The organism is Moraxella sp. CTOTU49803 (genome assembly GCF_032097965.1).
In the GTDB taxonomy this organism is placed as follows: Bacteria; Pseudomonadota; Gammaproteobacteria; order Pseudomonadales; family Moraxellaceae; genus Faucicola; species Faucicola tetraodonis.
Window position 1 is genome coordinate 346,030 of sequence record NZ_DAMCJP010000001.1, and the last position, 230,686, is coordinate 576,715.

197 protein-coding genes and 1 other RNA gene (2 of these 198 running past the window's edge) are annotated in these 230,686 nt (G+C 43.7%); 109 read left to right on the top strand and 89 right to left on the bottom strand.

Translation table 11 applies throughout. The features are described 5' to 3' along the window. The 6 genes from RT422_RS01595 to RT422_RS01620 all read right to left on the bottom strand — a co-directional run. Positions 1-568, bottom strand: partial view of a class I SAM-dependent methyltransferase gene (locus tag RT422_RS01595; protein ID WP_284034475.1) — the 5' portion only. Its footprint begins 35 nt before the window's first position; only the first 568 of its 603 coding nucleotides appear in the window; the start codon lies at positions 566-568; the stop codon falls past the left edge of the window. Then, positions 561-1,382: a PIG-L family deacetylase gene (locus RT422_RS01600; RefSeq protein WP_313421058.1), complete on the bottom strand. Its 822-nt coding sequence runs from the start codon at positions 1,380-1,382 to the stop codon at positions 561-563. The genes RT422_RS01595 and RT422_RS01600 overlap by 8 nt, the downstream gene beginning before the upstream one ends. After that, positions 1,370-2,467 (bottom strand): acyl-CoA dehydrogenase, encoded by a 1,098-nt coding sequence (locus tag RT422_RS01605; RefSeq protein ID WP_313421059.1) that lies wholly within the window; start codon positions 2,465-2,467, stop codon positions 1,370-1,372. Before RT422_RS01605 ends, RT422_RS01600 begins: the two co-directional genes overlap by 13 nt. A gap of 90 nt (positions 2,468-2,557) precedes the next feature. Continuing rightward, the gene (locus RT422_RS01610; protein ID WP_313421060.1) at positions 2,558-3,973 is read right to left on the bottom strand and encodes a trehalose-6-phosphate synthase; all 1,416 of its coding nucleotides are present in this window, start codon (positions 3,971-3,973) and stop codon (positions 2,558-2,560) included. Then, the gene (gene otsB / locus RT422_RS01615; RefSeq protein WP_313421062.1) at positions 3,961-4,794 is read right to left on the bottom strand and encodes a trehalose-phosphatase; all 834 of its coding nucleotides are present in this window, start codon (positions 4,792-4,794) and stop codon (positions 3,961-3,963) included. The genes RT422_RS01610 and otsB overlap by 13 nt, the downstream gene beginning before the upstream one ends. Before the next feature lie 51 nt (positions 4,795-4,845). Further along, positions 4,846-6,009: a zinc-dependent alcohol dehydrogenase gene (locus RT422_RS01620; RefSeq protein WP_312384567.1), complete on the bottom strand. Its 1,164-nt coding sequence runs from the start codon at positions 6,007-6,009 to the stop codon at positions 4,846-4,848. A gap of 672 nt (positions 6,010-6,681) precedes the next feature. On the opposite strand from RT422_RS01620, the gene clpB reads away from it, so the two are divergent. Then, positions 6,682-9,279 carry an ATP-dependent chaperone ClpB gene (gene clpB / locus RT422_RS01625; RefSeq protein ID WP_313421063.1) on the top strand — a complete coding sequence of 866 codons (2,598 nt, stop codon included), beginning with the start codon at positions 6,682-6,684 and terminating at the stop codon, positions 9,277-9,279. Positions 9,280-9,325: 46 nt separating this feature from the next. Here the strand turns inward: clpB and RT422_RS01630 are convergent, their stop codons facing one another. Then, positions 9,326-10,060, bottom strand: coding sequence for an ATP-grasp domain-containing protein (locus tag RT422_RS01630; protein WP_313421064.1), 735 nt, complete (start codon positions 10,058-10,060; stop codon positions 9,326-9,328). A gap of 105 nt (positions 10,061-10,165) precedes the next feature. Here RT422_RS01630 and dcd point away from each other — a divergent pair, with 105 nt between their 5' ends. Beyond that, complete coding sequence (gene dcd / locus RT422_RS01635; protein WP_007116249.1) at positions 10,166-10,741, top strand: dCTP deaminase; 576 nt, start codon at positions 10,166-10,168, stop codon at positions 10,739-10,741. 193 nt (positions 10,742-10,934) lie between these two features. Next, complete coding sequence (locus tag RT422_RS01640; protein ID WP_313421065.1) at positions 10,935-11,177, top strand: hypothetical protein; 243 nt, start codon at positions 10,935-10,937, stop codon at positions 11,175-11,177. Positions 11,178-11,235: 58 nt separating this feature from the next. On the opposite strand, the gene RT422_RS01645 is transcribed toward RT422_RS01640, so the two are convergent. The 6 genes from RT422_RS01645 to RT422_RS01670 all read right to left on the bottom strand — a co-directional run bounded on the left by RT422_RS01645 (position 11,236) and on the right by RT422_RS01670 (position 21,044). Beyond that, complete coding sequence (locus RT422_RS01645) at positions 11,236-13,020, bottom strand: acyl-CoA dehydrogenase C-terminal domain-containing protein (RefSeq protein ID WP_313421066.1); 1,785 nt, start codon at positions 13,018-13,020, stop codon at positions 11,236-11,238. A 144-nt stretch (positions 13,021-13,164) separates the two neighbouring features. After that, a complete protein-coding gene (locus RT422_RS01650) occupies positions 13,165-14,958 on the bottom strand; it encodes an acyl-CoA dehydrogenase C-terminal domain-containing protein (protein ID WP_284034481.1) in 1,794 nt (597 codons plus the stop codon). Positions 14,959-15,109: 151 nt separating this feature from the next. Continuing rightward, positions 15,110-16,954, bottom strand: coding sequence for a putative bifunctional diguanylate cyclase/phosphodiesterase (locus tag RT422_RS01655; RefSeq protein WP_313421067.1), 1,845 nt, complete (start codon positions 16,952-16,954; stop codon positions 15,110-15,112). Positions 16,955-16,956: 2 nt separating this feature from the next. Further along, positions 16,957-17,826 carry a 16S rRNA (uracil(1498)-N(3))-methyltransferase gene (locus RT422_RS01660; RefSeq protein ID WP_284034483.1) on the bottom strand — a complete coding sequence of 290 codons (870 nt, stop codon included), beginning with the start codon at positions 17,824-17,826 and terminating at the stop codon, positions 16,957-16,959. A 267-nt stretch (positions 17,827-18,093) separates the two neighbouring features. After that, on the bottom strand, positions 18,094-19,485 hold the full coding sequence (gene bioA / locus RT422_RS01665) for an adenosylmethionine--8-amino-7-oxononanoate transaminase (protein WP_284034484.1): 1,392 nt from the start codon (positions 19,483-19,485) through the stop codon (positions 18,094-18,096). Positions 19,486-19,868: 383 nt separating this feature from the next. Continuing rightward, positions 19,869-21,044 (bottom strand): transcriptional regulator, encoded by a 1,176-nt coding sequence (locus RT422_RS01670; protein WP_313421069.1) that lies wholly within the window; start codon positions 21,042-21,044, stop codon positions 19,869-19,871. Positions 21,045-21,240: 196 nt separating this feature from the next. Between RT422_RS01670 and RT422_RS01675 the strand changes: the two genes are divergently transcribed. After that, positions 21,241-22,752, top strand: coding sequence for an aldehyde dehydrogenase family protein (locus RT422_RS01675; protein WP_313421071.1), 1,512 nt, complete (start codon positions 21,241-21,243; stop codon positions 22,750-22,752). Between the two features lie 265 nt (positions 22,753-23,017). Here RT422_RS01675 and lldD read toward each other — a convergent pair whose 3' ends face one another. The 3 genes from lldD to lldP form a co-directional block, all read right to left on the bottom strand. Then, positions 23,018-24,166, bottom strand: a complete 1,149-nt coding sequence (gene lldD / locus RT422_RS01680; protein WP_138019086.1) for an FMN-dependent L-lactate dehydrogenase LldD — start codon at positions 24,164-24,166, stop codon at positions 23,018-23,020. 126 nt (positions 24,167-24,292) lie between these two features. Then, positions 24,293-25,066, bottom strand: coding sequence for an FCD domain-containing protein (locus RT422_RS01685; protein ID WP_313421072.1), 774 nt, complete (start codon positions 25,064-25,066; stop codon positions 24,293-24,295). Between the two features lie 13 nt (positions 25,067-25,079). Then, positions 25,080-26,786: an L-lactate permease gene (lldP, locus tag RT422_RS01690; protein ID WP_313421073.1), complete on the bottom strand. Its 1,707-nt coding sequence runs from the start codon at positions 26,784-26,786 to the stop codon at positions 25,080-25,082. Between the two features lie 544 nt (positions 26,787-27,330). Between lldP and RT422_RS01695 the strand changes: the two genes are divergently transcribed. The 3 genes from RT422_RS01695 (at position 27,331) to dld (ending at position 30,677) form a co-directional block, all read left to right on the top strand. After that, positions 27,331-28,503, top strand: coding sequence for an iron-containing alcohol dehydrogenase (locus RT422_RS01695; protein ID WP_007116525.1), 1,173 nt, complete (start codon positions 27,331-27,333; stop codon positions 28,501-28,503). 133 nt (positions 28,504-28,636) lie between these two features. Continuing rightward, a complete protein-coding gene (locus tag RT422_RS01700) occupies positions 28,637-28,936 on the top strand; it encodes a hypothetical protein (RefSeq protein WP_312533221.1) in 300 nt (99 codons plus the stop codon). Positions 28,937-28,973: 37 nt separating this feature from the next. Continuing rightward, on the top strand, positions 28,974-30,677 hold the full coding sequence (gene dld / locus RT422_RS01705) for a D-lactate dehydrogenase (protein ID WP_313421074.1): 1,704 nt from the start codon (positions 28,974-28,976) through the stop codon (positions 30,675-30,677). A gap of 220 nt (positions 30,678-30,897) precedes the next feature. On the opposite strand, the gene metF is transcribed toward dld, so the two are convergent. Together metF and ahcY are read right to left on the bottom strand one after the other, a co-directional pair. After that, positions 30,898-31,740, bottom strand: a complete 843-nt coding sequence (gene metF / locus RT422_RS01710; protein WP_313421406.1) for a methylenetetrahydrofolate reductase [NAD(P)H] — start codon at positions 31,738-31,740, stop codon at positions 30,898-30,900. Positions 31,741-31,907: 167 nt separating this feature from the next. Continuing rightward, positions 31,908-33,296: an adenosylhomocysteinase gene (gene ahcY, locus RT422_RS01715; protein WP_313421407.1), complete on the bottom strand. Its 1,389-nt coding sequence runs from the start codon at positions 33,294-33,296 to the stop codon at positions 31,908-31,910. A gap of 476 nt (positions 33,297-33,772) precedes the next feature. Between ahcY and RT422_RS01720 the strand changes: the two genes are divergently transcribed. Both RT422_RS01720 and RT422_RS01725 read left to right on the top strand, forming a co-directional pair. Then, entirely contained in the window at positions 33,773-34,582 is an 810-nt protein-coding gene (locus tag RT422_RS01720) for a hypothetical protein (RefSeq protein ID WP_313421075.1), read from the top strand. A 162-nt stretch (positions 34,583-34,744) separates the two neighbouring features. Continuing rightward, complete coding sequence (locus tag RT422_RS01725; protein WP_313421408.1) at positions 34,745-36,202, top strand: alanine/glycine:cation symporter family protein; 1,458 nt, start codon at positions 34,745-34,747, stop codon at positions 36,200-36,202. 136 nt (positions 36,203-36,338) lie between these two features. On the opposite strand, the gene RT422_RS01730 is transcribed toward RT422_RS01725, so the two are convergent. Further along, positions 36,339-36,797 (bottom strand): Lrp/AsnC family transcriptional regulator, encoded by a 459-nt coding sequence (locus RT422_RS01730; RefSeq protein ID WP_201664356.1) that lies wholly within the window; start codon positions 36,795-36,797, stop codon positions 36,339-36,341. Positions 36,798-36,961: 164 nt separating this feature from the next. Between RT422_RS01730 and leuA the strand changes: the two genes are divergently transcribed. The 5 genes from leuA (at position 36,962) to RT422_RS01755 (ending at position 41,989) form a co-directional block, all read left to right on the top strand. Next, positions 36,962-38,692 (top strand): 2-isopropylmalate synthase, encoded by a 1,731-nt coding sequence (gene leuA, locus RT422_RS01735; RefSeq protein ID WP_313421077.1) that lies wholly within the window; start codon positions 36,962-36,964, stop codon positions 38,690-38,692. Between the two features lie 206 nt (positions 38,693-38,898). Continuing rightward, the gene (locus RT422_RS01740; RefSeq protein WP_099807868.1) at positions 38,899-39,219 is read left to right on the top strand and encodes a YcgL domain-containing protein; all 321 of its coding nucleotides are present in this window, start codon (positions 38,899-38,901) and stop codon (positions 39,217-39,219) included. Between the two features lie 66 nt (positions 39,220-39,285). Then, on the top strand, positions 39,286-39,741 hold the full coding sequence (locus RT422_RS01745; protein WP_313421078.1) for a resolvase: 456 nt from the start codon (positions 39,286-39,288) through the stop codon (positions 39,739-39,741). 148 nt (positions 39,742-39,889) lie between these two features. After that, entirely contained in the window at positions 39,890-40,792 is a 903-nt protein-coding gene (locus RT422_RS01750) for a MoxR family ATPase (RefSeq protein WP_313421079.1), read from the top strand. A gap of 9 nt (positions 40,793-40,801) precedes the next feature. Then, on the top strand, positions 40,802-41,989 hold the full coding sequence (locus tag RT422_RS01755) for a vWA domain-containing protein (RefSeq protein ID WP_050324244.1): 1,188 nt from the start codon (positions 40,802-40,804) through the stop codon (positions 41,987-41,989). 133 nt (positions 41,990-42,122) lie between these two features. On the opposite strand, the gene RT422_RS01760 is transcribed toward RT422_RS01755, so the two are convergent. Then, positions 42,123-42,707 (bottom strand): septal ring lytic transglycosylase RlpA family protein, encoded by a 585-nt coding sequence (locus RT422_RS01760; RefSeq protein ID WP_060995287.1) that lies wholly within the window; start codon positions 42,705-42,707, stop codon positions 42,123-42,125. A gap of 426 nt (positions 42,708-43,133) precedes the next feature. Further along, positions 43,134-44,279, bottom strand: a complete 1,146-nt coding sequence (gene rodA / locus RT422_RS01765) for a rod shape-determining protein RodA (RefSeq protein ID WP_050324246.1) — start codon at positions 44,277-44,279, stop codon at positions 43,134-43,136. Positions 44,280-44,614: 335 nt separating this feature from the next. Here rodA and RT422_RS01770 point away from each other — a divergent pair, with 335 nt between their 5' ends. Continuing rightward, the gene (locus tag RT422_RS01770) at positions 44,615-45,544 is read left to right on the top strand and encodes a D-Ala-D-Ala carboxypeptidase family metallohydrolase (protein ID WP_284033869.1); all 930 of its coding nucleotides are present in this window, start codon (positions 44,615-44,617) and stop codon (positions 45,542-45,544) included. A 32-nt stretch (positions 45,545-45,576) separates the two neighbouring features. Here the strand turns inward: RT422_RS01770 and RT422_RS01775 are convergent, their stop codons facing one another. Further along, positions 45,577-47,049: a pitrilysin family protein gene (locus RT422_RS01775; RefSeq protein WP_313421080.1), complete on the bottom strand. Its 1,473-nt coding sequence runs from the start codon at positions 47,047-47,049 to the stop codon at positions 45,577-45,579. A gap of 83 nt (positions 47,050-47,132) precedes the next feature. Beyond that, entirely contained in the window at positions 47,133-48,647 is a 1,515-nt protein-coding gene (locus tag RT422_RS01780) for a pitrilysin family protein (RefSeq protein WP_313421081.1), read from the bottom strand. Positions 48,648-48,967: 320 nt separating this feature from the next. Here RT422_RS01780 and ftsY point away from each other — a divergent pair, with 320 nt between their 5' ends. Genes ftsY through RT422_RS01795 form a run of 3 tightly spaced genes read left to right on the top strand, consistent with a single transcriptional unit; the run spans position 48,968 to position 51,833 of the window. Continuing rightward, positions 48,968-50,182: a signal recognition particle-docking protein FtsY gene (gene ftsY / locus RT422_RS01785; protein WP_409520089.1), complete on the top strand. Its 1,215-nt coding sequence runs from the start codon at positions 48,968-48,970 to the stop codon at positions 50,180-50,182. A gap of 3 nt (positions 50,183-50,185) precedes the next feature. After that, positions 50,186-51,307 (top strand): DUF4268 domain-containing protein, encoded by a 1,122-nt coding sequence (locus RT422_RS01790; RefSeq protein ID WP_313421082.1) that lies wholly within the window; start codon positions 50,186-50,188, stop codon positions 51,305-51,307. Position 51,308: 1 nt separating this feature from the next. Further along, positions 51,309-51,833 (top strand): methylated-DNA--[protein]-cysteine S-methyltransferase, encoded by a 525-nt coding sequence (locus RT422_RS01795; protein WP_099833794.1) that lies wholly within the window; start codon positions 51,309-51,311, stop codon positions 51,831-51,833. Positions 51,834-51,852: 19 nt separating this feature from the next. Here RT422_RS01795 and RT422_RS01800 read toward each other — a convergent pair whose 3' ends face one another. After that, on the bottom strand, positions 51,853-54,516 hold the full coding sequence (locus RT422_RS01800) for an AAA family ATPase (RefSeq protein WP_313421083.1): 2,664 nt from the start codon (positions 54,514-54,516) through the stop codon (positions 51,853-51,855). Positions 54,517-54,819: 303 nt separating this feature from the next. Here RT422_RS01800 and glpK point away from each other — a divergent pair, with 303 nt between their 5' ends. From glpK to RT422_RS01815, 3 genes are all read left to right on the top strand, one after another. Beyond that, positions 54,820-56,415, top strand: a complete 1,596-nt coding sequence (glpK, locus tag RT422_RS01805) for a glycerol kinase GlpK (RefSeq protein WP_313421084.1) — start codon at positions 54,820-54,822, stop codon at positions 56,413-56,415. A gap of 370 nt (positions 56,416-56,785) precedes the next feature. Next, on the top strand, positions 56,786-57,799 hold the full coding sequence (locus RT422_RS01810; protein WP_313421085.1) for an endonuclease/exonuclease/phosphatase family protein: 1,014 nt from the start codon (positions 56,786-56,788) through the stop codon (positions 57,797-57,799). A gap of 20 nt (positions 57,800-57,819) precedes the next feature. After that, entirely contained in the window at positions 57,820-58,509 is a 690-nt protein-coding gene (locus tag RT422_RS01815) for a TetR/AcrR family transcriptional regulator (RefSeq protein WP_065252496.1), read from the top strand. Between the two features lie 112 nt (positions 58,510-58,621). Here RT422_RS01815 and RT422_RS01820 read toward each other — a convergent pair whose 3' ends face one another. After that, positions 58,622-58,777: an entericidin A/B family lipoprotein gene (locus tag RT422_RS01820; RefSeq protein ID WP_065252497.1), complete on the bottom strand. Its 156-nt coding sequence runs from the start codon at positions 58,775-58,777 to the stop codon at positions 58,622-58,624. 290 nt (positions 58,778-59,067) lie between these two features. Here RT422_RS01820 and RT422_RS01825 point away from each other — a divergent pair, with 290 nt between their 5' ends. Beyond that, the gene (locus RT422_RS01825; RefSeq protein ID WP_313421086.1) at positions 59,068-59,592 is read left to right on the top strand and encodes a tRNA (cytidine(34)-2'-O)-methyltransferase; all 525 of its coding nucleotides are present in this window, start codon (positions 59,068-59,070) and stop codon (positions 59,590-59,592) included. A 9-nt stretch (positions 59,593-59,601) separates the two neighbouring features. Here RT422_RS01825 and RT422_RS01830 read toward each other — a convergent pair whose 3' ends face one another. The 3 genes from RT422_RS01830 to tusD are packed head-to-tail and all read right to left on the bottom strand — an operon-like array spanning position 59,602 to position 60,782. Continuing rightward, on the bottom strand, positions 59,602-59,937 hold the full coding sequence (locus RT422_RS01830) for a TusE/DsrC/DsvC family sulfur relay protein (RefSeq protein ID WP_219333142.1): 336 nt from the start codon (positions 59,935-59,937) through the stop codon (positions 59,602-59,604). 5 nt (positions 59,938-59,942) lie between these two features. Continuing rightward, complete coding sequence (locus RT422_RS01835; RefSeq protein WP_248145166.1) at positions 59,943-60,275, bottom strand: hypothetical protein; 333 nt, start codon at positions 60,273-60,275, stop codon at positions 59,943-59,945. 30 nt (positions 60,276-60,305) lie between these two features. Then, positions 60,306-60,782 (bottom strand): sulfurtransferase complex subunit TusD, encoded by a 477-nt coding sequence (gene tusD / locus RT422_RS01840; RefSeq protein WP_050772891.1) that lies wholly within the window; start codon positions 60,780-60,782, stop codon positions 60,306-60,308. 241 nt (positions 60,783-61,023) lie between these two features. Here tusD and RT422_RS01845 point away from each other — a divergent pair, with 241 nt between their 5' ends. After that, positions 61,024-62,544: a glycosyltransferase family 1 protein gene (locus RT422_RS01845; RefSeq protein ID WP_313421087.1), complete on the top strand. Its 1,521-nt coding sequence runs from the start codon at positions 61,024-61,026 to the stop codon at positions 62,542-62,544. Between the two features lie 135 nt (positions 62,545-62,679). Continuing rightward, positions 62,680-63,276 carry a phosphatase PAP2 family protein gene (locus tag RT422_RS01850; protein ID WP_313421410.1) on the top strand — a complete coding sequence of 199 codons (597 nt, stop codon included), beginning with the start codon at positions 62,680-62,682 and terminating at the stop codon, positions 63,274-63,276. 32 nt (positions 63,277-63,308) lie between these two features. On the opposite strand, the gene truC is transcribed toward RT422_RS01850, so the two are convergent. From truC to RT422_RS01880, 6 genes are all read right to left on the bottom strand, one after another. Next, positions 63,309-64,121, bottom strand: coding sequence for a tRNA pseudouridine(65) synthase TruC (gene truC, locus RT422_RS01855; RefSeq protein ID WP_313421088.1), 813 nt, complete (start codon positions 64,119-64,121; stop codon positions 63,309-63,311). Positions 64,122-64,191: 70 nt separating this feature from the next. Then, complete coding sequence (locus RT422_RS01860; protein WP_313421089.1) at positions 64,192-65,580, bottom strand: APC family permease; 1,389 nt, start codon at positions 65,578-65,580, stop codon at positions 64,192-64,194. A gap of 252 nt (positions 65,581-65,832) precedes the next feature. After that, positions 65,833-66,558 (bottom strand): Smr/MutS family protein, encoded by a 726-nt coding sequence (locus RT422_RS01865; RefSeq protein WP_313421090.1) that lies wholly within the window; start codon positions 66,556-66,558, stop codon positions 65,833-65,835. 81 nt (positions 66,559-66,639) lie between these two features. Then, complete coding sequence (trpC, locus tag RT422_RS01870) at positions 66,640-67,461, bottom strand: indole-3-glycerol phosphate synthase TrpC (RefSeq protein ID WP_313421091.1); 822 nt, start codon at positions 67,459-67,461, stop codon at positions 66,640-66,642. A gap of 15 nt (positions 67,462-67,476) precedes the next feature. Further along, on the bottom strand, positions 67,477-68,607 hold the full coding sequence (gene trpD, locus RT422_RS01875) for an anthranilate phosphoribosyltransferase (RefSeq protein WP_313421092.1): 1,131 nt from the start codon (positions 68,605-68,607) through the stop codon (positions 67,477-67,479). A 114-nt stretch (positions 68,608-68,721) separates the two neighbouring features. Further along, the gene (locus RT422_RS01880) at positions 68,722-69,348 is read right to left on the bottom strand and encodes an anthranilate synthase component II (protein ID WP_188874332.1); all 627 of its coding nucleotides are present in this window, start codon (positions 69,346-69,348) and stop codon (positions 68,722-68,724) included. Positions 69,349-69,855: 507 nt separating this feature from the next. On the opposite strand from RT422_RS01880, the gene glnA reads away from it, so the two are divergent. The 5 genes from glnA to RT422_RS01905 all read left to right on the top strand — a co-directional run bounded on the left by glnA (position 69,856) and on the right by RT422_RS01905 (position 74,630). Beyond that, on the top strand, positions 69,856-71,265 hold the full coding sequence (gene glnA / locus RT422_RS01885) for a type I glutamate--ammonia ligase (RefSeq protein WP_065252507.1): 1,410 nt from the start codon (positions 69,856-69,858) through the stop codon (positions 71,263-71,265). 144 nt (positions 71,266-71,409) lie between these two features. Beyond that, the gene (locus RT422_RS01890; protein ID WP_313421093.1) at positions 71,410-72,162 is read left to right on the top strand and encodes a DUF4124 domain-containing protein; all 753 of its coding nucleotides are present in this window, start codon (positions 71,410-71,412) and stop codon (positions 72,160-72,162) included. Positions 72,163-72,206: 44 nt separating this feature from the next. Next, positions 72,207-72,845 (top strand): 4'-phosphopantetheinyl transferase family protein, encoded by a 639-nt coding sequence (locus tag RT422_RS01895; protein WP_313421094.1) that lies wholly within the window; start codon positions 72,207-72,209, stop codon positions 72,843-72,845. 272 nt (positions 72,846-73,117) lie between these two features. Further along, a complete protein-coding gene (locus RT422_RS01900) occupies positions 73,118-73,330 on the top strand; it encodes a cold shock domain-containing protein (protein WP_007116878.1) in 213 nt (70 codons plus the stop codon). 124 nt (positions 73,331-73,454) lie between these two features. Continuing rightward, positions 73,455-74,630, top strand: a complete 1,176-nt coding sequence (locus RT422_RS01905) for a DEAD/DEAH box helicase (protein ID WP_313421095.1) — start codon at positions 73,455-73,457, stop codon at positions 74,628-74,630. A 78-nt stretch (positions 74,631-74,708) separates the two neighbouring features. Here RT422_RS01905 and RT422_RS01910 read toward each other — a convergent pair whose 3' ends face one another. Together RT422_RS01910 and ssrA are read right to left on the bottom strand one after the other, a co-directional pair. Continuing rightward, entirely contained in the window at positions 74,709-75,047 is a 339-nt protein-coding gene (locus RT422_RS01910) for a septal ring lytic transglycosylase RlpA family protein (protein WP_188874337.1), read from the bottom strand. Between the two features lie 340 nt (positions 75,048-75,387). Beyond that, positions 75,388-75,748: a transfer-messenger RNA gene (gene ssrA, locus RT422_RS01915) on the bottom strand. A gap of 304 nt (positions 75,749-76,052) precedes the next feature. On the opposite strand from ssrA, the gene RT422_RS01920 reads away from it, so the two are divergent. Then, positions 76,053-76,811, top strand: coding sequence for a hypothetical protein (locus RT422_RS01920; protein WP_313421096.1), 759 nt, complete (start codon positions 76,053-76,055; stop codon positions 76,809-76,811). Positions 76,812-76,858: 47 nt separating this feature from the next. On the opposite strand, the gene RT422_RS01925 is transcribed toward RT422_RS01920, so the two are convergent. The 3 genes from RT422_RS01925 to ilvA form a co-directional block, all read right to left on the bottom strand. Then, the gene (locus RT422_RS01925) at positions 76,859-77,608 is read right to left on the bottom strand and encodes a YebC/PmpR family DNA-binding transcriptional regulator (RefSeq protein WP_144917508.1); all 750 of its coding nucleotides are present in this window, start codon (positions 77,606-77,608) and stop codon (positions 76,859-76,861) included. Between the two features lie 151 nt (positions 77,609-77,759). Then, positions 77,760-79,103 (bottom strand): AarF/ABC1/UbiB kinase family protein, encoded by a 1,344-nt coding sequence (locus RT422_RS01930; protein WP_313421097.1) that lies wholly within the window; start codon positions 79,101-79,103, stop codon positions 77,760-77,762. 212 nt (positions 79,104-79,315) lie between these two features. Next, positions 79,316-80,866, bottom strand: coding sequence for a threonine ammonia-lyase, biosynthetic (gene ilvA, locus RT422_RS01935; RefSeq protein ID WP_144917510.1), 1,551 nt, complete (start codon positions 80,864-80,866; stop codon positions 79,316-79,318). A 224-nt stretch (positions 80,867-81,090) separates the two neighbouring features. Here ilvA and rpiA point away from each other — a divergent pair, with 224 nt between their 5' ends. Continuing rightward, the gene (gene rpiA, locus RT422_RS01940; RefSeq protein WP_007116871.1) at positions 81,091-81,780 is read left to right on the top strand and encodes a ribose-5-phosphate isomerase RpiA; all 690 of its coding nucleotides are present in this window, start codon (positions 81,091-81,093) and stop codon (positions 81,778-81,780) included. Between the two features lie 132 nt (positions 81,781-81,912). Here rpiA and phbB read toward each other — a convergent pair whose 3' ends face one another. Beyond that, positions 81,913-82,686: an acetoacetyl-CoA reductase gene (gene phbB / locus RT422_RS01945; RefSeq protein ID WP_313421098.1), complete on the bottom strand. Its 774-nt coding sequence runs from the start codon at positions 82,684-82,686 to the stop codon at positions 81,913-81,915. Between the two features lie 579 nt (positions 82,687-83,265). On the opposite strand from phbB, the gene glnE reads away from it, so the two are divergent. From glnE to RT422_RS01980, 7 genes are all read left to right on the top strand, one after another. Then, entirely contained in the window at positions 83,266-86,088 is a 2,823-nt protein-coding gene (glnE, locus tag RT422_RS01950; protein ID WP_313421099.1) for a bifunctional [glutamate--ammonia ligase]-adenylyl-L-tyrosine phosphorylase/[glutamate--ammonia-ligase] adenylyltransferase, read from the top strand. Between the two features lie 86 nt (positions 86,089-86,174). Beyond that, complete coding sequence (locus RT422_RS01955; RefSeq protein ID WP_007116868.1) at positions 86,175-87,119, top strand: branched-chain amino acid transaminase; 945 nt, start codon at positions 86,175-86,177, stop codon at positions 87,117-87,119. Between the two features lie 94 nt (positions 87,120-87,213). Further along, a complete protein-coding gene (locus RT422_RS01960) occupies positions 87,214-88,041 on the top strand; it encodes a glycosyl transferase (RefSeq protein WP_219331116.1) in 828 nt (275 codons plus the stop codon). A 10-nt stretch (positions 88,042-88,051) separates the two neighbouring features. Continuing rightward, a complete protein-coding gene (locus RT422_RS01965) occupies positions 88,052-88,921 on the top strand; it encodes a glycosyl transferase (RefSeq protein WP_313421101.1) in 870 nt (289 codons plus the stop codon). A 15-nt stretch (positions 88,922-88,936) separates the two neighbouring features. After that, complete coding sequence (locus RT422_RS01970; RefSeq protein ID WP_313421103.1) at positions 88,937-90,034, top strand: glycosyltransferase; 1,098 nt, start codon at positions 88,937-88,939, stop codon at positions 90,032-90,034. A gap of 18 nt (positions 90,035-90,052) precedes the next feature. After that, positions 90,053-90,808, top strand: coding sequence for a glycosyltransferase family 25 protein (locus RT422_RS01975; RefSeq protein WP_065263512.1), 756 nt, complete (start codon positions 90,053-90,055; stop codon positions 90,806-90,808). A gap of 16 nt (positions 90,809-90,824) precedes the next feature. Further along, positions 90,825-91,922: a glycosyltransferase gene (locus RT422_RS01980; protein WP_313421104.1), complete on the top strand. Its 1,098-nt coding sequence runs from the start codon at positions 90,825-90,827 to the stop codon at positions 91,920-91,922. On the opposite strand, the gene RT422_RS01985 is transcribed toward RT422_RS01980, so the two are convergent. From RT422_RS01985 to aspS, 5 genes are all read right to left on the bottom strand, one after another. Next, the gene (locus RT422_RS01985) at positions 91,900-92,754 is read right to left on the bottom strand and encodes a hypothetical protein (protein ID WP_065263514.1); all 855 of its coding nucleotides are present in this window, start codon (positions 92,752-92,754) and stop codon (positions 91,900-91,902) included. The two genes, RT422_RS01980 and RT422_RS01985, sit on opposite strands and share 23 nt — an antisense overlap. Beyond that, positions 92,745-93,554 (bottom strand): hypothetical protein, encoded by an 810-nt coding sequence (locus tag RT422_RS01990; protein WP_284033894.1) that lies wholly within the window; start codon positions 93,552-93,554, stop codon positions 92,745-92,747. The genes RT422_RS01985 and RT422_RS01990 overlap by 10 nt, the downstream gene beginning before the upstream one ends. A gap of 108 nt (positions 93,555-93,662) precedes the next feature. Then, positions 93,663-94,445: a glycosyltransferase gene (locus RT422_RS01995; protein ID WP_409455421.1), complete on the bottom strand. Its 783-nt coding sequence runs from the start codon at positions 94,443-94,445 to the stop codon at positions 93,663-93,665. Between the two features lie 18 nt (positions 94,446-94,463). Further along, positions 94,464-95,408 carry a lysophospholipid acyltransferase family protein gene (locus tag RT422_RS02000; RefSeq protein ID WP_313421105.1) on the bottom strand — a complete coding sequence of 315 codons (945 nt, stop codon included), beginning with the start codon at positions 95,406-95,408 and terminating at the stop codon, positions 94,464-94,466. Positions 95,409-95,430: 22 nt separating this feature from the next. Further along, positions 95,431-97,236 (bottom strand): aspartate--tRNA ligase, encoded by a 1,806-nt coding sequence (aspS, locus tag RT422_RS02005; RefSeq protein ID WP_313421106.1) that lies wholly within the window; start codon positions 97,234-97,236, stop codon positions 95,431-95,433. A gap of 250 nt (positions 97,237-97,486) precedes the next feature. Between aspS and sohB the strand changes: the two genes are divergently transcribed. From sohB to RT422_RS02025, 4 genes are all read left to right on the top strand, one after another. Next, the gene (gene sohB / locus RT422_RS02010; RefSeq protein WP_099833820.1) at positions 97,487-98,479 is read left to right on the top strand and encodes a protease SohB; all 993 of its coding nucleotides are present in this window, start codon (positions 97,487-97,489) and stop codon (positions 98,477-98,479) included. A 121-nt stretch (positions 98,480-98,600) separates the two neighbouring features. Next, a complete protein-coding gene (locus tag RT422_RS02015) occupies positions 98,601-99,221 on the top strand; it encodes a DUF1543 domain-containing protein (RefSeq protein WP_313421107.1) in 621 nt (206 codons plus the stop codon). 121 nt (positions 99,222-99,342) lie between these two features. Then, positions 99,343-101,421, top strand: coding sequence for an AAA family ATPase (locus RT422_RS02020; protein WP_284033899.1), 2,079 nt, complete (start codon positions 99,343-99,345; stop codon positions 101,419-101,421). 28 nt (positions 101,422-101,449) lie between these two features. Next, positions 101,450-102,538, top strand: a complete 1,089-nt coding sequence (locus RT422_RS02025) for a type I glyceraldehyde-3-phosphate dehydrogenase (RefSeq protein WP_313421108.1) — start codon at positions 101,450-101,452, stop codon at positions 102,536-102,538. An 87-nt stretch (positions 102,539-102,625) separates the two neighbouring features. Here RT422_RS02025 and purH read toward each other — a convergent pair whose 3' ends face one another. From purH to mrcB, 5 genes are all read right to left on the bottom strand, one after another. Continuing rightward, positions 102,626-104,206, bottom strand: coding sequence for a bifunctional phosphoribosylaminoimidazolecarboxamide formyltransferase/IMP cyclohydrolase (purH, locus tag RT422_RS02030; RefSeq protein ID WP_313421109.1), 1,581 nt, complete (start codon positions 104,204-104,206; stop codon positions 102,626-102,628). Positions 104,207-104,358: 152 nt separating this feature from the next. Then, positions 104,359-104,688 (bottom strand): helix-turn-helix domain-containing protein, encoded by a 330-nt coding sequence (locus tag RT422_RS02035; protein WP_409034774.1) that lies wholly within the window; start codon positions 104,686-104,688, stop codon positions 104,359-104,361. Between the two features lie 253 nt (positions 104,689-104,941). Beyond that, positions 104,942-106,120 carry a DUF3426 domain-containing protein gene (locus RT422_RS02040; protein WP_313421110.1) on the bottom strand — a complete coding sequence of 393 codons (1,179 nt, stop codon included), beginning with the start codon at positions 106,118-106,120 and terminating at the stop codon, positions 104,942-104,944. A gap of 222 nt (positions 106,121-106,342) precedes the next feature. Further along, positions 106,343-107,251, bottom strand: coding sequence for a 50S ribosomal protein L11 methyltransferase (gene prmA, locus RT422_RS02045; RefSeq protein WP_313421112.1), 909 nt, complete (start codon positions 107,249-107,251; stop codon positions 106,343-106,345). A 213-nt stretch (positions 107,252-107,464) separates the two neighbouring features. Beyond that, positions 107,465-110,062: a penicillin-binding protein 1B gene (mrcB, locus tag RT422_RS02050; RefSeq protein ID WP_313421114.1), complete on the bottom strand. Its 2,598-nt coding sequence runs from the start codon at positions 110,060-110,062 to the stop codon at positions 107,465-107,467. Between the two features lie 265 nt (positions 110,063-110,327). On the opposite strand from mrcB, the gene RT422_RS02055 reads away from it, so the two are divergent. Then, complete coding sequence (locus RT422_RS02055) at positions 110,328-112,988, top strand: heavy metal translocating P-type ATPase (protein WP_313421411.1); 2,661 nt, start codon at positions 110,328-110,330, stop codon at positions 112,986-112,988. Between the two features lie 20 nt (positions 112,989-113,008). On the opposite strand, the gene RT422_RS02060 is transcribed toward RT422_RS02055, so the two are convergent. Beyond that, positions 113,009-113,932 (bottom strand): hypothetical protein, encoded by a 924-nt coding sequence (locus tag RT422_RS02060; protein WP_313421115.1) that lies wholly within the window; start codon positions 113,930-113,932, stop codon positions 113,009-113,011. 358 nt (positions 113,933-114,290) lie between these two features. Between RT422_RS02060 and RT422_RS02065 the strand changes: the two genes are divergently transcribed. After that, a complete protein-coding gene (locus RT422_RS02065; RefSeq protein ID WP_313421116.1) occupies positions 114,291-115,076 on the top strand; it encodes a DnaA ATPase domain-containing protein in 786 nt (261 codons plus the stop codon). A gap of 77 nt (positions 115,077-115,153) precedes the next feature. Then, positions 115,154-115,846: a DUF2057 family protein gene (locus RT422_RS02070; RefSeq protein ID WP_313421117.1), complete on the top strand. Its 693-nt coding sequence runs from the start codon at positions 115,154-115,156 to the stop codon at positions 115,844-115,846. Between the two features lie 68 nt (positions 115,847-115,914). Here the strand turns inward: RT422_RS02070 and gspM are convergent, their stop codons facing one another. From gspM to RT422_RS02110, 8 genes are all read right to left on the bottom strand, one after another. After that, positions 115,915-116,406 carry a type II secretion system protein GspM gene (gene gspM / locus RT422_RS02075; RefSeq protein ID WP_313421118.1) on the bottom strand — a complete coding sequence of 164 codons (492 nt, stop codon included), beginning with the start codon at positions 116,404-116,406 and terminating at the stop codon, positions 115,915-115,917. Between the two features lie 21 nt (positions 116,407-116,427). Beyond that, on the bottom strand, positions 116,428-117,714 hold the full coding sequence (gene gspL / locus RT422_RS02080) for a type II secretion system protein GspL (protein ID WP_313421120.1): 1,287 nt from the start codon (positions 117,712-117,714) through the stop codon (positions 116,428-116,430). A 36-nt stretch (positions 117,715-117,750) separates the two neighbouring features. Further along, positions 117,751-118,203 (bottom strand): phosphohistidine phosphatase SixA, encoded by a 453-nt coding sequence (gene sixA, locus RT422_RS02085; RefSeq protein ID WP_282840947.1) that lies wholly within the window; start codon positions 118,201-118,203, stop codon positions 117,751-117,753. A 33-nt stretch (positions 118,204-118,236) separates the two neighbouring features. Continuing rightward, a complete protein-coding gene (locus RT422_RS02090) occupies positions 118,237-119,445 on the bottom strand; it encodes an NAD(P)H-dependent glycerol-3-phosphate dehydrogenase (protein ID WP_313421121.1) in 1,209 nt (402 codons plus the stop codon). An 88-nt stretch (positions 119,446-119,533) separates the two neighbouring features. Beyond that, on the bottom strand, positions 119,534-120,106 hold the full coding sequence (locus tag RT422_RS02095) for a nitroreductase (RefSeq protein WP_313421122.1): 573 nt from the start codon (positions 120,104-120,106) through the stop codon (positions 119,534-119,536). Between the two features lie 2 nt (positions 120,107-120,108). Next, complete coding sequence (locus RT422_RS02100) at positions 120,109-120,762, bottom strand: FMN-binding negative transcriptional regulator (protein WP_313421123.1); 654 nt, start codon at positions 120,760-120,762, stop codon at positions 120,109-120,111. 44 nt (positions 120,763-120,806) lie between these two features. Further along, positions 120,807-121,931, bottom strand: a complete 1,125-nt coding sequence (gene zapE, locus RT422_RS02105) for a cell division protein ZapE (RefSeq protein ID WP_313091842.1) — start codon at positions 121,929-121,931, stop codon at positions 120,807-120,809. A gap of 200 nt (positions 121,932-122,131) precedes the next feature. Further along, entirely contained in the window at positions 122,132-122,830 is a 699-nt protein-coding gene (locus RT422_RS02110; RefSeq protein ID WP_313421124.1) for an alpha/beta fold hydrolase, read from the bottom strand. Positions 122,831-123,113: 283 nt separating this feature from the next. Here RT422_RS02110 and RT422_RS02115 point away from each other — a divergent pair, with 283 nt between their 5' ends. After that, positions 123,114-123,491 carry a hypothetical protein gene (locus RT422_RS02115; protein ID WP_313421125.1) on the top strand — a complete coding sequence of 126 codons (378 nt, stop codon included), beginning with the start codon at positions 123,114-123,116 and terminating at the stop codon, positions 123,489-123,491. Between the two features lie 128 nt (positions 123,492-123,619). On the opposite strand, the gene RT422_RS02120 is transcribed toward RT422_RS02115, so the two are convergent. Next, positions 123,620-124,111, bottom strand: coding sequence for a hypothetical protein (locus tag RT422_RS02120; protein ID WP_313421126.1), 492 nt, complete (start codon positions 124,109-124,111; stop codon positions 123,620-123,622). A 145-nt stretch (positions 124,112-124,256) separates the two neighbouring features. On the opposite strand from RT422_RS02120, the gene RT422_RS02125 reads away from it, so the two are divergent. After that, the gene (locus RT422_RS02125; protein WP_284033917.1) at positions 124,257-124,682 is read left to right on the top strand and encodes a hypothetical protein; all 426 of its coding nucleotides are present in this window, start codon (positions 124,257-124,259) and stop codon (positions 124,680-124,682) included. 79 nt (positions 124,683-124,761) lie between these two features. On the opposite strand, the gene ppc is transcribed toward RT422_RS02125, so the two are convergent. Beyond that, positions 124,762-127,632 carry a phosphoenolpyruvate carboxylase gene (gene ppc, locus RT422_RS02130; RefSeq protein ID WP_313421127.1) on the bottom strand — a complete coding sequence of 957 codons (2,871 nt, stop codon included), beginning with the start codon at positions 127,630-127,632 and terminating at the stop codon, positions 124,762-124,764. A gap of 335 nt (positions 127,633-127,967) precedes the next feature. On the opposite strand from ppc, the gene RT422_RS02135 reads away from it, so the two are divergent. The 10 genes from RT422_RS02135 to RT422_RS02180 all read left to right on the top strand — a co-directional run bounded on the left by RT422_RS02135 (position 127,968) and on the right by RT422_RS02180 (position 138,686). Beyond that, a complete protein-coding gene (locus RT422_RS02135) occupies positions 127,968-129,950 on the top strand; it encodes a propionate--CoA ligase (RefSeq protein WP_313421128.1) in 1,983 nt (660 codons plus the stop codon). 61 nt (positions 129,951-130,011) lie between these two features. Further along, positions 130,012-130,602, top strand: a complete 591-nt coding sequence (locus RT422_RS02140; RefSeq protein ID WP_313421129.1) for a LuxR C-terminal-related transcriptional regulator — start codon at positions 130,012-130,014, stop codon at positions 130,600-130,602. Between the two features lie 110 nt (positions 130,603-130,712). Then, entirely contained in the window at positions 130,713-132,206 is a 1,494-nt protein-coding gene (locus RT422_RS02145) for a CoA-acylating methylmalonate-semialdehyde dehydrogenase (protein WP_313421130.1), read from the top strand. 63 nt (positions 132,207-132,269) lie between these two features. After that, entirely contained in the window at positions 132,270-133,121 is an 852-nt protein-coding gene (locus RT422_RS02150) for a hypothetical protein (protein WP_284033922.1), read from the top strand. A 35-nt stretch (positions 133,122-133,156) separates the two neighbouring features. Next, positions 133,157-134,317, top strand: a complete 1,161-nt coding sequence (locus tag RT422_RS02155) for an acyl-CoA dehydrogenase family protein (protein ID WP_188874373.1) — start codon at positions 133,157-133,159, stop codon at positions 134,315-134,317. A 29-nt stretch (positions 134,318-134,346) separates the two neighbouring features. Further along, positions 134,347-135,123: an enoyl-CoA hydratase gene (locus RT422_RS02160; protein WP_188874374.1), complete on the top strand. Its 777-nt coding sequence runs from the start codon at positions 134,347-134,349 to the stop codon at positions 135,121-135,123. After that, on the top strand, positions 135,095-135,577 hold the full coding sequence (locus RT422_RS02165; protein ID WP_313421131.1) for a hypothetical protein: 483 nt from the start codon (positions 135,095-135,097) through the stop codon (positions 135,575-135,577). The genes RT422_RS02160 and RT422_RS02165 overlap by 29 nt, the downstream gene beginning before the upstream one ends. A 13-nt stretch (positions 135,578-135,590) precedes the next feature. Then, positions 135,591-136,787, top strand: coding sequence for an enoyl-CoA hydratase/isomerase family protein (locus tag RT422_RS02170; RefSeq protein ID WP_188874376.1), 1,197 nt, complete (start codon positions 135,591-135,593; stop codon positions 136,785-136,787). A gap of 34 nt (positions 136,788-136,821) precedes the next feature. After that, positions 136,822-137,748, top strand: a complete 927-nt coding sequence (mmsB, locus tag RT422_RS02175) for a 3-hydroxyisobutyrate dehydrogenase (protein WP_076775962.1) — start codon at positions 136,822-136,824, stop codon at positions 137,746-137,748. A gap of 122 nt (positions 137,749-137,870) precedes the next feature. Continuing rightward, the gene (locus tag RT422_RS02180; protein WP_188874377.1) at positions 137,871-138,686 is read left to right on the top strand and encodes a Cof-type HAD-IIB family hydrolase; all 816 of its coding nucleotides are present in this window, start codon (positions 137,871-137,873) and stop codon (positions 138,684-138,686) included. A 103-nt stretch (positions 138,687-138,789) separates the two neighbouring features. On the opposite strand, the gene RT422_RS02185 is transcribed toward RT422_RS02180, so the two are convergent. After that, positions 138,790-139,545, bottom strand: a complete 756-nt coding sequence (locus RT422_RS02185; RefSeq protein WP_050324324.1) for an IclR family transcriptional regulator — start codon at positions 139,543-139,545, stop codon at positions 138,790-138,792. Positions 139,546-139,811: 266 nt separating this feature from the next. Between RT422_RS02185 and xthA the strand changes: the two genes are divergently transcribed. The 3 genes from xthA to RT422_RS02200 are packed head-to-tail and all read left to right on the top strand — an operon-like array spanning position 139,812 to position 142,082. Beyond that, positions 139,812-140,624, top strand: coding sequence for an exodeoxyribonuclease III (gene xthA, locus RT422_RS02190; protein ID WP_096488800.1), 813 nt, complete (start codon positions 139,812-139,814; stop codon positions 140,622-140,624). Positions 140,625-140,653: 29 nt separating this feature from the next. Continuing rightward, positions 140,654-141,868, top strand: coding sequence for a bifunctional glutamate N-acetyltransferase/amino-acid acetyltransferase ArgJ (gene argJ, locus RT422_RS02195; RefSeq protein WP_313421133.1), 1,215 nt, complete (start codon positions 140,654-140,656; stop codon positions 141,866-141,868). 31 nt (positions 141,869-141,899) lie between these two features. Further along, complete coding sequence (locus RT422_RS02200) at positions 141,900-142,082, top strand: NF038104 family lipoprotein (RefSeq protein WP_284033930.1); 183 nt, start codon at positions 141,900-141,902, stop codon at positions 142,080-142,082. Positions 142,083-142,138: 56 nt separating this feature from the next. Here the strand turns inward: RT422_RS02200 and RT422_RS02205 are convergent, their stop codons facing one another. Beyond that, entirely contained in the window at positions 142,139-142,915 is a 777-nt protein-coding gene (locus tag RT422_RS02205; protein WP_313421134.1) for an RNA methyltransferase, read from the bottom strand. Next, complete coding sequence (locus tag RT422_RS02210) at positions 142,915-143,892, bottom strand: class 1 fructose-bisphosphatase (RefSeq protein WP_313421135.1); 978 nt, start codon at positions 143,890-143,892, stop codon at positions 142,915-142,917. Before RT422_RS02210 ends, RT422_RS02205 begins: the two co-directional genes overlap by 1 nt. Positions 143,893-144,187: 295 nt before the next feature. Here RT422_RS02210 and RT422_RS02215 point away from each other — a divergent pair, with 295 nt between their 5' ends. From RT422_RS02215 to RT422_RS02225, 3 genes are all read left to right on the top strand, one after another. Further along, on the top strand, positions 144,188-145,171 hold the full coding sequence (locus tag RT422_RS02215) for an aspartate carbamoyltransferase catalytic subunit (RefSeq protein ID WP_409455571.1): 984 nt from the start codon (positions 144,188-144,190) through the stop codon (positions 145,169-145,171). 65 nt (positions 145,172-145,236) lie between these two features. Further along, positions 145,237-146,403: a dihydroorotase gene (locus RT422_RS02220; protein ID WP_179286532.1), complete on the top strand. Its 1,167-nt coding sequence runs from the start codon at positions 145,237-145,239 to the stop codon at positions 146,401-146,403. Positions 146,404-146,457: 54 nt separating this feature from the next. After that, a complete protein-coding gene (locus tag RT422_RS02225; RefSeq protein ID WP_313421136.1) occupies positions 146,458-146,982 on the top strand; it encodes a DUF2127 domain-containing protein in 525 nt (174 codons plus the stop codon). Between the two features lie 82 nt (positions 146,983-147,064). Here the strand turns inward: RT422_RS02225 and RT422_RS02230 are convergent, their stop codons facing one another. Next, complete coding sequence (locus tag RT422_RS02230) at positions 147,065-149,080, bottom strand: YhjD/YihY/BrkB family envelope integrity protein (protein WP_313421137.1); 2,016 nt, start codon at positions 149,078-149,080, stop codon at positions 147,065-147,067. Positions 149,081-149,330: 250 nt separating this feature from the next. Here RT422_RS02230 and wrbA point away from each other — a divergent pair, with 250 nt between their 5' ends. Both wrbA and RT422_RS02240 read left to right on the top strand, forming a co-directional pair. Then, positions 149,331-149,936, top strand: coding sequence for an NAD(P)H:quinone oxidoreductase (gene wrbA / locus RT422_RS02235; RefSeq protein ID WP_309596430.1), 606 nt, complete (start codon positions 149,331-149,333; stop codon positions 149,934-149,936). A gap of 13 nt (positions 149,937-149,949) precedes the next feature. Next, positions 149,950-150,372 (top strand): hypothetical protein, encoded by a 423-nt coding sequence (locus tag RT422_RS02240; RefSeq protein ID WP_313421138.1) that lies wholly within the window; start codon positions 149,950-149,952, stop codon positions 150,370-150,372. 73 nt (positions 150,373-150,445) lie between these two features. Here the strand turns inward: RT422_RS02240 and RT422_RS02245 are convergent, their stop codons facing one another. Then, complete coding sequence (locus RT422_RS02245) at positions 150,446-151,114, bottom strand: dienelactone hydrolase family protein (protein WP_313421139.1); 669 nt, start codon at positions 151,112-151,114, stop codon at positions 150,446-150,448. Positions 151,115-151,345: 231 nt separating this feature from the next. Between RT422_RS02245 and RT422_RS02250 the strand changes: the two genes are divergently transcribed. The 14 genes from RT422_RS02250 to lpxA all read left to right on the top strand — a co-directional run bounded on the left by RT422_RS02250 (position 151,346) and on the right by lpxA (position 170,017). Further along, complete coding sequence (locus RT422_RS02250) at positions 151,346-155,608, top strand: DUF3418 domain-containing protein (RefSeq protein WP_313421412.1); 4,263 nt, start codon at positions 151,346-151,348, stop codon at positions 155,606-155,608. 320 nt (positions 155,609-155,928) lie between these two features. Next, on the top strand, positions 155,929-157,416 hold the full coding sequence (rimO, locus tag RT422_RS02255; protein ID WP_313421140.1) for a 30S ribosomal protein S12 methylthiotransferase RimO: 1,488 nt from the start codon (positions 155,929-155,931) through the stop codon (positions 157,414-157,416). A gap of 14 nt (positions 157,417-157,430) precedes the next feature. Beyond that, a complete protein-coding gene (locus RT422_RS02260; RefSeq protein ID WP_313421141.1) occupies positions 157,431-157,775 on the top strand; it encodes a DMT family transporter in 345 nt (114 codons plus the stop codon). Between the two features lie 171 nt (positions 157,776-157,946). Continuing rightward, entirely contained in the window at positions 157,947-158,675 is a 729-nt protein-coding gene (pyrH, locus tag RT422_RS02265; RefSeq protein WP_313421142.1) for a UMP kinase, read from the top strand. Between the two features lie 39 nt (positions 158,676-158,714). Then, the gene (gene frr, locus RT422_RS02270; RefSeq protein ID WP_007116803.1) at positions 158,715-159,269 is read left to right on the top strand and encodes a ribosome recycling factor; all 555 of its coding nucleotides are present in this window, start codon (positions 158,715-158,717) and stop codon (positions 159,267-159,269) included. Positions 159,270-159,313: 44 nt separating this feature from the next. Beyond that, the gene (gene uppS / locus RT422_RS02275; protein WP_313421143.1) at positions 159,314-160,054 is read left to right on the top strand and encodes a polyprenyl diphosphate synthase; all 741 of its coding nucleotides are present in this window, start codon (positions 159,314-159,316) and stop codon (positions 160,052-160,054) included. Positions 160,055-160,073: 19 nt separating this feature from the next. Then, on the top strand, positions 160,074-160,961 hold the full coding sequence (locus RT422_RS02280; RefSeq protein ID WP_313421144.1) for a phosphatidate cytidylyltransferase: 888 nt from the start codon (positions 160,074-160,076) through the stop codon (positions 160,959-160,961). Positions 160,962-161,225: 264 nt separating this feature from the next. Continuing rightward, positions 161,226-162,446: a 1-deoxy-D-xylulose-5-phosphate reductoisomerase gene (ispC, locus tag RT422_RS02285; RefSeq protein ID WP_313421145.1), complete on the top strand. Its 1,221-nt coding sequence runs from the start codon at positions 161,226-161,228 to the stop codon at positions 162,444-162,446. Positions 162,447-162,573: 127 nt separating this feature from the next. After that, entirely contained in the window at positions 162,574-163,941 is a 1,368-nt protein-coding gene (rseP, locus tag RT422_RS02290) for an RIP metalloprotease RseP (RefSeq protein ID WP_313421146.1), read from the top strand. A gap of 344 nt (positions 163,942-164,285) precedes the next feature. Then, a complete protein-coding gene (gene bamA, locus RT422_RS02295) occupies positions 164,286-166,679 on the top strand; it encodes an outer membrane protein assembly factor BamA (protein WP_313421147.1) in 2,394 nt (797 codons plus the stop codon). Positions 166,680-166,692: 13 nt separating this feature from the next. Next, positions 166,693-167,205: an OmpH family outer membrane protein gene (locus RT422_RS02300; protein WP_197931422.1), complete on the top strand. Its 513-nt coding sequence runs from the start codon at positions 166,693-166,695 to the stop codon at positions 167,203-167,205. A 109-nt stretch (positions 167,206-167,314) separates the two neighbouring features. Beyond that, positions 167,315-168,367: a UDP-3-O-(3-hydroxymyristoyl)glucosamine N-acyltransferase gene (lpxD, locus tag RT422_RS02305; protein ID WP_313421148.1), complete on the top strand. Its 1,053-nt coding sequence runs from the start codon at positions 167,315-167,317 to the stop codon at positions 168,365-168,367. Between the two features lie 129 nt (positions 168,368-168,496). After that, positions 168,497-169,012, top strand: a complete 516-nt coding sequence (gene fabZ / locus RT422_RS02310) for a 3-hydroxyacyl-ACP dehydratase FabZ (RefSeq protein ID WP_099833876.1) — start codon at positions 168,497-168,499, stop codon at positions 169,010-169,012. Positions 169,013-169,240: 228 nt separating this feature from the next. Beyond that, entirely contained in the window at positions 169,241-170,017 is a 777-nt protein-coding gene (gene lpxA, locus RT422_RS02315; RefSeq protein WP_036598919.1) for an acyl-ACP--UDP-N-acetylglucosamine O-acyltransferase, read from the top strand. A 134-nt stretch (positions 170,018-170,151) separates the two neighbouring features. On the opposite strand, the gene tgt is transcribed toward lpxA, so the two are convergent. Genes tgt through RT422_RS02330 form a run of 3 tightly spaced genes read right to left on the bottom strand, consistent with a single transcriptional unit; the run spans position 170,152 to position 173,007 of the window. Continuing rightward, positions 170,152-171,288, bottom strand: coding sequence for a tRNA guanosine(34) transglycosylase Tgt (gene tgt / locus RT422_RS02320; protein WP_313421149.1), 1,137 nt, complete (start codon positions 171,286-171,288; stop codon positions 170,152-170,154). 56 nt (positions 171,289-171,344) lie between these two features. Then, positions 171,345-172,418, bottom strand: coding sequence for a tRNA preQ1(34) S-adenosylmethionine ribosyltransferase-isomerase QueA (gene queA / locus RT422_RS02325; protein WP_313421150.1), 1,074 nt, complete (start codon positions 172,416-172,418; stop codon positions 171,345-171,347). 7 nt (positions 172,419-172,425) lie between these two features. Next, complete coding sequence (locus RT422_RS02330) at positions 172,426-173,007, bottom strand: acyl-CoA thioesterase (RefSeq protein WP_313421151.1); 582 nt, start codon at positions 173,005-173,007, stop codon at positions 172,426-172,428. Positions 173,008-173,122: 115 nt separating this feature from the next. On the opposite strand from RT422_RS02330, the gene RT422_RS02335 reads away from it, so the two are divergent. Next, entirely contained in the window at positions 173,123-173,701 is a 579-nt protein-coding gene (locus RT422_RS02335) for a DUF924 family protein (RefSeq protein ID WP_284033948.1), read from the top strand. Here RT422_RS02335 and queG read toward each other — a convergent pair. Next, complete coding sequence (queG, locus tag RT422_RS02340; RefSeq protein WP_313421152.1) at positions 173,698-174,825, bottom strand: tRNA epoxyqueuosine(34) reductase QueG; 1,128 nt, start codon at positions 174,823-174,825, stop codon at positions 173,698-173,700. The genes RT422_RS02335 and queG overlap by 4 nt on opposite strands. A 70-nt stretch (positions 174,826-174,895) precedes the next feature. Here queG and RT422_RS02345 point away from each other — a divergent pair, with 70 nt between their 5' ends. Further along, positions 174,896-176,587, top strand: a complete 1,692-nt coding sequence (locus RT422_RS02345) for an NAD(P)H-hydrate dehydratase (RefSeq protein WP_313421153.1) — start codon at positions 174,896-174,898, stop codon at positions 176,585-176,587. A 111-nt stretch (positions 176,588-176,698) separates the two neighbouring features. Here the strand turns inward: RT422_RS02345 and RT422_RS02350 are convergent, their stop codons facing one another. After that, positions 176,699-177,175, bottom strand: a complete 477-nt coding sequence (locus RT422_RS02350; protein WP_313421154.1) for a DUF4124 domain-containing protein — start codon at positions 177,173-177,175, stop codon at positions 176,699-176,701. 756 nt (positions 177,176-177,931) lie between these two features. On the opposite strand from RT422_RS02350, the gene RT422_RS02355 reads away from it, so the two are divergent. The 8 genes from RT422_RS02355 (at position 177,932) to RT422_RS02390 (ending at position 185,386) form a co-directional block, all read left to right on the top strand. Beyond that, a complete protein-coding gene (locus RT422_RS02355; RefSeq protein ID WP_313421413.1) occupies positions 177,932-179,647 on the top strand; it encodes an acetolactate synthase 3 large subunit in 1,716 nt (571 codons plus the stop codon). Further along, positions 179,647-180,138: an acetolactate synthase small subunit gene (gene ilvN / locus RT422_RS02360; protein WP_282840989.1), complete on the top strand. Its 492-nt coding sequence runs from the start codon at positions 179,647-179,649 to the stop codon at positions 180,136-180,138. Before RT422_RS02355 ends, ilvN begins: the two co-directional genes overlap by 1 nt. Before the next feature lie 56 nt (positions 180,139-180,194). Continuing rightward, positions 180,195-181,211, top strand: a complete 1,017-nt coding sequence (gene ilvC / locus RT422_RS02365) for a ketol-acid reductoisomerase (protein WP_065252581.1) — start codon at positions 180,195-180,197, stop codon at positions 181,209-181,211. 148 nt (positions 181,212-181,359) lie between these two features. Further along, on the top strand, positions 181,360-181,899 hold the full coding sequence (locus tag RT422_RS02370) for a hypothetical protein (protein WP_313421155.1): 540 nt from the start codon (positions 181,360-181,362) through the stop codon (positions 181,897-181,899). A 212-nt stretch (positions 181,900-182,111) separates the two neighbouring features. Then, complete coding sequence (locus RT422_RS02375) at positions 182,112-182,324, top strand: cold-shock protein (protein ID WP_007116781.1); 213 nt, start codon at positions 182,112-182,114, stop codon at positions 182,322-182,324. A gap of 468 nt (positions 182,325-182,792) precedes the next feature. After that, complete coding sequence (locus RT422_RS02380) at positions 182,793-183,542, top strand: electron transfer flavoprotein subunit beta/FixA family protein (protein WP_065263577.1); 750 nt, start codon at positions 182,793-182,795, stop codon at positions 183,540-183,542. 83 nt (positions 183,543-183,625) lie between these two features. Next, the gene (locus tag RT422_RS02385) at positions 183,626-184,558 is read left to right on the top strand and encodes an electron transfer flavoprotein subunit alpha/FixB family protein (protein ID WP_050324358.1); all 933 of its coding nucleotides are present in this window, start codon (positions 183,626-183,628) and stop codon (positions 184,556-184,558) included. A 198-nt stretch (positions 184,559-184,756) separates the two neighbouring features. Next, complete coding sequence (locus RT422_RS02390) at positions 184,757-185,386, top strand: hypothetical protein (protein ID WP_313421156.1); 630 nt, start codon at positions 184,757-184,759, stop codon at positions 185,384-185,386. A 93-nt stretch (positions 185,387-185,479) separates the two neighbouring features. On the opposite strand, the gene corA is transcribed toward RT422_RS02390, so the two are convergent. The 3 genes from corA to RT422_RS02405 all read right to left on the bottom strand — a co-directional run bounded on the left by corA (position 185,480) and on the right by RT422_RS02405 (position 188,168). Further along, positions 185,480-186,640, bottom strand: coding sequence for a magnesium/cobalt transporter CorA (corA, locus tag RT422_RS02395; protein ID WP_313421414.1), 1,161 nt, complete (start codon positions 186,638-186,640; stop codon positions 185,480-185,482). Positions 186,641-187,146: 506 nt separating this feature from the next. After that, entirely contained in the window at positions 187,147-187,530 is a 384-nt protein-coding gene (locus RT422_RS02400; RefSeq protein WP_050324360.1) for a DUF2237 family protein, read from the bottom strand. A 44-nt stretch (positions 187,531-187,574) separates the two neighbouring features. Continuing rightward, complete coding sequence (locus tag RT422_RS02405) at positions 187,575-188,168, bottom strand: glutathione S-transferase N-terminal domain-containing protein (protein ID WP_284033955.1); 594 nt, start codon at positions 188,166-188,168, stop codon at positions 187,575-187,577. A 304-nt stretch (positions 188,169-188,472) separates the two neighbouring features. On the opposite strand from RT422_RS02405, the gene RT422_RS02410 reads away from it, so the two are divergent. From RT422_RS02410 to RT422_RS02420, 3 genes are read left to right on the top strand one after another with little or no spacing between them, the layout of a single operon-like run. Further along, on the top strand, positions 188,473-189,768 hold the full coding sequence (locus RT422_RS02410; protein ID WP_313421158.1) for an ATP phosphoribosyltransferase regulatory subunit: 1,296 nt from the start codon (positions 188,473-188,475) through the stop codon (positions 189,766-189,768). Between the two features lie 57 nt (positions 189,769-189,825). Next, entirely contained in the window at positions 189,826-191,124 is a 1,299-nt protein-coding gene (locus RT422_RS02415; RefSeq protein WP_050324363.1) for an adenylosuccinate synthase, read from the top strand. A gap of 56 nt (positions 191,125-191,180) precedes the next feature. Continuing rightward, entirely contained in the window at positions 191,181-191,909 is a 729-nt protein-coding gene (locus RT422_RS02420; protein WP_284033958.1) for a sulfite exporter TauE/SafE family protein, read from the top strand. 4 nt (positions 191,910-191,913) lie between these two features. On the opposite strand, the gene RT422_RS02425 is transcribed toward RT422_RS02420, so the two are convergent. From RT422_RS02425 to RT422_RS02440, 4 genes are read right to left on the bottom strand one after another with little or no spacing between them, the layout of a single operon-like run. Continuing rightward, positions 191,914-192,540, bottom strand: coding sequence for a LysE family translocator (locus RT422_RS02425; protein WP_159676914.1), 627 nt, complete (start codon positions 192,538-192,540; stop codon positions 191,914-191,916). A 41-nt stretch (positions 192,541-192,581) separates the two neighbouring features. Further along, a complete protein-coding gene (locus RT422_RS02430) occupies positions 192,582-193,400 on the bottom strand; it encodes an ABC transporter permease (RefSeq protein WP_313421160.1) in 819 nt (272 codons plus the stop codon). Next, on the bottom strand, positions 193,397-194,113 hold the full coding sequence (locus RT422_RS02435; RefSeq protein ID WP_313421161.1) for an ATP-binding cassette domain-containing protein: 717 nt from the start codon (positions 194,111-194,113) through the stop codon (positions 193,397-193,399). Before RT422_RS02435 ends, RT422_RS02430 begins: the two co-directional genes overlap by 4 nt. 56 nt (positions 194,114-194,169) lie before the next feature. Further along, positions 194,170-194,778: a cob(I)yrinic acid a,c-diamide adenosyltransferase gene (locus RT422_RS02440; RefSeq protein WP_313421162.1), complete on the bottom strand. Its 609-nt coding sequence runs from the start codon at positions 194,776-194,778 to the stop codon at positions 194,170-194,172. 107 nt (positions 194,779-194,885) lie between these two features. Between RT422_RS02440 and cysS the strand changes: the two genes are divergently transcribed. The 4 genes from cysS to pdxH all read left to right on the top strand — a co-directional run bounded on the left by cysS (position 194,886) and on the right by pdxH (position 200,276). After that, on the top strand, positions 194,886-196,334 hold the full coding sequence (gene cysS, locus RT422_RS02445; protein WP_076776672.1) for a cysteine--tRNA ligase: 1,449 nt from the start codon (positions 194,886-194,888) through the stop codon (positions 196,332-196,334). A gap of 237 nt (positions 196,335-196,571) precedes the next feature. After that, positions 196,572-198,038 carry an IMP dehydrogenase gene (guaB, locus tag RT422_RS02450; protein ID WP_076776743.1) on the top strand — a complete coding sequence of 489 codons (1,467 nt, stop codon included), beginning with the start codon at positions 196,572-196,574 and terminating at the stop codon, positions 198,036-198,038. 197 nt (positions 198,039-198,235) lie between these two features. Then, positions 198,236-199,591: a phosphoglucosamine mutase gene (gene glmM / locus RT422_RS02455; RefSeq protein WP_060994978.1), complete on the top strand. Its 1,356-nt coding sequence runs from the start codon at positions 198,236-198,238 to the stop codon at positions 199,589-199,591. Between the two features lie 25 nt (positions 199,592-199,616). Next, entirely contained in the window at positions 199,617-200,276 is a 660-nt protein-coding gene (pdxH, locus tag RT422_RS02460) for a pyridoxamine 5'-phosphate oxidase (RefSeq protein ID WP_313421163.1), read from the top strand. Between the two features lie 57 nt (positions 200,277-200,333). Here the strand turns inward: pdxH and RT422_RS02465 are convergent, their stop codons facing one another. Then, the gene (locus tag RT422_RS02465) at positions 200,334-201,053 is read right to left on the bottom strand and encodes a Bax inhibitor-1/YccA family protein (RefSeq protein WP_007116760.1); all 720 of its coding nucleotides are present in this window, start codon (positions 201,051-201,053) and stop codon (positions 200,334-200,336) included. Positions 201,054-201,254: 201 nt separating this feature from the next. On the opposite strand from RT422_RS02465, the gene RT422_RS02470 reads away from it, so the two are divergent. After that, complete coding sequence (locus tag RT422_RS02470) at positions 201,255-202,187, top strand: NAD(+) kinase (protein ID WP_007116759.1); 933 nt, start codon at positions 201,255-201,257, stop codon at positions 202,185-202,187. Between the two features lie 49 nt (positions 202,188-202,236). Here RT422_RS02470 and RT422_RS02475 read toward each other — a convergent pair whose 3' ends face one another. Then, positions 202,237-203,580 (bottom strand): lytic murein transglycosylase, encoded by a 1,344-nt coding sequence (locus tag RT422_RS02475; protein ID WP_284033965.1) that lies wholly within the window; start codon positions 203,578-203,580, stop codon positions 202,237-202,239. A gap of 254 nt (positions 203,581-203,834) precedes the next feature. On the opposite strand from RT422_RS02475, the gene RT422_RS02480 reads away from it, so the two are divergent. Beyond that, positions 203,835-204,122: a pyrimidine/purine nucleoside phosphorylase gene (locus RT422_RS02480; protein ID WP_007116757.1), complete on the top strand. Its 288-nt coding sequence runs from the start codon at positions 203,835-203,837 to the stop codon at positions 204,120-204,122. Between the two features lie 65 nt (positions 204,123-204,187). Here the strand turns inward: RT422_RS02480 and RT422_RS02485 are convergent, their stop codons facing one another. Beyond that, positions 204,188-205,168, bottom strand: coding sequence for a pirin family protein (locus RT422_RS02485; RefSeq protein WP_007116756.1), 981 nt, complete (start codon positions 205,166-205,168; stop codon positions 204,188-204,190). Positions 205,169-205,325: 157 nt separating this feature from the next. After that, positions 205,326-207,281, bottom strand: coding sequence for a ribosomal protection-like ABC-F family protein (gene abc-f / locus RT422_RS02490; protein WP_313421164.1), 1,956 nt, complete (start codon positions 207,279-207,281; stop codon positions 205,326-205,328). A gap of 104 nt (positions 207,282-207,385) precedes the next feature. On the opposite strand from abc-f, the gene RT422_RS02495 reads away from it, so the two are divergent. Both RT422_RS02495 and RT422_RS02500 read left to right on the top strand, forming a co-directional pair. Next, positions 207,386-207,661, top strand: coding sequence for a SlyX family protein (locus RT422_RS02495; RefSeq protein ID WP_284033967.1), 276 nt, complete (start codon positions 207,386-207,388; stop codon positions 207,659-207,661). Positions 207,662-208,022: 361 nt separating this feature from the next. Further along, a complete protein-coding gene (locus RT422_RS02500; protein ID WP_284033968.1) occupies positions 208,023-209,186 on the top strand; it encodes a PilT/PilU family type 4a pilus ATPase in 1,164 nt (387 codons plus the stop codon). Positions 209,187-209,300: 114 nt separating this feature from the next. Here the strand turns inward: RT422_RS02500 and RT422_RS02505 are convergent, their stop codons facing one another. Continuing rightward, the gene (locus tag RT422_RS02505; RefSeq protein WP_284033969.1) at positions 209,301-210,398 is read right to left on the bottom strand and encodes a 3-deoxy-7-phosphoheptulonate synthase; all 1,098 of its coding nucleotides are present in this window, start codon (positions 210,396-210,398) and stop codon (positions 209,301-209,303) included. Positions 210,399-210,703: 305 nt separating this feature from the next. Between RT422_RS02505 and lpxB the strand changes: the two genes are divergently transcribed. Continuing rightward, complete coding sequence (gene lpxB / locus RT422_RS02510; protein ID WP_284033970.1) at positions 210,704-212,092, top strand: lipid-A-disaccharide synthase; 1,389 nt, start codon at positions 210,704-210,706, stop codon at positions 212,090-212,092. Between the two features lie 59 nt (positions 212,093-212,151). On the opposite strand, the gene RT422_RS02515 is transcribed toward lpxB, so the two are convergent. Both RT422_RS02515 and purD read right to left on the bottom strand, forming a co-directional pair. After that, positions 212,152-213,567, bottom strand: a complete 1,416-nt coding sequence (locus tag RT422_RS02515) for an AarF/ABC1/UbiB kinase family protein (RefSeq protein ID WP_313421165.1) — start codon at positions 213,565-213,567, stop codon at positions 212,152-212,154. Positions 213,568-213,740: 173 nt separating this feature from the next. Further along, positions 213,741-215,045, bottom strand: coding sequence for a phosphoribosylamine--glycine ligase (gene purD / locus RT422_RS02520; RefSeq protein WP_099807980.1), 1,305 nt, complete (start codon positions 215,043-215,045; stop codon positions 213,741-213,743). Positions 215,046-215,113: 68 nt separating this feature from the next. Here purD and RT422_RS02525 point away from each other — a divergent pair, with 68 nt between their 5' ends. Then, positions 215,114-215,836 (top strand): ribonuclease HII, encoded by a 723-nt coding sequence (locus RT422_RS02525; RefSeq protein WP_313421166.1) that lies wholly within the window; start codon positions 215,114-215,116, stop codon positions 215,834-215,836. Between the two features lie 213 nt (positions 215,837-216,049). On the opposite strand, the gene RT422_RS02530 is transcribed toward RT422_RS02525, so the two are convergent. Further along, complete coding sequence (locus tag RT422_RS02530) at positions 216,050-216,505, bottom strand: DIP1984 family protein (RefSeq protein ID WP_065252602.1); 456 nt, start codon at positions 216,503-216,505, stop codon at positions 216,050-216,052. 35 nt (positions 216,506-216,540) lie between these two features. Then, on the bottom strand, positions 216,541-217,413 hold the full coding sequence (locus RT422_RS02535) for a glycerophosphodiester phosphodiesterase family protein (protein WP_313421167.1): 873 nt from the start codon (positions 217,411-217,413) through the stop codon (positions 216,541-216,543). A gap of 148 nt (positions 217,414-217,561) precedes the next feature. Here RT422_RS02535 and RT422_RS02540 point away from each other — a divergent pair, with 148 nt between their 5' ends. From RT422_RS02540 to pgeF, 3 genes are all read left to right on the top strand, one after another. Next, entirely contained in the window at positions 217,562-218,599 is a 1,038-nt protein-coding gene (locus tag RT422_RS02540) for a hypothetical protein (RefSeq protein ID WP_313421168.1), read from the top strand. A 141-nt stretch (positions 218,600-218,740) separates the two neighbouring features. Next, complete coding sequence (gene prpF / locus RT422_RS02545) at positions 218,741-219,922, top strand: 2-methylaconitate cis-trans isomerase PrpF (RefSeq protein ID WP_313421169.1); 1,182 nt, start codon at positions 218,741-218,743, stop codon at positions 219,920-219,922. An 82-nt stretch (positions 219,923-220,004) separates the two neighbouring features. Continuing rightward, positions 220,005-220,895 carry a peptidoglycan editing factor PgeF gene (gene pgeF, locus RT422_RS02550; protein WP_313421171.1) on the top strand — a complete coding sequence of 297 codons (891 nt, stop codon included), beginning with the start codon at positions 220,005-220,007 and terminating at the stop codon, positions 220,893-220,895. Positions 220,896-220,952: 57 nt separating this feature from the next. Here the strand turns inward: pgeF and RT422_RS02555 are convergent, their stop codons facing one another. Next, entirely contained in the window at positions 220,953-222,605 is a 1,653-nt protein-coding gene (locus RT422_RS02555) for a peptidylprolyl isomerase (protein ID WP_313421172.1), read from the bottom strand. 244 nt (positions 222,606-222,849) lie between these two features. Next, positions 222,850-225,807, bottom strand: coding sequence for an LPS assembly protein LptD (gene lptD, locus RT422_RS02560; protein ID WP_284033979.1), 2,958 nt, complete (start codon positions 225,805-225,807; stop codon positions 222,850-222,852). A 165-nt stretch (positions 225,808-225,972) separates the two neighbouring features. Here lptD and RT422_RS02565 point away from each other — a divergent pair, with 165 nt between their 5' ends. The 4 genes from RT422_RS02565 to RT422_RS02580 all read left to right on the top strand — a co-directional run. Next, positions 225,973-227,085: a phosphotransferase gene (locus RT422_RS02565; RefSeq protein WP_284033980.1), complete on the top strand. Its 1,113-nt coding sequence runs from the start codon at positions 225,973-225,975 to the stop codon at positions 227,083-227,085. Positions 227,086-227,091: 6 nt separating this feature from the next. After that, positions 227,092-227,790, top strand: coding sequence for an N-acetylmuramate alpha-1-phosphate uridylyltransferase MurU (gene murU / locus RT422_RS02570; protein WP_239742199.1), 699 nt, complete (start codon positions 227,092-227,094; stop codon positions 227,788-227,790). A gap of 190 nt (positions 227,791-227,980) precedes the next feature. After that, a complete protein-coding gene (gene tkt / locus RT422_RS02575) occupies positions 227,981-229,978 on the top strand; it encodes a transketolase (RefSeq protein WP_144917612.1) in 1,998 nt (665 codons plus the stop codon). 8 nt (positions 229,979-229,986) lie between these two features. After that, a protein-coding gene (locus tag RT422_RS02580; protein ID WP_227522682.1) for a phosphoribosyltransferase crosses the window boundary here: on the top strand, positions 229,987-230,686 show its 5' portion. The gene runs 23 nt beyond the window's last position; 700 of the gene's 723 nt are visible here — the first part of the coding sequence; it begins with the start codon at positions 229,987-229,989; its stop codon lies off the right edge, out of view.

Below are 230,686 nucleotides of genomic sequence, written 5' to 3' on the forward strand. Positions count from 1 at the left end.
GGTGATTGGTTTGCCAAATGGTCAACAAAAAATCTTGGTCAATCACATGACTTTGCTGATGGTAGTGAAGCTGTTGTTGTAACCTGTCGTGGACTGTTTCGCCTGTCAGTTGAAACCCGTCAATCGGATAGCGCCAATGACAGGCTAAAATAACGCCATTGTCTGTCAATGCGGTATTGAGCCAAGCGATGACTTCGGTCAGTGCGTCAGGCGCCAAGTAGTATAAAATCTCACTGACCACAATCAAATCAAATCGCTCACTCGGCAAATCCTGCGGTATCAAACCTTGCACAACTTGCACATGCGCCTTTTTTTGCAGACGCTCACTGGCAAGTTTGACCGCCTCAAGTTGCCCATCCACACACCTCAAATAATCGCAGCGCTGGGCTAACTGCTCACTAAATACGCCATTGCTACAGCCCAGTTCAATCGCCTTGGCAAAATGTGGGTAGGGCAACAATGACAAGCAAATTGCGCGTTTTCGCACTTCATACCAGCGTTTTTCATATTGCCAAGGGTCTCTACTATCGGCATAAATTTGGGCAAAATACGCTGACACATCAGTCATGAAGATATACCTCAAACGGTTGGCTAAGCCTGGTTAATGTAGTATCTGACAAAATAGGCGCTGTTCCCGTTGTTGGGTCAGCATAGATTTGACTGCTAAAACAGCGCATGGCATAACTTTTTCGCTGCGCCTGCAATTCGCTTAAATCAAATCGCCATGCCTTGTGCCAGGGAATACGGCTATCGCCAGGTTTTGCCCAATGCCATGCCCAAATCAGCACTTGATAGCAGGTTAAATTTAACTGACTTTTAAATTCATGGGCAAAACGCTGTATCACTTGCCCAGTGCCTTCATGGTCGGGATGACCATCGTACGCAAATGGGGTGATCAAAATATCAGCGGGCTGAATCAGCGATGTTAACTTGTCAAAAAAATCCGCTTGTCGCCCAAAAACTTCACCATCAGGAAAATTTAAGCTCGTCATCGACACATTGGGCAAATCCAAACTGCTATCGAGCGTTTCAAGCGCAAGCTGGCTTTCAAGTGCTCGGATTTTTGCCAGTTTGTCGGTCGGATACAGCGGTGAGTTAGGGTGGCTTTTCTCGCCTTGGGTGACGCTAACAATCAATATTTGATTACCTTGAGCCACCAACCCTTGCAGCAGCCCGCCACAGCCCAAAATCTCATCGTCTGGGTGCGGCGCAAAAATACACACACGCCGATGGGTGGGAAAATGGGTCGATATATCCAGTCTGGTGAGACTGTCCAACCCTTGCCACGCTTGCCAATCTTGTGCAGATGTGCCGTCGCCTGCAATCAAACGGTCGCCCACAATCGGATGCAGTGGGGCGCGCTTAGAATCTACAGTTGCCATAATGCCCCTTGTGAATCGCCTAGCTGTTCGGCAGTCAATTTGCCAATCGCTTCACTGTCAAATGCGCCATGGGTTTGACGGATAAATACCGATAAATCTGCGGCTAGCCGTGCAAAATGGGCGTTTTTGCAATAAGGCGTTGCGCCCAAGGCTTTACCAACTTTTTCAAGTACTAGCATGGCGGTAGTCTCCACTTGCGCTCTTAAGATACGGATGGCAAGTGCATGACTTTGGCTAGGCTCACTATCGATTAATTGCGCAACCTGATGAAAGTACGCTTGGGTGACACTCAGTGCTTGCGACACTTCGCCAAGATAAAGTGCTTTAAAGGCTTGGGGTTTTTGCTGATAACTGTCCAATAAAAACTGTGCCAACTGCGCTGCCGCGCCATACCAACAAGCCGCTACCCCTGCCGCACCCTGCCAAAATCCTGGGCGGTCGAGATAAGGGCTGCTACCTTTGGCAATCGCATTTGACATGACTTGGATGGCGTTAGCGCCTTTTAGATGGAGCGTGGCTGTCGCCGTGTACGGCATACCTACCGCATACCAACCGCTGTCATCAATGGTGATTTGCGGTTGCTTCATGGCGACCATCAGTAATTGGGCGTTATTTTGGGCATCTCGGAAAATAACCAAGCCATGATCGACAAAGGTTGCACCCGAACACCACAGTTTTTGTCCCGTGCATGTTTCGCCATCAAAACGCAGTGGGTCATTACCACCTTCTGCTGCCCATACGGCCCATAGGCCTTCAGCGATATCGTCCACGCCCAATTCTGCCAGAATCGCCAATGCATCAAGATGCGACTCAAAAAATTTGACCAAGTTCAAATCACAAGCCGCAACCTGTGCCAATACTTGCCAGCGCTGTAAAGTATTACCGTCAGCAGGCAAGGCAATTTGAGCGGACAAAAGCACCAACTGCGACAAAGTTTGCTTTAATTGTGTGACATAAGCGGCATCACTTAGTTTAGGTGATGTATCAACCGTTCTGCGAAAGTCTTGCAAAATAGCGGTGATTAATTTACTCAAGTCCGATTGGTGATAGTCGGTAGGTAAAGCATGATCCAAAACTGGTGTCATTGTGAGTTTCTCATTGGCTGTTTTGTTGTCTATTTTATTATCTGTCTTATTGTCTGTTACATTGTTTATTTTATTGTCTCTTTCATTGGGTTATGGAGTTTTATCCATATGGGCTAAATCTGCCAAAAAATGCGCTCGCCACGTGTCAATATCGGTCTCATTGATGCTCTTTAGTAGCGATTGGTGACGTTGTTCCCGTTGTTGTTTGGTCATGGTCAATGCTTGGTATAAGCCCTCTATCATGCTGTCGTTGTTCGTAGGGTCGACCAAGATAGCTTGCTGAAGTTGGTGCGCTGCCCCCGCATTTTTAGACAAAATCAAAATCCCTGCGTTTTGTTCATCCTGTGCGGCAATATATTCTTTTGCCACCAAATTCATGCCGTCTTTTAGCGAATTAACCCAACAAATTTGGCATTGCCTAAATAAAGGCATTAAATTGTCATGACTGACTGGGTCTTCTTGATAGATAATCGGTTGCCAACTGGCAGTAGCAAATTGGCTATTGATTTGCTCAACGAGGGTGTGCACTTGTTGTCGTAACTGTTGATAAGTCTGAATATCGAGACGGGACGGGCAAGCAATTTGATACAGCTGAATTCGTTCAAGATATTGCGGATAACGCTGCAAAAAGGCGGCAAAAGCTTGTAAGCGTTCGGGAATGCCTTTGGTGTAATCCAGTCGTTCCACCGCTAGAATAGTGGTGATGGTTGAAGTGAGATTTTTTAACACAGCTTGGTCTGACAGCGGTTGACTGGCAAGTTCATGAATATAGACAGGATTGATACCAATCGGATAGGCTTGTATTAAGGTGGTATGATTGCCATGGGTAATGAGTGTACGCGCATTTGTTTGAGTAATCTGGATGGCGTGGGGGAGTAGCTGCTCAATCACCGCGACACAATTTTGAGCGTCTTGTTGGGTTTGTAATCCAACCACATCATAATCAAGTAATTGATTAATTAAAGTTTGACCATAAGTCAAAAAATCCCACACCCATAACTGGGGAAATGGAATATGCAAAAAAAAGCCAATGCGCTGTTTCATGCCTAAGTCACGGCAATGCCTTGCTACCGCAAAAAAATGATAATCTTGTATCCAAATCATATCGTCAGGCTGCGCAATTTGCTGTAGTTGTTTGGCAAACATACGATTGACAGCTTGATAAACGCTAAAATCTTCACTACTTGATACAATCAAATCCGTGCGGTCATGCATCCCCGCCCAAAGTCGATTATTGGCGTAACCACAATAATATTTTTCATATTGTATGGGTGAAAAAGCCGTCGTGACATAGGTGACTTTGTCATGCTGCTCAGTCGCAAATTGATTGACAGTATCGGGCATATCGCTGATATTTGTCACTACTTGACCGTTCCAACCGACCCAAATACCGCCATCTTTGGCAAGGGCTTCTTGAAGCGCTACTGCCAACCCCCCTGCCACAGCTTTAGGTGACTGTTTATTAGGTAAATTAACCCGATTCGATAACACAATCAACTTTGACATAGGGTCAATAATCCTTTAAGTAAATCGGTAACGGCTGAGACGTCGCTCACATAATAATGGGCATGGGTGGGTTCAAAACCGACTTTGACACCAATTCCTTTGATATCACTACCTTTCTTATTTGGTGTATCACCATAACTTTGTACGGCAATAAATCCTGCTTCATCGGTCACATCATCACCGATAAATATCGGACGGCAATGAGGGTGATAGTTTTTTAACACATGGTTAATGGCACTGCCTTTATCGACACCTTGCGGCAATAGCTCATACACACATTTGCCCGCTTTAAGTTGCCACTCCTTAAAATCATGCCCAATAGCTTGCATGATGGTTAAAGCGCTATCGGCAAGTTCGGGATGCTCACGAAAATGCAGTGCCACACCAAAAGGTTTTTGCTCAATTCGCCAGTGTGGACGATCACCAGTGGCGTTAATGACGCTTTGGTTAATTTGTTCTAGCTGCGCTAAATCGATGTCCACCAAAGAATAGCTATCGATTAGAGTATCGCATTGCAAACCGTGACTACCAATCACCGGTAGTTTCAACGGCGCTGTCAAACGTCTAGCATCAGCAACTGACCGCCCTGTTACCAGCCAAACGGGTAGATAGTTTTGTAACTCCGCTAAAATTGCTAGATTCTCATTGCTGATAAAACTTTGCTGGGGATCGGGGTGAAATTCACTAAGCGTCCCATCAATATCTAATAATAGCAACAAATCAGAAACCCCTTGCACAACTTTGGCTACATTATCGACCAAAAGTTGTGAGGGGCTAGTGATAGAATGATTAATCATGGTATAAAGGTGACTAACACTCATCTTATATTTTTACCATTTTATCATTCTAAATCTATCCATAATGAGGTAACATTATGGGGTCAAAATCACTTTTCGACACTCTTCTTCACGTTTTTCAAAGATTTCATAACCTTTTGCCGCATCTGATAGATTCATACGATGGGTAATAATCGCTTCAGGCGATAAATCCCCATTTTCAATATGTTCAAGCAGTTGTGGCAAGTATTTATGTACATGTGTTTGACCCATTTTAAAGGTTAATCCTTTGTCAAACGCATCACCCATCAAGAAACCATGAATCGGACCTGCATACACCCCAGGGATACTCACTGTACCACCACGACGTACCGCTGCCATACACTGACGTAATGCCGCGCCACTTGAGCCTTCAAGCTTGAGCGTAGTTAATACGGTTTCAACCACGCTGCCTTTTGATTCAAAACCAACAGCATCAATCACCGCATCGACACCACGATGCCCCGCAGTTTGCTCAATAATGGCTTCTGCGGCATCAACTTTATCAAAATTGACAGGAATCGCGCCATACGTATCTTGTGCATATTGCAAACGATAGTCATTGTGGTCAACGATAAATATTTGTGCCGCGCCTAACATTTTGGCACAGGCGGCTGATAACAAGCCTACAGGTCCTGCACCATAGATAGCCAAAGTCGAACCTTTGGTAACATTGGCATTCGTCACCGCTTGCCATGCAGTCGGCAAAATATCTGATAAGAATAACACTTTCTCATCAGGCAATGAACCTGGGACTTTAAAAGGGCCAAAATTGGCTTTTGGGACGCGCACATATTCTGCTTGTCCACCCGGCACACCACCGTATAAATGACTAAAACCGAACAATGCTGAAGGTGGTGGAATAAGCTTTTTGTTCATCGCCGCGCCTGGACCCTCATTGGTGGTCTCACAGGCTGCCATCAAATCATTTTGACAAAAAAAGCAGCTACCACAGGCAATTACAAAAGGTATCACCACGCGATCGCCTTTTTTTACCGCTGTGACGTCAGCGCCCACTTCTTCGACAACCCCCATAAATTCATGACCAAAAATATCGCCTTCTTCGGTCGCAGGGATTTTGCCACGGTATAAATGTAAGTCCGAACCACAAATGGCGGTAGCGGTAACTTTTAAGATAATATCATCTTTGGCTTGTAACTGTGGGTCGGGAACATTGTCGACTCGGACATCTTTGGCACCGTGGTAGGTTAATGCGCGCATGGGTATTACTCCTAGTTATTGTTTTGCTGTTGTTGTTTTTTGACTGTTATTTGACCAAATAAAGCAGCGCCACTGAACTAATATGTTATGGGGCGTTATCATTTGATGTTGTGCAGAGTAACATGCGCCATGCATGGTTGTTGTCTATTCATGTAGTAGATAGGTTAATGTAATGTAAGTAATCTTAAAATAAACCATTGAAAATATTATATAATTTTAATAATTGTCCATAAAATTTTAGTATCAATTTTTAGCTATGGCTTAAACTTTAGTTCGCGTAATTTTTTTAAAGATAATGGTCAAGGCAGCTGATAAAAAACCAAGGTGCTACTACGCTACTAATTTGCTACTAAAGTAAACGCATATCAGCCAACGACAAAAACTCAGTAAGTAAAACTGATTAGCCGTATCCCTTTGCAAGTTATACGATAAGCCAAAATTTGTTGGTTTATGAGTTTATCTACATTTTTACTGTCAATTTTTGACAGGTAACACGATGAATTTTGCAAGCTATTGACCCAAGTGATAATTAAGAATACAGCCATCATCAATCATCAAAAAAAACATTGTTAATTAAAAAAATTTAAAGATGGATATTGAAAAGATTTATCAAAACACCATATCAATTTTAGTTCAAAGCTAATTAGTTAAAATATAAAAGGAAAAATAATAATGCAATTTGATAAATTTACTAATGCCTTACAAAATGCGGTTCAGCAGGCACAAACGCTCGCTGTTACTCGTGATCATACCGCGATTGAGCCGATTCATTTATTGTCAGTGCTACTCAATGAACCGAGCAATGCCAATGTGTATGAACAGGCAGGCGCAAACTTAAATCAGTTAAAAACAGAGGTGCAACAATCGCTTAACAACCAAGCGGTGATTGGTACACCCACAGGTGATGTCAATCTCAGCCCAAATACGGCTAAGATTTTAAATCTAGCCGAGCGTCATGCGCAAAAAGCGGGCGATCAGTTTTTATCCACCGATTGGGTGCTGGTTGCCCTAGCAGAGACGGGTGACACCGCAAAACTGCTTGCAAAAGCAGGGGTCAATGAGCCAAAACTAAGACAAGTCATTAATTTTATTCGTGGGGGTGATAAAGTGGATACACAAAACAGCGAAGACCAACGTGATGCCTTAAACAAATATACCATCGATTTAACCGCACGTGCCGAATCGGGCAAACTTGATCCCGTGATTGGGCGTGATGATGAAATCCGCCGTACCATTCAAGTGTTGTCACGCCGTACCAAAAACAACCCGGTGCTCATCGGTGAGCCGGGTGTAGGTAAAACGGCCATTGTCGAAGGATTGGCGCAAAAAATCGTCAATGGTGACGTGCCAGAAGGCTTGCGCAACAAACGTGTATTATCGCTTGATTTGGGGGCACTGATTGCGGGCGCAAAATTCCGTGGTGAGTTTGAAGAACGCCTAAAAGCGGTACTTAACGACCTAGCAAAAAGCGAAGGGCAAGTCATTTTATTTATTGATGAAATTCATACCTTGGTCGGTGCCGGTAAAGCCGATGGCGCGATGGATGCGGGTAATATGCTCAAACCTGCGTTAGCGCGTGGTGAGCTGCACTGCGTGGGCGCGACTACCCTTGATGAATACCGCCAATATATCGAAAAAGATGCCGCCCTTGAGCGTCGTTTTCAAAAAGTATTGGTTGATGAGCCTACCGTGGAAGATACCATTGCCATTTTGCGCGGTCTAAAAGAGCGTTATGAACTGCATCATGGGGTCGATATCCAAGACAGTGCGATTATTGCCGCCGCGCAGATGAGCCATCGCTACATCACCGACCGCAAATTGCCCGACAAAGCCATTGATTTGTTGGATGAAGCAGCTAGCCGTCTAAAAATGGAACTTGATAGTAAACCAGAAGCCTTGGGCAAATTAGAAAGCCGTTTGATTCAGCTTAAAATGCAACGTGAAACGTTAAAACATGAAGATGACGAAGGCGCAAAATCACAGCTAAAACTGCTCGACACCCAAATCAGCGAGCTTGAAAAAGAATACGCAGATTTAAATGAAATTTGGCAAGCAGAAAAAGCCCTCGTTAAAGGTAGCCAACAGCTCAAAGACGAGCTTGATAAGGCGCGTATCGCCTATGAAAAAGCCCAGCGTGAAGGTGACTACGAGACCATGTCAAAACTGCAATACGAAACCATTCCACAACTGGAAAAACGTATTAAAGACTCTGACTTGGCTGAGCAAAAAGAGCAAGCAGGGCAAGCGCCAAGCGTCAAACTGCTACGTAACAAAGTCACCGAGAACGAAATCGCTGAAGTCGTTGCCGCTGCAACAGGCATCCCTGTTGCAAAAATGATGCAAGGCGAACGTGAAAAAATGCTGCACATGGAAGAAAAACTGCATGAGCGCGTAGTCGGTCAAGATGAAGCAGTACAAGCAGTCGCCAATGCGGTGCGCCGTAGTCGTGCTGGTCTTTCTGACCCCAATCGTCCTAGCGGTTCTTTCTTGTTCCTAGGTCCGACAGGCGTGGGTAAAACTGAATTGACCAAAGCGTTGGCAAGTTTCTTGTTTGATGATGAAAATGCCATGATTCGTATTGATATGTCTGAATTTATGGAAAAACACAGTGTCAGCCGTCTTGTCGGCGCACCGCCAGGCTACGTGGGTTATGAAGAAGGTGGGGTATTGACCGAAGCCGTACGCCGCCGACCCTACAGTGTGGTATTGTTTGATGAAGTAGAAAAAGCGCATCCTGATGTGTTTAATATCCTACTGCAAGTGCTAGACGATGGTCGCTTGACCGACAGCCAAGGTCGCATTGTGGACTTTAAAAACACCGTCATTATCATGACCTCAAATCTTGGTTCGCATAAAATCCAAGAAATGGCAGGCGATAGCTACGAAGAAATCAAAGCGGCAGTGATGAATTCAGTCAATCAGCATTTCCGCCCAGAGTTTGTCAACCGTATCGATGAAATCGTGGTGTTCCATCCACTTGGGCAAGAGCAAATGGCGGGTATTGCAGATATTCAACTATCACGTCTGCGTAAACGTCTTCAAGAGCGTGACATGGATATTGTATTGTCAGATGAAGCCATGACTCAATTGGTCGCTGTGGGTTACGACCCTGTGTATGGTGCAAGACCGCTAAAACGCGCTATCCAGCAGGAAATCGAGAATCCGCTATCAGTCAAATTGTTATCGGGTGAGTTTGTGGCGGGCGATACCATCAAAGTGGATGTCGATGCCGAAGGTAAATTGACCTTTGATAAATTACGCGTTAGCTAAGGTAGAAAATAAAAAACCGCTTTCAGATGAGAGCGGTTTTTTATTTTTAAAAATTTGCATAATCTTCTGTATTAGTTAGCTCTGCCCATCTGGCTGACAGAAACTTTGCATAGTTAATTGGATTCATGCCATAACTTCCCACAGCGAAACCTTCATTCACTTCAACAATATATAAATCTCCTTTATCTGTAATTCCAAAATCAATAGCATAGGCATTTGGGGCATTTTTAAAACTTTCAATCGCATTTTTTACGATAGATAAATCAATTTTTGAATCCCATGCTCCCTTATACTGTCGAACATCAATCAATTTACCATAACGTACAAAACATCGCCATTCAGTGACGAAACTCATGATTTCAGAACACCAAATTTCAAAATTATGTGAATCAACTATGCCGATTAAATCTGTTTGACTAGATATAATTTTGCCTGTAAAACGCTTTAAATCACCTTTTGGTTTGATGAAGATTGGTTTGGGGATTAGAATACTTAAAAGCTCATTCATTGAGCTTTGCCAAATTTCTCGACCAAAAAATGATTTTAAAGAATTTGGATAATCAATATTATCAGAGTGATAAGATATGCCAAGTTGCTCTAATCGAGTTTTAACGTCTTGAATGCCACTGATAATAACCACATCTGAAAGTTCATTTTGAATTTCACTAATATCTATAAATTTAATAGTTTCCCAACCGAGCTTATTAAAACCCTCATTTGCAATGTAAGTATTCACATTTATAAAATCATGCTTTTTATTGCATTTGATAAAAACTTTCATAGTCAAAACCTAATTTGTTAAATATCAGGTAATATATCGAAAAAGACCAATTTACGGTATAATCCGTTTCATTTTATTCGCAAAAATTATATAGGGAAAAACAAAATGTCAATCAAATCCGACCGCTGGATACGCCAAATGGCACAAGAGCATGGCATGATTGAGCCATTTGAAGCAGGTCAAGTACGTGTTGGCGAGCAGGGACAAAAATTGGTCAGCTACGGCACCTCAAGCTATGGTTATGATGTCCGCTGCGCGCGCGAATTTAAAGTATTTACCAATGTACATTCTGCCATCGTTGACCCAAAAAACTTTGATGAGCGTAGCTTTATTGATATCGTGGGCGATGAATGTATCATCCCGCCCAACTCATTCGCTTTGGCTCGTACTGTCGAGTATTTTCGTATTCCCCGCGATGTATTGACCATTTGTTTGGGAAAATCTACCTATGCGCGCTGCGGTATTATTGTCAATGTCACGCCGCTTGAGCCAGAATGGGAAGGGCATGTGACCTTAGAGTTTAGTAATACCACCAACTTACCTGCGCGTATCTATGCCGGCGAGGGCGTGGCGCAAATGCTATTTTTCCAAAGTGATGCCGATGATGTGTGCGAAACTTCCTACAAAGACCGTGGTGGTAAGTACCAAGGTCAAATGGGCGTGACTTTACCCAAAGCCTAAACGATAAGCAGTAAGCAGTAATATAGACCCACTTCGGTGGGTTTTATATTTTATGGCGATAAACTGTTAAACACTCAAATTTTACACGAGCTTACAACTGCTTTAAGTTTTCTATTTTTGAATATGTCATACTAACGATGCGCTAATACTATCGTTTTAAAATAATAATATCGCACATAAGAAGGATAACACCATGATTGAACTAAGTAATAACTATGTCGCCCTAAATTTGGCAAAATTTATCTATGAAGAAGAAGCCAAACGCAATCCAAATAAACACCAGCAAGAAATTGATATCAAAGAATATATTTTTGAGTTATATGAAGAGTGCGTCGCTGTCGTTGAAGAAAACGACTCAGCGGATTATGAATATGAAGACTTTGATTTTGATGAAAATGAATCGTTAGCAGATGACGATGACGATATACTTCGCTAACCTATTAATCCATAAAAAATCGGCTCAAGTGGCCGATTTTTTTATGTTTAAGTAGGGATTAAGCAATGGTTGCCGCAAAATAATCGCGGTCAAACGCTGTGATGGGTTGGCTCGTTGCTTTTACCATCGCAATATGCGCATCTAAACGCGGCAACATACGACCGACATAGTAGTCTGCTAATTTTGCTTTATTGGCATAGAAATCGCCTTCTTTGCCATTCGCCGCTTCAACCATCAAGCCAAACATATAAGCAAAGCTGACATAACCAAAGGCTTGTAAATAATCAACCGCACAGCCATTGATTTCGTCTTTGTTGACCGCTGCCGCTGCCACAACCGCTTTGGTTAAGTCTTCAAGTTTATCCGCTGATGTTAAAATCGCTTGTTTAATGGCATGGTCTGCGTTCATGTTATTGGCAAAATCACGCATTTCTTGCACATACGTTGTCACAAACGCACCGCCGTTTTTCACCACTTTACGACCTAATAAGTCAAGTGATTGGATACCATTGGTCCCTTCATAAATTTGCGAGATACGGGTGTCACGTACGATTTGTTCCATGCCCCATTCACGGATATAGCCATGACCACCAAAGCATTGCTGTGCATCAATTGACGCTTCAAGACCACGGTCGGTTAAGAATGCTTTAGCAACGGGCGTCAAAAGAGCAACGCGGTCATCAGCGGCTTTTCTTGCTTCAGCATCATCGGTATATTTGTTGGTATCAAGCTCTTTGGCGACATACATCGCAAAGCAACGTGAGGCCTCACTGATGGTTTTAGCGTTTAACAGCATACGGCGAACGTCGGCATGAAATACGATTGGGTCAGCGGCTTTGTTTGGCTCTTGGACACCGCTATCGGCGCGACCTTGGATACGATCAAGGGTATAAGCTGTAGCGTTTTGATACGCTAACTCAGCGCCACCGATACCTTGTAATCCCATCGTCAAACGCTCATAGTTCATCATGATAAACATGGACGCAAGACCGGTATTTTCTGCGCCTACCATAAACCCTTTGGCACCATCAAAGTTCATAACGCAAGTCGCCGACGCCTTGATACCCATTTTGTGCTCGATAGAGCCGCAGCTTACCGCGTTACGCTCGCCCAATGAGCCATCCGCATTCACGTGGAATTTGGGTACGATAAACAATGAAATCCCTTTTGAGCCTGCTGGGGCATCTGGGGTTTTTGCCAATACCAAATGGATGATGTTGTCCGCTAAGTCATGTTCACCTGCGGTGATAAAGATTTTGGTACCTGTAATATTGTAGCTACCGTCTTGGTTTGGCACGGCTTTGGTTTTGATGATACCTAAGTCGGTACCTGCGTGCGGTTCGGTCAAACACATCGTACCTGTCCACTCACCTGAGTAGATTTTTTCTAGGTAGGTTTGTTTTTGTTCTTCAGAGCCTGCGTTATAGATACACATACACGCGCCGCCCGATAGGTTTGGATAGAGCGCAAATGATTGGTTGGCGGTAAATACCATCTCTTCAGCGAGCATAGTCACCATTTTTGGCATGCCTTGACCGCCATGATTTGGATCGCCGCCCAAACCAATCCAGCCGCCTTGTGCATATTCGTCAAATGCTGCCTTAAAACCAGTTGGTGTTTTTACTTTGCCTTCACCCAGATATTGAGCCCCTTCTTCATCGCCCGAGCGGTTGATAGGCAGTAACGTGTTTTTAGCAAATTTTGACATTTCTTCTAAAATCATATTGACCGTGTCGCTGTCAACATGCGCTAACTGTTCATTTTTTTGCCAAAAATCGGCTGCATTGAATACATCATTTAAGATGAATTTCATGTCTTGAATTGGCGCATTATAAATAGGCATATTATTTCCTTTTATGGGTTAGCTCGTACTTCGAAATGAGACAAATCCTTAAATAGCTTTTGCTACCTAAGGATTGAATAAAAAATTATACTATCAATGATTCTATCATAATTTTATTACTACACTGGAAAGCTTAGTAAAAAATTAGAATTGGAATTCGTCAACTTCCATAGTCATGTATGGCTCAAGCCCTGTATCAATACGTTTGACGTAAGTTAAGGTGCGAGGCAATAGTTTTGCAAAGTAGAACTGAGCGGTTTTGATTTTCGCTTGATAGAATTTGGTCTCAGTGGTGTCACCTTGGAGCGCTTGCTGAGCGACTAACGCCATACGAGCCCATAGGTAAGCTAGGGTGATGTAGCCACTATAGTACATGTAGTCAACCGCCGCTGCACCCACTGCATCAGGGTTTTCAGTGGCTTGCATACCAATGCGAGCGGTCAAATCGCCCCATTCTTTATTCAGACGTGCTAGTGGACGAATGAATTCCCCCATCGCATCGTTGTCTTTGTTTTCTTCACAGAATTGATAAATGACTTTGCTAAAGTTAGCTAGCATTTTACCTTGTGAACCCAATACTTTACGACCTAACAAGTCAAGTGACTGGATTTCAGTGGTACCTTCGTATAGACAAGCGATACGCGTATCACGTACGTTTTGTTCCATGCCCCATTCACGGATATAGCCATGACCACCATATACTTGCACACCGTGATTGGCGGCTTCATAACCTGTTTCAGTTAAGAAGGCTTTGGCAATTGGGGTTAAAAAAGACAACATTTGGTCAGCGTAAGCTTTTGTTTCGCCTTCGCCTTTAGTTACCACATCAGAGAATTGTGATAGATAGTAGACTAGGGCACGACCACCTTCAGCAAACGCTTTACAAGTTAGTACCATGTTGCGTACTGCTGGATGGACGATGATTGGGTCAGCCACTTGTTCTGGCGCTTTTGCACCGCTTAATGCGCGCATCGCAAGACGTTCTTTGGCGTAGCTTAAGCCACCTTGGAAAGCCAATTCCGCCGCAGTCAGACCTTGAATCGCAGTACCAATACGGGCAGTGTTCATAAAGGTAAACATACAGTTTAGACCTTTGTTTTCAGGTCCAATCAAGTAACCTTTGGCTTTATCAAAGTTTAGTACCGCAGTTGCAGAGGCTTTGATACCCATTTTGTGTTCAATCGAACCGCAGGTAACGGTGTTACGCTCACCGATAGCGCCATCTTCGTTGACATTGAATTTTGGTACGATGAATAATGAGATACCTTTGGTACCTGCTGGCGCACCCGGTAAACGCGCTAGTACGATATGGACAATGTTGTCTGCCATGTCGTGTTCGCCGGCTGAGATAAAGATTTTTTGACCGGTGATAGCGTATGAACCGTCTTCATTGGGTTCAGCTTTGCTGCGGATAATACCTAAATCAGAACCTGCATGCGCTTCGGTCAGACACATGGTACCTGTCCACTCACCGCTGACAAGTTTTAATAAATATTTTTGTTTTTGTTCATCGGTACCGTGGTGTTCTAGCGTACGGATAGCCCCTTCAGATAGACCTGGATACATTGAGAAAGACCAGTTAGCGGCACCTACCATTTCATTGACCGCTGAACCCAATGACAATGGCATGCCTTGACCGCCAAATTCTTCATCGGCACATAAAGAAGGAAAGCCTAATTCACAGTATTGTTTATAGGCTTCTTTAAAGCCTTTTGGCGTATATACATTACCATTTTCAAAACGACAGCCTTCTTCATCGCCCGAACGGTTAAGGGGTGACAATTCTGCTTCAGAGAAGCTTGCACCTGCTTCTATGAAACTATCAATCGTTTCTTTATCCGTATGGGCATAGCTAGGAATGGTTTTGTAGTGATCTTCAAATTTTAATAATTCATGCATGACAAATTTCATATCACGAAGCGGTGCTTTATATTGCATACGATATCCTTGATTAGTGTTTTAAAAAGACAAAAAAACCTACCCTATTATTAAGGGTTTTATATTTCTAAGATAGGAAAATTTGGCAAAGGTGACAAGGTACTAACATGACTATAGGGTCATAAAAAAATCTAATTGGTCTAATTTAAACTTATAGCAAATAGTTTGGTTTATAGTTGGCTTTAAGCCACTCAGTGGTATCTTGACTAGACATGGGTTTAGCAAACCCAAAGCCTTGAATCAAGTCACAACCAAGACTACGCAGATATTCGATTTCTTCACAGTTAGACACCCCCTCAGCCAATGCTTGCATGGATAACGAGTGCGCCATCTCAATCACTGATTTGACAATCACTTGTTTTTTTGGGTCTTGTAAAATATCCATAATAAATAAGCGGTCAATTTTGAGCACATCAATCGGATATTTAATCAAATATTGCATCGCGGCAAAGCCTGTACCAAAGTCATCAATCGATATACTAAAACCATACTGGCGCAGTTTTGATAACATCGCTTGCGCTTTTACTTCATCTTGAATGTTGCAGACTTCGGTGATTTCAAAACTGATTAGTTGCGCAAGCCAACTATACTGCTGTATCGTCCCTTCAATAAACTCAATAAATTTGTCACTAATCAATTGGCGAGTATCAATATTGATACAGATGAGGCAGTTATAGCCCATCTCACGCCATGTCAAAATCTGCTCGATACAAACTAACACGATTTTTTCAAATAGCGGCTGCGATGACTTATCGAGCACCTCATCCAAAAAATCGTTGGGATAGAGAAGTCCAAGGGTGGGATGCTCCCAGCGCACCAGCGCTTCAAACATCGGCAAGTCAGGCTGTGCAAACTCTAACTTAGGCTGAAAATAGGGCAAAATTTGCTGTTTTAATAACGCATTTTTAAAGGCACTGAGCAAATGAATGTCTTTAAAATTGCCTTTTTGCTGGTTGGCATCATACCAAACACAATCTTCATCACTGATAAGCCGCGCATGTTTTAACGCCGTGTCTGCTTGCAATAGCAATGTCTGAGCATCTTGGGTATGGGTTGGGAAAACCGAAGCACCAATCGACAACCTTAAATAAATTGATTGGTTGTCTATGCTAAAAGGTAAGTCAAATAACTGTTTAAGCGCTGCCACGTAGTGATGCGCGGCATTAAGGTGTTGTACCGAAATCATCGCCGCAAAACTATCACCCCCAAACCGCGAAAAAGTGACTAAACTGGCACCCGAAATTTTTAAGGACTTTACCCGTTTGACAAAACCTTGAATCAGCGTATTGGTATTTTCAATGCCAAGGCTGATGTTAAAAGATTGCAATTTATCAATATTGATGCGTAGCAATATCCCCATACACTCACGCTGATTATCGGCTGCCTGGTAATAGTCAATACAGCTTTTTAATTTGTCATAAAAAGTATCGTAATTGGGCAGACCCGTTAATTCATCATAATTGTAGAGATGTAATGTGTGGCTAAGATGCGCATCTTTTTTGGTTAAATTGGTGAGTAACCCGACATACACCACCCGATTATCATCGACTTCACACACGGAGATATCTAGCCAAACCGCCACTTCAGGTAAATTGTGATAAGAAAGCACTAAATTGGTCGAAATTGATTGTCGATTATCCAGTTTGGTAATGATGGCGGCAATCGCTTGCTGTAAGTGTGGGGCGTAGGTCTTATACGGATAAAAATAAAACGGGCTACCTATCACCTGATCGCGTGGCAAGGCGGTAATGTTTAAAAATTGCTGATTGACACAGATAAAACGTAGCTGTTCATCAAGCATAAAAATGCCATCATGGATTTTTGAAAAAACTGAGGCAAACACCGCATTTTGATGTTCAAGCGAAATTTGTTGCTCAAAAAAATGGTTATCAACAATAAACCCATACTCACGTAACGCATCATGACACAACTTATTAGCACCCGCAAAGCAATCACGATGGTCTATCGGCATGACTGATTTTTTATTCGGTGGCATGATTATTCCTTTGCAAGGGTCAAAGTTTGATGTAGCGTCAACAATGAAGACAATGCAACGACAGGGGCTGTTTCAGTTCGTAGCACACGCTCGCCAATTTGCCAAGGGATAAAACCTCGCTCGATAGCTTGCGTTATTTCTTGCTCTGAAAACCCACCTTCGGCGCCAATAAGTAACCAAAATTGGGCTAAAGAACACTGTTTAAACTGGTTTGTTATATAGGGTAGTGGGTTGGGATATGGGGTATAGGGCGTGATGGGTTCAATCTCATTACGTTCAATATCTCTAAGCTCAATGTCATGACAAGATGTCACTACGCCACTGTCGTCAGGAGGCACGGCTAAAATTAATTTGGTCACGTTGGTAGAAGTGGGCACGCCTGCTGGCTCATCAATCCAGTCGCTAAAAGCTTTTGGTGCCAGTAAGTTTGGCACGATATTAAGCCCACATTGTTCACATGCCGATACCGCAACCTGCTGCCAGTGGGCGAGCTTTTTATCGGCTTGGTCTGCTTTTAGGCGTACTTCGCCATGTTGGCTTGTGAGCAGTTGAATCGATGACACCCCAAGCTCTGTGGCTTTTTGAATGGCATAATCCATGCGCTCGCCACGGCTCATCACCAAGGCAATGTTGACAGTAAATGGCAAAGCTCGATTTATTGGATTAAAATCGTTGATGGTAACGAGCGCTTGTTTTTTAGTGATATCCGTTAAAGTGACGGTATATTCACCACCTTGACCATCAAAAAACAACGCTTGCTCGCCGATACTTGCTCTTAACACTTTACACCAATGATGAAAAATATCTTCGGACAAAGGCACAGTGCTGCCAACTTGTAGCAAATTTGGTTGGTTATAAAAAAATCTACGCATAAATCATCTAAGTCAGTTTCACGATTCAGTTAAGTTGGTTAAAATGCCTACAAAAGTTGAATATTTTTTTGACGATAATCTCATGGATTATACGTTAAATATTAGCATTATAGGCATAAGCTGTGAATTTTAATACAATTTTTTATAATACAGTAAGAATTGAACTTTCGTAACAAATCCTAACTTTTGACGATGAATTATAATAAAAAATATTTATCTATAATTGGTTAATTAGTCAGTAACTTTCATGAGGCGTTAGTAAAGACGTTAAGGCAAATCAATGGCTTGCAACGAGCCTTTAGGTATTTTTGGGAGATTGTCACAAAGCTTTTGCAAACAATGATTTAATATGCCAAAGATGTGCCCAATCTCTGCCGGGGTCGTGCAATAAGGCGGAATAAGATAAACATGGTTGCCAATCGGGCGAATCATCACGCCTTGATCAAGGCATAAATTGGCAAAAGCTTTGCCCAAATTTTGAGAAAAATCCAAGGTAAAAGCTGCAATCATGCCGGTTTGACGTACAAACTTTATGGGTAAATTGGCATCAACTAATTGCTGCAAGCCATGCGCCATCGCTTGGATAAGGGATTGGTTGTGTAGCAAGACATTATCGCGTTCAAACAGTTCAAGCGACGCCAAAGCCGCGCTACAAGCCAATGGGTTGCCAGTAAAACTATGAGAATGTAAAAACCCTTTTTCCACTTTGTCATCATAAAATGCTTGGTAGACATCATCGGTTGTCATGACGCAAGACATTGGCAGATAGCCTGCCGTTAGACCTTTTGATAGACAGATAAAGTCAGGGCAATAATTTTCTTGTTTATCCGCATCTGCCAACGCCAGCATTTGCTCTACCGCAAACATAGTACCTGTACGACCAAAACCCACGGCAATCTCATCATATATCACATGGATGTGATAATGGTGCGCAAGTTTGGCAACGCCAAGCAAATAATTAGCAGAATACATCGCCATGCCAGCCGCCCCTTGTACCAAAGGTTCAAGGATAATGGCACAAATATCGCGGGATTTTTCTGTCAAGATGCGTTCTAGTGCATCCAAGCTTTTTTGCTCATGCAGCTGCGTTGGGATGGCGTCAGGGCTGAAAATATGCGCGGGGGAAGGAATACGAATTTGACTGACAATCAAATCTTTGTATTGCTCACTAAACAGCGGGATATCTGTCACCGCAAGACTGCCAACGGTTTCACCGTGATAACCGTGTTCCAAGGAGATAAATTTGGTTTTTTGCGTTTGCCCTGATTGCTGCCAGTACTGCAAACTCATTTTAAGCGCGACTTCCACCGCCCCTGAGCCACTGTCGGCAAAAAAAGCTTTGGTTAGTGATTTGGGCGTGATGGCAACCAATTTTTCTGCAAGCGTCAGAATGGGTGGGTGAGTGACACTAGCGATTAAAGTATGCTCAAGCGTATCGAGCTGCTGTTTTATTTTTTCGTTGATAAAGGGATGGCAATGTCCATGTAAATTGACCCACCATGAGCTAATCATATCGTAATAGGCGTTACCGTCCTGATCATATAATTGATTGCCTTGAGCTTTGACGAGGTGGAGTGGGGGATTGTTTTCAAGGGCTTGCATCTGTGTGCAAGGGAGCCATAACGCGTTATTCATAAGGGTCTCAAAATTTTTTGTCACATTGTAGCACTTTTGACCCAAGAAAAAAGGCTTGAAATCGCAAGCCTTCTAATGCTATGAGTGATAATAGTAATGATAGGAACGCTTAATAAATGAAATGCTTGATCAGCGGTTGAAGCAATCGCAATATCCATTGAGCTAAAACCATATTTTATCCCAACTTGGTTTAATACCGGCGACTTTTTTATCGTGATAGATCGATAGTATTGCAGCAATGCTTGCACGGGAAGCGGCTAGACAGGGTAGTAAAGCGGGAAGTCAAGAATAAAACATAACCAACGGTTTGGTGAAGGTATCAGCCATATCGAAAAAGCCTTGCAGCGGCTTTTTCAACGAAAAATTCATGATTAGGGGAAAATTGACGGTTAAGCAAAAATTGATGGTTACCGATTAGACAGTACCTCTAAATGTTGGTGAATCGAGAGGTTATCTGGCATTAACTCAATCAACCTTTCTATAGCGTCGCTAGCATCGGGGCAATTTGACAAATGCATGAGTAATAAATCAACCTGATCTGAATGATATATGGCTTGGCTCAAGCGAGCTTCCAAACAGGTGCGCCAGGTGCATAAAAAAGGGCTTTCAGTTTTGCTAAAAAATATGCCGGTATACAATTTGATGGCCGCTTCTAAATAACCAGCATTTAATGATTGTTCAACCCGCAAAAAATCACCATCAATAGGCATTAATAGTCGGTACGGACGAGAACCTAATAAACCAGTAAGCGTATCACGTAACTGCGACATTTCAGTCTTTAGCGTACCTTGTGACACTTTACGCTCACCATAGATCGCTTGGTGTAAGGCATCTAAGCTCATGCCTTGGGGACAAAGTGCTAACACTGTCAATATCTCGACTTGCCGAGGGGTCAGCCGCAAGGTTTTGCCATTAAATATAACGCTGGGTTCATTAAATCCTTGAATATATAAATACTGTCTTTGACACTCATTCAAAGCGGATTGTAAAATACTGGCACAGCGTTCAGCAGCAAATATGCCAAAATTATTGTGATTCTGCCAAGTCGTCGATAAATCCAGTACGCCAATGACCTGCTTGGTATGCGGTTCAATGATAGGCGTGGCGTAACAGACCCATTCGTGAACCGAAGGCATATAGTGTTCATTGGAAAAAACACAAGTTGATTGCTGCGTTTTTAATGATAAAGCGAGCGCATTTGTGCCAACTTGGCTTTCCCCCCAGCATCCGCCTTCGATGAAGTTAACCGCTTCTGCCGCTTTTTGCATAGACTTGCTGGCAGTCGTCCAGATAATCGTACTACCGATATCAGCCACAGCCATCACCATGGAGGATTGCAAGGTGATATGTTGTAATTGAGTTTGACAGTAGCCTAAGGCTTTTTTTAGATAATAGGATTGCTCGCTTTTGATGATGTTAAGGGGTGCTTGTTGGCGCTCTTTTGGAATGTTAGCACTGTCTGAGCGATGCCATGACTGAACAATACTTTGTTGGATAAGATCTGCATTATTATCGGTAAAGGTAATGTTAAAACGCCTCTTATCAATCCGATGCCTTTGCTCTAACAGTCTATTTTTATTCATATTTTAAAATATCCTAATGCACTAACCAATCCTTGGTTTTTAAAATAAGCTATCCTAAATAGTATAGTGTCCATCCCTGATTGTAAAGGATAATTAAACACCTACCTTTTACCTACCATTTCTGTAATAATATGAATTTGTAAACCCCAACTGCACGAAGCAGTTTATCTACCAACTGACAAAAGGAAATGTCATTATGCGTTATGCTGACCCTAATACTGACGGTGCTAAAATCAATTTTAAAGAAAAGTATGACAACTTTATTGGCGGCCAATGGGTTGCGCCGGTTAAAGGTGAGTACTTTGATAACATCTCACCCGTCAACGGCAAGCCCTTCGCCAAAGTCGCCAAATCAAGTCCAGAAGACATTGAACTTGCACTTGATGCTGCCCATACTGCTAAGACTAAGTGGAATGCGGCTTCACCCACAGAGCGCTCTAATCTATTATTAAAAATCGCGGATCGCCTTGAGCAAAATATTGAGTTATTGGCGGTAGCTGAAACATGGGAAAACGGTAAACCCATCCGTGAAACCTTAGCGGCGGATATACCACTTGCCATTGACCATTTTCGCTACTTTGCCGGTGCGATACGCGCGCAAGAAGGCGGTGTTTCACCCATTGATGATGACACTGTCGCTTATCACTTTCATGAACCTTTAGGTGTGGTTGGACAAATCATTCCCTGGAACTTTCCAATTTTAATGGCTACCTGGAAAATAGCGCCTGCACTAGCTGCGGGTAACTGCATCGTCTTAAAACCCGCCGAACAAACGCCTGTCAGCTTATTGGTGCTTGTTGAATTAATTCAAGATTTGCTACCAGCAGGTATTTTAAATATCGTGAATGGGTATGGCGAAGAGGTGGGTAGTCATTTAGCTAGAAGCCCACGCATCTCAAAAATTGCCTTTACTGGTTCAACCCCTGTCGGTCAGCTTATTATGAAGTATGCGACAGAGAATATTATTCCAGTTACTTTAGAATTAGGTGGTAAATCACCCAATATTTTCTTTGCCGATGTCATGGATAAAGAAGATGATTACCTAGAAAAAGCGCTTGAAGGTTTTACTATGTTTGCGCTCAATCAAGGTGAAATATGTACCTGTCCTTCGAGAGCATTAGTGCATGAAAGTATCGCCGATGCCTTTTTGGCCAAAGCCGTAGAACGGGTAAAACGTATTAAAACAGGTCATCCATTGGATACGGAAACCATGATTGGTGCGCAAGCCTCTCAGGAACAACAAGACAAAATCTTAGGCTGTATTGCTACAGGTAAACAAGAAGGCGCCGAGCTTTTAACTGGTGGTAATGCAAGACATGAGGTGGGTGAAGGCTATTATATCGAGCCGACGATTTTTAAAGGCAAGAATGATATGAAAATCTTCCAAGAAGAGATTTTTGGCCCAGTATTGTCTGTGACAACTTTCAAAGACTTTGATGATGCTATGCGTATTGCCAATGATACCATGTTTGGGCTAGGTGCTGGCGTGTGGGCACGTAGTGGCAATACTGCTTACCGTGCAGGGCGTGGCATTGAAGCTGGGCGAGTATGGACAAACTGTTACCACATTTATCCAGCCCATGCCGCATTTGGTGGTTACAAGAAATCAGGCATCGGGCGTGAAAACCACAAAATGATGTTAGAGCATTACCAAAATACCAAAAATTTACTGGTCAGCTATTCTGAAAAACCGATGGGCTTTTTCTAGAATTTGATAGGTCATAAACAACAAAAACCGCTCTCATAGAGTGGTTTTTTTATCGAAAATAAAAAGTATCAATATTAAATTCATTTACCATCGCTCAATCAACCCCTCATCATAAGCGGTTATTGCGCCATGAAGTTGATAAATTTAATGCACTTAGTGGCGCACTTAGTTTAAAAAACTTGTAGTTTAGCCATAAAATCTTAGCATTTACCAAAATAAAAAAATTCCATAGAGATGCTAAGGTTGACTATTTACTGTCAGCCTATCAAGTCAAAGTACTAAAATCTACTAAACAGTCTCGATTGATATCTTGAATTCGGTTTGCACTGGTCAATGTCATTGCCACGCGCATTTCTTTGTCTATCAAGTTGAGTAAATTGGTCACTCCAGCCTCACCATCGGCTGCTAACGCATAGATAAATGCACGTCCTAACATACATAAATCCGCTCCCAATGCCAGCATTCTCACCACGTCTAAGCCATTACGGATACCCGAATCGACCAAGATTTTGATATCACCTTTAACAGCATCGGCAATTTTGGGTAGGGCAGTGGCGGTTGACATTACCCCATCAAGCTGACGTCCACCATGATTGGAAACCACGATACCATCAGCACCAAAACGTACCGCATCTTTGGCGTCTTGTGGGTCAAGAATACCTTTGATGACCATAGCGCCATCCCAAAAATCACGAATCCATTCTAAGTCTTTCCAAGAAATCGAGGGATCAAAGTTATTACCGAGCCAACCGATATAATCCTCTAAGCCAATCGCTTTACCAAGATATTTAGAGACATTACCCAGGTCATGGGGTCTACCCAGTAATCCCACGTTCATTGCCCAGTGCGGATGGGTGCATGCTTGCAGATAGCGACGCATGGCGGCATTGGGTCCACTCATGCCAGAGTGCGCATCGCGATATCTCGCCCCTGGGACAGGCATATCGACGGTAAACACCAGCGTTGAACAGCCTGCCGCTTTGGCGCGCTCTAGCACATTTTGCATAAACTTACGGTCACGCAACACATACAGCTGAAACCACATAGGGCGATTGATTTTTGGGGTGACTTCTTCGATAGGGCAGACTGATACCGTTGACATGGTAAATGGAATGCCTTTTTTATCGGCAGCCATGGCTGCTTGGACTTCACCACGGCGAGCATACATACCTGTTAAACCCACCGGCGAGAGTGCTACAGGCAAAGACAGCTGCTCACCAAAAATCTCAGTGGATAAATCAAGCTGCGTCATGTCTTTTAGGACCCGCTGACGTAAGGCAATACTTGATAAGTCTTCAACATTACGTTTTAGGGTGTATTCTGCATACGCGCCACCATCAATGTAGTGGAATAAAAAGGGGGGTAAACGGCGGCGAGCCGCTTCTCGGTAATCATTGGCAGAAGAAATAATCATAATATCCCTATCTTAACTATGTTATTAATGGTAAAAATAGCCACGTGCATTCAAAACTATTTACACTAAGATACGTTTATAAAATGCGCCTGCATTAACAGGCATCAGTATTAAAAAGCATCTGTATTAAAAAGCATCAGTGGCCAACCGGGAAACTCGCTGTCTGCGAGCCGTTGCCTCATCAATCTTGGCAACCTGTTTTATCACAAACTCAATATGCTCACCCACGGCTTTGCGAGCTAATTCACTATCACGCGCGATAATCGCATTCATCATTGCCATGTGCTGCGTATGTAGGGTTTCAAAGCCATAATGCTCGGTGTAAATTTTTCGCCGAGCTAATACCACGTTATGTCTCATTAGGTGAAAAACATTTTTCATCATCTGCAACAATACCGCATTTTGGGAAGCTTCAGCAATCGCTAAATGAAAATTGGCATCGGCAATAGCGGCTTGTTCGGTATCGCCATGCGCTTGACTGTTTGCTAACTGCTCGTAGTAAAAGCGGATTTTTTCAATGTCTTGTTTGCTGGCTCTTTGGGCAGCGTACCAGGCTGTACCGCTTTCTAGTACAATTCTTGCTTCTTGCACATCTAGACGATACAGGGGATCGGCATCTAATAACGGGGTTAGTGTCTGTAATATCAGATTATCAGACAGCGCCACAAGGGGTTGGCTCTGTTTGATCTTTTGCACATCTTTGACAAACGTTCCCGCCCCGATACGGCTTTCAGTAATACCGATACTATTCATCTGCTGTATCGCTTCACGCAGTGCGGTACGAGATACGCCTAATCGCTCACACAAATGGCGCTCGGCAGGTAATCTATCGCCATTTTTTAGCCCTTCACGGTCTATTAGCGAAATTAATTGTTCAATAACCTGCGTTGCAACCTTCATACCTTACCCATCATTATCCGTGTGGAATCATCCAAGGCAGAACATACGCTTGTAGCGTAATGAGCGCGCCCATCATAATGGTAAAAATAATACTATGTTTGACGGTAAATCTGAACAAATCCGATTCTTTACCAACCAAACCTGTGGCGGCACAGGCAATGGCAATGGATTGGGGAGAAATCATTTTACCGGTCACCCCACCTGAGGTATTGGCTGCCACTAACAACACCTCAGGCACACCAATTTGCTGAGCGGTGGTGGCTTGAAGAGCGGCAAATAACGCATTGGCTGAAGTGTCTGAACCGGTCAAAAATACCCCTAACCAACCCAAAAATGGTGAAAAGAAGGTAAAAGCTTTGCCCGTGTGCGCCAATGCTAACGCTAATGTAGCAGACAACCCCGAATAATTGGCGATAAACGCAAACGCCAACACCATACCAATAGAATAAATCGGGGTGCGTAGTTCTTTAACGGTCTCGCCAAACGTCGCTAACGCTTCTTTAGGACGCATTTTTAGCATCACGATAGAGATAATCGCCGCGAGCACGATGGCAGTACCCGTTGCCGAGAACCAATCAAATTTATAAATTGCGGCATAGTCGGTAATTTTGGTGACGACTGGGGGTAATTTTTGTACTGCATTGTGCAAATACGGCACATTGATACTCATCACCATATCGACCAACGCCCCATCAGGATGACCATCTTTGCCTTTGACAAACAAATCTTTAAACGGCTTAATACTCCATAACGACACCATCGCTGTCAAAATGGCAAACGGCATCCAAGCTTTGATGATTTGAGCGGGCGAGTAATGGGTGGTTGGCAACGGTGCTGATACGCTTGTGGTATCACCCATCTGATTTTTGCCATCGACTTGATTTTCAAAACGGAACACATGCTTGGGCTGCCACACTTTAAATAGCAACGTCAAACTAATTAACGAGGCAATAGCAGCGGTAATATCAGGCAACTCAGGTCCAATGTAGTTTGAGGTCAAAAACTGCGCAATAGCAAATGACCCACCACCGACCACAATCGCTGGGAAGGTTTCACGAACCCCTCGCCACCCATCCATAATCGCCATAATCCACACTAATACAATCGGCACAATAAAAGGCAACTGACGGCCGACCATTTGGCTGATGGCATGGGTTTCTACCCCAGATACTTGTCCTGCCACAATGATTGGAATTCCCATCGCACCAAAGGCAACAGGGGCAGTATTGACGATGAGGCAAAGTCCAGCGGCATATAAAGGCTTAAACCCTAATCCTACCAATAATGCTGCCGTGATTGCCACAGGGGCACCAAAGCCTGCTGCGCCTTCCAAAAAAGTACCAAAAGCAAACCCGACCAATAACATCTGTAAGCGTTGGTCTTCGGTCAGCGATAAAATACTGGAGCGGATAATATCAAATTGCCCTGTTTTTACCGTGACTTTGTATAAAAATACCGCCCCGATAATAATCCAGGCGATGGGCCAAAGCCCATAGAAGAATCCATAAATCGCTGATGATAATGCTAACGTCACCGGCATTTGATATAAAAATAGGGCAACAAGCAGCGCCAAAACAACGGTAATAGTGCCTGCAACACTACCTTTTAAACGAAATACCGCCAAGGCTAGAAAAAAGAAGATAATTGGGATAAGGGCAATGGCACTTGAAAGCCAAATATTGCCCATGGGATCATAAATTTGTTGCCAATGTTGCATCATTATTTCCTCCGTGAAATAATTGGTATTACCAAAATAGTCGAGGTGTCATTAATGGGTGAAATAATAAAGAATATTACACCTTAATTCAATTAAATTCAAAAAAAACAGCGATATTTATAAGGTTTTTTGTAAATTGGTAATACCAATTTTGATAGTAATATGACTTGTTGTGTGACCGGATACAAAAAAGCTTTGTGTTGAAGTGAGCAGGGATTCAAGACTTTTGCTGTCAGGGTGCGTGATGAAAGCTACCCAATGTTTTGCTGTATGGTTGACAGCATAAGCCATGAGGGACATAGCGCAAATAGCGTGCTTTATTTTTTCAAAATACATCAACTAGAATAATTTTTTGACTAAGGTAGGTTAATAGTAGGTAGAGAGCATTGGATGACTGAACTAAAATCAAGTCATAGTGATTTTATAAGAATGTATTTTATAAAAATATATTAGTACATCTTATCTAGTTGTAATGATGACAAAAAACTAGGCGTACGAATAAAATTACTATAGACCCCTAACATAAAAGATTAAAAGGAATTTAATCATGGCTTATAAGCAAATCTCCGATCAAACCAGTGGCTTTTTTATTCCCTGTGTATCATTATTTGGACCTGGCTGTGTCAAAGAAGTGGGCTCAAAAGCCAAAGATCTAGGTGCTAAAAAAGCGCTTATTGTAACTGACCAAGGGCTGAACAAAGCAGGTGTTCCAGACATCATCATTAAACATTTAAGCGAACAAGGTATTGATAGCTACGTATTTGCAGGCGCAGAGCCAAATCCAACTGACAAAAATGTCCACGATGGCGTCACAGCGTATCAGGATAATGGCTGTGATTTTATCATCTCATTGGGTGGTGGTTCGTCACATGACTGTGCAAAAGGGATTGGTCTAGTGACGGCAGGCGGTGGTCATATCCGTGACTATGAAGGTATTGATAAAAGTAAAGTGCCAATGACGCCATTGATTGCTATCAATACCACGGCAGGCACGGCATCAGAGATGACACGTTTTTGTATTATTACCAATACCGATACCCACGTCAAAATGGCGATTGTAGATTGGCGTTGTACCCCACTCATTGCTATTGATGACCCTCGACTGATGACTGCTAAACCTGCATCTTTAACTGCAGCAACAGGTATGGATGCGTTAACCCATGCGGTAGAGGCGTATGTATCGACTGCTGCAAATCCGATTACAGATGCTTGTGCTGAAAAAGCCATTCGAATGATTCAACAATGGCTGCGTCAAGCAGTAGCGAATGGCGAAAACATTGAAGCGCGTGAGGCTATGAGCTACGCCCAATACTTAGCAGGCATGGCGTTTAATAACGCCTCGCTAGGCTATGTACATGCAATGGCGCACCAGTTAGGTGGATTCTACAATCTGCCACATGGTGTCTGTAATGCGATTTTGTTACCGCACGTCTGTGAGTTTAACCTGATTTCAACCCCTGAGCGTTATGCAGATATTGCTGAATTTATGGGCATTGATATCAAAGGCATGACTCGGGCAGAAGCAGGTAAGGCAGGCATCAATGCAATTCGTGAGCTATCCCAATCGGTAGGTATTCCTACAGGACTTACTGAACTTGGTGTTAAACAAGAAGACCTTGCCATCATGGCAACCAATGCCCAAAACGATGCTTGTATGCTTACTAACCCACGCAAGGCAAATCATGAACAGGTCGTAGCAATCTTCGCAGCTGCTATGTAATCATTTAACATCAAACTAAGACATACTCACAGCGGTGAAAAAGGGGACTTCAATAGTCTCCTTTTACATTGAGCGCTGATACAAAGCGCATAAATTTTTGCGTAAATTGATTAAAATATAGTAGCATAAAGGGATGAAACAAAAACCCATCACTCGCTTATACCACTGCCAATACTTACGGGTAACCCAAGAAAGCTACACACTTAGCCACTACGCCAAGCCACATCTAGCACAAAATCTCGTAGTAAAAAATCTCCTAATAAAAAATCTAGTACCACAAATCAGCGATAACCGCATCTATAATCGAGCCACCGATGGTAAACGCACACTTGACCATGTTAACGCTATGCGTAGCTCTACCATCGAACACAATCCTATCTTTGATAAAACCAGACCGGTTCAACTATCAACAAGTCAATATAATCGCCAATAAAACCTCATGACTCATTTAATCAATAAGGATATTTATCATGTTAAAAAAGTATAAACCGACACTCGATAAATTAACGAAGATCGTAGGGAAGTCTTATGTACTCATCGATGAACAAGATACCCGTCATTATCGACAAGGCATACGTTTTGGTGAGGGAAAAGTGTTGGCTGTAGTATGTCCAGGTACCTTACTTGAACAATGGCAGGCGCTACAAACAATTATTGAGGCAGATTGTGTGGTAATTATGCAAGCCGCCAATACAGGACTGACAGGCGGCTCTACTCCTTATGGGGATGACTACGATCGTCCAGTCATCATTATGAGCACTCGGCGTCTACAAGGCATCCAAGTGATTTTAGATGGCAAACAAGTGGTGTGTTTACCAGGCGCAACTTTAGATAATCTTGAGCGTACTTTAAAGCCTTATAATCGTGAACCGCATTCTGTGATTGGGTCATCATGTATTGGGGCTTCAGTTTTAGGTGGGGTGTGTAATAACTCAGGCGGCGCGTTGGTACGTCGCGGACCTGCTTATACTGAAATGGCGTTGTATGCCCGTGTCAATGAATCGGGTAAGTTAGAATTGATTAATCATCTAGGTATTGATTTAGGCAACACGGCCGAAGAAATACTCACCAGACTGCAAAAACAAGACTATAAAACCAGTCAGATAACCACGCAAACCACTCAGCTGGCATCAGACAATCGTTATGCCCATGACGTTAAACAAGTCGATGCAGACAGCCCTGCTAGATTTAATGCAGATCCGACACGATTATATGAAGCATCGGGTTCAGCGGGTAAAGTCTGTGTGTTTGCGGTACGACTCGATACCTTTGAAAAAGTTGAGAGTAAGGTTTTTTATATCGGCTCAAATGACCATGATGACCTAACAGCAATACGACGTTATTTGCTGACATCGTTACCCAGCTTGCCGATTGCTGGAGAATATATTCATCGTGATGCTTTTAGTATTGGTGCAAAGTATGGCAAAGATACTTTCTTGTTTATTGAGCGTTTTGGCACGGTTAATATACCCAGAGCATTAGCCCTCAAAGATCGCATTGATGGGTGGTTGGAAAAAATCAAGATACGGGGTTTGACTGATCAAATTTTACAAGCTATCACTTTTTTCTTACCCAGTCATTTACCGCGGCGCATGCTAGCGTTTCATCAGCGTTTTGAGCATCATTTGATTCTACGAGTAGATGAGCAAAGCGCAGAACAGACAGAGCAGTTTTTAAATGAGTATTTTGCCGTTCATTCTACTGGCTCGTATTTTGCCTGTACGGAGGAAGAAGGTCGCAAAGCTTTTTTACACCGTTTTGCTGTTGCCGGGGCGGCGATACGATATCGGGATACCCATCGAGCAGAGGTTGAGGATATTGTGGCATTGGATATTGCGTTACGACGTAACGATAGAGAATGGGTGGAAAAAATCCCCGCCGATCTCGAACAACATATGTTGCATAAATTATATTATGGGCACTTTTTTTGTCACGTATTTCACCAAGATTACATTGTCAAAAAAGGCACTAATCCACTGGATATTGAGCATCAGATGTGGCAGCTGCTAGACGAGCGTAGGGCAGAATATCCCGCAGAACACAATGTGGGTCATTTATATGTTGCTAAGCCAGCATTAGCCAATTTTTATCGAAAGCTAGATCCTACCAACACCTTTAATGTGGGGATTGGTCACACTTCAAAGTTAAAATATTGGCGCAAACCTAACGCATGAAGACATTTAACTAGGCAAGCATAATTAGGTAAGCATCCGACTATCAGGGCAATCGCACTATTTTACCGAACAGTAACCGCTCAAGATAAACTGTTCCAGATAAATTGTTTAAGATAAGCGTTATCTTGCGATGCCCCAATTTTACGAGGTTAAACAGACAATTTAACATCGTCATGCTCATTTTTTTTGCTGTCAGATAGTGCGTAATTTCTATACGCAATTAAACCAATCCGAGCGCTTCAATCAGTTGTTTATTTGGGCTGACTTGGTTCATGCTGTAAAAATGCATTGACGGCACGCCTTCGGCAATCAAACGCTCACATAGATTGACCACCACTTCAAACCCAAATTGACGAATGGCTTTTTTGTCATCGCCATAGTCGGCAAGCTGTTTACGGATAAAACGTGGAATATCTGCCCCACAGCCATCGGCAAATCGAATCAAATTTGACGCATTGGTGATGGGCATAATGCCTGCGATAATCGGGAACTCATCTTGAGTCACCCCTTTTTTGGCAAGGGCATCACGCAAATATAGATAGCTGTCAGCGTTGTAGAAAAACTGGGTAATCGCTTCAGTCGCGCCTGCGTGGTATTTATTGAGCAAGTTTTGGATATCGGCCTCAAAGCTTTTGGCTTGCGGGTGCATTTCTGGATAAGCCGCGACTTTGATACGAAAATAATCACCGCTATGCTCGCGTATGTATTTAACCAAATCGACAGCAAACGGCAGCTCGCCAAGACCCACCATACCCGATGGCAAATCACCGCGCAGCGCCACCAAGCGATTAATGCCTAACGATTTATAATAATCCAATAACTCGCCAATTTTGGCTTTATCATCGCCAATACAGGATAAATGCGGGGTGATGGGCGTGTTACTTTTTTCACTGAGTGCCTTAACGATACCTAAGGTGCGTTCACGGGTTGACCCACCTGCGCCATACGTGACGCTAAAATATTGAGGTTTTAAAGCATTTAATTCATTAAAGGTTGCCAATAATTTGGTTTGACCGTCATCGGTCTTGGTGGGGAAAAACTCAAAAGAAAACGGCGTTGTCATGGTGGTCATGAAAGTATCCAAAATGATAAAAAAATAGCACCATTATAACGGGTAAAACAGTAAAAAAATTGAATTTTTTGGCATAAATATTGAGGTAAACGGCATAAAAAAGTCATGCTCATTGGCATGACTTTGATTGAACCTTTAACAAATAGTAGTTATAGCTATTAGTATTTATAGCTATCAGGTTTGAACGGACCTTCAATTGGCACACCGATATAATCGGCTTGCTGCTGCGTCAATTTAGTCAGTACCCCGTTAAAGCCTGCGACCATGGCTGCTGCCACTTCTTCATCGAGTTTTTTTGGCAATACTTTGACATATAAATTGTCCGCTTTTTTGTCCGCCGGCAAATCAGCAAATTTTTCTTTGAATAAGTGCATTTGTGCCAATACTTGGTTGGCAAAAGAGCCATCCATAATACGTGATGGGTGACCTGTGGCATTGCCCAAATTGACCAAACGACCTTCCGACAATAAAAGCAAGTAATCGTTTTCATCTTCTGATCGATAGACTTGGTGTACTTGAGGCTTCACTTCCACCCATTTCCAGTTGTCACGCATAAACTGGGTATCAATCTCGGTATCAAAGTGACCAATATTACAAACCACTGCCGTGGCTTTTAAGGCTTTTAACATATCGCTATTACAGACATGGTAGTTACCAGTGGTAGTGACCACCAAGTCAGTATCTTGCATAAGGGTGTTGTTGACACCTTTGGCAGGGTCACCTTCCACAAATGGCGAGACCAATTCATAGCCATCCATACAAGCTTGCATACCACAAATCGGATCGGCTTCCGTCACTCGTACTACCATGCCTTCTTGACGTAAGCTTTGAGCAGAACCTTTACCCACATCGCCATAACCGACAACAAGCGCACGACGACCTGCTAAAAGCATATCGGTACCACGTTTGATGGCATCGTTTAGGCTATGACGACAGCCATATTTGTTGTCATTTTTTGATTTGGTCACTGCGTCATTGACATTAATGGCGGGTACTTTTAGCGTGCCTGCATTTAACATTTCAATTAGACGATGTACCCCTGTTGTTGTTTCTTCTGAGATACCGTGGATGTTGTCGAGCATTTGGGGGTAGTCGTTATGAATTAGCGCCGTCAAGTCGCCGCCATCATCTAAAATAATATTGGCATCCCACAGCTTGCCCGTGGCTTCACCGCCTTCAAAAATCTGCTGGCGAAGACACCATTCGTATTCTTTCTCAGTCTCGCCTTTCCAAGCAAACACAGGAATACCGGCTGCTGCGATGGCGGCAGCGGCATGGTCTTGGGTTGAAAAAATATTACAAGAAGTCCAGCGTACTTCTGCACCCAGCGCCACGAGCGTTTCAATCAGGACAGCAGTTTGGATGGTCATGTGGATACAACCCACAATCTTGGCACCTTTTAAAGGCTGCTCGGCTTGGTAGCGTTGGCGTAGACCCATCAAAGCAGGCATTTCAGTTTCAGCCAGTTTGATTTCTTTGCGACCGTAGTCGGCAAGGCTAATATCGGCAACTTTGTAATCAGAAAAATTTGAATCAGTAGAATTGATAGACAGGGACACTGCGTCCACTCCTTAAAACCGGTAAAAAAAGTTAAAGTAAAAACGCAGATGCCGTTATTTATTTTGTATTTATTTTGGTTAAAATACAAAAAACGAGCCTAGCGCAGGCAAGCAAATATAAATTAAGCGAACCTTAAGCTGCAGCATCTCTCGATAGGCGTATTGTAAAAAAAATTAACATAAAAGTCATTCTCTTAATTGCAACATCAACTTAAGTCTTTTAAAAAAGCAACATTTTTGATAAAATATTACACTTCATCCAATGTAATTACATAAACATATAGAAAAGTTATACAAAATTAAAAGACATTGCTGAAAAATTACGTTTTAATATACCTAAGAGAAACGTAACAAAATATGTCAACTAATTTACTTTTTCTTTATATGTCATTCATCGCTTGAAAATCTTTTAGATTTTTAAGAGAAATGGTAAATTTACTTTATCCTGTCCTTAGGAGATTTATATGAAAGTTTTGAAATTAGCTGCTATTCCTGCTGCTTTAATCGCAACTTCTGCTTTTGCTGAAACTGTAGTTGTTGATCAACAAGTTATTGCACAGCCTGTTGCCGTATCTACTACCACCTACGACCCAAACGCAGGTATAGTAAAAAATACAACAACTCAAGTCGTTACTGGTACTAGAACGTTTTTTGATACCGTAACACATCCTGCTGCTATCAGTGCCGAAGTAGGTACCTTAGGTTATGGTGCTAATATTGGTTGGGCTTTAAACGATAAAACTGAACTTGTAGTTGGTTGGGCTGGTGGCGATATCGGTGATTTAAAAGACACTATCGAAATTGAAGATGTTGAATATGACTTAGAAACAGATTCAAGCAATCCGTATCTTGGTGTGAATTTACGTCCAGCTGGAAATTGGTTTACTGTGGGTGTTGGTACCATTTTTGGTGACAATGAAATCACTTTGAAAAAACAAGCAACTGAAACCAAACCAGTTAAAATCAATGGTAACACTTACTATGGTAACATTGAAGCGTCAGCTGAAAATAAAAACACTATGAACCCATACTTAACTATTGGTTTCCGTCCTAATATCACTAATAACTTTGGTGTATTTGGTGAAATCGGTGCAGCTTATACTGGTGGCTTGAAAGTGACTGATGCTAAAACACGAGTTCTAGATACCAACGGTGAAGAAATTACAAAATTTGATAATAATCGTCTAAAATCTGACTTACAACAAGATTTGGATGATTCAAATTATTCAAAATGGTACCCAATCGCTAAAATCGGTGCAACTTACCGTTTCTAATTTGTTAGCGTAAGCTTTAGAAAAACGACACTTTTAGTGTCGTTTTTTTTTGCTCAATCATTGCCAAAAGTTTGCTTTATTGATACTATCCGCTATCAATTTTTGAGGCGAGATTTGTTGATGTATAACAAAGATTTAGCTTGCTTGGCGCAAGCAAGCGTGATGGATAGCATTCATTGTAGTGTCAATCTTGTTAGTTCACCCATGTGGGATTGGTTGGTGTGGATTTTGATTTGTATTGGTGTGTTTTTTACCGTCATGACAGGGTTTGTTCAATTTCGTTTATTTGGATATAGTGTCAAGAATTTGCTGGCTAGTCGAAGCACTGAACATCACGAACATAGTGAGAGTATCTCATCGTTTCAAGCGTTTATGACAGGACTGGCGAGTCGTGTCGGTACAGGGAATATTGCAGGGGTTGCTATTGCCGTGAGTGTTGGCGGACCGGGTGCGGTATTTTGGATGTGGTTTATTGCCTTGATTGGGATGGCATCGGCGTTTGCTGAGTCGTCATTGGCACAATTATTTAAGGTGCGAGATGCCAATGGACATTTTCGGGGTGGACCTGCTTACTATATCCGTCAGGGTTTAGGGCAAGGTTGGCTAGGCGTGGCTTTTGCCGTGAGTCTGATTTTGTGTTTTGGCTTGGTGTATAATGCCATTCAAGCCAATACCATCGCCCAAGCGGTACAATCGGCGGTCGGTTGTACGGGCGATAATACCTGTGCCGCATGGGGAACGGGTAAACATGTAGTAGCGCTATTGTTGGTTGTTATTTCTGCACCGATTATCTTTGGCGGGATAAAACGGGTTGCCACCATTTCAGAAATGCTAGTACCTGTGATGGCAGGGGTGTATCTACTGATGGCGTTGTATGTTATTGTGACCAATATCACCATGATTCCACAGGTATTTAATTTGATTTTGACCGATGCCTTTACTTTTAATGCGGCAGCGGGTGGGGCGTTAGGCGGTTTGGTGTCGCAGTCGATGATGCTTGGGATTAAGCGGGGTTTGTACTCTAACGAAGCAGGTCAAGGCTCTGCCCCCAATGCCGCTGCTGCTGCGGATGTGCCTCACCCCGCCACACAAGGACTGATTCAAAGTTTGGGTGTTTTTGTGGATACCATTATTGTCTGTTCTTGTACTGCGTTTATTATTTTATTATCAAAACTGCCCACCGCTGATTTGACAGGGATTCAATTGACCCAAGCCGCGTTAGAAAGTCATGTGGGTTCATGGGCGCAAATTTTCCTAGCGGTAGTGCTGTTCATGTTCGCTTTTTCGAGTATTATTGGCAACTACGCCTATGCCGAAACCAATGTGCAATATCTTAAGAATCATCCAATGATTTTAAATATATTTCGTATGTTAGTGCTCGCCTTTGTGTATTTTGGTTCTGTGGCTGAAGTGCCTATGGTGTGGGATATGGGGGATTTGATGATGGCGATTATGGCGTACATTAATCTTGTCAGTATCGTTCTGTTGTCAAAATATGTATTTATTTTGGCAAAAGATTATTCCGCTCAAATCAAATCAGGTGTTAAGCATCCTGTTTTTAACATCAATAAATACCCCGCCATAAAAGCCAAAGTCACATCGGGAATATGGGAAAAGTAGCGATTAGACAATAAAAAAAGCCGTTGGTTATCAATGGCTTTTTATTGTTTGGCTAGGTATCATAAGCGATACCAATAAATAGTGCGTTTTTTTATAGGTTTTTAAAACAGGGTTTAGAACAGGCTTTAACACCCAATCAGATGATTGATTTTTCAAATACCTGCCGTAATTCAAAACTGGTATGCACTTGTGCGATACCTTCGATACGGTTTAGACGATGCAATAAAAATTCTTCATAATGCGCCATATCTTTGACCAAAGCTTTGATAAGATAGTCTTCGCTGCGCCCTGTCACTATACTACAGCTGACCACTTCAGGAAATTCTCGTAGTTTTTTTTCAAAATTGCTAAAGCGTTCTGCCGTATGTTTATCCATGCTAATGGCAATATAGACTGACAGTTGATAGCCTAATTTTCTAGGGTCGGTGGTGACACTATAACCCGTGATCACACCTGAATCCTCTAATTGTTTGACTCTGCGCGCACAGGGGGTAGGGCTTAAGTTTACGCTTTCCGCCAATTCAAGGTTACTCATGCGTGCATTTTCTCGTAATAGCGCTAAAATTTGTCTGTCTATTTTATCTAATGAAGTCATGGCAAACTCTCAAAATTAGTGATTTTAACTAAACAATATAATTATAGTAGCCATAAATATCAAATTCTATGTTTTTTATAGCAAAATTTAGTTACTTCAACTACAAAAAAATAGATATAATTTCATTATAGAATTTTAAGTAAAATTAAATGTGGAGCATTAGCATGTCAATACAACCCAAGAATACGGCTTTTAATCATAAAAAATACCAACCCTTTGCATTTGCACCAAAGATGACCCAGCGTACTTGGCCCGATAAAACTATCACCAAAGCGCCCATATGGACGTCGGTGGATTTGCGAGATGGTAACCAAGCCTTGATTGAGCCGATGAGCATTGAACAAAAAATGCGCTTCTTTGACTTGTTGGTGCAAGTGGGTTTCAAAGAAATTGAGATTGGTTTTCCCTCAGCAGCACAGGTGGAGTATGACTTTACCCGTAAACTAATCGAAGGCGGACACGTACCCGACGATGTGACCTTGCAAGTATTGGTGCAGGCACGCGAACATTTGATTCGCCGTACCTTTGAGTCGTTAAAAGGTGCCAAACGTGCCATCGTCCACGTGTATAACTCAACCTCAAAAGTGCAGCGCGAAAAAGTGTATCAAAAAGATTATGATGATATTATTGCGATTGCGGTTGAAGGCGCAACATTGTTGCGTGATTTGGCAAAAGAATACCCTGAAACCGAATGGATTTTTGAATATTCCCCTGAAAGTTTCTCACAAACCGAGGTCGATTTTTCGGTCAAAATCTGTGATGAGGTGTGTAAAGTTTGGCGCCCGGACTTAGGTCAAAAAGTAATCTTTAACTTGCCATCAACAGTAGAGAGCTCAACGCCCAATATTTATGCCGATCAGATTGAATATTTTTGCCGAAACTTACCGATGCGTGAGCATGTGATTGTGAGCCTTCACACCCACAATGACCGTGGCTGTGCCGTGGCTGCCAGTGAGTTGGGTTTGATGGCAGGGGCTGACCGGATTGAAGGCACGCTTTTTGGCAATGGCGAGCGCACAGGCAACATGGACATTATGGTTATGGCGATGAATATGTACAGCCAAGGCGTAGACCCACAGCTTGATTTTAGTAACATGAGCGAAATCGCCCAAGTGGTAAGTGAGTGCAATCAGTTACCGATTCATCCACGCCATCCTTATGTGGGCGAATTGGTATTTACCGCTTTTAGTGGCTCGCACCAAGATGCCATCAAAAAATCGCTAGATTATAACGAGAAAAATGCCGAAGCCACCCAAGGCTTATGGGATGTGGCATACTTGCCGATTGACCCTGCTCATATCGGACGCGGCTATCAGGATGTTGTACGTATCAATAGCCAGTCAGGGAAAGGCGGTGTTGCTTATATCTTGCAACGTGACTTTGGCTTTCATTTGCCGCGCTGGACGCAAATTGACTTTAGCCGCGTCATTCAACAAGAAGCCGAAAGCCGTCAGACAGAATTGACATCAGATGATGTCATTAGCGTGTTTGAAGACACCTATTTGAACCAATCTACTTTGGCGTTGCAAGATTATGAAATCAAAAACACCGCTGGCTCAGTGAGCTTTTCAGGCTCTGTACGCATGGGAGATGACATCATAGACGTTGTTGGTAATGGCAATGGTCCGTTGTCTGCCTTTATCAATGCCATCTCTGCCAAATTGAACAAAAATATTCACGTTATCAACTATGCAGAGCATGCATTAACGGTTGAAAGTCAAAGCCCGCTCACCCAAAACAACAGTGATGCCAATGCCGTTGCTTACTTACAGTTGAATATTGAAGGTGAGATTTATTCAGGTATCGGCACTTGCTCAAGCACCGTATCAGCAATGTTAAAAGCCGCATTGTCTGCGTTGGCACAAGCGCAGATTGCCGATACTGAGCATCATTAATTAGCTTTTATAAAGCGCAAATTTATCAGTAGCTTTTATCACCAAAAGAGCAATTGCCCTAGTTGCTCTTTTTTTATGGGCTAACATGTAACATACCCAAGCTAATAGCAAAAGGCGCTAATAGCAAAAGGGGTGCAATTCCAGACATACTATTTTATGGTATGATAGAGGCACTTTAAATTTTACAGTAATAATAGGGTTGTATGATGCATTGCGATATTTATAAATTTAGCAAAAAAGATGACCTGTATGTTTACATTGCTCGTCCAGATTATCCCAATGACACGGACGAGATTCGTGACTGGTTGTCAGTGTTGCCCAAGGATTTTCGTCAAGCGATTGGGCGCGAAACATTTGTGATGCATTTGGATTTGGCAAATACGCCAAAGCTTGCACGGGTCAATAAAGCAGAAGTGTTAGAAAAACTGCAAAGTCAGGGGTATTTTGTGCAAATGCCGCCTGAAGATGTGCTGTTACGCCAAGCAAAGATGAATATGGCAGAAGCGCAGCAGAGCAAGTGGCAATAGCAAAACTTTAACCAAATGATTTGAATCATGCTAAAATAATCCATCTATTTTTGGCAAGGCAAAACTATGTTTGCATTTTTATCACTCGAGCAAATCGGTAATGTGCTAGGCGAAATCATCATTTGGTGGGCGCAGCTGGTTCAAGGTGTGCCGCCAGACAAATTACCCTTATATGCTTATGTGGGATCTTCCATTGTCGTATTACTGCTTTGGATTTTAGTGGTACGGATTTTGCCAAAAACGCTTGCAGGCTTGAGTTGGATTATTCTATTTGCGATTTTGCTCACGCCCACCACTTCCCTTGGCACCCCGCCTGACATCGCACCAGCGAGTATTTCCGTGGTGTATGGGATTTTACTTAAAGATCCAGCAATTATCTTTAATGGTTTGCTACCAATTATGGTTGTGATTACAGTGGGCTGTATTTTGGGTTTTATTTGGCAAATTATTCGAATGGGTATCGATAAAACCAACAAAAAACATGCGTTAAATAACGCCAATATCAGCCAGCCTAGTCGCTAAGCTATGATGGTGACAAGTCAACAAGCGATGACGGTTTAATCTTTTACGACTTAACTTTTTACAGCTTTACCTTTTACTTATAGCTTAACTTTCCCTGAAACTTATGATAGTCTGAAACTCATTTTTGACGATTATCATAGGTTTTTTTATGTCTGACCATCAGCAAAATGCTGCCATCCAAAACAGCGCAACCCAAAGCAGTTTTGCAAGCACCGATAGTTATATCGCCACTGACAACCTAAAACTTGCCGTCAACGCTGCGATTCAATTGCAAAAACCGTTACTCATCAAAGGGGAACCTGGCACGGGTAAAACGCTACTGGCTGAAGAAGTGGCAAAAAGTTTAGATATGCCACTGTTAACTTGGCACATCAAATCAACCACCAAAGCCGAACAGGGCTTGTATGAGTACGATGCGGTATCACGCCTGCGGGATAGTCAATTGGGCGATGACCGCGTGTATGATATTGCTAACTACATCAAGGCAGGCAAGCTATGGCAAGCATTTACCAGTCCTGAGCGTGTGGTACTGCTCATTGATGAGATTGATAAAGCGGATATTGAGTTCCCCAACGACTTGCTACATGAGCTCGATAAAATGTCATTTTATGTGTATGAAACTGGCGAAACGATTACCGCCGATCATCGTCCTGTCGTTATTATCACGTCAAACAATGAAAAAGAACTGCCTGATGCCTTCTTGCGTCGTTGCTTTTTTCATTATATTGATTTTCCTGACCAAGCAACCATGCGCGAAATTGTGGATGTGCATTTCCCCAATCTACAGGCAGACTTGGTGGATGAAGCACTCAAGGTGTTCTACGGTCTACGAGAAGTCAAAGGCTTAAAAAAACCGCCATCCACTTCTGAATTGGTAGATTGGATTAGTTTGCTGATGGCCGATGATTTGCAAGCGGGCAGTCAAAATGCGATTGAGCGGTTGAAAAATCCAAGCGATAACTTACCACCCATGGCGGGGGCGTTGCTCAAAAATGAAAATGACTTGAGTTTACTTGAACGTATAGGCTTTATGCTGCGTCATAGTCGATAGGGGATTGGTGTGTTTATCAATCTTTTTTATACCTTACGCACATATGGCGTGCCAGTTTCCACTCGTGAATTGCTAGACCTTTATGCTTTGCTAGAAACAGGCATTGTGTTTGCCGACCGTGAACAATTCTACGAGCTGATTCGCCTATGTATGGTCAAAGACGAAAAATACTTTGATAAATTTGACCGTGCCATGGCAGATTATTTTGAAGGTATTGATACACTCGATATCGACGAGCTGATGGCAAAATTGGGTAATATCCCCAAAGAATGGCTGGAACTTAAACTTGACCCCAACAATCTCACCGAAGCCCAGCGGCGCCTACTCAAAAAATATGGTTCGCTTGAAGCACTCATGAAAGCCCTAGAGGAACGCCTAAAAGAACAAAAAGAGCGACACCAAGGCGGTAACAAATGGGTTGGTACAGGCGGCTCATCGCCTTTTGGTGCGTATGGCGACCATCCCGAAGGTATCCGCGTGGGTGGTGAAAGCCGAAAACGCTCAGCGGTCAAGGTGTGGGAGCAGCGCAAATACCGCGATTTGGACACGGATAACCAGTTAGAAACCCGCTCCATGCAGATGGCACTGCGAAAACTGCGTAAATTCGCCCGTGATGGGGCGGCTGATGAGCTTGATATTGGCTCAACCATCAAGAAAACCGCGCAAACGGGGATGCTCGATGTGCAGCTGCGTCCCGAACGCCGCAATCGTGTCAAAGTGCTCATGCTATTTGATATCGGTGGTAGCATGGATAGCTATATCGAAGCGTGTGAGCGCTTATTTGCTGCCGCTAAAAACGAATTTAAGACGCTTGAATTTTTTTATTTTCATAACTGTGTGTATGAATATGTTTGGACAGAAAATGCCCGCCGTAATGCCAGTGCCGTGCCCACATTGGATGTGCTACACAAATATGGCAGTGATTATCGGGTGATTTTTGTTGGTGATGCCGCAATGTCGCCTTATGAGTTGCTATCTGTCGGCGGTAGCGTTGAGTATATGAGCCAAGATACGGGGCAGGCGTGGCTAAAACGTATCACTAACCACTTTGATAAAGTCGCATGGCTCAACCCTGAGACACCAAGCTACTGGCAATACACCCAGACCATCGGCTTAATCAAAGATATCATGCAAGGGCATATGTACCCGATGACCTTGCATGGTATTGAAGATATGACCAAGTATTTGGCGCGGTAGTATTGTTAAGGCAATTAAAAAAGCATAAATCAATTTCATGCTTTTTTTTGTGCTGATAGGCTGCTAGTTTACCTAAAATCTGCTAGTCACCTAAAAGTTGATATTAAGCTAAAAGCTGCCTAGTCAGCTAACATTAGTTTGGACCGGCCACACGCTCAATAACGACGTTGCCTGTACCTGTGCTGGCTAAGCCAATTTGTTTGGCGGCGGCATACGATAAATCTAAGACGCGATGGCTTGAAAACGGACCGCGGTCATTGACTTTTACTACAACGCTTTTACCGTTTGATTTGTTGGTTACTTTGATATAACAGTTCATTGGCAATGAGCGATGCGCCGCAGTCAATGAATTGGAATCAAAAGTATCACCGCTAGCAGTTTTACGACCTTGAAATTGACGACCATACCAAGAGGCGACACCCGTTTGGCTAAAGCGATTGACTGTATTGGATGCAACGGCAGAAAGACGTTCTAACACGTCTGAATCTTTGCTAGCTTGTGAAGTGTCTTGGCTGATAAGTTGGCTGTCTAAGGCAAGGTTACGAGGTTGGCGGGCTGATTTGACTAAGTCTGATGCATTGTTGTGCTGGCGGGTTAACTCATTAAGTACGTGATCTAAATTGCTCGTGGCTGCTTGGGAAGTTGAGCTAAGCGCCGTTACGCCACAAAAGCAAAGTAACGTCGCTACATTAGCTAAATTCGATTGACGCTTTGACATAATGACCTCTGAACAATCGCTCTTTACAATGAGCGCCTTATATTTGGGAGCACATAAGCCTTGATATGTCATGCATACAAATCGCTTATAGGGCACCAAGAAAATTTATTAGATTTAACAATTAGTTTACAAATTTTACTTTGTTTCGGTATGTAATTGTTCAATCTTGATGACCCACAATAAGCAATTACGCGATTAAAATCACGATTTATTTAGATAAACGGTATAAAAAAATAGATAAACGGTAAAAATTATTAAGTTTTACCATCATAATTGTTTAAAACTACTCATAAAAAGGATATCTTTTATGCTAACTCTTTTACGTTTTTTACATTTAAAAATACCAAGTTACATAAATAGTTACATAATGAATTGTTTATAAATAGGCTATTTACAAATAAAATAGTTTTGCAAAGAGGCTGATAGTTATTTAACATTATGCGAGGCAATTGACATCACTAAACCAAATCCTGCCATCAAAGTAATTAAAGCAGTACCGCCGTAGCTGATAAATGGCAAAGGAACGCCGACAACTGGCAAAATGCCTGCCACCATGCCTGCATTTACAAACACATACACAAAAAATGACATGGCAATCGCGCCAGAGAGTAATTTGCTATAGACAGCAGTATTGGAGTAAGCAATAAATAAGGCGCGGCATAGAATACAAAAATACAAAAACATCAGTAAAATCACACCAATTAAGCCAAACTCTTCAGAAAAAGCCGCAATGATAAAATCGGTGTGACCTTCGGGTAAAAAGTGTAGATGAGATTGTGTGCCTTGCAAGTAGCCTTTACCTGTGAGTCCCCCTGAGCCAATCGCGGTTTTTGACTGCATGATATTCCATCCAGCCCCCAAGGCATCGCTTTCAGGGTCTAGCAAAGTTAGCACGCGTCTGCGCTGGTAGTCGTGTAGCAGGTATTCCCAAGCCACAAAAACAAAAGGAATAAACAGCGCCACTGCAGAGCCAATCATCCACCAAGGTAAACCCGATAAAAACAGCACAAATAAGCCACTAGACGCCACCAATATAGAGGTACCCAAGTCGGGCTGCTCAGCAATTAGCAGCACTGGAATACCAATCGCCACCAGCGTGATAAGCACTGTCGATAAACTTGGCGGCAAGTCGCGTTTGGATAAAAACCAAGCAGTGAGCATCGGCATGCCAAGCTTCATAAACTCTGACGGCTGTACACTACCAAATCCAGGAATATCAATCCAGCGCTGCGCACCCAGACGCACCTCACCAATAATTTTGACCAGTATCAGTAATCCCACGCCACCCACATAGAAAAACGGGGTAAAATCACGGTAAAGACTGGGCGGGATTTGCGCCATGACAATCATTACCACAAACGCGATGGTAAAACTAATGGTTTGACGGATGACCATTCCCATGTCTTGAGTAGAGGCACTGTATAAAATGGCTAAACCAAACAAAGCTGTGACAAACAATAGCATCAATAACCAAGGGTCTAAATGCACGCGCTGCCAAAAGGAGGGTAGACTGTCATTACCAAAGTGATGAGCTTGCCTAGAAAAACGGTACTGTCCAATCTTATCTACCATACACACCAAACATCAAATTAACCCGGTGACAATAAGTCTGTAAAAAGACACAAAAATAGGCTCAATAGTTTATATGGCTTAATGTGATTTTGGTAGTCTTAATAATGTAATAGTTTATAACACTTGTTTCATAGAAATAAGTCACTATATTAAGTGAGCTATTAATTAAGCTTAATTATGAAATGAACATAACTATTAAGTAAGTGAAAATTAAGTTAAGTGAAAATAATTATCAAGTAGGCATGATTAGCTAAGCATATCAAGCCGACTTTTTTGACAGTTGCTCATAAGTCCGTGGTGTTTTTCCATTTTGACGAAACGTGAATAGGCAGTCCATGACACATCAAAACAAGACCAAAAATAAACCAACCATTATCGAAGACAACGCGCAAACAGCCCAGTATGCCAATACCAAGACCAAGAATATAAACACTACCAAGACTCAGAATACCAAAACCAAGATTTTAACAGGCATTGTTGGCTCAGGGATGATAATGACATTGCTTATCGCGTGTAATCATCCTGTCACACCCGTCGATAACCGAAAACCTACTACGACCATCGTTCGTCAAACCCAGCCAAATCCTAAAAATACCACTGTCACGCAGACTGACAATATGCGCGGTCTTATTCTCAACCGTCAAAACACAACCCGACCTACAATAGATTATGGCGCACTCAAAAATACCACACGATACAATAGTAGCGTTGTCTATACCAATGATGCAGATTTTAAGGATTGGCTGGCTAGCCACAGCTACCAGCAATCAGAAGTGTTGGCTTATCAAAATTTCTTGCAAAGCCAATTAGGCAGTATTCCGCCGATGGAGCAGTTAATCGCGAGTGCCAGAGATGCACGGCGCTGTGGTTTTGAGCCGTATGAAGTACCGCCTGCATCGCTGTGGCAAAATATCGTGCCCACCCTGCAAATGCTGCAGCAACTGCAAAAACAAGGTTACTTGCCGTATTCGACAGTGATACGCTCCGTGTATCGAAACCCTGCATTAAATGATTGTGCGGGCGGCGCGGGGGAGAGTAAGCACATGACCAATGGCGCAATTGATATTTGGATACCTGAAAACGAAGCCAATAAATGGGCGATAGAAAGCACCTTTGATGGGCTTTGCCAGTTTTGGCAGTCCAACGGGCAAAGCTATAATTTTGGACTCGGCTTATATCCGACAGGTTCGGTGCATCTCGATACACAAGGCTTTCGAAAATGGGGCGCAAGCCATAGCTCAAGCTCATCACCCTGTCGTTTTTAACCCTAACATAACTGTTAAGCTATTAGCATTGGCTATTTAGCGGTTTTTGTTGTGTTTGGCGTGGCGTTGCCAACGGTCACAATCAAAAACTTGTTAGGGTCAATGAGGTCTTTATAGCTTTGATTGACAGCGTTAAGGTCGGCGCGTTGTACGCGCGTCACGTACTCGGTCAAGTAACTATCTGGCAGCTGATAAAACCCCATCATAGCAACTGTGGCATTCATGGCGGCATTGCTAGCAAAGCTAGTTGGGAAACTGTTGATTAAACTGTCTTTGGTTAAAGCCAATTCGTTTGCCGTCACCCCTTTTTCTAGGGTATTTTTGATGACTTGCTTGGTCGCCTCAATCGCTTCTTGCGACTTTTGGTTACGGGTAGAAAAGCTAATGGTATAACTACCTTGGGCAAGCATCGGCGTGGTGCTGCTATAAATGCCATAGGTGAGCCCACGTTTTTTACGGATTTCTTCCATCAATCTGGCTTGAAAATTGCCGCCCCCGACGATTTCATCGGCAATGGCAAAGTTGGTTTGATGCTGCAAGCCTAAAGTATCCGCCACGCGTTTTTGACCCAATTGCCCCATTAATACAGTGGTTTGGGTGCTGTCAAATGGGATATGAATCGTTTTAGCGGCGCTCAAAGGTTTGGCATCGGCAAGCTTTGGGGCAGCTGTGCCAACAGGCATTTGAGCGGTTAGCTGATTGGCAAGCGCTCGCGCGCGCTCAAGACTGATATCGCCTGTAATGGCAATATTTGCGTTCTTCGCCACCAAAAACTGCTGGCTAAAAGCTTTAAGATCGGTGGCATTAATTTTGGCAATGCTGTCTTCTGTGCCTTGGGTGGGGTGGGCGTAGGGATGATTGCCATAAAGCGCGTTAGCAAAGGCTTTGGTTGCGATGCTATTTGGATCTTCTTTGGCTTGTTGCAGACTGATTAGATACTGGGCTTTGGTACGCTCAAAATTTTTGTTTGGAAACGTAGGCTGGGTCATCATATCGCTCATTAAACCAAGCGCAGAGGATAAACGCGCCTCATCGGATAGACTGCGCAAACTCACGATAAACATATCTTTATAAGCCCGGGCAGATAAATCAATCCCAAGCTGCTCACTAGTCTCGGCAATCTCATCTTCACTTTTATGGCGTGTGCCCTGATCGAGCATACTCGCGGTCAGACTGGCAATCCCAAAACCGCCTTTTTTAATGGCTTCATCACGAGCCGAGCCTGCATTAAAATACACACTGACATCCACAATCGGTAAATTGTGGGTTTGTACCAAAGCCACTGGGGTACCCGAATCCGTCGTAAAGTGGATGATATCGGGTAATGTCACTTTTAACGGTGCCGTCGTTTTTAGACTGGTTAATTTGTCTAAAGCGGCAATAGGTGCGGTGGGGTCAACATTGCCACTACTGTGAGCATCGCTATGGGTGGCAGGTTCGGCATGGCCTCCTTGCGTGGCAATGGTGGTCATTAGTAATAAGATTTTAGCTAAGCGTGGTTTCATTTTTTTTCTCAAAATTCTAAGGATGGTCTGACAAGCAATGTGGGCAAATTAAGTCAGGATAAGTTAAGTTACTGGTTTTATAGTTATTTATTGGGTTTATTTTCTTTTACCACATTGAGCACGGTTAAATTGTCGTTAACCAAATATTTGCTAGCGGCAGCGTGTAAGTCACTTTCTGTGATGCTATCTAAGGTTTTGGGTAGGTTAAACACCATTCGATCATCAAGCCCAATGCTGTTTAGACTGCCAATCATCTGCGCTTGTCCGCTGATACTATCTTGGCTATAAATCAAGCTGGTCATGGTGTTGGTTTTGGCACGGGTCAGTTCACTTTGTGCAATCGGTTGGGTTTTGAGCGCGTTAATCTCAGCAATGATTGCTTGTTTGGCTTGGGCAAGCGTAACGCCATCTCGCGGGGTAGCTTGGATTAAAAATAGCCCATCGCCCCGACTAAAGGCACTGTAACCACTGCCGACTGAGGCTAGTAGCTGTTTTTCCCGTACTAGGCGTTTTTCTAGGCGTGCAGATAGACCACCATCGAGCACATCGGCTAGTAACGATAGACTATAGGCGGTTTTGGGGTCTTTTGCTGTGGTAAGCGTAGGCACGTTAAACGCCATCATGACCATAGGCACTTGCACGGGCAATTGGGTGGTTTTTTCTTGATAACCACGAAAGCCTGGCTGTATCACACTGGGGCGCTTTGGCAGGGTTTGCGGTTTTTTATCGGCAAAGTATTTTTTGACTTCATTGATCGCGTCTGTTGGATTGACATCGCCCACGATTACTAAGGTCGCATTGTTGGGTGCATACCATGTTTTATACCAATCAGTTAGGTCGTTTAATCCAATGGATTCGATTTCTGCCATGGGGCCAATGACCGATTCCCCTTTGGGGCTATTGGGATATGCCATTTTGCTAAACTGCTCATAGGCGCGGGCGTTTGGGTTATCATCGGTCCGCTGGCGGCGCTCTTCCATCACCACTTGGCGCTCAGCGGTAAAGTCGCTGTCCTTTAGCTCTAAATGGCTCATCCGATCGGCTTCAAGCTCTAGGGCGAGCGCTAAACGATTGGCAGGGAAAATTTCATAATATGCGGTGTAGTCATAGCTGGTAAAGGCATTATTGCTACCGCCAAATTTGGCGATGAGGCGTTCAAAATCTGCTGAAGACACGTTTTTTGTTCCCTTAAACATCATATGCTCAAGCAAATGTGACATACCGCCTAAGTTAGTGGGTTCATCCGCGGCACCCACGCGATACCATACTTGGCTTATCACCACAGGGGAGCGGTGATCTTCTTTAATAATCACCTTTAAGCCATTAGCCAGCGTATATTCATGGCGCGTTGCTGCCTTATCGCTGTCAAAATCTGTGGGGCTGCGCGTTTGCTGGGTTGTGTCAGTTACCGCGTTAGCAGTTGGGTGCGCGTTAATAGGCGTATTCGCTACAGTCGGGGTAGTTTTGGTCGGCATGGTTTTGGCTGCGATGGTCTGCGCAGTGCTGCAACCTGATACACAGAACGTATAGGTTAGGGCGGCAGCAAGGATGGTAAGGTTAAAAAATGTAGGTTTTGACACAGGGTTTCGGTTTAACATAGTTTCTCTTTAACTTTTAATCTTTAATCTGGTTTTTCTGATTGTGGGGCAATGGGGTTTGCAGGCATTATAAAAGATAAACCATGATAACGGATGTTGGCATTGATTGCTATTTGAAAGCCCATTGCACGATTAAATCTGAATAAATACCCCCTGCAAATTTTTAGCGCAACAAGCTGTGAGCTGACAGTTTTTTCCCATACCACACATCCTATGGATTGAAGGGATTGACAGCATGTTTATTTCAAACTGCGAACAAACACTGTTATAATTTTATACATCTCGATATTTTAATGACAAATTTAACCATAGGCGATGATATGAGTAGCAACCAATTTAATAACAATGCTTCTAATAAGGTGGTAATTAATTTTAATAACCAACCGACTAATTTTGATGATGCTACGATGCCCAATCTGCCTGTGCAAGATGTGCCAATTATTGAAACGCCGCGTATCGCTGAAACCGCCCAAACGTCAACGCTGCAAACACCCGTCGTGACCCCTCAATCTGTGTCACCAATGCCGCAAAGCCAACACCAAGGGCAGCCTGCAACCACACAGCAGCCATCTGCCAATACGGCTGAGCCAAGTGCAGAGCCTGAAAAAAAAGGGGGCTGGTTTAGCCGCATGAAGCAAGGCTTGTCAAAAAGTCGTAAAAACTTGACCGAAGGCTTAACCAATATTTTGATTGGTGGTAAAGAAATTGATGATGAGCTACTTGAAGAAGTGGAAGACCAACTGTTGGTCGCCGACATTGGGGTGAATGCCACCAATCGCATTATCAAAAACTTGACCGAAGCCACTGCACGCGGCGATTTGATTTATTCGCATTCACTGTATAAAGCGCTACAAAAAGAACTAACCGATATCTTGACACCCAAAGTTGCACCACTGGTGGTGGATGCTAGTACAAAACCGTTTGTCATCTTGGTCGTGGGGGTCAATGGCGTGGGTAAAACCACCACCATCGGTAAACTTGCCAAACGCCTGCAAGCTGAAGGCAAATCCGTGATGTTAGCAGCGGGCGATACGTTCCGTGCGGCAGCCACCGAGCAATTGCAAGTATGGGGGGAGCGCAATAATATCCCTGTTGTCGCCCAAGGTCATGGCTCAGACAGTGCCTCGGTGATTTTTGACGCCATTCAATCTGCCAAAGCCCGTGGCATTGACGTACTGATTGCCGATACCGCAGGGCGTCTACAAAATAAAACTAATTTGATGGAAGAGCTGAAAAAAGTGATTCGCGTCATGCAAAAAGCCGATCCGACAGCGCCGCATGAATCCATGATTGTGCTCGACGCGGGTACAGGACAAAATGCCCTAAATCAAGTAGAAATATTCAATGAAGCAGTGCCATTGACAGGCGTGACCGTCACCAAATTGGATGGCACCGCAAAAGGCGGCGTGGTATTTAATATCGCTGAAAACACCAATGTGCCGATTCGTTTTATTGGTGTGGGTGAAAAAATTGATGATTTGCGCCCATTTCAAGCCGATGATTTTGTCAAAGCCCTGTTTGAAAAAGATGAGTAACTCATGTATCACTTAAATATTGCTAATAAGCAGATGACTAATATTGATAAAATTCAATTTAGTGAAGTGGGTTTTAGAGAGCGCCAAGATTTGCAAGAATGGATTGTGAGCAATCCAGAATGTCTTGGCGAGCCATTATTAATTATTCAAAAAGAATTTAACGGGTTTGACAATACGTCTGAAAGATTAGATTTATTGGCGTTAGATAAAAGTGGTAATTTAGTCATTATTGAAAATAAAACGGATAGTTCTGGTAAAGATGTTGTATGGCAGTCTGTGAAATATGCATCTTATTGCTCTCGACTTACAGATGAGAAAATCATAAATATTTTTGCTGACTATCTTAGAAAATATGATAGCCAAAACTCTGATGATTATATTGCAAGCGCTAAACAAAAAATAAATGAATTTCTTAGCGATAGCACAGAAGATGATATTGGATTAAATCCCAATGAAACTTCGCAACGAATCATTTTAGTCGCTGCTGAATTCCGTCAAGAAGTAACATCAGCTGTATTATGGCTGATGAATTTTGGTATTAATATCTGTTGTATAAAATGCCAACTTTTTAAATTTAATAATGACTTTTTCTTTGATACTCAGCAAATTATTCCTGTACCCGAAGTTGAAAGCTTTATGATAGATATTGCGGAGAAAAAACAAGAAGACATTCAAATCAAAAATAATAAACAAAGCGTACTAATAAGTTTTTGGTCGCAATTTATCAATGCGACTTTATCAAATGCTGAAAATTTATATGCTAATAGGACACCAAGTAAAGATAATTGGTTAGGTACTAAATTAGGAAATGGTGTCGGAATAAGTGTTGTAATTACAAAGGAATCTGTAAAAATTAGAGTTGAAATAAAAGGTAATAATAAAGAAGACACTTTAAAAATATTCGACTATTTATATCAGCATAAAGAAGAAATCGAATCAAAATTTCAATATCCTGTTAATTGGGAGCGTTGTCCTGAAACTGTATATAGTTTTATAATTATCACAAACGAAGCAGTTGGATATTCAGACAAGTCTGAATGGCGGGGTGCAAATGAATTTTTGATTGAAGAAAGTTATAAAATGCAGAAAATTCTTAAATCACTTCTAGATAAATTTGTCTTATAAAATGCTTACCACAAACTACCAACTATCAATCAAATTACCAACAATTACCCTTGTCGCACATAAGGGTTGTCTTATCGCGCTTGATTGGCAAACCCAAAAAATCCTACAACAATTAACTGCACAAGCGCACTATATACAAAGCAAAGATTTGGCTGACTCAGTAGATGACGATGCCAAAGTCTTACGAAATACCATCAGTCAACTTGACGAATATATTAATGGACAGCGACAAGTTTTTGATATTCCCTTAGATTTATCCACAGGCACACCCTTTCAGCAAAAAGTATGGCAAGCATTACGACAAATCCCTTACGGTCAAACAATCAGCTATGCACAGCTTGCGCTACAAGTGGATAATCCCAAAGGCTTTCGCGCAGTCGCGCAGGCCAATGGCCGCAACCCACTAAGTCTCATCATTCCTTGCCATCGCGTGATTGCCAGCGATGGCAAATTGGGCGGTTACACCGGTGGGATTGAGATTAAGCAAACATTGCTTGATATAGAGCAAGCAAGTTATCAGCGATAAACAATAACCCAATGAAGCGTTATTCTTTATCATCTGCGTCTTTTTCTTCCCAAGTTTCTAAGCGTTCATAAATACGACCATAAACGGTATTTTTACGATACTTGCCTTTTTTGGTCATCTCATCCGGCGCCAGACCCGTCAATAGATACATGGCTTCATTGACATGCTCTACGGCATAGATGGTAAATTTATCTGCCGTCACGCTATCGATGATATCTTGACGTAGCATCAATTGCGCCAAATTGGCTTTGGGTACAATCACCCCTTGTTTACCCGTCAAGCCTTGTTCGACACACGCATCATAAAACCCGGCGATTTTGGCATTGACGCCGCCAACCGCTTGGACTTGACCAAATTGGTTCATCGATCCTGTCACCGCTAAGCTTTGATTAATCGGGGTTTGCGATAGGGCAGACAGCAGCGCGCAGGTTTCGGCTACTGTCGCGCTATCGCCATCGATACCGCCATAACTTTGTTCAAAAGCCAGCGATGCGGTAAAGTTGAGCGTGTGGTCTTCTGCAAACAGCGCTTTTAGGTAACTGCTCATAATCAGCACGCCTTTGGCATGAATAGAGCCGCCTAAATCCACATCGCGCTCGATATCAACAATATCGGCGTGCGCGGCACTGTGATGCACTGACGCTGTCAATCGGGCAGGCATACCAAATTCACTATCTGCGTAGCTGATGACTGTCAGCGCATTGATTTGACCAATCGCTTTGCCTTGGGTGCTAATCAGCTGTTGCCCTTTTTCTAGCTCTTGCCAGAACAATTGTCGTAAATAACCCGAGCGGTGGCGAATATCATCAATGGCTTGGCGGACATGGCTAGCAGTTACTGTGTTTTCAGGGCTAAGCTCTGATTGATTGATGATGGCATGACGATTGGCTTCGAGTAAGAGCTGCGCCAATCTGTCCCCATGTAGGCTTAACTCATGCTGGTCTTCTGCTTGTTCACTAAGATAATCCAATAAACACGCCAACGCGGTGTTATCAAACGTTAGCAATTGGTATTTGCTTATCATATCAGCAATTTTGGCGGTCATTGCTTGTTCATTGGCGTGGCTGCGTACCACGCGATCATGAAAATCTGCACGGATTTTGAATACGGCATTAAATTCAGGCTCAAAATCTAGCAGGTCATAATATAAGTCTGGCTCACCGAGTAAAATAACTTTGACATCAAGCTTAATCGGTTGTGGCTCAAGGCTGATACTACCAGTCAGTGTCAGCATTTGCTCAAGGCTCGACATCTTGATTTGGCGGCTTTGCAGCGCACGTTTGAGACCTTGCCACGCATACGGATATTCAAGCAAATTAGTTGCTTCAAGCACCAAATAACCGCCATTCGCACGATGCAGTGAACCGGCGCGAATTAGACTGACATCCGTTGACACAGTACCTAAATGGGTAATTTGCTCGACATGACCGAGTAAATTTAAATGGGTGGGTAAGTCTTCAAACACAATCGGTGCGCCTTGATCGGGCGCATGGCTTGCAATCACATTGACAAAATAGCGCGCTGGCAATGGCGAGAAATGGCTGGGCAAAAACTCTTCATCATCTTCATTGATGATTCGTTCTACATGATTGACGATATCGTCATGCACGTCTTGCAAATACTTACGAACCTTTGGTAAGGCTTGATACTTGTCAAATAACGGCTCCATCAATGGTTTTAAGGTACGCCGAGTCAATGAATGGTGTAGCGCTTGCAGGGTCTGATTGGCTTCATCTTCAATTTGCTCAAGCTCAACGGTCAGTTGGCTCAAGCGTTTTTGCATGTGGTTCTTATCTTGATAATTGGCAACATACGGCGACTTTGGGGTTAAGCCAAAGCTGGCTTGATTGGTTGCACTCGAGGTGTTATTAGAGGTGCTAGTTGTGGTACTAGACGTTTGATTGGCTTTAATTGGTAAAACTGGCGCTTTGCCACTCGATTTTTGGCGACCCCATTTATTAGCAGGTTTGATTGATAAATAACCATCGCTTGGCTCGATATCATTGTAACTGTCATTGTCATTGCCATCGGCTCGGTTGTCACTAAAATCAGATTTGATAAAAATCGGTTTGTTGTCCGAAGGTCGCAGCGCCAATGCAAGTGAATATTGTTTGCCTTCTTCATGCAGCGCATGATAGACCTGTTCTTCACGAAGGCTAATTTCATTCTTTATGGCTTCTACTTTACTTTGATAGTGCTCACTGCGAAAACGCTGATTGAGCTGACGCTTGGTGGTTAGCCAAAAGGTTTTGACATCTTCCGCTAATTGCTTGCCCATGCCAGCAGGAAGGTCAAGCGCAATCGGGGTGCGCGCATCAACAAAATTATGCACATATACCCAGTCATTGGGTGTGGGTTTTTGTTTGGCGTGTGCTTGTAGCAGGCGAGTGATTAAGGTGCGTTTGCCCAGTCCGTTTTCACCTGCAGCAAAGATATGATAACCATTGGCATTGATATCAAGCGCAGTGGCAATCGCTTTACAGGCGCGCTCTTGCCCAAAGCCAATTTCAAGCGTTTTGGTATGGTTGCTATCTGTTGGCAAGGTCGCTGGGTCGGTATAACGGCGCAAGTGCGAAATTGCAACAGGCTGTAAATTGTTAGATTTGATGGTATCGGTAATGATAGCGGCGGATTTTGAAGTCACAGGGGTAGTACGAACAGATTTTGCAAGGGTATTTTTCATAAAACAAGTTTCATCAACGCATTAAAAAGCGGTAGTGGGAAAGATAAACAATGACAGTGACAGTTAGAGTGACAGTGCTTAGGGTCTGAAGTCTAAGGTTTAGGGTCACTTATAGTTAACAGATAGGTTTTGGTAAGTGGTAATAAAGTATCAGTATGATGTGGTTTTTTGTTGATAAAATCAATGGCTATTTTTTCGTGAATCGTTGCCTTAAGGTTTCAGCCGCAGTAATATAAAAGTTGATGGGTAAGTATTTGCTAAGATAACATATTGACGCTTAACACAATCGTTTGAGACAACAACATGGCTAAAACAGAAAACGGATTTATTTTAGCGCTGGATCAGGGCACTACCTCAAGCCGCAGTATCATCTTTGATAGCCAATTAACACCCATCGCCATCGCCCAAAAGCCGCTGGGTATCATCACCCCAAAATCCGGGTTTATCGAGCAAAATGCCAATGACATTTGGCAAACCCAAATTAGTACCGCCCAAGAAGTGATTGCCAAAGCAGGATTGTTGGCGACAGATATTTCAGCCATCGGTATCACCAACCAACGTGAGACCACCATAATTTGGCATAAAAAAACGGGTAAGCCTGTCGCACCTGCCATTGTCTGGCAAGATAGACGTACCCATCAGTGGTGTAGAGACTGGCGTGATAAAGGCTTTGACGCCAAAATCCAGCAAATTACCGGATTACGTATAGATCCGTATTTTAGTGCCAGCAAAATCGTATGGCTGTTAAACCAAAACCCTAAGCTTCGCCAACAAGCGCTAGCAGGTGAGTTGGCTTTCGGTACTGTGGATAGTTGGCTACTGTTTAACATGACAGGCGAGCATAGCATTGATATCACCAACGCCTCACGCACCATGCTGATGTCTTTGCAAACAGGCGACTGGTCTGAGGAGTTATTGGATTTATTTGATATTCCCAAAACCATGTTACCTACCATCAAGCCATCGGATGGCGATTTTGGGGTCACCAAACAAGGGATGTTTGGCAAACAAATCCCAGTCACGGCAGTGCTCGGCGATCAGCAAGCCGCCTTGTATGGGCAGGGCTGTAACCGAGCAGGCATGGCAAAATCCACCTATGGCACCGGCTGTTTTTTATTAATGAATACCGGCGATAAGCCCTGTGTCAGTCATCAGCAATTACTCACTACCGTCGCTTGGCAAACCACACAGGCGAATCACACTCGTCAACCTAACCGGCATGAACCTTCAGGTAAATTGCCCAACTTGTTAAAACCTTTACAAAATTTACAACGAAATAAAAAAACAAGCACGCAAACACAATATGCGCTTGAAGGCAGTGTGTTTATGGCAGGTGCCATCGTGCAGTGGCTACGCGATAACTTAGGTATGATAGCGCGCAGTGAGGACGTTGAAACCTTGGCAGCGCAAGTGCCAGATAGCCAAGGAGTGACCCTGATTCCTGCCTTTACCGGGCTTGGTGCACCTTACTGGCGAGCAGATGCTACCGCAAGACTTATCGGGCTGACACGCGGCACTACCAAAGCGCATATCGCTAGAGCCGCCTTAGAAGCGATTGCGCTGCAAGCCTATGATGTGTTAATCGCCATGCAAAAAGATAGCCCGGTACCACTGCACGAACTGCGCGTGGATGGAGGCGCTGCCAATAACAATATTTTAATGCAATTTCAAGCCGATATACTCAATGTCCCTGTGCTTCGACCAACGACCACAGAGAGTACCGCAAAAGGGGTGGCATTATTGGCAGGGCAAGCGGTGGGATTATATGATGACAGTAGCATTGGTGAAAGTTGGCAGTTAGACCGTATCTTTGAGCCTAAGATGGCAGTGTCTGAGCGCCAAGCCATCGTGGAGCGTTGGCAGTTTTATATCAATCAACTATTAAACGAACAAAATTAAAGCAAGAAAATCATTAACATAGCTCTAAACAACTAAAAATAATGTAAAAACAAATAGTTAAATATCTGAAGAATTTTTTTGAAGACTCGACACGAGAGTGATTTTCGTTAGCAATTAAATGCATTAAGTAAAAAAAAGCACTTTATGCACCCAATTTTTAAACAATGCTTAAAAATATCAGCAAATTTTGGCTAAAAAAAGTGATTTTTAGTGTGGAAATCGACTAAAAAAATGTATAATGCTGCAAAATTCGACACTGTGTTGGCATTGATAATGCTAATGACAGTTGCGATGATAGATAAAAGTTACGAAATTTTTTTGGACAAGGTTGGCGCAAAGCAGGGATAACTGGTAACTAAACATTAAGGATATGACAGTGGACAATCAATTTGTTATCGCTACGGCAAATTTACTCAACTTTGCACTGCCCAATCGGGTTTTTTATCGAAACCAAGATGGGTATACGCCAAAGCAATATCAACAAAAGATTAATGCACTTGCCCCCATTTTTCGGCAATTGCAAGCTGATATCATTGGTTGCCAAGAAATTTGGGATGAGCAAGCACTCATTGACTTATGTCATGCAGCCGGTCTCAATGACTATCATGTCACAGTGCCGTTAGCCAGTAATCAGCCAGACAGTCCATTGACCCAAGGACGAGGCGCAGTTGGCACCCCGAGTGTAGGTTTGGTATCGCGTTTTGAGATTATTAACACCCAATTGCTCACGCAGATGCCTGCGATTGCGTTGTTGGACGTTCCTGATGTTGGGCTTTATCAACAATTTAATCGCCCCCCGCTGATTGCCGACATCAGATTGCCAAATGGCATGGTGGTCACCGTGATTGTGGCGCATCTAAAAAGTAAACGCCCTGAGTTTTTAGAAAACGCGCAAGGCGAGCCGTTAGAAGATCGCAATGATCCGCTAATTCGAGTCCGCGCCAAGCTGCGCAGTCTTTGTATGCGGGCGGCGGAAGCGGCAGGCATTCGCCAAGTGGTCATCGAAAAACTGTCGCACAACAACCATCCGCTGATTTTGTTAGGGGATATGAATGATGTGATGCAAAGTGTCACTTGTCAGCTTTTAAGCGAATCGGGCGAAGTATTTTATGATAAGTCGATGCGGGATATCGTGCTGTATGATGCCTCTACAATACAAAGCCGTATGCACTGGCTTAAAGATGTGGCGTACACCCATATCCACCAAGGTATGCCAGAAGTGCTTGACCAAATTTTGGTATCTGAACAATTTTTAGCTGATAGTAAATTTAACATCGGTGAAGTATTACAAGTTGATTATTTTAACGATCATCTCAAATTTATTGTAGAACAACGCCCAACCGATCATGGATTGGTACGGGCACAAATTAAACTTTATTCATAATCAGTCGATAGAGAGGAAATATGTCAAGCGCTTATGATGAAAAAATTGAGGATGTGTTGGTGGACTCTGAGCTCGCTCGCCGCTTGGTCCCTAACAAATTCAAGTTCACTAGCCAGCAAGGTCGTTTGCGTCGCCAAAAATTATTAGCCGCTGCCAAAGAGTTGAGCGCGACCCGACCTGTCAGTGAGATTAGTTTGGCGGATGTGTGTGAACGAGCGGACATTCCCAGAGCTTCGGCATATCACTTCTTTCCAAACGTAGAAGCGATTTTTTTGGCATTACGTTTTTTAAATGCGATAGAAATTTTTAACAAGCTTGAAAAAGTCGATGCCAAACAATTTAGTCGTTGGCAGGCTTATATCACCACAGTCATTGAGACAGGCGTTGATATTATTCAATCTGATTTAACGGTTGCCCGTTTGATTTATGAGACCAATACCCCAGATTTTGAGGGCAATGCGTTTGGTAGTGAAATCGAAAAAAGCCTCGCCCAAATGGTGTATGATAAGTTGTCTGAGCATTATAAAATGCCGGCTTTAGAAACCATTCATCAGCAATTGTTAGTCGCATACGGTATCATTAATGGTATTTTTATTTTAGCCTATCGCTCAGAAAAAGAAATTACCGATACCTATCGCCAAGAAGCGATTACAGCGGTGATTGCTTATCTACGTTGTTATTTACCTGAAAATTTGCCAAAAAACGGCTAGTTTTATAACCTACTAGGGTTATAACCGATAGCCAATAAAATAGGCAATAAAAAACCCATCAGCGAGATGGGTTTTTTTACTTAAACAGAGAATCTACGATTAGATTTTGTTTTCAGTTATTTGTGCGGTAGATTTTGTTTTCAGTTTTTTGTGCGGTATTGGTTACTGCGCCACCTGTTTTTGATACGTCTTTACCAAAACCTTGGATTGTATTACAACCTGTGACAGCAAACATAACAACGATTGATGCAGCGATTAATTTTTTCATTTTAAATTTCCTCAGATATATCCATTATTTTTTAACAGTTTTTAGCTACCAGGTTAAATCATGCGACTTTATTGATTCATAGAAGATTGGTTCATAGAAGTTAAAATAAAGTAAAACATGCTTGGTAGAGTCATGGTAATGCAGTTTAGTCTAACGTCGCTATAGCGTTAATGTAACCAAAACTATCAAGTTGTAAAAAAAACTTAAATTTACGCAATAAGTATAGGTTTTTTGTAAATTAATCTTCGCATTTAGCGTTTTTTTATTTCAATCTGGTTAAGGATGTCGACATGATTCATGTGGTATTAGTTGAACCCAAAATGCCAAGCAACACAGGCAATATTATTCGGTTATGCGCCAATACGGGCGCAACGCTACATTTGGTTGAGCCCCTAGGGTTTGAGTTAGAAGATAAAAAATTACGCCGAGCAGGGCTCGATTATCATGAATGGGCAAATGTCAAAGTACATGCCAATTGGCAGGATGCTCAGGATAGTCTAAGTCAAAGTGGGGTGCAAAGAATCGTTGCCTTGACCACCAAGCTTAGCAAACCTTTATATGATGAAGATTTTGCGCAACTGGCAAATATCGCTTTGGTATTTGGGTCAGAGACAGCCGGATTACCCGATCCAATTCGCGCGGCAATTGGGCAAGACAACTGGCTACGTTTGCCTATGTTGCCGACCTCTCGCAGTTTGAATTTATCTAACAGCGTGGCAATTACATTATTTGAAGTTTGGCGTCAGCAGGGGTTTGGCGGTGATAACGGTCACAGTATCGGTTATGACAATCTCATCCCTTATGACCCAAAATAATCTCAAAATTTATAAGCAATTTGCAGGTTTTGGCAACCCTGCAATGCGGTTAACATGGCGCGCGACAAGACCCGTGTTAAACATGGCTTGCAATTTGGCATTATCAACCGCCAATGAGGGCAATTGCTTGGATAAAAACTTGATTAAAGGACGGGTCGTCGGTGGATGGCTGTATAAATCATAATATTGACGTACCGCGTCTATGATTTGATAGTGCTCAGGGGTTAACGTGACATCCAGCGTGTTCGCCAATTGTTGGGCGATATCTGGCGTCCAGGTTTGATGAGCTATCAAATGACCGTCTTGGTCAAGGGCGGCTTGGTCAAGGTGGGGAAGTTGGGTCATAGTATTTATAAGTCAAAAGTGGTATCAAAATTAGGCGCTGTGGTGGGCTGTAGGGTGATTTGAGCACACCAATCAAAGTCTGCTGATTGGTTTGCTTGCCATGCTTTGAATCTATTAAAATCCGCTAGTGCCAGCCAAGCCGGCGGCATATCATACATATCAAGGGATGCTAGCATATGGGCAAGCTTGCCCGTGGGCGCATCAAGTAGTAAGTTTAGCATGCCATCACCGATAGTCAGCTGAATTTGGTGGTCAAACGCCGCCAGCGCAAACGCCATTGATAAGGCTTCATGACAAAGCAAAAACGTGTCAGCGTGAATATTAATGACAATTTTCATAGTAAACCGCTATCGCTAAACCCATCCCAATTAAAACTGATAAACCGTTTTTGCCCTGTGCAGATGCATGGCTAATTCACCCAAACCGACTAATTCAAAGCCATCTGCCAAATTGTCACCTTGTAGCTGATGTCTAGTTGCATTGTCAGCATCTGTCACCCCGCGAGCCAAAGCGGCACTCACGCACACTTGAATGGTTATATCATGACTCATAGCAAAGTGTTGCCAATTTTTTGCCATATTTTCGATATCCTCTGGCAGCCAAATTAATCGGTTGGCAAGCATCACCGCATCACTATATAAGAAAATTTTAAAATCGGTAGTAGTTAACGAGTTTTGCTCAACGGTTGTTTTACTATCGTTTGCACATAGCGATTGGGCGCATTCAAGCGCTCGTTTGGTAAGCGGATGACTAGGCGCATGTGTCATCAGCATCACAATTGGTGTATCGAGCGTCGAAGTATTGGGCATAGCGGTATTATTCGATGTAGTTATCAAATCAGTCATTTAACCATCTATAAGGCATTAATCTATAAAGCTGCAATCTGCCCGCTATTTTAGCAAAATCGACCCCCATTTGCGATACTTGTAATAGCTGCGATGCAATTGTCATCAAACTGTTATCAAATTGACATGAGGTTGTCAATGGCGGCTTATAAGCTTAACCCATACAAAGGATTGATTTAATTTACCGAAACGGCTTTTGTAGTCAAATAAAGCAGTCGGTTGTAATGGTTGATAACATACTATGAGTGACAACACTGTAAACACTAATTTGTACCAGGCTTCGTCTGACACTCAGACGACGTCAGCCAATCACCAGAGTCCCTCAACTCAAGTTGCAGGCACGCCTTTTCATGACAATAGGCCATCATTGCATATCGCTTTGGTGACTGAAACTTGGTTGCCTGATATCAATGGGGTAGCGTCAAGCGTTTATCAAATCATGCGCGAACTCAAATCGATGGGGCATCGCATCACTTTGATTCGCCCCAAACAAAGCGATGAAGTCGAACAACATACCCTAACGACAGGGCTTAATACTGCGGCTGTTACCACTGATTTGCAAGTGCCAAGTTTGCCCATTCCCTATTACCCGCATCTGCGCATGGGGCTACCTTGTTACCGATTTTTAACAAAACAGTTTCGTGAAATTCGTCCTGATATTGTGCATATCGTGACGGAAGGTCCTTTGGGGCTTGCGGCGTTGATTGTTGGCAAACAGCAAAGCATTAAAGTCACTTCAGGTTATCACACCGCGTTTCATGATTTTAGCCGATATTTTGGTTGGAAAGTTGTCTCAGTGCCTTTGCTTGCGTATATGAAGCGTTTTCACAACCATTGCAATGCTACATGTATTCCAAGCCAGACCACCCAACATCAGCTCGCTGAATTTGGTTTCAAGCATTTGTACCAAGTCGGTCGTGGCGTTGATACAGCGCGCTATGCACCGAGCAAACGTAGCCAAGCATTACGGCAAAGTTGGGGCGTGGGCGAGGGCACCACAGTGTTAATGTGTGTGAGCCGTGTTTCTCCTGAAAAAGGTATGGATACCGTCATTAAAAGCTTCAAAGCGCTACAATTACAGCAGCTGCATCGTCATGTCAAATTAGTGATTGTCGGTGATGGACCATATAAAGAAGCGCTCGTTAAACGGCATGCCAATGATACCAGCATTATTTTTGCAGGCTTTAAAACAGGCGAGGCGCTGGCAAGTTATTATGCTAGTGCCGATGCTTTTGTATTTGCTAGTCAAGTGGAAACTTTTGGTAATGTCGTCACCGAAGCGATGGCATCGGGTTTGCCAATTTTTGCCTATCATGATGCGGCTGCGGCGCTGTTGGTGGATGATAGTTGTGGTAAAACCGTACCGCTTGGGCAAGAACAACGCTTTGTAGAGATGATTAGTGAATTACCCAAACAACAACAGCTTGATCAGATGCGACTAGCTGCAAGGCACAAGGTAGCCGCTTTTTCTTGGCAAAAACCTGCCCAAGAAATGTTGACCATGTTTTATGAAGTGCTATCAATCCAAACCAATACCGTAACAGCTAGCCCAGTGACGCCAGCCATTTTGCCTTCTCAATCAATAGCTCAACATCCGCTAGCGGATTTGACAATCGCCCTCACACCTGAGTCAGTTCACCCGACTGTCGGGGCAAAAAAACAGCCACGATATAGTCATTCTCCCCAAAATAGCCACTCAACCCAAAATAGTCACCCAGCCCAAAGACCCGCTGAATCTGCCGCGTTTTTCTCCAAAACGTGAGGTTCAAATAGGCAAAAAAAGGATGGCGCCATGAATCAATCCATGAATCAACCCATAAAAAAATCCAATCTGTCACTTGCCAATTCAGAATTCACCTGTACCTCTGCTAGCCCTGTCGAAAACTTACCCAATTTAATGCGCACTTATTATCAGTTTTTGCACAGTAAACCTAAACTATATCATTTGCAAAAGCGCGTGCTGCAATGGGATACCCGCTTATGTTTACGGGTAAATTTACTGTCGCAATTGAAGTTTTTTGCGCAGTTCTTCAAAACCATCAGCCGCTTAGGCGATGGTTGGTTTTGGGCGCTATCGACGGTAGTGATGCTAGTAGCTTTACTATCACAAGGACTGGTCGCTAGTATCGTCGCTGTGAAAGTGTGTGCGGTGTTACTCAGCAGTTTTTGCGGTTATTTGCTGTATAAGTATTTAAAAGTGCACACAGTGCGTCCACGCCCTTACCAAGTACACCAGACCATTACTTTAGGCGAACGGCCTTTGGATGTATTTAGTTTTCCATCGGGGCATACACTGCAAGCGGTATTGTTTACCACCATGATAGGTCATCAAGTGCCGATGATGTTATGGGTGTTGCTACCATTTACGATGCTGGTGGCATTATCGCGCTTGGTGCTAGGGTTACATTATCCCACCGATGTGTTGGTGGGGGCAGGCATTGGTGCAACATTTGCGACCCTCGGTAGCAAAGTAAGTGATTACTTGGTTGCGTAAAGGATGTCGCCAAATAATGATATCGCTAACTATTAAGGCAAATCAAAGCCAAACTGCGCACACATCGTTAGCCAATCTGTATCCACAGGTGCAGTGATATCAACACGGCGATTGTCGGTCAGTCTATTAAAAGCCAAGGTATGCGCATGTAACATCAAGCGATGCACGCCGATATGTTGACGGATGGCGCGATTTTGGTGATGATCGCCATAACTGGTATCGCCAATAATCGGATGAAAAACATGCTTCATATGGCGACGTAATTGGTGTTTTCGCCCGGTAATGGGCGTCAATCTAGCCAGACTAAAGCGTGAAGTGGGATAGCGTGCGCGCGCTTGAAACGGCTGTTCAGTTGTTGCCAAGCATTGCCAATGCGTTTGCGCAGGTTGCAGTAAGGTTAATTCTGTAGGGTTTCTAAGGGATTCATCAAACATGTCTGTCGAACTAACCTTTCTTTGTTGTAGCGCCTGCAAACTTGGTTTATCGCCAATTTTATCCAAAATTTGTGTGAGTGGGTAATCAATTAACCCAGATGCCTGCTGGGATGTCTGCGCATTCACTGTCAAAAATCCGCGCACGATGGCTAAGTAAGATTTTTGCACTTGCCTGTTTTCAAATTGCTCACACAGTTGCCGCGCTGATTCGCTCGATAAAGCAAACAGTAACACCCCCGACGTCGGTCGGTCTAAGCGATGAATCGGATAAACATATTGAGCCAATTGATCGCGTAGGGTCTGCATCACAAACTGGGTTTCATGACGATCGAGCCAGCTTCGATGGACGAGCATACCCGCAGGCTTATTGACTGCCACACAGTGTTCATCTTGATATAAAATTTCTAACATAGGGTTTTCCCAAAAGCCACAGACATAAAAAAGGTCAGAATCGTATCTGACCTTTTCACCACCTTAACCATTACTCATGTTCGTTGTGCATCGGTGGATGACGCTTAAAGCCACCGGTTTTAAACGCCAAATAGATAAGTCCGATTACTGCCCAGCTTAAACCCATTTTGATGGCGATTGGCTCACTTTCTTTCCACATCAGCGCAACACTGATAAAGCCCAACAGCGGCACAATCAAATACATAAATAAATCATAGGCACTGTGGTAGCGTTTTTCACGGATGATGTAGGTCGCAATCACGGATAAGTTAACAAAACTAAACGCCGTCAATGCCCCAAAACTAATCAAATGCGCGATGACATCAAACTCAATAAAACCCGCAGTTAACGCAATCACACCCGCGATATAGATATTGTAGGTTGGGGTCAAGTATTTTGGATGAATATGACCAAAAATACGTTTATTAATGACCCCATCACGCCCCATTACATACATCAAACGAGAGACACCGGCATGCGCAGAAATACCTGACGCCATCACCGTAACAATTGCAAAGCCCAGTACAGCGGCTTGAAACGCAGAACCACCCACTAACATCAAAATATCTGGCTGGGTAGCAGCCACATCTGGGAAATATTTGTCAGGGGTTTGTGGGAAATAAATCTGCATAAAGTAAGTACTAATGATAAACACAATACCTGCAATCAATGCGGTTAAGAAAATTGCTTTTGGTAGGGTTTTTTGCACATCTTTGGTTTCTTCTGCCAATGAGCTTAGTGAGTCAAAGCCTGTGAAAGAGAAACATAAAATGGTTGCACCACTGATGAGTGCCGTCATGTTGGCAATATCACTCCAAAACGGCTTTAAGCTCCATAATTGGTAAGCTGCGGCATTGATAGTGCCGTCCGCATTGGTGCCCGCCATCAATTTGCTATACACCAACCACGTAAATACACCAATAATCAATAGCTGAATAAACACAATCCAACTATTAAAATAAGCCACGACTTTGGAGCCATGCACATTAATCCAGGTCATAAATCCCGTCAGAATAAATACCCAAATCCATTTGTTGACATCCGGGAACAGTGCTTCAAGATAAATCACCGCTAGGATAATATTCACCAAAGGTGACAATAAATAATCCAACCAAGAAGACCAACCCACCATAAACCCGACATTGGGATGAATCGATTTTTGCGCATAGGTATATGCCGAACCCGCCGAAGGATAACGACGAATCATGCTACCGTAACTTAGCGAGGTAAGCAAAATAGCAATCAATGCAATAATATAAGATGTTGGAACGTGCTGATGACTGGCTTCAGAAACCAAGCCGAAGGTATCAAATACGGTCATGGGCTGAATATACGCCAAACCAATAATGATAATGTGCCAAAGGGCTAAATGACGTTGCAATTTAGCGGGCGAATTAGTCGCAGTGGTGGTATTGTTCAAAGCTACCTTTCTCCTATACCCAGTGGTGTTAAAAACAGTCAGCTGTCAAAAGACAAATGGGCGCTGTTCTTAGCCAGTTGAGAGTAGATTAATGCAAAGCATTTAATCCATGAAAAAAAAGAGCCTATTATAAACAAAAACTAAGAATAAACTATTAACAATTAAAAAATCCTGTTAAAAAAAATCATGCATCGCTTGTTTTATGCATGATTTTGTAAAATTTAACCTATAGTCAAAATAGCAGTACAATGGTTATTGGTCGCGATTGGCTTTTTCGCGTTTTTTGAGTAACACCAATACTGCACCATTGCCACCTTGTGCCGCAGGCGCTGAGCAAAAAGCAAGCACTTCAGGAATCTGACGCAACCAGCCATTGACGCAAGTTTTTAAGATACTATCAATGCCCTTGCCATGAATGATTTTTACGCAATTTTCATTGTTTTTTTGAGCCTGCAAAATCAACTGACTCATGGCTTCACGGGCCTCTTCAATGGTGGCACCGTGTAAATCTACGGCATCATACCAGCGAATCTTGCCTTGTTTGAGCTCATTAAACACTTTGTTTTGTAGCGTTGCGGTTTTATAACTTAAATAAGCATCGCCAGAGACGGGGTTGAGCAGCGCTTGCATATCAGACAATACATGCCCGCTATCATCGTCACCACCGACTGCCGCCGCGCGTTTGGCTAGCGTTGTTGCATCAAGCTTATTGCTCGCTTTATTTTTATCCGCCAAGTTTTTATCTTTGATTGGCTGCACGCCTGACATGGCTTGCATAAATAGCAATTTATCGTCATCAAGATGTTCGCTATTATATTTTTTAACTTGTTTGGCGACTTGTTGCTTGCTCAGTAAACCCACGGTTTCAGTCGGTTTGCCGTTTTCATCGGTCTCTTTGGTTTGGCTGCGACCTTTACCTAGTTCAGCTTTAAGCTGCTTTAACTGGTCTTGCATTTCTTTAGAAAATAAATTTGCCATACAATAACTCTATAAATCGGTATAAAAAATAGGGCGTTTATCGATGAAACGCCCTAACATCAATTATTTAACTTGGCTATTTTACGCATTTTGTTGTGATTGTGCCAATAACTTTGCTAAAGCACTACCTGCATCACCCGTTTTCATAAACTGCTCACCAATCAAAAACGCATGGATGTCATGGTCGAGCATCAATTTTACATCCTCTGCCGAATGAATCCCACTTTCTGTCACCAATAAGCTATCTTGTGGAAACAGGGTTTTTAGGCGTAGGGTAGTGTCCAAACTCACATCAAAGTTATGTAGATTGCGATTATTAATGCCATACACGTTTTGACGATGGGCTGGCAAGCGTAACGCGCGTTCCACTTCTATCTCATCATGACACTCGATGAGTACACTCATGCCAAGTTTTAACGCCAATTCGTGTAGCTCAGCGACTTGCGCATCCGATAAACACGCCATAATTAGCAAAATACAATCTGCCCCAAGCGCACGTGATTGCAAAATGTGATACGGCTCAATCATAAAATCTTTGCGTAGCACAGGTAGGCTTACCGCTTGGCGTACTTGCAATAAATACTCATCCGAGCCTTGGAAGTAGTCGGTATCCGTCAATACCGATAGGCAAGCGGCACCCGCTTGTTCATAGCCAACTGCAGTGGCGACAGCATCGAAATTAGGGGCGATGATGCCTTTGGATGGCGAGGCTTTTTTGACTTCTGCAATGACACGGATACCCGCTTTGCGCAAACTGCCGGCAAAATCACGGATGTCATCGCGGTTCGTTGCGGCAATTTGCTCAAGGTCGTGCCAAGATTGTTGTTGTTTGGCTCTGCCTAGTTCTTGACGTTTGGTGTCGACAATTTTTTGTAATACCGAGGGGACTGCTTGATGAGGCATGGTTTTTCCAAAAATTTAATGAGAGGTGAATTGCTGAGTAAAGCTTGCTAATGCTGCCATTTTTTGCAAGGCTTTGCCACTGCTGATGATATCTTGTGCCATGGCTACGCCTTGTTTTATGGTATCTGCTTTACCTGCTACATAGATGGTCGCACCGGCGTTTAAGGCAATCATATCCGCTGCTTTTTTGGCGATGGGGGTTTTATTGGGATTGTTGTCGAGTGCTTCGCGGATGAGGGCTAGGCTTTGGCTTGGACTGTCAATGATTAAGCCTTTGAGCGTTTGCGATTCGATACCAACATCTTCAGGTTCGATATCATATACGCTGACTTTGCCGTCTTTAAGTTCAGCCACGTGGGTATAAGTCGCTAGTGAGATTTCATCAAGGTTATCCACTGAGCCGACGACTAGCACATGCTCTGCGCCAAGGTTTTTGAACACATTGGCAAGCGGTTCGCACAGCGAAGGATTAAATACCCCAATCATGGCATTTTTGACGCCCGCCGGGTTAATCAAAGGTCCTAAAATATTAAACACCGTACGCGTTTTTAGGGTGCGGCGAATGGGCATCGCATGTTTCATTGCTACATGGTGATTGGGCGCAAACAAAAAACCGATGCCATGGGTCTTAATCGACTGGGTAATCTGCTCAGTATTTAACGCCAAATTAATACCCGCTTGCTGAAGCAAATCGGAACTGCCAGATTTGCCGGAAACGCCGCCATTACCATGCTTGGCGACATGGCAGCCGGCAACCGCTGCGACCATAGTAGCGGCGGTAGATACATTAAACAAATTTGCGCCATCGCCCCCTGTACCCACAATATCGACGACGTTGGGCACATCCGATAAATCCACTTTAATCGCAAGCTCCCGCATCACTTGGGCGGCGGCAGTGATTTCTTCGATGCTTTCACCTTTCATACGCAGCGCGGTGAGCAGCGCGCCCATCATGGCATCGGGGCATTGACCTTGCATGATGGCTAGCATGACGCCGCGCATTTCTGCATAAGTTAGGTCAATGGTATTGATGGCGCGATCCAGCGCGGTAGTAAGTAGTAGTTGGGTTTGCTCTGGGGTTAATGGTTGGTTGTTTTCAATAGCCGTGGTAATGTCACCAAGATAGGGCGTTACAGTATGGGTCATGTCAGTCTCGTATGAGTTTTATGGCTTACACTTGATATATCATTGTACTAGTATACTATAACAAAGCCGAACTTTAAAGCCAAACTTTAACCCGCAAAACTCAATTACCCCAGTCTAAGGGTTAGCATTTTGATAGTTTTCATAGTCTTCATAATTAACTAAAAAATTTTTCAAAATCGTATACCCATGCTCACTCAAAATAGATTCTGGATGAAACTGCACCCCTTCAATCGGCAATGTTTGATGCTTAATGCCCATCACAGTAGCGGATGGCAGAGAATTATTTGGGTGAATATCATCACACCATGCGGTAACCTCTAGGCAAGCAGGCAAACTGTCTGCCGCAATCGCTAAAGAATGATAGCGAGTGGCGTTAAAAGGGGAGGGAAGCCCGGCAAATATCCCTTGATGATGATGAAAAACTTGCGACACCCGCCCATGCATAATCGTTGGGCAACGAATGATATTGGCGCCAAATGCTTGCCCAATCGCTTGATGACCCAAGCAAACGCCTAATATAGGAATAATGCCGGCAAAGTCTTTGATAAAACTCAACGTATTGCCTGCATCGCTTGGCGTACAAGGTCCAGGGCCAATGACCAAATAATCAGGATTTAAACGAATGATGTCTTCACTGCTGCAAGCATCATTGCGCCAGACTTCAACAGGTTGTCCCAATTGCTCAAAATACTGCACCAAGTTGTAGGTAAAACTGTCGTAGTTATCAATAAAAAGTAGCAATCCAGAAACCCTATGCTGTAATTGTTGGACGATGGTTAACCGATGAAAAAACTTCACCGTTATTTTAGTTAATTATTTTATCACAACCATTCTACAAGTGACTGATAGCAAGTGAATGAAACCGAATAAATGAAGCCGAGTCGCAGGCGGTAATGTTAATGGTTTTCACTAAAATAGTTAAGAACATATTTTATGCACCATAAAAGTGAATATTGATAAAATTTTCATTAAAATGGTGCGATTGTTACAGCCGCATGGCGATTTGAAGGTTATCTAGGCAGATAGTCATATCAGCCAACTTCATCAGTAAATCCAATCTCAAATAACTAATTGAATTATATATAAAAATTTAATTTTTATTATGACATGCAAAAAGTTGGCACATAACTTGAAAGTTTAAGCTCAACAAGCACTACTTTGTTTATCTCTTGTCACAGCACCGAAAAGAGTATAAAGTGGCGTAACGTTTTTTTAATCATTTTTTGCGTAAGTAAAAGGAAACGAGCAATGTCGAATAAATTTTTAGATTTAATCAAATCTAGCGAAGCAAAGTGGGTAGATTTTCGCTTTACTGACACTAAAGGTAAAGAGCAACATGTAAGCTATCCAGCTGACAGCATGGACGAAGACATTTTTGAAGAAGGTAAAATGTTTGATGGTTCATCAATCGCTGGTTGGAAAGGCATTGAAGCGTCAGATATGATTTTGATGCCAGATGCTGATACCGCATTCGTCGATCCTTTCTTTCGTGAAACGACCGTTGTTGTGACCTGTGACGTTATCGAGCCATCAACCATGCAAGGTTATGACCGTGACCCACGTTCAATCGCGCGACGTGCTGAAGAATACCTAAAATCAACGGGTATCGGTGATACCGCATTCTTTGGTCCAGAGCCAGAATTTTTCGTATTTGATGATGTAAAATGGTCAATCGACATGTCAGGCGCCCGTCACACCATCTCAGCTGATGAAGCCGCTTGGTCAACCGATAAAGAAATGGAAGGCGGTAACTATGCGCACCGTCCACGCGTTAAAGGCGGTTACTTCCCAGTACCACCCGTTGATAGCTCACAAGATATGCGCGCTGATATGTGTGCCGCGGTAGAAGCGATTATGGGTGAAGGCCGTGTTGAAGTCCATCACCATGAAGTTGCCTCTTGCCAACTAGAAATTGGTGTATCATTTAATACCCTAGTTCGTAAAGCGGACGAAGTACAACAGTTCAAATATGCGGTACACAACGTTGCACACGAATATGGTAAGACCGCGACTTTTATGCCAAAACCGATGGTTGGTGATAATGGTTCAGGTATGCACGTTCACTTGTCAATCCAAAAAGATGGCAAAAATACCTTTGCCGGTGATGAATACGCAGGACTGTCAGAAACTGCTTTATACGCAATCGGTGGTATCATCAAACATGCTCGTGCATTAAATGCCATCACTAACCCATCAACCAACAGCTATAAACGCCTAGTACCGCATTACGAAGCGCCTATTAAACTGGCTTATTCAGCGCGTAACCGCTCAGCGTCAATTCGTATTCCATACGTCGCAAGCCCGAAAGGCAAGCGTATCGAAGCACGTTTCCCAGACCCAGCAGCCAACCCTTACCTTTGCTTTGCCGCATTGTTGATGGCAGCGCTTGATGGTATCCAAAACAAAATCCATCCAGGCGAAGCCGCAGATAAAAACCTATACGACCTTCCACCAGAAGAAGAAGCATTGATCCCAACGGTGGCGGAGAACTTGGAAGTTGCGCTTAAAGCGTTAGAAGACGACCATGAGTTCTTAACCAAAGGTGGCGTATTTACCAAAGAAATGCTTGACGCTTACATTGCCTTGAAAAAAGAAGAAGTAGAGCGTTACAACGTATCAGTTCATCCAATCGAATTTGATATGTACTACAGCTGCTAATAAGTTCGCTTTTCAAAAAACCCAACTTAGTAAAGTTGGGTTTTTTTATAGGAAATTTTTAGGCTAATAGGCAAAATTATTTAGGGATTGATTATCAAGCTTGCTAAAATATGCACAATAATGGGTTTTGAGGGGAAGACTTATATGATTTTGACAAAATACAAGTCCAATAATAATAGTAGTTTGCGCGATAACTTTGCACTCACGGCTGTCGTGTTATTGTTGTCACAGTTAAGTCATGCTGAAGTGTACAAGACGACCACCTCAGAGGGTCAAGTGGTATATACTGATAATATTAATACCGCTTATCAATACAATAAAAACAGCAAGAGTATCAGCGTATTAGATAAATTACCCACCCAATCACAAGTATCTGCGACGACCAATCAATCCGCAACGACATCCATTAGCTTGAACAATCAAGTTGATAATGCAGCAAGTACGGCTATTGACACTCGCCTGCCTGATAGCTTAGGTGATAGCTTAACTGGTCGCTTATCCACCCAATCCATCTCAGCAAGCCAGCAGGGCGATTATGTCATAAAAATTGTATCGCCTGAAGCCGGGCAAACGCTGCGACGGGGTAGTCAACCCATTGAGATTAACGTTGCTTTGACACCGAGTTTAAAAACAGGGGATAGAATCGTCTATCAACTCAATAACCAAACTTTAGCAACCATAAAAGCCACTAGCTATACTATCGCTACTACTACGCTCGATCCTAACCCTTATACCATTACCGTAGGGGTTGAAAACGTCTTAGGGGAAATCATCGCGCAAGACACTCGCGCTATCACTCTCATCAGTAATAATGTACTGTATCAAAAGAAACGTAAAGCGATTGCGCAAGCACAAAAGAAGCAAGCCAATCAACCTTGGTATAAAAAAATACTTTAAGGCGTGATTAAATTTGCTTATACCATAAGGCACTACCATAACCGATGCACCTTTATCCAATCGAAAACCATAGCTGGGTGGCTATTGATATTCACCATAATTTGGGTGAACAGGCTACCCTATTAACCCATAAAGCAGGGTCTAGGTATTGTCGTCAATTGCTAAAAAACTTACAGCAAGCGCTTAATTTGACAGGCGAGTTAATGGATGCAAACTTTCCTTATCATTTTATAACCGCTGATGGTTGCACTTGGTATGTCAGTTTTAGCCATAGCCGCCAACATGCTGCAGTATTGATTTCGCCCTATACAAATATCGGCGTTGATGTCGAAGACAGCGCAATTAGTCATCACGTTGCTTCACGCTTTTTTTCACCTCATGAATACCAATGGTTGAATCAAAAGCCTGCAGTCCATCAAGCAATGTTACGAAATCTGCTATGGCGACTTAAAGAATGTGCCATCAAAACCCATCAACATGCCGACAAGCAATTAATCAAAGAATTAAAACATGATGTGCTAGATGAATTGGGTGAGGAAGTTATCAATCAACTCATTGGCATCGATGAGATAAATGCTAAAGATAAGGCTAAAGATAAGCCCATACAATGTGTGCAAACCGACGCTAAAATAGTTGGCAATTTTAGTAGCCAACCCTGTAGTTTTATTATTGTAAACCGTTAAATAAGGCTAAAAAATCGCTGTTTAAAAAAATAACCAATTCTTACGAAATTACTTTTTTTTGTAAAAAACCCATGCTATGATTGCTATAAGAACAATTTACTATGTAAGCGACATTGTAGAGAAATGTTTTAACAAACTATTACAAAAGCTTAACTAGTACATTATTTAGCAGGTGTAGGTAGCGAGTAGCTAAACTTACCTAGGCTTAACTAGCCTTGGTTAAAAAACTACTTTAAAAACCTACTATTAATAGTGTTAAAGGAAGTTATAATATGTCAGTTCGTGAACAAGGCATTGTAAAATGGTTTAATGATTCAAAAGGTTTTGGATTTATTCAACGTAACAGCGGTGAAGATATTTTTGTTCATTTCCGCGCGATTCAAGGTGACGGCTACCGTTCACTTCAAGATGGTCAAAAAGTTGAATTCATCGTGGTTGAGGGTCAAAAAGGTCTTCAAGCTGAAGAAGTTACCAAAGTCGAATAAGTTGAGCCAAAAAGGGGTTGAAGTGTTATTTTTGACCTTTTTGCAAACCAAGTTGATTCAATTAACTTGGTTTTTGTTGTTTCTCATAGCCAATGATTGATTGGTCAAAATAGGTTAACTCTCTGTGTTTCAAACTTTCTCACAATTACCCCTTCATCCAGCGCTCAAACAAGCGATTGACCAACTAGGCTATCAAACGCTGACCCCTATCCAAGCGCAGATATTGCCCAATACACTCGCTGGGCAAGACGCCATTGGGCAGGCGCAAACAGGTACAGGTAAGACAGCAACGTTTTTACTCACCATCATCAATGAATTGCTGAATAATCCTCTAAACCCTGAGGTTGATGGCGATCGTTTTTTGGGTGAAACCCGTGCGCTGGTGCTCGCGCCGACTCGAGAACTGGCTCAACAAATTTATCAAGATTGCCTTGAGCTCACCAAGTTTACCAAACTGCATACTGTTTGTTTGCTCGGTGGCACAGACTATGACACGCAGTCAAAGCAGCTTCATCAAAAGTTTGTCGATATCATCATCGCCACCCCAGGTCGTTTGATTGATTTTTGCTTTCAGCACCATGTGTATCTCGATCGTCTTGAAATTTTGGTATTAGATGAAGCGGATAGAATGCTAGATATGGGGTTTATACCTGATATCAAACGCTTGATTCGTATGATGCCTGCCAATACGCATCGGCAAACCCTGCTTTTCTCCGCTACCTTTAACCAAGATGTGATGAATTTAGCTTATCGCTGGTTATATCAGCCGATTTTTGTAGAGATTGCGCCTGAGCAAAAAACCAGTCAAAACATCGAGCAGTTATTTTTTACCTTAATGGAATCGGATAAACTGGCGGCGTTAGAGCAAATTATTGAAAAAATTTCTCCCAAGAAAATGATTGTCTTTGCCAATCGTAAAGACCAAGTTAAACGTCTTTATGACAAACTTAATCGTCAGTATAAAGTAGTGATATTGTCAGGGGATGTCATCCAAGCAAAACGCGAGAAATATTTGGCACAATTTCGTCAAGGCGATGCCAATATTTTAGTGGCGACTGATGTCGCAGGGCGAGGTATTCATGTGGATGATGTGGCTTGTGTGGTCAATTATACCTTGCCAGATAGTCCTGATGATTATGTTCATCGTATCGGTCGTACAGGTCGGGCAGGCAATAAAGGTATGAGTATTAGCTTTATCAGTGAAAACGACGGGTTTAATTTGCCGGCTATCGAGCAATATTTGGATGAAAGTATCAAAATGCAGCAATGGTCGAATGACACCCGTTTTTTAGAGGATTAAATTTTTTAATTGATAAAACATCAAGGGCGCTATCAATCAATAGCGCCCTTTTTACGTTAAAACATAGTGAAAATAAATTTATAATCTAACGATATCGACTTTAGCAAGGCCGTTTGAAAGATTAGCAATTCTACTAAAAGCACCTTTTGACAAATCTAGCGTACGGCCATATTTGCCGAACCCGCCTGTATCAGTCACTCGTACTACCACACTTTTACCATTGGCTTTGTTGGTAACTTTGAGCCGGCTACCTAATTTGTGCACATTGCTGGCGGCAGTCAGTGCATGTTGATTGAATTTCTCGCCAGATGCCGTGGTGCGACCATGATGCTTACCACCATACCATGAAACAACATCAGCATTGGCTTGCTGGGTGGCTAAAGTAGTAACAATCAAACTGGCAATGATATATTTCATCGGATGTTCCTTTTATCAATTAAAGCGGTCAATAATCTGACCGCTTAAAGGTATCAAGGGGCATTTCCCGTGATTTACATAGTAAAAACAAAGTAATATTGTTTAATATCACTTAAGCGGTGTGTATTCTAATTACAAAGTTATGTTATTGCAAAGACTTTATTGTAAATAAAATCTTTAATATTGGATGTATTTTGCTAAACATATAAATTATGTAACTATATCAGCTAGTTTTTCTAACCTGTTGATTTTGTGTAAAAATGATATCTTAAGTAGCTAATCAGCTATAAAAAATGCAAAAAAAAGAGAATGCAAGTTATTGCATTCTCTTTTTTATATATGGTGGAGATGGCGGGAGTTGAACCCGCGTCCGCCAGCACTACGCCCATGACTCTACATGTTTAGATTCTGTCTATGGCTTTAATGGTAGGCGAACCGACAGTCAGGATGCCAACCACGAGCCTCTTAAGTTTTGCTCAAATTGGCGAGACAACAATTTAAGCTATCCATCGTGCGTTCGCTTCAAGGAGAGCAACCAGACCAATGGCAATCTGTGCCGTCCCAAGCAGCCCTTAGGCTGCTAGAGCGTAAGTTTCGTCGTTTGCGACTAGTTTAAAATGTATATTTTATTTACGAGTGGACATACTCACTCGACATGCATCATTGAGTTTCATTACCAGCGTCGAAGCCAGAACATCCCCAAATGAACTGTTAATTATATAAGGTTAGTAGCTTAAAATACAAGGCTAAACGTCATAATAGTCAGATAAATTACTAAAAACACACACAGACCCCAAAACCGTTCAGATTATTGTCATGTATTTGACGTATTGAGCTGATAAGCTGAGGGGTTAAAGTAAGTAAAATTTTTTTGATATATTTTAGTCAAAGAAATAATAGGCTGGGTAAATTAAAATAGGTAAGTTAGACTGAGTCAATTGAATAAGCTAATCGGATAATTAATGGATGACAGGGAATAAAAAAAATTCGCCAAGCATCATGCGGATGTCACAAAATCAGCTCAAACGCCAGCGTGAATGGGTGTATTTGGCGCATTTTTTAGCCATGCTGCATTTACATCCTGCCAAAACCATCTCAGGTACGGATGATGGTAATGAGCCAGATTTTACCTGTATTTTTTATTGTGACAAAGGTGAATATGCAATTGGCATCGAATTGACCACGTTGCCAAGACTACGCGATAGACTCGGTAATGACAATTTAATGCTAAAACGTTGGTACTGGCAGTCGCTGCTACAGGTGTCAACCAAATTGACACCAACGCGGTTTAATGGTAAAGGTGAGATAGTAGGTGTCAAAGCTAATTGGGCCAATCGGGTCGATTGGCAAAAAATTGATAACCGTAAAATTCTGAATTTATCCCAGCAATTTATCGAGCAATCCCTTGATTTGCCACATCCTACACTCAGTAGTAAATTACAAAACGGTATTGCCAAAACCATGCGTTGGTTACCCAGTGCGTTTTTTACCGATATGGCAGATGAAAACGAAGATTTACCGATTGATTCCTACATCAATCAAAGTGATATTGATGCGGTGATGAGTAAAAAAGCGCATAAAGTCCAAGCGTACTGCAAAAAAAGGGCGTTGGATGAAGTGTGGTTATTGATTCATACCAATGAACAGCAAGAAAAGGGCTTATTAACTTTTGATACAAGTGAAGTATTGCATCACGGTAGTGAGTTTAATCGAGTATTTTTAACCTTATATCCCACCACGACACTACTACAAGTTGCTAAATAAAAAAGGCTAAATCTACATTTAGCCTTTTTTATGCTGAAAAATTTCATTTAATCATCGAGTTGTTCCATGACATCCTCAGTAAAGTTGACGTTGGTATAGACTTCTTGTACATCGTCCAAATCTTCTAGCATATCAATCATTTTCATGATTTTTTTAGCATCTTCGACATCAGTGACATCCGCCATGGTTGAAGGGGACATGGTCACTTCTGCGTTGTCGGATTTTAAACCGGCTTTTTCTAAAGCATCCATCACGTCACCGAAGTTCTCTGGCTCAGTGACCACTGTGATACTATCACCGTTATTTTCAATATCGGTTGCTCCGGCTTCAAGTGCGACTTCCATGATAGTGTCTTCTAGCGACACATCATCAAAGGTAATTTCACCGCGTTTGCTAAACATATAGGCCACTGAGCCTGATGTACCCAAGTTGCCACCATTTTTGCTAAAAGCATGACGCACTTCGCCAACGGTACGGTTGAGGTTATCCGTCATGGTCTCGACAATCACCGCAACACCGCCCAAGCCATAGCCTTCATAGGTGATTTCTTGCATGTTGTCATTGTCACCGCCGCCTGCACCACGTTCAATCGCCCGTTTTACAGTGTCTTTGGTCATATTAACTGAGTTGGCTTTTTCCACCGCCGCACGCAAACGCGGGTTACTCGCTGGGTCTGGGTCACCTTGTTTGGCAGCAGAGACTAGCTCACGAATGATTTTGGTAAATACTTTACCTTTTGCCGCATCTTGTTTGGCTTTACGGTGTTTGATGTTTGCCCACTTGGAATGTCCGGCCATGAGTGTATCCTTTATCTAACGTAACTATCTTAACGTAACAATCTGATTTTCAAAATTTTGCGTGCGCTATTATAAACGAGCAACCCCGATTTTTGATAGGGGGTTGCACTTATGTCATCGCAGGAAATGTTATTGAAAGTTAAAATCAAACCTAAAGGCGAGGCGAGTCGTCAGGTCGTGGCAATGTCGGCAAATCAATATAGCGGTGTATCAACTCACTTAAATCAATTTTTACCTTTAAATTCACCAAGTTCCAATACTGTCCAGAAATGGTTCGATCAAGCATCATGGTAAGTGGGGCAGGTTGAAAGCTTTGCCAGTATTTAAGCGACTCTTTTGCTTTGGCAATCGCTTGAAAATGGGTTTGGCTGGTGGCAAAGTCATAAGGCGCGTGTTTGGATAAATCAAACAACTGGGTAAAACCATACGGGGTTAAACCAATCTGCAACCAATCGTTATAAAAGTCTGTGGGCAGTGGTTCATCATTGTCTTTTTTGATGCCAATGCTGACCAAATCTTGCTCAAGCGCTGTCACATCACCGCTCAGGCAGTGGATGGCAAAGCGTTTGAATAACGCAACTTCGTCATGGCTATAAGATTTGATACCACCAAAGTCATAGGCGATGACCGAGCCATCGGGGCGAAACGCAAAGTTACCTGGATGGGGATCACAATGCAGACGATACAGTTTGAACAATTGACCGGCACTAAAATCAAATAAGCGAGTGGCGATTTTTTGCTTGATGTCATTGTCCCAAGTGGCAGCCACTTCGAGCTTTTCACCCAGTTCTTGTGATAGGGTTAAAATCCGTTTGGTCGAATGGCTATGAAAAACTTTGGGAATAATTAGCCCATCATCCTCACTGTGAAAACTGCCAAAAATTGCTAAATTATGGGCTTCTTTGCTGTAGTCAAGCTCGTCATACAGGCTATCACGGATTTCTGCAAAAATTTTATCTTGCAAGGTTTTATCCATATTAAGCACGCCCGTTATCTTAAGCGCCAAGCGAACGTGTTTTAAGTCACTGTCGATGCTGGTATCAACATCGGGGTATTGCACTTTGACTACGACCGCTTCACCGGTTGGCAACACCGCTTTATGGACTTGACCGATAGAGGCTGCCGCAAAAGGTGATTGCTCAAACTGGGCAAACAACGCCTCAATCGGTTGCCCCAATTCTTTTTCCACCTGCTGTTTGATGACGGCAAACGGCATGGGCGGCGCGTCTTTTTGTAATTTCTCCAGCGCTTTTGAGACTTCAGGCGGAAACACATCTTTATACTGCGAGGCAATTTGACCGACTTTCATCACCGCACCTTTCATTTCGCCTAAGGTGTCGGCGATTTGCAGCCCCACGGTTTGCAGCATTTCGCTACGGGCTGTGAGTTTATCTTCTTCAGAGCCTGCAAAAGACTTAATAGAATTTTTAGCTGCTTTCCCTGCGATACTGGCAGTCATACCGGCAAGTTTTAAAAAACGTTTTTTTGATGACATAGTGGTTGTCTTATAGCAGAATTTTTTAATTAATTTATCAGTGAAACTATCAGGTAAATTATCAAGTTTTAAGTATTGAGATTAGCAGAAAATGGCTATTTTTGCTATGTACCGTGCTGAAATTTAGCGAATTTTGTGCATAGCTCGGTATAAAAAACTTGGCATAAAAAAAGGCGCCACGATGACACCTTTTTTATCCAAACCGTTAAAAATTATTGTAAAAATAAGCGATAACCTAAGTTATCGGTGAGGTTTTCGCACTCATAGCCAATGTCTTGCAGTTTGGCAAGTAATTGCTCGGCGGTTTGTTCACCCATTTGGATGCCCGCCAAGATACGCCCTTCAGCCGCCCCATGATTGCGATAGTGGAATAAAGAAATATTAAACTGTGAGCCCAATTTTTCAAGGAAGTTGAGCAGCGCGCCAGGACGCTCGGGAAATTCAATGCGAAATAATTGCTCGTCTTTTAATCCGGCGTGCCCACCGATTAAATAGCGAATATGGGTCTTGGCAACTTCATCATCGGTCAAATCAATCGCGGCATCATCGGCTTCATTGAGTAACTGGTGGATTGCTTTGCGCTCTTTTTCCCCTTCTTTGAGGGCGATACCGACAAAAATATTGGCAGCGTGATGGGCGTAGTTGGGGTTAGTGTTGATGCGGTAGTTAAATTCGGTGATGTTGCGACCTTTGAGTGAGCGGCAAAAATCCAAGAAAGCGCCTGTGCGCTCAGGAATGGTCACCCCAAAAATCGCTTCTTTTTTCTCACCAATTTCGGTACGTTCAGCGATATAGCGTAACCGGTCAAAATTCATGTTGGCACCACATAAAATCGCCACACAGTTTTTGCCCTGTAGGTTATGATCTTCGATGTATTTTTTCATACCTGCGACCGCCAATGCACCTGCAGGCTCGACGATGGTGCGGGTTTCATCATACACGTCTTTAATCGCCGCACACACTTCGTCATTGCTACAAGTGACCACATCAGGCTCGACCACGGGACCTGAGTTATCGCTTTTTGGCATACGGCAGACGTCAAACGGTATTTCACCCAACTGGGCGACCGCCACCCCATCGACAAACAACCCCACTTGGGGTAAGCGCTTGCGTTCATTGGTGGCTAAGGCGATTTTGAGACACGCTGCTTCTTCTGGCTCGACCGCCACGACTTTGACATGTGGTGCGACTTCCCCCAAAAACGCCGCCACACCTGAGATTAAGCCACCACCACCAACGGCAACAAACACATATTCCATTTTACGCCATTGTTGCACTAACTCCATGGCAATGGTACCTTGACCTGCGATGACCAGTTCATCGTCATACGGCGGGATAAAGGTCAAGCCATCGGTTTGGGCGCGTTCAATGGCATAGCGGTTTGATTCATCAAAACTATCGCCATATAGCACCACATTGCCGCCCAAGGACTTGACGGCACTGACTTTGATATCGGGGGTGGTGGTCGGCATCACGATAATGTTATTGAGTCCCAAGCGGCTAGCCGAGAAGGCGACACCTTGCGCGTGGTTGCCGGCAGAGGCACAAATTACGCCTTTGGCTTTGTCTGCTTCGCTTAACTGGCTAATTCGATTGTAGGCACCCCGCAGCTTAAAAGAAAACACTGGCTGAAAATCTTCACGTTTAAAACGAATATCGTTGTTAAACCGTTCACTGAGTTTTTTGGCGGGTTCAAGCGGCGTTTGAATAGCAGCATCATACACGGTCGCTTGAAGGATAAGGCGTACCCAATCTGATAACATAATAATGACCTAAGTTTGAAAAATACGTTTGAAGATTTATTTTTACCCTCTGTGTGCTTTCATAACCAAAACACAGCAAATCGTTAGAGAAGTAAAAAATAAGTGATTAGATTAGGACTTTAGGGTTTAGCTTGCAAGTGCTTTTACGGTAAAATAAGTTGGGTAATTGATAGCATTAAGTTTTCTATCTGTTTTTTTGATAAATTCCTAACAAGGCTGGGTCTATGAGTACGATGAATGCAAGCACGCAACAACAACAAAAACAAGCCGTGGCAGCAGACGCGTTAAAATATATCGAATCAGGCATGATTTTGGGCGTGGGGACGGGCAGTACCGTCAACTGTCTCATTGAATTATTGCCAAAAGTTAACCTAAAGGGCGCTGTGGCAAGCTCAAAAGTCACCGAAGATAAGCTCAAAGCGCTCGGTATTGAGGTGATGGATTTAAATTTCACGGGCGAGTTAGACTTATATATTGATGGTGCTGATGAAGTGAACGAGCACTTACAGCTAGTCAAAGGCGGTGGCGGCGCTTTAACCCGTGAAAAAATTGTTGCCGCTGCTTCTAAGCAGTTTATTTGCATGGTTGATGAAAGCAAATGGGTGCAGCAATTAGGCGTTGGCTTTCCACTACCGATTGAAGTATTGCCGCAAGCGCGCTCGTATGTGGCGCGCGAGTTGGTTCAGCTTGGCGGTGAGCCGGTATACCGTGAAGGATTTGTCACCGATTATGGCAATTTGATTTTGGATGTTTATGGCTTAGATATCGGCTTGGACATTGAGAAGGTAGCAGCGTTTGAAGCAAAATTAAACAATATCGTTGGGGTGGTGTGTAATGGGCTATTTAGCGCACGGCGCGCTGATATCTTGCTGATGGCAACGGCAGATGGCGTAAAAAAATTAACAGCCAAGTAAGTTACCAGCAAGTTAACGGTTATCAGCAATGTCGTCATACCACAAAAAAGACCAAGTCACGATGACGGGTCTTTTTTAGTTCATAACCAATTTAGTTTATAACCGCTAATGGCAAGCTTGATGGCAAGCTCATTAGTGCATGTATTGACCGCCGTTTACGTTGATGGTCTCACCTGTTATATAAGCAGCGCCATCGCTGACTAAATACATCACGGCAGCAGCAATTTCTTCCGGTTGGGCGATACGACCCATTGGAATGCCTGCTTTGATGCTTTCCATCACTTTTTCCGGCACCGCCATCACCATTTTAGTACCTGTATAACCCGGTGCAACCACGTTAACGGTCACCCCAGATTTAGCGCCTTCTTGTGCCAACGCTTTACTAAAGCCGATGATACCCGCCTTGGTGGCTGAGTAGTTGGTCTGACCAAACTGACCTTTTAAGCCATTAATTGAGCTGATACTGACAATACGCCCAGATTTTTGCTCAAGCATTTTGTTAAAAACAGGTTGGGTGACCGTGAATAGTGATTTTAAGTTAGTATCAATCACCTCTGACCATTGCTCATAAGTCATTTTTTTGAAAGTCGTATCACGGGTGATACCTGCGTTATTTACCAACACATCAATGTGACCTGCTTTTTCAATTGCATCAAGAATGGCTTTGGTGGCTGCTTCATGGTCAGTGAGATTGGTCTCAACAAAGGTGAAATCGCTGGCATTCATCCCTTCTTCTGTTAACCAAGCTTCGCCGCGGTTGACCGTGCTATCCGCTTTGTGGGTGTAGGTTGCAATGATGTGATAGCCAACTTGGATTAGCGCATGACAAATAGCAGTGCCAATACCACCTAGCGCACCTGTTACCAGGGCAATTTTTTTATTTGCAGTTGAGTTGTCCGTTGTCATCACAGTACGCTCCTTGTTTGTTGTGATTGTTGGTTGTACTAAAAAATTCAATGATTAAAATAGTTTATAAGATAAATGTGTTTTTTTTACAATTGAACATGCGGCTAAAAAATCAGTCACACGCGATTGATATCAGGGTCAAAAAAAAACTATAGACCGAGTATTCACATAAATTTATTGAATTTTACTTCCTTGTTTTTTTCATCATATATGAAAATTTGATAACTACCAATATTTTTTACGTTTTTATTTCTATGACAAACATTTTGCTACGCGCAAACGAGTATTTATAAGTTTGTGTGCTAAAAAAATTTGCAACAATAGCGGTTTGTGCTAGGCTATAAGGATAACTTTAAGCAATGTAAGGTTGAGCAAAATACCCTGTATCAACTGCAGTTAATCAAGCCTAATTGCTAAATTTCTTTCCTGATGGTACACACTTGGCTTAATTGTGCAAACTTGATTGGACAAGATTGATTGTATCGATACGCAAGCGTGAATGCTTAGTACTTATATATACCACGATGAGATGAGTCTGTTTATTTAGTCTGTTTATTTATTTGCCATACGGAAATTAGAATGCCGCAACTCTTACCGACGATAGAACAAATCGCTGTATTACAGCAAGCTAGTAATTTTGGCTATCAGTATTGGCAGACTAAAACAAACGTTGCACAAAGCTTTTTAAAAAGCTATCCGCTTACCCAAACGCTCGATGTTCAACATATCAAAGATTTAATACGCGATTATACGCTGGATGAAGATTACCAATTGGCGGATGAAGCAAGCGTGATGCGGGGGCTGCGTCATCTACGCAATTTGTTGATGGTGCGCTGGATTTGGCAAGATGCATTAAATCTGATTAGTCTAGAGCAGCTGACATGGGAGCTATCAAAATTTGCCGATTATTGTCTCATCTTTGCCAAAGACTATGTGTATCAAGATTTAATCAGTCGCTATGGCGAGCCGTATTTTTTTGATGAAAAAAATAAACCACACAAGGATGATTTAGCCATCATCGCCATGGGTAAAATGGGGGCAGAAGAGCTCAACTTATCCAGCGATATCGATTTGATTTTTGTCCATCAAGGGCAAGGTGAGACGGTGGTTGACCCGTTAAAACAACAAGGGTCAAAAGCTGCTAAATCCATCGATAACAAGAAATTTTTTACCAAATGGGGTCAAGGCATCATCAATCTGCTTGATAAAAACACCCAAGATGGTTTTGTATTTCGCATTGATATGCGCCTGCGTCCTTGGGGCGATGGCAGTGATTTGGCAATTCATTTATCGGCACTGGAAAAATATTTTGCCCAACATGGACGGGCGTGGGAGCGATTTGCTTGGCTAAAAGCCAGAATCGTCAACCCTGTCACCTTTAGCGATAGCTTAAAAGCCCTTATCAAGCCGTTTGTATTTCGGTATTATGTCGATTATAGTGCCTTTGCCGCACTACGTGAGATGAAATCACTGATTCAAAACCAAGTCGAACAACGTCAAGATACCGACAATGTCAAGCTTGGGGCAGGTGGTATCCGTGATATTGAATTTATCGTGCAGTCGTTTCAGTTGATTTATGGCGGGCGTGTCAGTGATATCAAGGTAAAAAACTGCCTACAAGCGATGAGCCAACTGGAAAAACATGGCTTTATCGATGCTGTGACCCATGAGCAATTGGCACAAGCCTATCGTTTTTTACGCAGATTGGAGCATGGTATCCAAGCCATCAATGATGAACAAACCCAGCGACTACCACAAGATGCCATGCAGCGACATCAGCTTGCCCAAGTGTTGGGGTTTGCTGATTGGGCGGCATTGTTAGCCAAACTCAATGAATACCGCCAAACGGTAAAAATACCTTTTGACGAGCTGGTCAGTGATCGTAAGCAGTCTGATGAACAACTGCAAGTGGATCATCAGCACAATTTATCTGAGCTTGAGCAAAAATTAAGCGCTGACAATAAAGATAAATTAAGCCAGTTTTGGCAAAGTAAGCTCATCACAGGACTCAGTGAAGAAGCCAAGACTCGCCTAAATGCTGCCTATCCGATTCTAATCAATGGGTTGTTACATTCTGATTTAAGCGAAGATGCAATCAACGTGGCGTTACCTAGAATGTTGACATTGCTAGAGGCGGTAAGTCGTCGGTCAATTTATTTGGTCATGTTTGCCGAAAACCCAACGGCAGCCGCCAAATTGATTCCCATGCTGGCAGCGAGCCCTTGGATTGCGAGCGAATTGGTAAGTTATCCTGTTTTGCTAGATTCATTTATCCGTGAAAAATACCGTCATTTACCTGATAAGGCAGAACTTAGTGACATCTTGCGTCAGCAGTTGTTGCGGGTAGAACCTAATGATGAGGAAGGGCTACTCAACGCCTTTCGTTTTTTCAAAAAAACCCAAGTCTTGGCAGTGGCGGCGAGTGATGTGTTGGCGGATAGACCGTTGATGAAAGTCTCTGATTCACTCACCTTTATCGCTGAAGTGGTGCTTGAAAAAGCGTTGCAACGGGTATTTGGTGAATTGGTAAAAAAACATGGCTATCCTGTCAATGCCCAAGGCGAGCCTGTGAGTGAGGCGCATAATGGCTTTGCGATTATCGGTTATGGTAAGCTTGGCGGGCTTGAGATGAGTTATAGCTCAGATCTTGATCTTGTGTTTATTCATGACATTGATGAAGAAGCGATGACGCTCGGTGAAAAACCCATCAGCGGTATGAAGTTTGCCGCCCGCCTTGCCCAAAAACTGATGAATTATTTGACTACCCAAACGCGCGATGGCCGTGTCTATGAGATTGATATGCGCCTGCGTCCTTCGGGTCAAGCGGGTATGATGGTGGTATCTACCCATGCGTTTGAACTTTACCAAATGCACAAAGCTTGGGCGTGGGAACACCAAGCGTTGGTTCGCGCTCGTGCCATTTGTGGCGATAGCCGGGTGATGACGCGATTTGACCAAATTCGTAAAGAAGTATTGTGTCTGCCGCGCGATAAAGATAGTGTCCGTATCGAAGTGTCCACCATGCGGCATAAGATGCAAGACCATTTGGGCAGCAAACCGCATACCAAGCAGCAAGGGTTGTTTCATCTGAAACAAGATGCAGGCGGATTGGTTGATATTGAATTTATTGCCCAGTTTGCTGTCTTGGCGTATGCCAATAGTTATCCTGCGTTGGCAGTTTGGAGTGACAATGTGCGTATCTTTGAAGCGCTTGCCAAAACAGGTATTATCGAAACCGAAATATGCCAACAGCTAACGCACGCTTATCTTCGCATCCGCAGTATGACGCATCGCTTGGCTTTGGCAGAGCAGCCAATACTGGTGGATGAAGCCCAGTGGCATGAACTACGGAATTTTGTTGATGCGCAATGGCATCGCTTAATCGGGCAGCGTCCAGAATAGATGTAACCTCAATTTTTATTTGAACAAAGCACTTTTTATTTCAAACAAAAAACTTTTTATTTCAAACAAAGCACTAGGAGTAATCAATGGCAACAATTCCCAGCATGGCAGACCGTGATGGTTTTATCTGGATGGATGGCAACATGGTAGACTGGCGTGATGCCAAAATCCACGTATTAACCCATACACTGCACTACGGGATGGGCGTATTTGAGGGGGTTCGAGCCTACAAAACCCATGATGGACGCACGGCGATTTTTCGTCTGGAAGATCATACCCAGCGCCTGCTAAATTCCGCTAAAATTTTCCAGCTTGCTGTACCCTATTCGTATGAAGAAGTATTACAAGCACAAAAAGCCGTGGTACGTGAAAATAACCTTGAATCGGCATACCTTCGCCCATTGATTTGGGTCGGTTCTGAAAAATTGGGTATCGCTGCCAAAGATAATAGCATTCACACCATCGTTGCCGCTTGGGTTTGGGGTGCTTATCTGGGTGAAGAAGGCATGGCAAAAGGTATCCGTGTAAAAACCTCAAGTTTTACCCATCACCATCCAAACGTCACCATGTGTAAAGCCAAAGCCGTCAGCAACTACCCAGTATCTATCATGTCAAACCAAGAAGTCACCCGTCATGGCTATGATGAAGCGGTATTGATGGATACCCAAGGCTATGTTTGTCAAGGCTCAGGGGAAAACTTATTTTTGGTCAAAGATGGTGAGCTGCATACCCCAGATTTGTCAGGAGGTGCATTAGACGGCATTACCCGTCGCACGGTGATACAGTTTGCACAGGACTTGGGCATCAAAGTGCATGAGCGTAGAATCACCCGTGATGAATTTTATATCGCGGATGAAATCTTTATGACAGGTACTGCTGCCGAGATTACCCCAATTCGTGAATATGATGACCACGTCATTGGCTGCGGCGCGCGTGGTGAAATCACCGAAAAACTGCAAAGTCTATTTTTTGACGTGGTGCAAGGCAAAAATGATAAATACGCGCACTGGCTCAGCTACGTGGATGAATAATCGGTAAAATTGTAGATAAGTGAAAATAAAAGGATAGTTATGTTAAAATGACTATCCTTATTTTTTGAAAAATTATCGGTACTTTGGAAGTGACATGACAACATCGAGTGCAACCACCCCGCTTAAACAAATTATTTGTATCAAATGGGGCACCAAATATGGCGCAGATTACGTTAATAAACTCTATGGAATGGTAAGCCGTAATATCAACCCGCCGTTTCGCTTTGTCTGTTTTACCGACAATACCGATGGCATCCGTCCTGAAGTAGAATGTCAGGATTTGCCGCCCAGTGATATTGTGATGCCTACCAATACCCTTGGTAAATGGCCTAAGTCACGGCTTTGGAATGCACAGCTTGGCAATGTCACAGGAACGGTATTGTTTTTAGATCTTGATGTAGTCATAGTGGGTAGCCTTGACGACTTTTTTAGTTTTGGCGATGACGATCAGACGGTGTTATCTTATAACCCAAGTAACCCTTTAGAGAAGCTAGGTCAAACCTCGTGTTTTCGCTTTAAAGTCGGTAGTTTGGTTAGTTTGCTAGAAAAATTCCGTGCCGATCCACAAGGCGTGGCGGATAAATATCGCTTTGAGCAGCGTTTTGTCACTCGTAATGCCCCAGGCGGGGTTAAGCTTTTTCCCAAAGAGTGGGTGGTGCATTTTCGCCGCAAATGCCGCCAGCCATTTCCGCTAAATTATTTTATTCCGCCAAAACTGCCTCATGATGCACGCATTATTATTTTCCCTGGGGATTTGTATCCGCAAAATGCGATTGCAGGACAATACAATAAAAATTCTGCTGATAACGCTAAAGAACATTTAGGGCAATTATTCACCGCTGAAAAAATCAAAAAACCGATTTCGCATTTACGCCATTTTATTTTGCCGACTGATTGGGTGGCAACGCATTGGCGAGAATAGAGGATAAACTATGGCGAACTTAGACCAACCTATCAAAATCTTTATCGGCTGTGATCCTAATAACAGCGACCTTGAGCAGATGATGGTGCTAGATTATAGCTTGCACAAACATACCAGCGAGCCTGTCGAGATTATCTGGATGCAGTTAAGCCGTGACCCAAGCAGCGTATGGTATTCCAACCCGCAAACAGGCGAAGGCTGGCATACCGAAAAATGGGCGACCCCGTTTTCGGGCTTTCGTTGGGCAATCCCCGAATATTGTGGCTTTAGCGGACGGGCGATTTATATGGATGCCGATATGGTGATGTTGGACGATATCGCTAAATTGTGGCAGCACCCGATATCCGATGAGGCGATTCTTGCGGCTAAAGGCGATGGCGATTTGATGCGACTGTGCACCTGCGTATGGGATTGCCAAAAAGCCAAGAATTATCTTGAGCCTGTCGCCCAGCTACAAGCCGATCCTGAAAGCCATAGCAAAATGATGGCAAAATTTAAAGCCAATCCGCAACTCATACAGCTCTATCAAGACAGTTTTAATTGTGTGGATGGCGAAGATTTAGCGATTGAGGATATTCGGATTTTGCATTATTCTGACATGGGAACGCAGTTTAGCCATAAATATTCCTTACCGCGCTTACAAGCCGAGGGCAAAACGCATTGGTTTGATGGGCAGATTTTGCCGCACCCTCGTCAAGATTTGGTTGAGCTTTTCGATACCTACTATCAAGAGGCGATACAAGCGGGCTATAGTATTGAAAACTATCGCACTACGCCGTTTGGCGAGTTTCCAAAGAGAACTTACAAGAAAGGTTACAAGGGTAATGCGGTCACTCGTCCTGCGAAAAAACCTTCTTTGTTTAGTCGTTGGTTTAAATAGTTAATAGAGTATTAAATGGCATTGGTTCAGTCACAAAAAATCGTATTAGTGATTAATTCACTGCAAGGCGGTGGGGCAGAAAAATTTGTTTTGACCTTGGGGGAAGCTCTTTACCAGATGGGCTTTGAGGTGCATATTGTCCGATTTGACCCGATTGTCGAACATACATTAAGCGAAAATTTAATCTATCATCTTATTGCTTTTCGCAATTATCGACGGTTTCCGAAAGGTAAAATTCGGTATTTCTTTTTTGCTCGCGCGGTTGATGGCTATATCAGTAAACATATTGGTCAGCCTGTGGCAATATTCGTGAACTTGTACCGTGAACATGAGGTATTTTATTATTCAAGGCAAAAAAAGGTGGCGTATGTCATCCATAATCAACTGAGTGAAAAATTAAAACTTGCTACCTTGCCGCCCAAGCAGCTTTCTTACTTTCAACGGATTTATACCAAGTATCCTGCTATTTGTGTGAGCGGCGGGGTGGAGCAAGATTTTGTCCGTCAATTTGGTGAACCAACCAAAACCACCACGATTTATAACCCCATCGACCGTGATAAAATCCGTGTGTTAGCTGAGGCAGCTAACCCAGATTTACCTGCCATTACCCGACAGGGCTATCTTATCCATGTGGGCAGTTTTAAAGCCCAAAAAGGGCATGAAATTTTATTGCAAGCTTATGCCAATTCGGCACAGACATTGCCCTTGGTATTGGTGGGCAAGGGTAGTCTGCAAGCGCAAATTGAACAAAACATTATCGCGTTAAACTTGCAAGATAAGGTGATTTTAACTGGGTTTCAAAAGAATCCTTACCCATTGCTAAAGCACGCCACAGGATTTGTGTTGTCATCGCATTTTGAGGGCTTTGCATTGGTATTGGCAGAGTCATTGGCATTGGGCGTGCCTGCGATTAGCACCGATTGTCCCTCAGGACCTAGTGAGATTTTGCCGCCGCAGAATTTGGTGGCAGTGGCAGATATCCCTGCGTTAACTGAAAAAATCAACCAATTAATGAGCCATCCTAGCCAGTTTAACGTGCCATTTAACGAAGCTTTTTTGCCGCAAAATGTTGCCCGTCAGTATTTGGCATTTATGGGGGTTGGCTTTGAATAAATCCAAGCGAGAAAAGTGATGCTAAAAAATTATGTGATTAGTCTCGCTCATCATAGCAAGCGGCAAAGCCATATTCAACAAGAGTTTGCTAAGCAGCACATACCTTTTACTTTTTTTTCGGCGGTCACCCCGGATAAAAATACCCAAGTCGCTCAGCGACTGGCGATTGATATCACAAAGTCGGTATCTAGTGACACCGAAATTGCCTGTTTTTTAAGTCATGTTAGCTTGTGGCAACGCTGTTTGGATGAAAATCTTGATTATATCGGGATTTATGAGGATGATATTTTTTTAGGTCAGCAGTTCGAGCTGTTAATTCGTCAAACTGATGTTTTGCAAAGCCAAGCTATCGATATTTTAAAATTAGAAAAGGTAAGCCCAAGGGTTCATTTGGCTCATCCGATAGTCTTACCTCAGAGTAAACGGACGATTTATGAATTAAAGTCTCGTCATTTAGGCGGGGCAGGTTATCTGCTATCCCATCGCGCTTGTCAGTATCTATTACAATATATTAGAAACCTACCGCAGCTTGAGGCAGTCGATGTGATGCTATTTGATGTGGGGAAATACCCCAAAGCCCTGCCTGTATATCAGCTTGTGCCGGCGATTGTGATTCAGGAGCATCATCTATTACCGCAAGTTGCTTTGGCAAGCAGCCTGCAGGCAACCAGAAGCCAAGAAATTAAACGCCCCTTAACAGGGCTACAAAAAATCAAACGTGAAGTCCTGCGTGCGACACGCCCGCTATATATGACCAACATTACTTTTGAATAAACCCAAGGAGCCACTTGTGAGCTGCAACCCCTCAAATATCATTGTGTTGGTTATCAACTGCTTGCAGGGGGGCGGGGCAGAAAAGTCAGTATTGACGCTCGCGGAAGGCTTTTATCAACTGGGCTATAAAGTCCATGTCATCCGATTTAAAGCCACCACAGAATATGAGCTTAGCCCACATATTGATTTTCATATTGTCAACTTTAAGTGGTTTAAATTAATCCCAAGTGATAGGGTGCGTTACCAACAATTTGCCAAACATTTAGATAACTATATTTTAACGCATATTGGTCAGCCATGTTTGACGATTGCAAATTTGGAACGGGCGGACAAGGTGTTAAGCTATAGCCAATTACCCAATGTCATTCATGTGATTCGTAACACCCTTTCTCAAGAACTGAAATTAGCCCAAGCTCGCAATAAGCCTATGGATATAGCGCAGCTAAAGACGACCTATCATGCGCAGCCTTGTGTGGCGATTAGTGAAGGAGTGGCGGTGGATTTTAAGGCAACATTAGGGCTAACGAATATTGCCACGATTTATAACCCGATTGATAACAAACTTATTGAGGCAATGGCAGAGGCATACCCGCTAGAGACTACGGAGTTTATTGTGCATGTGGGCAGCTTTAAATACCAAAAAGCGCATGATATTCTGCTAAAAGCCTATGCCAAAACCTCGCAACGCTATCCGCTGTATTTGGTGGGTCAAGGCAAACTGATGGCAGAAACCAGACAGCTTGCGGTTGATTTAGGGATTAGCGATAAGGTGGTATTTACTGGCTTTAAATCCAACCCTTATCCGTATATCAAACACGCTAAATGCTTAGTGTTAAGTTCTCGATTTGAGGGCTTTGGGCGAGTGATTGCCGAAGCATTAGCCGTGGATACGCCTGTAATAAGCACTGACTGTCCGTATGGCCCTAGTGAGTTGTTACCAAGGCAAAATCTTGTCCCTGTCGATGATATTGACGCCTTAGCCCAATTATTAGAACAAGCAATGGCAAATCCATCGGCGTTTGCCGTGCCGTTTAATGAGCGATTTTTACCCAAAAATATCGCTAACCAATACATTGAGCGATTCGTGACCTTTAATTTGCCCGATACGGAATAAATGTAAACAAATCCTTAGAGATGGGCGAGTGGTTATAAATTTGCACGCCTTTTTGCTGATAGTTGTGGGCTACCCAATCAAACGATGGTACGATACGGTGGGTGATAGCCTTATCAAGTTTGGTGGGGGCAGCATTGTCTTGGCTTTCATAGAACCGTGGCTGCTGGCTATTGATTAAATCAATGCCATACAGATGTATCATGTGAAATCCTAGAGAATAAGCAAGCTGTAACGCCACCAACGCTACCGTTCCTCCTTCAACAAAGCCGTAACGAATATCCCAAGACACCCCAATTTTTTTATTGATGCTATGATAAGGGCTATGTTTTAGGTGTTTTAGTCGGGTACGTTTATTGAGTGTGACAGCTATTTTTCCTAAAAGGCTAGTTTGCTGAAGGGCAATCAAGCTATCATCAATCGGTCTATCGACTGGATAGATGATATAGATATGGTCAGCATATTGAACTAAAAAATCGGGCGCATCTTGCCATAGTTGTTCTGCCACTAACGCACTGATATACAGCGGATAACCACCCCGATAATACTGCAGCGGAATACTACAGTTATGCTTAATAAAGCGTGGGTCGGTGATGACATAAGCCACAATCTTGTCAAATTTGTAGTGTTCGGTCAGGCTAATACTGCCATTTACAAATATAACCGACTCACAACCAAGCGAGTCGATGGCATTGGTTTGGATGCTCGGTCCTGACGCCAAAATATGTACTGTCGTATCAGAGACTTTTGGTAGCACAAATGCAGGATTGACAATACGTAGGGCGATTGTCTGAGTAGATCGGGTAAATATCAAAGAATGATTGGCTACCACCATGCTGATTTTTCATCCTTATGTAGTTGTTTTAATGTGTTGAATGCGCTAGGTTGGTCATGCAATCTAGCAAACACCTTGAGTAAGAGTGTGGTAGAAAAAGGGTCTTCAGCGTAAAAATGCTGATACCGTTCACGCATATGTTTTAGTGTATCGTCCTTACCTAGCCTAAAATAGGTCAAACCAGCATACAGCGGTTTATGATGGGCGTACAAAATAGCGGATTTTTCCTCATCTAGGCTGGCAGATGAACGACACAGATACTGCTGGGTTTCGTAGACTTTTACCGTATTAATCAAAGTAATAATATTGAGTAATATTGCCTTTCTAGTGGGTTTTGGATCAAAATCAATAAAGGTATCGCAGGCAGAGGCAATCCACCGTAAACTTAAATTATCCATCAAATAATCAGTCTGCGTTTGCCAAAGATGGGTAAAGGTTTGAAAAGTTTTTTCAGGTTGAAACCGACGGCGTAATAATACAATCAGTATCGCATGGTAAAAACTAAGTTCAGATTGTCCTATAAACTCGTGTTGCAACGTGGTTAAATGCGTGTATAAATTGCGAATACGCCGTGGCTCATAGTCCATAAGCGGGTTTATCGGTTCATCTCGTTGGGTATCATCTAATAAATAGGGGTGAGCTTGAATAATCGTATCAATGATAGAACAAGTATCACTATCAATCACACGACTTTTCATCGCCTCAATATTTTGCCATGCATAGTGGTCAATAATTTGAGTCGCCCCAAGACGTTTTTCACTTTTAAATAATAAAATAAACTTACGATACCAGTTTGCCATTTTTTATTATTCCTAAAACCGCAAGCTTATGTGAAATTTCTTTTAGGTTTAATTATCCGATGCTCAATTATCTATTAACTATCTAAGGCTTAACTATCAAAGATTGCGTTATCGCCAATAATCCCTAATCCAGTTAGTTGGTAATACCTTACGATACCATTTACCGCTTTTACCCATGATGGCATCAGGCGGATTCACTTCCCCATGAAAAATCACCATTTTTGCCCCTTTAGGCAAAATCGGCGGTTTGACAAAACTTAAGGGAAATGGCTGCACACATTGGTATTTAAAGCTCACGCACCAAGACGCATCCCAATATTCAAGGTGATGATGTTCACGCAAATAATTGGATAGATAAGCTTGCTCATGGCGTACTTGGCTACGAATCTTGTCAAAATTTTGCTCAAAATTTGATAACAGATTTGGGTAAGTATGTTGTCCGACTTTAAAGCGATACACCGATGAATTACCCACCATGCGCCACGGTTTTTTCCAATCACGGATAATCACCACACTGTCATCGTGCTGCGCTTGATACGTAAAAAAGCAATCAATATTATCGACAATCACAATATCAATGTCCAAAAATAACGCCGTGCCTTTTAAATCATATAATTCAGGGCTAAAGGTGGTCAGTTTTTTCCAGCCACGTTCAGGAATATTACTGGGTAAATTGAGCTCAGGAATTGGGTAGCATTTGACGTTGGCATCTATCCCTGTGCTATCATCCGTCAAACATACCATTTGAAACGGTAATGTTAAATGTCTGTTAACCATATTGTACAGGCGATTAACGTACTCAGCACCGTATTTGGTGCCCCATTTCATACAAATAATGTAACGGTTTTCATCGGGCAAAGCAGGCGCTGAAGTGTAATTTGGTAAAGTCATAAGTCAATGATTATCATATTAAGTAAGTGAATTGATAATATCATGATTGCTAAGTTTTGGATAACGCTGGCGAACCGCTACTGCGATGGATGGCTCTGCATTATAAATAACCGGAAATCCTGGCACACGTTTAAAGCGCTTATAGCCCCACATATATTGACTGGGGAAACGGTCAATCATCCGCTCGATGGCGTGGTTCATCGCGGTTGTCGCTGTCACCATGTTTTTGTCATACAAGGCGGGGTCAGTTAACTCATCACAATAAATATCAAAGCCTTGTCCATCGTCACGGCGTACACAGGTCAAACCTACCAAGCTACATTTGGTTTTACTGGCTAATTTGCTAGCAAGGGTACTGGTCAATGTCGGAATACCAAAAAAAGGCACCACTTCACCGCCAGATGGGTCAGGGACATGGTCAGGCAATATGATACTAAAGCCGCCTGCTTTTAGGGTTTTAAAAATCGCTTTGACCCCAGTCGCATCGGTTGGTACCAAAGTTGCATTTATTCGCTGACGCCCTTGTAGCACAAACTGATTGGCTTGTTCACCTTTCACGGGTTTATACATGATGGTCGGTGCGCCGAACTGGTTGAGCCACGCATTCATGATTTCCCATGTTCCCAAATGCGGCACAATTGCAAGCATGCCATTGGGGTTTTGTAAGCCTTGCATTAAAACTTGTTGATGATGCACGGTATGGATTTGTTTGACCGACCACGCAGGTGGCATCGCCCAGCTTTTAGCCGATTCCACCATGTTTTTGCTTTGATTGGTAATACAGGCTCTGGCAAGCTGGTCGCGCTGAGATTCGGTGAGTTCAGGATAGACAAGTCGTAAGTTAGTATCAACGGTTTTCATGATACTTTTGTCACGACGAAGTGAAATGATAAAGCTTGCGATATGTGCCAATAGATATAGCATCCACATTGGCACATATTTGAGGAGAGTAAAGGCATTCATCTAATTAAAGGGGTGACCTTGATTAAGATTGTGGCGCTTTACTGTCTTTTTCGCGTATACGGATACCCAATTCACGCAGTTGTTTGCCATCCACAGGCGCAGGGGCTTCAGTCAGCGGACATTCAGCCGTTTTGGTTTTTGGGAAGGCGATGACGTCTCGAATCGATTGTGAGCCTGTCATTAGCATAATTAACCGGTCAAGACCGAATGCCAAACCACCGTGCGGTGGCGCACCGTATTTTAGCGCGTTAAGTAAGAATGAGAATTTCTCTTCGGCTTCGGCTTCAGAAATACCCAAGGCTTCAAATACCGCTTTTTGCATATCCAAAGTATTGATACGCAGTGAACCACCACCGATTTCAGTACCGTTTAATACCATGTCATAAGCGATAGACAGCGCGGTTTCTGGGTTGTTTTTCATCGCTTCAACCGTGCCTTTTGGCTTGGTGAAGGGGTGGTGAACCGACGTCCATTTGCCGTCATCGGTTTCTTCAAACATTGGGAAATCCACCACCCAAAGCGGCGCCCACTCACAGGTTAGCATATTTAGGTCCAGACCCAATTTGACACGCAGCGCACCCATGGCATCATTAACGACTTTGGCTTTATCCGCGCCAAAGAATATGATATCACCGGTTTGCGCCTCAGTACGTTTAATCAGCTCGACCAATACTTCATCGGTCATGTTTTTGATAATCGGTGATTGCAGGCCTGATTCTTTATCGACACCGTTGTTGATGTTGCTCACATCGTTGACTTTGATATAAGCCAAACCTTTTGCGCCATAGATGCCGACAAATTTAGTATATTCGTCAATTTGTTTACGGGTAAGGTCGCTACCCTGTGACACACGAAGCGCCACCACACGACCTTTTGGGTCTTGGGCAGGGCCTGAGAATACTTTAAATTCCACAGACTGCATGATATCAGCTACGTCAATTAACTTCATAGGAATACGCAAGTCTGGCTTGTCAGACGCATAATCACGCATGGCTTCTGCGTATGTCATACGCGGGAAGGTATCAAATTCAATGTTCATCATGGTTTTGAACAAGTCTTTTGTTAATCCTTCGGCAATGTTCATGATATCTTCATCACTTAAGAATGAGGTTTCGATATCGATTTGGGTAAATTCTGGCTGGCGGTCAGCACGTAAATCTTCATCACGAAAACATTTAGCAATTTGATAATAGCGGTCAAAACCCGCCACCATCAGCAGCTGTTTAAATAGCTGAGGCGACTGTGGCAGGGCATAAAACTCACCATTTGACACGCGGCTAGGTACCAAATAATCACGCGCGCCTTCTGGGGTGGCACGGGTCAAGATGGGGGTTTCTACATCCAAGAAACCTTGGTCATCTAGGTAACGGCGAATGGTTGATGTCGCTTTTGCACGAAACTTCATACGCTCTTGCATCTCTGGACGGCGCATGTCTAAAAAGCGATATTTTAGGCGTAGTTCTTCAGAAACGTTAGTGAACTCATCATTGAGGGGGAATGGCGGCGTCTCAGAGGTGGCGATTGTTTCGATATCTTTCGCTAATAATTCCACTTGACCGCTGGTCATGTTTTTGTTTTCAGTACCGGCATAACGCTGACGCACACGACCGGTAATTTTGAGCACATATTCAGAACGCGCGCTATCTGCTGTAGCGAATGCTTCTGGGGTATCTGGGTCGATGACCACTTGCAGTAGGCCTTCACGGTCACGCATATCCAAGAAAATAACCCCACCGTGGTCACGGCGACGATGCACCCAACCGCAAATAGTGATGGTTTGGTCGTTTAAGTTTTCGGTGACAAGCCCGCAATAGTGTGTACGCATCATAATGAAGCAATCCCAATATTTTTCGTAATGTAAGAAGTAGCAAAAATTTTTATAAACGAATATTATGCCTTGTTTACTCAAATTTCACAATATGAAACACGGTTTATCATGCATATCTACTAGCCATGCCTGTCACAGACTTTTCGCGAATATTGTGTGGATAAGCGATTGAAAACAGCAAAATAAACGCTATATAAAATCCATTGTGTGAATTTTTTCCTTAATTAGAGCCCTTAATTAGAGAGTTATTATGCTATTTCAAAATGCCAAACATCCGGTTGAAATGAAAGTTACCCATTTAAATAAAGTCAAAGCCCAGCGCAAACAACAATTACAATTGCAAATGGTGAATGATAAAGGGTTAACATCACTCATCAGCCGCGCATTTACCGACTTGACGAAAAAAGACAATCCCAAAAAAACCCCCGCAAAATTTGGTCTGTTCAAAAATAAACCCGCCAACAAAAATTGTTTTGTGCTAGATTTTCATGGCGATATCAAAGCCACTGAAGTACAGCAACTGCGTGAAGAAATCAGCACGTTATTGACGGTCGCGCAAGCTGAAGATGAAGTCATTGTGCGCCTTGAATCCTCAGGTGGTATGGTACACGCATATGGTCTAGCGGCAGCGCAGTTGGCACGTATAAAAGAAGCAGGGCTACACTTAACGGTTTGTATTGATAAAGTCGCCGCCAGTGGTGGCTATATGATGGCGTGTGTGGCTGATAAAATTTTAGCGGCGCCATTTGCGGTGGTTGGCTCAATTGGTGTGGTGGCACAAGTGCCCAATTTTCATGATTTATTAGAAAAACATGACATCGATGTCGAGGTATTTACCGCAGGTAAATATAAACGCACGGTAACCGTTTTTGGTGAAAATACCGAAGAAGACAAACAAAAATTCCAACAAGAGCTGGAAGAAACACACAAACTATTTAAAGACTTTGTGCGTAAATACCGTCCAAATTTGGATGTTGAACAAGTGGCAACCGGTGAGCATTGGTACGGGGAAGATGCGATAACGCGCAATTTGGTCGATGCCCTGCAAACATCGGACAGTTATATCTTAGAGAAGATGACGGATAGCGAATTGTATGCCATTCAATCTCGCCAAAAACCGACCATCGCGCAAAAGCTAGGCATCTCGCAAGCGGCACAAGCGGTGGTAGCGACGGCGATTGATAAACTACCAGATGCGTTGGCAAAGTTAGAAAGCGCTAAAATGCCGATGGTTAAAAAATAACCGTAAGATAAAATAATAAAAACCTGTGGTGATAAAACCTGTGACAAAAACCCGTGACGAAAACCTATGAGGCTTGGCAGGTTTTTAACTTTTTAATGTTGAAACATTTGGGCGTATAACTATGAAACTATTTATGTTAAAAATCGGGGCGCGTCCCCCAGGACGACTCATTGAACAGCATGATGTGATGTTTGTGATTGCAAATAGCCTAAGTGAAACAATTGAGAGTGTCAATCAGCACTGGCCGGCAGTCAAAAACAACTGGCACTTAGACGCATGGCGAGAAGTGAAGCGGGTGGGTGATTATCAAATTTTGTTGTCAAAAGATGGATTTTCAAAAGATAACGCGCTTGCAGATAACAAATTAGATAGTCAGGACAAACAACTTTATTTTGTCAATTTAGGCGGTTATCTGCCGGGTCAATTTGAAGAATTTCATTATAAAACACTTGTGGTAGCCGAGACGCTAGGTAAAGCAACGGCGCAAGTTAAAAAAACGGCATTTTATCAAGACTATACATTTGATAATGTCGATACCGCCAAAAGCGGCGTGGCAACCAGTCATGTAGATGATAAGCATCAACTAGACTTGGATGATATTCACTGTGTGGCTGATTTACTGCCAAATGACGTGGCATTAACCATTCAGCCGTTAACCGAACCTGAAAAAAATCAGCTACCTGACGATACGCTGCATATTGGTTATTTAAGTCTAAAGCAAATCAGAACTATGATTGACTAACCGGTGACGCGTCTGATGGCGTATTTTGGTGCTGTCAATCATTGCCTTTCATAGGCTTTGCCTTTATAGTAGGCTCATTTTTAACCCCTTCTTTTTTATCTATAAAAGCTTTGTATAACTAATGAAACAAGCCACCGCCCTTGATATCCTTAAAACTGGTAAAAATGTGTTTTTAACAGGCTCAGCAGGGGCGGGTAAGACCTATACCATCAATCAGTATTTGCATTATCTGCGCGCAAGGGATGTGGCGGTCGCGGTAACGGCAAGCACAGGCATTGCTGCCACCCACATGAACGGCATGACCATTCATAGCTGGGCGGGCATCGGCATCAGTAACGAGCTAACCGCCAAAGACATCGCCCGAATCAAAAAACGCACGGTGGTTGTGGAGCGCATTGAGCGCACCAAAGTATTGGTGATTGATGAAATCTCGATGCTGCATCGACAGCAATTTGAGCTGATTAACCAAGTGCTACAAGCCATCAAAGAAAACACATTGCCGTTTGGTGGTATACAGCTATTGGTTGCCGGGGATTTTTTTCAGTTGCCGCCGATTGGTGAGCCCCATGAGAGCAACCGTGATAAATTTGCCTTTATGGCGCAAGCTTGGCTGGATGCAGATTTTCAAATTTGCTATTTATCCGAGCAGCACCGCCAGAAAACTGACAAAACAGCGGTGGCGGGTAACACCTATTATGGGTTGGATTTAAATGCGATTTTAAATCAAATTCGTAGCCAGCAGTTTACCCCCCATATCATGCCTGCTTTGACCGCTACGGCTGAGCATGTGCTAGCCGACAACCGTACCCGACTTTTTACTCACAATGTCAACGTGCAAGCCATCAATGAGCAGGAACTTGGCAAACTTACCACAGCGGCGCATACTTTTCGCGCTTGGGGAGAAGGTGATGAAAAGCTCGTAGAAACGCTAAAAAAATCTGTACGCAATACACCAGAACTCGTGCTCAAACTTGGCGCAAAAGTGATGTTTATCAAAAACAACGCCGAGCTTAATGTCTCAAATGGCACCATGGGCAAGGTAGTTGATTTTGTTGCCACCACCCTTAAACAACCAAATAAACAAATAAACGATAGCGCATCAAAAAACAGCCCATCAAACAATCACCTATCTAAGCCGCTTGATGAACAAGCGCTAGCAGCAGATTCAACTGCCTTGCTAGATGCCATTAAGCAAGAGCAACAAGCGGATATGGCAGACTTGCTCGATGAAGTCAATGGCGGTCAATCACAACAAACTCACCCCAGGGATGAGGATGATACCGCCCCGACAGACACGGCCGATGACAAATTATCGGAGTTACTGTACCCCTTGGTTGAGCTCAATGACGGCCGCAAAGTCATCGCCGAATATGACTCATGGCGTATTGATGATGAAGAGGGCGAAATACTGGCTGCCTATTACCACATCCCCTTGACGCTGGCGTGGGCGATTACCATTCATAAAAGCCAAGGCATGACGCTGGATGCGGCAGAAGTGGATTTGTCAAAAACCTTTGAAAAAGGGCAGGGCTATGTGGCTTTATCACGGTTAAAGCAGCTATCTGGACTACAATTACTGGGTGTCAATGAATTAAGCTTACAGCTTGATCCCCTAGCACGCGGCGCTGATCAGCGATTTCAGGCGATCAGTGCAGAACAAGAATGTGAATTTTTGAAGCGCAGTAAAAAACAGCTCAATGACCTTCATCGTGAATTTATTATTCAATGCCGGGGTACGCTGGATAAAGAAAAAATCGCTGCGTATGAAAATCGCGCCAAACAACAGCAAAAACTGATGGAAAAACGTCGCCATGCTGTACAGCAGCTGCAATCTTTGGCGGATGATGCGGCGGGCGTTATCACCCCCACGGTGCTGGAAACCAAAGCCCTGCTGGATGAAAGTTTGACCATCGCAGAAATTGCGCAAGCCCGTAATCTAGCCCAATCAACCGTGATGGGGCATATCGAGAAAATTGCTGAGCATTTTCCCCGCGCCAACATAGCGCATCTACGCCCTGATGACGAATGGCTACAGCCGATTGATAAGGCGTATCAAAAAATAGCTAAACGTGATGACAAACGCGATAAAGATAACGATGGCAAAATCAAAATTCGCGCGATTGTCGAAGAGTTAAGAAACGCCTATTCTTATAATGATGTCAAACTTGCCTTGTTATTTTTAAAACCGCATGGCAATTGAGCGCTTGTTTAGTAAGGAATATCCCTGATTGAATGCTTCTACCATCAAACCTTTTAACATTGCTATTAATGGCTTTGGTCGTATTGGGCGCAACGTGCTACGTGCTTATATCGAACGGTTTTGTCAAAATCCTTTACAATTACAGCCGTTAAATATCGTCGCCATCAATGATATTGCTGAGCCAGCAACCCTGCTACATTTACTCAAATATGACAGTACCCACGGTCGATTATCGGCGGTCAGTGATATCCATATTGAATTAAAAACAGTGGATTTGGGGGAAAAACAACAGCATTTTTTGCTATTAAGCCAAGGAGAATTTCGGCAAAAAATTGCATTGATACAGCAGCCCATTGCCACCAAATTACCTTGGGAAAAACTGGGCATCGACATGGTGCTTGAGAGCACGGGTCATTTTCGTAGCTATGAACAGGCGTCACAGCATATTATCGCGGGCGCCAAGCAGGTGATGATTGGGGCTGCTCCGTTTGATCATGTAGATGGCAGTATCGTAGTGGGCGTCAATGACCATGAGCTTAGCCGTGATAAAAAGATTTTATCCAGTGTGTCGTGTACCACCCAAGCGCTCGTGCCTTTACTGTATGTATTGCACCGAGCCTATGGTATCGAATCAGCGATGATGACCGAAATCCATGCGGTGACTGCTGACCAAACCGTGCTTGACCAAGTCCACCGTGATTTGCGCCGTGCACGGGCTTCTGGGCATAACATTATCCCAACCACATCAAGTAGTATCGCTGCGGTCAATCGGGTGATGCCGCATATGGAAGGCAAGGTGAATGGGTATTCAATCCGCGTACCGACCATGGATGTCGCGGCAATTGATGTGACATTTACCTTTGACAAAGACACGGATGTTACTGCTATCAATCAGCTGTTAAAACATGCCAGTGAACAAGATTTATTGGGTATCATGGATTACAGCGATGAGCCATTGGTGTCCAGTGACTTTATCCATGATGCCCATTCATTGGTGATTGATAGCTTGCAAACCATGAGTGTGGGGCGGCAGTTTAAAGTGTTTGCTTGGTATGATAATGAATGGGGTTATGCCAATCGGATGCTCGATATTTGCCAAACCTTAGCGAAACTATAAACCTAAGCTGAGCTATAAAAAGAAAAAAATTATCAATTAAAAAAGGCGAAACCTGGTCAGTTTCGCCTTTTTTATGCCTAACAAAAATTAATGTCTAAAATGACGCATACCGGTGAACACCATCGCAATGCCATGTTCATCGGCTGCGGCGATGGTTTCATCATCGCGCATTGAGCCACCTGGCTGGATAATCGCCTTAATCCCCACCGCTGCAGCATTGTCAATACCATCACGGAACGGGAAGAAGGCATCTGATGCCATCACCGCACCCACAGGCGATAGACCAGCGTGCTCAGCTTTAATCGCGGCAATACGTGCTGAGTTGACACGGCTCATTTGCCCTGCACCTACCCCAATGGTACGCCCATCTTTGGCATACACAATCGCGTTGGATTTCACATATTTGGCGACTTGCCAAGTAAATAGTAAATCATCGAATTGTTGCTGAGTCGGCTGTACTTTTGTCACCACTTTTAAATCATTTAAAGTAACTAAGCCCAAATCTTGCGCTTGCACCAATAGACCACCGGTGACGCGTTTGAAATCAAACTGGGCTTGGCGCTCACTGGGTTTTGGTAATTCACCGCAGACTAACACGCGCACATTTTTCTTGGCAGATGTGACATCGAGTACACCGTCGGCAAGGCTTGGGGCGATGATGACTTCAACAAATTGCTGATCCACAATCGCTTTTGCTGTTTTGATATCCAGCTCACGGTTAAAGGCAATGATACCGCCAAACGCCGATTCTGGGTCAGTGGCAAAGGCTTTTTGATAAGCATTGGTTAAATCGGCATCCACGGCCACACCACAAGGATTGGCGTGTTTAACAATGACACACGCAGGCAAATCAAACGATTTCACGCATTCTAACGCCGCATCGGTATCTGCGATGTTGTTGTAAGATAGTTCTTTACCCTGTAATTGTTTGGCGGTGGCAATACTGGCTTCTTTTTGACCATTAACCTGCGCTTTTTCGATATAAAAAGCGGCTTGTTGATGCGGGTTTTCACCATAGCGTAAGTCTTGCGCTTTGTCCATTTGCACGTTAAAGGTACGCGGGAATTGGTCAGCCGATTCAAAGCTTTGCAGGCGATTGCCTAAAAAGTTGGCAATCATACCGTCATAATGTGCGGTATGCTCAAATGCTTTTACCGCTAAATCAAATCGGGTGGTATCACTGATACGACCGTTTGCTGTTAGTTCGCCCAAGATTGCTGCATAATCGTTGGGGCTTGTCACGATGCTGACATGGTCATGGTTTTTTGCCGCGGCACGCACCATGGTAGGTCCACCAATATCAATGTTTTCGATGGCGTCTTCTTTGGTGACATTCGGGTTGGCAACGGTTTGGGCAAATGGATATAAATTGACAACGACCATGTCAATGCGGTCGATACCATGTTCTTGCATAATGGCATCATCAGTGCCGCGGCGACCTAAAATACCGCCATGAATTTTTGGATGCAGGGTTTTTACCCGACCATCCATCATCTCTGCAAAACCTGTGTATTCTGCGACCTCAGTCACTGCTAAGTCATGTTGTTTGAGTAGTTTGTAGGTGCCGCCCGTTGATAGCAGACGAAAACCGTGGGTGATTAGACCTTTGGCAAAATCCACAATACCCGATTTATCAGAAACAGAGAGCAATGCATAAGATTGATTCATAATTGACTCGACTCGTTGACAAAAAAACACTGGGTGCAGAAAAAACAAAAAAGTCAGTTATGACGAACTGACTGATTGACTTTAATACCCCAACTCTATAAATCCCAAAATATAGGGATATCTTATCATAAAAAAGCGGGTATTTTTATCAATTATAATAATTGGTGGGTTTTGAGTTTTTTACGCAATGTGCCGCGATTAAGTCCCAAAATCTCTGCGGTTTTGGTTTGATTGCCGCGGGTATGTTCAAGGACGACACTGATCAGCGGTTTTTCAAATTGTGACAACATAAGCTCATACAGCTGGGTCGGTTGTTGTTCTTTTAAATTATCGAAGTACTCTCGTACCACAAGCTCAATGTGATGAGCTAGGCTTGCGCTGGGAGAAGTTTGCGATGGGGTATGGGTAGTGTAGGGGTTAGATGGGTTATCTGACATATTGGAATACTTGGCGCGATTTTGTAAAGCAACAGAATTGGGCATAACAGATTCTCAAACTAAAGTTGCTGACAAATTTATTGAATAATTCGTTAGTTAACAGATTAAATAAAACTTAAATATCAAGACGAATAATAAAGTTATTAATACTTATACTAAAACAATTATGAAACTGATAGCAAGCTTAAGTTGTTTACAATATGTAAAATTCTGCGATAAATACTGGGTGCTGGAGGCTTGTTTTATCACTATTGGAATGAAGCTAAAAAGAAGCTCAATTGAATGAAGCTAAAAAAATTTAATAAATCAGCTCAATATTAGCGGCTTGAACTTTGGTTTTTGGAAAGTCAATACGCAATTTGACGGGTTTTATTTGATGCGGCATCAAATAGTTGTTACCGGCTTCCAAATAATGGCTAGGGGTGAGTAGGGTTTGCGCAAGTATGGTATTGCCACTGCGCAGCGAAACCTTAACACTCGGGTAGACAATATTATTATCCGTGGTATTGGTCAGAGTAAATACCAAGTCAGTTTTCCCCGCTTGTTTTGATGAATGGGCAAGCGCTAGCATCTGCACATCAATAAGACCCGTATCAGCGATAGGCAATTGACAGGCAGGGATTTTATGGCAAATATTTGAGAGCACGGCCGCGTTTGCTTTTGAAGTGATTAAGGTGTCGATGTTAAAAATAATATATTGCGCGGCTAACAAAAAGACTAATAGTAAACTGCCTAATCCCCAAATAATGCTCATATTAAAAATTTTTGCATTCGCCAATTGCTGCGAGGAAACTTGTTGCGACAAGCGTTCATCAATCTTTTGTTGATAGGCTAACAAATCTGCTTGTTGCTCACTACGAGTATCAATCGGAATTTGGTCAAAAATATCTGTGTTAAACACCCCATCCATGCCTCGCTTGGCGCCGGCTGTGTCGTCTGCTGCTTCGTTGTCATCCGCTTGTGCCATTAAGCTTAGCAGCCAAGCCTGCTCATCGCCTAACGTCTCGTTATCTTGGGCGAGGTCTATCGCTTCAACGGCGTCCTCATCGCCAATCAATACTTTGGGATTGCTATTTTTGGCTATGGGTAGTTGGTCAAAATTGTCTATAATCTCTAAGTCATCTATGGTGCTGTTTGATTTAGCATAGGCTGATTTTGTATGAGATTGTGACAAGGGATAGGGTGAGATGGGTTTAACTGGTTCATCGACAATGAGATTGCCGGCTTCATCAATACCTGACTCATCGTCAAATAAAATCTCCTCAGATTTATCATCGATGAGCGCCGAGGACGTCTGATGGTTTGGACTTGCCGGCGGATTGTTGTTAGTAATTTTTTGTTGTTCTAGCTGGTCGGCGGCGGAGAAAATGGTTTTGCAATAGGAACAACGAACGTACCCATTTTTAATGGCTAACTGTTCATCATTGATTTTAAATGCGTGTTGACAGTTTGGGCATTTAGCATTGTACAAATTCATCGCAACATCACTTCCCTTTTAGCATTTTTAGTTTGCGTCTTTGATTGTTAATAATGTCGTGTGTTAAATCATTTAATGACGAATAAAAAATAAAGTCAACAAATTTCCTAGCGTTTATGTTCACTAGGTTGCTAGCTATGTTGTTAGGCTGTTACTAGGCTTTGACGGGGAAAAGAAAACCTTACCGCCTTGTAAGGCTTTTTATACTAGTAGCTACTTGTTTTAATCACGACGAAAACCCGAGAGGCGATGCCAATGTTTATCTTCCTGCGCGCTAAAGGTAAATTCGCCATCCATCTCAAAGTAAGGCTGATAGGCAGCTTTTACATCTTCCACTTGGTTTTCGATAAGACCTGCCAACACAATGCTACCTTGAGATTTCAATAATGTGGCAAAATAAGGGGCAAGGCTCATTAGCGGTTTGGCTAGAATATTGGCAGTTATCAAGTCCACGGGCAAAATAGCCTGCTCTTTACAATAGTCACTAAATTGTTCAGGTAAAAATGCCTGAAGCTGATTTGCTACCTTGTTGCGCTCGGCATTTTGATGGGTGGCTAATACCGCTTGGGGGTCAATATCGACCGCGTACACCTGCTTTGCGCCTAACAAAAGTGCCGCAATGCCCAAAATACCTGAGCCGCACCCATAGTCAATCACCACTTTACCTTGCAGTGGTTGTTCTGTCAGCCAATCAATACAAAGACGGGTGGTTGCATGGTAACCTGTGCCAAATGCCAAGCCTGGATCCATGATGATGTTAATCGCATTGGGGTTAGGGGGTGACATCCATTTGGGCACAATCCAAAGTCCATTGGCACATTCAATGGGATGGTAGTTCTTCATCCATTCACGTTCCCAATCTTTGTCATCCACTCGGCTGGTCCAAACTCGTGTCGCCACCACATCATTGGCGATATCTTGACTCACAGTTTCCAGATTACAGTCGCCATCAAATAGACCAGTCACAATCACATCATCCCACAGTGGCGATTCCCCTGGCAATGGTTCAAATAACGGTTGGTCACCCGCATCGTCTAAACTAATACTGAGCGCATTGGCTTCTAGCATCAAGGTTTCCGCCAGTTCGGCTTGCGATTTTTCGCATCGAATATGTAATTGCTGCCAAGGCATAAAAAGTCCTTAAAATAACAAATAAAATAATGAAAAAATAAAATAATGAAACAATAAAAGGCGAGCGTGCTGGCTGGGTAGTATAAACGCATTCAGCCAAAAATGCGATGTGACTCAAAAATGAAAACGCCCATGTTATTGCTTGGCGCACCCAAGCCAAAACACCTAGCGGTAAGGGTAAGGACAAATAAGAAGGTTCGCCTGTTATCGTCTCTAAAACATTTCTTTGACCGATTTTTCTAACCAAGACTGCGAGCGCGGCGCCGCATTGAGTGGTTGGTTGTTATTGGTCGGGTCGCCGCCGTTATTAGGGGTATTAGGGTTAGTCTGGGTATTCCCCGTATTGGCACCCTCATTTTGATAGGGATTGGCTGCAGGTGGGTTATTGCCAATGGTGTCTGCCTCGGTTTGTCTGCGCTCAATATTGTCATACCGCTGTTGTTGGCTTTGTCCAAAATCACTCATTGCCTGTTGTTGCTGTGCCGCAAATCTTGCTTCTTGCTCACTTTGGTATAGCTGTACCGCGCATTCACTACTATCTTGCGGTAGATTGTCGGTATCAACAGGTACATAGATGGCATTTGGACATTTTTCATGGGATAATTGTGATTTGCCGTTTTCCATCCATAGCCATTCGATATTGCCTGGCGCGATGAGATTAACCGGGGTAAGCTTTTGCTGCTTCATAAAATTGATCCACATCGGCAAAGCGCCATTACCGCCACTTAGACCTGTGGGTTTATTGTCATCTAAACCGACCCAAACAACGCTGACCACATTGCCACTATAGCCTGCAAACCACGCATCGCGATAATCATTGGTAGTCCCTGTTTTACCTGCAAGATTGAGGTTGTCACCGAGCGCTAGCGCCGCTTTGGCGGTACCTTGCTTGATGACCTGCTGCATCGCATAATTGGTGAGATAGGCAGCCGTGGGGTTGATGACTTGCTGATTTTTTTGTTCCATGCCTTGAACCACTCGTCCTTGGTCATCAATAATCGTGCGAATGGTATGAATTTCATGACGCAAGCCACCTGTTGCCAGTACTTGATAAATCCCCAACATATCCATGGGCGATAGATTCACCGCGCCAAGCAAGGTAGATGGATAATTGGGCAATGGGCTATTGATACCCATACGGTACAATTGATTTAAAAAATTGGGAATACCGACTTCCATACCCACACGCACCGCGGCTTGGTTATAGGAATTGGCTAAAGCGCTGGTGAGGGGGATAATTCCATGACTACCGCCACCGTAATTGCTGGGTGTCCATGTCTTACCATCGGTCATTTTTAGCACAATCGGGCTGTCATCGACACTACTGGACAAATTATAGCGACCCTGCTCAAATGCGGTTAAGTAAATAATGGGTTTGAGTAAAGAGCCAACTTGGCGCTTGGCATCGATGGCGCGATTGAAACCGGTAAAATCACGACTACTTCCCACCACAGCGAGCAGTTCACCGTTGTTGGGATTGGCGCTGACTAGGGCAGCTTGCAAATTAGTGAGCTGTTTGGGATTACTTTTTTTTAACTGATTGACGCTTTGAATGACCGCGCTGCTAGCGGTTTTTTGAACATTTGGGTCAAAACTGGTAAATATTCTTAACCCTTCGTTTTTGAGGTCGTTGGCATCATAGGTACGGGTGAGTTCTCGTTTGACCACGTCGAGATAATCTGGAAAACGCGTTTTACCAATCACAGGATTGTAAGAAATGCTCAGTGGTTGTTGCACCGCTTCATCATATTGCTGTTGGCTGATTTTACCGGTTATCAGCATATTGCTGAGCACCACGTTACGGCGTTTTAGGGCAGCATCGGGGTAGCGTAGCGGATTGTACTGAGTAGGACCTTTGGCAAGCCCTACGAGCATCGCCATTTGGTCGAGTCGAAGCTCTTTTAGCGGGCGGTTAAAGTAAAACTGCGAGGCAAGCCCAAACCCGTTAATGGAGTGATTGCCATTTTGACCTAAGTTAATCTCATTCATATAGGCTTGCAAAATCTCACTTTTGGTGTAATGCATTTCCAGCAAAATCGCCATCACCGCTTCATTGGCTTTACGTTTGATAGTACGGTCTGAGTTGAGATAGAAGTTTTTAATCAGTTGCTGGGTGATGGTGGAGCCGCCTTGGCGTGAACCGCCCATAAAATTGCTATAAATCGCACGTCCTATCCCGCGGATAGATACGCCGTGATGCTGATAAAAACTGCGGTCTTCTGTTGCCACCAGCGCATCAATTAATGGCTGGGGATAGTCATTGATGGTTAAAACGATGCGATCTTCATTGTTGTCTGGATAGATACCGCCAATAAAAATGGGCTCAACCCGCGCCACACCTGATGGATTGGGACGGGTACTTTGTAATTTTTCAATTTGGTTATCTTTGAGCGTGACCTTAATAATTTGCGATGGTTCAGTATCGTTGGCGGCAAATTTAAATTCGCGGGTATGAATATAGTACTCGCCATTTTTTTTGGTATAAGTCCCGGCATTGTCATAGTTTTTGTCAGGGGCATAGGTGAGTAAATTTAACCAATTTTCCAATTCATCATCGCTAAGGGGATTACCTACCGTTAACGTTAATGGTTGCGAGTAGACTTTTGCAGGGATATTCCAGCGTTTGCCCTCAAATTTTTGGGTGATGACATTATCTTGGCGCACCAAATATAACCCAAGCAAGACCAAGCCGACCAATACTGCCACCACAAAGATAAAACTCAGGATAAACATCCCTTGTTGGTTTGAGCCATGCTGGAATTTAGGCGAGTTTAGGCGATTTTTAGCGGCAGAGATAACGGTTGAATTCATACAAAAATGCGTCACGATCAAGGGTATAAAAAAGTGCTTTATCATGACCCAAAATACGCCAAAATACAATGTCAACATCGTGCTATTTTGCCACGTTTATACAGGATTTTTGAACTTTAATAGACCGTTTTGGAGTACAATAACAGTCATTTTTGGGTGAGTTAGGGTTTTTGCCCTAGGGGATTTGATGATGCCAAACAATAGCCAATTTGGGGCAAAACAATCGGATATTGGGCAGTCGGTTGTAACCGATGTGCCTAGCCGTATGCTTGTTGAAGCGGATAGCAAATTTACTACCACATATCAAGATGTGGAGCTGGTGTTGCCAGCAGAAGGGCATTGTTTTCATTGTGGCGACCCGCTGCCAAGCCCGCCATTTTTTACCCATGTATTGGGTGAAGATCGGGCGATGTGCTGTATGGGCTGTCAGCTTGCTTCGCAAAGTATCATCGAGGCGGGGCTTGAGCAATACTATCTTGACCGCAGTGAAATCAATCGTACCGCCAGTCTCCCTGATTCGTTATATCAGCTGCAAGCATATGACCACGATGATATCAAATCGCAATTTATTTACCATCAGCAAGGGCACAGCGTTGCTGAGCTGTCAATCAGCAATTTGCGCTGTGCTGCCTGTAGTTGGCTGATTGAAACCCAGTTGTATCGCCTTGATGGCATGGACACTTGCCAAGTCAACCTCACCAATCAACGGATGCGCGTGGTATGGGATGACAAAAAACTGCCGATTAGCCAAATTTTGGCAAATGTGCAAGCCATTGGGTATGATGCCAAACCCTATCGGCAAGATACCCATGAAGCGATGCTCAAGCGAGATAATCGCCGCATGTTGTTTCAATTGGGCATTGCGGCATTGGGTGCCATGCAAGCGATGATGTTTGCAGTGGCGCTATATTTTGGGGAATATTCAGGTATCGGCGTCAACGATCGGCAATTTTTACGCTGGGTATCGCTGTTTGTTAGTATTCCTGTGTTTTTGATTGCAGGATTGCCATTTTTTCAATCGGCGTGGTCAGCGATTAAAGCCCGCCAAGTCAATATGGATGTGCCGATTAGTATCGCCATTGTCATTACCTTTTTGGCAAGTTTATATGCGACATTGACTAGCACAGGCGAGACCTATTATGACTCGGTTAGTATGCTGATATTTTTCTTATTGGCGGGAAAATTTGTCGAGCACAATGCCAGGCTGAAAGCTGCCAATTTAGCCAATGATTTGGTGGTCGTCGAACCTGTGTTGGTCGCAAAGCTGGGTCATGAAGCGCCGTTAGCGATAGAGAATATGGATGCCTTACAAGTCGCGCTATATGCCAGTCAATATAAAGACCTTTTTTATCAGTCACTGAGTTTAGACCCTGCCAATAGGGGTGATAATGAGCAAATGGTTTCGGCGCAGTCGTTAAAGGTTGGTGATATTGTCCGCATTGATGCCGGTAGCAGTATCATCAGTGATGGTATTTTGCTGTCGGATAGTGCCACGGTGTCGGAAAGTTTATTGACCGGGGAGAGTGACTTAATTATCAAACGCTTGGGCGATAGCATTGTGGGCGGTAGCCAAAATGACAGTCAGCCGTTTGTGATGCAAATCACCACATTACCCAATGATAGCCAAATGGGCGTGATTGACAGGCTAGTGAATCGCTCGCTCAGTGAAAAACCGCAAATCGCGTTAAAAGCAGACAAACTGGCACGCTGGTTTGTTGCGCGGGTACTGGTGATTGCCAGTATGGTGTTTTTGGCATGGTATTTTATTGAGCCCAGTCATGCCATTTGGGCAACGGTTGCCGTATTGGTCGCTACTTGTCCCTGTGCCTTGTCATTGGCCACGCCCATCGCATTAACCGTTTCTACTAATCGATTAGCAAGCCTAGGGTTTTTGGCGACGCGCGGGCATACCATTACCACACTCGCTGAAGTCACCCATGTGGCGTTTGATAAAACCGGTACATTGACGTACGGTCAACCCAATTTGATGGCGATTGAAACGCTGGATATGCCGGATGGTGTTAAACAAAATCCGTCAGTGGATTTTACTGAAGATGACACCAAAAACCAAGACGAGATAAAAAACCATTTTTTAAGTATTGCAGCGAGCCTTGAAGTGGGTAGTCGTCACCCCATTGCTCATGCGTTATTGACAATGACTCGGCAAATGCATTTGCCCACTACCAGCGATTTGGTACACATTCCGGGGGGCGGTCTGCAAGCCACGATTGATGGGCTAAGTTACCGTTTAGGTCATTACGGTTTTGCGGCTTCATTAGGATTAGATGATGAGTTACTACCAAATCTGACCAAGCACCAAGCCAGTACCAGTGTGACCTTATCGAGACAAGATAGCCTAAGCAAAAAATGGCAACCACTGGCGCATTTTTATTTTCATGATAAAGTCCGTGAAGGCGCTTTAGCTACCATTAAACATCTCAAAGACCAAGGCGCGCAGGTGTTGATGCTCACCGGTGACCCAAGTGCTCAGGCGTTTGAGGTAGCGCGCGAGCTTGGTATTGACACGGTTTATAAAGGTCTTACCCCAAATGATAAGGTACAACATTTAAAAGCGCTGCAGCAGCAAGGACACATCGTGCAAATGGTCGGTGATGGGGTGAACGATGCGCCGGTACTTGCCGCTGCCAATGTCTCAACCGCCATGGCAGGGGCGGCAGATTTGGCGCAAGTCTCCAGTGACTCTTTGGTACTCAATGGTGAAATCCAAGCCGTGGCAAAAGCGCGTGAGGTGGCGTTCAAGACCGATCGCATTATTGCCCAAAACTTCAAATGGGCACTAGGGTATAACTTTATCGTACTGATACCCGCTGCGTTAGGTTATGTGCCGCCTTGGTTGGCTGCGATTGGTATGTCATTGAGCTCACTATTTGTAGTGCTTAATGCCTTACGTCTCAAACGCGCTTAATGGCGCAATTTATCCAAGCTTTATGCTTTTGGCTTACTAAAATCATACGCCGTGACTATTTGCGCGTTTTTGGCAAAATCGATGAAATAATAGAAGTATTTATCATTCTCATCAATCACCCGATCGCCGTTGGTATCAGCTTGGGTTGAGAAGTAAAAACGCTTGCTCTCAGGCAGCCATTTATAATGTTTAAAATATTGATTATTGGGCGTGAGTTTCAATAAATTTTTGCCATTTAAATCACTTAAATACAAGGTAAGCTGCTGATCGAGATTGGTTTTATTGTCATCATCATCAGCGATCTCTTTGACTTCATAGATAAAATAGCCTAAGAGTAAGGTATTGCCGACTTTGACTGCCAATGGGTTGGTTGCTTCTTTAGCGGCTTGCGGTTGGTTGGTTGCAGTTTGCGTGATAGCAGCTTTTTTCTGCGCTGTTTTGTCATCTTGGCTTAAATCTACCAAGGGCGTGTGCACCGCTCTTATCACAAAATTATCGTGTGGAAACAGCCGGTGTACTTGCCCGGTTTTTAGCTCTTCAAACACAATATTGTAAACACTGCTTTGAAAATCATAGGGCGCAACTTCTTGAAAGTAACTAACGGGTGATTTTTTAGCATCACTGGCATCGCTTTCAGCTTTGCGATTGATGGGCACTGACGGAATGATTGGATGCAGTAGGCTTGGCACACCTGCCAAATACACCGGAAAATCCATGCGTTTTAACCCAACTGTGGCAGGTGGTATACTGGCTGGGGTTTGTGCAATGATGACTTCAGGTACATTAGCGGTTGAAGGGGCAGTGTCGCTCGCTCGGGTATTTGTCTCAGGGGTGGGTTGGCAGGCGGCAAGTCCCAAGCCTAGCCCCATAGCGCTCAAGGTGCTCAAAGTGATATGTAATGGTCTAAAAAAATTCGCATCACGCCATTGGTTAACAAAAGACATAGGGGTCTCCATTACAAAGATAATCAAATATACTACTAAAATGATAAGACATGTACAATCTTTGGTTATATCATCGCGTTCAGTCCTAGAATGGTATTGACTGTTTTAAAAGGTAAATAACAAAGGTAAGTAAATTTGAAATAACCCGACACGGGGCAAAAGGCGTGTGAGTAGCTATTTCATAAATTTAGGTTATAATGGTGAAAATTTAGTTAGACGCTTTATTTTTTGCTTTTAAACTTTTAAACTTTTAAGGATAGGGCGGCGAACTGGGCAGCACTATGTTTGCCGCCCTATATTTATAGTGGTTTATGATTTATTTTCAAAAAGCGATATCTTACCGATTGCGAGTGCATGAATGTCGGAACAATTAAGTCTAAACTTAAATATCAAGCAGTCCGCGAGTATCAGTGACTTTAGTGGTCCAGGCTGGGTATCTATCATCGATGTGGTGCGCCAAATGCATGTAGGGCTATTGACGCAGCTGTATCTATACGGCGAGCGCGATACAGGTAAAACCCATCTACTCAACGCTATCTGCGAATCCTTCCGTGATATCGACCAATCTGTTATTTATCTGTCGCTGCGTGAGCTGATAAACGCCAATATGGACGCCATGGTGTTGTCATCGCTAGAGAATACCAAGGTGATTGCGCTTGATGATATGGATGCAATTCAAGGTCATCCTGAGTGGCAAGAAGCGGTTTTTCATCTGATTAATTTATCGCAAGAATACGGTAATAAAATTATTTTTGCCAGTCGGTTGCCAGTCAAGGCGTTAAATTTTGAGCTGCGAGATTTGCTATCAAGGCTTGCGCGAGCCGCAACTTTTCAGTTGCCAACGGGCAGTGATAGGCTTGATAGACAGCTGATTTTGGAATCGGTATTACGCCGTCGTCATTGGCACTTTGACCCGCGCATTATTGACTATTTGCTCAACGAAGGTCCACACCGCATCGGCGCGATGTTGGCAGTGTTAAACGAATTGCAGCCATTATTTTCTAACATGGAACGCACCCCATTAAACAAAGTGACCAAAGCCAAAATTCAAGATGCGATGAATATCATTGATAATTTAACGCTGAATTTTGAATTGGCGGATTTTGATGAAATTGCAGAAAATGAAAATTTTTTAGATTTTTGACCGGGTTTGTCATAGGAATTGCGTGATAAATGGGTTAGAATCCATCAACAGTTTGATGTAAAACAACAGGATATCCTATGAATAAACAGTACTTATGGACGGCTGCCGTGTTGACTGCGGGCGTGTTCGCAACCACACAAACATTTGCCCAAGTCACCTTGAATGTTGCTGACAATACCGTGGTGACTGCCATTAATGGTCAAGAAGTCAAAAACGGCTTGCTTTCAAAACCGCAAAAAACCTACAAACTTGAGCCAGGCAAACATGTGATTACTGCCAAGTACAATCGGTTGTACGAGCTGCGCGGTGACAATCACGATGTGTTACGTTCAAGCAATATTAGCGTTCCAGTAGAGCTTGCCGACAATCAAACGTATGTGTTAGATATGCTAGGTCAACCAGAAGACTATAATGCCGCCAAAGAATATGTCAAACAACCCACACTAGCGGTGCTACAAGGCAAGCAAGTTATTGCAAGTCAGCAAGCTACATCCAGCAGTAGTTCAAGCATTTTTAGCGGCTTGGGTAATGCGTTAGGCGGTGTGTTTGGTGGTAGCTCAAAAGCGGTTGAAGCCAATCAACAAACCATCAATGCCTTAGGACAATCAGGGGGTGCGATTCCCGCTATCAATCAACCTAGTAATCAATATGGCAATCAAGCTGTTGTGACCACGGTCAGTTCATCGGATAGTCTCGATCAATTTATGCAGTTATGGTTGAGAGCAACGCCAGCAGAGCGTGATAAAATCCGTCAGTGGGTGCAAAAATAATCAGCCAATGCGCCCCCATGCGCTAAAATAACGATGCCAAGTGCATCGTTTTTTATGGTCTTTTACCATTAGTTAATAGATAAGACAGATTGTACTTCAAGCTTATCGAGGGCTGGTTGGTTGATTTGTAGTTGCTGGATGCGGATACCTTGTTGTTCAAACTGATTAAATATATTGGTGATTACGCTGGCCTGCGCGTGACTAAAGGCCACTTGGATAGTATTGCCATTCTCGACCACTTGCGCATTAACAATACCTGATTGGCTAAGTATTTGTTTGATAGCATCGGCTTGACTGACTTGTTGGGTTTGGTTGGGATTGATGTTGCCTGCTTGACTGCGTAGCCAAAACACATCTGCCATGGTGTCATCGTATTTTTTTTGTGCTTGGTTGGCTTGGCTATGCAGCGTCCAACCACCGACACCGACCACAAAAAAAAGCAAGAACATTGCCAATATCAGCAGCGCAATCTGATCACGACGTGATAAATTTTGAAAGGCATGAGCCAAAGGCGTGGTTAGTTTTTGCAGGGATTGGCTCAGTGAAGCGTGCGGTTTCATAAATTCATCTCAGTCGTGGGTTTATTCTGCCAATTCAATATCTATCATGGCAAGGGCACTGCCAGCAGAAGTTGGCGCCACGGCACTGGGAACCGCACTGGCAGTATTCGAAGACATCGCAGCGGGTATCGCGGCATCGACAGACCCTAGTTTTGCTTTTATCCCTTTGTTTACCATGTCATTGACGGCTTTGTTTAATGAATCGGCGCTTGATGATAAAAGCTGCAGTTGTAAGTGATTATTTTGAAAATTAAGCTGCTTGGCGGTCAGTTGGTATTGCTGCAATACTGGCTGTATGGACGACAATGTCTGAAGTACGTTTGGCGTGGCTGATTGCTGGGTGGTTAATTTGCTAGATAACTGTCGTTGTAGGGTGAGTTTGCTACTAAGCGGCTCATTGGGGAACCACTGGGCGTATTGCTGCGCCAGCAAGGTGCTGGCTTGTTTTTGTGCTTGGTTATAATAATACCAACGAAGCGCATCCACCACAAACGCTGTCAGCAGGGCACAAACCGTGACTAGGGCGATGACTTTGGCATAAGGCGCAAGCGTCGTTTTGCCTTTGATTGTGGCAAAGTTAAAAAAATGTCTGACCGGGTCTTTGATTGGGGTAGGCAACAACTCAGACGATTCTATGGATAAATTAGGCATACTGGCTAACTGCTGGGCAACGGTTTCATCGTGAAAACCCGTTAAATATAGCGTTTCTAGCATGGGTAATTTGGTGAGTACCAGCGGTAAAAAACTAACCGCCATGCCATGATAAGTATGGAGTTTTAATAACTGGGTATCTGCATCTTGGTAGTAGACCGCGCTTGTGGTAGGCGTAACTCTCGTCTCTGTAGCCCTCGTGTTTGTGCCCGTAGCTATGCTTGTATCTATGGTCGGCAGCAATAAAAAATCTGGCACTAAAGCGCCTATCTCAATACCCGCCAACGAGGCAGCATTGATCCATGAATGAATATCGGCAGCATGAAGCCCAAATAATGCGGGTAACTCGCTGTTGGTTGAGGTTGGCTGGATTTTGACTTGTAAATCTTCTACCGACCCAATGCTGATATCTTCAAATAAATAGCGTCTGCCGGTGTCGCCCAAAGCGTTGAGCTGGCTTGCTGAAAGGGTAGGCTGGATTGTTAATAAATTGACACTAGGAAAATAGAGACAGGCTTGTAGCTTGGCTGATTGCGTGGTTTGCAGATTAGCAAGGGTCGCAAGCGTTTGCCAATCGTCAGCCGTTTGCCAAGTCTGGGTGGTTTGTTGCCATAAACGTAAGGCAGCATGCTGAGTTGGCAACCAAATATGAATCACAGAAGTGTCCTACACAAAATTGACAAATTAAATCACCTAACAGGTGGGAACAAAGCGTTTGATCTCAGCGGCAAGACTGGGTGCCAATATACCCATATCATATACACGCGCTTCAGCCAGTGCAAAACCCTCTAAGGGATCATCCGTGAGAATATGGGCAATTTTAGCAATGATATTCATATGACAAACCACCACCATGCAGTCGCCAACCAATTCGCCTAGCGCCTCCACTGCGATGTCTGCATCGTTATCAGGGGTGATGCCCTCATACGTGGTCACAGGCACATGGGGAAAAAATTGCTGGATTTGGGCAAGTGTTTGCTGGGCGCGGTTGTAAGGACTGACGATAAAATGATCGGGCTCAAAGTTTTCGGCAAGCCATTGTGCGGTCTGTGAAGCTTGGGCTTGACCCAGTGCTGATAAATTTCTTTCATGGTCTGGCAGGGTATACGCGCCTGCATCGCCATGACGAACTAAAATTAATTGCATGTATTTACCTAAAAATGTTTAAAGTTATGTTTGTCAGTTATGCTTTGGCTGCACTTGATGCGGCATGACAAACTCCACATCACTTCTAAATCCTGCTTCCATTAAGTTTAACGCAACCCCAAGCGGCGCTTTGTCTTCATAGATAATATCGTGCAAGGCATGGGTAATCGGCATATAAATACCCTCTTTCATGGCTTTTTCATTCACCTGCTGGATAGTATTAATCCCTTCAGCGGTTTGCCCCAGTTTTTTGATGGCTTGGTCAAGGCTCATACCACGCCCTAGCATATTACCAATCTGGTAGTTACGGCTTAAGGTCGATGAGCAAGTTGCATACAAATCACCCACGCCCGACAATCCCAAAAAGGTCAGCGGATTAGCCCCTGCTTGGACACCAAATCGGCTCATCTCAGCCAATGCGCGGGTTAAAATCATGGCTTTGGTGTTTTCTCCGATGTCATAGGCAGCGGCCATGCCCATGGCGATGGCATAAATATTTTTGAGCGCACCGCCAAGCTCCACGCCAATTAAATCATCACTGGCAAACACGCGAAAAAACGCACTGTGCAGCGCTGTCTGCACGGCAAGCCGTAGCGCTGCAGATTGGCTGGCAATCACGGTGGCAGACGGCATATTATTCATGATTTCTTTGGCGAGATTGGGACCGCTCATCACGCCAAAAGCCACATTGGGCAATTCATCTGCGATCACATCGCTCATTAGCGCAAAGGTATCTTTTTCCATACCTTTGGTTAAAGACACGATGGCTTGAGCGCTGATAAAAGGCGCAATTTTTTGTAAGGTTTCACGAAACGCTGAGCTCGGCACTGCCACAAAAATCAAATCTTTGCCTTTGACGGCTGCTTGCAAATCATGGGTAAATTGCAGGCGCTCATCAAGCTTATGGTCGGGCAAATATTTTTTGTTGATATGGGTTTTTTGCATCGATTTGACGCTGCGTTTATCGCGTACCCAAAGCGTGACTTCGCAGCCATTTTTGGACGATAAATTTGCCATTGCCGTACCAAAACTACCACCGCCCAATACGGCAATTTTGAGGGGCGCAGGTTGATTGGCGAGCTGATTGTCTAAGTCTGTCTCTAATACCGCTGTGGTGTCAGGTTTAGACTTTTTGACCGCTTTTTCAATGACGTCGGCAAACAGCTTACTGGCTTTTTCACGATTGACATTCAGCTTTTCTAAATTTTCACTTAGATTGGTTGCTAACTGGGGTTTTTTCATTGAAAATCCTTGAATCCACTTGTCCTGCAAATACTAACAACAGGGCACCCTTTACATGAGCAAAATATAAAAACGGCTAGCTTAGCCGTTAGTTTGTGCCATTATCATAAACAATAAATGGTGTGGCGTCTATCTTAGAACGCGGCGGGATGGTCGACACCGCTGTGCCAACATAGACAAAAGCAATGACTTGGTTATCAGCAGTTATATTAAACAGTTGTTTGATTGCAGGCGCATTGGCAAGTGGACCGGTGCGCCATACGGTGGCAAACCCTTGTGCCGACAAGGCAAGCAGGAGATTTTGCACCGCACAACTACTTGCCGCTATTTGTTCCCAATGGGGGACTTTATCATGGGGTTTAAAATCGGTGACACAGGCGATAATCATCGGCGCACGCAGCGGCATATTTTCCGCTTTTTTGAGGGTTTTCTCATCGGTTTCACCTTGTGCTATCGCCGCATTTTTTAACGCCGTGCCTAAGTTGTTGAGCGCTTGGTTTTCAAGTACGATAAAACGGTACGGGTTTAAATCCTTGTGATCGGGGGCGGATAGCGCCACTTCAATCGCTTGTTCGACTTGTGCATGAGTGGGCGCAGGGGCGACAAGATTGCCGATTGAACGGCGCGATTTGATAAAGTCTAAAATTTCTGAATTTGTCATTTTTATTCCTTAAATAGGTTATTAATTAGCGTTGCCATATTATCCGCTGAAGCTGATTGCAGTTGTGTTAAACCGTCAATCACGCCTTGCTGATTATCCAGGGTTTTATTTTGGCTAAGTTTAAATTTGGCTTCAAAATTATGAATGGTCAACTTAACCCCCACAATCGCGCGGCACATGGCATTGATATAGTCACTTGGCGCATCACTTAAAGACCAAGGCTCATGACTGGGGTTAGTTTGTTTAAGCTGATGTTCAAAAAAATCCGTCATCGTCGCGACAATCTGCTGGATTTGAGTTGCGTCTGTGATTAGCTGCGGTGTCACCGAAAAAATCACCGATTGATAATTCCACGTCGGCACTTCTTTATGAGTAATCGCCTTGGTAGGATACCAATTTGGGCTGATATAATGACCTTGGCTAGTGAAAACAACTTTCCAGTTTTTAGCGTCAATCTTTACAATCGGATTTACTTTTGCCACATGACCCATCAAATAGCCAAGCGGATTTTGTTCATCTACTTGCCAAAGTAGCGGAACAGGGCATATTTCAACCGAATCGCCGGTTAATGCCATTATATTGGCTAATGGCGACTGAGCAATAAAATCTTTAACGGCTTCAAAATCGGTTTGGGAAAAATCTTTGGGAATATACATCGTTAAAGCCACTCACCTGCATAACAATTAAGGCTTTGGATTATCTAAATGGTCATATCTTCTTTTTTTATCTCATCCAAACGATGTTCTGCTTTGAGATATTCTTCTGATTGCATCTCTAACAGCCGTGAGCGCGTACGCTCAATTTCAAACGCCAATTTTTGCCCATCATACAGTTGTAAAATTGGCTGTTCTGCGCGTACCAAAAGCTTGACGCGGCGATCATAAAACTCATCCACCAAATAAATAAAACGGCGTGTAGGGTCGGCAATCACATCATTGAGCGCAGGCACGTCATCGACTAGCACGGTGCTAAACTCATTGGCGATTTCAATAAAATCGCTGGCTGAGCGCGGCTGCATACATAATGCCCGAAAATCAATGTACAAGGTGTTTTCAGTGCGACCTTTGATGGCGATATCACGACCATTGATATGAATGGGGTCTTGGATAATGTGTTGGTTATTGCTTAGCGCGGTAAAGCGGTTGGCAAGCCAGTGGATGTTTTCTTTGGTCAACGGAGACACGTAAAGTTCGGCTTGCTGCAATACGCGCAGACGGTAGTCGATACCACTGTCAATATTCATTACCGTACAGTTTTTTTCAACTTCGGCAATGGCAGGTAAAAAACGGTCACGGTGAATACCGTTTTTATACAAGCCATTTGGTGCGATATTTGATGTGGCAACCAAGGTGATGCCTTTTTTAAATAGCATGGTAAACAAATCACCCAAAATCATCGCATCGGAGACATTGGAGACAAAAAATTCATCAAAACAAATCACATCCGCTTCATTATGGATGATATCGGCGACTTTTTGTAGCGGGTCTTGTTGACCTTGTAGCTTGTTGAGCTCGGCGTGTACCCGTTTCATAAAGTGATGAAAGTGTTGGCGCATTTTGTTGTCGGCAGGCACTGACTCAAAAAACATATCCATCATCCAAGTTTTACCACGACCCACGCCGCCCCACATATATAGCCCTTTGGGCGGCTCAGTACGTCTTAAAAAGCTAAATAGCCCACGTTGTTTGGCGCGGTTGTCCATGATTTGTTCATAGACATTGTCCAAATAAGTCATCGCAGCGCGCTGCTGTGCGTCTTCGCTAAACTCACCAGATTTTAGCGCAAGCTCATAGCGTTGTAAGGGTCGTAAATTTGAGTTGGGCATGTTATCTCTCAGCGTAAATTAAAAAGTTGTCAAAATTCCATTTCAACGTGCTTTGACGTAGGGGTATTAAATAAATAGATGCGATTAAATAGACGGCATTAAGGTGCGAAATAGCTCACGATGTCAAAGACACCAAAAACCCGAATCAAAAACACCCATAAAAAACATAAATCAGGAACTAGAATAAAATAAAAACTGCGTTATTTGCTACTTAATGCTTCAAGCAGCTGTTTTAATTGCCCTAATTTACCATGAAAAAAGTGCCCTGTATCGTCAATGATGTGCGTTTGAATACCAAAGTTTTCCCCAAATTGTTGTAGCGAGCTTGGCGCAATCACTTCATCATTCGCACCATAAATCATAAAGGTTTGTGCAGTGGGCAGTAGCAAATCTGAGGTGTCGTTTTTTTCAATAGAAGGGGCAATCAAGGCCAAATCCGTGATGTCAAAATCATCCACTCCCAAAAATGCGCCTTGTTCATTGACAAGCTGAGCAAGTTTGGCGGCGACAAATCCGCCAAACGAAAATCCGCCAATCCATAGCTTGCGCGCCTCGGTTTGGCTATGAATCCATTGCAGCACGGTTAAGGCGTCTTCGATTTCACCTGTTACATTGCCGTACTCGCCCGTTGACTGACCCACGCCGCGAAAATTAAAGCGTACCACATGCATATTTTGGTCGCGGGCAAAACGATACATGGTGGTCACCACTTTATTCAGCATCGTGCCTTCTTGCAATGGGTTTGGGTGACAAAGAATGGCAACACGCTCAACCGACGCGGCGTTTGGGTTAGCAACGCCCGTTGAGTCAGCTTGCCAAAGCGCGTCAACTTCAAGCTTGCCGCAAGGGGCATCTATTAATTGCGAATGGGTTAATTGTGAATGGGCAGGTGAGCGCATAATCGTCCTAATCTAAGCAAAAAACTTTAAAAAAACCACCCATCATGCTAACCAATTTCACCCAAAATAGCTAGTTTGAAAATCAACAAAGCAGCCAATTGTTGCGCGGATTTTATGATTTGTAAGACCACTTGCGGCGGCTTAATTTTTACCACACACTACTAAGCCTAGGCAACCCATTCAACTTCTGAAAGTGGCAGTTTGCCGATATTTTTGAAGTTTATTACTACCGAATTTATCACCAAGTTTCAAACCAAACCCTATTATGGACAACCTGCAGATCATGAAACCATCTTTCAAACCGTCTTTATTAAAAGTCACAAGCATCACGTTTGTTGCGGCAATAACCTTATCTGCTTGTCAAAGCACACCAACTAATTTACCTGTGCTACAGCGCGCGAACAACACCTTAGAAACCACTGGGTTAGGCAAAAGTAAAAATATCGCCAAATTAAATGCGTTACATATCGCAACCGAGCAGTGCCGCGGAAAATCGCCCATCGTGTTGACCGATAGCTACCAGTATAATGGCGTGTTGGATGAAAACATGGGACGCGCGGCTGACCAAGCCATAGGCATGATTGGTAGTGTGTTTGGCAGCAAAAAAACCCTTGCCCGCGATGATGATTACGAATATACCATGACGTTTAGATGTCCCTAATTTATACCTAAGCCCTTTATACAAGCCAAGAAGTACAAGTAAAAAGCCCAAATGTAAAAAGGACAGCAATAACGACAGGACAGACATAAAAAAGGTTAGGAGTGTTCCTAACCTTTATTGTTTTTGTGTCACTGGCGATTTAACAAATGCTGATTAAGCTGTGCAATCACCGCTTTGTCGCCTAAATGATTGATACTGTCACGAATTTTTGGAATCGGCTCGGCAGCAATCGGCTGACTATCAAATAGCTTTAACAACCGCAGTTGTAATGCTGGTTCACCTTGCTCAATAACAATATCTACGAGGGTAGGCACATCAAAGGGCAAGTCCGAAGTTGATTGTGCCATTGCCACCGCATGATAAGCGCCATGAGGGTCTTGGTCGGTTATGATACGGGTATTTACGGCTCTATAAGCTTTTTCTGAGGTACCACCTAAGACATTGATTTTGTGTAAACAGTTGAGCGCAGAGTTATTTTGTAATTGTGCAATAGCAATGATGTCTTCAGCCTGCTCTTGCAAATAGGCGCGTTTTTGTGCCAGTGCCTCTAATTGCTGCTCAGTGAGTGGCGCATCGCTTTCGGCTTTTTTTAAGTTGGCATTAAATTGAATTTCTGACATGGCTATCCCCTTATTTATATGGTTATTAGATAAGGGTTTTTTTTATAAAATCAAATCCACCGGTTAGACGAGCGCATTTTAATGACAATCAAGCTATTTAATCACAATCCAGTTATAATGAATCAAAATCACAAAAAGGCGTGCTATGTTAGTGTTAACAGTAAATCCTGACCATATCAGTGTAACGTTGCAAGATAACCTATGGGACATTGGGCTTACGCTAAAAGTAATTGCAGAGACATTGTACGCATTGCCACCCACCGAATTGGCATGGGAAACGGCAATTATGCGCATAGAAGATGCTTTTTCACCGCTAAAACCTAGCTTGCCCAAAGATGAATTATTAAAGGTGATAGGGGCAGAGGATTTACGCTTGCTAGCGTTTGAGCAAGATGACAATGGCGGCTATATTCGGGCTGAGATACTAGAAAAAGCTTTTGCAGTGCTGGCGGGCTATCGCTCGCTGCAAGATTTGCCTGCTATGCCCAATGACCTAGCGTTTTATGCAAAGGTATTGCTATTACGAGAATGGGTACACCATTTGGATTTTGATAAGGTTTATTTGGGTTAATTGTCATCAATAAAAAAATCGCCAGTACTCAACCAGCGATTTTTTAAAATAAGTAATTTAAGGCTGTTTTGAACACTTACTAACCAGTATTTCTTAAGCCTTGGGCAATACCATTGATAGTTAAATGAACCAAGTTAAGCGCTGCGGTATAAGACGTTTCATTATCGCTCGTCGCTTCATTGGTGGTTTCAGTGGTAGACCTTTCATCAGTAGTCGCTTCATCAGCAGTCGCTTCGCGAAGTTGTTTTAGTAAGGCGACTTGCAACCAGTTCAACGCATTCAAATACGGCAGGCGTAGCGCAAGTGAGCGTGCCAATGTACGGTTGTCATCCAGTAGTGTTTCTTTATTGGTCAGTGTCAGCAAGGCTTTAAGGCTGCGGTGATATTCTGCAGTAATGAGAGCAAAAATAGCGTTGGCTTCAGTGGCATCGTTGGCAAGCTCAACATAGGCTTGGGCGATTTCGATATCGGTTTTTGCCATCACCTGTGCCATATTTGATAACATGGCTTGCATAAAGGCGCTATGTTGGGCGTTGTGTTGCAGTTTTGCTAAGTTTTCTGGGTTATCTGCAATCAGTTTTTCGACTGCGGTGCCAAAGCCATACCACGCTGGCAGCATCAAGCGATTTTGCATCCAAGAAAATACCCAAGGAATCGCGCGCAAATCTTGAATACGCGCCAAAGACTTGCGGCTAGCAGGACGTGAGCCAATATTTAAACTGGCAATTTCTTTGACCAAACTTGTCTGCAAGAAATAGTCAATAAAATACGGCTGAGTGATAAGCGCGCGGTAGCAATTAAAGGCTTCATGCGATAATTGATTCATTAGGTCGCTATCAGGGCTTTCGCTATGGCTTGGCAATAGGCTCGCTTTGAGCGTTGCAGCAATCAGCGTTTCAAGGTTGCGCTCCGCGTTGCCCGCATCGGCATATTTTGCGGTAATAACTTCCCCTTGCTCGGTAATACGGATTTGACCATCTACTGAGCCTTCTGGTTGTGCCAAAATCGCTTCAAATGACGGACCACCACCACGACCCACGCTACCGCCACGACCGTGGAATAGACGTAGTTGAATACCATATTTTTCTGCCATTTCCACCAGCTGAATTTCAGCTTGGTATAGCGACCATTGACTGGTGACATAACCACCATCTTTGTTACTGTCTGAATAACCGAGCATAATCTCTTGCAGATTATCACGACTGGCTAGCACCGATTTGTACCAAGGTTTATCCAGCAATTCACTCATAATACGGGTACTGTTTTGCAGCGCTTCAATGGTTTCAAACAAAGGTACGATGTTGATACGGCTCACGGGTACGCCATCTTTGACCAATAATAGCCCTGATTCTTTCAATAACAACGCCAATGCCAACAAATCACTTACTTGTTCGGCATTGGAGATAATGCTTTGGGTAATCGCTTTGTCACCAAAGCGATTTTTGATATCGGCTGCGGCCTGAAAAATCTCTAGCTCACGCTGGGTTTGTGGCTCATAAGTGATATAGGGGTTGTATAAAGGGCGCGCAGTTGCCAATTCACGCAGCAGCACACGTTGACGTGCGGATTCAGACAAAGAAAGATAATCTTCTAAATCGGCATGTTTGAACAAATCATGGACGGTTTCGGCATGAATCCCTGAAAACTGGCGCAAGTCCAATGGCATCAGATAAAAACCAAATACTTCCACCGCGCGGATGATATCGGTGAGTCGTTCGTTAGCCAGTAACTCACTGCCATTGTCGACCAATGACTGATAAACGACGTACAAATCATCTAAAAACTCGTCACAATCAGCGTAGGGCTCACTAAGTCCAAAGCGACAACCGTAAGACAAATCAAACGTATGCGAGGTAGCGACTAAACGTGATGAGATAAACCCGATGGCGCGGCGATAAGGCTCTTCTTCTCTAGAGATATTATCTTCTTTGGATTGCTCGGAGAGTGCCAGTACCGCATCACTCACGTTGACATGGCGGATAGACAGCGGCAACTCTTGGTATAGCTTGCCCAGTTGGTCACGATAAAAGTAAAACACCGTTGCCGCTTGGCGTTTGAACGCATAGCGAAGGGTATCGGCTGACACAAACGGATTGCCGTCACGGTCGCCACCAATCCAACCACCGATATTAAGTAAGTTTGGCATGTCAGTGTCGGGGAAACGCTCTTTTAACTGATAATCTAATTTGCGATACAAACTTGGCAGGGCTTCAAAAAAACTTAAATCAAAATAGGCAATGCCATTGTCGATTTCATCTTTGACAGTAATTTTAAAATGGCGGGTTTCATTGGTTTGCCACTGCGATAATAACGTGGCCTCTAGTTGTTGCTCGATACGATGACGTTGGTAGCCAATCGCAGTGTGGTATTCCTCAAGTAAAGCACGGATTTGACGGCGCAGTGATAAAATCGTTTGACGCTGTACTTCGGTCGGATGCGCGGTCAATACCGCACTGATAAAGGTATCATCAAGCTGTGCTTGCAACTCATCGCTGTCAATCCCTTGGGCTTTTAATTCATCAACCACATGGGCAAAACTACTTTTTGAGGCAGATTCGTCTTGTTCGTGGGCAAGGCGGCGGCGCTCATGGTGCATGTCTTCGGCGATGTTAAACACTTGCGCAAATAAGCCGCAAGCCCGAATGAGATTCTTGCGCTGTTGATGGTTGAGCGTTGGCAAAATGGCTTGAATAGTCTGCTGGGGGTCTTCGCCATTTAACAGTTTATTAATGGTTTGTTTGACCGGTTCTGAGGTTTGCTGCTCAACGACCGTTATCAGCACACGGCTAAGTAACTGGGTGTCCGCTAGCAAAGGAGAGTCTTTATCATTGTCGATAAGCTCAACAAGTGCCGTATTTGACGGATGCGAGTTTAAAGGGGTTAAGCTTAAAACGTGAGGCGGTGCAAGGCTTTTTTCATTTTCAGCTGGGTTGGCGTTGGTCTGGCTCATGACTTTTCCCTTATTTGCTTTAGTCTAAAAAGTGTAACAGGACAATTATGTTAGCACAAACTATTATCACTATAAGAAATACTAATCGTTAAAAATCCGAAATATAAACAGCGCTAAAATTATTTTGGCAAGGCTTGACGTTAGCAAGTCTATTTGCTATATTCAAAACGATACAAAACGTATCATTTGAGTTTATAAAATGAATTCAAGGAGTGAATTCAAAGAATGAATGCAATGATAGGCTTTGCTAAGCAATAAGATATTTTGCCAACCTCTGAAAACCAAACCTGCAAGCGACTTTCACCATCCGTTAAGATTCTAGCTAAGGACAGCCAATGAATTTCTCTGACTTATACAATCAATCCATCAACGACAAACAAGCCTTCTGGGGCGAGCAAGCCAAGCGAATCTATTGGCATCAACAACCTACCCAAATTTTAGATGATAGTAAGCTGCCCTTTGCCAAATGGTTTGTCGGCGGCGAAACCAATTTGTGTTACAACATGGTCGACCGCCACCTTGAAAACCGGGCAGAGCAAGATGCCTTTGTATGGGTGTCTACCGAAATCAATGCTGAAATGATTGATAATTACCCCAATATTTGTAAAGCTTTTAAGGCACTGGGCAACCCTGTTGAACTGTATACCGACTATGCCAAACGCCGTTTAACTTACAACGATTTATACAAAGAAGTGAACTATTTTGCCGATGTGCTAAAACGTCATGGCATCGACAGAGGCGACCGTGTTGTCATCTATATGCCGATGATTTTGGAAGCAGCGTATGCCATGCTCGCTTGTGTGCGTATCGGGGCGATTCACTCGGTGGTATTTGGCGGATTTGCCTCGCATAACCTCGCCGTACGTATGGATGATGCCGAAGCCAAAATGGTGATTACAGTCGATGCAGGGCTACGCGGTGGCAAGCTCATTAATTATAAAAACTTGGTCAATAAAGCGGTCGAAGAAGCCAAAGTCAAACCCCGTGTGCTGGTGATTGACAGGGGTATCATGCCATATACAGCAGAGCCACAAGACATCGACTATGCCACTGAGCGGGCGATAAGTGCCGACAACAATGCCAAAGTCGATTGTGTTTGGCTAGAGTCCAATGCGCCATCGTATCTATTATATACCTCGGGCACGACAGGCACACCCAAAGGCGTACAGCGTGATACAGGCGGTCATGCAGTAGCCCTTGCCACCGCGATGGATTTTGTCTATAACGGTAAGGCTGGCGAGACGTTTTGGGCGATTTCGGATATCGGTTGGGCAGTCGGGCACTCGTTTAGCATCTATGCCCCGTTACTGACAGGCATGACCAGTATCATATATGAAGGCTTGCCAACTACGCCAAACCCAGGGATTTGGTGGCGAATTGTCGAAGCCAATAAAGTCAATATTTTGTTAACCGCACCGACAGGCGTACGGATGCTACGTAAACAAGACGAAATGTGGATGAGCCGTCACGATATCTCAAGCCTAAAAGCATTCTTCTTGGCAGGTGAGCCACTCGATGAGCCAACTGCCCAGTGGCTAACAGGTCACATGGGCGTGCCAATCATTGACCACTATTGGCAAACTGAGTCGGGCTGGCCCATCCTAAGCCATGCCCCAAAATTTGCAGACAATCCCGACCACAAGCCACACAAACAAGGCACACCCGGCTATCCGATGTTTGGATATGACGCCAAAGTCATCAATGAAACCACAGGCGAACCCTGCCAAGCCAATGAAAAAGGCATGCTGGTGTTAGCCGCACCTTTACCACCCGGCTGTTTGGCCACCGTTTGGCGAAATGACGAACGTTTTATCAATGGCTATTTTTCACTACTTGATGGCAAACAATACGCAACATCAGACTATGCGGTGATGGATGAATACGGCTACTACTATATTCTAGGGCGAACCGATGATGTCATCAATGTGGCAGGTCACCGTTTGGGTACCAAGGAAATCGAGGAGGCCATCGGTCATCACCCCGAAGTCGCCGAATCAGCGGTGGTTGGCATCCATGACGAGCTTAAAGGTGAGCTACCCATTGCCTTTTGTATTCTAAAAAATCATGACTTAGTAGCAGAAACCGAAAACCGTTTCCGCATTGAGCAGCAAATTGTGGGTGAAGTCGCAAGACAGTTGGGCGCCCTTGCTAAACCTGCGGCTATTTATTTTCCCAAAGCTTTACCCAAAACTCGTTCAGGCAAAATCTTACGCCGTTCTATCAAGGCACTGGCGGAAGGCAAAGAAACAGGCGACATGAGTACGCTGGATGACCCAACTGCGATTGAGGCGGTCAGACAAGCGATGGCGGATTATTAATGGCAATCGATAAGTTGCCAACCAATAAATTTTCAGGGCTTAAAAGTCAGGGGTGATGGTCATGGAAAATTATGCCTTACTGGCTTTTAGGCACGCGCCCACGCCGATAGTGGTATTAAGCTATCGGCGTATCAAAGCGCTCAACGATGCCTTTGCCAATTTGTTTGGGTATGCGCACGATGAGCTACTCAATCAATCGATGCAAAAATTGTTTCCCAGTGTCGAAGATTTTGAAAAAATTGGCAAAGAAGCATTAACAGGTTTGGGATTACAGACCAATATGGATTACTGCGATGAGCGCTTTATGCGTCACAAAACAGGGGAAATATTTTGGGCAACTACCCACGGACGCACCTTAACCCCAGATGACCCCTTCAAACTGGCAATTTGGCATTTTGAAAAAAAACCGCAAGTATCGTCCGAATCCCAGCTTACCGCACGTGAAGCCCAAATTGCGCAATTTGTGGTCAATGGCTATACCTGTAAAGAGATTGGTAAGTCACTTGGTTTATCCCCCAGAACCATTGAAGTGCATAAAGCCAACTTAATGAAAAAACTGGGCGCTCGCAGCAAAGGTGAGCTAGCCTCAAAGATTATTGTCATTAACCCTATGGCGGCCGCCCAGCAAAACCACTCCAGAAAAACTACTTAAGTAATTAAGTATGATTGACAGTACCCCCTAACTCATTCACACTGTTTTGCAACGCGTTTAATGCTATCAAACGCTATACACCCAACACGGTAAAAACAAGGATTGTTACGATGACTACCCAAACTGTAAAACAACTCATCAACGGCGAATTTGTCGAATCAACCACTAACGAGTGGATTGACCTGACCAACCCAGCCACCCAACAAGTGATTGCCAAAGTACCCCAAACTACTAGCGATGAAATCAACCAAGCCGTCGCGGCGGCGGCAGAAGCGTTCAAAACCTGGCGCAAAACCCCAATCAACACGCGCTCGCGTATCTTCTTAAAATACCAACAACTGATTCGTGACAACATGGACGAGCTTGCCGCCATGCTCACCGAAGAACAAGGCAAAACCCTAGCAGACGCTAAAGGCGATGTGTTCCGTGGTCTTGAAGTCGTCGAACATGCCTCAGGCATTGGCAACCTGCAACAAGGCGCATTCATCGAAAACGTCGCCACCGGCGTAGATATGTATAACATTCAACAGCCACTCGGCGTGTGTGCGGGTATCACCCCATTTAACTTCCCCGCCATGATTCCACTTTGGATGTTCCCAATGGCGATTGCCACCGGTAACACATTCGTATTAAAACCGTCTGAACAAAACCCGATGGTCACCATGCGCTTGGTAGAGCTGGCGCTCGAAGCTGGAATCCCAAAAGGTGTGTTAAACGTGGTGCATGGCGGAAAAGATACCGTTGATGCCATTTGTGACCACCCAGATATCAAAGCCATCTCATTTGTCGGCTCTACTGCCGTCGGCACACACGTCTATAACCGCGCCAGTCAAGCAGGGAAGCGTGTCCAATGTATGATGGGGGCTAAAAACCACGCCGTCATCCTACCCGATGCCAATAAAGAACAATGTCTTAACCAACTGGCGGGCGCCGCATTTGGTGCGGCTGGTCAGCGCTGTATGGCGTTATCCGTGGTGATTTTAGTCGGGGAAGCCAAAAACTGGGTGGGTGACATCGTGGAACGTGCCAAAAAATTGGTGGTGGCAGCCGGTAAAGATGACAAAGACTTAGGGCCTGTGATTTCCCAAGCTGCCAAAGCGCGTGTTGAGCGCTTAATCCAAGCGGGCGCAGATGAAGGCGCACAAGTCCTGCTCGATGGTCGTGGTATCAAGGTCGAAGGCTTTGAAAACGGTAACTTTGTCGGACCGACTATTTTAGATAACGTCACTACCGATATGACTTGCTATAAGGAAGAAATCTTTGGACCGGTGCTTGATATCATGTACGCCGATAGCCTAGATGAAGCGATTGCCATTATCAATGCTAATCCAAACGGTAATGGCACGGCTATCTTTACCCAATCAGGTGCGGCAGCGCATAAATTCCAACAAGATATTGATGTGGGGCAAGTCGGTATTAATTTACCCATTCCTGTGCCACTACCGATGTTCTCATTCACCGGCTCTCGCGCCAGTAAGTTGGGTGACTTAGGTCCTTATGGCAAACAAGCGGTGCAGTTTTATACCCAAACCAAAACCGTCACCGCCCGTTGGTTTGATGATGAAGCCAGTAAAGGCGTTAATACCACGATTTCATTAAAATAATTTTATTTGTTGATAAACTAAGGGTTAGACAATTTTAATCCTTAGTAGCAAAGAGAAAACACAATGAATCAGTTTTATCAAGAATTATTAAAACTACCTAAAAACATACGTCAAACGGGTGAGAAATGTATAGTAGGTATTGAAAACAAAGACTTAATTTATACAAGTTTAATCGATAAAACGGAAATATCAAAAGCAGATAATTTCACCAATGAAATAAAAGAATTTTCTGTTTTTTTGGGTTCAGATGCAAAAACTATTATTCAAGCATTTGTAGTTTCTGATTTTTTAAATAATTTAGAAGTGTTACATATTGGAGTGTGCTCTGAGAATACAGGGCATCCGTTAGATTATAGAGAAATAGCTAAAATTCTTAGTCAAGTAAGTTTCCCAAATGTACATTCTTTTAGTTTTGGTGAATGGTTGTTGATAGGTAACTCTCATTGTTTATACGGAAAATTAGGTGACATAACTCAGATTCTATCCAATATGCCTAAGTTGAATTACTTAGAATTGGGTGGGCAGTTTGAGCTTAACTCACCTATTATTTTAAATGAATTAACGGAATTGACAATCCATTTAGATGACCCAATGACTGCAGGAAATGGTGGTTATATAAGTCAAGAGACTTTAAATAATTTACTCAATTCAAAATTTCCACAATTGGAGACCGTTTGGCTTGATTTAGACCTTGATTGGGCTGTTGATGATGAATTCAAACGGATTGATGGATTGCCTACTAATTGCAAAGACTACAAATTGACAGAAGATTTTATCAATGGTAAAAGTTGGACAAATCTAAAACAAATTGAATTCTCAGGAGGCTATGCACAAGGTGAACTTGATAGATTTTTTAATAGCGAATTTGTCCAAAAAAATCAGATTAAGGCTATTTATGATTCAGCCTATTGTTAATTTTTAGAAAGATATTTTAATTAAAAGGATTTAATATGAATTTTTCTCTTACCGAAGACCAACAAGCCTTTGCCGATTTGGCTGCTCAATTTGCCGCCAAATCACTAGCACCTAACGCTGCCGAATGGGATGCCACAGGCTATTTTCCCAAAGAGGTGTTCAAAGCCGCAGGTGAACTGGGCTTTATGGGGCTTTACACCAACCCTGATTTTGGCGGACTGGGCTTGCCGCGCCTTGATGCGGCAATTATCTTTGAAAAACTGGCGTATGGCGATACGTCAACCGCCGCATTCATGACCATTCACAACATGGTCGCTTGGATGATTGGCGAGTTTGCCAAACCCGAGGTTGCCGAAAAATACTTGCCTGAACTATTAGCGGGCGAAAAATTGGGTAGTTACTGTTTGACAGAGCCTAATGCTGGCTCAGATGCGGGTTCATTAAAAACCAAAGCGGTCAAACAAGGCGACTATTACCACATTACTGGGCAAAAAATGTTTATCTCTGGGGCAGGGGCGACCGATGTGCTTATCGTGATGGCGCGCACCTCGGACAATGGGGCAAAAGGCGTGTCTGCCTTTATCGTTGATGCCAATAGCGATGGCATCAGCTACGGCAAAAATGAACATAAAATGGGCTGGAAAAACCAACCGACCGCCGCGGTGCATTTTACTGATGTCAAAGTTCCTGCCGAAAATCTACTCGGTGAAGAAGGACAGGGCTTTAGCTTTGCCATGAAAGGCTTGGATGGCGGGCGTATCAATATCGCTACGTGTGCGGTGGGTACGGCTCAAGCTGCCCTTGACCGTGCCGTGCAGTATGTACAGGAGCGTAGCCAGTTTGGCAAAACCCTTGACCAATTCCAAAATGTGCAGTTTAAACTTGCCGATATGCTCACCCATTTGGTGTCGGCTCGGCAGATGGTGCGATTGGCGGCGTATCATTTGGATAGCAAATCGCCCGATGCCACGGCGTATTGTGCGATGGCAAAACGCCTTGCCACGGATTTGAGTTTTGATATCGCTAACCAAGCGCTGCAGCTACACGGGGGCTATGGTTATCTACAAGAATATCCGCTAGAGCGTCATGTACGCGATTTGCGCGTGCATCAAATCCTAGAAGGCACCAATGAAGTGATGCGGATGATTGTGTCTCGCAAAATGATGGAAGCTGGGGCGTTGGCAAGATTGCAATAAATTTAAAGGCATTTTAAAAGGAATTTACCATGTCAAATTACACCAATTTAAAATTAACCATCGACAATCACGTTGCGGTTTTGACGCTCAACAATCCGCCTGCCCACACTTGGACCAAAGAAAGTTTAGCCAGTTTAAAACAACTGATTGGCGACTTAAATGCCAACAAACAAGTTACCGCTTTGGTGGTGCATGGCGATGGCGAAAAGTTTTTTTCCGCAGGGGCGGACTTGAACAGCTTTGCCAGTGGTGACAAAGGTCAAGCAGCGGAGATGGCAATGGCGTTTGGTGAAGCGTTTGAAGCCTTGTCCAATTTTCGTGGCGTGTCGATTGCCTGTATCAACGGCTATGCGATGGGCGGCGGTCTTGAGTGTGCGTTGGCGTGTGATATCCGCATTGCTGAGAGCCATGCCCAAATGGCACTCCCTGAGCTATCTGTTGGCTTGTTGCCGTGTGCAGGCGGTACGCAAAACTTGCCGTGGCTGGTGGGTGAAGGCTGGGCAAAGCGCATGATTTTATGCGGTGAGCGTATCAAGGCAGATAAGGCGCTGCAAATTGGTTTGGTGGAAGAAGTCGTGGAAAGTGGCAAAGGGTTACAAACAGCTTTAGAATTGGCTCAAAAAGTGGCAAAGCAATCCCCCGATGCGATTGCGTCGAGTAAAACCTTGATTATGTCGGCACGTTATCAACCACCAAGTTTTAACTGGATAAAGGAACGTGAGTTATTTATCAAGTTATTTGATGGCGACAACCAAAAAGAAGGCGTCAATGCGTTCCTTGAGAAACGCCAGCCAGAGTGGAAATAAACAAAAACTATTTATGAGTGAAATTCAACTATTCTTCATAACCGATATTACCAATTTAATTTTTGCATATGAGCACCCATTAAATGAAGAATGGGAAAATAAACTACTAATAAAAAATCATTATATTTATATTGATGATAAATTACTTAGATATTTAGCCGATAGTTTAGAATGGGTTAATTTTAGTGTTGATGATAAAGACGTGGTTTATCAAGGATTAGATTTTGAAGGTGTGAATACGCTTTATCCAAATCAAATCACTAGTTTTAAAAAGTTAATTTTGGCTTGGGTTGTACTTTTTGAAAATGCAAACCAAACATTTGATTTAAACCGTTTTAACCAAACTCAAACTTTTGATAAATCCACTGTTTTAAAGCAACTTTATCAATTAGTTGAGTTTTGTCAGATTGTTGAAAATAACCCAAATAAATGCTTAGTACATATCGGACTATAATAGGAAAATAAAAATGAACGAGGAAAATCAACAACCTGTAATATTTGAAACGATAGCCACCCAAGACGGTCACTACATCGGCACGATGACATTGAACGACCCGAAAGCCCTAAACGCGCTAAGTGTCGATATGTGCAAACTGATGGCAAATCAGCTCACCAAATGGGCAACTGATGACAACATCGTCGCTATTTTGCTAAAGGGAAGTGGCGACAAGGCATTCTGTGCAGGCGGCAATATCCGCAAACTGTACGACAGTATGACTGATACTCCGCCCCAAGTGCCTATGCAGCAGCCCAATCCGTACGGGGTTGAATTCTTCGAAAACGAGTACAGCCTATACCGGCAAATGCACTTTTACCCAAAACCGATTATCTTGTGGGGTAATGGTATTATCATGGGCGGTGGTATGGGCTTGATGGCGATGTGTAGCCATCGTATCGTCACCGAAACCACCCGTTTTGCCATGCCGGAGATTACCATTGGGCTATATCCCGATGCCACAGGTTCGTGGTTTTTGGCGCGTATGCCTGCCAAAATTGGGCTGTTTTTGGGCTTGACAGGGGCGAACTGTAACGCCAACGATGCGATTTTCTCTAGCCTGGCCGAGTATGCCGTGGCAAGCAGCGAATACGACAAAGTGCTTGACGCGCTAAAACAAGCCAATTGGCAAGCTGACAACAATTTACATGATATCGCAAGTCAAGCCTTAGCCAAAATTCATCATACCGAGCATTTAGCAGACAGTCATTTGATGAAGCATTTTAATACCATCCAAGCGCTAGTAAACAAAGGCTCAGTGCATGATATAGATGCAGCCTTGCGCGATGACAACTTCACCAAAGTCAACGGCGAAGCGGATAAATGGCTCGCCAAAGCGGTCGAGACTTATCGGCACGGTTGCCCAGTCAGTGCAGCATTGACGGTTGAGATGTTTAAACATGCCAGCAAATTATCGCTTGAGCAAGTGCTATATATGGAGATGAATGCGTCGCTACATTGTGTTAATTACCCCGATTTTCGTGAGGGTGTACGCGCTTTATTGATTGATAAAGACAAATCGCCAAAATGGAGCAAAACCCTTGATGAATGCGATGCCCGCTATATCCAGTCGCATCTTGCGTCAGCTTTTCCCAATAGCGAACATCCCTTTGAGTCTTGGTTGGGTAGCGATTCGCTCTCAGCAAAATTAGCCAAACTTGCTGTATAAAGTTTAAAAACACCACAACATACAAGGAATGTATATGCCAAATAATCAACAAACAGCCATTAAAAAAATTGCCTTTATCGGACTTGGTAACATGGGCAAACCGATGGCAGAAAATCTCATCAAAAATGGCTTTGCCCTCAACGTATTTGACCTAAACACCGCCGTGCTAGACGACCTTGCCAAACAAGGGGCAAACGTGGCGACTTCACCTGTGGACGCAAGCAAAGAGGTGGATATGGTCATCACCATGTTACCTGCAGGTCAACATGTCAAAGAGGTGTATCTGGGTAAAGACGGTAATCAAGGCTTGCTCGATGTGGTGAGTAAAGATACCTTGCTGGTCGATAGTAGCACCATCGCAGCGAGTGATGCGCGTGAAGTTGCCGAAGCTGCGGCAGATAAAGGCATTCAGTTTATGGATGCGCCCGTATCAGGCGGTACCGCAGGGGCAGCAGCAGGGACACTCAGCTTTATTGTGGGCGGGCAAGCTGAGCAATTTGAGCAGGTCAAACCCGTTTTAGAGGCCATGGGAAAAAATATCTTTCACGCGGGCGAGGTCGGGGCAGGTCAAGTCGCCAAAATCTGTAATAACATGCTGCTTGGCGTGATTATGACAGGGACAGCTGAAGCCATGAATTTGGGCGCCAAAAATGGATTAGACCCAAAAGTCTTAGCCAGTATTTTGTCAGCCAGCACCGGTCGTAACTGGGCGCTAGAAGTGTGTAATCCGCATCCCGATGTTGGTGATGCCATGCCATCAAGCCGTGGTTATACGGGTGGATTTATGAGCAAACTCATGCTCAAAGACATGAACCTTGCCAAACAAACGGCCAATGATACCAAGGTGGTGACACCCATGGCAGACCAAGCCACGGCACTGTATAGCAAACATAGTGAGCAGCATGGCGATAAGGATTTCTCAAGCATTATGGCGCATTATGATGCGAACGTTCTGCAATAAGTTTTGGCATTCAGCAAAAAGCTAGGATTTTTTTCTGGCTTTTTTCTGGTCGTTAATTCAAAAGTTAACCCAAAAATAGGGTAGAATTAGCGTCAATTCCAATTTATCGCATTAGTGTTATTATGTCTAAGCCAACAGCACGCCCCAAAAAACCAAAAATTGTCTTTTTTGATATTGATGATACTTTGTACATCAAGCAGCAAGAAAGGGTACCGCAATCCGCGATTGAGGCGCTCAAACAATTAAAGCAGCAAGGCATTATGGTCGCTATCGCCACCGGTCGGGGTCGTGCTGTTTTTCCCAAAGCTGTGTATGAGCTCATTGAAACCGTAGGTATCGATGTGCTGGTCACCATCAACGGTCAATGCAGTCACCACCAAGGTGAATTGTTAGCGCATTATCCGATGACGCCTGCGCAAATTAAACTCATTACCGATTATGTTGAATCAAATAATTTATCCTATGCCTACATGACAGATACTGAAATCATTGCGTTAGCAGAAGATGATGCGCTGGCAGACGCTTTGAATTCGCTTAAAATAGCTTACCGTACTGCCCGTCATGATGACATTGATTTGTCGATACCTATTTATCAAGTTGTGGCATTTCATCCTGACAACACGCAGGTAAATTTTGAATTTCCCTCGACTTTAAAAATCATGCGCTGGCATAAAAACGGCATCGATATTCTAGATGCGACAGGCTCGAAGGCACGCGGCATTGCGCAGGCACTCAATAAACTGGGGCTGGATTTTGAAGATGCCATGGCATTTGGCGATGGGGTGAATGATATCGAAATGTTACAGACAGTCGGCTTTGGCGTGGCGATGGGGAATGCCCATCCCGATGTGAAAGCGGCGGCTGACTATGTATGCCCAACTGCGTGGGAAGATGGTATCTATCAAGGCTTACAACATTTAGGTTTATTGCCACATTGATGAGCCATCAAATGATTAAGCCCCGCCATGTTATATAAAATCTATCAATAGAATCGCTTTGAGCGTTTTAACTTTACCTTGTCAAAAGTGCCAAGGATAACATTTAAATTTCCCCAAAAAACGCATCACGAATATCATCGGCAGCTTTTTGCATATCAGGTACAAACCCAATCAAGTCCTCGAGGGATTTGCGCGTTTTAGGTGCGGTTGTGTACAGTGAGCCGATGTAACGACCTTGGGTGTCATTGATTGCCACGGCAATTGAGACCGCTTGGGCAATATATTCTTCATCAGAAATTGCATAGCGCTGCTTGGCTACCTGCTCAAGACTTTGATTGAGCGCATCCCTATCGGTAATCGTGGCAGGGGTGATAGCGGTTAACGATAAATTTTTTAGTAGCGTCACCCTATCATCTTTTGTGAGCGTACTTAGGTAGATTTTACCAGCCGCCGTACACCAAATGGGTGCTTGCGAATCAGTGGGCATATACACTTGTAAGGCAGAAGGACAAGGTACGCGGTCGGTATATACCATGTTGACGTAATAAGGTACCGCCATGCCACAGGTTTCACCGATTTTATCGACCAGTCTTTGCAAAATCGCAAACCGCTGAATCGCCACTTGCTGGCTTTGCCAAAGATGAATCGCCATATGCCGCGTACGCGACGCAGGCACAATCGTACCATTGATATCGACCCGCACAAAGCCTTCTTCTTGCAGCTGCTGTATCAGCCGGTGCATGGTTGGTTTTGGAATATCCAAAATCTCAGACAAATCCAGCGGGGATAAAGGACGCTGTGCCGCAGACACGGCTTCGATGATTTTTAAAACACGGGTAATAGAAGAAACTCGAGCCATTATATTGTCTTTTTAAGTCTAGGGTCAGCACGTCGCCAGAAAAAATTGAAAAAAATATTTTGCAAAGTTAGCAGTGATTAAAGTGCAAGGTTTTTTGATTATACCAAAATTTTTTTAAACTTCACCTGCTATTTGCGGGTTCATTATGCATAACCTCAGTGTTGCAGACCCAATTTGCTTTCAAATTGAGCTTGTGGGCAATATCCGCTAATATAGTCGGCATTTAACGCTTAACCAAGCCACATTTATCAATTTGGGGAAAACACATGCCGCGTTTTGTCAGTTTTAATATCAATGGATTGCGGGCGCGCCCACACCAGCTTGAAGCCATTCGCGATATCATCGCGCCCGATGTCATTGGGCTACAAGAAACCAAAGTACATGATGATGCATTTCCGCTACAGAGCGTGCAGCAATTGGGCTATCATGTCGAATTTTTCGGGCAAAAATCTCATTATGGGGTGGCGTTATTATCGCGACAAAAACCTATTTTTGTACAAAAAGGCTTTCCAACCGACAGCGACGATGCGCAGCGACGATTTATCCATGCGCGCTATGATTTTAATGGCAAATATATTGATGTGCTCAATGGCTATTTCCCGCAAGGCGAAAATCGCAAGCATGAAACCAAATTTCCGATGAAGCGTAAATTCTATGCCGATTTAACCCACTATATCTTGCAGCTTAAAGCAGAAAATCGCAGTATGATTTTGATGGGGGATATGAATATTGCGCCGCTTGATTTTGATATTGGCATTAGCGAGGATAGTGTTAAACGTTGGCTAAAAAATGGCACGTGCTCGTTTTTGCCAGAGGAGCGAGAGTGGTACCAAGCCTTGCTTGCGACAGATTTGTATGATACTTATCGGGCGTTATATGCCGACGGTCAGCAACTTAGCTGGTTTGATTATCGCAGCAAGGGATTTGACGATGAGCCAAAACGGGGGCTGCGCATTGACCATATTTTGATGACGCCTGATTTGGCGGATAAACTCAACGGTGCAGGCGTCAGCTATGATTTACGTGCCATGGAAAAACCCAGCGACCATGCCCCGATTTGGGCAGATTTTTTGGATTAATCAATTAAACAACAGTAAGGAGCGCTCTCATGTCAGTTGGCAATGTCGAACTTGTAAAATTAAACCCAGTGAAAGGGATAAAAATTGGCATCACCGAAGCCCACGTGCGCTATGCAGGGCGCAAAGACTTAACGGTTTTTGACATCATAGCGGGCGCAAATACCGCGGTTGTCACCACGCAAAACCAATTTTGTGCCGCACCTGTGCAGTTGCTGCGAGAATTTATCGCCAAAGACAGCCCCCGTTATTTGATTGTCAACACAGGCAACGCCAACGCTGCCACAGGTGAAGACGGTAAGCAGCGTGCCAAAACAACGTGTGTGGCACTGGCAGAAAAAACCGGTGTCGCAGCCGAGCAAGTATTGCCTTACTCTACCGGGGTGATTGGGGAAACCTTGCCGGCGAATAAAATTATCGCGGGGTTAGACAGCGCCTTAGCCAATTTAACCGAAGATAATTGGCTTGGCGCCGCCCACAGCATCATGACCACCGATACCACCCCAAAAGGACATAGTGAACAAGTCACGATTGATGGCGTCACCTATACCGTGACAGGTATCTCAAAAGGGGCTGGCATGATTCGCCCCAATATGGCGACCATGCTTGGCTTTGTGGCAACCGATGCCAACATTGAAAAATCGTTGCTACAACATATCTTGACCGACACGGTGAATCAGTCATTTAACCGCATCACGGTGGATGGCGATACCTCAACTAATGACTGCTGTACGTTGATTGCCACAGGACAAGTTGGGGAGATGATTGACAGTGAAAATCACCCGCATTATCAAGCGATTTATCAGGCAATTAACAATGTGATGATTCGAATCGCGCAATTGATTGTACGTGATGGTGAAGGGGCAACCAAATTTATCACGGTCAAAGTGACAGGTGGTGAAACCTCTGAAGAATGTGCCAAAATCGCGTATGAAGTGGCGCATTCACCGCTGGTAAAAACCGCATTTTTTGCCAGTGACCCAAATTGGGGGCGTATTTTGGCAGCGGTAGGCAAAGCGGGCGTGCTGCTCGACCAGTCAAAAGTGGCGGTATCACTCGATGATGTGCGTATCTGCGAGCGTGGCGGCTTGGCACATGACTATACCGAGGCGCGTGGCAGCGAGGTGATGAAGCGTCCTGAAATTACCATTCATATTGAATTGGGTCGCGGGCAGGCGAGTGATACCGTCTATACCTGTGATTTATCATATGAGTATGTCAAAATCAATGCTGATTATCGTTCTTAAAGTCAATCTTAAAGTCAATTAAAGGTAACGAATGAAAAAACTAACCACCCTGCTTTTTTTGCTGACCACCGCTGTTATCTTACAAGGGTGTGTGCATAAAATTGTCACTGTTCCTGTCAAAGTTGCCTATAAGACTACCAAAGGGGTGGTCAAAGGCACGGTAGCCGTCGCTAAAGCGGTAATACCAGGTGATAGTGACGACAAAAAAGACTAAACACAGGCTGTCTAGTCATTTATGTCACACTTATTCATTGATAGCATTTATGGCAATCATGCGTAGCGTCTTTGCCGTAACATTTCATACAGACACAGTGACCCTGCTATCGCCACGTTTAGGCTTTCTTGACCATTGGGCTGCGGTAGGGCAATCGGGGCAGATTGACTAAGTAACCTCTCATCCACGCCTTGTCCTTCATGTCCCATAATCAAGGCTAACGGTTGTTTCAAATCGGTCTGATAAATAATATGATCGGTATGTGAGCTCGTGGCAAACATCGGCACTTTGACATTCATCAAAACCTCATCTACGCTGATGCCTTCAAAAATCGTTAAACTAAAATTCGCCCCCATGCCCGCTCGCAAGGTTTTGGGCGACCACGCCGATGCTGTGCCCATCGTACAGACAATCGTTTTAATTCCCACGGCGGATGCGGTGCGAAATAGTGTACCCAAATTGCCATTATCCTGTACGCCATTGACGATTAGGCAGTCGCTGGTGATGGGCTGATTAAAGTCTAAATGCGGCATATCAATCATCGCCATGATGGGCAGGCTCTCGCCCAGCGTGCGAATCTCTTTATACAGATTATCGCTAACCGTTAACGTTTTTACCTGGTTAAGCCGACCGAGCAGGGCGTTGATTTCGTCATTGTGCAAACCACTTTCGCTGACAATCACGGTTTCGGGCGTGAGACCAGCATTTAGATACGCTTCAAGCAAATGCGTGCCTTCAATCACGGTTTTGCCCAGTTTTTTACGCTGGCGAGACCCTGTGAGTAGGGCATGGGCAGTTTTGATGGTTGGGTTGTCTTTTGAAGTGATAAGCATTATTTGACTTCTTGATGTAATTTTTTCACATATTCAACTTCGTTTTTTGCCCCCAGTACCACAGGCACGCGTTGGTGGATACTGGTCGGCTCGATATCCAAAATACGATTGACTGCATCGGTACTCAAACCACCCGCTTGTTCAATCAGCAAGCTCATCGGATTGGCTTCATACATCAGACGCAATTTACCTGGCTTATCAGGGTGTTTGGTGTCAAACGGATAGCTAAAAATTCCCCCACGGCACAAAATACGGTGAATATCGCCCACCATCGCCGCCACCCAGCGCATATTAAAGTCTTTACCACGCACGCCAGTTTTACCCGCCGTAAACTCGTCAATATAACGCTGCATCGGTGGCAACCAATAGCGATAGTTAGAGGCATTAATCGCATACTCTTTGGTATCTGGGCTAATTTGCACTTGGTCTTTGATTTGCACAAACGCTTTGGTATCGGGGTCAAGACTAAACATGGCCACACCCTTGCCAAGCGTGATTGACATCACAGTTGACGTGCCATACAAAATATAACCCGATGCCAACTGCGCAGTTCCTTTTTGCAAAAAGTCCTCATCCGTCGCAGGATGACCTTGGTTGTTGTAGGGTAAAATCGAGAAAATTGTACCGACTGCCATATTAATATCGATATTAGATGAGCCATCAAGTGGGTCAAACAGTACCAACACGTCGCCATCTTGATTGGCAGGGGTGGCGTTATCTAATTCTTCAGAAGCCACACCCGCGCAATGCGGATTGCTGCTCAAAGCGTCTAGCAACAAATCATTGGCAATGACATCGAGCTTTTTTTGCTCTTCGCCCTGCACATTTTGGTTACCCGCTTCGCCCAAAATATCCGCGAGCGCGCCGCGTTTGAGCAAGTCGCTGATTTGAATGCCGACTTTGGTAATGGTGGTAATGATGTCGGCAACGGCAGGTTGGGCGTTTTGCGCGGCAAGATAAGTTTCAAGATTTGACATAGTAGACCTTATTATAAAATTATAAATTAACAACCTAAGCCAATCATATACGATTAAGCAGGGTGAATTTAGACCTCATGAATTAAAAAAAATATAGACAATTTGCCGCAAATTGTAGCACTTTTTGAGCCGTCTTATCAGCGATAATCGCAAAATATTGGCGTATTTATTCCAGCCGATTTACGGTAAAATAGGCAAAATTTATACAAATAACAACAAATCTAGGTGGCTGATGAATATTTTAAACACCCAAACTTTATCCAACGAAGCGCTACAGAGCAAGCTTGATCAAGCGATGGCAAAGCCAGAAATGAACGAAGCAGGTGATTTGCGGCATTTTATCGGCGTAGAAGGGTTATCCAAAACGCAGCTGATGGCCATCATCGAAAAAGCCAATGGTTACTTAACCGACAATGCCGGTCGCCCCAACAGCATTCGCAATAGTGATGAGCTTGAAGGCTGTACGGTGATGAATTTGTTTTTTGAAAACTCTACCCGTACCCGCACCACCTTTGATGTGGCTGCCAAACGTCTTGGCGCTAGTGTCATCAGTATCGATATTGCCAAATCCAGCACCCAAAAAGGCGAAAGCTTACGGGATACGCTGTGGAACCTTGAAGCGATGACAGCGGATATCTTTGTGGTGCGTCATTCATCGAGTGGGGCTGCGCATTTTATGGCAACCGAAGTCACCCCAAACATTGCCATCATCAACGGTGGTGACGGCTGGCACGCGCATCCGACCCAAGCGATGCTCGATATGCTCACGATTTATCGTGAAGCGCCAAGACCGTTTGAGGAATTAACGGTAGCGATTATCGGCGATATCAAGCATAGCCGCGTTGCCCGTTCAGACATTGCAGCACTCAAAACCTTGGGAGTTAAAGAAATTCGCGTTGTGGCGCCCAAGACATTATTACCAAAAGGCATTGAGCGTTATGGTGTCAATGTCTATAACGATTTGGACGCGGCGGTAGTTGACTGTGATGTCATCATTGGTCTACGTATTCAAAATGAGCGTATTGGCTCGCCTTTGTTGCCATCGACATCCGAGTATTTTAAAGCGTATGGCATCACTACCGAACGCCTTGCCCTTGCCAAACCTGACGCGCTTGTGATGCATCCAGGACCGATGAATCGCGGTGTTGAAATCTCATCAACTGTTGCCGATGGTGAGCAATCAGTGATTTTAAAACAAGTCAATAACGGCATTGCGGTACGGATGGCGGTGTTGGCACTGGCCATGCAAGGGCAACGTGCCGCACGCAGCGCATCTTAAAATTTAGCAAAAAAAATGACAAAGTAGGCAAAACCAAAGTAGGCAAAACCAAAGTAGGCAAAACAATGACGCTTCAAAATCTTTTACCTGCCAACTGGCAATTTGATACCACGCAGCTTAACCCTATCGACAGCGATGGCAAATGGCTATTACCGCCGCTGGTGGATTTATGTGCGCGTTTGCGTGAACCTGGGCACCAGTCGCATGGTACATTAAAATCAGAAGGCGCCGCGGCTCGAAAAAACGGTTTTTTGCATGTCGTTATACCACCTGATACCAACCCAGTACTTGAGAATGGCTCGTTACTAGCAGGCTTGCGAGAGCGGGCTTATCAAGATGGTGGCATCTATCTGCATGTGCTAGGGGCGATGACCGCAGGTCTTGAAGGTGAAAAACCCGCCAATATGCTTGGGCTGAAGCAAGGTGGCATCATCGGGGTCAGCAATGCTCGCCGCAAATTCGCCAATGATGACGTACTACTGCAAGCACTGGATTATGCAGCGACTTATGACATCAAAGTATTTTTTTACCCTGATGAACCCAGTTTATCCAAAAACGGCGTCGCCCATGATGGCTACATCGCATCTTATCATGGCTTGGCAGGGATTCCTTGGATTGCTGAAACGGTGGCGTTATCCAAGCAGCTGTTGATTGTTGAAGAAACAGGCGTATCGGCACATTTTGGTCAGCTGACCACCAAATCATCGATTGATTTGATTCGCTGGGCGAAACAAAGGGGCTTGCCGGTGACCTGTGATGTGGCGATGCACCAGTTACATTTAACCGATGATGCGTTGATTGGTTTTAATGCCTTGGCGTATGTGTTGCCGCCCCTGCGTTCCAATACGGATAAAAAAGCACTGCAAGAAGGCTTGCAAGATGGCACGATTGATGCGATTTGTAGCCACCATGAGCCATTGGCAAAAACCGCTAAACAAGCGCCATTTGCGGAGTGTAAACCCGGTATTAGCAATTTTGATACTTTTATGGGGCTAGCTTGTCAATTGGTCAAAGAAGGTATTTTAACCCCAGAGCAGCTGGTAGAAAAAATCGCACTCAATCCTGCTAAAATCGCTGGAATTGAAGCTAGCTATCATCAAACGGGCGGGGCGGTGCTGGTTGACCCTAGTTTGACTTGGACCGTGACAAAAGAATCGATGATATCGCAAGGCAAAAATACGCCATTTATCAATAGCGAGCTGACAGGGAAAGTCGAGCAAGTCTATTTTTAGGCTTGTTTGAAGCTTGTTTTAAGTTTTTTTCAAGATTGGATACGGTAATGAATTATGCCAAAGGCGTTTAAGCAGATAGCCCCACCAGTGCCTAATAGGCATCATGCCAAGAACGCCATCATCATGGTTGCTATCTATGAGCTGTTAAAAGGATTGGTAGCGCTAGGGGTGGCGGCTATTATTTTTGTAGGGCATGATAAATTGCAATGGATTGCGCGGGTGGTTTCACAGGCGCTGCATCGTATCATGGGTATGGCACTGCACCACCAAATAGAGGCATTGAATCACTATGCTTGGGTCGCCAACCAAAATTGGCAAAAAGCCTTTTGGATAGTCGTAGGCTATGCGCTGCTGCGTTTTGTGGAAAGCTACGGTCTTTATCGAGATAAGATATGGGCGTATTGGTATAGCGTTTTGGGCTACGGCGTGTTTTTACCGCTTGAGGTCTATGAGTTGTTTAGCCATCGGTTTAATTGGCTTAACTTTTTGATACTGCTAGTGAATATAATCATTGTTGTGGTGGTTTATCGCAATATGCACGCCAAAGGGTTGTTGGGTAAAAAGATGACACAGGCTTAAGCTATCTATAAAAAAAGGCGATAAAAAAAGGGCAGAATCTGCCCTTTTTTACTCGCCAAACTAGCTGTTTTTACTTCCCAAACTAGCTGCCGGGTTTATCATCATCCGTGATGATTCTTGGATCTTTTTTTTCAGAGTGCTGTTGAATCTTTTTAGCGATAAAATTAAACGGATTGTAGGGACTTTCTAACACTGCAGCAGGAACAATCTGACGAATTTTAGCCATTACCGCTGTATTATCACCTTTTGGTTTGTCATCATCCGCTAGGATTTTTGATTGGACTGTTTGGGTGGTGGTAATTTCATTACTAAAACTCGTGTCATCTAGGTTACTGATATCCCAACGCATATTGTCAAAATTATTGGCATTCAAATAATTGTCAATCGCAAATTTATGCTCGTCTGTGGCATTGCCATTTTGTGGGGATGAGGGAGTCGCTTTGTTTTCGCTATGACTGTCGTATTCACTGTTACTTTCTTCAAGCGTTTTTAGCGGATGTTTGTCATCTAACCCATTATCATTTGACAGGCGAGTGTGATTATCATGACCTTGCTTAGCAACTGATGATTCATGTGATAATTCATCCGATAACTCATCGTTATTTAGGGCATTAAAATCACGCGGTTGACTCGATAAGCTACCCTGACCTTTAAAATCAAGCGTACCATCAAAGCCAGTCGCTTGCTCGGCGTCAGTTTCTTTGATGCGTTTATCTTCATTGACCACGTCACTGACTTGCCCCCCTGATAGTCCTGAGCCTTCGCGTTGACCGGCTAGTTTGTTACCTTTCCCTTTTTTTCCCTTATCTGGCTCGATGTCTTCGGCATTTGGGGTTTGACGCGGCGCGATACTATCAAAAATACTTGCCATCGATACATCAAAATTATATTTGAGCATGGCTTCACCACGGGCTAAGGTATTAATCCATTGCACAGTCCAAGGCGCGTTATTTTTAAGTTTTCGCAAATCCTTTTCATGCGGTAAAGGATAGGGCATATTTTGGTAAAACTCCCAAAAACTATAATCATCGAGCGAGCGTTTAAGCACATATTCATCTTTGTCGCTGGTTGTGATGAGATTGTTATCTTGTAAAAAGCTAATATAAGTGTACCAATTTGGCATCTCTTGGCGACCTAGCACATCACGCAGACCAGCTTCGGTAACGACATTGCCTTTTTTATGCTCACGGTATAACACGTTTAACATATCCATCAAGCTAAACAAGGCATGACGTGGGAAGATTTCTTTGGTCTCAAAAATGGTCAAACAGTAGCTGATTTGCACGCCAAGCAAGATAATATTCCAAGAAATATAAATCCAAAGTAAGAACAACGGCAAAATCGCAAACGCCCCATACACCGCTTTATAACTGGTAAAGTTGTCAACAATTGCGCCAAAGGTGAGTTTTAGGATTTCAAAGATAATCCCAACCACAACACCGGCAACCAACGCATGTTTAAAACGTACTTGGCAGCGTGGTACAAACCAATACATGGCCACCAGACCCATCAGCATAATTGCAATGGAGCCGATTTGTACCCAAATCGCCCAGTCAATCCCATAACCACCAATCTTTTGATTTAAAAAACTCAAACTTTGAACGGTACTCGAGACAATCATCGCTAACGCAAGCACAATAGGCAACAGGGTAATAATCACCCAATAACGCACAAGATTGAGCCAGCTGGTCTCTTTTTTTTCAACGCGCCAAATTTGGTTAAACGCGGTTTCAATCGTCATTAAAGTGGAAATGGTGGTAAAAAATAAGATACCCACACCGATGATGGTTAAATTGGAGGAATTGCTGGTAAATTGGTTAAGATACTTGGTGACCTGTAATCCGGTACTGGGCAAAATATTACTAAATATTAAGTTTTGAATCTGCTCACGCGCTTCTGCTAACTGCGGGATGGTGGAGAGAATCACCACCAACAAGGTTAAAATCGGCACAATAGACAGCAGCGTGGTATAAGTCAATAACGCAGCTTTTTGGCTACAATTATCATCGATAAAATTTTTGATAAGGTACATCAAAAACTGCACCCATTTATGTTTAAAAATGGATAATTTTTTTAGTTTGGCAATGAGTTCATTCATAGTAGTTCTTATTGATAAAAAATTTCAAAGTTTGACCATCAAATCGGCGAAAAAGGCAGTGATTGTATGGCAGTATGGTATCATATTCAAAAAATTTGTTTATTGAATTACTGTGAACAGTTTTGGTGTTTTGCAATTGGCAATCTGGCTAGTAGATTGCCTTGACCCTGCCATCAAAATTCATCCATCAAAATTTATTCACCCAAACTAGCTTGACGTAACAATTATCAAAATTGATGTGAGAAAAACCATGAGTCAACCTTATATTTTAGTCTTGTACTACAGCCAAAATGGCTCGACCAAAGATTTGGCGTATCTGGTCGCACAAGGTATTGAAGATAGTGGCACAGGCATAGCCGCTCGGATTCGCACCGTACCCAAGGTCAGTAGCGAGACTGAAAAAGTTGCGCCAAGTATTCCTGATGAAGGTGACCTGTACGCCACCATGGATGACTTAAAAAACTGTGTGGGATTGGCACTCGGCAGCCCCACCCATTTTGGCAATATGGCAGCATCGATGAAGTATTTTTGGGATAATAGCGTCACAATTTGGCTCGCGGGGGATTTGCAAAACAAACCGGCATCTGTATTTACCAGTACGGGTACCATGCACGGTGGGCAGGAGACGACGTTAACTAGCATGATGACGCCGCTACTGCATCATGGCATGGTAATTGTGGGAATTTCGTACAGTGAGCCTGCGCTCAATACCACGAGCCAAGGTGGAAGCCCGTATGGTGCAAGCCATGTCAGTGGCGCAAAGCATGACCATATCATGAGCGTGGATGAAAAAACGTTAGCCATCGCCCAAGGTCAACGTCTAGCCAAAATTGCCAAGGCATTACAAGCGTTATGAGAAAACAAGTATCATGAGAGAAAAAGACCCACACTCACTATCTGCGCTCAAACCCATTTACCCCATCCACCGACGCTTAACCATAGTATGGTGGGTTTGGCTGGGGTTTCGATTGCTGGCAGTACCGTTATTGACGCATTGGTTGGCAAGTGCAAAGCCTGCTATGGTCGGCGGGATTGCTTGGCAAGCTTTGTGGTTGATACCCGCGCTATTATCAACGCCTTATATCGTGAAAGGCAAAAGCCCATACGCGCTATTGCTGCTAAGTATGCTCACTTTTGTATATTTGGGCGGCAGTGGTATGGTTGCACTAAAATACGGCTATCAAACGCATTGGGGGTTGATGACTGTGTGGTTGGTGGATTTTGTTTTGCTAGGATGGGTCAATTACTGGCTATTTATTTTGTTAAAACGACTGCCAAAGATGAATGGCTAATTGCCAAAAGAGCGTACCCAAGTCACCAAGTCACGTACGCTCTTTTTATGCTAAAAATTATGCTAAAACACCGTTAGGCCAACACATCATTTAGCCATTTACCGATAATTTTGAGTTGCGGCATACATACTTGGTGCGCCATCGGATAGCTGTAAAACTGCGGCTGATAACCTTTTGACTCAAGCCATGCTTTGGCTTCTTGCCCAAGCTGTACTGGGACGACAGGGTCGTGTGTGCCATGATGAATAGCGATGTTTAGATTTTTATTGGCATCACTTAAAACTAGGCTGTCTTTGGTCGCTAAATAAGTCGATAGGGTTAACAGTCCGGCTAATGGTTTGTCATAGGTGAGTGCCGTCTGATACGCGACTGCACCGCCTTGTGAAAATCCTGCAATCACTATACGCTCAGGCGATACACCGCGCTCGGCTTCACGCTTGATTAATTCTCCAATCGAGCGAGCGGATTGTTCAATCTGTGCCGTGTCGATTTTGCGCTCAAGCGACATTTCTAAAATATCGTACCACGCTGGCATCACATAACCTTGGTTGATGGTTACAGGAATGGCGGGGGCGTGAGGAAATACAAACCGTATGCCATGGTTACCATCGAGTCCCAAGTCAGGGACGACCGGTTCAAAGTCATGACCATTTGCGCCCAGTCCATGTAGCCAAATCACCGCTCTGTCAATCGGCAAGTTATTAGGGTTGTGAATGACTTCAACCGTTTTTAATAAACTCATAAATTCTCCTTTCATGTGAAACTATCAAATGTCATAAAAATAATTAGCCGATAGCTTAAAAATAGGGATAACGCTTGATTTTAGCTTATTCATACCACATTATCTAGGCAATGTTTACCATAAGAATAGCCTAAGTGAATGAAAGAACTTATATCCACTGCTGTACCATTAAATGACCCTCAACTAGACAAACCTCAAACAGACAAGCACCATGGTGTGAAATTACCTGTCATGGCAAAAGACAGCTATTATCTGTCACGCCTTGCCCAACAGTTAAAACAAATCAAAGACAAAGAAAGTGAAGACTATACGTCAAGATTTGACCGCTATCAAAAACAACTCAAACACTCGCAAGAGAGAGTGAAAAGCCGTATCGCCAGTATACCAACGATACACCTAAACGAAGACTTGCCCGTCAGCCAACAAGCCGATAGACTCATCAAAGCCATCCAAGACCACCAAGTCATTATCGTGGCAGGGGAGACAGGCTCAGGCAAAACCACCCAATTACCTAAGATTGCCATGCTCGCAGGGCGAGGGGTAACAGGGCAAATCGGACACACACAGCCAAGACGATTAGCGGCGCGTAGTGTGGCAAATCGCATTGCTGAAGAATTAGGGGAAACGCTCGGACAGACAGTGAGCTTTAAAGTGCGTTTTACTGAGCAAGGCTCATCGGATTCTATTGTCAAACTGATGACCGACGGTATTTTGCTTGCCGAAATGGCGCATGACAAGTTTTTGAGCCGCTATGATACCATTATCATTGATGAAGCCCACGAGCGCAGTCTTAACATTGACTTTATCATGGGTTATCTCAAGCGTCTATTGCCAAAACGTCCCGATTTAAAGGTGATTATCACATCGGCAACGCTCGACACAGCAAGGTTTAGCCAATATTTTTCTAGCATTGATGGTAAAACCAAACAAGCGATGCCCGCGCCTGTGTTTGTGGTTGAAGGTCGTAGTTATCCCGTGGAAGTGCGCTACCGTCCGTTGACGGAGGGGATTGTCACAGGTTCGGATGATGACAGCTTTGACGATGTCGAAGAAAATTTGCCGCGAGCGATTACCGCAGCGGTGGAAGAGTGCTACCAAGACGCTGCCAGCAAAGGGCATGCTGACCAAGCGGATATTTTGATTTTTGCGGCGACAGAAGCACAAATTCATGATTTGGCAGATATTTTAAACCAATATGCGCCCCGTCATACCCAGATTTTGCCGTTATTTGCCCGTCAAAGTTTTGCCGAGCAACAGCAGATTTTTCACCCGACAGGCGGACGTCGCATTATCATCGCCACCAACGTTGCCGAAACCGCCTTAACCGTGCCCAATATCCGCTACGTCATTGATTTGGGATTTGCTCGGATGTCACGCTATGACTATCGCTCGCGGGTACAACGCTTGCCGATTGAAGCGATTAGCCAAGCTGCCGCCAATCAACGAAAAGGTCGCTGTGGACGTATCGCGGCGGGCGTGTGTATCCGTTTATATTCAGAGGAAGACTTTACCAGCCGTCCTGAATTTACCGAGCCTGAAATTCTGCGTACCAATTTGGCGTCGGTAATTTTGCAAATGGCAAACTTGGGTCTGGGTGAGGTAGAAAACTTTGACTTTATCCAGCCACCCGACAATCGACTGGTCAATGATGGGCGTAAACTATTAGAAGAATTGGGTGCGATTGCCACTAAAAAACCTGAAAATAGCCTAAGCACATCTGATAACAATAGCAAAGGTCAATCCAAACGTAATGCGCACAGCCGCGCTAGCCAACAGCCAAATAGTCAAAACCGCCATCCAAATCAACTTACCAAAGTCGGCCAAATGATGGCAAAAATGCCCATAGACCCTCGTTTGGCACGTATGCTGATTGCAGGTGAGCAATACGGTTGTTTAAAAGAGCTATTGGTGATTGTATCGGGCTTGTCAGTGCAAGACCCTCGAGAACGCCCGAGCGATAAGCAAACCCAAGCCGACCAAAAACACGCATTATTTCGCCAAGCCGACAGCGATTTTTTATTTTATCTCAGTCTTTGGCAGGCAATTCATGGGGCTTTATTTAAAAGCAGTGGATTTAAAAGCGATGGATTTAAAAGCAATGGATTTAAAAGCAATGGTTCTGACCAACAAAAAAATGCAACGCTAGACGATGAAGCCGCGCCAATCGCGCAAAGCCCGTATGAAAACGACAAACTAACCAACAGCCAACGTAAAAGCTTTGCCAAAAAACATTTTTTAAGCTCGCCGCGTTTACGTGAATGGCAACAAACCCATAGCCAGTTGCTGCAAATGGTGGATGGGTTAAAATTAACAATCAACCAAGAGCCCGCCAGTTATGTGTCTATTCACCGGGCATTGCTCACGGGTCTGCTGTCGTTTATTGCCCAAAAAGTCAATGACGTCGACAAAAGCGGCAAGCTAATCAAAGCCAAACGCGGTGAGTATGTCACCGCGCGTCAGCACAAAGCCAAGATTTTTCCTGCAAGTACCTTGTTTAAGCAAAATCCGCTATGGGTGATGGCGTTTGAGGTGGTTGAGACCTCGCAGGTATTTATGCGTACTGCTGCCAAAATCGAGCCAGAGTGGATATTGGCGATGGCAGGGGATTTGCTCAAATACCATTATTTTGAGCCGCATTGGTCAGCCAAAACGGGGCATGTCAAGGCATACGCCCAAATCAGCTTGTTTGGTCTGATTGTGGTACACAAACAACTGATGAATTATGAGCGGGTCAACCTTAGCGAGTCTCGAGAAATCTTTTTGCGAGATGCCTTGGTGTTGGGCAATTTAAATGCCCCATCCACAGGCGATGGTAAAAAGGGCAAATTGCCGCCATTTTTGCAGCATAATATAGATAAAGTCGCTGATGTCTCGTTGATTGAAGATAAGCTGCGACGTCGAGACTTATTAGTTGATGAAGAGCAATTATACGACTTTTATGCCAAGCGAGTGCCTGAGCATATCGCTAGTCGCAAAGTATTTGAAGATTGGCGAAAAGAAGTAGAAAAGACGGAGCCACAGTTTTTATTTTTTAGTGATAAAGATGTACTGAACGAACAAGCACCCGCTACCCAAGCTTTCCCAGAAACGTGGCAACTGGGCAATCTGAAACTACCGCTGTCGTATGTTTTTGACCCGACCAGCGACGATGATGGCGTGACCATTAAAGTCCCGCTCGTTGCCTTACCACAGGTTGATGCGGTTGAATTACTGTGGGGTATTGCAGGGTGGCGCTATGAGCTAGTTTTGCAGCTATTAAAGACGTTGCCCAAAGATATTCGCCGTCAAATTGTGCCCGTGCCCGATACCGCCAAACAAATTTTTGACACGCTTGAAAAAAACCACCATGGCGGATTGCTAAAGCAACTGTGCCAAGCCTTAAACCAGCGCGGCGTACGTGGGGCAAACAATCAATTTGTAGCGCCAAAAGACTTTAACCCAAGCGAGGTTGAAACCTATTTGCAGCCACAAATTGCGCTGGTCGATGACAAAAACCGCCTGATTGAAAAAGGGCGAGATATTGACGCATTAAAACTGCGTCATCAAGTCACCACAAGTCAAGCCGTCGCCAGTGGTAAAGGCGTACATAGCGAGTTCCCCGAGCATTTTAACTTTATGCAAAACCGCCACAGTGCAGGCGTGATGATCAAGCAGTTTTCGGCTCTGGTTGCCGATGGACAACCAAGCTATAGCGATAAAAACGCTGTGTCTATTCAGCAATTTACCGATGTCAGTGTGGCACTCAACAAACACCGTCAAGGCTTGCTTGCTTTAATCGGCAATGAATTAGGCGCAAAAGCCCGACAGCTTACCAGCCAAATTGATAAAAACTTTAAACTTGCTTTTGCGCCGCTTGGTGAGCTTGATAGACTCAAAGATTTGCTGATTCATGCCACGCTTGATGCCACTTTTGACAAATTTGTTGCAGAGTTTGACCATGAAAAATTTACGGCAGGGATTCATGATAAAGAGTTGGTGATTGCCATCAATCAGTTGCCTTTGACGTTGGATGAATTTAACCAAGCCAAAGCCGTGGTGCTTGCCAATTTCTTGAGCGTTGGGCAAAGTGTACTAGCGCAGCTAAAATCGGTGTATGAGCAGTGGCAGCAAGTGCGCCAAAAACTGCTATTACTTGACCGTGATATTTTTGAAGAAAGTATCGAGGATATCGAAGACCAGCTCGATGATTTGAGTTTGTCGGACTTTGTGTATCGCATGAGTTATCAAGATTGGCAGCAATATCCGCGTTATCTGCAGGCGTTGTTGGTGCGACTCGATAGGCTTGAGCACAATTTGGATGCCGATCTTGATGCCGTGTATCAACTTGATAAACACATGGAAAGGCTATCTGTTAAGGGTAATGATGAGACAATTATGCCGTATCGTTGGTTGGTTGAGGAGTTTCGGATTCAGCTGTTTGCCCAGCCGATGAAAACCCGCGTACCTGTGTCGGATAAACGCCTAGAAAAATTGTGGGATGAGTTGAATGGTTAACAAAAAAATCCGTCAAAATTTGGCGGATTTTTTATAAAGTATTGATTGAGTATAATTTTGCAAGCATTTACTTAAAGTAAAACCATGACGGCGAGCGTTTTTGCAGGGTATGGCTCATATTGAGTAGTCATGATTGGGAGTGCTACAGTTGATAGGGATTTTTACAAACAATAGATTATCAACAATAGATTAATTTTTTTAGCATTTGAAATTTTTACCTATACAGTTAATTTGAGTCGATGAAAAATTAAAAAGTTGATTTGGTAAAAACAGCAAAACTTAGTAAAATAGTCAGATTAAATTTTTTAAAAGTGAAAGTCATGCCAAGCCAACCGCAAGTTTTTAATCCCCAATCTACCACTAAACCTGCCACCCACCACCAAGCCAACCATAACGAAAACCGTACTGTAGGTCAAAGCGCCAGCCAAACGGCTCACCAATTGGCTCAAGATATAGTAACGACAAAAGCGCCTAAGATTGGTTTTGTGTCGCTTGGCTGCCCCAAAGCCTTGGTGGATAGCGAGCGCATTATCACCGAGCTTAGCCGTGATGGTTACCAAGTCGCCAGTGACTATGATGGCGCAGATTTGGTGGTGGTCAATACTTGCGGCTTTATCGAATCTGCGGTGCAAGAATCGCTTGATGCCATTGGTGAGGCGATTACCAAAAACGGCAAGGTGATTGTCACCGGTTGCCTTGGCAAAGATGCCGAAAAAATCAAAACCATGCACCCAGCCGTGCTTGCGGTGACTGGCGCACATGCCTATGAAGAAGTCGTCAATGCCGTGTCGCATTATGTGCCAAAACCTGCACCATCAAAAGTTTATGACCCAAAAATTGACCTAATCAATGATGCGGGCATTAAGCTTACGCCAAAACATTATGCTTATGTCAAAATATCCGAAGGCTGTAACCACCGTTGCACATTCTGTATTATCCCAAGCTTTCGTGGTGACCTCGTTAGTCGCCCGATTGACAGTATCATGACTGAAGCGGCTGCGCTCAAAAACGCCGGTGTCAAAGAGCTATTAATCATCTCGCAAGATACCTCAGCCTATGGGGTAGATCTTAAATACAAAACCAGTTTTTGGAATGGCATGCCCATCAAATCCAAATTTTACGATATGTGCGAGGCACTGAATCGACTGGGCATTTGGGTGCGTTTGCATTACATCTATCCTTACCCGCATGTCGATGCTGTGGTGAAACTGATGAGTGAAGACAAGCTACTGCCATACCTTGATATCCCATTCCAACATGCCAGCCCCAATGTGCTCAAAGCCATGAAGCGCCCCGCGCATAGCGAAAACGTACTGGAGCGCATCAAAACTTGGCGCTCGATTTGCCCCGATATTGTCATTCGCTCCACCTTCGTGGTGGGTTTCCCTGGGGAGACGGAAGAAGATTTTGAATATTTGCTTGACTGGCTCAAAGAGGCGCGATTAGACAGAGTAGGGGCGTTTACCTATTCAGAAATAGAAGGCGCGGCGGCAAACGACTTGCCGAACCCTGTGCCAGAGGCTGTCAAACAACAACGCTATGAACGATTGATGGCGCTACAGCAACAAATCAGTGCCGAAAAACTGGCTGAGAAAGTCGGTAAAACCTTAAAAGTGCTGGTGGATGAGATTGATGAAGAAGAAAATATCGCCATTTGCCGTAGCTATGCCGATGCGCCAGAAATTGACGGTCACGTGTATGTAGATAATATTGATGCATCGGTCAAAGTCGGTGAGTTTTTAACCGTCACCATTGATGAAGCCAATGAGTATGACCTTTTTGCCAGTTTTACAGCTGAACTGTTATAAAGATAAGGATTGTCATGTCTCAATCAATGTTAGCGTATGGTCTTTTAGCGATTGCGATTATTAGTGAGGTTACTGGTTCAACTTTTTTGGCAAAATCAGAGGGGTTTAGCAAACCCTTGCCCACTATCATCACCATGATTTGTTTTGGCATTGCTTTTTATCTTCTCTCACAAGTCATCAAAATCATACCACTGGGGATTGCTTATGCCATTTGGTCAGGGGTGGGTATTGTGTTGACCGCTATCATTGGGTACTTTATTTTGGGTAACAAATTGGATTTACCCGCCATCGCGGGCATGAGTCTAATTGTATTGGGTGTGGTTGTGATTAATCTGTTTTCTCATTCAGCCACGCACTAATATAGTACTTTGACAGTTTGATGGCTAAAGCCGATTGAATTTTCAAGGTGAGAACAAGGTAAAATTAAAATGACTGTTGAAATTATCTTTACACTATCTAAAAACCGTTAATTTTGTTAAAATTTCGCCATTTGCATTATTTGTTATCCAACAGCCAACAAGAGGTCAACCATGTCTGATAAAGCTCCCCGTTACCAACGTATTTTGCTCAAACTCTCTGGCGAGGCCCTGGCAGGCAAAAATGATATGGGGATTGATTCAGGCGTATTAGACAGCATGAGTCTTGCGATTGCGCACTTGGTAGGATTGGGTGTGCAAGTGGGTATCGTGGTCGGTGGTGGCAACTTATATCGTGGCGCTGCGCTACAAAAACAAGGCTTGGTGGGCCGTGTCACAGGCGACCAAATGGGTATGCTTGCGACCGTAATGAATGGCTTGGCGATGCGTGACGCCCTAGAGCGCCGTAATATCAAATGCCGTTTGATGTCAGCCTTATCAATTGGTCAAGTGACTGAAAACTACAGCAGCCGCAACGCTATTCGCTATTTACAGAACAATGAAGTGTGCGTGTTTGTCGCAGGTACCGGCAATCCATTTTTTACCACGGATACCGCAGCATGTTTACGTGGCATCGAGATTGAAGCCAATTTAATCCTAAAAGCCACCAAAGTCGATGGCGTGTATAACAAAGACCCAAATACCCATGACGATGCCGTCAAATACGACGAACTCACCTTTGACCAAGTGCTAGATCAAAAATTGGGGGTGATGGATTTGACTGCGATTGCCTTGCTGCGTGAGCATAACGTACCGCTGCAGGTATTTGATATGGCAAAAGCCAATGCACTGCTTCATGTAGTGATGGGCGAGTCAGAAGGCACCAAAGTTATCAATCACTAATTTCTAAATTTGACATACAGAGTTTTAAAAGGATGCAACATGATTAACGATATTAAAAAACAAGGCGAAGACAAAATGAAAAAGGCGATTGAAGCCTTAGAAAATGCCTTTAGTAAATTACGTACAGGCCGCGCCCATCCTGGTATTTTGCAGGGTGTGATGGTGTCTTACTATGGCTCTGAGATGCCACTTAATCAAGTGGCGAGCATCAACGTTGAAGACTCGCGTACCCTGTTAGTGCAGCCTTTTGACCGTAGCATGGTGCAGGCAGTGGACAAAGCAATTCGTGAATCAGATTTGGGTCTTAACCCAATGAGCGCAGAAGTGATTCGGGTACCACTACCCGCATTGACGGAAGAAACCCGTAAAGATATGCAAAAATTGGCACGTCATGAAGCTGAAGAGCGCCGTGTATCTGTGCGTAATGCGCGCCGTGATGCCAACAATGCCTTAAAAGCCTTGGTAAAAGACAAGCAAATCTCAGAAGACGATGAACGCCGCGCCAATGACGACATCCAAAAAATGACCGATAAATACATTGATAGCATTGATAAAATGCTCTCTAGCAAAGAAGCAGAGTTAATGGCTGTTTAATCGTTATTTATCCAACAAGAGAACCAATTAATAAGAAGTAGGTCATGGTTGAGTCAAAGGCAGCAATGCCACAACATATTGCCATCATTATGGATGGCAATAACCGCTATGCCAAAGCACATGGGCTACCAACCGGTGGCGGGCATATTGCCGGTAAAGATAATTTAGACCCTTTGGTTGAGCATTGTATGGATATTGGTATACGTGCGTTGACGGTGTTTGCTTTTTCTAGCGAAAATTGGCAGCGCCCAGCCAATGAAGTGGCGCTATTGATGAAGCTGCTTGAGCAAACCGTCCATGACCAATTACCGCGGATGCTGCGTCATCAAATTTCTTTGCGCTTTATCGGTGACAGGAGTACCTTGACGCCGCATTTACGCGCGATTATGCAAGATGCAGAAGAGCAAACTGCCCATTTTACTAAAATGAGTTTGGTGATTGCTATCAGCTACGGCGGTCAATGGGACATCGTCAATGCCTGCCGCCAAGTTGCCAAACAAGTGGCACAAGGCGCGCTTACTGCCGATGCTATTACCCAAAACGATTTTGCACGCCACCTGTCGTTATCGGATTTACCAGCGGTTGATATGTTAATCCGTACAGGGGGGGATTACCGCATTTCTAATTTTCTCCTTTGGCAATGTGCGTATGCTGAGTTATTTTTTACCGAAACGCTTTGGCCAGATTTCAAGGCGGCTGAATTAGACCAAATGATTGATATTTTCATGGGTCGTGAGCGTCGATTTGGTAAGACCAGCGAGCAAGTATTAGGTTTGGGCTTTTAATTAATCAATAGGAATTGTCATGTGGGAACGCATTAGAACCGCCATTATTTTGTTAGTGATTGTTGGCGTTGCAATGTTTGCCACCCGCGAGCCTATTTTGATGTTGCCGCTATTGTTAGTCGGTGCAGGCTTTGGGGCTTTTGAGTGGTCAAAGCTCATGCCGTCACTTGAACAAAATCCCGACAGTTATGTACCGCCTACCACACAAATTCCGACCAAACCTGCCAAACCAATCGATTATATATATACCCTTGTGATGCTAGGGATTGTCAGTGTGTTATTTGTGATAGCAAAACTGACAGGCAGTATAGCCTCTTGGGTATTTTTTTGGCTGGTTGCGGCGCTGATTTGGTCGGTAGCGATTGGCTGGATTCGCCATTATCCCAACAATACGCAAGTTTGGTATGGTAAGCATTTATACGTCATCGGTATGATTATACTGTCATCCGCCATTACTGCGATGTATTATCTGTGGTCACTTTCAGCTTGGTGGCTACTATATGTGTTTGTATTGGTGTGGTGCGCGGATAGTGGTGCTTATTTTGTCGGACGAAAACTTGGTAGACGCAAGATGTCACCGCACGTCTCACCCAATAAAAGTGTGGAAGGCTTATTAGGTGGACTTGCCACGGGCACGCTTGTGGTGATTGGCGTTTCTTTTGGCTTGTTAAGCGATTGGTCGATGACGGCTATTGGCGTGTTTTTGCTTTTATCGCTGCTCACTATTATCATGTCCGTGTTCGGCGACCTGTTTGAAAGTATGCTAAAGCGCCATGCAGGCGTCAAAGATGCCGGGGCATTGTTGCCAGGACATGGGGGCATTCTTGATCGTATTGATTCGCAGCTTTCAGCCGTGCCAATTTTTGCGCTAGGGTTTTGGGCGATGCAATTTTACGGATTAATTTAATGCTACATTGCATTTATTTTTCAAAAATTTTCACATATGCTTCATATTAATTTGTTCAATTCCAATCTAGCCAATATCAATTTGTTCAATCTGCTAATAAATGCAAGCTTGTGTTTCATTCAATCTTTTTTGCGCAACTGCTTGTTGATTGATGCTTAAAAATCTTCTCGCGTGTTAATATGCTTGTAGCAGTGGCAATTTGCCGCTGTAAACGTAAAATATTAGGTTTAACCGCCGTCTGCCCCAACTTACTAGGTCATTGTAATGCTATCTTCAAGTCACACTATACCGCAAAAAAACATTGCTATTATGGGCGCAACAGGCTCTATCGGCGATAGTACGCTATCGGTCGTCAGTCAGCATCCTGATTTGTATAACGTGATCGGGGTGACAGGGTTTTCACGGCTGGATAAACTGCTGAGTATTTGCCAGCAATTTAAGCCAACGTATGTTTGTGTTGCTAAAGAAAAGGAAACAACATTTGCGCAGATGCTCAGCGAGGCTCATCTAAGCTGCAAGATTTTGATTGGTGAACAAGGTCTGGTTGAGCTTGCCACGTTAGCAGAAGTGGACATGGTGGTTGCAGCTATCGTCGGCGCTGCAGGCTTGCCATCAACGCTGGCAGCGGCTAACGCGGGTAAAACGATTTTGCTTGCCAATAAAGAAGCGTTAGTCATGGCAGGTGAGCTGATGATTAAAGCCGTCAAGCAGTCAAATGCCAAATTGCTCCCAATTGATAGTGAGCACAATGCCATTTTTCAATGTTTGCCTACCGCGGTACAACAACAGCGCAGTGCCATTCATGATGATAACCATGGTATTAAAAAGCTTTGGTTAACCGCCTCAGGTGGGCCATTTTTACACAGAACACTTGACGATATGAAACGCGCCAGCGTGGCGGAAGCTGTCAAGCACCCGAACTGGTCCATGGGGCAAAAAATATCGGTAGATAGTGCCACCATGATGAATAAAGGTTTGGAGCTGATTGAAGCGAGTTTTTTATTTGATATGCCAGTCTCTGAGATTGAAGTGGTCATTCATCCGCAAAGCATCGTGCACTCTATGGTTGAATACAACGATGGTAGTTTTTTAGCGCAGCTAGGCAGTCCTGATATGCGTACCCCCATTGCCCATGCTATGGCATACCCCAATCGTATCAGCAGTGGGGTGGAACGATTAGACATTTTTAAGTTAAGTAATTTAAATTTTGTCCGACCTGATTTAGAAAAGTTTAAATGCCTTGGGTTGGCTTATCAAGCCATGCAACAAGGAAGCTATGCGTGTATCGCATTAAATGCCAGTAATGAGATAGCCGTTCAAGCGTTTTTAAATGGCGACATCCGTTTAACCGATATTGCTGATATCAATGAAAAAGTACTGTTGCAAGCCGAAAAACAGCCGATTGGGTCATTGCAAGCAATTTTGGCAGTAGATAAACTAAGCCGTGAACAAGCACACCAATGTATTGCCGATTTAAACGCTTAAACAGTGCTAAAAAAGTTTAAAAATAGTTGGCAACACTGGTTGATAATCGTTAAGAATGACTACATAACTTATCAAGATAACGATAGTTAAATTATTTTTAGCCTGTGATTTTGTCAAAAGGATAGCCATGAATTTTATCTTGACCGTTTTAGCTGCGATTGTGGTACTAGGACCTTTGGTTGCGCTACATGAGTGGGGGCATTATATGGTTGCTCGGCTGTGCGGTGTCAAGGTATTGACCTATTCAATTGGGTTTGGTCCAAAGCTGCTAAGCTGGACAAGTAAAAAAACGGGGATTAATTATGCGGTCTCTGCGATTCCGCTTGGCGGCTATGTCAAAATGCTCGATGAGCGAGAAGGCACAGTCAATCCAGCTGAACGTCATTTAGCCTTTAATACCCAACAACCTTGGAAAAAAATCGCCATCGTTGCAGCAGGTCCGGTGATGAACTTACTCATTGCGATTTTTTTGTATTGGCTGCTATTTATCACCCCAACCCAAGTATTGGCGACCAAAGTCGGCAGTATTTTGCCCCATTCACCCGTCAGTCAAACCAGTCTGACAGTCGGTGACGAAATCGTTGCGGTCGATAATAAACCCATCCAAAGTTGGCAAGATATTAACTATGCGTTAGCCGATCGCATGGGCGAGTCGGGACAAATTAATTTAACAGTGAATGGCGCGCAAGGACAAACCAATGTCGCCGTGCCGATACAGCGCTTTATGAAAGTAGAAGCGGGTAAAGCAACCAACCCCATTGATAGTCTAGGCGCGATTCCGTGGCAACCAAAAATTCCTGCGGTGGTCGGTGAAATCGTCCCAAATAGCGCTGCCGCGCGTCAAGGTCTGCAAGTCGGTGATACTATCACCCGTGTCAACGGTCAACCGGTGAGCGATTGGCTGGCATTTTCACAAGTTGTCAAATCCAGCCCCGAGAAGTTATTAACCCTTGAAGTACAGCGCCAAGGCAAAATCATCCCCTTAAAAGTCATGCCACAAGCAAAAAAAGATACCATGGGTAATCGATTTGGACAAATTGGCGCAGCGGCAGCGGCATCTAAGATTACGCCGCCACCTGAGTATATAAAAACCATTCAATATACGCCCATCCAAGCGGTCGAAAAATCCGTGCATCAAACTGTCGATTTAAGTGCCATGACCCTCAAATCAATGGGTAAAATGTTGACCGGCACCATTGGGGTAGAGAACCTATCAGGTCCCATTACCATTGCCAAAGTCGCCAATCAAAGCTTTAGCATCGGTTGGGAAGCGGTATTGTCGTTTATGGCGATTATTAGTTTAAGCCTTGCTGTGCTCAATTTATTACCCGTACCTGTGCTCGATGGCGGTCATATTGTCATGTATGCCTATGAGGCTATTTTTGGTAAACCCATGCCCGAAAAAATACAAATGATGGGAATGAATATTGGTTTAGTTTTGCTTGCAGGTTTCATGCTGTTGGCGATTGGTAACGATATCTCACGCTTGTTTTAACCGACCCAAATTTGGCCAAAATATTGATTTGTAGTTTTGTTTTTTCGCTAGACTTTACGCAAAATTTAGCTTACCTTATGCCAGTAAAATTTATTTACGGATCTCTTGTACTTTGATAATACAAGCTACACATCAAAGACAAACTATTACTAGAAGTTTAATCAAGTCACCCTTTTTGATAGCAGTTGTCATTTTTAGCGAACTAAACTTAGATTACCAAACTTAGATTACCAAACCTAGATACAAACCTAGATAAAGACCTTTGGCTAACTAATTTTGGATACCTAAAAGTGACAGGTTTCATGCATTATCTTTGGGCAGTCGTCAATTCGGAAACAAGTTATATGCGAAATTCAGCGTTATTTTTGGTTGCACCGTTAGCACTCGTTACCTCGTATGCACAAGCGGCAAATTTTACCGTGAGCGATATTCAATTTAATGGATTGACACGGGTATCCGCTGATAACCTCTATCCAGTGCTTGCTGTCAATACCGGTGAAGTAGCAAACGATGCCAATATCGCAGCTAGTATCAAAGCCCTCTATGAAACTGGCAATTTCTCAGACGTTAAAGCGTCCCAATCAGGCAATAAATTGGTGTTTGACGTGGTAGAGCGCCCAATTATCGCAAGTGTCACTTATGAGGGTAATAAACTGATTCCAAAAGAAGCATTAACCGAAGGCCTAAAACGTATTGGCATCGTAGAAGGCAATGTATTAAAACAGGCGACGGTTGAGCAAGTGCAAAATGAGCTAAAACAGCAATACAACCAGCAAGGTTATTATAATAGCGAAGTTAAGGTGACCCAAACGCCCCTAGACAATAACCGCGTTGCGCTTAAATTTAATTTTGTTGAAGGTAAACCTGCGCGTGTTGTCGATATCAAGGTAATTGGTAACAAACATTTTAGCGACAAAGAAATCAGACAAGCGATGAGCATCAAAGAAAGCTCATGGGTCAATGTGATTAGTAAATCTGATCGCTATGCCAAAGAAAAGCTTGCAGCAAGTTTAGAAAATGTCACTGCCATGTACCAAAACGCGGGCTTCGTCAAATTCACCATCAATGATGCCACCATTAATTTAAGTCCAGAAAAAGACAAAGTGTTTATTGAGCTCAATCTTACTGAAGGTGAGCAATATAAATTTGGCAATGTCAACTTTATGGGTACGCCCAACTACGATACCGACAAGCTTCGTAAGCAAGTGGCATTTAAGCCAGGTGAGCGTTATTCACAACGTCAAATGACGACAACCTTACAAAATCTTGGCACATTGTATGGTAACGATGGCTATTATTTTGCCCAAATCCGCCCAGTGCCGCGTATCAATGAAGATACTCGCACCGTAGATGTCGATTTCTTTATTGATCCTGTGCGTCCTGTGTATGTTCGCCGTATCAATTTTACCGGTAACAATAAAACCGTAGATGAAGTATTGCGCCGAGAAATGCGCCAAATGGAAGGCGCATTGGCTTCCAATGAAAAAATCGATTTGTCGCGCACGCGTTTGATGCGTACAGGCTTCTTCAAAACTGTCAACATGGATGTCAAACCTGTCCCTAACACCCCCGATCAGGTGGATATCAATGTCGCAGTAGAGGAGCAACCATCAGGTACCAGTACCATTGCGGCTGGTTATTCACAAAGTGGTGGTATCACTTTCCAAGCAGGTTTAAGTCAATCCAACTTTTTGGGTACAGGTAATCAGGTCAATATTTCGTTATCGCGTTCTCAGACGTTAGATAGTTATAATTTGGGCTATACCAACCCGTACTTTACCCCAGATGGGATATCGCAAAGTGCCAGTATTTATGCCCGCAAAACCAAATATGACAGAAAAAACATTTCAAACTATGTCACCGATTCGTATGGCGGCACGTTAGGTTTTAGCTATCCGATTGATGAAAATAAGAGTTTAAGTGCCGGTCTCACACTTGATAGTACCACAATCAAAGCAGGTGCTTTGTTAGCGGTATCAAACTATCAATACTTAAAAGACGAAGGTGCTCTGCAAGTAGGTTCAGACTCTGATGGCAATGAATCATTCGAATCAGACCCATTTAATACCGCGAGCCTAAATTTAGGCTGGAATATGAACACGCTTGACCGTTGGCGTTTTCCAACCAACGGTATGTCACATAACGTCAATTTGGAACTGGCCTTTGGCGATGCCACTTACCAAAAACTGGTCTACCAAGGAAACTACTATCGCCCATTCCTAAAAAATACCGTACTACGCGGTTATACCAAGTTAGGATATGGTAACGATTTACCTTTCTGGAAAAATTTCTTCGCAGGGGGTTATGGCTCAGTGCGTGGTTATCAGAATGCCACTTTAGGCCCTACCAGTAATCGTTATTACCCAGTGAAGAATGATAGTGGGTTCGATAATTACCCAGAAGAGATTGGCGGTAATGCACTCGCGCAAGTGGGTACTGAATTAATCTTGCCGATGCCGTTTAAAGGCGATTGGGCAGACCAAATCCGTCCGGTGTTATTTGTTGAAGGGGCACAAGTGTTTGACACCACCAATAAATATGACCAAAAAGTCACAGTGAATGGCAATCCCGTATCGCTACTAAATGAAAAAGACAATAACATGCGTTTTAGCGCGGGGGCAGGCTTCACTTGGATTACCCCAATTGGTCCAATCTCATTAAGCTATGCTGTTCCGCTTAATGATAAAGATAAAGATAAAATCGACAATGTACAGTTCGAAATTGGACGTACATTCTAAAAGGTCTATGTATATGAAAATAATCACTCAGTTAGCCACAGCAAGTATTTTAAGTGTATTGGCAATGCCAGTGTTTGCCAATACCGTTGCGGTTTGGAATTCCCAAGTTGCCATTAACAATACTAACATCGCCAAAACCAAAATTGGCGTGGTGCAAGCGGCGGTCAAACCAAAGCAGCAGCAGCTTGACAGCTACAAAGCCACCATTGAGCGTTTGCAAAAACAATATGCCACGCAAAATGCTCAGATGACCCAAGCACAAAAGGATGATTTGCGTAAGCAAATTCAAACCAACCTACAAAACTATGAACAGGTTGCCAGTCAAATCCAGTCCATCATTGATGCCAATGAGGCAGAAGTGATGCAGCGAATTGTCCCCAAAATCCAAGCCATTAAAGAAAATATTGTGCGTCAAAAAAATATTGATGTGCTCATTGATAATCGTGATAGAACGGTTAGTTATGTCAAACCTGAATGGGATGTAACAGCAGATTTTACCAAAGCGATTAACGATCAAGTAAAATAATATTTTTTAAGCTTAGAGGTTTTAGCAAAAACGCAATATTCGACTATTGCGTTTTTTATTTTGTGTGTAAAATTAAGGCAAATTTTAAGCAAACGATTGGAGTAATCACATGGCGTTCACCCTCGCACAAATTTTGGATTTTTTAGCTAGTGACGTCATTGACCAAGGGGATGTACAAACCGACCAAAATTTGCAGAAACAAATTTCCAAAATCGCTGCCCTTGAGGATGCCACCGACACCGATATTACGTTTATTGCCAATTCTCTATTTGAATCAAAATTGCAAACCACGGGCGCGGGCGCCGTGCTAGTCCCCGCATCCTTGCAGGAAAAATGCCCAAGCCATAGCGTTGCCATCGTGGTCAAATCACCTTATGCCGCGTATGCCAAACTGACGGCATTGTTTGAACCGACGCAAGCGTATCATCAGACAGTCAACCCTAATTTATCGGACAGTTTGATTCACCCGACTGCCATTTTGGGTAACAATCTGCAATTGGGCGACAATGTACGTATTGGGGCGTATAGCCAAATCGGTGATAACTGCGTCATTGGTGATGGCGTTAAAATTGATGCCCAAGTCAATATTCAGCCCAATGTCGTGATTGGCGAAGGTAGCTTAATCGCGCCGCACGTGTACATCGGGCATGATTGTGTATTGGGTAAACATGTCAGCTTGCACAGTCATGCCAGCATTGGCAATGACGGCTTTGGCTTTGCGCCTAAAGGCAGTACAGATGAAGCAGGTTGGCAAAAAATTCACCAATTAGGGCGAGTGATACTGGGCGATTATGTCAGCGTAGGCAGCCATACCTGTATCGATCGCGGCGCAATTAATGATACGGTTATCGATAATCATGTCATTATCGATAATTTGGTGCAAATTGCCCACAATGTGAAAATTGGTGCTGGCACGGCGATTGCAGCATGCGTGGGGATTGCTGGCAGCACAGAAATTGGTAAACGCTGCATGATTGGTGGCGCATCAGGTTTTGCAGGTCATATCAAAATTTGTGATGATGTCACCATTACTGGCATGACGATGGTCACCAAATCGATTCACCAACCGGGTGTATATTCTTCAGGGATGCCAGTGATGCCCAATAGCTTATGGAAAAGAGCCTATATTAATTTTAAGCAGCTTGGCAAACCAAAAAGTTAATCGTTACCTTTATCCATCAAATAATTTGAGAAAACAACTGTAAACTCAATCTTAAAACCGTTACAATGGTTGTTTTTCACAAATCTATTTTTTTGATAAAGATGATTTAAAAATATAAAGGATATATCCATGGATTTTGATAAGTTGATTGATGAAGACATCGAGGGCCTTGCACAGATTGGGGTGACATTACCTATCAATGCCGTTGTGTTACGTGATTATCTGCCTCACCGTTATCCTTTTATGCTATTAGACAGAGTCACTGCGGTAAAACCCAATGAGTGGATTACCGGTCTTAAAAACATCACCATTAACGAGCCTTTCTTTAATGGTCACTTTCCTGAAGAGCCTATCATGCCAGGTGTGTTAATGATTGAAGCCATGGCGCAGGTGGCGGGTGTACTGGGTTTTATCAGCAAAAATGTCAAACCAAGAGATGGTTATATTTATCTGTTCGCTGGGGTCGATAAAGTGCGGTTTAAACGTCAAGTCATCCCCGGTGATCAGCTTATTTTACGTGCCGAAAAGACCATGGAGCGTCACAGTATCTATAAATTTAGTTGCACAGCGTGCGTGGGCGATGAGTTGGCAGCCAGTGCAGAAATCACCATTGCAGAGCAGCGTACCCAATATCACCAGTCATGACTTTAACCTCATTTTTACATGGCTTGAATAAGGCGCGTTTGAGTAAGCTCTAGCGATAAAATCTGTTTAAGTTAAGCAAAATCCTTGATAAAAATGGCATACTTTAGTAAAAATGCTATAATGTCGTTTTTATTTTAACCTGCTGTTTATGGTTAGCTTTGCCCCTGGTTTCAGCTAAACCTGTATGTTTAATTCTTCTTGAATAGTGGGCTGGTATAAGGATTTTTCATGACGATTCACCCAACGGCGATTATTGATGCCACTGCAACGATACACCCGTCGGTCAAGATAGGGCCGTATTGTATTATTGGTGAACATGTCACAATTGGGGCACAGACCGTGCTTCACCCCCATGTCGTCATTAGCAAGTTTACCCGTATCGGTGAGCGTAACCAGATTTTTCAATTCGCTAGCATCGGCGAAGACTGCCAAGATCTCAAATACCAAGGTGAGGAGACGTGGCTAGAAATCGGCGATGACAATCGCATTCGTGAAGCCTGTAGCATTCATCGCGGCACGGTACAAGATAAAGGCATTACACGCGTTGGTAGCCGTAATCTGTTTATGGTCAATACCCATATTGCGCATGATTGCGTGATTGGCAACGACAACATTGTGGCTAATAATGTGGGGATTGCAGGTCATGTCCGCATCGGTAACCATGTGATTGTCGGTGGTAATTCAGGTATTCACCAATTTTGTAGTATTGATGATTATAGTTTGATTGGTGGCGCAAGCTTGATTTTAAAAGATGTTGCGGCTTTTAATATGGTATCGGGCAACCCTGCCAAAAGCCATGGTCTTAATATTGAAGGTATGCGCCGCAAAGGTTGGTCCAAGCAGACTATTGATTATCTGCGCCAAGCTTATCGGGTGATTTTCCGTTCAGGACTGACCAAGGAAGAAGCCATTGTCGCGGTGAGCGAGCAGCTATTACCCCAAGAGCCTTTGGTACAATTGCTATTAGATTCCCTGATTCATAGTGAACGTGGCTTAGTCAGATAACGTGGTAAGACAAGATAGTAAGAAAAGATAGTAAGAAAGGATAGCGTTGCTATTTTGCGTATCAACAGCAGCATATGAAAAGTAAAAATGAAAAGTAAAAAAGAGCAAAATCGGCTCTTTTTTTTAGGTGGTTTTCAGGTCAAATGCAAATCAGATTTTGGTAAGTTTTGCTGCTGATAAAAAGTATCGACAAACGCATCAAACTTATCATCTTGAATGGACTGACGGATATCTGCCATCAAGCGCTGATAGTAACGCAAATTGTGTATAGTACCCAACTGTGCCGATAGCATTTCATTGCACTTGAACAAATGATGCAAATAGGCGCGGCTGAAATTCTGACAAGTATAACAATCACATTCGCTATCAAGCGGACTTTGGTCAAAACGGTGCACCGCATTTTTAATTTTAACGGCGCCAAAAGTGGTGAAATAATGACCATTTCGTGCATTACGTGTTGGCATCACGCAATCAAACATATCAACGCCGCGGCGTACCGCTTCCACGATATCTTCAGGCTTACCCACACCCATCAAGTATCTGGGCTTATCGGCTGGCATATCATCGGGTAAGTAATCAAGCACCGCCATCATTTCTTCTTTTGGCTCACCGACTGACAGCCCACCAATGGCATAGCCATCAAACCCAATAGCGAGCAACCCTTCTAGGGACTTTTCGCGAAGGTTGCGATACATACTGCCTTGGATAATACCAAACAAAGCATTCTTGTTACCAAGTTTTTCATGCTCATTTTTACAGCGCTCACCCCAACGCAGCGATAGTTCAAGCGATGTATCCGCTTCGCTAGGCGTTGCAGGATAGGGCGTGCATTCATCAAACTGCATAACGATGTCTGAGTTCAGTGAGTATTGAATTTGCATCGATATTTCAGGGGATAAAAATACTTTTGCGCCATCAATCGGCGAGCGAAAATGCACACCTTCCTCTTTGATTTTACGCATTGCGCCAAGGCTAAAGACTTGGAAACCGCCCGAATCGGTTAAAATCGGCTTGTTCCAACCGATAAAGTCATGTAACCCGCCAAATTTGTCAATGACATCGGTAGTCGGTCGTAGCCAAAGATGAAAGGTATTGCCCAAGATGATTTCGGCACCGATTTCGTGGATATCGCGCGGCAGCATGCCTTTGACGGTGCCATAAGTACCGACAGGCATAAAGGCAGGGGTTTGCACATCGCCATGAGCGAGATGAACCGTCCCACGGCGAGCACGGCTCTCGCCCGTGGCAGTTTTGTGTAAGGTAAATTGCATAATCTAAAGTTTCTGTAACAGGTTTTTTAAAAGGTTAAAATCATAAAAGGTTGAAATTATACCATTTTTTCCAACAACATCGCATCACCGTAACTAAAGAAACGATATCGTTGCTCGATGGCGTGCTGATAAGCCTGTTTGATAGGCTCACTGCCTGCAAACGCTGACACCAGCATCAACAGCGTGGATTTCGGCAAATGAAAATTGGTGATGAGCTTATCAATCACCCCAAACCTAAATGACGGATAAATAAAAATATCGGTGTCACCTGACCAAGCCGATAGCATCGGGTTTTCAAAATTGGCGGTTTTTTGAAACGCCGTTTCTAATACCCGTGTCACCGTGGTACCGACTGCAATCACTTGCCCGCCACGGGCTTTGGTTTGGTTAATCAAATCGGCAGTCGCTTGGGGCAACTCAGCATATTCTGAGTGCATTTTATGGCGCAAAATATCCTCTGTCTTGACAGGGGCAAATGTGCCTGCACCGACATGCAAGGTGACAAAGGCGGTATTGATGCCCTTGGACTTGAAGGCAGCCAATACATTGTCATCAAAATGCAGGCTTGCGGTCGGTGCGGCTACGCTGGCAAGTTTGGTTGGGTCATGAAATACCGTTTGATAACGGGTTTCGTCATTGTCATCGGCATGGCGCTCAAAATAGGGCGGAATCGGCAGTTCACCATAGTGCTCAAGCACAGGCAATATCGGTTGGTCAAACGCTAGCAAAAATAAATTGTCTTCACGCCCCATTACCGTGGCATGAATGTTACCATCGGCAAGGCTCAGCGTTTGCCCCTCTTTTGGGCTGCGGCTGGCGCGTACATGACACAAAGCGGTGTGCTTTTGGTTGCCAGTATCATCATCGGGCAAAATACGCTCAACCAATACTTCGACCGCGCCGCCACTGGCTTTTTGCCCAAACAGCCTTGCTTTCATGACCTTGGTGTCATTAAACACCACCAAGTCACCACTATTTAACAACTCTGGCAAATCCACAAATTGTTGGTCTTTGGGTTGACCATGGGCAGGCAAATACAGCAGTCGAGAGGCAGAGCGCACCGCTAACGGATAGCGGGCAATAAGTTCATCGGGCAGTTGATAATCAAAATCATCTAAAGTTAAAGGCATTTATGGGTTACTCGGTGATAGCAGAATCTTTGGTAAGGTGGACATTGGCTTTAGGAAATGGACGGATTTTATCGGCGTCCGACCAAGCTTTGACCCAGTCATCAGGTGGCATATTGATATCTTTATAATCCAGCGCGCTGAGCACTTGCTCAGTCGGCAAAACCTTGCCTGTCACGATGTTAGTGATACCGGTGCGCAGCAGCGCAGCGCAAGTCGGCTGACCTTTGACCCACATGCTTTGTTCAATATAAAACCAGTGCTCATCAACGGCTATCAGTCGGGTTTTGATGGTGACTTTATCAAATAAACGAACACGCTTACGATATTGGATGGTACTACCAGCGACCACCAGCCCCCAGCGGTGCTTGAATAATTTTTTGGCAAGCCCAGAGCGAATGGCAAGATCGTTTCGCCCCAAATCAAACAGCGTAAAAATACGCCCGTTGTTCATTTCAAAAAAATGGTCAATGTCGTTGATATTAGCGGTCAAGGTGATTTCGCTGGTATCGGTTAATTGAAGCGAATGACCTTGCTTTTGTTTAATCGCGCTTTTGATGGCATGGGTGCCCAGTCGTAAAAAAGGATACATGGTTGTTCTCAATCTAAATTTGTGCCACATTATAGGTAAATCGCGCTTGTTTAGCAAAATTTGTCACTATCATTACCCGACAAGTCACTATAATTAACCTATAAAAGGAAAGCAAATGACCAATCAATCACAGGTAGCAGCGCAACCATTATCAGCGGACGCTAAAAAGGTATTAGATTTTTGGTTGCAGGAAAATACTAAGCCATTTTGGTTTGCCAAAGATGAGGATTTTGATAAAACTGTAACGGCTAAATTTTTAGCCACACTTGAGCAAGGCAAACGAGGCGAGTTAGGGGATTGGCGAACCAGTACAAAAGGGCGACTGGCAGAAATCATTGTATTGGACCAGTTTTCGCGCAATATTTTTCGAGATTCTTCACAAGCTTTTGCCCAAGATCACATGGCGTTAGTATTGGCGCAAGAAATTGTCAAACAGCCAGATTTTGACAAGTTGAATCAAGACGAACGCAATTTTGCTTTAATGCCTTTTATGCATGCAGAATCGGCAAACATTCATCAGCAGGCGTTGCCATTGTTTAAAAAATACGCCAGTGACGATACATTAGCGTTTGAATATAAGCATCAAGCCATTATTGAGAAATTTGGGCGTTATCCGCACCGCAATGCAATTTTGGGTAGACAATCCAGTGAGGAGGAAATTGCCTTTTTACAACAACCCAACTCATCATTTTAACTTTTATTAAGTTGTTGCTGGATCGCCCAATCAATATGTTCTTGTGTGTTTTCGCCTAACATTGGGCGTTTTTCTTGCAATTTGTCAATAATTGCTTGGCTAAATGGTGCATTACCCAAGGCTACCGCCACATTGCGCATAAAATTGTCGTAGCCCGTGCGGCGAATCGGCGAGCCTTCGGTTTTTGTCAAAAAATCCTGTGTATCCCACGCCCATAACTCAAGCAATGACACCTCATCTAAACGGTGACGCGGATTAAAATCCTCAATCGTCGCTAATCTGGCAAATTTATTCCAAGGACAAATCAACTGACAATCATCACAGCCAAAAATGCGATTGCCGATTTTGGGGCGAAGTTCTACAGGGATTTTTCCATCTAATTCAATGGTTAAATACGAAATACACAGCCGTGCATCGACATCATAATGCCCGGTGGGTGTTTTGCGGATGGCATGGGTAGGGCACACATGAATACAAGCACGGCAACTGCCACAATGCGATGATATGGTTTCGATTTGCTTTTTATCCTCTGCCAAAGGCAAGCTGGTGAATAATTCCCCCAACACAAAAAATGACCCCGCTTGTGGGTGAATCAGCAAAGTGTGTTTGCCTGTCCAGCCCAAACCTGCTTGCTCAGCCAACGCGCGCTCAAATATAGGCGCGGAGTCGCTAAAGGGGCGAAATACAAAGTCGTTGGCATATTGCGGATAATCGGTGGTTAGTTTGTCTTGAATCAGTCTGGCTAGGGTTTTTAATAACCCTCGCATGGTTTTATGATAATCACGTCCTCGAGCATAGCGGGCAATAATCGCTGAGTTAGGGCGCTCGTTGTCTGGTACACTGCGTTTGGGCGGCGGCGTGACCAAATAATCTAAACGCACACTAATGATACTTTGCGTCCTGTCAACTAACAGGGCAGGGTTAGCACGTTTATCATGATTGTCTTCAAAAAACAGCATATCCCCATGTTTACCTTGGGCAAGCCAAGTTTGCAAGGCATCAAGCTGTTTTACAAAGATGGGATTGGCGGGATGCACAAAGCCACAATCAGCAAACCCCAACGCCTTGGCTTGCGCCTTTATCCAGCCCTTGAGTGCATTGAGTTCGTTTGTAGTGTCCAACATGCCAACAACCAGGTAAAATTAAAATGCTATTATAGCAAAATAAACACCTACCACATCATTGGAACATCTTATGCAAAGTAATGCACGGACGGATAAAACTACTGTGATGCAAAACGCCATTGCCTTATATAGCCCCAAAAAAATTTATGACCTTAAAAAAAACTGGTTTAGCAAAAATGACAGTTTTGCCTTGATGCAACAAGCTGCATGGCAACTTGCACACATCATCAAGCATGAAAGTAACAATCAAAAAGGCAGTAACCTTCAAAAAAGCAGTTACCTTCAAAAAAGCAGTCACTCTCAAAAATCGGTATTGGTAGTGGCAGGCGCGGGTAATAATGGCGGCGATGCTTGGTTGGTGGCGCATTATGTGAACCAGCTTTGCCCAGATTGGTCAGTTACCGTAGTACAAGTCGCAGCGCCTAGCACCCTCGACAGCCAAACAGCAAAGCAGATGTACCTGTCAAACTGTGCAAATGCAGCAAAATATCTGACCTTGACGGCATTTTTACAGCCATTCTATGAGCTTGGTTTAAGCTATCATTATGATGTGGTGATTGATGGGTTATTGGGTATTGGGCTCGATGGCAAGCCTAGTGGTGATTATCAGACAATCATCAATTGGATTAATCAATACCGCAAGCAAGTTCACGCTTGTCAAGTCATCAGCATCGATGTACCCAGCGGACTTAATGCCGCTACGGGCGAAGTGTATGATGATACGGCGATTAAAGCAGACAAGACACTTTGTTTAATTGGGCGAAAAGTCGGACTGCATATCGGGGATAGTAAAGATTATGTTGGCAGCGTTATCGATGTGCCTTTGCTCCCTGTTGAGCAATCAGGCATCTTGTTGCATTCCCTACTACCTAACTTGCCACAACGTCAGCAGGTGAGCCATAAAGGTACGTATGGTCATGTACTCATCATCGGTGGTAATCGGCTACAGCATGGGCATGGCATGGCAGGGGCGGCGATATTGGCCGCCAGTGCAGCATTGAGCAGTGGTGCAGGCAAAGTCACCGTTGCTTGTCATGGTGATTTTCATTCAGCCATTGTCACCGCTTTGCCCAATGCCATGACCGCGGATTTACACAATATCGCTAGCGTCATTGAGCTGATTAACGCGGTGGATGTGGTTGCCATCGGCATGGGTCTGGGTAGAGATAAAGCAATGCTTGATTTATTTAACCAGTATCTTGCAGCTATCAAACAATCAGAGAAGCTATGTGTCATTGACGCCGATGGTTTATACCATTTGGCAGATTGGGCAGGCACGAGTGACGGTTTAAATGCTCCAATTCAACTACGATTGGGACAGTCAAACCAACGGTTTTACCTAACGCCGCATTCAGCGGAAGCAGGACGTTTGCTCAATCAACCCTATGCCGACATCGATCGAGACAAAATCAGCGCGATTCGGGCATTAGCTCACCACTATGGGGGCAATTGGCTTATCAAAGGGGCACAAACGATTGTGCTTGAACGTGCCAGTCTTGAGCGTGACAGTTTTGAACGAGACAGCATTGATATTTGCGGCTTGGGCAATGCCGGTATGGCAACCGCTGGCATGGGCGACTGCTTGGCAGGTCTGATGGCGGGCTTATTGGGGCAAGCAATTGCCGCACCCATGCTAACCGCCGTGCTCATACATGCCAAAGCAGGTGATACGTTAGCAGAAAAAATGGGTGAATATGCGTTGCAGGCCCATCACATGGCATCGGCAATCGGTGACATCATCCATCAAATCACGCAAGATTAAAATCACGGCAGGTTAAGAAGGTTCAATAGAAAAAAGGTGAGAATTCACTCACCTTTAACCTTTACGCACCTTTAATTTTAACTGAATGCTAAAGTCATATAGCATGCAAAGTTATTTACAGTATTGGCTCACTGTTTGCGCGACTTGCTGACGGCGTAGCTCAATTTCACGACCATCTAAATATTTACGTTCACCTTTATTGTCCATTTCATAGACGCGCCCGCCTTGGTTTAAGTTGGCCAGGGTATTTTGTAAGGATTTGCAGCGCTCCGCATCTTGCTGTTTTTTGAGTTGCTGATTTTGTGCTTCAAGTTCAGCAGCGCGTTTTTGATCGGCTGTCAGCGTTGGTGATACACCTGATGCAGCACCTGTGCTATTGCCAGCGGTTGCAGGTGAACGACTACTAGGTCCAAGTTCACGGGTATTAACCACTTGCACTTGTCGCAAATTAACACCATTGGTCGGCGCATATTGGCTATAATGCGGCACACCATTTTTGTCAGTCCACTTGTAATAAGTTGCTGCATTTGAACTCGCCATAACGAATGGTGATATCATGAGTGATAACAAAAACAGTGGCTTTAACATTGTTTTTCCTATGCAAGAAACTAGAAAGTTATGCGATAGCCTATCACAGCTTGATAGCTTTTAGCAGTAAATTTCGACAAGATAATCGTTTAATTTCCTAAAGGTAATTTTCTAAAAACGACTGGCTCAATCAGTCCGAAATTTTAAAGTTTATCAAGCTTTAAAACCAATCCTTAAAATCAAGCCTCAAACGATTCATTTACCTATAACTAAAAGTTATAAATTTTAGTAGCTTTTTTTTATTGACAAGTGTTAAAAAAACTCACATCATAAGTCTTCTACTGGTCGTTAGTAACAATTATCGTTGGTTACTAATTGGTAAAATCTAAGCTGATTGGCGCTATCCGCTGATTAGGCTCTCCAATTGGATGAGAGCATTTTTTACCGTTGTTGTTGTTTATGAATCTAAACAAAAGAATCTAACAACCCTGACTTATCGGTCAACAAAGACAAAAAGTAGCCATCAATTTATACATTACGTAATTTTCGTGATGCTTTCTTTTTTGGTTATCATGCTTTTTGCCCTCGTCTGATTTGTTCACTGTTACCTCATGGCAGTGTTGAAGATTCTTGCTAATCATTTAGCAATTTTTATCTAAAACAACTTCCCAGTATCATTTTTGAAGACGACCATAAAAGGTGATGACAGTGACTCAAACTACCCAAGCTCCCAATATGACGGGAGAAAACCAAACGGCTCACGCTGCACCCAATTTTGACAAAAAAACCGCCAAAGCCTCAGCAGGTGAACCTGTCATGATGTCTGGTGCAGAAATGCTGGTGCAAGCGCTAATTGACGAAGGTGTTGAATACATTTTTGGCTATCCAGGCGGCGCCGTGTTGCATATTTATGATGCTTTGTTCAAACAAGATAGCATTGAGCACATCCTCGTGCGTCACGAACAAGCAGCGGGTCATATGGCAGATGCTTATTCCCGTGTGACAGGTAAAACTGGGGTGGTATTGGCGACATCGGGTCCAGGCGCCACCAATACGGTTACCGCCATCGCTACCGCGTTTATGGATTCCATTCCGATGGTTGTCATCTCAGGTCAGGTGCCTTCAAGCCTCATCGGTGATGATGCGTTCCAAGAAACTGATATGATTGGTGTGTCACGTCCGGTCGTCAAACACAGTTTTCAAGTACGTCATGCCAGCGAAATCCCAGAAATCGTGCGTAAAGCGTTTTATATCGCAAGCTCTGGTCGCCCAGGTCCTGTGGTGATTGATGTACCCAAAGACAAAACCGCGCCTAACGAAAAATTCCCTTACCATTTTCCTGAGTCGGTCAGTATGCGTTCTTACCAACCATCGGTTCGCGGTCATTCAGGACAAATTCGTAAAGCCATCGAAACCTTAATTGCTGCCAAACGCCCTGTTCTATATTCAGGGGGTGGCGTGATTGCGTCAAACGCAAGTGCAGAATTAACCGCATTAGCCCGTTTACTTAATTTACCGGTGACCAATACTTTGATGGGTTTGGGCGCTTATCCAGGATCGGATAAACAGTTTTTAGGTATGCTTGGGATGCATGGGACGTATGAAGCCAATATGACCATGCATAATTCAGATGTGATTTTGGCTGTGGGCGCGCGTTTTGATGACCGTGTGACCAACAATACGCAAAAATTCTGTCCAAACGCTAAAATTATCCATATTGATATCGACCCTGCATCAATCTCAAAAACCATCAACGCACACATCCCGATCGTCGGTGATGTAAAAAATGTGCTAAGTGATATGCTCGCCGTATTAACAGAAAATAACGCACAGCTTGACCAAGCCGCGTTAAATGATTGGTGGGCGCAAATCAATGAATGGCGTAAACGTCATGGACTACGCTATGACAAAGACGATAGCAATGGCATGAAACCACAGCACGTTGTTGAGCGCTTATACGAGTTAACCCATGGTAAAGCTATCATCACATCTGATGTGGGTCAGCACCAAATGTTTGCCGCCCTATACTATAAATACGATGAGCCCCGTCAATGGTTAAACTCAGGCGGGTTAGGCACCATGGGCGTAGGGTTGCCTTATGCAATGGCAGCCAAACTTGCTAACCCAGAGCGCGATGTGGTCTGTATCACCGGTGAAGGCTCAATTCAGATGAATATCCAAGAGCTATCAACTTGCCTACAATATAACTTACCCGTAAAGATTTTAAATCTTAACAACGCCCAGTTGGGTATGGTAAAACAATGGCAAGACATGATTTATGAAGGTCGTCATTCGCACTCTTATATGGATTCATTGCCAGATTTTGTCAAACTTGCAGAAGCTTACGGTCATGTCGGTATCCAAATCACCGACCCAGCCAAACTTGATGAACAACTTGCTTATGCCTTATCACTTAAAGATCGATTGGTATTTATCGATGTGCTAGTCGATAAAAACGAGCATGTTTATCCAATGCAATTAGCGGGTCAGTCAATGCGTGATATGTGGTTAGCCAAAGGGGAGCGTACCTAATGAAACATTTAATTTCTGTCTTAATGGAAAATGAATCAGGGTCACTGTCTCGTGTGGTTGGCTTGTTTTCACAACGTGGCTACAACATCGAGACATTGAACGTCGCGCCAACCGATGACCCGACTTTATCGCGTTTGACCTTGACCACAGATACCGATCAAAATAAGATTGAGCAAGTGACCAAACAGTTGCACAAGCTGATTGAAATCGTTAAAGTAACCACGCTGACCGATAGTGTACATATTGAGCGCGAACTCATGCTGATCAAAGTACGCGCCACGGGTAGCAACCGCGAAGAAGTGAAGCGCTGTGCGGATATCTTCCGTGCAAGTATTGTTGATATCACGCCCAATGTCTATACCATTCAAATTGTCGGTGACACCGAAAAATTGGACGGCTTTATCGAATTGATGGGACGTGAACGCATTTTAGAGGTCGTACGTTCTGGTGTTATTGGTATCGCTCGGGGTGAAAAAATCCTCAGCGTCTAAATTTACCAACCTTTTAATCTTTTAATAGTAGTTGTTTTTTACACAAGGAAATAGTTATGAACATTTTTTATGATAAAGATTGTGATCTATCAATCATCCAAGGCAAAAAAGTTGCGATTATCGGTTACGGATCACAAGGTCACGCCCACGCATTGAACCTAAAAGACAGCGGTGTTGATGTTACGGTAGGGCTTCGTAAAGATTCATCCTCTTGGAAAAAAGCAGAAAATGCCGGCCTAAAAGTGGCTGAAGTAGAAGAAGCCGTCAAGCAAGCTGACTTAGTCATGATTTTGACCCCTGATGAATTCCAAAAACAACTTTACAATGACGTGATTGAGCCAAACATCAAACAAGGTGCCACGCTTGCATTTGCCCATGGTTTCTCAATCCATTACAACCAAGTGGTACCACGTAAAGACCTAGACGTCATCATGATTGCGCCAAAAGCACCGGGTCATACCGTTCGTAACGAATTTGCCACAGGCGGCGGTATTCCTGACTTAATCGCCGTTTACCAAGATGCCTCTGGTCAAGCCAAACAAGTGGCGTTGTCTTACGCGATGGGTGTCGGCGGTGGTCGTTCAGGTATCATCGAAACAACGTTCAAAGACGAAACTGAAACTGACCTATTTGGTGAGCAAGCGGTACTTTGTGGTGGTGCGGTTGAACTGGTCAAAATGGGCTTTGAAACCTTGGTTGAAGCAGGTTATGCCCCAGAGATGGCGTACTTTGAATGTCTACACGAATTAAAATTGATTGTAGACTTGATGTACCAAGGCGGTATTGCTGATATGAACTACTCAATCAGTAACAACGCAGAATACGGTGAATACGTGACAGGTCTAGAAGTTATTAATGACCAATCACGTGAAGCGATGCGTAATGCCCTAAAACGTATCCAATCAGGCGAATATGCAAAAATGTTTATCGCTGAAGGTATGTCAAATTACCCATCAATGACAGCGCGCCGTCGTCAAACCGCTGAGCACGAAATCGAAAAAACAGGTGCCAAACTTCGCGGTATGATGCCTTGGATTACTTCAAGCAAAATCATCGACAAAGAGAAAAACTAGTTTTGCACCCAGTTAGTTTTACCAATGACATCATACCCAATTGGTAAAAACGATAAAATGACAATAACCCTGCGCTGTGTAAAGTTACATGGACAGGGTTTTTTAGTATAAAATAATGGTTATCGATATAAAGTTTATGAGATTTGTTTTGAATATAGCGTCTGTTTGGCAGTTGTCGACTGCAACTTTTTTACACACTTTTAGCGGCATGAATGCTTTGCCTGCATTGGCAAATCCTTTGAATCACCTGATGGGGGATAGCTATACGTTAAACTGGCAAGCAATTTATCTGGTCGGTACGTTAATTGTCGCTCTACTGATTGCGTATGAATCTATAGTTTTAAAGAAAAACTTAGGAAAATTGCCGCAATCAGCGTTATTTAGCGTGAGCTCCATATTAGAAACTGTGTGGCTCATGGTATCCGTGGTCGCCGTATATTATGGCGCATTTAGTAGCATTGCCAAAGTCGTGCCATTTGCCTATATTTTGTATAGCATATTTGGTTGGATTTACGGATTTTATCTACTCAAAGATCAGGCAGGCGATATTAAAGATGTCGATGATATGAGTATGCCCATCAAATATATGGACTACAGCCTATCATTTTCACTGGTGATTACGGTGACCAGCATTGCGATATTTATCAATATGTTGATGAACGGTGTTATCGCCTTTAATCTAGCTTAATAAAGTCAATTTAAATCCCTTTTTAATTGTAACTTTGTGGTAAAAAAATTCAAATAATAGTAGGTGAAACGCTAAAACTAGGCTATACTGTGATTATTCGCTAAAATACACTTAACAAATTTTTGGCGATGACAATTTATAACACCCTGTATTTACCTAAGTAATTGCAAGCGTTATAGATAACATAGTTAATTTTTAATGTAGGATTTTTTATGTCAGATAAAGCTACTGGTACTGTAAAATGGTTCAATGAGAGCAAAGGTTTCGGCTTCATCGCTCAAGACAATGGCGGTCAAGACGTTTTTGCTCATTACAGTGCAATCCAAGGTTCAGGTTTTAAAACACTTAAAGAAGGTCAACGTGTGAGCTTCGTATTGAGCCAAGGTCAAAAAGGCCCACAAGCCGAACAAATCGAAGCACAATAATAATAACTACAAGCTTAATTGTTTGTTTATTAACTGCTTATCTTAATTAGCTTGCAATAAAGAAAAACAACCAGACGATAGGTTGTTTTTTTTGCGCGTTTGTTTTGTGTTCCATATTCATATCAAACACAAGACATTGTATGTTGAATATTTAGTTAAAAAATTTCCCTAATTATTTTAGTTATGATATATTCGAAAAATTCAAGAATTTTTGATGTTTTCCAACCATTTTTTTATGACTTAAAATTCATAGGATTTTCTTGATTTGTTGGGTAAGTTATCGCAACATATATTATTAACGAAGATAATGGGTATTGTGAGTATTCACAGTATAACTATTCTTTTTAGCTTGCTAAGTTAGCTCACCAAGCTAGTTTAAGTTAAAAAGAATAGGATGTTCATTTTATCATGACTGGGGATACTTGGATTTATCCTCCTTTTTTAATTCATATAACAAACGAGGAACGTATGAAAGCATTAGTTGCTGTTAAACGTGTAGTTGACTATAACGTAAAAGTTCGTGTAAAAGCGGACAACACTGGTGTTGACTTAACCAATGTTAAAATGTCTGTAAACCCATTTGATGAGATTGCTGTGGAAGAAGCTGTACGCCTACAAGAAGCGGGCGTGGTCTCTGAAATTGTTGTTGTATCTATCGGTCCAAAAGAAGCACAAGAACAAATCCGTGGCGCAATGGCACTGGGTGCAGATCGTGGTATTTTAGTTGAAACTACCGACACTGTGCGTCCACTACAAGTGGCAAAAATTTTAAAAGCGATTGCACAAGCTGAAGCTGCTGACATCATTTTACTAGGCAAACAAGCGATTGATGATGACAACAACCAAACAGGTCAAATGCTAGCGGCATTATTAGATGTGGGTCAAGCAACCTTTGCATCCCAAGTAAAAGTCGACGGGGGCAGTGTCAACGTAACACGTGAAATCGATGGTGGCTTACAAACCGTTCAGTTATCATTGCCTGCGGTTATCACCACTGATTTACGTTTAAATGAACCACGTTATGCCAAACTGCCTAACATCATGAAAGCGAAGAAAAAACCATTAGAAGAGAAAAAACCAGAAGATTATGGTGTTTCTACCGCTAGTAACATTCAAATCGTAAAAGTAACGCCACCTGCAGAGCGTAAAGCGGGTGTTAAGGTTAAATCGGTTGACGAGTTAGTCGATAAATTAAGAAACGAAGCTAAAGTTATCTAATTATTAGTTATCTAATCATTTAACTACCTTCAATTTAATTCGTCATTTAACGATAGCGATTATCAAATATTAAGGAAAATCTCATGGCAATTTTAGTATATGCAGAACATGATAATAAAGAGCTGAAAAAAGCAACACTCAACACCGTAACGGCAGCAAGCAAAATCGGTGGCGATATCGTTGTATTAGTTGCAGGTCTTGGCTGTGAAGCCGTGGCAGAACAAGCCGCTAAAGTAGCGGGGGTGTCAAAGGTGCTTTGCGCAAGTAATGCTGCTTTTGAGCATCAACTGGCTGAAAACGTCGCTAAACTCGTGGTATCGCTTGCAGGTGATTATAGCCATATCGTGGTACCAGCAACAACAACAGGTAAAAACTTCTTACCACGCGTTGCCGCTTTGTTAGACGTCAATATGCTAACTGATGTGACCGCTGTGATTGATGCAGAGACATTTGAGCGTCCAATCTACGCAGGTAACGCCATTGCAACCGTTAAAGATACTGAAAGCAAAAAAGTTATCACAGTTCGTACCACCGCATTTGATGCAGCGGCAGCAGAAGGTGGCGCAGCCAGCATAGAACAAGTAAGCGCAGGCGAAGATGCGGGCAAATCAAAATTTGTCGGTGAAGAGTTAGCAAAATCTGATCGTCCAGAATTAACGGCTGCAGAGATTGTTGTATCGGGTGGTCGTGCATTAGCCAGCGGTGAAAACTTCACCAAGTATATTGAACCACTGGCTGATAAACTAGGCGCTGCGATGGGTGCATCACGTGCGGCAGTTGACGCAGGTTATGTGCCAAACGACCTACAAGTGGGTCAAACGGGTAAAATTGTCGCGCCAAACCTATATATCGCCGCAGGTATCTCAGGTGCTATTCAGCATTTGGCAGGTATGAAAGATTCAAAGGTTATCGTTGCCATCAACAATGACCCAGAAGCGCCTATCTCTCAAGTGGCTGATTATTTCCTAGAAGGTGATATTTTTACAGTCTTGCCAGAATTAACTAGCAAATTGTAATTGCCGCTATCATAATCTACCAAGCGATAAATATAAAAAAACCTCATGCTTTTTGAGGTTTTTTTATTTGCTATTTACAGGCTAAGCACTGACTTAATTATCGCTAAAAGTATATTGATTGTTGTATAGCGACTAGGTAATATAATAAAAATTATGGGATTTTATTGATAGCAAATTTTTTGGGAATAAATGGTGAAAATGGATTTAAAAAAATTCCGTACAGAGATGCAGCAGCGGCTTAGCGAGCAGCAACTAGACAATGTTAAAGTACGTCCCTTTATCTGTTCAGGGTCACCCCTTAATTGCAAAATTATGATGGTCGGCTACAATCCGGCTCGCGAAGTTAATTTAGACGTGTTTGATGCCGATATTTGGCATGATGACATAGGATTTGATCGTGAATCGTTTGCTGAGCATTATGACATCGCTAGCTACAATGATGATTTACAGTGGAATCGCAACCATATATTTCAGCAAAATTTGATTGATGAAATCTCAAATCATCCTGTGATTGAAACTTATCTTTATAGTGTTATCACCCCTAAAAAAACTTTATTAAGCCCTCAGCATAAACACACACATATATTTGATTGGCTATATGGTATTCTAAAACCTGTCTTAGTTATCACTCAAAATATTGATGTAATTAAATATTTTGAACGAGAAGTCAATAAAATTCTGGTGAGAAATACTTTTAATGCCATTACTTATCGCGATTTACACTGTGTGATTTTGCCCATCAGCCATTTATCCAAAAAATGGAATGACACCGAAATGTACCATTTGAAAGAAGAAATTGATGAGTTATTTAATTTAATTGATGTATAGACAATTATTTGTCATTGACAAATGAATAGCGCAATAGAAAAAGCTTAATAGATGATGGTGTTAAGCTTTTATGGTTAAAGTCTATGGGAAAAGTTATAACCAACCTGCCTTTTTAAATCGATAGTAAAGCGTGAAACAAATGGTCAAAATAAATGCCAACAAAATATAGTAGGCATAATGCATTTTTAGTTCAGGCATATTTTCAAAGTTCATCCCATAAATCCCTGCGACGGCAGTCGGAACCGCGAGGATACCTGCCCAAGCGGCAAGTTTTCGTACCACCTCATTCTGACCCATATTCACCACGGCCATGTAAGTATCCATAGCAACACTGAGCATTTCGTTGAGTCCATTGACCGCATCAAGCGCACGCAGTAGATGGTCATTGACGTCGCGAAAATACGGTTTGGCTTGGCTAGGGAAACTTGGAATCAAATCAGTCTTTTTATGATTGATAAAAAAATTACAGATATCTTGTACGGGTAAGATGACAGCACGCATATGTACGAGCTGTGATTTTAATTCATACAAATTGCGCAGCGTATGCTTGTTAAAGTTTTCAGAGAAAATTTCCCGTTCTTGCTCACGCAAATAACGTCCTAATTTTTCAGTGATAGGTAAGTAGTTATCGACGATAAAGTCTAGAATGGCATGCAGTACAAAGATGGGTCCAAGGCGCAATTTTTCTGGTCGGCGATGACAAAAATCTCGCACACTTTGGTAGCTATGAGAGGCACCTTGACGAATAGTGATAATATATTGCTTGCCCATAAAGATAGCCGTAGTGCCATAACGAATGGTGTTTTCGGTCAATTTGGCGGTTCGTACCACCACGAACACGCTATCATTACCATAGCTTTCAACTTTGGCGCGTTGATGTTCAGCAAAAGCATCTTCGATGGCAAGTTCGTGCAAGTCAAATGCCTCTTGAACTTCTCGAATGGTTTCGATACTTGGGTCGTGTAGTCCTACCCAAACAAATACGTTGTTGTTGGATAATTCGCGGCGCACATCATCAAGCTCAATCTCGCCGATTTTTTCCCCAGATTTACGAGAGTAGGCAAAGCAGTTGGCAATCTCATTTTTCCCTTTAAAGCGATCTTCGGTGATTTCAGCTTCAGGGTTATACTCAGGGGGTGGTACATCGGTAGGTGCATAGACTTCGACAGTGCCATCATCGTCATAATCTTCGCCATAGATATAACTATCATCACCATGCAAATCGAGTTCTTCATCAGCGATTTCATCATACATGACATCCGCATTGGCGAGGGTAAAAGCATCTGCAGACATATCATGTGGCGGATTAAGCGTTGAGGCTAAAGGCGGCGTTACGCGCTGGGTCGTCTGAGTGGGGTGCTCTAATAAATCGTCGCTGCGTTCAGATAAATTTTTGTTTTGGTGGGGTGGCGTCATAACCAAAAACCTCGCTATCACGATTTGAAAGAGTTGTATCAGATCGAATAAATGTGTCCAGTCGTTATCAAAGTACTAAAAGGTAGCAACCACAAAACAGCAAGTAAACATCAAAGTAAGCCACTTCGCCTGTTTGTTCTTGCTATTTTGTAATTCTCAGTTATTTTTAAACGAATAAAAAAAGAAGTCATGCATTGACAATGCAATCGTACCGCTAAAATTAGATGGATAATGATAACAGTGAAAAATGACAATCTCAAGATAATTATACATGTCAATCCCCTAAAACCTAGTTGAATCTAGTTAACCATGGACTTAGCAACGGTCATTTTTTCACTATCGCCTTAAATAGCGTACTGCTGCAGTATCTCTATATTTACTAACTCTAAGAGACTCTCATGACATGCGGCAAGCTTTAGCGGCGGCGCAACCCCCGCATCCAATGCTTCCACCCAGCGCAGGGCACACACGCACCAAAAATCATTGGGCTGCAGCCCTGGAAAACCAAATTCGGGTAAAGGCGTCACCAAATCATTGCCTTTGGCAACAGAAAATTCCAAGAATTCTCGGGTCATTTTGGCGCAAACCGTGTGTAAGCCGACGTCACCAGCGCCGGTATGACAAAAACCATTTCGATAATAACCTGTTAATGGATCAAAACAGCAACTCGCTAGTGCGGTACCCAGTACATTGGTTTGGTTTAATTCAGCTTTTGGATGATAGGACATAATGAGCTCTTTTAATGTTTTGATTGGTTTAGATGGAAGATTGGCTAAAGTTTAAAGATAGATGTTGGTAGTTTTTCTAAAGCAGTGCTCTGAGTTTTTTGCATGAAATCTCGCTGGTAAAATTGCTCGAGTGCAGCTTTGTTTGCCTCACTTACTGCCTTGTCAAATACCTCAGCCAAACGTAATTTTAAATACCCTAAGGCGATACCAAAAAAGATTTGGCTTAACGCATCGCTTTGTGCATCGAGCTGTGGTGCATTAGGCAGTAAATTAGACAATAGACTGGTCGAGCGCTCAATAAATGGATGTGGGGTAGCAATTGATGGCTGAAAGCGCTCGGTAGCAAAGGCACGAACAGTTTGGTTGATAATGCCGAGGCTCAGGCTTATTAAAGCGGCAGATTTTTCATCAGCGAAAATTTGCGGCATAAGGTGCGCCAAAATCACACTGCTTTCTGTGATGAGTAATTGATTATCGGTGAGCAGGGCAGGTACTTGGCTAAAAGGGTTGACCGCTAATAATTCTTGTGGGTTTTCCCAAGGCATGACAAATATAAGCTCGGCATCAATCTGCTGGCGTAAACAGGCGACCATCACGAGACGGGCGAAAGGGGAGGTGGTTGAGACAAAGAGTTTCATGGGTAAATTGGATTTCCCTATACTGGTTGCATGGGTGTAAGTTTTAATAAATAAGTTTCAATAAAATTTTATAGGAGTTTAGCATAAAAAATTGGGCAATAAAAAAATGCCTAAGCCCAGTGAAGCTATGATACAATGAAAAGGAAAAGTGCCCTTATTTTATTCTTTGCTTATTTTATTTTTGTAAGTGCCCTTCTCATCGATTATTCTATGATTTTACATGGTAATTCATGGTCTATGTTTTCATATGGCCGCTTGTTGTCATGTCTAGTGATATATCATTTAATCATCCTTAGGATTTATTGTGTCAAATTTAGCATCAAATTCCACAAACGTGGCAAATCAGTCTGCTTTTTATCTTAATACAAAAAATACTTGGCTATTACCCGATGGGGTTGTCGATTTACTATCAACCGAAGCGGTAAAGCAAGAAACCTTGCGTTATCAACTGACCCGTATTTTAATCAGCCATGGCTATGAATTTATTAGCCCGCCTATGATTGAATATACTGAAAGCTTGCTCGGCTATGCGTCTGAAGATGTTAAATTACAAACTTTTAAAATCATTGATCAGCTAACCGGTCGGCTCATGGGGGTACGCGCAGATATTACCCCACAAATTGCGCGGATTGATGCGCGTCTACACAATAATCAAGACACTAGTAACCCATCAAAATCAATTTCCCGCTATTGTTATGCAGGGCATGTAATCTATACCATGCCAAAGGGCTTATTTGGTTCGCGCACCCCGCTACAGTTGGGCGCTGAGATTTTTGGTACCGATTCACTAGCCAGTGAAGTGGAGCTATTAGATGTGCTATTTACCTTGTTAGATAGTACGGATGTGATTGCACGCTCGCATATTGATATTGGTCATGTGGCGATTTTTCAGCAGCTTTGCCAGCTTGGCAGTGTACCTACGCATCTGCAAGAAAAACTAATTGAGCTCTATGCTAATAAAGCATTACCCGAGCTGAAACTTTTGACCAGCAAAATGCGCCAGTTTGGCGAATTTGCCAACGATTTTTATGTGCTTGGCGAGGCAGGTAATGACTTGCAAAAACTGAGCGAACGACTCTCAACTCAAGCTAAACACGATGCTATCATTGCCAAAGCCTTGTCTGATTTGACTTATTTGGTGAGCTATCTTGAAAACCACTGGGATGCCAATGTCAGTGTCGATGTCACAGGATTGGGATATCACTATCATACAGGCGTTGTCTTTAATGTGTACGTGGCAGATGAGTCATTGCCGCTGATTCGTGGTGGTCGTTTTAGCAACCATTTTCATCACGAAGTTGATAATACCGATGCCGTGCGTTCCGGCGTTGGCTTTAGCTGCGAGCTAAACCGTTGGCAAAATCATATCCAAATACATGAGCAGCCTTTTACCGTGGTGCCTTATAGCCATGTACAAACTATTTTACATGTACCCAATCATCCTGATGCGCCCGCCCTCAAACAAGCGATTGACTCACTACGCCAAGAAGGGCATCGGGTGATGATTGCGTTGGATGAAACCGATGAACCTGAGCAAACCACGCATCGCTTGCAAGTAGCGAATGGGGTTTGGTACTTAGAGCATTTGGCAGAAAATTAATTTTTAAGCTGTTGTAAATTTGTTTTTAGCAATTACTTTGATAAAAGGTGACTTATCATGAAACATACGGGAAAAAACGTCGTTGTCCTTGGTAGCCAGTGGGGCGATGAAGGTAAAGGCAAAATCGTTGATTTATTGACTGAAAAAGCCAGTGCGGTGGCGCGCTACCAAGGCGGTCATAATGCCGGTCACACCTTAGTCGTTGGCGGTAAAAAAACCGTATTACATTTGATTCCATCGGGTATTCTACGTGAAGGGGTTACTTGCTACATCGGTAATGGCGTGGTGCTAGCCCCAGACGCGCTATTAAAAGAAATGCAATCACTGGTTGAAGCAGGCGTGCCTGTGCGTGAGCGACTTCGTATTTCACCCAACTGCCCACTGATCATGCCACAGCATGTAGCGCTTGACCAAGCCCGTGAAGTCAAACGTGGTAACAACAAAATTGGCACGACCGGGCGTGGTATCGGCCCTGCCTACGAAGATAAAGTAGCGCGCCGTGCCTTGCGTTTTGCTGACTTGTTGCGAGCTGACTTCGCCGATAAACTAAAAACTAACCTTGAGTACCATAACTTTGCCTTGACCCAATATTATGGGGTGGACGCAGTTGATTTTGATGCGACCTTAAAGTTGGCAGAAGAGTGGCGTGATGCGCTAAAAGACTTGGTAGCTGATGTGACGGGCGAGCTTGACAAGCTATGCAAAGAAGGCAAAAACTTAATGTTTGAAGGTGCGCAAGGTACGTTGCTTGACGTTGACCACGGCACTTATCCCTTCGTTACCAGCTCAAATACCACCGCTGGCGGCGTGGCGACGGGCACGGGTCTTGGCCCCTTGTACTTTGACTATGTATTGGGTATCACCAAGGCTTACACCACACGCGTGGGCGCTGGTCCTTTCCCAACTGAGCTATTTGATGATATCGGTGAGCACATCGGTACTGTGGGTCAAGAATTTGGTGCTACCACGGGCCGCGCCCGTCGTTGTGGTTGGTTTGATGCAGCGATTCTACGCCGTGCTGTGGTACTAAACTCACTATCTGGTATCTGCTTGACCAAGCTTGATGTGTTAGATGACCTTGATCAGCTCAATATCTGCACGGGTTATGAGTTGCCAAGTGGTGAAGTTTGCGGCTCTAGCGATGCGGAGTTTTATGAGAATGTCAAACCCATCTACGAAACTTTGCCAGGTTGGAAAACTAGCACTGTGGGTGTGACAGAGTATGACAAGCTACCTGAAAATGCCAAAGCTTATATCAAACGCATTGAGCAGCTTATCGAGTGTCCCGTTGACATTATCTCAACAGGTCCTGACCGTGCCGAAACCATCGTGCTACGCGACCCATACGATGCCTAACCCTCACTCATCAAAAAACCCGATGTCACATCGGGTTTTTTATTTTAGGGTAAAAAATGCTGAATGATAGCTTACTCGCCTTAGCCAATTTATTAACCTCTGCTTTAACCGCTATCACAGGCGTGGGCGGCGGCATGATACTCATTGGACTGATGCCATTTTTTGTGCCTGCTGCAGCGATTGTGCCAGTGCATGGCGTGACCCAGCTTGTCAGTAATGCCACGCGCGCTTGGTTTGGTCGGGCTGCCTTAGACTTTACCTATTTTTGGCAATTTTTGGCGGGCTCATTGACGGGACTGTTGGTATTTGGCGTGCTTGTGCGCTTTATCCATTTAGAGCTTATTCCGTTATTTATCGGCATTTATATCTTACTAATAACTTGGTCAAGCACTTTTAACCGAGTGATTCGCCGTTTTGAAAGTTTCTTTTTGGTCGGATTTGCACAAACGGGCTTGGGCGTGTTTGTTGGCACACCGGGTCCACTCAATATCGCCATGCTCAATAAGTACTATGATGATAACAATGTCGTCGTTACCACGGGCGCCTTGATGATGACGGTGGTGCATACCGCTAAATTGATAGTTTATGTGGCGATGGGATTTGTGTTTGCCGATTATTGGCAATTGCTAGTGATGATGGTCATCATGGCAACCGTTGGCTCATGGCTTGGTACCCGACTTCGCCATAAAATCCGTTTAGACTGGCTAGAAAAAGTCCTGCCGTATCTACTCACCCTCATAGCGCTCAAATTGATTGTCGATATCGTCCACCGCTATTTTTTTTGAACCCCTAATGCCAAAAAATCTCAGTGATGAGCGCCATGGCGATGATGATAAATATCAAGCCACATAATCGATTAAGCCACATCAAGCGATTGCCCAATTGCAGCCAATCCGACAGTTTTTTGCCGCTCATGGTATAAACCAGCTGCCACGTTATCTCAATCATAAAAAAACCCACCGTGAGTATGAGGTATTGCGGCAATAAAGGCGCGGAAAAATTGATAAATTTGGGGAAAAATGCGGCAAAAAACAAAATCGCCTTGGGGTTGGACAATGACACCCAAACCCCTGTTTTAAACAGTTGCGCGGGGGTCGGTATGACCTGTAACTGGTCACTGTGCAATTCGCTGTCAGCTTGGCGCCAAGATTTTATCCCAAGATAGGCTAAATACAGCGCGCCAACGACTTTGATAATGGTCAGCAAAAAAGGCGCATTGGTACTGATAAGCCCTAGCCCTAACAGTGACGTTGTCAGTAATATAAATAAACCCATGCTCAGCCCTGCTAACGTCCACAGGGTTTTTTTGATGCCATAATTGACACCAAATTGGAACGCTAACAGCATATTAGAGCCAGGCGCTGCTGAGATAAGGCAAGTACTGATTAAAAAAAATAAGAAATTTTGCAGGGTCATTAGAATTTTTAGTAAATAAGTGAAAGATAGCCAATCAACGGTTAATGAGAAGTCTTGGCAGTGGGTGGAATGACAAACTGCCATTGCGGGTTAAAAAACCGTCGAAAAATCAGCAAAGTCGCTATTGTACACCCTAAGGTACTGCTGGTGGCAATTAAAAACAGGGTAATAATTTGATAAAGCACGGCTTGGTGCGGGTCTGCGCCTGCCAAAATTTGTCCTGTCATCATACCCGGCAAGCTCACTACCCCCACCACCATCATGCTGTTAATCGTCGGTGTGATGCCATTTTGAATGGCAGCAATGACGTAGGGTTTTGCAGTTTCCCAAGGCGTGGCGGACAATGCCAAATAAGTATTAATCATACTTTGTTCGCGATGAAAACTGCTGACAAGTTGGTTCATAGAGAGTGAGACAGCGGTCAATGAATTACCTAAAATCAGCCCCAATAACGGTATCATCACTTGCGGGCGAAACCATGTAGCAGCGTTGTCTGACAGCACCCACCCACCACCAAATATAGCTACCACCCAACTACTGACAAACACCGCCAATGCCGTATCCCAAAATAACCCTTTATAGGGTTTGTTAACCCGATTTTTGGCAGCGATAGTGGCGATAATCGACATAAAAGTCAAAATCGCCAACACTTCATACCATTGCTCTCTGGCAAAAATCCACGCAAGTACCAGTCCAATGAGACTTAGTTGAACCACCGTGCGAAAACTTGCAATGAGCAGGGATTTGACGATACCCAATTTCAACCAAACACTGATTGCCATCACCAGTAATAATGCCAGACTTGCTAGCGCCACTTGTAGGTAGGAGATAGCGGGCATGGTGATTGCTAATATCATCATGGCTGATTGCCTTGTACTATGGATGCGCGTATTTTGCTATCGATTGTTAACTCGTCATTGCTCAATTGACCATTAGCCATCGTCCAGTGGCTAGTGCCAATCGCCAATAAGCGCTGAATTTGGGTCGGCTCATGGCTGATCCACACCACGCTAGCATTGGGGGTGGATTGATACCAGTGGTTAATCAATGTTTCGACTTGGTGGGTGGTAGTGGTATCAAGGGAAGCAGTAGGCTCATCGAGTAATAAAATGGTCGGGTGCAACTGTAGCGTGCGTAATAAGTTGACAAGCTGTTTTTCGCCACCCGATAAGCTGCGGCTATCTTGCTGTAAAAACTGGGGTGATTTGCCAAGGTTAACTAGCTGCTGTTCATGCCAAGATACATCGAGTTTTTTGTCTTTATACAGTGCAAAGCTAAAGGGCAGGGTCAAGTTATCTAAGACGCTGCCCTCAATCATCTCACTTAGTTGCGCAATATAGGCCACCTGTGAGCGCCAAGTAGCTGGTGTCAAGTCGGTCAAATTTTTGCCGTTTAATGTAATGTGACCTGCTGACATAGGTAATAGGCTTGCTAGTAGCTTTAGCAGTAACGATTTGCCACTGCCAGACTGCCCGGTGATGATAATAAAGTTATGGTCATGGATTTCACCTGAAACATGATTGACGAGTGTTCGATTGTCGATTTGGTAAGACAGTTGGCTAAATTGCAGCATGGCTTTTTGAAGTATAGTTTTTTTAATGTATAGCGTTTTAAAGTATCGTGATAGAGTTATGACAGGGTGGTTTTATCCCAAAGCACTTCTTGACCGGCATCCAACCGAGCAACGACACGCGCCAATACAAACAGCCAATCGGACAGACGATTGATAAACTGTAGACTGAGTGGTGAGACATTATCATCCCGCGAGTTTAATGCCACGAGTAGGCGCTCAGCGTCTCGACAATAACAGCGAGCGATATGCACTTGGCTAGTCACAATGGTACCTGCAGGCAAGATAAAATCTTTGAGGGGTGGTAAATGGGTGTTCCACTCATCAATTTGATTTTCCAGCTCCGTCACATAGTCTGCCAAAATCCCGCGGTATTCGGGCATGGCAAGTTCACCCCCTAGATTGAAAAGCTGGTGCTGCAAGCGGCTTAACTTAGCATCAAATTGGGCGTGGTTGGGTTGGACATGGTTAGGTTGGGCTTGGCTGTTTTTAGTATGGTTATCTTGAGTAAGATAGCCCCGCAATAAACCGATTTGGGAGTTTAATAAGTCAATTTTGCCCATGGCGTCAAAGCGTAAGTCTGCTTTAGACATCCGTGAACCATCCGCCATGCCAGTGGTGCCGTCATCGCCCGTTCGGGTGTAAATCTTTGATAATCGATTGCCCATTGTAGAGACCTTAAAGTGTGAAATATGCCAAATCATAGCACTTTTAACAAAATTTCGGTATGATAACCGATTGTCTTTTTTACCCAACTTGCAAAGGTGACTATCCCATGACACAGCTGACACAGCCCATGCCGATTACCATATATGACTCGATGAGTGGACAAAAACGCCCATTCACGCCCTTAGAAGCAGGCAAAGTTGGCATGTATGTATGTGGGATGACGGTGTATGATTATTGCCACATTGGTCATGCACGGGTCATGGTCGGCTTTGATGTGGTCGTGCGCTGGCTGCGTCATATTGGCTATGATGTCAATTATGTGCGTAATATTACCGATATTGATGACAAAATTATTAACCGCGCTAAGGACAATGGCGAAAGTATCTATCAGTTGACAGACCGCTTTATCAAAGCCATGCATGAAGATGCGGACAATCTGGGCTGTGAGCGTCCTAATAGTGAGCCAAAAGCCACGGATTTTATCCCACAGATGCAGCATCTAATCCAAACGCTGGAAAGCAAAAAGTTAGCCTATCAAGGCGCAACGGGCGACGTCTATTATGCGGTCGAAAATTTTGCTGAGTATGGCAAGCTCTCAAAGCGTCGCTTAGCCGATATGCAAGCGGGTGCCAGTGAGCGGGTGAATGTTGAGACAGACAAAAAAAATCCGTTTGACTTTGTATTGTGGAAATCTGCCAAAGAAACAGAGCCATCTGAGACCAAATGGCAATCACCTTGGGGTGTGGGTCGCCCAGGTTGGCATATCGAATGTTCGGCGATGAGTACTTGCTGTTTGGGCGACACCTTCGATATCCACGGCGGCGGGCATGATTTGCAGTTTCCGCACCACGAAAACGAAATTGCCCAATCTGAAGGCGCAACTGGTAAAACTTATGCCAACAACTGGATGCATGTGGGCTTTATAAATGTTGATGGCGAGAAAATGTCAAAATCACTGGGTAATTTCTTTACCATTCGCGATGTGATGGGGCAATTTCACCCAGAGACCATTCGTTTCTTTATTTTATCGAGTCATTATCGCAGTCCAGTGAATTTCTCAGATAGCGCGCTTAAAGAAGCCCAAACCAGCCTCACGCGTCTGTATCAAGCCTTAAAATCTGTAGAAAGCCTAACCCAACCAGCGGGCGAGATTGATAAAGCTCCGTTTGAAACCCCTTTTAATCAAGCAATGTGCGATGATTTTAACAGTGCCGGGGCGGTGAGTGTATTATTTAGTCTGGCGCGTGAAATCAACAAAGCGGTTAATCTCGAAACCGCTGAAGGCAATGCCCAAGCGCTGGCACTGGCAACATTGCTAAAAGATTTGGCACAACCGCTCAATATCTTACAGCTTAATCCAACCGATTTTTTACAAGCGAAAGTGGGCGAAACGACCGGGTTAAGTGATAGCGAGATTGAAGCATTCATCGAAGCGCGCAAGCAAGCCAAAGCGGATAAAGACTTTGCCAAAGCTGACCAAATTCGTAATGATTTGAAGGCCCAAGGCGTTGAGCTAGAAGACGGTAAAAATGGCACGACTTGGCGCCGTGTTTAAGCTGATTTTAACCTGTCACGGTTTAAATTGCTTGATAATTTAACCGATTTTAGCTAGAATAGACGGTTAATCAAAAACTAAACGATGGTGTCAATTGAACATACCAATGACAACACGCTAAATCCAAAGGCTGGGCAGGGAACTGTTCAGCCTTTTGCGGTTTTTTGGCTGTCAAATTTTTCACCACGACAAAATTTTAATTACTATTTAACTACTCTTAACTGCTCCGAGGTCTTTATGTTACGAATCGTTGATGAAGCACTTACCTTTGATGATGTGCTGCTACTACCTGCTTATTCTGAAGTCTTGCCTAAGATGGTAGATTTAAAAACCCGTTTGACGCGCGGTATTGAGCTAAATTTACCCATCGTATCTGCTGCGATGGATACTGTGACTGAATCGCAAATGGCAATTACCATTGCCCAGCTTGGCGGTATGGGGATTTTGCACAAAAACATGGACATTGATTTACAAGCCATGCAAGTACGCCGGGTGAAAAAATTTGAAGCTGGTACGGTTGTTGATCCTATCAGCGTATCACCCGATACCAGTGTAGGCGAATTGCTTCGCATCACCAAAGAAAACAAAATTAGCGGTGTGCCTGTGGTAGAAGGTAACCAAGTGGTCGGTATCGTCACCCACCGTGATATCCGTTTTGAAAATAATCTAAGCCAGCCTGTTCGCAATATCATGACCCCAAAAGAAAAATTGGTGACAGTCAAAGAAGGCGAGCCGACAGAGAATATTAAACGTTTGCTACACGAACACCGCATCGAAAAAGTGATTGTTGTGGATGACAATTTTCAATTAAAAGGCTTGATTACTGTCAATGATTTCACCAAAGCTGAAAACAACCCAAATGCTTGCCGCGATGGTAAAGGTCGCCTACGTGTTGGCGCTGCAGTGGGTACGGGGGCAGATACCGAAGCTCGCGTTGAAGCGCTCATCGCTGCTGATGTGGACGTGATTGTTGTAGATACCGCACATGGTCATTCAAAAGGCGTCATCGATCGCGTGGCTTGGGTGAAAAAGAACTATCCAAACATCCAAGTGATTGGCGGTAATATCGCCACTGCTGATGCGGCACTCGCGTTGCGTGATGCGGGTGCCGATGCGGTCAAAGTGGGTATCGGTCCGGGCTCTATTTGTACTACGCGTATTATCGCAGGTATTGGCGTACCGCAAATTTCAGCGATTAGTAACGTGGCTGATGCGCTAAAAAATGACATTCCTCTGATAGCCGATGGTGGTATCCGTTTTTCAGGCGATATGGCGAAAGCGTTAGCAGCGGGTGCCTCTTCTATCATGGTGGGTTCTCTACTTGCAGGTACTGAAGAAGCGCCAGGGGAAGTGGAGCTATTCCAAGGTCGCTACTACAAAGCCTACCGTGGTATGGGTTCGCTAGGTGCGATGTCAGGACAAAACGGTTCATCCGATCGTTATTTCCAAGACGCCAAAGAAGGGGTAGAAAAATTGGTACCCGAAGGTATCGAAGGTCGCGTCCCTTACAAAGGTCCAATGAACGGTATCATCAACCAATTAGCCGGTGGCTTACGTTCGTCAATGGGCTATACAGGCTGTGCCAATATTGAAGAAATGCGTAGCAAACCACAGTTTGTACGTGTGACTTCGGCCGGTATGAAAGAATCTCACGTACATGACGTACAAATCACCAAAGAAGCCCCTAATTACCGTGTAAACTAAGTGATACGTTGATTGCGCTAAAACTGGGTTAACTACCCAGTTTTTTTATAGCCCAATTTATCGCCCAAAGTTTTTACAGCCTAGATTGACACCTTGCCGAGTGACCCATAAAAACAAACAGATGTCGCAACATGCGTGAAATTTTGCTATGCTAAAATTTTATATTCTTATAACAATGGGCGACAAAGGAGAATTAAATGAGTTATTTTGGTACTGATGGTATTCGTGGTAAGTTTGGGGAATTTCCGATACATCCGCAGTTTTTAATCAAACTAGGCTATGCCACGGGTAAAGTGCTGCTAGCTAACCAAGCGACCCCAAACGAAAATCATCGTCCCAATGTCGTCATTGGTAAAGATACGCGGCTCTCTGGCTATGTTATTGAAGCCTGTCTGCAAGCAGGATTTAACGCTGCAGGAGTAGATGTGCATATGCTAGGCACTATTCCAACCCCTGCCATCGCGCATTTGACCCGAAGTTTTCACGCTGATGCGGGCGTGGTGATATCCGCATCCCACAATCCGTTTTATGACAACGGTATCAAATTTTTCTCCAATGAAGGCAAAAAGCTGTCAGATGAAATTCAACAAGCCATCAATGAAAAAATTGATGAAATCAAAGATATCAATGTCGTCATTGATACCCCAGAAGCGCTAGGCAAAAGTTATCGTGTGGAAGATGCCAAAGGTCGCTATATCGAGTTTTGTAAGGGCACTTTCCCCTATAATCTAAATTTAAATGCCCTAAAAATCGTCGTTGACTGTGCCAATGGCGCAGGATACAGTGTCGCACCCCGTGTATTACGTGAGTTAGGTGCGACCGTAATTGCGATTGGCGATAAACCCGATGGCATTAATATCAACGACAATGTCGGCTCTACGCATCCGGCAAACTTGCAACAAGCGGTGCTTGACCATGATGCCCAAGTGGGTATTGCTTTAGATGGCGATGGCGACCGTATCATCATGGTCAATGAAAAAGGCGAGTTGGTTGATGGTGATGGCATTTTATATATTTTAGCCACCCAAGCAGCGCAACAAGTCGATGGCGTGGTAGGTACCTTGATGACCAACATGGGTCTGCAATTGGCGTTTGACAAAGCCGGTATTGCCTTTGAGCGCGCCAAAGTCGGCGACCGCTATGTCATGCAAGGACTTGAAAAAAATGGCTGGGTACTGGGCGGTGAGTCATCGGGTCATATTTTAACGCTAGATAAAGCCAGTACGGGCGATGCGATTGTGGCAGGTTTGCAAGTGCTTGCGGTGATGGCGCAGAGCAAACAATCATTATCAGAGCTGATGAAGGGTTATACGCAGCTACCACAAAAATTGGTCAATGTCAGATTGGCGCAAAAACAAGATCCCTATACCTTCCCAGAATTGGCAAATGCGTTTAAAGCTGCCGAAGAAAAATTGACAGGACGGGGTCGTTTACTGATTCGTCAATCAGGTACAGAGCCATTGATTCGGGTAATGGTCGAAAGCGATGATGAGATTGAGTGTGATATGCTAGCCAATGAACTTGCTGAAAAAGTACGCCAAGTGATGGCGTAAAGTTGACATTTGCTAAGGATAAAAAATGAGTATTGATTTTACCAGTCAACGATTATCTTATGAGCAAGGCGAGCTTATCGAATCACACTTGCCAGAGCAGCCGTTTGGCTTACTACAAACTTGGGTGCAACAAGCAATTGATGCCAAGCAAGGGGAAGCGTATGCGTTTTCACTGGCGACTTGTGGACGTGATAAGCAGCCAAGTGTGCGTACCCTACTGATGCGTGAAATTATCCAATTGGAAAACGCGGGCATTGGCCTCGTGTTTTATACCAATTACGACAGTGCCAAAGGCTGTGATTTGGCGACCAACCCCAATGCAGAAGCATTATTTTTTTGGCCGAGCCTAGAAAGACAAATCCGTCTTACCGGCGCTGTGCAAAAGGTTAGCCGTGAACAATCTGCTCAGTATTTTCATAGCCGCCCCCGTGACAGCCAATTAGCCGCTTGGGTCAGCGAGCCACAAAGCAGCGTGGTTGCTAGCCGCGAGGTAATGGAAGACAAATTTGCCCAATTAACTGTGCAGTACGGGGACAACCCAATTCCTTTACCAGAATTTTGGGGAGGCTATCTGCTGACCGTAGAAAAAATCGAATTTTGGCAGGGTAGAGCCAATCGTATGCATGACCGAATTGTCTATTCGCTAGATGGCGACCAATGGGTGATGGAACGCTTATTACCTTAAACTACAAGCCATAAAAAAACACGGTATTTTAAACCGTGTTTTTTTATTTGATAAAAATTAGTTTTGCAGTGAACGCAGTAAACGCACAAACTCAATATACATCCACACCAGTGTTGATAAGATACCAACGCTTAGTACCCACTCATAGCTTTCATCCACCCCTGCGGCATATGCTCGCTCAACACTGTCAAAATCTAATAACAAGCTCAATGACGCAATCACAATCACCAGCAAGCTAAAACCAATACCCACCACGCCACCGCTAAACAAATACGGCAGTGAGCTACCAAATAGGCTAAACCCGATTTGTACCAGATACACCAGCATGATAGCAATCACAGCCGACATCATCACAGAACGAAATTTTTGGGTGACTTTAATCACGCCACTGCGATAAAGCGCCAGCATCACTGCAGCGGTTACAAAAGTTGCGACCAACGCCGTCGGAGCCACTGTGGGAAACTTAATACTAGCAAACAGGGAAATCGCGCCAATCACGATGCCCTCTAAAATGGCATAGGGAATCGCCAATGTTTTAGCTATGTGGGGTTTTGAGATAATTACCATACTCAATACAAAAGCCACCAAGATACTGGCTAAAGCCGCTACACTAACAAAACCTGAAGTGACGCCACTAGCTAGGCAATAGCCAAAAAATCCAACACCTGACAAGGTTGTCAAACCTAACAGAAAAGAGGTTTTTCGGATGACCCCTTTGACCGTCATTGGTGTCGTACTAACCGCAAGTTCAGCACGAGATATAATCGGATTTGCCATAAAAATTTGCTCCCAAGAGTTAAAAAATTTCAAAAGTTAGCTATATGTTAATCACCTTAAATTAGCAAATAGCAATGAGTTTGTATACATTAACTGCACAACGAAGGTTAGCAATTTTGTAATATAAAATACTGATTGGGCATAACGTGAGCCAGTAAGCTGTGATAAAATAGTTCAATCTTTATCAGTTAATTTTCTGCTATGACGTCCACACTTATTCCCAATCCTGCCTTTGGGCGTATCGGCATTATGGGTCGTGCCAACAAGCCAAGTGTCATTCAAAGTATCTACCAAATTTGTGACTTTTTTCATGAGCAAGGGTTGCCTTTATTAATTGACCATCAGACGGCACGGTTGCCGGCATTGAGTTTTGCACGTCTGGGTGACATTGCTACGATTGAGCGAAGTTTGCTCGGCGGTGCTTGTGATTTGGTCATTGTGGTCGGTGGTGATGGCTCGCTCCTACATGCGGCGCAAGTACTGGTCAAACACAAGGTGCCCGTAGTGGGGGTGAACCGCGGACGTCTAGGGTTTTTAACTGACATTTATCCTGATGATTTAAACGTAAAATTGACCAGTATTTTACAAGGTCATTATCAGCTTGAAGATCGATTCTTGCTAAAGATGGAAATCCGTCAAGGTGCACATGTGATTTATGAAGATATGGCGCTAAATGACATTGTGCTGCATGCAGGAAAATCAGTGCATATGCTAGATTTTCATTTAAAAATTGATGGGCTTAATGTCTATCGTCAGCACAGTGATGGTCTGATTGCCTCCACACCAACGGGTTCCACCGCTTATGCGCTATCAGGTGGCGGGCCGATTATTCATCCTAGTATGGATGCCATTTGTCTGGTGCCTATGCATCCACATACCTTATCAAGCCGCCCGATTGTGGTCAGCGGCAATAGCGAAATCAAAATCCGCATCCATAAAGATAACCGCACCCAGCCGATGGTGAGTGCAGATGGCAAACCGTCGGTGCCGCTCAACCAAAACCAGCGTTTAGTGATTCACAAGCATCCGAACAAACTCACGTTATTACACCCACCTGGGGTGGATTTTTTTGAAGCTTGCCGTACCAAACTCGGCTGGAATAGCTACGCTGAAGAATTTAGTATGGATAATTAAATAAAAAAGCCACCTGAATCATTCGGTGGCTTTTTTATGACAAAATACCTTAATTAATCAGCCCACTTGCCGAGCGTTTTGAGATGAATCCATCTGGGATTTGGTTATGGTCGGCTTGCCAGCGCTGAAATGCCAATTTGGTATTGGTGCCTACGACGCCATCTGACCCTTTGGTATCATAGCCCATTGCCGTCAAACGCTGTTGCAGTTGGCGTACTTCATAAGTAGCAAGTGGCTGCTCATAGCGTGGCCAAGATTGCTGCAAGCCTGGCTGCCCGATAATAGCTTTGGCAAGTAAGCTCACTCCCATAGCATAATTGGAGGAATTATTGTATACCTTAATGGCATCAAAATTTTTGGTTAATAAAATCGCAGGACCCTCTTTACCTGCAGGGAGCCACAATTCTGCCATCGCATCCATCGGCGCATTTGGGGTGATAAATTGAACACCTAAATTTTGCCAGTCCGACATGGTTTTTTTGCTACTGACCTGGCGATAATCAAAACCACTCGGTAATCGTACCTCATAGTACGAGCCCATACCACGCTGCCAGCCGGCATTTTTAAGATAGCTTGCGGTAGAGGCTAACGCATCAGCGGTATGCCAAGGGTTACGATGACCATCACCATTGCCATCTACTGCTTCATCTAACCAAGTTTTGGGAATAAATTGGGTATGTCCCATCCCACCTGCCCAAGAGCCGCGCAGTTGCGACCAATCAATATCACCACGCTCAAGCAGCGACAACAGCGCTAGTAGCTGATCCTCTGCAAAACTGCGGCGACGACCATCATATGCCAATGTCGCCAAACTATTGACCAGTGATGAGTTGCCTGTGCCTTGACCATATGAAGATTCCATGCCCCAAATGGCAGTCACAATAGAGGCCGGCACACCATACTGATTTTCAATGCGATCAAGTAGCGCGCTTTGGCTGGCAAAATTGCGCTGACCCCCACTGACTCGACCACTCGACGCGGCACCATCGATATATTCCCAAGGCATTTTGGCAAATTCGGGCTGTCCTTTATCCAGTGACACCACTTGCTCGCTGTAGTTGGCACTAGACAGCAAGCGTTCAACATCAGCACGGGGGTAACCTTTTTGCACAGCGCGTTCAATAAAATCCGATTTCCACTGATAGAAGCTGCTGTATTGATTGGTTGGAACAGTCACAGGTGGCACGGGCGTGACTTTAGGTGGTACGGTAATGACCACAGGGGCAGTCGGCAACGTACCTGGTAATTTTTGGGGTTGGGTTTGAATAGGTGCTGATGAACAAGCTGCCAACAATGCCGCCAAGCTGACAGGTAATGCCAGTTTTTGACCAGCAAAACGCTGCGACAAACAGAGCGATAAAGCGACGATAGACGACGAATATTTAACATACATAGAGCAATAACCTCAATTAATACAAGCTAAATGCGTACAAACATAACAACAGTGGTAAAAAAATTGAATATAGCACAAAAATAGGAAATTTTAATTGTTAAGGAATAATTGATATAAAAATACTACAAAAATTGCGGTAAAAGTATTTGCCAGATTTTGGCAGTTTTGCCAGCGTTTTTTGGAAAATAGGATTGATAATTGGTCAAAAAAGTTTATGATAATCGGTTTATACTAGCTAATTTTGAGGAATAACTATGCTAAAAGTCAATCAATATTTTGATGGCAATGTGGCATCAATCGGTTTTCAAACAGCCACCCTACCTGCGACCGTGGGCGTGATGAAAGTAGGCGAATACGAATTTGGCACAAGTCAATTTGAAACCATGACTGTCATTAGCGGGGCTATCTCGGCATTGTTGCCAAACCAAACTGACTGGCAAACTTTTAAAGCCCATGACACCTTTACCGTCGATGCTAACCAAAAATTCAAGGTAAAAATTGACGAAGAAACGGCTTATCTTTGTACTTACCAAGATAAATAATCAAGATAAATCAGTAATAAAAAAGCGATATCAAATCCATGATATCGCTTTTTTTAACCAAAAATTTATTGAATACCGCCAAATTTTCCGGCATTAAAATCTAAGATGGCTTGACGGATTTCGGCTTGGCTATTCATCACAAAAGGCCCATAACCCACCACGGGCTCATTAATCGGCTCACCACTCATCAGCAAAATTTTCGCCCCCGCTTTGCCTGCAGTTAAGCGTACAAAATCCTCGCCCGTCTCGCCACTTTCAATCTCAAAAGTGATTAATTGATTGGCGTGTGCTTGCTGGTCGTGATCGGCGTTGATAATAACATCGCCTTGCATCGACAATAACAACAAATTGTGAGTGCGAGAAATCGCGACTTCTATTGAGCGATTGGGTTCAATACTGATATCCCACAAGTTAATGGGGGTAAAAGTCGTGCCAATGCCGCGTGCCTTATTGTCACCCTGCTGAGGAGCTTTGGCATTGATAGCAGGGGTAAACTCCCCAGCAATTACCTTAACTTGTCCTGCATGTAGTCCTTCATCATCATGTAGACTGACCACAGGCATATCATCATTGCCAAGATGTTGGTATTTGGCAGGCGTGGTTTTATCTTTGGCAGGTAGATTGACCCAAAGCTGTACCATGCTAAAATCACCGCCTGCTTGGCTAAATTCAGGGGAGTGAAATTCCTCATGAATCACGCCATTGCCCGCCGTCATCCATTGCACGTCACCTGTCTTAATAGTACCGCCACCGCCACTAGAATCACGGTGGGAGACTTCACCTGCATAGGCGATAGTTACCGTTTCAAAGCCTTTGTGCGGATGTTGTCCGACACCGCGAGGGGCTTGAGTATTGGGTTCGAAATACTGTGTTGCCGCATAGTCGAGCATTAAAAAAGGATCGGTGCGTTTATCACCCACCATGTGATTGAACATCGGGTTGACATGAAAACCATCACCCACCCAATGGGGGCGCGGGGCGGCATGGATTTTGTCGACTTGTCGGTAAGTTTTATTGCTATTTTGCTTGCTATTTTGCATGGCCATGATTTTTCTCCTTATTGATAGCTATAATATAGGAGCAAAAAGGCTATTTTCAAGTATAAATTACATAGTATTGTTGATTGTAAATATTAACTAAAATAAAAGATAAAAAAAGGCAAAGTTAATTGCTAACATTGCCTTCATAAATTATTTAATGATTTTAATCATCAAGTTCTGACCATCGTGCCATTTTTTCAAGTAACAAATCATCAATCTCGTTGAGACGTTCACTGGCTTGGGTAGCGGCTGCCATATCACTCACAAACCAGCTGCCATCGGCTAATTTGTCTTGAATTTCAGCTTGCTCTTGCTCGAGTGCCGCGATTTCATCGGGGAGACTATCCAATTCACGCTGTTCTTTGTAGCTCAGTTTTTTCTTCACGGTATCAGTGTTTGGTGCATTAGTGTTAATGGCTTCTTTAGGCTTTACTGCTGTCTTTTCTGATTTGTCCGCTTTGGGTTTAATCGCTTGTTCACGGGATTTTTGCGTCAAATAGTCTTGATAGCCGCCGACATATTCTTTGACAATACCATTGCCATCGCTATCTTCATCAAAAACCCAAGTTGATGTTACGACATTGTCCATAAAGGTACGGTCATGGCTAATCAGTAAGATAGTGCCATTAAAGCTATCGACGGCTTCTTCTAACAGCTCTAGGGTTGCCATATCCAAGTCATTGGTCGGCTCATCAAGTACCAAGATATTTGCAGGTTTTAGTAGCTGTTTGGCTAGCAAAACGCGGTTGCGCTCGCCGCCTGACAAGGCTTTGACCGGTGTTCTTGCGCGTTCTGGGGCAAATAAGAAATCTTGCAAATAGCCGATGATATGTTTCTTTTTACCCGCCACTTCTACAAAATCAGAACCTTCTGCGACGTTTTGTACCACGGTCGCTTCCAGATCAAGTTGGTCACGTAATTGGTCAAGAAAGGCGATTTGTAGATTGGTGCCTAATTTGACTGAGCCAGATTTGGTGATATCAGGCTGTGGAATATCCAAAATCGCATGAATGAGCGTGGATTTGCCAACACCGTTTTTACCGATAATACCAATACGGTCACCACGCATGATGCTGGTGTTAAAATCTTTTACCAAGGTTTTATCGCCATAACCTAGATTGAGATGTTTGACATTGGCAACCAATTTGCCGCTGTTTTCGCCATCGTTCATGCTGATGTTAACTTGTCCGACTTGCTCGCGGCGCGCTTTACGTTCTTCACGTAGCGCCTTTAACGCGCGCACGCGACCTTCATTGCGGGTGCGGCGTGCTTTGATACCTTGACGAATCCACACTTCCTCTTCAGCCAGTTTTTTATCAAAATTGGCATTGGCTTTTTCTTCGGCACTCAGTTGTTGTTCTTTAAGCTCTTGGTAGCGGGCATAGCCTTTATTGACATTGCCTGCTTGCTTGGTGACGTCATAACTGCGCAATATACCGCGGTCAAGCTCGACAATGCGGGTGGCGATTTTGTCAATAAACGAGCGGTCATGCGAGATAAACAGCAGGGTTAATCCTTGCGCGTTTTGTAAAAATTGCTCAAGCCATTCGATACTTTCGACATCCAAATGGTTGGTCGGCTCGTCAAGTAGTAGCACATCAGGTTTGGTAATCAGCGCACGCGCAAGCAGTACACGGCGTTTGCGACCGCCCGATAATTCACTAATATCGGCATCGCCGTCCAAATTCATCATGGACAGCATGGTCTGTACTTCACGGGTCAAGTCCCACCCATGGGCATCATCAATTTTATGCTGCAAATCTGACATTAATTCACAGGCTTTCATGTCACCACTAGCGCATTTGTCGCTGGCTTGCTCGTAGGCTGTCAGCCATGTTGCCACATCGCCTGCACCTGCCATAACGATGTCACTGACTTTGCCTGACGTTTCTGGAATGTCTTGCTCAAGCATGGCAATTTTCAAATTGCCACTGATTTGGAATTCGCCACTGTCCGCTTTGACTTGACCGCTAATCACCTTAAATAAAGTTGATTTGCCTTCACCATTGCGCCCAATCAAACACACGCGTTCGCCTTGTTCGATATTAAAATCAATACCGTCCAAAATCGGTGCAATACCAAATGCCAAATGAATATCTCGTAAATGAATCAGTGCCATAACTTTCTCAAAGTTTAGTAAAAATGTTTGTATAATAGGAAAATGCGGCTATTGTAGCAGACTTTATGGCAAAAAATTGTGGGGAAAGTTATGAGGCATTCTAAATGAGCGAAAAAGATTACCAAAAACAGACAAGCGATGACAATGGGTGGGTTACCATGGTAGAAAAATTAACCCAAGCGTTGATTGATTTACAAACGCAAGTGGTGTTTATGGAAGATACATTGGATAAACTTGATAATATCGTCACCGAGCAAAGCCAGTTGATTACTGACCAACAACGGCAATTACAGCTACTTTATCAAAAATTGGAAACTCAAACGCAAGGCTCACAAATCCAGCCGTTTGATTTGTTGAGCGATAAACCGCCGCATTACTAATTTTATTGACAAAAATTGAAATTTTTATCAAGATGGCAAGCGTTTTATGCGCCATAGACTGCCAATGTCCTAAATAGGAAAAAACAATGGTAGCTAGTTGAATCTGACTATCAGCAACAAACTCTGCAAAAATTGACCGTGATGGATATCAAACGCAAACTGCTTTATCAATGCTTTATCAAGGCGTGCCGTCAAAGATAGGCAAGGATGAGAGGTTAAATGAGTCATTTTTTTAAAGTAAATTTTGTACATGTATCTATAAATTTTCACCAGCATAGCAAATAAGTTTCACAAGTATTTCAAGCAAGCATAGTGCTGTGACCAAATAATCTGCTTTCATTTATTGTTAGGAATATCCTATATGAGTCATAATGAATCTTTAATCAGTGTTGCCGAAGAAACGTTACATGAAGCCAAAACAGTCATGTTTAATATGCTGTCCAAAGTGGTAGAAATCGGTGGTTCTGATTTATTTATCTCAGCGGATTTTCCACCCAGTATTAAATATCACGGGCTCATGAAGCCGCTCAATAAACAACCACTGACGGCTGAAAAAACCAAACTGTTTGCCTATAGTTTGATGAACCAAAAACAGCGCGAAGAATTTGCAACCAATCTTGAGTGTAACTTTGCGATTAATGTGCCCAATGTATCGCGATTTCGGGTTAATGTGTTTCAGCAGCAATTACAAGTCGGTATGGTGATTCGTACTATTACGGCAGAAATACCCAACTTTAAACAGCTGCTGCTACCTGAGCAGCTCAAAAAAATTATCATGGAAAAACGTGGGTTAGTGTTGGTCGTAGGGGGAACGGGGTCAGGTAAATCAACATCGCTGGCGGCAATGATTGACCATCGTAATGAAAACTCCGCAGGCCACATCATCACTGTCGAAGACCCAGTGGAATATGTGCACAAGCACAAACAATCCATGATCACCCACCGTGAAGTAGGCGTGGATAGTCATTCATGGCATAACGCACTCAAAAACACCTTGCGCCAAGCGCCTGATGTGATTTTGATTGGGGAAATTCGTGATACTGAAACCATGGAAAACGCCATTGCATTTGCTGAAACAGGTCACTTATGTTTAGGCACTTTGCATGCCAATAATGCCAACCAAACCTTAGATCGTATTATCAACTTTTTTCCAGAGGAGCGTCGTAACCAATTGCTGATGGACTTGTCATCGAATATGAAAGCTATCATTTCGCAGCGTTTGATTCGTACAGAAGATGGTAAAGGTCGTCGGGCAGCGGTAGAAATTATGCTTAATACCCCATTGATGGCGGATTTGATATTAAAGGGTAATTTTCATGAAATTAAAGCGCTGATGACCAAATCTCGGGAATTGGGTATGCAAACCTTTGACCAAGCCTTATTTGATCTATACGATGAAGGCGCCATCTCGTATGATGAAGCAATTCGCAATGCCGACTCTGCCAACGAATTGCGGTTGCAAATCAAACTTAAAAGCCGACGTGGTGAAGGTGGCACGCAAAGTACAAGTGAGTTAAAGCTCTAATAAAAAAACACCCTGTGACTAAACAAGTAACACAGGGCGTTTTAATCAGCTATCTGAACAACTAGAGTCAATTAATAATCAATTACTCATTACTAATCACTTAAAAAATAACAGTTACTCATTCAACTCGCGAGTGGGCAATACATCTTTAATGGCGTCACGCAAGTCATGCATCGCTTTGACTGTGGTATCCCAATCGATACAGCCATCGGTAATGGACTTGCCATATTCAAGCTGGCTTAAATCCGCGGTCAAATCTTGACGACCGCCTTTGAGATGACTTTCAACCATCATCCCAATAATCGAGCGATTACCGTGTTTGATTTGCTCAGCGATATTTTGAATGACCATCGGTTGCAGGTAAGGGTCTTTGTTTGAATTGGCATGGCTTGAGTCAATCATGATTTTGCCTGAGACTTTACCTTTAGCAAGTTCATTTTCTGCTTGGGCAACGGCACTGGCATCATAGTTGGGTTTGCCATTACCGCCACGAAGCACCACATGACCGTATGGATTACCTTTTGATTGAATGATAGACACTAGACCATCGGCAGATAGACCTAAAAAGCTATGACCAGATTTGACCGCTTGCATGGCATTGACCGCCACTGTCATACCGCCGTCTGTACCGTTCTTAAAGCCGACTGGGCAAGACAGACCTGAAGACATCTCGCGGTGAGTTTGACTCTCAGTGGTACGTGCCCCAATCGCTGACCAGCTGATTAAATCTTGGATATACTGCGGTGTATTGGGATCAAGCGCTTCGGTTGCACAAGGTAAGCCTTTTTCATTCAAATCAAGCAGCAGTTTGCGCGCAACACGCAAGCCCTTATTAATATCAAAGCTATCATTCATGTCTGGATCATTGATTAAGCCTTTCCAGCCCACCGTGGTACGAGGTTTTTCAAAATATACACGCATCACGACATAAATACTGTCTTCAATTTCTTTGGATAAAGCCAACAGTTTATCGGCGTATTCATGCGCAGCGTTGACGTCATGAATCGAGCAGGGACCAATCACCATCAATAAACGTTTGTCTTTACCGTCTAAAATATTACGCACGGTTTCGCGACCTTTGGTCACCGTCTCGATAGCTTTGGGGCTCAATGGTAGTTCGTTTTTTAATTCCGCAGGCGTCACTAGCGGTAAAATTGCTTCAATATTCACATTATCTACATCAGCGATATCAGTTTTGGCAAAAGTTGTCATAATTCTCACAGGCTGTTGGCAAAAATTTAAAAAATCACTATAAACCAAAAAAATTATAATGTCATTACTTGAGTCAGTAGGAAAGCCTACTTTTAGTTTGGCAGTTGATAAAATTTTTTGTCAATGTTTAAACTTTGTTTGGATATCTGCATATCCTACAAAAACAGTATAACAACTATTGTATCAGCATACTAGTACAAAATAACAAATAACTGTCATTTAAATTTTTTGATGGTTTTACTTTTCATCTGTTTACCCCTAAAATATTTTTTTAAAATGATAACCAAACAAGGCTGTTTAATCCCATGTACGCTAACGCCCCTGCACAAACCATTTCAGACCTTGCTGCAAACGCCACACTCGCAACCGATATTGCTAACCCAAGCACAGCCAACTTTTATAACGTCAGCGAAGCGAGCTTTTCTAAGCTAAATGAAGAGAGCTTGCCACAGAACGTGGCTAAAACCAAGTTTCAGCCGATTGTCATTGGTATCGTAGCAGGAGAGGTCTCAGGCGATGCGCTGGGTGCAGACTTCATGCGCCAGATGAATAATTTGCGTGATGACATTGTATGGGTGGGCGTGGGCGGCGCACAGATGCAGGCGCAGGGGCTTAACTCAGTGATTGACATGTCTCGTTTGTCGGTGATGGGCTTGGTGGAAGTGGTCAAGCATTTGCCAGATTTGTTTAAAGCACGCGATGAAATTTTGGCGGCTTTCAAACAAAATTCAATCGATATTTTTGTCGGTATTGATGCCCCTGATTTTAATTTGCGATTGGGGGAGCGGTTAAAATCAGCGGGTATTTATTGTGTGCAATATGTCAGCCCATCGATATGGGCATGGCGGGAAGGGCGAATTGAGAAAATCAAACGCGCCACCAATTTGGTGCTGTGTTTGTTTCCGTTTGAGTTGTCTGTCTATCAAAAACATAATCATCCCGCCGTGTGTGTCGGGCATTCACTTCTCAAGACCATTGATGACAATTTGCTTACAACGCCTATGGATGAGCTGCGCCGTGAGTTGATTTGGGATAATCCCACCTATCATCAGTTTTTTGTCAAAATGGGCGAGCTTGAGATGAGTCATCTCATTGCAGTGATGCCAGGCTCAAGACGCAGTGAAATCGATGCGATTTTTCCAAAAATGCTTAAAGCGATTCATCAACTGTTGATTATGGATGATAAGCTATGCTTTATCGTACCAACGGTCAACCAACATCTACTGACTATCGTAGAGCAATATCTAGAAGCCCAATCAGCGCAGGTGCGCCATCATGTCACAGTGAGCTGTGATGAAACACAAGCGGATTTTAGCCAACGGGTGATGGCGGCGTCAGACTTAGTGCTGCTCGCATCGGGTACCGCCACGCTTGAAGCCATGCTACTGGGTAAACCGATGGTGGTGGTATATTCACTCAATAAAATGACCTTTTGGCTGGCAAAACGGCTGGTCAAAGTGCCGTATGTGGCACTGCCTAATATTTTGGCAGGTCGAGAAATCGTACCAGAATTGCTACAAGAAGACGCCAACCCAGACAATATTTGCCGTGTGGTACAGCAATCATTAAAAGTTAAAAATTATAACGAACAGCTGCGAGATTTGCGGCAAACGTCAGAATGGCTGCGTGAGCAAAGCAACATCAATCCCGCCAATGCGGTGATTGATAATTGGCTGACGTGGAAAAAACAGTAAAAATCCCATACGAAATTTGACGCTTTATCAAGTTGGGCGTGGTGATATTGACGGCAAATTTACGTCCAATCTTCTGAGGTGAATTTTGCAATCAAATCATGGGCTTTGGTTCTGGCATCAAGCACCGTCATAAAGGTATAAGCGCCAATGAATTTACGGCTAATAAACATCAGCTCTTTAGGCGGCACGCTAAAGGATTTCGAAGTCGCTGATTTACTGGCAAGCTTAATGACACGGTTATGTAAATCACTTTCTGCCCAAATATAATTGCCATGTACATCTAATACATTCGGTGGAATCGTCGGATTACGACTTGGCAAACTAAAGGGTTCACTGGCAAGCAAACATAGCTCTACCATATCATTTTTTACCGAATCGCTAAGATTAGCAAAGAATTCAAAATGCTTGCCTGCTTGATCAATCGCTTGGCGCATTTTGCTACGGTCGTGAAAAACCCCTGCCAACAGCAAATTACGGGCGATGAGTAGCAGATTGTCATCAAACTGACGAATCGCGCCAAAATCCAATAACACCAATTGGTCAAGCTGTGTATCAGGCTTTTGTGCAAGGCGAATCAGATAGTTGCCAAAATTGGGGTCGGTCTGCATATCTCCCCATTCAAAAATCTCACGCAGCATAATTTCAATCGACGCCTGCCCAATCGCATTTCGTCTTTCTTGGGGCAGTGCAAATACTTGCTCATCCAAAATCGACACGCCATCTTCATAGGTCATACATAGCAGCCGATCGGTGCTATAAGCTTTGAGGATGCGCGGCACCACATAGCGACTATCGCCAGCAAAACGTTGAAAAAATAACTCAGTGGTGTCTGCTTCTAGGAGGTAGTTGACTTCATGATGCAGCAGGTCACGGATTTCTTCAAACCAATCATCGAGTTGACGGGTTTGTGGGACAACATTGGTGACTTTAAGCAGTTGGCGAAACAAATCCAAGTCACTGTCTACGGCATCAGCGATATTGGGATATTGCACCTTAAATACCACTTGCTCGCCCGTGGCTTTATGAACCGCTCTATGTACTTGCGAAAGTGAGGCGGTGCCAATTGGGGTATGGTCGATATCAAACTCATGGATGGTATCGCCCAATTCGGTTTGTAGCGCGGATTTGATAATTGGCCATGAAAAAGCAGTCGTCTGGCTGTTCAATGTTTGTAAGGCTTCTGTGATTTCGGGGGGCAAAAAATGCTCGCCGTACAGTGCTAACATTTGACCGATTTTGACCACCGAGCCTTTGAGTTTACCCAGCTCATCCACCAAATATTGCGCTTGCTCACGCATAAAAGCTTGTTTTTGTATGGCTTTTTCTTCCTTTGATTTGAATAATCCAAAGGCACTATTGGTCGCCCATCGTCTGCCGATATTGAGCGATGCTTTGGCAATCGATAACCGACGGTCAAGCGCCGAGGTTTTGAGCTGTTCAAGCGGTTGGTTATCGTAATTTTGCGGATTTGCCATACAGGGTGCCTAATGTTTTTGAAAGAAAAAGCCAAATAAAAAGCAAATCATTTTAACACATGATTTGCTTTGATTGTTGTTACCGATTTTTAATAAAGTGGATTAAGACTTGCCGTAACCACTTGGCGTAACATAGTGGCTAGATGTCTAAATGCCATCTCATTGATTACTGGTTATTCGGCGCTAGATTGAATAGCGCGCCAACCGATATCACGGCGATATTGCATACCATCAAAGCTAATAGCGCCACAAACTGCTAAGGCTTTGGTTTGCGCATCCAAAATATCGTCACCGAGCGCCGTCACGCAAACCACACGGCCGCCATTGGTGATAATTTCACCATTATCAAACGCTTTGGTGCCTGCGTGGAAAACTTTGACATCCATATCCGTTTGCCCATACTGAGACTCAAGCGTTGGTAACCCATGGATGACATCGCCGTTGCTCGCGCTTTCTGGATAGCCTTTGCTAGCCAGTACCACACCTAAGGCAGGACGCTCATCCCACTCGGTTTGTTTGGGAAGATTGCCATCCAACCCTAATGCTATCAAATCGACCATTGAGCCTTTTAGGCGCATCATAATGGGCTGTGTTTCTGGGTCACCAAAGCGGCAGTTAAACTCAATCACATAGGGGTCATTGTGGTCATCAATCATCAAGCCTGCGTACAAAAATCCTGTATAAGGTGTGCCATTTTCGTTCATGGCATCGACCACTGGCTGAATCACACGCGCAATCACCTTATCATGTACTTGCTGTGTCACCACGGGGGCAGGTGAGTAAGCACCCATACCGCCTGTATTAAGACCGGTATCACCTTCGCCAATACGTTTGTGATCTTGGCTGGTTGCCATCGGCAAGATATTGTTGCCATCTATCATACAGATGAAGCTGGCTTCTTCGCCTTGCAAGAACTGCTCAATCACCACACGGCTGCCCGCATCACCAAATTTGTTGCCCGATAACATATCATTGATAGCGTCAATGGCTTCTTGTTCGCTCATCGCCACAATCACGCCTTTACCTGCGGCTAAACCATCGGCTTTAATGACAATCGGCGCGCCTTCGGCTTTCACATAAGCAATCGCTTGCTCGGCATCGCTAAAAGTTTGGTATTTGGCGGTAGGAATATGGTGTTTTATCATAAAATCTTTGGCAAAGGCTTTTGACCCTTCAAGCTGTGCGCAATACGCCGTGGGTCCCCAAGCTTTGATACCTGCTTTTGTTAAGTCATCAACCATACCTGCCACCAGTGGCGCTTCAGGACCAACCAGCACAAAGGCAATGTCATTGTCTTGGCAAAATTGAATCACCGCCGCATGGTCTTTGACGTTTAAATCGACATTTTGTAGTTTGTGTTCAAGCGCTGTGCCTGCATTGCCGTTGGCAACAAAAACTGTGCTAACTTTGCTATCTTTGGCACATTGCCATGCCAATGCGTGCTCACGTCCACCTGTGCCGATGACTAAAATATTCATATTGTTTCCTTAAAAATGTAAAATAGCTGTATCGTAGGCATTGTAACAAATTTTGGGATCTAAATTAAATGACAAAGCATTTTATTATTGGCGTAGATGAGGTCGGGCGAGGTCCGTTATTGGGGGATGTGGTGGTTTGTGCGCTCATCTTCGATAAGGAGATTTTATCTATCAAAGAAGATAGCCTAAGCACTGATTTACACACGGCTGATAGTGTAGGTATTAGCCACAATCATGTCCTAAGTGCGCTAACTGACTCCAAAAAACTGTCAGAGAAAAAACGAGAAGCATTATTTTCCTTGATTGAACAAACGGCGAGTGCGCATAAGGTTGTCAAAATTTCTGCCAGCTTAATAGACCAGATCAATATCTTACAAGCGACATTACTAGGGATGAAACAAGCAGTAGCAGGCGTGATGGCGCAAATGTTAGCGCAATACCCAACGGCGACCTTTAGCGTCATGGTGGATGGCAATAAACTGCCCGTGTTGTTTGACTTGCCCAATTATCAGCAAATTACGCATGAGCAAGCAATTGTGAAAGGGGACGGCAAACATGCGTGTATCAGTGGCGCCAGTGTGATTGCCAAAGTGACGCGTGACCGAGATATGGTGGCGTTGTCAAAGTTGTATCCTGATTATGGCATTGATAAGCATAAAGGCTATCCCACCGCCGCCCATATCCAAGCGATAGAGCATTACGGTATTTTGCCCATGCACCGCAAAAGTTTTGCCCCCATCAAACAGAGGATTTTAGACCAAAAAGGTGAACATACAGTCAATATCCGGTAGTAATGAGTGCCGGTCTAAAGTCGCCTTGTGAGCGAGTTTAATTAGTAAGGTGTGCTGAGCATGACGAGTAAAAAGATGGTCTTGCTCGCAGACCTGCAAGCTGTGCCCGATTTGTTTTCAACCTCTCGGTGGACAGCGCGCCAAACAAGGTCTGATAGTCGCCCTGTATGTTCAAATCCATCATAGCAAATTGTAGGGTTTTTTCAAACTAGCTTATACTAAATCAATCTGCCAATTAGCGGCTTGCAATTGGATATTTAAATTTCTAAGTTTGACCGCTATGTCATCTGCTTGTTTTTGCAGTCTGACGGGTTCAATTACTTTTTGCCATTTGATTTCCCGATAGCTATAGCGATCGCCTTCCGTCTTAGCATTATCAATCGCGGTTTGCAGCAGGCGATGGCGTTCGGCAAGTTCATCACGCTTAACTAAAGTGCTGAGCATGGTTGAACCATCGGGCATGACAGCGATGGCATTGGTGCGATGGATATGGTCTATTAACGCATACAGCTCGCTCATGACTTGATTGGCTTGTAGCAGCAGTTCATTCGGGTTTTCACTTGGGGTATCGCCGTCTTGGACTTTGACGTTTTCAGCAATGCGCGATTTCAAGCTGGCGAGCTTTTTTTGCATATCAGCACGTCGTAACAAAGCTTCTGCAAGTTTCATGGTTATCTCCTGATTGGTCAATTTAGTGGGTCAATTTAAACGTTAAAATCATATAATTGGGTTAAAAATTGGGTAGGATAATCTGTAATCACACAATCCACGCCCATCTCAATCAAGCGCTTTGCCACATCAACCTCATTTACCGTCCAAGCGGTGACTGTTAAGCCATAAATTTTGGCAATTTCCAACAGGGTTGGGGTGATAAGCGCATAATAAATGCCCACTTGGCTACAGCCTAAGGCACAAGCGCGATTAAAGGTTTGCAATATTAAATTTTTACCCGCTGCATCAGGCGTCGGTAAAAAAGCAATTTGGCTTGCCATCATGGTTTCGGGTTCAAGTATTTTAGGCTCAAGTAATAATCCTGTCGGAAAGTGAAAGTTTAAAAATTGCTGTTGGTTATGAATTTGGTGCAAAATGTCGGTATCAAAACTGGTCAAAGTGATAGGTAAATCTTGCCATATTTCTTGTGATAATAGCCTAAGCAGATTTTTAACCAACGAGGCTGGCTGGCTTTTAGCATGGGTTTTGATTTCTAGTTCAATATGGCGAAAGTGTTGCAGATAGGGTGGTAAATTGTCCAGCAACAATACGTGATGTTTTAAAAACCCGGGTTCAAAACGTTGGGAAAACCGCCCATAGTCCGATTGCACAATGGCGTCTAATTCCGCCCATGTTTTATCAGCAATCCACGATTGTTGTTTTGCAAGCCGATTTAAGGTTTCGTCATGTACCACCACAAATTTGCCATCGGCGGTCATTTGGACATCAAATTCAACCCCATCAAGCTGCTTACCATGTTTTTGCAATTGATGCACGTAGGCAAATCCGTCTTGACAGTTCTCAAGCATTTCAGCGCGAGCCGCACGATGACCGAGTAAATAATACGTTTGATTTGGATGGCGCATACGATGGCTCGCAATAGACAATAAAATTTTATGACTACTAAAAATTATTACAACTAAATTTTATTATAAATAATAGTGAACAACTACCCAATTTGCAAAACTTTGCTTTATAATGGCATGGTAATAAATTCTGCGTGAAAGGTGCCTTATGTCTATGATTTTCCCACAAAATACGTTGTCAAAAAAAATGCGTACGCCGTTATTGTTGGCGTGTTTTGCCTTAGCCGTCGTGGGATGTAGTCGCAATGAGCAAAAAGACGAGCAAACTGGCAGTGCTGCAAGCAGTGAGCAACAGCCAATTGAAACGTCTGATATTGCCTGTAACAATGAGAAGGCAACCAATGCCATTCACAGTTATCTGGTCAATCGCATCGACCAGCAAGCCAAAAAACAGTCTGACATCATTCAACAGCAAGCAGGTACGGTGGTTGATATGACTATCTTGCAAAATGGCTTGTCGCAAGTGGCAATCAACCTAGAGAGCGTGAAGGGTAGCAATGGTAAATGCCAAGCGACGGTGTCGTTTAATATGCCTCAAGCGCAGCTTGATAACGCCGATAAAATTTATACCCGTCTAAAAATGCCAGTCGCCGCCGAGCAAATCGCGTCGCGTGGTTATCAATTACAAAATAGCACTTTAGTGGCAAACAATGTTGGCTTTGGGTTATCAGCCAGTGGCGCCAATTACCAAGTCAATAGCACCACAGGCGACGATGTGATTGGGCTAGTCGGTGAGATTATGGCAAATTCGGCATTAGCGCAAACGCTGACCCAGCCCTCTAATACGCCGTTAGCCGGTTCTTCGGCAGGTGCCATACCCGTTCTACCACCCGTGACTAGCAAACCCAGTGTCGCTGCCAACAACAGCCAAAATTCAACCACCAAACCTGTCAAAAAACAAACCACAGAAGAACCAAAAACAGACAGTGAAAAAAACGACAGCGAAAAAACCAAGACTGACGTGACCACCACATCAGACAAGAAAAACACGCAATCAGATAGCGCAGATAAAATATCGGATAAAAAATCTGAGCCAACCACCTCAAATGCTGATAGCAAATCAACCGCTACTAAGTCAGCGGCTAGCACAAGTACAGACAAATCGACCAAGTCAATATCGCATGAAAAAGTCCCAACCGACACCAATGTAAAATTAACCATCGAAGAAAAAAACGAGCAATACTAACGTAAACCACTGTTAGATGATGTGTTTAACGTATGTCACCCAGTCATCAATTTGTTTTAGCATGTTTTGATGTAGTAATGTGACTAACCATAAAACAAATTGATGCGTCAATTCTCTGCCTGCCACCATAAGGATATGAACATGGCCCATTTTGCCCCACAAGTCGCTGTTAAAGCTACCTATATGCGCGGTGGTACATCAAAAGGTACTTTTTTCAAGCTAGATGACTTACCTGAACGCTGCCAAACCCCAGGGCAAGCCCGAGATAGTTTTTTACTGCGGGTGGTGGGTAGTCCAGATCCGTATGGTAAGCAAATTGACGGTTTGGGAAATGGCTCATCATCAACCTCCAAAGTGGTAATTTTGTCAAAAACAGACGTTGCCGATCATGATGTGAATTATTTATTCGGTCAGGTCGCCATTGACAAAGCGATGATTGATTGGTCGGGCAACTGTGGGAACTTAACCGCTGCGGTCGGTTCATTTGCGATTGCCAATGGGTTGGTGGATGCCAGTAAAGTGCCCCAAAATGGCATTTGTGAAGTCCGAATTTGGCAGCAGAATATCAGCAAAACCATCATCGCGCATGTACCCATGGCCGATGGTCAGGTGCAAGAAACGGGCGATTTTGAGCTAGATGGTGTGACTTTCCCAGCAGCCGAAGTCAAAATTGAATTTATCGACCCTGTGGATAGCGATGGCGATATGTTCCCGACGGGCAACTTGATTGACAAACTGGATGTACCTGAAATCGGTGAATTTGACGTCACGATGATCAATGCGGGAATCCCAACGATTTTTTTAAATGCCAAAGACTTGGGTTTTACGGGCGCTGAGCTGCAAAAAGACATCAACAGTAACCAAGAAATTTTGGCGAAGCTTGAAAAAATCCGTGCCCATGGCGCCGTTAAAATGGGACTGATTGCAGAGTTAACAGAAGCTCAGACTCGTCAGCATACCCCAAAAATTGCTTGGGTTGCGCCACCCGCTGATTATACCGCCTCTAGTGGCAAAGCAGTCAAGGCAGGCGATATTGATTTGCTTGCACGCGCGATGAGCATGGGTCAACTGCACCATGCCATGATGGGTACAGCCTCGGTTGCGATTGGCACCGCAGCGACCATTAAAGGTACGCTAGTCAACCAAGCGGCCGGTGGCAAAGCGTTGTCTGAAGTACGCTTTGGTCACCCATCAGGCACGCTACTGGTCGGGGGTGAGTCCTCGCAAGTGGATGGCAAATGGCAAGCCAAAAAAGTGTCTATGAGCCGTTCAGCGCGCCGTCTGATGGCGGGTGAGGTGTATGTGCCGGGCGATGCGTTTTAATCGACAAATCATTCACAAGCCAACTTATAGCCTAATACCTAAAAGCCTAATAACTAAGTCCCCAATACCTAAGAGCCCAATAATGACAGATAAGCACTCACACTGGATTGAACTGACGCACGCACCTAGCCAAGGGGTAACCGTGGTTCAAACCCTATCTGGCTGTGAGTCTATGCCAACCAAGTCAAACAATGATGCAGTGGGGCAGTCTAGTTTGAATGCTATATATGGTCAATTTAATCTAGGCTTGCATGTAGGGGATGATAGCATGCAGGTGCATGAAAATCGTGCGCACTTGCTGCAATCCTTGCAACAATATCATCCCACATTAAACAGCATTCATTGGCTTAATCAAATCCATGGTAATGACGTTTATCAGGTTACCGATAAAATTGGCACAGCAGCGATATCTGCTGATGCGCATATCACGCGTTTGCCTAATGTTGCCTTAGCGATTATGACAGCAGATTGTGTACCTGTCATGATAGCGACCGATGCAGCAGATGATAACAAGCTGATTGCCGCGATTCACGCTGGCTGGCAAGGTCTTAGTAAAAATATCATTGCAAAAACGGTGCAAAAAATGGTACACCAGTTTGACTTTGCAGCGGGGGACAATGCGCCTGCCGAAATGCACAAGCTCACTCGTGGTTGGCATGCTTGGATAGGCGCTAGCATCGCACAATCGAGCTATGAAGTGGACAGTCGTGTCAAAGATGCCGTGTTGTCAGTGTTAAACGTATCTGAGGCTGTCGCTACCCAGTTGTTTCAGCCAAATGCTGATAAGGTCGGTCATTATTTCGCCGATTTGCCTGCAATAGCAGAATTACAGCTCAAGGCTTGTGGTATTCATCAGGTGCATAAAAGTGGTTTGGACAGCCATGGTGATGCACGATTTTATTCGTATCGTCGGCAAACCCAGCATCAATTGCCTGCGACAGGTAGAATGGCAACGCTGATTTTTATGGAGTAATTCAATCATAAAAAAAGGCAGTGTGATTAACACACTGCCTTTTTCGTGAAAGCTAAATTATTGCATGATTTTAACGTAAGCCTGCGCTCTTAAATCCTGCATCCAATCGTCTAGCGCTTGCGGTGCCATACGTTGGTATAGGATTTCGCGCGCCATGTTTTTACGATAGACATCACTCACATCTTTTTGGCGTTTTTCATCGACTTTAAGAATATGCCAGCCAAATTGTGATTGAAATGGCACAGAATAGTCATTTACCGACGTTTTTTTCATCATTGCTTCAAAGCTTGGTACCATATCACCTTCACTGACCCAGCCCAAATCGCCGCCGTTACTGGCGCTTCCCGGGTCTTTTGAATAGGTGCTCGCTAAGGTAGCAAAGTCCTCACCTTGACGCAGTTTTTCATAGATAGTGTCGATCTGCTGTTTTGCCATGTCAGCGGGTAGGGCAGTCGATGGGCTAATTAAAATATGGCGGGTATGCCATTGATCGATGATTTTTTGTTGACCGCCGCGTTTATCTACGAGTTTAATCACGTTATAACCTTCTGCCGTGGCAATCGGGTTGGTGACTTGCCCGACTTCAAGGGCGGTGATGTTTTTTGACAGTTCTGTCGGTAACTCTGCCGCGACGTGATAGCCCATATCACCCCCTTGAATTTGCGCGTTATAGTTGGTTTGCGCGTCAGTCATGATTTGCTCAATATTGGCATTCTCAGCTTGCAAGTTTTTGGCAATTTGGGTGGCTACGGTCAGCGCTTGTTTTTTTTGTTTGTCGCTGGTTTTACCTGCGGCATCGGCTACAAAAGGCACGCGAATATGTAAGGTGCGATATTGTGATTTTTCTAAAGCGTTGCTCTCTGGTGATTTTAAGAAGTTATCGACATCTTGGTCTGAGATTTTGATACGGCTGGCAAGTTGCTGCTGCTGCAAAGTTTGTATTGCCAAGTCTTCACTGACTTTTTGACGCAATGCTTGGTAACTACCTGCGCGCTGGGCATCAAGTTTTTGCTGGAATTCGGCAAGGCTTGCGACCCCGTTTTGTTGCGCCAAATTGGTCAACGCAGCATTCACTGCATTCTCTTCAGCCTGCAGTCCTTGGTGTTTGATGATATCAAGCTGAATTTGCTTAGTAATTAGCTGATCCAATACTTGCGGATAAAGTTGCTGCGCCGGCGGTACAGTTTTATTTTGCGCTTGAAGCTGTGCAGAAGCTTGAGCAACCGCGCGATCCAACTGGCTGCGTAAAATAGGGGTGTCGTTGACAATAGCAATCACGCCATCAATGACCTGATCTTGCGAGTTGCTAGTGACGACAGGCGTTGCCTCAACCAATGAGCTGGCGACCTCTGGTGCTACGGGCGCAGGTTGAGAGACAGCCGGTGCAGTTTTTTGAGTGGTAGGTTTTGAGCCGCTGGTTTTGATGTCAGCTTTGACTGATTTGGCAGCGTTGGTGGTTTTGTTTGCTGTCACAGCTTTGGTTGATTTGCTTGTGGTTTGCGCTGCAGATTTGGTGCTAGATTTTTTACTAGATTCCACCGTCGTTTTGCTGCTGGTTGTGTTGGTTTTAGTGGTTACCGCTGTTGCAGTCACGGCTTGCGCGCTCAATGTTGGCATAACCAATAGTGCGCCATATATCAAAGCGCTAGTGAGAGCAGATAGGGTGTTACGGTGAAAATTGGGTAAATTATGCATGACAGCATGGTTCATGGCATGTATCCTTAAAATAAAAACCAAAAAATAAAAAAAGTAAATTTGATCACTCAAAAAATTAGGGCAAAACAATTTCAATAAAATGGCTGGTCTTTCACCAAGTTTCTTACATCAAATTTCTTAGATTTAGATGTTGCTAAGTTTGGGTCATTTTATACAATAATATTTGCTGGCGTATGTCTGTATGATAATAAATCCTAAAAAACCTCAAGTTTTAGGCAGTTTTTTGCGTAAAAGGCGTTTAGTATTTAGGGTCATAACCCAATACCCGATTACGCATCAAGCTAGCCAGTCGACCATCACCTTTATTGGATAACCCATTTAAGCTAATTTCTGCCATGATGGCGTGGTCAGCACTGTCTTTATCACTTAATTCATCATAATAACGGCGAGCATAAATCGATAAGCCATAACAACAGCTATCATAAGTAAAGCCCGCCAACACATCACTAAAACGACTCTTCTCATTGTCGTATTGGACAGCCCCTAAAAACTGCCAATTATAATTAATAGGCAAAACAGCAGAACCTGTGAAAGCAGAGAGGGCTTTTTGTCCAAATATACTCTCATTGCGTTTGATATACCCTAAGTTATAAAGGCTATTGTAAGTTGGCGCATAGCGAAATTGGGTGTTGATATAGTTTAAATCAGCGTTGTCATCAACCGAGCCATCTAAATCCACCCAAAAATCTTGACGCGGTTGGGTGCTTACTTCAAAGACGGTACCGGTATTGTCAATTTTTAACCCATCATCGGTATTGTCAAGATGTACCCGAATATCACTAAAATAAATTTGTTTGCCCACGCTGGCATCCAAACGAGTCAAACCATTGCCATCAATATAGCGATAATTTAATGAAGGGGTTAGATGATTGTTGTCGGGGAGACGATCATATCCCAAAAACCATGAATCTTCATACAATTGCGAAAAATTGAGCGATGCCAAACGGGTATTAAAGTTGGGTACGTCAGTCTGGTCTTTATAGGGCGAGTACACATATTTTAGGCGCGGGCTTAATAACTGATAGCCGCCCAAGGATTCATCAAATTTACCAAATGGGGTGCCTGCTTTAAAGAAATTTAAGCCACTGTCAATACTAAACTGCGGTACAAAAATAGATTGGCTTTTGCTATTTTCATCCAGTCCATTGGCATCGGCTGATTCTTGGTCGAATTGGGTATAAAGGTGCTGTAAACTTATTGACGGGGTCACATATCCCCAAGTCCGCATCATTGGGTAGGCAGCAGTGAGTTTGTTATACAGTCTACCACCGCTTTGCTCAGGCGCAGAGCCATCATCGATTGGGCGTTTAAAATAGGCAAAATCGCTGATACCCGTCAAATCAAATTGGGTCACCCAAGGCACACGATATTTGACCGATAACTGCGGCAGACGGTCATACGGTTTGTCTTTGTCCAAGATTTTTTCTGAATTGGTTAAATTACGATCCAGTGTTTGAAAGGTTTCAATCTTGGCAAGCGCAGTCAAATAGTCATTGTAATAATTGGCTTGAATGCGGCGCGGTAAATTTAATTGAACGGTTTCATCACCCAAGGTCTCAAAATCGTTTAAGAATTTAGGATCTGAGACATACTGATATAGCGCATCAATGGACAGGTTAGGGATATCTTTTGACTGCCAATGATGATTATAATAAAAGCGCTTACGGTCTTCATCATCATATTGTTTGTCGTTTGGCAGATAAGAGCCTGTCAAGCTACCATAACCAAATTTTTCTGTCAGATAGCGAAACTCACCTGTCAACATCGGATTGCGGTCAGTAAAAATGGTTGGCGTGACAGTGGCATCGTAATTTGGCGCTAGATTAAAGTAATAAGGTAACTGTACATTAAAACTCCCTTCTGTACTAAAGCCGCCGCGTGGTAACAAAAAACCACTGGTGCGGCGATCGTCAATCGGAAAGTTAAAATACGGCAGGTACAATACCGGGGTGTTTTTGACTTTTAACGTGGCATTATAGGCTTCACCGCGGCCCGTGTCGGTATTGATATCGATGTTTTTGGCATTGATTTGCCAAGTCGGATTGTCAGGCGCGCAGGTGGTAAACATGACATCGTCAATTTCAACGCGGCTTTCATCGACTTTATTAAGCCGTTTGGCATAACCATACGCTTGTAGGGGCACGCTGGCAAACGCCACATCTTTGGCGGTTGCTTTGGTGCTATCCGTTTGGTACGCCAGTTCATCGGCAACGGTAATCAGCCCCCCTTTTGGGCTATCTTTAAGGCTTACACGTGGGTTGCCGTCTGTCGATTGGGTACTTTGCGCGGCATCCACCAACAAAACATTACCTTGAGCGGCCGCCATGCCATCTTGCACGTTAACGACCACTTTATCGGCAGAGATTTGCTGACGACCTTGATTAATTTGCACATCGCCTGACAATTCAGCGTAATTTTCATTGTCATAATAGCTATAGTCAGCCGACGCATAAATTGGGAAGCTGCTATTGGGTTGGTCGGTAGCGGCTGCCGCTAATGCCTGTTGTTGATAGATGGTCGAAGTGGGATATACCCAGTTGCCATGACACATGGCGTCTTTTCGGGTCCCTGCTTTTGATTGCGTGTTTGCTTGAGCACCTGACTGTTGACTATCAGGCGTGAGCGGGTTCAGCAAATTTGGATTAGCAACCGTGGCGCTAGTATCATCCGTGGTTTGCGGGGTTTTGGGTTGATAAAAGGTTTTGAGCTTATCTAAACTGGCTTGCTGCTGTTGATTTGGGGTAAAGTTGGGACGAGTACGCGCAGAGTTTGGTTTGATTTGAGGCGCGCTAATCGGCGTGATGCCTTGATTAGTCGTCACATCGACAGTAGTGACGCTGTCTGCTGTGGTGGCGATACTACTATCGGTATCGGGCGCGGCAGCTGAGGTATCAAGGTTTTGTTTTTTAATACTCTGTGTTTCAGGGCTTTGTGACTCAATGTTTTGAGCTTCTGTGCTTTGTGCTATCGCTACATCAGTCGATTCCGTAACGGCGGCTGTCGGCAACACCGCAAGTGCTGATGTTGAATACAAAGTAGTGAACATCGCACCAAGCGTCATCGCTAAAACGTTGGTATGTCGATAAATTTGGTGTAATGATTGATGCAGACGTGTGGGCTGGGTTGGCAAAGACGAATGTGAAGTTAAACGATTAGAAGTTGACGAAATAGGCGACAATTTCACAGATTTTTTCATTAGACATTTACCAAAGACGCAATATAAAAACCTTCACATCATATCACTAGCGTCATCAATATACTATTGCAAAAGATGTTTAAAATTGCAAACATGATAGACGCCACTTGAGAGATACGCAGATTTTCGGTAGCATAACTTATTTTTATTGAGTAAGCCCACGTTATGAACCATCCTGCCGCACAACTTGCCAACCAAGACCCTTGCGATAGCGCAGCTTCGTCATCAAATACCGAGCCACTTAAACAACAGTCACGCGAACAACAGCTGCACACTTGGTTGACCCAAGTTTTTCAAAATCAGTCATTGCAGCATGAAAAAATACCTGGTGATGCCAGCTTTCGCAGCTATCATCGCTTAACTGTCGGCAATCAACACTATATCGTGATGGATGCGCCACCAGAAAAAGAATCGGTGAAAGAATTTATCGCCGTGGACAATTTAATGGCAGGTCATGTGCATGTGCCAAAAATGATTGCCACGGATGAACAGCAAGGTTTTATCGTCCTTGAGGATTTGGGAAACACGGATTTTGCTGATGTCATTGCCAAGGATTTAACGGATGCAGGCGAGCTGGCAAAAACTGCGCGCTATTATCATCAGGCAATGCAGGCAATTTTGGCGATTCAAAAAATTGATATCAATGATGCCAAAACTGTTATACCAAGTTACGACGATGCTCTGCTGCGCCGAGAAATGGGCTTGTTTAGCGACTGGTTTTTACCCTATATCGGCGTGACGATGACCCCAGACTTAGAGAAGCTTTGGCAAGATTTACAGTCTGATATTATCCAGCAAGTCATCGCGCAGCCTCAAGTGGTGGTGCACCGTGATTTTCACAGCCGTAATTTGATGGTATTAAATCACAGCGATGAGTTGGGCGTGATTGATTTTCAAGATGCTGTCATCGGTGCCTACACCTATGATTTGGCGTCTTTATTGCGAGATGCCTATATCAATTATGATGAAACATGGGTCAACACGCATTTGGCTCATTATCACCAATTGGCGCAAATTGACAAAAGCTTGGCAGAGTTTATTGTGGATTTTAATATCATGAGTATGCAGCGTCATCTCAAGGTATTGGGAATTTTTGTACGTTTGTTCGAGCGAGATGGCAAAGACCGTTATTTGGTCAACCTGCCCAAAGTTTTCAATGATTTATTAACTTGTTTAAAAGCTATCACCCAAAGGGATGAGCGTCATACTTTTGATAAATTTGCTGATTGGATGACCGCCGTCGTTGAACCTGCTTTTCATCAAAAAATCCAAGGATAAAACCCCATGTCAACCACCATCACCCAAGCCATGATTTTATCCGCGGGTAAAGGCACCCGGCTGCGCCCTTTAACCTTGACCACGCCAAAGCCACTTGTCGAAGTCGGCGGGCAACCGCTTATCGTGTGGCATATCAAAGCACTCAAACAAGCAGGTATCACCGATATCACCATCAATGTGTCATGGCTTGCTGATAAACTGCTCAATGCAATCGGGGATGGCAGTCAATTCGGTGTCACCATTCATTGGTCGATTGAGCCAGAAGAACCGCTTGAGACAGCAGGTGGTATCAAGATGGCTTTGGCTACCGGAAAATTAAAAGACCAGCCATTTATTTTGGTCAATGGGGATGTGTGGACGCCTTTTGATTTTGCTCAACTAAGCCAGCTTCAGTTAAACGATTCGCAGGCTTATTTGCTACTCACCGACCAAGCGACGCACAACCCAACTGGCGATTTTGCCTTAGAAAATGGCAAGGTCAAGGTAGAAGGCACGCCAAAATATACTTTTGCAGGGATTAGTGTGATGTCACCAAGATTATTGGATACGGTCAAGGTAGGTGAAACTGCGCCGCTTGCGCCACTACTCAAACAAGCCATGCAAGCAGGTTTGGTAATTGGCGATTTGCTGAGCGATGCGTGGGTCGATGTAGGCACGCTTGAGCGTTTAGAAAATTTGAACCAAAAATTGTCGGCTAAAAAGTGATTTGACAGAAAATTGCATCTTTTGCCATTTTGCTTTTATTTGAAAGCCGAGCAAACTAAACGGTTAAAGCTAAAAAAATGACCCAAAACTGTGATAAAATTTGTCACAGTTTTATTTTTAGCATGTTACATACGACAAAATTTAATTCTGCAATTAATTCTGTAACTAATTCTGTAATATAGGAAAGCCAATGACAACCCCAATTTCTGAACGTCGTCTTGCCAACGCCATCCGTACCCTAGCTTTTGAAGCGGTGCAAAAAGCCAATTCTGGACATCCAGGCGCGCCGATGGGCATGGCAGATATCGCTGAAGTGTTATGGCGTAAGTTTTTAAAGCACAATCCAACCGACCCAAATTGGCTAAATCGCGACCGTTTTGTGCTTTCAAATGGTCATGGCTCAATGTTGCAGTACGCTTTGCTGCACTTGACAGGGTATGACGTTAGCATTGAGGATATCAAAAATTTCCGCCAATTGCACTCTAAAACCCCCGGTCACCCTGAATATGGCTATACCGCAGGTGTGGAAACTACCACAGGTCCGTTGGGTCAAGGGATTGCCAACGCCGTAGGTTTTGCGATTGCAGAAAAAACCCTAGCCGCGCAATTTAACCGTGATGGTCACCAAGTCATCGACCACCAAACCTATTGCTTTTTAGGTGATGGCTGTTTGATGGAAGGTATTAGCCATGAAGTTTGCTCATTAGCCGGTACGCTGCAACTGGGCAAATTGGTTGTGTACTATGATGACAATGGTATTTCGATTGATGGTGACGTTGAAGGCTGGTTCTCAGATGACACCCAAAAACGTTTCGAAGCCTATGGCTGGCAAGTGCAAAAAGTTGACGGTCACGATACCGATGCCATTACCCAAGCGACCCAAAATGCTATAGCTGAAAAAAATAAACCCTCACTCATCATTTGTAAAACCGTGATTGGCGCAGGTTCACCCAACAAGCAAGGCTTGGAGGCCTCACATGGTGCACCCCTTGGCGCGGATGAAATCTTGCTTACCCGTCAAGCCCTCAAGTGGGATCATGAAGCCTTTGAACTGCCAGACGATATTTATGAAGGGTGGGATTGCACAGTTAAAGGTCAAGCGCTACAGCAATCATGGGAAAGTGAGTTTGATGCTTATAAAGACGCTTACCCAGAGCTTGCCAGTGAATTGCTTCGCCGTGTGAATGGTGACTTGCCAGCAAATTTTGAGACACAAGCCCAAGAATTTATCAAGGCGTGTCAAGATAACCCAGAAAACATTGCAACGCGTAAAGCCAGCCAAAATTCAATCAATGCCTTGCAGCCATTATTGCCAGAGCTGCTTGGCGGTTCCGCTGATTTGGCAGGGTCAAATTTAACTTGGTTTAAAAATGCCAAAGCGCTCGAAGATAACGCGGCAGGTAACTATATTCATTACGGTGTGCGTGAATTTGGTATGACGGCGATTGCCAATGGTATTGCCTTATACGGCGGCTTTATTCCGTATGTGGCAACGTTCTTGATGTTTATGGAATATGCGCGCAATGCAGTGCGTATGTCCGCCTTGATGAAACAACGCGTCATTAATGTCTATACGCACGACTCAATCGGTCTGGGTGAAGATGGACCTACTCACCAACCTGTCGAGCAGTTATCAAGTCTGCGTGCCACCCCAAATCTACATACTTGGCGACCATGTGATACGGTCGAGTCAGCTGTGGCATGGGTAGAAGCGTTGAAAGCAAAATCAACGCCATCTGCGCTGATTTTTAGCCGTCAAAACCTACCGCACCAAGCGCGAGATATCGAGCAAGTAGCCAATATTGCCAAAGGTGGTTATGTGCTAGCCAAAGAACAAGGCGAGCTACGTGCCATCATCATCGCCACAGGTTCAGAGATTGAGCTTGCAATGAATGCTTACACTGAGTTGACTGCCGAAGGTTTGGGCGTGCGCGTTGTATCAATGCCCTGTGCTGAAGTGTTTGCCAAACAAGAAATCAATTACCGTGACAGCGTGTTGCCACCGCAAGTGCGTGCGCGTGTGGCGGTTGAAGCCAGCCATATCGATTATTGGTACAAGTTTGTAGGGCTTGATGGTAAAGTCGTGGGTATGACCACCTTTGGTGAGTCTGCCCCTGCTAAAGACTTGTTCCCATACTTTAACATCACCACTGATGCGGTCATTCAAGCCGTGAAAGCGGTTGTTTAAGCAATATCATGGATAGTATATATGCTAAAAGAACAACTTGGGTGGATTTTCCACCCATTTTGGTGTTATATGCTTTAAATACATTGAAAAACCTCGATGAAGACCTGTATATACAAGCTAAATCGGGTAATGAATTATCCGCTATTAAACTCTTAACTCAATTGATGACACAAAAGGATATAGCAAGTATCAAGCATTGCTTACAAGGAAAATCTCCTATTATCGCTCCTGTATTAGCGATAGAATTTTTGGGAAATAATAGACTTCCAATGGTATTTGGTCAAATTCTTGCCAATGAGTTAAATCTGCCCATCACCTTTGACATCGTACAAGCTGTAAAAGCGAACCATACTAAGGCTAGTGCTTATGAGCGAATCGTCAGACAAGCTATTTTTACTGGCGAAGTTGAACGTGGTCGAGAATACTTAATCGTTGATGATACAGTGGCGATGGGTGGTACATTAGCAGGACTTAAAGGCTATATAGAAACAATGGGCGGTAAGGTAATTCAAGCAGTTGTATTAACTGGCTATCAATTACCTTTTTTTGATATTGTTCCAACCCAAAAAATGATACAATTAATTCAGCTTAAACATCCTGATTTAGCTCAATGGTGGCAAAATGAATTTCACTTTCCTCTCGAATACCTCACAAGCGGTGAACTCGGGCATTTCAAAAAACCAAAATCACTTGACGAAATCAGAAATA

Bases quoted from the DNA above. Each gene is read 5' to 3' on its own strand.
- RT422_RS01795 (WP_099833794.1), top strand. From the start codon at position 51,309: ATGCTTACCACAAACTACCAACTATCAATCAAATTACCAACAATTACC.
- purD (WP_099807980.1), bottom strand. From the start codon at position 215,045: ATGAATATTTTAGTCATCGGCACAGGTGGACGTGAGCACGCATTGGCA.
- prmA (WP_313421112.1), bottom strand. From the start codon at position 107,251: ATGCCTTGGCAGCAATTACATATTCGATGCGAAAAATCGCAAGCCGAA.
- RT422_RS02260 (WP_313421141.1), top strand. From the start codon at position 157,431: ATGTCTCAATCAATGTTAGCGTATGGTCTTTTAGCGATTGCGATTATT.
- RT422_RS02390 (WP_313421156.1), top strand. From the start codon at position 184,757: ATGGATTTAAAAAAATTCCGTACAGAGATGCAGCAGCGGCTTAGCGAG.
- RT422_RS01675 (WP_313421071.1), top strand. From the start codon at position 21,241: ATGCGTTATGCTGACCCTAATACTGACGGTGCTAAAATCAATTTTAAA.
- RT422_RS01600 (WP_313421058.1), bottom strand. From the start codon at position 1,382: ATGGCAACTGTAGATTCTAAGCGCGCCCCACTGCATCCGATTGTGGGC.
- RT422_RS02530 (WP_065252602.1), bottom strand. From the start codon at position 216,505: ATGAAACTTGCAGAAGCTTTGTTACGACGTGCTGATATGCAAAAAAAG.
- RT422_RS01810 (WP_313421085.1), top strand. From the start codon at position 56,786: ATGACAGTGGACAATCAATTTGTTATCGCTACGGCAAATTTACTCAAC.
- RT422_RS02170 (WP_188874376.1), top strand. From the start codon at position 135,591: ATGAACGAGGAAAATCAACAACCTGTAATATTTGAAACGATAGCCACC.
- RT422_RS01925 (WP_144917508.1), bottom strand. From the start codon at position 77,608: ATGGCCGGACATTCCAAGTGGGCAAACATCAAACACCGTAAAGCCAAA.
- RT422_RS01865 (WP_313421090.1), bottom strand. From the start codon at position 66,558: ATGGCAAATTTATTTTCTAAAGAAATGCAAGACCAGTTAAAGCAGCTT.
- dld (WP_313421074.1), top strand. From the start codon at position 28,974: ATGTTAAAAAAGTATAAACCGACACTCGATAAATTAACGAAGATCGTA.
- lpxA (WP_036598919.1), top strand. From the start codon at position 169,241: ATGACGATTCACCCAACGGCGATTATTGATGCCACTGCAACGATACAC.
- RT422_RS02210 (WP_313421135.1), bottom strand. From the start codon at position 143,892: ATGTCAAATCTTGAAACTTATCTTGCCGCGCAAAACGCCCAACCTGCC.
- RT422_RS02095 (WP_313421122.1), bottom strand. From the start codon at position 120,106: ATGACAAATTCAGAAATTTTAGACTTTATCAAATCGCGCCGTTCAATC.
- zapE (WP_313091842.1), bottom strand. From the start codon at position 121,931: ATGCCCAACTCAAATTTACGACCCTTACAACGCTATGAGCTTGCGCTA.
- RT422_RS01670 (WP_313421069.1), bottom strand. From the start codon at position 21,044: ATGAATAAAAATAGACTGTTAGAGCAAAGGCATCGGATTGATAAGAGG.
- sohB (WP_099833820.1), top strand. From the start codon at position 97,487: ATGCTATTTCAAAATGCCAAACATCCGGTTGAAATGAAAGTTACCCAT.
- RT422_RS01780 (WP_313421081.1), bottom strand. From the start codon at position 48,647: ATGTTAAACCGAAACCCTGTGTCAAAACCTACATTTTTTAACCTTACC.
- dcd (WP_007116249.1), top strand. From the start codon at position 10,166: ATGTCAATCAAATCCGACCGCTGGATACGCCAAATGGCACAAGAGCAT.
- RT422_RS01800 (WP_313421083.1), bottom strand. From the start codon at position 54,516: ATGAAAAATACCCTTGCAAAATCTGTTCGTACTACCCCTGTGACTTCA.
- RT422_RS01825 (WP_313421086.1), top strand. From the start codon at position 59,068: ATGATTCATGTGGTATTAGTTGAACCCAAAATGCCAAGCAACACAGGC.
- phbB (WP_313421098.1), bottom strand. From the start codon at position 82,686: ATGACAACGGACAACTCAACTGCAAATAAAAAAATTGCCCTGGTAACA.
- RT422_RS02540 (WP_313421168.1), top strand. From the start codon at position 217,562: ATGTCTATGATTTTCCCACAAAATACGTTGTCAAAAAAAATGCGTACG.
- RT422_RS02140 (WP_313421129.1), top strand. From the start codon at position 130,012: ATGGAAAATTATGCCTTACTGGCTTTTAGGCACGCGCCCACGCCGATA.
- RT422_RS01895 (WP_313421094.1), top strand. From the start codon at position 72,207: ATGCACCTTTATCCAATCGAAAACCATAGCTGGGTGGCTATTGATATT.
- RT422_RS02470 (WP_007116759.1), top strand. From the start codon at position 201,255: ATGACGTCCACACTTATTCCCAATCCTGCCTTTGGGCGTATCGGCATT.
- RT422_RS02155 (WP_188874373.1), top strand. From the start codon at position 133,157: ATGAATTTTTCTCTTACCGAAGACCAACAAGCCTTTGCCGATTTGGCT.
- cysS (WP_076776672.1), top strand. From the start codon at position 194,886: ATGACACAGCTGACACAGCCCATGCCGATTACCATATATGACTCGATG.
- glpK (WP_313421084.1), top strand. From the start codon at position 54,820: ATGGCTAAAACAGAAAACGGATTTATTTTAGCGCTGGATCAGGGCACT.
- tkt (WP_144917612.1), top strand. From the start codon at position 227,981: ATGACAACCCCAATTTCTGAACGTCGTCTTGCCAACGCCATCCGTACC.
- RT422_RS01985 (WP_065263514.1), bottom strand. From the start codon at position 92,754: ATGGTGGTAGCCAATCATTCTTTGATATTTACCCGATCTACTCAGACA.
- RT422_RS02565 (WP_284033980.1), top strand. From the start codon at position 225,973: ATGAACCATCCTGCCGCACAACTTGCCAACCAAGACCCTTGCGATAGC.
- RT422_RS02465 (WP_007116760.1), bottom strand. From the start codon at position 201,053: ATGGCAAATCCGATTATATCTCGTGCTGAACTTGCGGTTAGTACGACA.
- RT422_RS02355 (WP_313421413.1), top strand. From the start codon at position 177,932: ATGATGTCTGGTGCAGAAATGCTGGTGCAAGCGCTAATTGACGAAGGT.
- RT422_RS02055 (WP_313421411.1), top strand. From the start codon at position 110,328: ATGCTTGTTGAAGCGGATAGCAAATTTACTACCACATATCAAGATGTG.
- RT422_RS02240 (WP_313421138.1), top strand. From the start codon at position 149,950: ATGAGAGAAAAAGACCCACACTCACTATCTGCGCTCAAACCCATTTAC.
- RT422_RS01845 (WP_313421087.1), top strand. From the start codon at position 61,024: ATGAGTGACAACACTGTAAACACTAATTTGTACCAGGCTTCGTCTGAC.
- RT422_RS02350 (WP_313421154.1), bottom strand. From the start codon at position 177,175: ATGTTAAAGCCACTGTTTTTGTTATCACTCATGATATCACCATTCGTT.
- RT422_RS01970 (WP_313421103.1), top strand. From the start codon at position 88,937: ATGGCATTGGTTCAGTCACAAAAAATCGTATTAGTGATTAATTCACTG.
- leuA (WP_313421077.1), top strand. From the start codon at position 36,962: ATGTCAATACAACCCAAGAATACGGCTTTTAATCATAAAAAATACCAA.
- glmM (WP_060994978.1), top strand. From the start codon at position 198,236: ATGAGTTATTTTGGTACTGATGGTATTCGTGGTAAGTTTGGGGAATTT.
- RT422_RS02500 (WP_284033968.1), top strand. From the start codon at position 208,023: ATGAGTCATAATGAATCTTTAATCAGTGTTGCCGAAGAAACGTTACAT.
- abc-f (WP_313421164.1), bottom strand. From the start codon at position 207,281: ATGGCACTGATTCATTTACGAGATATTCATTTGGCATTTGGTATTGCA.
- prpF (WP_313421169.1), top strand. From the start codon at position 218,741: ATGGCCCATTTTGCCCCACAAGTCGCTGTTAAAGCTACCTATATGCGC.
- RT422_RS01740 (WP_099807868.1), top strand. From the start codon at position 38,899: ATGCATTGCGATATTTATAAATTTAGCAAAAAAGATGACCTGTATGTT.
- ppc (WP_313421127.1), bottom strand. From the start codon at position 127,632: ATGAGCCAGACCAACGCCAACCCAGCTGAAAATGAAAAAAGCCTTGCA.
- RT422_RS01990 (WP_284033894.1), bottom strand. From the start codon at position 93,554: ATGGCAAACTGGTATCGTAAGTTTATTTTATTATTTAAAAGTGAAAAA.
- RT422_RS01720 (WP_313421075.1), top strand. From the start codon at position 33,773: ATGAAAGTTTTGAAATTAGCTGCTATTCCTGCTGCTTTAATCGCAACT.
- RT422_RS02150 (WP_284033922.1), top strand. From the start codon at position 132,270: ATGAATCAGTTTTATCAAGAATTATTAAAACTACCTAAAAACATACGT.
- RT422_RS02435 (WP_313421161.1), bottom strand. From the start codon at position 194,113: ATGCTGCAATTTAGCCAACTGTCTTACCAAATCGACAATCGAACACTC.
- RT422_RS01695 (WP_007116525.1), top strand. From the start codon at position 27,331: ATGGCTTATAAGCAAATCTCCGATCAAACCAGTGGCTTTTTTATTCCC.
- RT422_RS01975 (WP_065263512.1), top strand. From the start codon at position 90,053: ATGCTAAAAAATTATGTGATTAGTCTCGCTCATCATAGCAAGCGGCAA.
- RT422_RS02090 (WP_313421121.1), bottom strand. From the start codon at position 119,445: ATGAAAAAACCCCAGTTAGCAACCAATCTAAGTGAAAATTTAGAAAAG.
- RT422_RS02300 (WP_197931422.1), top strand. From the start codon at position 166,693: ATGAAAATAATCACTCAGTTAGCCACAGCAAGTATTTTAAGTGTATTG.
- RT422_RS02250 (WP_313421412.1), top strand. From the start codon at position 151,346: ATGGCAAAAGACAGCTATTATCTGTCACGCCTTGCCCAACAGTTAAAA.
- RT422_RS01850 (WP_313421410.1), top strand. From the start codon at position 62,680: ATGCGCACTTATTATCAGTTTTTGCACAGTAAACCTAAACTATATCAT.
- RT422_RS02110 (WP_313421124.1), bottom strand. From the start codon at position 122,830: ATGCGCTCACCTGCCCATTCACAATTAACCCATTCGCAATTAATAGAT.
- wrbA (WP_309596430.1), top strand. From the start codon at position 149,331: ATGAGTCAACCTTATATTTTAGTCTTGTACTACAGCCAAAATGGCTCG.
- rimO (WP_313421140.1), top strand. From the start codon at position 155,929: ATGCCAAGCCAACCGCAAGTTTTTAATCCCCAATCTACCACTAAACCT.
- ftsY (WP_409520089.1), top strand. From the start codon at position 48,968: ATGAGTAGCAACCAATTTAATAACAATGCTTCTAATAAGGTGGTAATT.
- RT422_RS01965 (WP_313421101.1), top strand. From the start codon at position 88,052: ATGGCGAACTTAGACCAACCTATCAAAATCTTTATCGGCTGTGATCCT.
- ispC (WP_313421145.1), top strand. From the start codon at position 161,226: ATGCTATCTTCAAGTCACACTATACCGCAAAAAAACATTGCTATTATG.
- RT422_RS01730 (WP_201664356.1), bottom strand. From the start codon at position 36,797: ATGACTTCATTAGATAAAATAGACAGACAAATTTTAGCGCTATTACGA.
- RT422_RS01620 (WP_312384567.1), bottom strand. From the start codon at position 6,009: ATGCGCGCATTAACCTACCACGGTGCCAAAGATGTCCGAGTCGACAAT.
- sixA (WP_282840947.1), bottom strand. From the start codon at position 118,203: ATGCAATTAATTTTAGTTCGTCATGGCGATGCAGGCGCGTATACCCTG.
- RT422_RS02205 (WP_313421134.1), bottom strand. From the start codon at position 142,915: ATGCTTATCACTTCAAAAGACAACCCAACCATCAAAACTGCCCATGCC.
- glnE (WP_313421099.1), top strand. From the start codon at position 83,266: ATGCCGCAACTCTTACCGACGATAGAACAAATCGCTGTATTACAGCAA.
- RT422_RS01930 (WP_313421097.1), bottom strand. From the start codon at position 79,103: ATGTCATCAAAAAAACGTTTTTTAAAACTTGCCGGTATGACTGCCAGT.
- RT422_RS02125 (WP_284033917.1), top strand. From the start codon at position 124,257: ATGTTAGTGTTAACAGTAAATCCTGACCATATCAGTGTAACGTTGCAA.
- RT422_RS01725 (WP_313421408.1), top strand. From the start codon at position 34,745: ATGGATAGCATTCATTGTAGTGTCAATCTTGTTAGTTCACCCATGTGG.
- RT422_RS02220 (WP_179286532.1), top strand. From the start codon at position 145,237: ATGACGCTTCAAAATCTTTTACCTGCCAACTGGCAATTTGATACCACG.
- RT422_RS01610 (WP_313421060.1), bottom strand. From the start codon at position 3,973: ATGTCAAAGTTGATTGTGTTATCGAATCGGGTTAATTTACCTAATAAA.
- RT422_RS02200 (WP_284033930.1), top strand. From the start codon at position 141,900: ATGAAAAAACTAACCACCCTGCTTTTTTTGCTGACCACCGCTGTTATC.
- RT422_RS01770 (WP_284033869.1), top strand. From the start codon at position 44,615: ATGACACATCAAAACAAGACCAAAAATAAACCAACCATTATCGAAGAC.
- RT422_RS01645 (WP_313421066.1), bottom strand. From the start codon at position 13,020: ATGCCTATTTATAATGCGCCAATTCAAGACATGAAATTCATCTTAAAT.
- RT422_RS02535 (WP_313421167.1), bottom strand. From the start codon at position 217,413: ATGCGCCATCCAAATCAAACGTATTATTTACTCGGTCATCGTGCGGCT.
- RT422_RS02555 (WP_313421172.1), bottom strand. From the start codon at position 222,605: ATGAACCATGCTGTCATGCATAATTTACCCAATTTTCACCGTAACACC.
- ilvN (WP_282840989.1), top strand. From the start codon at position 179,647: ATGAAACATTTAATTTCTGTCTTAATGGAAAATGAATCAGGGTCACTG.
- RT422_RS01650 (WP_284034481.1), bottom strand. From the start codon at position 14,958: ATGCAATATAAAGCACCGCTTCGTGATATGAAATTTGTCATGCATGAA.
- RT422_RS02035 (WP_409034774.1), bottom strand. From the start codon at position 104,688: ATGCCCAATTCTGTTGCTTTACAAAATCGCGCCAAGTATTCCAATATG.
- ilvC (WP_065252581.1), top strand. From the start codon at position 180,195: ATGAACATTTTTTATGATAAAGATTGTGATCTATCAATCATCCAAGGC.
- RT422_RS01605 (WP_313421059.1), bottom strand. From the start codon at position 2,467: ATGACACCAGTTTTGGATCATGCTTTACCTACCGACTATCACCAATCG.
- metF (WP_313421406.1), bottom strand. From the start codon at position 31,740: ATGACAACGCCGTTTTCTTTTGAGTTTTTCCCCACCAAGACCGATGAC.
- RT422_RS02160 (WP_188874374.1), top strand. From the start codon at position 134,347: ATGTCAAATTACACCAATTTAAAATTAACCATCGACAATCACGTTGCG.
- RT422_RS02000 (WP_313421105.1), bottom strand. From the start codon at position 95,408: ATGAATGCCTTTACTCTCCTCAAATATGTGCCAATGTGGATGCTATAT.
- RT422_RS01820 (WP_065252497.1), bottom strand. From the start codon at position 58,777: ATGAAAAAATTAATCGCTGCATCAATCGTTGTTATGTTTGCTGTCACA.
- RT422_RS02335 (WP_284033948.1), top strand. From the start codon at position 173,123: ATGACCAATCAATCACAGGTAGCAGCGCAACCATTATCAGCGGACGCT.
- RT422_RS02480 (WP_007116757.1), top strand. From the start codon at position 203,835: ATGCTAAAAGTCAATCAATATTTTGATGGCAATGTGGCATCAATCGGT.
- clpB (WP_313421063.1), top strand. From the start codon at position 6,682: ATGCAATTTGATAAATTTACTAATGCCTTACAAAATGCGGTTCAGCAG.
- RT422_RS02440 (WP_313421162.1), bottom strand. From the start codon at position 194,778: ATGGGCAATCGATTATCAAAGATTTACACCCGAACGGGCGATGACGGC.
- trpD (WP_313421092.1), bottom strand. From the start codon at position 68,607: ATGACCCATACTGTAACGCCCTATCTTGGTGACATTACCACGGCTATT.
- RT422_RS02515 (WP_313421165.1), bottom strand. From the start codon at position 213,567: ATGGCAAATCCGCAAAATTACGATAACCAACCGCTTGAACAGCTCAAA.
- RT422_RS02115 (WP_313421125.1), top strand. From the start codon at position 123,114: ATGAAACCATCTTTCAAACCGTCTTTATTAAAAGTCACAAGCATCACG.
- rpiA (WP_007116871.1), top strand. From the start codon at position 81,091: ATGAGTACGATGAATGCAAGCACGCAACAACAACAAAAACAAGCCGTG.
- RT422_RS02060 (WP_313421115.1), bottom strand. From the start codon at position 113,932: ATGTCTTTTGTTAACCAATGGCGTGATGCGAATTTTTTTAGACCATTA.
- RT422_RS02415 (WP_050324363.1), top strand. From the start codon at position 189,826: ATGAAACATACGGGAAAAAACGTCGTTGTCCTTGGTAGCCAGTGGGGC.
- RT422_RS01900 (WP_007116878.1), top strand. From the start codon at position 73,118: ATGTCAGTTCGTGAACAAGGCATTGTAAAATGGTTTAATGATTCAAAA.
- RT422_RS01660 (WP_284034483.1), bottom strand. From the start codon at position 17,826: ATGCGTAGATTTTTTTATAACCAACCAAATTTGCTACAAGTTGGCAGC.
- RT422_RS02215 (WP_409455571.1), top strand. From the start codon at position 144,188: ATGGCAAAGCCAGAAATGAACGAAGCAGGTGATTTGCGGCATTTTATC.
- RT422_RS02430 (WP_313421160.1), bottom strand. From the start codon at position 193,400: ATGATGATATTAGCAATCACCATGCCCGCTATCTCCTACCTACAAGTG.
- lptD (WP_284033979.1), bottom strand. From the start codon at position 225,807: ATGAAAAAATCTGTGAAATTGTCGCCTATTTCGTCAACTTCTAATCGT.
- RT422_RS01760 (WP_060995287.1), bottom strand. From the start codon at position 42,707: ATGTCAAAGCGTCAATCGAATTTAGCTAATGTAGCGACGTTACTTTGC.
- RT422_RS02040 (WP_313421110.1), bottom strand. From the start codon at position 106,120: ATGAATTTGTACAATGCTAAATGCCCAAACTGTCAACACGCATTTAAA.
- mrcB (WP_313421114.1), bottom strand. From the start codon at position 110,062: ATGAATTCAACCGTTATCTCTGCCGCTAAAAATCGCCTAAACTCGCCT.
- uppS (WP_313421143.1), top strand. From the start codon at position 159,314: ATGGTTGAGTCAAAGGCAGCAATGCCACAACATATTGCCATCATTATG.
- lldP (WP_313421073.1), bottom strand. From the start codon at position 26,786: ATGATGCAACATTGGCAACAAATTTATGATCCCATGGGCAATATTTGG.
- RT422_RS02120 (WP_313421126.1), bottom strand. From the start codon at position 124,111: ATGTCAGAAATTCAATTTAATGCCAACTTAAAAAAAGCCGAAAGCGAT.
- RT422_RS01775 (WP_313421080.1), bottom strand. From the start codon at position 47,049: ATGAAACCACGCTTAGCTAAAATCTTATTACTAATGACCACCATTGCC.
- lpxB (WP_284033970.1), top strand. From the start codon at position 210,704: ATGTACGCTAACGCCCCTGCACAAACCATTTCAGACCTTGCTGCAAAC.
- RT422_RS02020 (WP_284033899.1), top strand. From the start codon at position 99,343: ATGAAACAAGCCACCGCCCTTGATATCCTTAAAACTGGTAAAAATGTG.
- RT422_RS01750 (WP_313421079.1), top strand. From the start codon at position 39,890: ATGTCTGACCATCAGCAAAATGCTGCCATCCAAAACAGCGCAACCCAA.
- RT422_RS01630 (WP_313421064.1), bottom strand. From the start codon at position 10,060: ATGAAAGTTTTTATCAAATGCAATAAAAAGCATGATTTTATAAATGTG.
- RT422_RS02225 (WP_313421136.1), top strand. From the start codon at position 146,458: ATGCCAAAGGCGTTTAAGCAGATAGCCCCACCAGTGCCTAATAGGCAT.
- RT422_RS02245 (WP_313421139.1), bottom strand. From the start codon at position 151,114: ATGAGTTTATTAAAAACGGTTGAAGTCATTCACAACCCTAATAACTTG.
- pdxH (WP_313421163.1), top strand. From the start codon at position 199,617: ATGAGTATTGATTTTACCAGTCAACGATTATCTTATGAGCAAGGCGAG.
- RT422_RS01700 (WP_312533221.1), top strand. From the start codon at position 28,637: ATGAAACAAAAACCCATCACTCGCTTATACCACTGCCAATACTTACGG.
- RT422_RS01685 (WP_313421072.1), bottom strand. From the start codon at position 25,066: ATGAAGGTTGCAACGCAGGTTATTGAACAATTAATTTCGCTAATAGAC.
- murU (WP_239742199.1), top strand. From the start codon at position 227,092: ATGTCAACCACCATCACCCAAGCCATGATTTTATCCGCGGGTAAAGGC.
- RT422_RS02015 (WP_313421107.1), top strand. From the start codon at position 98,601: ATGAAACTATTTATGTTAAAAATCGGGGCGCGTCCCCCAGGACGACTC.
- RT422_RS02135 (WP_313421128.1), top strand. From the start codon at position 127,968: ATGAATTTCTCTGACTTATACAATCAATCCATCAACGACAAACAAGCC.
- RT422_RS02065 (WP_313421116.1), top strand. From the start codon at position 114,291: ATGTCGGAACAATTAAGTCTAAACTTAAATATCAAGCAGTCCGCGAGT.
- guaB (WP_076776743.1), top strand. From the start codon at position 196,572: ATGTTACGAATCGTTGATGAAGCACTTACCTTTGATGATGTGCTGCTA.
- corA (WP_313421414.1), bottom strand. From the start codon at position 186,640: ATGTATGATGAAATCGCTGATGAAGAACTCGATTTGCATGGTGATGAT.
- glnA (WP_065252507.1), top strand. From the start codon at position 69,856: ATGTCGAATAAATTTTTAGATTTAATCAAATCTAGCGAAGCAAAGTGG.
- otsB (WP_313421062.1), bottom strand. From the start codon at position 4,794: ATGAGTGTTAGTCACCTTTATACCATGATTAATCATTCTATCACTAGC.
- RT422_RS02405 (WP_284033955.1), bottom strand. From the start codon at position 188,168: ATGAAACTCTTTGTCTCAACCACCTCCCCTTTCGCCCGTCTCGTGATG.
- RT422_RS02475 (WP_284033965.1), bottom strand. From the start codon at position 203,580: ATGTATGTTAAATATTCGTCGTCTATCGTCGCTTTATCGCTCTGTTTG.
- trpC (WP_313421091.1), bottom strand. From the start codon at position 67,461: ATGCCTCATCAAGCAGTCCCCTCGGTATTACAAAAAATTGTCGACACC.
- RT422_RS01655 (WP_313421067.1), bottom strand. From the start codon at position 16,954: ATGCCACCGAATAAAAAATCAGTCATGCCGATAGACCATCGTGATTGC.
- fabZ (WP_099833876.1), top strand. From the start codon at position 168,497: ATGGATTTTGATAAGTTGATTGATGAAGACATCGAGGGCCTTGCACAG.
- gspM (WP_313421118.1), bottom strand. From the start codon at position 116,406: ATGAAACCGCACGCTTCACTGAGCCAATCCCTGCAAAAACTAACCACG.
- RT422_RS02280 (WP_313421144.1), top strand. From the start codon at position 160,074: ATGTGGGAACGCATTAGAACCGCCATTATTTTGTTAGTGATTGTTGGC.
- purH (WP_313421109.1), bottom strand. From the start codon at position 104,206: ATGAATCAATCTTATGCATTGCTCTCTGTTTCTGATAAATCGGGTATT.
- RT422_RS02525 (WP_313421166.1), top strand. From the start codon at position 215,114: ATGACAAAGCATTTTATTATTGGCGTAGATGAGGTCGGGCGAGGTCCG.
- RT422_RS02505 (WP_284033969.1), bottom strand. From the start codon at position 210,398: ATGACAACTTTTGCCAAAACTGATATCGCTGATGTAGATAATGTGAAT.
- RT422_RS02145 (WP_313421130.1), top strand. From the start codon at position 130,713: ATGACTACCCAAACTGTAAAACAACTCATCAACGGCGAATTTGTCGAA.
- RT422_RS01830 (WP_219333142.1), bottom strand. From the start codon at position 59,937: ATGACCCAACTTCCCCACCTTGACCAAGCCGCCCTTGACCAAGACGGT.
- RT422_RS01955 (WP_007116868.1), top strand. From the start codon at position 86,175: ATGGCAACAATTCCCAGCATGGCAGACCGTGATGGTTTTATCTGGATG.
- RT422_RS02385 (WP_050324358.1), top strand. From the start codon at position 183,626: ATGGCAATTTTAGTATATGCAGAACATGATAATAAAGAGCTGAAAAAA.
- queG (WP_313421152.1), bottom strand. From the start codon at position 174,825: ATGTTGGACACTACAAACGAACTCAATGCACTCAAGGGCTGGATAAAG.
- RT422_RS02400 (WP_050324360.1), bottom strand. From the start codon at position 187,530: ATGTCCTATCATCCAAAAGCTGAATTAAACCAAACCAATGTACTGGGT.
- RT422_RS02425 (WP_159676914.1), bottom strand. From the start codon at position 192,540: ATGACCCTGCAAAATTTCTTATTTTTTTTAATCAGTACTTGCCTTATC.
- RT422_RS01745 (WP_313421078.1), top strand. From the start codon at position 39,286: ATGTTTGCATTTTTATCACTCGAGCAAATCGGTAATGTGCTAGGCGAA.
- frr (WP_007116803.1), top strand. From the start codon at position 158,715: ATGATTAACGATATTAAAAAACAAGGCGAAGACAAAATGAAAAAGGCG.
- RT422_RS01640 (WP_313421065.1), top strand. From the start codon at position 10,935: ATGATTGAACTAAGTAATAACTATGTCGCCCTAAATTTGGCAAAATTT.
- pgeF (WP_313421171.1), top strand. From the start codon at position 220,005: ATGACAGATAAGCACTCACACTGGATTGAACTGACGCACGCACCTAGC.
- aspS (WP_313421106.1), bottom strand. From the start codon at position 97,236: ATGATGCGTACACACTATTGCGGGCTTGTCACCGAAAACTTAAACGAC.
- RT422_RS02485 (WP_007116756.1), bottom strand. From the start codon at position 205,168: ATGGCCATGCAAAATAGCAAGCAAAATAGCAATAAAACTTACCGACAA.
- mmsB (WP_076775962.1), top strand. From the start codon at position 136,822: ATGCCAAATAATCAACAAACAGCCATTAAAAAAATTGCCTTTATCGGA.
- RT422_RS01790 (WP_313421082.1), top strand. From the start codon at position 50,186: ATGTATCACTTAAATATTGCTAATAAGCAGATGACTAATATTGATAAA.
- truC (WP_313421088.1), bottom strand. From the start codon at position 64,121: ATGTTAGAAATTTTATATCAAGATGAACACTGTGTGGCAGTCAATAAG.
- RT422_RS01920 (WP_313421096.1), top strand. From the start codon at position 76,053: ATGTCACAAAATCAGCTCAAACGCCAGCGTGAATGGGTGTATTTGGCG.
- pyrH (WP_313421142.1), top strand. From the start codon at position 157,947: ATGTCTGATAAAGCTCCCCGTTACCAACGTATTTTGCTCAAACTCTCT.
- argJ (WP_313421133.1), top strand. From the start codon at position 140,654: ATGTCAGTTGGCAATGTCGAACTTGTAAAATTAAACCCAGTGAAAGGG.
- RT422_RS02380 (WP_065263577.1), top strand. From the start codon at position 182,793: ATGAAAGCATTAGTTGCTGTTAAACGTGTAGTTGACTATAACGTAAAA.
- bamA (WP_313421147.1), top strand. From the start codon at position 164,286: ATGCGAAATTCAGCGTTATTTTTGGTTGCACCGTTAGCACTCGTTACC.
- lpxD (WP_313421148.1), top strand. From the start codon at position 167,315: ATGGCGTTCACCCTCGCACAAATTTTGGATTTTTTAGCTAGTGACGTC.
- RT422_RS02375 (WP_007116781.1), top strand. From the start codon at position 182,112: ATGTCAGATAAAGCTACTGGTACTGTAAAATGGTTCAATGAGAGCAAA.
- RT422_RS01960 (WP_219331116.1), top strand. From the start codon at position 87,214: ATGACAACATCGAGTGCAACCACCCCGCTTAAACAAATTATTTGTATC.
- RT422_RS02185 (WP_050324324.1), bottom strand. From the start codon at position 139,545: ATGGCTCGAGTTTCTTCTATTACCCGTGTTTTAAAAATCATCGAAGCC.
- RT422_RS02100 (WP_313421123.1), bottom strand. From the start codon at position 120,762: ATGTATATTCCCAAAGATTTTTCCCAAACCGATTTTGAAGCCGTTAAA.
- RT422_RS02345 (WP_313421153.1), top strand. From the start codon at position 174,896: ATGCAAAGTAATGCACGGACGGATAAAACTACTGTGATGCAAAACGCC.
- RT422_RS01910 (WP_188874337.1), bottom strand. From the start codon at position 75,047: ATGAAATATATCATTGCCAGTTTGATTGTTACTACTTTAGCCACCCAG.
- RT422_RS02070 (WP_313421117.1), top strand. From the start codon at position 115,154: ATGAATAAACAGTACTTATGGACGGCTGCCGTGTTGACTGCGGGCGTG.
- RT422_RS01890 (WP_313421093.1), top strand. From the start codon at position 71,410: ATGATTTTGACAAAATACAAGTCCAATAATAATAGTAGTTTGCGCGAT.
- rodA (WP_050324246.1), bottom strand. From the start codon at position 44,279: ATGGTAGATAAGATTGGACAGTACCGTTTTTCTAGGCAAGCTCATCAC.
- RT422_RS02495 (WP_284033967.1), top strand. From the start codon at position 207,386: ATGAGCGAAAAAGATTACCAAAAACAGACAAGCGATGACAATGGGTGG.
- RT422_RS02420 (WP_284033958.1), top strand. From the start codon at position 191,181: ATGCTGAATGATAGCTTACTCGCCTTAGCCAATTTATTAACCTCTGCT.
- xthA (WP_096488800.1), top strand. From the start codon at position 139,812: ATGCCGCGTTTTGTCAGTTTTAATATCAATGGATTGCGGGCGCGCCCA.
- tgt (WP_313421149.1), bottom strand. From the start codon at position 171,288: ATGCAATTTACCTTACACAAAACTGCCACGGGCGAGAGCCGTGCTCGC.
- RT422_RS02180 (WP_188874377.1), top strand. From the start codon at position 137,871: ATGTCTAAGCCAACAGCACGCCCCAAAAAACCAAAAATTGTCTTTTTT.
- RT422_RS01995 (WP_409455421.1), bottom strand. From the start codon at position 94,445: ATGACTTTACCAAATTACACTTCAGCGCCTGCTTTGCCCGATGAAAAC.
- ilvA (WP_144917510.1), bottom strand. From the start codon at position 80,866: ATGTTATCAGATTGGGTACGCCTTATCCTTCAAGCGACCGTGTATGAT.
- rseP (WP_313421146.1), top strand. From the start codon at position 162,574: ATGAATTTTATCTTGACCGTTTTAGCTGCGATTGTGGTACTAGGACCT.
- queA (WP_313421150.1), bottom strand. From the start codon at position 172,418: ATGCCTTTAACTTTAGATGATTTTGATTATCAACTGCCCGATGAACTT.
- lldD (WP_138019086.1), bottom strand. From the start codon at position 24,166: ATGATTATTTCTTCTGCCAATGATTACCGAGAAGCGGCTCGCCGCCGT.
- RT422_RS01815 (WP_065252496.1), top strand. From the start codon at position 57,820: ATGTCAAGCGCTTATGATGAAAAAATTGAGGATGTGTTGGTGGACTCT.
- RT422_RS02330 (WP_313421151.1), bottom strand. From the start codon at position 173,007: ATGTATCCTTTTTTACGACTGGGCACCCATGCCATCAAAAGCGCGATT.
- RT422_RS01835 (WP_248145166.1), bottom strand. From the start codon at position 60,275: ATGAAAATTGTCATTAATATTCACGCTGACACGTTTTTGCTTTGTCAT.
- RT422_RS02230 (WP_313421137.1), bottom strand. From the start codon at position 149,080: ATGAATGAACTCATTGCCAAACTAAAAAAATTATCCATTTTTAAACAT.
- tusD (WP_050772891.1), bottom strand. From the start codon at position 60,782: ATGACTGATTTGATAACTACATCGAATAATACCGCTATGCCCAATACT.